Below are 230686 nucleotides of genomic sequence, written 5' to 3'. Positions count from 1 at the left end.
CAAATCTAGCCAACGTTCACCTTGATGCAGTAGAGCACGGTGACAGCATTGCCTTTATGCACGCGGTACAAGAAGGCGCAGCAAGCAAGTCTTATGGTTTAGCGGTTGCTGGTTTAGCGGGCGTTCCAAAACCAGTAATCAAGAATGCGCGTCACAAACTGTCTCAGCTTGAACAATTAGGTCAGGGAACAGACTCACCTCGTCCGAGTACCGTTGATGTGGCAAACCAACTCAGCCTGATCCCAGAACCAAGCGATGTTGAACAAGCATTGTCGAACATCGATCCTGACGATCTAACACCGCGTCAGGCACTGGAAGAGTTATATCGCTTGAAGAAAATGCTCTAGTTCCTGTACTGATACAGGAAAACGCAAAAAGGCTATGGTCACCCATAGCCTTTTGTTTATTCTGAACTCGCTTTTAAAGCTGACTTGTTTAGTCGTCTTCAACGTTAAACAGGTTTTCCATGTTTAAACCTTGCTTAATTAAGATCTCGCGTAGTCGACGTAAACCTTCCACTTGGATCTGACGAACACGTTCGCGTGTTAGACCAATTTCACGTCCCACTTCTTCAAGCGTAGATGGCTCGTAGCCAAGCAGACCAAAACGACGTGCCAGCACTTCTTTCTGTTTTGGATTCAGCTCTTCCAGCCAATGGATCAATGAAGATTTGATGTCATCGTCTTGAGTGGAAACTTCAGGGTCTGAATTGTTTGCATCAGGAATGATATCCAGTAGCGCTTTCTCGCCATCACCACCGATAGGTGTGTCAACTGAACTAATGCGCTCGTTGAGGCGTAGCATTTTGCTCACGTCTTCGACTGGGATATCTAACTGTGCAGCGATCTCTTCTGCTGTTGGTTCATGGTCGAGCTTCTGAGAAAGTTCACGCGCAGTACGCAGATAAATGTTCAGCTCTTTAACCACATGAATTGGCAGACGGATGGTACGAGTTTGGTTCATCAACGCACGTTCGATCGTTTGGCGAATCCACCACGTCGCGTAAGTTGAGAAACGGAAACCGCGTTCTGGATCGAACTTCTCGACCGCACGGATCAAACCTAGGTTACCTTCTTCGATGAGATCAAGAAGTGCAAGACCACGGTTGCTGTATCGACGAGAGATTTTCACTACAAGACGCAAGTTACTTTCGATCATACGTTTGCGAGCAGCTTCATCGCCACGCAGCGCACGTCGAGCATAAAGTACTTCTTCTTCTGCAGTGAGTAGTGGTGAGAAACCAATTTCGCCCAAGTAGAGCTGTGTTGCGTCTAAGCTCTTACTGCTCGCGTCAAATTCTTCGCGCGCCGCTGATTTGGTTCCAGTAGATGTTTTTGCAGGTTCGTTTGAAATGCCTTCCGATTGTGCATTGTCGTAGTCGAACTCTTCAACTTTGGTTACTGTGTTGCTGATACTCATAACGCCTCCCCCTGGCGAGTTAGCAAGACATGACAACTCAATATGCCGCTAAATGATGTCGCAAGTTGTTATTCAAAGTTTTACGGTAAATAGCGCTTTGGATTCACTGATTTACCTTGATAGCGAATTTCAAAATGTAGTTTGACGGATTTAGCACCTGAACTACCCATGGTTGCTATTTTTTGTCCGCTCTTAACACTTTGTCCTTCTGATACCAGCAGTCTGTCGTTGTGTGCGTATGCGCTTAAATAATTGTCGTTATGCTTCACTATAATTAGGTTGCCATAACCTCGTAGCGCATTACCCGAATAAACGACGGTGCCAGCTGCGGTTGAAACGATAGGTTGACCACGCTGTCCTGCGATGTCGATACCTTTATTTCCTTGTTCTCCCGCTGAGAAGTTACTGATTACTCTCCCTTTTGTCGGCCATAACCACTTCGAGACTTTTTCGTTTTTCGCGGTGGTTGTTGGCGGTTTCGGTTTAACATTCTGATTACCTTTTGACCCAACATACTCCTTTGGTTTGGATTGTTCAACCTTCTTTGGCGGCTGTTTTTGTGCAACCTGAGTCGTAGTTGTCTTAGGTTTCTGAGTAGAGCTTTTACTTGAATTTGACGCCTTTGACGTTGTTGATGTTTTAGTCACCGGAGCAGGTTTTGCTGCAACAACAGGAGCGACAACGGGTTCCACTTTGTGGCCATATTTAGGGGCCACATATTTCGGAGCCCAAAGTTTCAACCTCTGGCCCGGAAAAATCGTGTAAGGAGCAGACAATTCATTGTAACGAACTAGATCATTTACATTCTTATCTGTGACGTAGGCTATAAAATAAAGGGTGTCACCTTTCTTTACTTCGTAATAACTCCCTCTATAACTGCCACGCTCAACCGTCGAGTAATCTTTATTTAGGCTTGAAACAGGTGCAGGTGAATGAGCCGCGCAACCAACAAGTCCCGCAGCCAACAAACAGCTAATAACAAAACGATGTAATAACTTCTTCACCTAGTCTTTAACCTTTAAGCTAAATCACCTGCAACTAGTGGCACAAATCTTACCATTTCTACCACGGTCGACAGATATTGTTCACCCTGACGTTCAATTTTTAATAGTTGTTGCTCATCGTCACCCACCGGAATGACCATCTTACCGCCTTCTTTTAGCTGCGATAAAAGTGCTTGGGGAACACTCTCCGCGGCGGCAGTGACGATAATCGCATCGAAAGGACCTTTGCCTTCCCAACCAAGCCAACCATCACCATGTTTAGTCGATACATTATAAATATCGAGTTGTTTCAGACGGCGCTTCGCATCCCATTGCAAGGATTTGATGCGTTCAACGGAATAAACATGATCGACAATTTGAGCGAGGACAGCGGTTTGGTAACCTGAGCCGGTACCAATTTCTAATACATTGCTGTTCGACTTTAGATCCAACAGTTCTGTCATTTTCGCGACGATGTAAGGTTGAGAAATAGTTTGTCCCTGACCAATCGGCAACGCATTGTTGTCGTATGCTTGGTGCATCATCGCTTGTGAGACAAAGCTCTCACGTGGCAAACGATAAATTGCATCCAACACGCGTTGATCACTGATGCCACTGGAGATAAGAAACGCTATCAACCTGTCAGCATGTGGGTTACTCATTAATTCTCTTCCTTTAACCAACTATCCATTGCACGCAATGACTCATGAGCTGTTAAGTCGACTTGTAGCGGCGTGATTGAAACAAAGCCATGTTCAATCGCGTAAAAGTCTGTACCAATACCAGCATCTTGTTCTTTACCCGGAGGGCCGAGCCAATAAATATCATGTCCGCGCGGATCTTTCTGCTTGATCATATTCTCAGCGTGATGACGAGCACCTAAGCGAGTCACTTCAATCTCACCAAGCTCTTCAAATGGAAGATCGGGCACGTTTACATTCAATAAACGGTTAGTTGGGATCGGACGAACCAAGTGTTGCTCAACCAGCTGACGCGCAACTTTCGCAGCAGATTCAAAATGCTGTTTGCCGACGAGGGAGAAAGCAATGGCCTGCACACCAAGGAAGTGCCCTTCCATCGCCGCAGCGACTGTACCAGAGTACAGCACGTCGTCACCTAAGTTGGCACCATGATTAATGCCTGACAGCACAAGGTCTGGCAGGTCATCTTTCATCAACTCATTCAGCGCGAAGTGGACACAGTCAGTTGGCGTTCCCTGCACAGAGAAGGTTTTCGGCGCAATCTCAGTAACGCGTAGTGGCTGCTCCAACGTGAGCGAGTTAGAAGCACCAGAGCGGTTTCTGTCTGGTGCTACGATTGTCACTTCAGCAATGCTTCTTAGCTCATCAGCAAGCGCATGAATTCCCTGAGCATGAACACCGTCATCATTACTGAGCAGTATTCTTAATGGCTTCGCGTTGTGTGAATCCATTTCCATTAATATTCTCTTTCTACCTTTTCTTCGATAACCAATTCGCGCACGATTGAAGTCGCAAAGGAGCCCGCATCCAGCGAGAACGTCAGTGTGATGTTGTTACCATCGACAGTCCAAGCTAAGTCTTGTGGCTTGAGTGCGATGTCACGACGGTCATGACGCATACGGTTACCGCGAATCAGTGCCATCAAATCTGGTTCTTCATCTAAGAACGGTTGCTCTAAGGTTAGCGCATCCGCTTGAGTCGGAAGTGCGTTATCGCCCGCCAGTGCAGCAGTGATCGCCACTTCGCCTTGAGCAAACTGTGCTTGTAGATCTGCCATGTTACTTGCATCAACCAACTGAGTGCCAGAAGCTGTCTGCGCCACATCACCGTCGATAAACTTATCAAACACACCGTTCTCTAGGCGAGCTGAAACAATACGGTTAAAGATCCATGAACGAGCCGCTGACAAGTACATGCTGCGCTTGTTTTGGTTGCGGGTACGAACGTTCTCGCGTCCCCATCGACGTGCTTCTTCAAGGTTGTTGCCATCGTTACCAAAACGCTGACTACCAAAGTAGTTTGGCACACCCACTTGTTTCACTTTTTCAAGACGTTGCTCAACATCCGCTACATCTGTCACTTCAGACAAAGTAACCACGAACTCGTTCCCTACTAAGTCACCAGGACGCAGTTTTTTGTTGTGACGATCCGTTGCAAGGATTTCGATGCTCGGGTATTGCGCCAAAAATGCTGAAAAGTCTGGTGTTTCACCTTTTGGTAAATGCACGCTTAGCCACTGTTCAGTCACAGCATGACGGTCTTTAAGACCTGCCCAGCTGACGTCTTTCGACTTAACACCACAGGCTTTAGCTAACTCGTTAGCAACAAAGCTGGTGTTCTCACCGGTTTTACGGATACGAACCATTAAGTGCTCGCCTTCACCCGTAAAGGCAAAACCTAAATCTTCGCGAACCTGAAAGTGCTCTGGTTGCGCTTTGATTTTTGCAGATGCAACTGGCTTACCTGTTAGGTAAGCCAATGAAGATAAAATGTCTGACATGATGTGTTTCCGCTGATATCACAGCTTAGAGGAGCAAATTGCTAGTTATTGCTTAAACAGAAGTACAACTGCTTCCGTTGCAATGCCTTCTTTGCGTCCAGTAAAACCAAGACGTTCTGTCGTCGTCGCTTTTACGTTAATGTTGTTAATGTCGGTTTCCAAGTCTTCGGCAATCGCTGCACACATGGCTTCAATGTACGGAGCCATCTTCGGCGCTTGTGCAATGATAGTAATGTCAGCATTACCAAGTCGGTAGCCTTGTTCTTTGACTCGACGGTATACGTCTTTCAATAATTCACGGCTATCCGCGCCTTTCCATTTGTCATCCGTATCAGGGAAGTGGCGACCAATATCACCCGCAGCAATTGCTCCTAACAAAGCATCGCTCAACGCATGCAGTGCGACATCACCATCAGAATGAGCAATCAAACCTTGTTCGTAAGGAATCGTTACACCACCGATGATTACCGGACCTTCACCGCCGAATTTATGTACGTCGAAACCATGACCAATTCGAATCATTTTCTATCCTTTCTTTATTCGCCGCGCTCACGGCTGAGATAAAACTCGGCTAACGCAAGATCTTCTGGCTGAGTAATTTTTATATTATTCGCATTCCCTTGAACAAGTGCCGGCTTTTCGCCTAACCATTCCAAAGCCGAGGCTTCATCAGTGATAGTTGCACCTTGTTCTAATGCGTCAGCCAGTGCTTGAGTAAGCTGCTGAGTTTTAAACATTTGTGGAGTTAATGCATGCCACAATGCTTCTCTATCTACCGTATGATCGATATCTTGTGCCACGTTTGCTCGCTTCATTGTGTCTCTCACTGGAGAGGCAAGGATGCCACCTGTTGAGTGTGCGCTACAAACGTCGATCAAATGGTCAATATCGGATGTGAGTATACATGGCCTTGCTGCGTCGTGAACTAAAACCCACTCGCTTTCCAGATGTGTACTTACATAGTTTAGCCCTGATAACACAGAGTCTGCCCTTTCTTTACCACCAGCCACACGAACCACGTCTGGGTGCTGAGCAATGGAGAGTTCAGGGTAGTATGGGTCGCCGTCGGTAATAGCCACGACAACCTTAGAAATTTTTGGGTGAGAAAGCAGTTTTTCCACGGTATGTTCCAATACCGCTTTGCCGTCAATCAACAGGTACTGTTTTGGACGGTCTGCCTTCATTCGACTACCAACGCCAGCAGCTGGCACGATAGCAATATGAGATGGTGAAGTATCCAACATCTTATTGTTCATCCTCACCTACGATTCGGTAGAAGGTTTCGCCATCTTTAACCAAACCAAGTTCGTGACGCGCACGTTCTTCGATCGCATCAAGACCTTGTCGTAAGTCATCAATCTCAGCGAACATCTCGTTATTACGAGCTTGCAGCTTGCTGTTTACTTGCTGCTGCACTTCAATTTCATCTTCTACTGTGTAGTAGTCAGACACCCCGTTTTTGCCAAACCAGAGGGTATATTGAAGCCAGCCAAACAGTAACGTAAGGGCTATAACAAAGATTCGCATATCGTTGCTAACATTCTGTACCGGAAGGGATTAGATAAGGTGACATATATAGCATAAATGCGTGGTTGGCTCTAGGGCAGAAAAAGAGACTCACACGCTCCTTACAGGAAAAAAGCAGCAAAATGAAACAAAGAGACTTCCCTACTCTCTCCTTCCTCGTTCTATGGAATCAAAAATGAACGTAAGCGAAGCGTTCCCATATGTCAGATACAACCCCCCCCCGCCAAGGCAGAGTGTTTTTAAAAGCTTTAAGTTAAGCGGTTAACTCAGTTAAGAATTAAGCTTGACCTTTAACTTCTTTGAGACCGCTTCCTTGAAACATGGAGGAGCCCTCTCACTTATAGCTTCCGCCATATAAAAAACGCCCCGCAAGTGCGAGGCGTTTTCAAAAGCTTTAAGTTAAGCGGTTAATTCAATTAAGAATTAAGCTTGACCTTTAACTTCTTTAAGGCCGCTTCCTTGAAACATGGAGGAGCGCGCTCACCTAAAGCTTCCGTCATATAAAAAAACGCCCCGCAAGTGCGAGGCGTTTTCAAAAGCTTTAAGTTAAGCGGTTAATTCAGTTAAGAATTAAGCTTGACCTTTAACTTCTTTAAGACCGTTGAAAGGAGCGCGCTCACCTAGAGCTTCCTCGATACGGATTAGTTGGTTGTACTTAGCAACACGGTCAGAACGGCTCATAGAACCAGTTTTGATTTGACCTGCAGCTGTACCTACCGCTAGGTCAGCGATAGTTGCATCTTCAGTTTCGCCAGAACGGTGAGAGATTACTGCTGTGTAACCTGCGTCTTTAGCCATCTTGATTGCAGCTAGAGTCTCAGTTAGAGAACCGATTTGGTTGAACTTGATAAGGATAGAGTTAGCTACGCCTTTCTCGATACCTTCAGCAAGGATCTTAGTGTTAGTAACGAATAGGTCGTCACCTACTAGTTGAAGCTTGTCACCTAGTAGTTCAGTTTGGTGCTTGAAGCCAGTCCAATCAGACTCGTCTAGACCGTCTTCGATAGAAACGATTGGGAATTGGTTAGCTAGCTCAGCTAGGTAGTGGTTGAACTCTTCAGAAGTGAAAGTTTTACCTTCGCCTTTCATGTTGTAGATGCCAGCTTCTTTGTCGAAGAACTCAGATGCAGCACAGTCCATAGCTAGAGTAACGTCTTTACCTAGTTCGTAACCAGCAGCTGCAACAGCTTCTGCGATAACTTCTAGAGCTTCAGCGTTAGACTTAAGGTTAGGAGCGAAACCACCTTCGTCACCAACTGCAGTGCTGTAGCCTTTAGACTTAAGAACTTTAGCTAGGTTGTGGAATACTTCAGCACCGATACGTAGACCTTCTTTAAGAGTTTTAGCACCAACTGGTTGGATCATGAACTCTTGGATGTCAACGTTGTTGTCTGCGTGCTCACCACCGTTGATGATGTTCATCATTGGTAGAGGCATAGAGAACTGACCAGCTGTGCCGTTTAGCTCAGCGATGTGCTCGTATAGAGGCATGCCTTTAGCTGCTGCTGCAGCTTTAGCGTTTGCTAGAGAAACAGCTAGGATAGCGTTCGCACCGAACTTAGATTTGTTTTCAGTGCCGTCTAGTTCGATCATTACTGCGTCGATTGCAGCTTGGTCTTTAGCGTCTTTGCCAACTAGAGCTTCAGCGATTGCGCCGTTTACAGCTTCAACAGCTTTAAGAACACCTTTACCTAGGAAACGTGCTTTGTCACCGTCACGTAGCTCAAGAGCTTCGCGAGAACCAGTAGATGCGCCAGATGGAGCTGCTGCCATACCTACGAAACCGCCTTCTAGGTGTACTTCAGCTTCTACAGTTGGGTTACCACGTGAGTCGATGATTTCACGACCTAGAACTTTAACGATCTTAGACATTAATGTTTCCTCTCGTTTCAAATATAAATGTCAATTTTAAAGGGCAGCAGTACAACCTTTGCCGCTGCCCGTATCCTTTTACTTCTCGAATTCGCCGCGAGCGTTTTGGCCTGCAGCTTTAACGAAACCTGCGAATAGTGGGTGACCATCGCGAGGCGTCGAGGTGAATTCTGGGTGGAATTGAGCCGCTACAAACCATGGGTGAGCTGGGTTCTCAATCATTTCCACTAGTTTCTTGTCCGCTGATAGGCCAGATACTTTCAGACCCGCTTTTTCGATTTGCGGACGAAGATTGTTGTTTACTTCGTAACGGTGACGGTGACGCTCATGAATTGTCGCGTTGCCGTATAGTTCACGAGCTTTCGTACCTTTCTCTAGGTGACATAGCTGTGAACCAAGACGCATCGTACCACCTAGGTCAGACGTTTCAGTACGTTCTTCAACTTTACCTTCGCCGTCTACCCATTCAGTGATCAAACCTACCACAGGGTACTTAGTGTCTTTGTTAAATTCTGTTGAATGTGCACCTTCCATACCCGCTACGTTACGCGCGTATTCGATAAGTGCTACTTGCATGCCTAGACAGATGCCTAGGTAAGGTACTTTGTTTTCACGAGCGTATTGTGCTGCGCGAATCTTACCTTCGATACCACGGTCACCGAAGCCACCAGGTACTAGGATTGCATCTAGACCTTCAAGCACTTCTACGCCTTTCGTCTCAACATCTTGAGAGTCTACGTATTTAATTGTGACGTTTAGACGGTTTTTCAAGCCTGCGTGTTTAAGTGCTTCGTTTACTGACTTGTAAGCATCTGGTAGTTCGATGTATTTACCGACCATACCGATAGTTACTTCGCCAGTTGGGTTCGCTTCTTCATAGATAACCTGTTCCCATTCAGACAGGTCAGCTTCTGGTGCGTTGATACCAAAGCGAGCACAAACTAGGTCATCTAGACCTTGAGACTTAACAAGTTGAGGGATCTTGTAGATTGAATCTACGTCCTTCATTGAGATTACCGCTTTCTCAGGAACGTTACAGAATAGCGCAATTTTCTTACGCTCGTTCGCTGGGATCATACGATCTGAGCGGCAAACAAGAATATCTGGTTGGATACCGATAGATAGCAGCTCTTTAACAGAGTGCTGAGTTGGCTTAGTTTTCACTTCACCTGCAGCTGCTAGGTAAGGAACTAGCGTTAGGTGCATGAACATTGCGCGTTCACGGCCTAGTTCTACAGCAAGCTGACGGATAGCTTCCATAAATGGTAGTGATTCGATATCACCTACCGTACCACCGACTTCAACGATAGCAACATCATGGCCTTCAGAACCTGCGATTACGCGGTCTTTGATAGCGTTAGTGATGTGAGGGATAACCTGAATGGTTGCACCTAGGTAATCGCCGCGACGTTCTTTACGTAGTACGTCTGCATAAACACGACCAGCAGTGAAGTTGTTACGCTTAGTCATCTTGGTGCGGATGAAACGCTCGTAGTGACCAAGGTCAAGGTCAGTCTCTGCGCCATCTTCCGTAACGAACACTTCACCGTGTTGAGTTGGGCTCATTGTGCCTGGATCAACGTTGATGTAAGGGTCAAGCTTCATCATAGTCACTTTTAGACCACGAGCTTCTAGAATAGCTGCAAGAGATGCTGCTGCAATACCTTTACCTAGAGAGGATACAACCCCGCCAGTAACAAAAATGTAATTTGTCGTCATGTTTAACCTGAAATTGGTTGAATGAGGGAAATGGAGTGCTTCTGGACGGGACGTAAATATACCAGAAGCTCCTAACCGCCACAACGTGAAATCTATCACACCGTAATTTTTTATTTTTTGCTTCAAATCAAAGTCGAGTATTCATGCAATTTCAGCTTTGCTCTTCTCGTTTCACTTCATCCCACATGGAATCGAGTTCATCTAGAGTAAAGTCTGTGAGCTGCTTACCGTGCGCTGCAACTTTAGTTTCCACGCCTTTAAAGCGTTTCGAGAACTTTAAGTTGGCTTTTGCCAGTGCCACTTCAGGGTCTTTCCCTAGGTGACGAGACAGGTTCACAGTAGCAAATAAAAGATCGCCTAATTCAAGTTCGACTTTTTCCTCATCCGGAGTAATTTGAAGCGCTTCTTCCATCACCTCTTCAATTTCTTCCTGCACTTTTCCGACGACAGGGCCAAGCGAGTCCCAATCGAAACCAAATTTCGCGCACTTTTTCTGGATCTTTGTAGCACGCGAAAGCGCAGGTAGAGAGTTTGGTATTGAGTCTAGAATACTTTCTTCAGCTTTGCCTACTTGCGCTTTCTCTTTGGCTTTTTCTGCTTCCCAGTTTGCGTTAATCGCTTCTTCAGAATCGAATTCTACTTCTGAAAAAACATGCGGGTGGCGACGCGTCAGTTTCTCATTGACAGTTTCCACCACATCAGAAAAGTCGAATAGTCCCTGCTCTTTCGCCATTTGGCTGTAGAAAATAACTTGGAACAATAAGTCACCCAACTCTTCTTGCAAGTTCGGCCAATCGCGGTTTTGAATTGCATCCACCACTTCGTAGGTTTCTTCGATAGTGTGCGGAACAATGGTGTCGAAGGTCTGCTTTAAATCCCAAGGGCAACCGCTTTCTGGGTCACGCAACTTCGCCATGATTTGTTCTAACTGTTCAATTGGATGACTCATTTTCTGTTCCTTTAAACCTTTCTATCTAAAGAAAAAGGTGAGCAGCCAAAACCACTCACCTTTGTTATGTGTTGATCAATTCTCTAAATAATTGAAGCTGTAGCTAGGCGGCAAGCGAGCGAGACTCCTGAGCATAGCTTGCCTATGTGATGGAGCGAGTGAGCGTAGGCAACAACGCTATCAGCTTCAAGTATGACGAGAATTTTAGCCTAGGCGTTTAACCGACATTACATCCTTGATCTGCTCAACACGCTTCGAAACGCGTGAGAACACTTCAAGGTTGGTCACTTCAAGGTCAAAGTCCATGATCGACATTTGCGTGCGGTAATCGACGCGGCTCTTCATGCTGGTGACTTTGATTTTCTCGTTCGCAAATAGCGTTGTGATGTCTTTAAGTAGACCGCCGCGCTCCATTGCTTCAACACGAACCGTCAAGATGTAAGAACCGACAAAGCCGCTGCCCCAGACGGTATCGATGATACGTTCTGGTGCGTGATGACGAAGCTCCTCAAGTTGCTCACAGTCACTGCGGTGGACCGAAATTCCGCGGCCTTGGGTGATGTAACCTGCGATTTCATCACCAGGGATAGGCTGACAACAGCGCGCTAGATGCGTCATTAAGTTATCAACGCCTTCCACTACGACCGCATCTTTCTTCGGACGACTCTGTGCTGGCGCGCGACTTTCTGCTTCTTGCAGTTTTTCTAGCGCTTGCTGGTCTTCTTCTTCCGCGGTTGGTTTGTTCACCAATGCGTTGATGTGGTTGATGATCTGGTTGATACGTAAGTCACCACTACCAATACCAACATACAACTCATCAGCACTATTAACGTTAAAGCGTTTCAATGCGTAGTTATCAGCGTCTTTCAGTGTTGCGCCGATTTTCGCCAATTCGTGTTCTAGAATTTCACGACCCGCTTCTAGGTTCTTCTCACGGCTTTGCTTGCGGAACCATGCGTTGATCTTCGCACGCGCTCGGCTTGAAGTCACAAAGCCTAGCGACGGGTTTAACCAGTCTCGCGAAGGGTTTGGTTCTTTCTGGGTGATGATTTCAACCTGATCACCCATTTGCAGTTTATGAGTGAACGGTACGATACGACCCGCTACTTTGGCACCGATACAGCGATGCCCCACTTCTGAGTGAATGTGGTAAGCGAAGTCTAATGGAGTTGCGCCCATCGGTAGGTCGACGACATCACCACGTGGAGTAAAGGCATACACGCGGTCATCAAATACCTGACTACGCAGCTCATCCAACATCTCGCCAGAGTCAGACATCTCTTCTTGCCAATCCAGTAGCTTACGCAGCCACGTGATCTTCTCATCGTAACCGCTGCGGCTGCTTGCGCCTTCTTTGTATTTCCAGTGCGCTGCAACACCTAGCTCCGAGTCTTCGTGCATCTCTTTAGTACGAATCTGGATCTCGATGGTCTTGCCTTCAGGGCCAAGAATTACGGTATGGATGGACTGGTAGCCATTTGGTTTAGGGTTCGCTACGTAATCGTCGAACTCACTTGGTAAGTGTTTGTATTTGGTGTGAACCACACCCAGAGCGGCATAGCAGTCTTGAAGTTTGTCAGCGATGATACGTACCGCACGTACGTCAAACAATTCATCAAACGCCAGACTCTTCTTCTGCATTTTGCGCCAGATACTGTAGATGTGCTTTGGACGACCACTGACTTCTGCGTTGATGCCGCATACGGTCATTTCTTGAGTAAGGTCGTCGACAAAGTCTTTGATGTATTGTTCACGGACAATACGACGCTCAGCCAATTGCTTCGCGATTTGCTTGTAGGTTTCTGGTTGTTGGTAGCGGAAGGCGTAATCTTCGATTTCCCACTTCAACTGACCAATACCAAGGCGGTTTGCCAGAGGCGCATAAATATTTGCACACTCTTTTGCCGCTGCACGACGAACTTCGTCCGGCGCTTTTTTTACTTCAATCAGGTTGCAGATACGTTCTGCCAGCTTGATGACCACGCAGCGGAAATCATCCACCATGGCCAACAACATACGACGAACGTTATCTACTTGAGACGAGGCAGCACCACCATCCATTGTTACATTCAGTTGACCAATTGCCGCCATTTCATCGACGCCATCGATCAGCTTAATGATTTCTTTGCTGTATTTTTCCTCAAGGAGTTCTCTATCAAAAGCACCACTTGAGACCAAAGGGAACAGTTGCGCAGCGACGAGTGTCGCTTTATCCATCGACAAGGTGATCAAGATTTCAATCATCTCTCGTCCACGCCACAACAAAAGCTCCGCCTGCTCGTGGTTCGCCAAAATCGATTGGCAATCACGATACACTTCGGTTAAGCGTTTCGCTGTGTTTTTCTCTTGACCTAGGCTAGCCACCCAGTTTTCAAGTTCAAACTGTTCATCTTGGTTTAAATGCGCGCTTCTTACCGCAACCATCTCATCATCCTAATTATTATATTTGTGTGGTTTGACTAACACCATCCAGGTTAGTTCTTGTGCCAAGCTTTAAGCGTTGGCTTATTGACCACCCACCACGTGTAAGTGATCAACAAAGTCCCAATTATCAGGACTTTTCAAACAGTGCCATCGATTCTAGATGGCTGGTATGAGGGAACATGTCCAGCATACCTAATTTGGTTAATTGGTAGCCTTGCTCCAGCAAGCTCTGACTATCCCTTGCAAGGGTAGCAGGATTACACGAAACATAAACTACACGCTGTGCGCCAAGCGCAGAAACTTGATCGATGATCCCACTCGCGCCAGCGCGTGCCGGATCAAGCAGCACTTTGTCGAATTGTTCAGCCGCCCAAACTTGCCCTTCAAAATCTTGCTCAAGGTTAGCGTGATAAAATTGCGCGTTATTGATTTGGTTCAAAGATGCATTATTTGCCGCCTTTTCCACCATTTCTGCCACACCTTCTACGCCAACCACGTGTTTTGCACGTTTTGCGATAGGTAAACTAAAGTTACCCAAGCCACAGAACAAATCTAACACTCGTTCGTCACTTTGTGGGTCTAACCACTCTACTGCCTGAGCGACCATTTTCTGGTTTACCGCTTGGTTCACTTGAATAAAGTTATTTGGCGTAAATGGCACGGTGACACCCGCTTCTTGATAGAAAGGCACCTCACCTTCAATCAAATCAAGCTGATCGGTTTCTGGCATCAAGTAGAGCGATGCATCGTGACGCTTCGCCAATTCCACCAACGAGTTGGTTTCTTTTTCAGTCAGTTTGCTTAGATGACGCAATGTGATGCATGGACCGTTGTCGCCTAGCACCAACTCTACGTGACCAAGTTGCTCTGGCTTCTTAAACGCTTTTAACGTCGAGTAGATTTCTGGCAATAGCACATTTAACTCAGGTGCGAGCACTGGACAATCCGTCACTTGCGCGATTTGCTTACTCTGTTTCTTGCGGAAACCAAAGTGCAACTGACGAGTCTTTTTATCTACGAACAAGCTCACACGAGCACGGCGACGATAGCCAAGAGACTCTCCCAATACAGGCGCATCCAACTCGATATCACTGCCGGCAAATTTTCTCATCAACTGACGAAGCGTTTGCTGCTTGTGCGTCAATTGTTGGTCATAGTTCAGGTGCTGCAGGTCACAGCCACCGCATTCATGGTAGTGCGGACAAAATGACTCCACGCGAGCGTCACTCGGTTTAAGGATTTTAATCAACTTACCACGAGCGAACTTGCTCTTTTCTTCCACCAATTGGGTTACCACTTCCTCACCCGGTAGCGCACCATCAATAAACAATGGTTTCTTCTTAAGGTAAGCAATGCCTGCGCCGTGGTGATCCAAACGCTCTACTTGTACCGCTTGGTGACGGGTATTCAGTTGCGTTTTCTTTTTAGGTTGAAAGATACGTGCCATGCTCTGTGCCTGATTTGTGTCTAATTGCTCTACTGCTTCACTATTCTTGATTGCAGCCGTTGTGTGATTCGAGTGACTTGATTATGCTTACCGTTTATCCGGTGACGTCACTTCTTTGCTCAAGGCTTTATCGTGCGCTTGAGAAATAATGCGTTATTTTCCCATATCCAGACTCCGATGTAATTAGATAACATGACCAGATATGGCTTAAGAGCACGTGTAATTACACTAACTCTCGCTCCCACTCTCATTATTGGTTTATTACTGAGCGGCTTTTTCTCATTTAACCGCTACCAAGACCTCGAGAAACAAGTTATCACCACAGGCAATAGCATTATCGAACCGCTTGCGATTGCCAGTGAAACTCACCTACTTTCCGAAAGTCGCGAAGCCGTTCGTCGCCTTATCAGTTACGCCCACCGCAAAAACTCGAAACTGGTTCGTAGTATCGCGGTGTTCGATGAAAATCATGAGCTTTTCGTCACTTCTAACTTCCACCCCAATTTTGAAGCTCTGATGTTCCCGAAGGATAAGCCTATCCCTCAATTAGGCAATTCGGAAATCTTCGATAACTCGCTTATTCTGCGCGTGCCGATTCTATCTGAAGGTCACTATCTTTCGGAGCTCTCAAATGAGAATCAGGGCACAAAAGCCATCGGCTACATCGCAGTGGAAATGGATCTTTCGTCACTTCGATTGCAGCAATACCAAGAAGTGTTCTCTGCGTTCTTGGTGTTGATCCTCGGTCTTGGTCTCGCGAGTGTGTTCGCTTCTCGTCTAATGCATGACGTTACTCAGCCGATCACGCACATGAAGAACGTGGTTGACCGCATTCGTCGCGGCCACCTTGATGTGCGTATCGAAGGCAAAATGCACGGTGAGTTGGACCAACTGAAAAACGGTATCAACGCCATGGCGGTCTCGCTGTCGGAATACCACGTTGAGATGCAGCACAGTATAGACCAAGCGACATCAGACTTACGTGAGACTCTGGAACAGCTAGAGATTCAGAACGTGGAGTTAGACATCGCGAAGAAGCGTGCCCAAGAAGCAGCACGTGTGAAGTCAGAATTCTTAGCGAATATGTCTCACGAACTTCGTACTCCATTGAATGGCGTGATTGGCTTTACCCGCCAAATGCTGAAAACACAGCTTTCGAATAGCCAAACGGATTACTTGCAGACTATTGAGAAGTCCGCAAACAACCTACTGAACATCATCAACGACATCCTCGACTTCTCGAAACTGGAAGCCGGTAAGCTGGCACTGGAAAACATTCCGTTTGAATTCCGCGAGAGCTTAGAAGAAGTAATCAACCTACAAGCTACCAGCGCGCACGAGAAAGGTTTAGAAATCACCTTGAAAGTGGATCCGAAGATCCCGCAAGGCTTGGTGGGTGACCCACTTCGTATCCAACAAATCCTCACTAACTTGGTCGGCAACTCCATCAAGTTTACTGAGCGCGGTAACATCGACATCAGCGTTGAGATGCGCTCACAATCTGGTGATTCGGTCGAACTGCAATTCATGGTGCGCGATACTGGTATTGGTATCTCCGAACGTCAGCAAGCGCAGTTGTTCCAAGCGTTTAGCCAAGCAGATGCAAGTATTTCACGTCGCTATGGTGGTACCGGTCTTGGTCTGGTTATCACTCAAAAACTGGTAAGCCAGATGGGCGGTGAAATCAGCCTAACCAGTCGCCTACACCAAGGTTCTACCTTCTGGTTTACGGTTCGCTTGCACTCGACTGAAATGCCAATGAGCGATCTGATTGAAGTCGAACTACTAACTGGTAAGCAATTGCTGTTGGTTGAACCAAACATGCAAGCGGCGTCAGTGACACAGCAGATCCTAAGCCAAGAAGGCATTCTGGTGACCTACCGCTCTTCGTTGCCAGAAAACGACGAGAACTACGATTACGTCTTGTTGAACTTGGCTGCCAACCAAACCTACGACGAACAATCGGTAGCAGCTTGGATTGAACAAGCCAAACGCATGGCGCCGAGTGTGATCATGGGTACACCAAGTACCGAATTGGCCCTGGCAGATCAAGTGATGAACGATCATCAGATCCAATGTCTGACCAAGCCATTATCACGCCGTAAGCTTTTACAAAGCCTGATCACGGACCATGTTGAAACACCACAAGCGGTAATTGCTCCAATTGATCCAGTGGTGAATGAACGCTTACCACTTACGGTGCTTGCGGTTGATGATAACCCTGCCAACTTGAAATTGATCTCTGCGCTACTAAAAGAGCGTGTAGAAACGGTAACAGCGTGCAGCAATGGTCAGCAAGCGGTGAATCTCGCGACTGAGAAGAAATACGATCTCATCTTTATGGACATTCAAATGCCATTGATGGACGGCGTGACCGCTTGCCAGCACATTAAAGAGCTAGAGCTGAACAAAGACACCCCAGTGATTGCGGTAACCGCGCATGCCATGGCGGGCGAACGTGACCGACTACTGGCAGCGGGTATGGATGACTACCTAACCAAGCCAATTGAAGAACATGTACTGCAACAGGTTTTGGTTCATTGGAACCCAAATACTTGTACTGAAAGTGTCGACAAAATCGCGCCTTCTTATGTCGAGCCTGTTGTGGAGACTGCGCCACCAGCACCAGAAAAACCACAGCAAGATGTCATCATCGACTGGCAAGCAGCGTTAAAGCAGAGTGCCAACAAAGAAGACCTAGCCAAAGACATGCTGCGCATGCTGATTGATTTTATTCCTGAGGTGGAAGAAGTGGTCGATCAAGCATTAGAGCAAGAAGACTTCTCGCGTGATGACCTTATCCATGTGGTGCATAAACTTCACGGCAGCAGCTCTTACTGCGGTGTGCCAAGATTGAAGTCATTGTGTGCAACCTTGGAACAAGCGCTGCGCTCAGGGGCTAGCATTGAAGACATCGAGCCAGAAATGTTTGAACTGCAAGATGAGATGATAAAGGTTACTAGCACCGCGAAACTCTATCTTGAGCAGTAGAGAATGACAGCATAAATCAGAGTAATAAAAAAGCCAGAGCATCGACTCTGGCTTTTTCGTATTCGGTTATTAATCCGTAATCAGGCTAAGTTAGGATTCAAAAATCACCGTCGCAACGGCGTAATGACGTTCATCCGAAATGGACAGATGAACATGATTGACGCCCATCGACTCAGCGATTTGCTTCGCCACACCGGATAAGGTCAGTACTGGTTTACCAAACTCATCATTCGAAACCGTAAAATCATGAAAGGTCACGCCTTTTGCGATGCCAGTTCCTAACGCTTTTGAGGCCGCCTCTTTTACTGCGAAACGCTTCGCAAGGTAACGCCCTTTTTGCTTCAATTCAGCAAACTTTATCATTTCATCATGCGACAAAATGCGCTTTGCGAATGGTTCACCAGTACGACCGAGCGCTTTTTCAATGCGCTCAATCTCTGCGATGTCAGTGCCTAATCCTAAAATTGCCATGCTTTAATCTGATTACTTACGAGCCGCAACCATAATGGCTTTCATTTCTGCCACAGATTTTTCTAGACCATCGAAAACGGCACGACCAATGATCGAGTGACCGATGTTTAGCTCGTAGATTTCTGGCAGTGCTGCGATTGGTGCAACGTTGTGGTAAGTCAGACCGTGACCTGCGTTTACGATGATACCTAGGTCATCAGCGTAGCTAGCGCCAGCTGCGATCTTCTTCAGTTCATCTTGCTGATCTTCTTCTGTTGTCGCGTCTGCGTAGTGACCAGTGTGAAGCTCAATATAAGGAGCGCCACAAGCTTTTGCCGCATCGATCTGTTGACGGTCAGCATCGATGAACAAAGATACTTTGATGCCCGCTTCAGTTAGCTTTTGCGTTGCCGCTTTCACTTTCTCAAGTTGACCGACAACGTCCAGACCACCTTCTGTTGTCAACTCTTCACGTTTTTCAGGAACCAGACAAACGAACTCAGGCTTAGTTTGTAGCGCAATCTCAACCATCTCGTCCGTTACTGCCATTTCAAGGTTCATACGAGTTTGAATGGTTTCACGTAGGATGCGAACGTCACGATCTAGAATGTGGCGACGGTCTTCACGTAGGTGGATGGTAATACCGTCAGCACCTGCACGCTCTGCGATCTCAGCAGCATGAACTGGATCTGGGTATTTAGTACCACGTGCATTACGTAGAGTGGCAATATGGTCGATATTAACGCCTAAGTAGATTGAGCTCATTTTCCGTTACTCCGTGCTCGATATGTCTGAATGAATAATTCGCGACTTTTTAAAGGTTTGCCGCCAAGATACGGCTTTAATGCCATACGTGTAAAGCGTTTCGCCGCTTTTAATTGCTCTTTAGTGACGAATCGCCGCTCACTAATCGCAATCAATTCATTACCTAAAAATGTCAGGTTGTCGCGCCTTACTGAAGCTATGAATCCCTTTTGTTCACGATAACGGTAAGTCATCTCAGGATCGACAGGCTCCCCCGTCCCGGCACAATGTAAGAAATCGACGCCATAGCCCATTGAAGACAGCAGGGCCAATTCAAAACGACGCAAGCCCGGTTCAGGGTTATCACTCTGAGCCAATTCCGTTAGTGCATGCAGATAATCATGAAACAGGGCTGGCATCGGCACTTCCGCCATTAACACGCGCCCGACTAATTCATTTACGTACATTGCGGAGTAAAGGTTTATCCCGAACAACGGCAAGCCTAAACTGATTGGCTCTGCCTGACGTAAGGTTTTCATCGAACCTTTTCCGGACCATTTCAGCAATAGCGGTGTGAAGGGCTGCAATGCCCCTTTTAGATTGGAGCGTTTGCTGCGCGCACCTTTCGCCATCAACGTGATACGACCATACTCCTCGCTGAATACATCAAGGATTAAGCTCGATTCACTGTAAGGGCGTCGGTGCAATACAAAGCAGCGCTGGAAGCCTTCTGAAGACTGGTTGCTCATTTCAATCAGTGTGCCTAAGTCGGTAATAAAAAATAAGGAGCCAAGTGGCTCCTTATTTTAATCGATATTATATTTTAGTCGATGTTGGAACGAAGTGTCTTCGTTACCAAACGTACAAGCAACCAAACTTATAGGTCGTCGATGTAACCTAGTGAGCGCAGCGCACGTTCGTCGTCTGCCCAACCAGATTTCACTTTTACCCAAGTCTCTAGGTAAACCTTACGACCGAATAGTTCTTCCATATCTAGGCGCGCTTCACGACCAATTGTCTTGATCTTCTCGCCGCCTTTACCAATCACCATTTTCTTCTGACCATTACGTTCAACAAGAATCAGGGCGTTGATATGGAAACCGTCCGTTTCTGGGTTGTAATCAAAACGCTCAATCTCAACCGTTACTGAATATGGCAGCTCTTCACCAGTAAAACGCATCAGCTTTTCACGCACGATTTCAGACGCCATGAAACGCTGAGAACGGTCTGTTACGTATTCTTCTGGGAAGTGATGCGTTGCTTCTGGCAAGTGATCGCGAACGTGCTTGCGTAGTACGTCGATGTTCTTACCTTGCTTTGCAGAGATTGGCACAACATCAACGAAGTCCATCTTCTTAGACATGTCGGCCATGTGCATCATCACTTCGTTACGATCTTGCACGTTGTCTACTTTGTTCACACAAAGTACAACTGGGAAGTTCGACTTTTGAAGCTTAGTCAGCACCATCTCGTCGTCTTTTGTCCAATGTGTACCGTCGACCAAGAAGAATACTAGGTTCACATCACTTAGAGATGAGTTTGCTGCACGGTTCATCAAGCGGTTAATCGCGCGCTTCTCTTCAATGTGAAGTCCTGGCGTATCTACGTAGATCGCTTGGTAATCGCCGTCTGTGTCCACACCCATGATGCGGTGACGAGTCGTTTGCGGCTTACGAGATGTAATCGAAATCTTCTGACCAAGAATTTTGTTTAGAAGCGTCGATTTACCAACGTTTGGGCGACCAACAATCGCAATAAAGCCACAGTGCTGGTTTTCTGGTGAACTTACTTCACCATTGGATGCAAAAAATGCATCGATATCGAATTCGTTATCAGCCATTTGTTAATTGCTCAAGTGCTGTTTCAGCAGCCGCTTGTTCTGCCTTGCGGCGGCTGGTGCCTTTACCAATGACAGGCTTATCCACACCTGCTACGTCACACTCAACCGTGAACTCTTGGTTGTGCGCTTCACCTTTAATATTAGTCACTGTGTAGACAGGCAGTGGTTTTCTTCTGCCTTGCAGGAACTCTTGTAGGCGAGTTTTTGGATCTTTTTGTGATACGCCTGGCTTGATGGCTTCAAGACGCGAGTTGTACCAACTCAGTACAATACCGCGCACGGCTTCAATATCACTATCAAGGTAAATCGCACCAATAATGGCTTCTACCGCATCGGCTAGAATAGAGTCTCGGCGGAATCCGCCACTCTTCAATTCACCTGGACCTAATTTTAAATAATCTCCTAGATCGAATTCACGACCCAGTTCCGCCAATGTGTGCCCACGTACCAAAGTAGCGCGCATACGGCTCATGTCACCTTCGTTCACTTTCGGGAAACGATGGTACAGATCATCAGCGATGACAAAACTTAAAATTGAATCGCCCAGAAACTCAAGACGTTCATTATGCTTGCTGTTGGCGCTGCGGTGAGTCAGCGCCAAGTTGATAAGCCCAGCGTCCTTAAATTGGTAGCCGAGCTTTCTCTCTAGTTTATCAATTGGAGAATTCATACTCTCTCGATATGTAATGGTTAGTGAATACCACCGACGCGGTTAAAACGCACACCAGTTGGAATCCATGAAGGTAGAACGCTGTCCGCGCCACGATCAAACTCGAAGCTGATCCAGATCGCGACAGCTTTACCGACTAAGTTTGCTTCTGGAACAAAGCCCCAGTAACGGCTATCAGCACTGTTATCACGGTTATCACCCATAACAAAGTACTGACCTTGTGGTACAACCCATTCGTTAACTCCTGGACGTGGCTGATAGTTCTGCACACGGTCACGAGCAAGCGGGTTCACCAAAACTTGGTGTTCAACTTCACCCAGTTTTTCATTCATCTGAATCAGAGGAATGCCATTTTGGATGAATTGGCTCTCTTCAACATTGCTCAATTTGACTGGCTTACAAGATGATTCACCTTTCGATTGAATACATACCTGTTTGTCCGCAGAGTAACGCACGGTATCACCAGGCAAACCAACCACACGTTTAATGTAGTCAATGTTTGGCTGTGGTGGGTATTTGAATACCACGATGTCGCCACGCTCAGGCTTGCCAGTTTCCACTAGCTGCGTGCGCCATACTGGGTCTTTCAAGCCGTATGCGTATTTCTCAACCAAAATGAAGTCACCCACTAGTAGGGTTGGCATCATTGAGCCTGAAGGGATTTGGAACGGTTCATAGATAAAAGAACGTAATACCAGAACGAATGCAATCACTGGAAAGATAGAGACGCTGTTCTCTACCCACCAAGGTTGGCTTTCTACTTTTTGTAGCGTCACCGCATCCAGACCATTTGCTGTTTGCGCTTGGATCTCCGCTACCTTTGCTTGACGTTTTTTCGCAAACACCAGCTTTTCTAGTAGCCAAACTACGCCAGTTACCAAAGTCACGATAACTAGAATCAGTGAGAATGTATTCGCCATTAAATTCCCTTATCTAAAAATACGAAAGTGAAAGAGCCGAAACCCTTTCACTTATTTTACTATCTAACGTCTTATGACAGACAAGAGTACGAGATAGTTCAACTCTAGTCTTTACCAACGTGAAGAATTGCTAGGAACGCTTCTTGAGGCAGCTCTACGTTACCGATCTGCTTCATACGTTTCTTACCTTCTTTCTGTTTCTTCAGAAGTTTCTTCTTACGGCTTACGTCACCACCGTAACATTTCGCGATTACGTTCTTACGTAGCTGTTTCACGGTAGAACGCGCGATGATGTGGTTACCGATGGCCGCTTGGATCGCAATGTCGAACATCTGACGAGGGATGAATTCTTTCATCTTCTCTACAAGCTGACGACCACGAGTCTGAGACTGGTCTTTGTGCGTAATCAACGCTAGCGCATCCACTTTGTCGCCGTTCAGTAGCACGTCTACGCGTACCATGTTCGATGCTTCAAAGCGTTGGAAGTTGTAATCCAGAGACGCATAACCACGTGATGTAGACTTCAGACGGTCAAAGAAATCCAGTACTACTTCTGCCATTGGAATATCGTAAGTAACGGCTACTTGGTTACCGTGGTAAACCATATCTACCTGAGTACCACGTTTCTCAACACATAGTGTGATTACGTTACCTAGGTAATCCGCAGGTACTAGGATGTTACAGCGCGCGATAGGCTCACGGATCTCTTCGATGTCGTTAACCGCTGGCAGTTTTGCCGGGCTATCAACATACAGAGTCTCGCCGTTTGTTTGCTCAACTTCGTAAACTACGGTTGGTGCCGTTGTAATCAGGTCTAGGTCGTATTCACGTTCTAGACGCTCTTGGATGATTTCCATGTGCAACATGCCAAGGAAACCACAACGGAAACCAAAGCCTAGTGCTGCAGAGTTTTCTGGCTCGTAGAATAGCGATGCGTCGTTAAGGCTCAGTTTACCTAGTGCGTCACGGAAGTTTTCGTAATCATCAGAAGATACTGGGAACAGACCCGCGTATACCTGAGGTTTTACTTTCTTAAAGCCTGGCAGTGGCTTCTCGCTGCCGTTTTTCGCTAGTGTCAGCGTATCACCTACTGGTGCACCTAGGATGTCTTTGATACCACAAACTACCCAGCCTACTTCGCCAGTACGCAGAACATCAGTGTCCACTTGCTTAGGCGTGAAGATACCTAGACGGTCTACACCCCAAGTTTGGCCTGTGCTCATTACTTTGATTTTGTCGTTTTTCTTCAGTGAGCCGTTTTTAATACGAACCAAAGAAACAACGCCAAGGTAGTTATCGAACCATGAGTCGATGATCAGCGCTTGAAGTGGCGCGTCTGGATCACCTTCTGGTGCTGGAATTGCTGATACGATGTTTTCTAGAACGTCATCTACACCGATACCTGTCTTTGCAGAACAGCGAGTAGCTTCCATTGCATCAATACCAACGATTTCTTCAATTTCTTCCGCTACACGCTCAGGATCGGCTGCTGGTAGGTCAATCTTGTTCAGGATTGGCACAACCTCTAGATCCATTTCGATCGCGGTGTAACAGTTAGCTAGCGTTTGAGCCTCTACACCCTGACCTGCGTCAACCACCAGTAGCGCACCTTCACAAGCGGCTAGAGAACGTGATACTTCGTACGCAAAGTCAACGTGTCCCGGAGTATCGATGAAGTTCAACTGGTACGTTTCGCCGTCTTTAGCGGTGTAGTTCAGCGTCACACTCTGAGATTTGATGGTGATACCACGCTCACGTTCAAGATCCATAGAATCCAGAACCTGTGCGGCCATTTCACGATCGCTTAATCCACCACAAACTTGGATTAGACGGTCAGATAGGGTCGACTTACCATGGTCGATGTGGGCGATAATCGAAAAGTTACGAATGTGCTTCATAGATTTAGGGTGACTAACTCTTTACAAATAGGGACAGTAAGAAAGCCGTCAGTTGACGGCATTTCAATCAAGTTGGCAGATTCTACCCAATTTCGTTAACGGGCGCACCTTATTTAAAGTTTAGAACTTATTGAATAGGTTCACCGAGAACTCGAATGAGGGTGACTTGACGTTTGGACTCATCTTCTAGCGGGCGTGACACACGTTTTGCGAGCCACATACCACCAGCGGCAAACAATACCGAAGCGAGGATGGTAATACCCTCACCGCCAGCCGTTAAAGGCGCAAGCAGGAAGTTGCCAATCACGGCACCGAGAATCAAACCAAATAAAGGAAGAAGGTAGACCGCCATGGCTGATTTGATCAGGCTTGCTTCAGGGAAGCCAATTTCCACCACCTGGCCTACTTTGACGGACTTTGGGGTACGCAAATGCCACGACAGCGTTTTGTTACCGAAGGCTTTGGTAACCACGCCAGTGCCGCAGCTTTTTTGCGATGAACAGCTGCTGCAACTGGTCTGTTGCTCGCAGCTGAGATCGACATCATATTGCTGACCGTGACGATGAACACCCGTCACAGTAGCCAATGCAGTCATCATTGCACTTCACTCTTTGTTACATTAAAAGTGACCGATTGTGCGATGCGCTGAGCCGTTGTTGGTGGGATATCACCTACAACAGAGATTTCGTGGTTGCCGTTAATAAAGCTATGTAGAGTGCGACGACCTTGACGAACCAGCTGACCTTTCAGCGAATGCTCATCTTTGTTCGCCACATACACAGAGAAACTAAACAGCCCATCTGAGTACAATTGGCTTTCTACCATTTGGTCGGTCACCGCCATACGGTAGCGATTCAGTTCATTTGGTTGGAAACCTTCTGGTATCCAACCCACAGTCCAATCGCTGGTGCCGATATCGCCTTTCGGCATAGTCAAAACACCAGGTAACTGAACCTCTTCCAAACCACTCATCAGCTCGCCAATTTTAGGGTTCACTGAGTAAGAGATAGTTCGGTACTGTTCAAGCATTTCACCATCGCGATCGACAAGATCAGCACGCAGTGGCAACTTACTCTTCTCATCAATCCACAACACGTAAGAGTAACGCAGGCCATCTTTTGGCACGATACGTAGCACTTGTGTTGGTACACCTGCTTCACGGGCACGACCTACTTTTACGTAGTCGTAGTACAAGTTTAGCTCGTCAATGTTCGCGTTCAGCATTGGCATGATTGGAGCAACCATTTTACCCGATTCGATGGTAAACGGCTCCGCGCCAGTTTCGATGTAGCTTACTTCAGTGCCGCGACGAATAACCTCACGCACAGGACCGCTCAGATACACAAGATGTGCGTACTGGTCTTTGTCGTGAGTCGCATGACGATACAGCAAAGGTTCAATGCTGTTCTTTTTGATAAGGATATAAGAGAGTTCGTAGCTTAAATTCTTGCTCGCCTCGCTCATTTGATGCAATAAAGCCTCCGCTGGCTTATCACCAGCAAAGGCTTGCGAAGACATCAGACTGAACAGAGCGCAAGCGCTGATCAGAAATTTTTTCATTCAATATCCGGAGTCAGATGTGCATCTTGCTGAGACGCATCACTGTTAATTCTTAGCTGCAGTTCGTAGTCACGAAGCATAGCATGAACGCGTTTGCGTTGCTCTTGCATATTTGCTTCACCAACCGAACGCTCTACGGATTCACGCGTCAAGCTTACTGGTTCAGCACTGCCAGCGAATGGCACGGTTTGAAGCACAGGAAGTTGATCGGCTTGTGGCGACATTGGGTCACTACCACCGTATTGTTGCACACCTAAAATCACAACGAGTGACACACACGCAGCGACTGCAACTTGACCAAACTGGGTCAACCAAGCTGGCAATTGGCGTTTCGCTTTTTGTGGCTCTGGTTGCGACTCTTTTGGCGCGTCGTTAATTGAAATCACGTTTGCACTGCGCGAATCGATAGCACGATGCACAGGCTCGTCTTCTAACGCTAACGCTACGCTTTCAGCAATATTCCACTCAGGCTTTGCTGGCGCTTCGCCTCGCATCACATCACCAATCAGGTGATAGTTCTGCCAAGCATCACGGCTCTCTTGGTCTTGCTCTAATTCTTGAATTAAAGCCTTATCGACCAATTCTCCATCCATGAGAGCTGAAAGTTTTTCTTTGTCAGCCATTGTTTTCACCATAGTTATCACTTGTACTAGCGCTGCAAAAGAGGTTTGATTTTCTTTTCCACCGCCTCACGAGCACGGAAGATACGTGATCGTACCGTTCCCACCGGGCAATCCATTACTTCAGCAATTTCCTCATAGCTTAAGCCGTCAAGCTCACGCAGAGTCATTGCCGTTTTCAAATCTTCAGGTAAGGCTTCGATTGCGCTGAACACTACCCGTTGCAATTCTTTGGACAACGTTAAGTTCTCAGGGTTCGAAATTTCTTTCAGTGCATTACCTGTTTCGTAAAATTCAGCATCTTCAGCATCAACATCCGTCGCAGGCGGTCTACGACCCTGAGCAACGATATGATTCTTCGCAGTATTCACCGCAATGCGATACAGCCAAGTGTAAAACGCACTCTCCCCGCGAAAGCTAGGGATAGCTCGGTAAGCCTTGATAAACGCTTCTTGTGCTACATCTGGAACATCGCCAGGATTACTTACGTATCTGGAAATAAGATTACATACCTTGTTCTGATACTTTGTTACCAGCAGGTTGAATGCTTGCTTATCTCCATTCTGAACTCGCTCAATCAATACTTGATCGGTCAGCTGCTCGTTCATTCGAGCGGATACTCCTATTTGTTATGCCCCTACTCTTCTCAGATATGGGTACTAATTATGCAAAACGTAGTATTGACACCACTGCTTACTTGAGCACTATTGTGACTCCGACGTGAATGAGAAAGTTCCATAGTTTCTCAAATTTTTTGTCATTGTTTTTTCACAGTGTGATGTCACTAGCCAAATCCCTCGCCACGTCTGAATTACGTCTCGTTTTGACAAGCGAGCATAGTGTTGGGGAAATGGGTATAATGGATGATCTCTGTCCCAGATTGTGCTGGGTAGAGCCTAGAAAAGCAATGGCATTGACAAACTATTACTTTTTGTTGGCACGGCTAATGGCTATCTGAACAACGCGTTTAAAATAAAACTCAGGAAGCATTCGCATGTCATCGACATGCAAAAATAAGAGTGGCACAAGTCACCAGAGTTGCGGTGATTTAGATACCTCCCAACTTAGCCCTTAGCGACGGATGTCGCGTTAATGGATGCACATGGTGTGCAAAATATACACAAGGTAGCCTTGTTACCTTAGCTTGGGATTGTAAAAGTAATATGAACACAAATCGTGAACATGAATGTGATGTGTTAGTGGTAGGGAGTGGCGCCGCGGGCTTGTCGTTGGCTTTGCGTGTTGCAAACCACTGTAAGGTGATGGTTCTAAGTAAAGGACCACGTAGCGAAGGCGCGACGTTTTACGCGCAAGGTGGTATTGCTGCGGTATTTGATGAATCGGACACCATTGAGTCTCACGTTGAAGATACGCAAATTGCCGGGGATGGAATCTGTGATGAAGAGACGGTTAAATTCATCGCGGAAAACTCAAAAGAGTGCGTGCAATGGTTGATTGATGGCGGCGTGCCATTTGACCGTGAAGACGATGATTCTGACGACGAACCACGTTATCACCTAACTCGCGAAGGCGGACACAGCCGTCGCCGTATTTTGCACGCAGCCGATGCAACTGGTATGGCAATGCAAACTTCTCTTCAAGACAACGCACACAGCCACCCAAACATTCATGTTCTTGAACGTCACAATGCTCTGGATTTGATCACCGAAGATAAAATTGGCGGCGACAAAAACAAGATCATTGGCGCTTATATTTGGAACCGCAACGAAGAGCAAGTTGAAACTGTTCGTGCAAAATTTGTTGTTCTCGCAACGGGCGGCGCTTCCAAAGTTTACCAATACACGTCTAACCCAGACGTCTCATCTGGTGATGGTATTGCAATCGCGTGGCGCGCAGGTTGTCGCGTTGCGAACATGGAATTCAACCAATTTCACCCGACCTGTCTGTTCCATCCAGAAGCGCGCAACTTCTTACTAACAGAAGCATTGCGTGGTGAGGGGGCGTATTTACGTCGTCCTGATGGCTCACGATTTATGCCAGATTTTGATGAGCGTAAAGAGCTTGCTCCACGCGATGTCGTGGCTCGCGCTATCGACTTCGAGATGAAGCGCTTAGGTGCTGATTGCATGTATCTCGACATCAGCCATAAGCCAGCTGATTTCATTACCAAGCATTTCCCAACCATCTACTCTCGTTTGATGGATTTGGGTATCGACATGACTAAAGAGCCAATCCCAATCGTACCTGCGGCGCACTATACATGCGGCGGCGTCATGGTCGATCAAAACGGTCATACCGATCTGAAGAACCTCTACGCGATTGGTGAAGTGAGCTACACAGGCTTGCACGGCGCGAACCGTATGGCATCGAACTCGCTACTTGAGTGTGTGGTTTACGCATGGTCGGCAGCCAAAGATATTCTTAAACATCACAACGAAGTAGAACTAGCACCGCAGGTTCCATGTTGGGATGAAAGCCAAGTGACCAACAGTGATGAAGAAGTGATCATCCAACACAACTGGCATGAGCTGCGCCTATTTATGTGGGATTACATGGGTATCGTTCGTACCGATAAACGTCTTGAACGCGCACTGCGCCGTATCCAGATGCTGCAACAAGAGACGCATGAGTACTACAGCCATTTCCGCGTATCAAACAACTTGCTAGAGTTGCGTAACCTGCTGCAAGTCGCAGAGTTGATGGTGCGTTGTGCGATGCAGCGTAAGGAGAGCCGTGGTCTGCACTACACCTTGGATTATCCAAACCAGCTAGAAAACAGCGGCCCAACGATTCTTACACCAAACAAATAGCTCTGACACTAAAAAGTAACCGTCAGATACAAGATCAAATGGGAGCTTCGGCTCCCATTTTCCATTGTCGTAATATCAAACACAGTTGACGATATTCCACATCTTCACAACTGTCTCGCCAAATCGTGACTTTCTCACCCGACACTAATTCAAACGTGACTTTGAACGCCGCCGCCGACACATCAACACTCGATATTGTCGAAGTTTGTTTGTCATTGCGTACTGTGCCATCACGATGCAAATACCAACCGCCGCAGGCTGAAGGCACGACAAAGCCACCTTGCATGTGGCAACGGATAATCAGTAGTAACAGATAAGTTGATAAGACGAGTGGGATATCAGAGCAGATAACCGCCCAAACGCAACCTAGGAGAAGAAGTTGGTTGGCAATTTGGGCGTATAGAGAAGTGTTAACCTTAAGATTAACGAACCTTGCTGAGGTTGTGTGCGACAATTTTATCGACCATCGAAGCGTGACCTAGATTTTCGCTACGACCGTGGCCCATCACCCAAGTAAACAGATCGGGATCATCGCATTCTAGTAGTGAGACGAAATCACGCTGCTCTTGCTCATTTAGTGCATCAAAGCACTCTTCAAAAAACGGCATAATCACCACGTCAAGCTCAAGCATGCCACGACGACAAGCCCATTTAATACGCGCCTTTTCTTCCGCAGTGTACATTCAGTATTCCTTCATAGATGTCTTGTTCTTAGTGCGGAGTGTAACAAGGGATGTGCAACGTCACTAGTGTGCGGGTCACAATATGTAGCCAAGTCGCTGCAAATCCTGAACGCATTTAATAAACAAACGTTCAGCAAAGCCAAACACCTTAAAATTGAGTGGATATATTGAGTGCTGACAAATGCCGATTCTGCATTTAACATAGCTGAAAAATATCTTCAAAAGGCATTGTAATCATGGAATGGCAAACTCGCTTTTCACCGCTGAACCTATCGACACAAGACGCACTACCTGAGCTGTCTATCTCGCTATTGGATAACCTGGGCATGATCACCATGGTTGGAGACGACAAAAAGTCGTACCTACACGGTCAAGTTACCTGCGATGTGGTTTCTCTTGAGAAAGACCAATCAATGTTGGGTGCCCATTGTGATGCGAAAGGTAAAGTGTGGAGTGTCTTCCGCCTATTCCACCATAACGATGGCTATGCAATGGTTCAGCCGAAATCTGCGATTGAAGTGGAACTAAAAGAAATCAAAAAGTACGCGGTGTTCTCGAAAGTGACCATCGAAGAGTCTAGCGACGTTGTGCTGGGTGTTGCTGGTGAGAATGCAGATGCGTTCATCTCAACACTAAATGCTGATTCTGGCGACGTGCGTGCAGTTGAAGGAGGCACTGCAGTCAAAGTGGCTTCAAACCGCTGGTTGCTTGCGCTTACAGCAGAAGCAGCACAATCGTTAGTGGAAGATAGCCAAGCAACACTAACAACCCATGAGCTTTGGACCCGTTTCGATATTGAAGCAGCACTACCATACGTGGCAGCAGACGCGCAAAACGAGCACATTCCACAAGCACTAAACGTACAAGCGCTTGGGGGCATCAGCTTTACGAAAGGCTGCTACACAGGTCAAGAAACCGTAGCGCGCGCGAAATACCGCGGCACCAACAAACGTGCAATGTACATTGTTAAAGGTGCAACCGCTGAAGCCTTAGGTGAAGGTGTGATCGAACTGGAACGTAGTGTCGGTGAAAACTGGCGTTCAGTAGGCGCCTTGCTCACACATTACCAATTCAGCGACAACCAAGCGATGGGGCTCATTGTATTGCCAAACAACCTAGACGATGACACTCGTCTGCGCTTGGTTGCTCAACCTGAGTGTGAATGGGAAATCGCACCACTGCCGTACAGCCTTGACAATGAGTAATACCATTCATACCCCTTTGATGCAGTTTTTGGCGGACCAGAACATCGAGTTTCGCCTTCTTCCTCATCAAAGACCTGCAACAACCATTGAGGATGCCGCGCAACAACGCGGCATTCGCCCTTCTCAAATGGTCAAAGCGATTCTTTTGCGCGATATGGGGAACCAATATGCGCTTGCTTGTACACCAGGTGATCGTAGCGTTGATCCAAAGAAGGTGCGCGCATTACTGCAGTGCCGTCGCATGACGTGTGTTGATCAAGCGGACGTAGAAGCGATTACCGGATACAAGATTGGTACTGTCACACCACTCCTCCTAAAGCGCTACATGCCGATCATATTTGATCCAAGTTTGCTTGAAGAAAAAGAAATCACCATTAGCAGCGGAGATCGTATGGCTGGCTTAGCGCTATCCATCGATGATCTAATCCAATTATGCCAACCAACCATGGCTGATATCTGTCGCTAACATGTAATCAAGCGCAGGATTCTCACTCCTGCGTGATCTCACTCATATCTCTCCGATTACACCTGAGAATTTTTAATCATTTTTAAAACATAAATAGTCACAAATGAAAAACTCGTATATGCTGAATTCGTTGGTTAAGTTTTCAACAACGACTCAGCCAACGTAAAGTGAATCTGCTGACTTGTATGACAGCGTTCATTAAGTCAGTCGTCCACTTTTGTGTAATGCATCTGTGACTATTCGCCCGCCGAAGCGGGCTTTTTTTTGCGTGGAACTTTTTCCCTTTTCCTTCCTCTAACTCAATGAAAGCAATGCATTTGAGGTTTCAACCTCGTCAAAACGAACAAAATGCAACCCATTGAGTAAAAACATTTAGCAAACAATCATTTTCCTTCTATTCTTATTTCTGTAACAAAACTGTTGCTTAATGCACCACGTAAGAACAGGAGGACTCAAGGACTGGTTCCTTCGATAATGATTTTTTGAGGTAATCCTCACGCTATTTGAGATATGACTCTGTCAATTTGTCTAAGGCAGCACAAATCTCTAAAGCCAAGTACCTCAACTGCACTTAATACTATTGCTGTCACAATAATTTTTACGCGAAAAACGTAGAATAACTGGGCTAGGTAAGAGATAAGGAAGAGTAAATATGAGACTGTTTAAGCGCTATACACCAGGTATGATTGCTAAACACATAAGTCGTCTTTTTAAAGGAAGAATTTATATTTACGGAGTCGGTAAGTTCGAGTTTGATAACGGAAAATTGATGTTGCCAGAGAAAGCTGAGAAACGTCACTTTCAGGCAGTAAAAGAGATTAACCAAGAGATTATGAAGCTCAGATGCGCATACGCTTAGCTTAAACATCGATGTAATAAGAAAGGCTGGATTAACCAGCCTTTTTTGTGTCTTCTATTCGTGAATCGAGAAACGCATTTATTGACGCGCTAGTTCCGGCAAATTGCCTTTCAAACCTAGTGCACGCTTCATGATTTCATCTTTCGCACCCGGCAGTTGTCCTGCTAGGCTCAAACCAATACCACGAACTAGCTTCTTGGCAGGGTTCTCACCGGAGAACAGATCACGGAAGCCTTGCATCGCCGCTATCATCTTCGCCGCTTCGGCTTTGCGCCAACGTTCGTAACCACGTAGGTTACGTTTGGTGCCAATGTCTTGCCCTTGTTTCCACAGCGCCAACACTTCTTGCGCTAAGCTCGCCGCATCTAATAACCCAAGGTTCACACCCTGCCCTGCTAGTGGATGAATTGTGTGTGCTGCATCGCCAACTAACGCCACGCGTTCAACCACAAAGTCACGCGCATAACGCATCTTAAGTGGGAATGCTGCACGTTCACCAACCACTTCACACAAACCTAAACGCGCATCAAATTCGCTAGTCAGTGCTTTATTGAACTCTTGCCCATTCATCGCCAGCAATTGCTCGGCACGATTTGGCTCGGTAGACCAAACAATCGAACACATGTGCGGATCAGACATTGGAAGGAAAGCCAATGGACCTTGTGGTGTAAAGATCTGACGCGCAACACTATTGTGTGGATCAGCGGTTTTCACGTTCGCGACAAGCGCACTATGACCGTAATCCCAATGCGTTAGTGGGATATCCATTTGGTTACGCAGCCAAGAGTTTGCACCATCTGCGCCAACAACCAACTTAGCTGTCATAGCTTGACCATTGTCGAGCGTTAGCCAGCTTTCTTGCTCACCCACCGCAAGCGTTGCACAACGAGCAGGCATAAACAGTGTTACGTTATCCAGCTTTTGAACTTGTTCTAGCAGCGCCAATTGAATCACGCGGTTTTCAACGATATGACCAAGGTCTGGTTGAGCCATGCTTTGTGCATCAAATGCGATGTTAGCGAAACTGTCTTGCTCCCAGACTTCCATCGCATGGTACGGAGAAGCACGACGCTGCTCGATACCTTGCCAAGCACCAAGCTTACGAAGGATAGTTTCACTTGAACGGCTCAACGCCGATACGCGTACATCTGGCAGTTCATTTAGTGTGTCGTTTGGTACTGCGCCTTCGATAACGGCTACTCGCAGGTCACTGTCCTTAAAAGCGGCAGCTAATGCTAAACCCACCATTCCACCACCGATGATGGCGATATCTACACTTTGCATCATTGCTTTTGTTACCTAATTCGTTGCCGTTTATCGTTTCACTAGGCCAAGCGTATGGCGTAGCAGCGGCTGCTTAAAAGTAGAAAGGTTATCCATCGTTGCGAGAGCGAGGTTACGCCCAATTCGCATCGCCGGTAAATCATTTGAGAAAATATGCACGAGAGAGCTGGTTAGCCAAATTGTTTCGCTGCGATCATCTTCACGGCGCTGGCTAAATCGCATTAAGCCTTGGTAACGACCCGCGTCTTCAGTTTGCTTAACAACCTCTTCCGCTAACGATGCCACATCACGAATACCAAGGTTGAAGCCTTGCCCAGCAATCGGGTGAAGCGTTTGTGCAGCATTGCCGACAATAGCAAAGCGGTGAGAAATGTTCTGCTTACGATGACGCAAAAGAAGAGGATAGCTCGCGCGTTGTCCGACTTTCTGCATCGCACCTAATCGCCAACCAAAATCGTTCTGCAAACGCTCAAGGAACTCCGCGTCAGATAAGTTCACCACGGTCTGTGCTTCTTCAGGACGCAGACACCACACCAGCGACATGCGGTTGTCACTCATTGGCAGCAGTGCGACTGGGCCATTCTCGGTAAAGCGTTCAAAAGCGCGACCTTGATGAGGTTCTTGCGTCACGATATTCGCAATCACTGCCACTTGGTCGAAATCATGCTCAGACAACTCTAAGCCGATTTGCTGACAACATTGCGATACTGCCCCATCGGCAGCCACCAGCAACTTAGCTTCCAGCTTCTCACCGCTGCTCAGTTCAATGTGTGCTTTGTCTTGCTCACGTTCGATGTTCGCAACCGAATCAGGGCAAAACAGAGTGATCGCCTCACTCTTATCCAAGAGATCTTGGTAGACGCGGCCAACATCGGCGAGTTCGACTACGTAGCCAAGGGCTTCAACGCCAACTTCGTGCTTGGTAATCTCAGTCATGCCCGCATGAGAGCGGTCAGAAACATGAATGTGTTCAATTGGGGTTGCACAAGGCTCAATAGCAGACCACAACTGCAAGTGACGCAGAATGTTGACCGTACCGTAGGACAGAGCAATCGAGCGCGAATCAAAGCCCGGATGTTGATCCGATTGGGCTTTAAAAGGCTCAACAACCGCAATTTGCAGCGCGCCTTTAGATAAACGGTCGATTGCTAACGCAAGTGTGGCACCAGCCATGGCACCACCAGCAATTACAACGTCATATTGCCTCATGCTAACCTCTAGAAACTATTCGATAATGGGGAACGAGTGATTAATGAATCGTTGGTTTGTTTTCGTTGCTTTCAGGACGAGCACCAAACTCTGCATGAATAGTTAATACGCAGGCTTTAACGTGTTCGATTACTTGCTCTAGTAATAGTGCTTGCTCGCCTAGGTCATCGTTTTCATCAATACCAAGCTTGGCAATTTCTTCTAGATCAGCCAAGGCTTCTTTTGCATCATCTGATGCCTTATCGATCGCAATGCCCGCTAAGCCCATACCTGAGATAAAGTGGTTAACAAAGTCTGACACACCATCTGCTAGTGCAAACAAACCTTCTTCGCCCGCTTCATCTGGAAGCAGCAGAGACACCTCCATAGAAGTGCCAGTTAGCTCGTTAACAGTTACTTGGAACACGCTTTGTGCCAGTGCTAATGCGCTTGATGGCCAGCCCATGCCTTCGTTGGTGTAATCAAACAGAATCGGTTGCCAGGTTTGGTCGTTAATCGCCAATCCACCACTTAGCATGCCAACAAGTAGACCATGCAATTCTGCTGGGGTCACAGCAAGGCTTGCAGATTTCAGTTCAGCAGCAATAGATTGGTATTCAGGAAGGGTGATTTCACTCATAATCTTGGCTCATTCTTGCGTAATAATGTATCGACATATCCTACCATCAAGCCTAGTCGGCTGAAACGGCTATCAAATTCAATTTTGGACAGCATTTAATCAATTTGCCCAATTCCTGTGTGATCACTTCACCATTTTTCTTTCTGTGATGGGAAATGCTTGAATCTTAATAGCGGTTTTCCTATAGTTTCCTCCTCGGTAGTTGTATAACGCAACGCCTTAGATAGCGCGAATATAGAGTTTATTCATCATGAGCAATCAAGCGATCGACGTTGAAATCCTTGGCAAAATGACACGAGTCAATTGTCCTGCGGGGCAAGAAGAGTCACTAATTACAGCGGCTAAAGATCTTGATCGTCGATTGAAAGAGATGAGCGAGCGTACTAAGGTAACCAATGAAATTCAGCTGCTGACCTTTGCTGCGTTGAACATTTGTTATGAATTGCATACCAAATCATACGAATCTAACGATCAGCAACAAGAAATTACTGAGCGAATGGAAAAGCTCACCGCGTCTTTAGAAAGTGCGCTTAGTAAGGTAAAGCAAGGACAGCAGTAGATACAAAATTTACCCTGGGGTGTGCGTCAGTTGGATTTAAGTCCCTGAGCCGATAAGCAATACCAAAGGGTTAGTACTTGATAGCTATTGAGCAAGCTTGGCATGCACCGAGAAGCCTACGGTTATCATTGCTGATCCGCCTTGAACCAGCTGGTTCAAGGGCCACAATCCTCAACGGCACCCTGGGGTATCCTCTCTATGTCAGACCTATCTCGACAAGAATTCCGTAAACTCATCCGTGAAAAACGCAACGCCCTTAGTAGTGATACTCAGTTCCAAGCTGGGCTCGATCTCGTTCAGCAGTTTTCGCAGTTAGCAGAAATCAAAACCGCGCAGCACATTGCCATCTATTTGTCTGCCGATGGTGAGTTAGACACCAAACCTTTGATTGAATCACTATGGCAGCAAGGTAAGTCGATTTACCTGCCCGTCATTCATCCTTTCTCTAAAGGCCAATTACTGTTCTTGCAATACGTCAATGATGAACAGTTGGTGTACAACAAATACGGAATCTTAGAACCTGCGCTTGATATCCGCTTCCTCAAACCGGTCCGTGAACTGGATGTCATTTGTACGCCGTTAGTCGGGTTTGACAGTGTCGGCCATCGCTTAGGTATGGGCGGAGGCTACTACGACCGGACACTCTCACGCTGGTTTAGCACTGGCGAAGGTGCTAAACCGATCGGTATCGCCCACGATTGCCAGCATGTAGAGCGCCTACCCGTTGAAAGTTGGGATATTCCATTACCTAAGATCGTGACTCCAAGCCAAATCTGGCAATGGGAAAAGTAACACTTACCCGCTATAATCACGCCGCAAACGTTAACGAACATCTATTCAGGAGATTGGCATGACTCAAGATGAAATGAAGAAAGCGGCTGGTTGGGCAGCACTTAAGTATGTTGAGAAAGGCAGCATTGTCGGTGTTGGTACTGGCTCTACCGTGAATCACTTCATCGATGCCCTAGGCAGTATCAAAGATGATATCAAAGGCGCAGTGTCTAGCTCTGTTGCTTCTACTGAGCGTCTAAAAGAGCTTGGTATTGAGGTTTACGAGTGTAACGACGTAGCAATGCTGGATATCTACGTTGATGGTGCAGATGAAATCAACGCAGCACGTGAAATGATCAAAGGCGGCGGTGCTGCTCTGACTCGTGAAAAGATCGTTGCGGCTATTTCAGAAAAATTCGTATGTATCGTTGACGGCACAAAAGCAGTTGACGTACTTGGTCAGTTCCCACTTCCTGTTGAAGTTATCCCAATGGCGCGCTCATACGTTGCTCGTGAATTGGTAAAACTAGGTGGTGACCCTGCATACCGTGAAGGCGTAACTACGGACAACGGCAACGTAATCCTAGACGTGCACAACATGCAAATCACTAACCCGAAAGAGCTTGAAGACAAGATCAACGGCATCGCAGGTGTGGTAACGGTAGGTCTGTTCGCTCACCGTGGTGCAGACGTGGTTATCACTGGCACACCAGAAGGTGCGAAAATAGAAGAATAAATCATTAGATGATTTAAATTTTCTGTTATTTCATTACAGACGGCGCCCTAGGGCGCCGTTTTTTCTTCCTTTTTCTAAGAAAAGCATGCCTTATTCCGTAATTTTCTTACCCAAAGCAAAAATTTTTTGTTACTTTATTGAACAGAAGACGCACAGGGAAACGTTTGTCTTCCGACAAAACTGTTAATTATCCCCTTTTTAATGGTTTTGCTTTATGTGCGCCACATTAGCCCACCTTTCCATTTTAAGGACGAGAAAAATGGCCAAAGTTTCACTGGAAAAAGAAAAGATTAAGATCCTCTTGCTAGAGGGACTCCACCCTTCTTCAGTTGAAGTTCTTCAAGCAGCTGGCTACAGCAACATTGAATATCACAAAGGTTCCCTTTCAGAAGAAGAGCTGATTGAAGCAGTAAAAGACGTACACTTCATCGGTATCCGTTCCCGAACGAACCTATCGGAAGAAGTGATCAATGCGGCGAACAAGCTAGTTGCAATTGGCTGTTTTTGTATCGGTACCAACCAAGTTGACCTAAGTGCTGCCGCTCGACGCGGTGTCCCTGTATTTAATGCACCATTCTCAAACACGCGCAGTGTTGCCGAGTTGGTGTTAGGCCAAGTACTACTGCTTCTTCGTGGCATCCCTGAGAAAAATGCACTCGCACACCGTGGTATTTGGAAGAAGAGTGCAGACAGCTCTTACGAAGCTCGAGGTAAACGCCTGGGTATCATCGGTTACGGCCACATCGGTACTCAGCTGGGTATCATCGCAGAAAACTTAGGCATGCGCGTTTACTACTACGACATTGAAAACAAACTGTCGTTAGGTAACGCAACGCAAGTGTTCACCATGAGCGAGCTGCTGAACAAGTGTGACGTCATTTCTTTGCACGTTCCTGAAACGCCAGAGACCAAGAACATGATGGGTGCAGAAGAATTCGCACGCATGAAGCCAGGCGCAATATTTATCAACGCTGCGCGTGGTACCGTCGTAGACATCCCTGCTCTATGCCACAGTCTAGAGTCTGGTCATATCTCGGGCGCTGCGGTTGACGTCTTCCCAGTAGAACCAAAAACCAATGCTGATGCATTTGAGTCTCCACTGCAGAAGTTCGACAACGTCATCCTAACGCCACACGTCGGTGGTTCAACGCAAGAAGCACAAGAAAACATTGGTGTTGAAGTTGCTGGTAAACTGGCGAAATACTCTGACAACGGTTCAACGCTATCAAGTGTGAACTTCCCAGAGGTATCTCTTCCTGAGCATCGTGAATGTTCACGTCTGTTGCACATCCACAAAAACCGCCCTGGTATCCTGACCCAAATCAACACCATCTTTGCGGAAGACGGCATCAACATCGCAGGTCAGTACCTACAAACGGCAGCTGAGATCGGTTACGTAGTTATCGACGTAGAGACTTCTCGCGCAGAAGAAGCATTAGTGAAACTAAAAGGCATCGAAGGCACAATCCGTGCTCGTATCCTTCATTAATCACTGATTACTCGACATAAAAAAGGCAGGGACTCCCCTGCCTTTTCTGTTTCTATTCGTCGTAATATTCTTATTACTATTTCAGCTTGTAAACCACATCCACTTGGTCACGAATCACAAGCGTAGAGTCTTGGTAGCTATTCGAACTCTCTCTTGCATCCATTGCCATTGAACGTAAAAGTACTGGACGAGCGTGCATTTGGTTGTAGTTAATCTGCCAAACATCACCCAACTTTTTATCAAAACCAGTCGCTAAAGATGCCGCCTTGCTTTGCGCATCTTTGATTGCTTCCATACGCGCTTTTTGCTGGTACTCAGACTGATTACTCACTTTAAGCTGAATATTATCAACTTGATTAATGCCAGCTTTTAACGCCATGTCCAAGTATTCATTCAAGTTAGCAAGATCGTTAACTGTCACATCAATACTACGTGATGCACGATAGCCAACTAGCTCTGCTTTGCCCGATTTCGGATAGTGGTACTGCGGTGCTAAGTATAAGTTTGAACTGGTGATGTTATCTTTTGACAACCCTGCATCTGCTAAGCTTTTTAGAAACGCATCAACGGTATTATCGACCGATTGCTTCGCTTGCTCCGCAGTCATTGTCGTATCAACTACCTTCACAGAGAAAGTGGCCATATCTGGAGTTGCAACAACTTCACCGTATCCAGTCGTACTCACATGAGCAAAATCAGGTGCATCATTCGCAAGTACAGAAACGCTAGTAAGGCTTAGTGCCGAAGCCAGAAAAATTGAAGACAGTTTCATTCGATAAATCCATCCGTATTGAAATAGAAAAGTCACTCCAAATGCCGGAGTTCAAGACGAGATACTCGATGAATGCCATGGCGGATTAAGTTGATGCCTCATCAAAACCAGAAAGATAAGAGGCACCAATGAACTGGAGTGTATATAGCTTCATCATAGAAACTTCTGCCAATTATCCAAGCGCCCTAAGCGACTTCTAACACAACTTTGACTGTGTTACTTCGCCGTAATTTCAGCTTAAAACGCGAGCCAAGCGGGAACTTATTGTGGCAAATGCTGTTGCGCGTAGCCAACAATCGCCTGTGAGATTTCTTGAAGCACACCCGTTTCTAACTGCCAGTGATGCCAGTAAATTCGATAGGACATCAAAAAGCCCGGCGTAATATCAATCAACTCACCTTTCTCCAGTTCATCAGTGATCTGCAATCGGGGAATCAAACAATAAGCCACGCCTGCTAACGCCATCTTAAGGAAAGCTTCTGAGCTACTGATGTTGTGATGAATCACGCTATCTGGCCTCACGTTGAAGTGTTCCGTTAAAAACTTCTTATGCAGATCATCATATTGGTCATAAGACACCGCCGGCGCTTTGGTCAAAGTCTGGTTGTTGACTCCTTCCGAGAAGTAACGTTGATAAAACTCTGGGTTGGCGACACAAACATAATCGATGCGACCAAGATAGTCTGCTCGACAGCCCGGGATGGCTTGAGACTCTAAACTGATCGCCCCTGCAACTTCACCACTTCTTAGCTTCTCAATCGAACGCGACTCGCCATAGATAGTCAGTTTTAGTTCCACTTGGCGATGCTTCATCACGTCTTGCAACGCAGGTAAGAGCCAAGTTGCGAGACTGTCTGCATTGGTTGCTAATGAAAGCTGCACAGGACGTGTTGTCGTGTCGTTTTTTAGTTCAGGGAGGATTTCATGCTCAAGCAATCTTACTCGGCGATACAACCCGAGTAACTTCTTACCAATCGGGGTTGGTTTTGGTGGTTGCTCGCGAATAAGAACCGGTTGGGCAAGGTACTTCTCTAGCTGCTTGATACGCTGGGAAATGGCGGATTGTGAGACAAAAAGGTGCTCAGCCGCTCGGTCAAAACTGCCTTGATGTACCACCGCATCTAACGCTTCAATCCATTTATAGTCCAATCCTCGCACGTGTTTTTCCTCCTTAATAAACGCCCAAAACACCAGATAAGTGTTACTAATAATATATTAAAATCATTAATTATACTTATTTCAATAAAAGCTTTATCTTCCATTCCTCTGTTGTTCTATTGCTAATTTTTGAGGTGTGTTGTGAGCTTTTGGGTGTTATTACAAGGATTCGGTTTAGGTGCGACGATGATCATTCCAATCGGTGCGCAGAATGCGTACGTCCTTAACCAAGGTATTAAGCGTCAACATCACCTGACGACCGCGACCATCTGTAGCATCCTAGATATGATCTTCATATCGCTTGGTATCTTTGGTGGTGGTGCGATCCTATCGCAAAATGAAATCCTGCTTACCTCAGTCACTTTAGGTGGTATTGCCTTCTTAAGTGTTTACGGTTTACTGTCACTAAAAAGCGCATTCAAGCCAGCAAACGCCTCTGAATCGAAAGGGGAAGTCGTCGCTCGAGGCCGTCGTACCGTGATTCTTGGCGCACTTGCCGTCACAGTGTTGAACCCACATCTTTACTTAGATACCGTAGTAATCTTGGGTTCAATTGGCGGTCAATTCGAAGGCAACGATCGCATCGCATTTGCTATGGGCACCATCATGGCTTCATTTGTGTGGTTCTACACACTCTCATTAGGTGCTGCGAAATTAGGTCCGACGCTCTCAAAACCGAAAGTGAAGAAAGGCATTGATATTGCGGTTGCCGCTATGATGTTTACTATCGCTTTTGTACTTGCGAATGAGTTAGTCACCAAATACTGGTAAAGACAAATAGGAAAGAAACACGACATGGAGTCACTGGAAAAAATCCATCAAATCAACCGAGAGCGATTCAATGCGCTCTCCATCCCCTTTAGAGAATGGCAACACGAAGCCATTCTCGACTTCGAAACCGACGTCAAAGTCGCCGCACAACTCGGTTGGACAGGCACGCATACTAAGAGTCTTTTTCTCAAGCTGAAAGGGCAAGGTTATGCAGTATACCTAACCGACAAGGACTCGCGTCTAGACTCAAAGCAAATCAAAGCCATCACTGGTAAACGACCTTCAATTTGCAATGACGATGAAATGATTGAGCAGCTAGGCTGTGTGCCCGGCGCAGTTTGTCCTATTGGCTTACCTGAGCATGTCACCATTATCGTTGATACAGCACTCTACCAACATGATGAGTTGCTCTATACACCAGGTTTACCCGAGTTAACCTTTGGCTTTGCAGGTAGCGAGCTTAAACGCCTGCTCCTTGCTGGCAGTAACACTCTGTTAGAACTTTAGAACATTGGAATATAAAAAAAGCGAGGCCATTGCCTCGCTTTTTCATGTTCTCAATCGAAGGGATTAAGCTTCTACTTTGTTCAAGTGAACATCCATTTGTGGGAATGGAATTTCGATGCCTGCTTCATCCAACGCTTCTTTGATTGCTTGAGTAGAATCGAAGTAAACGTCCCAGTAATCAGCAGTTTTACACCATGGACGAACCACGAAGTTTACTGAAGAATCTGCTAGAGCCAGTACACCAATTTGGATTGCTGGATCTTTAAGGATACGCTCATCTTTTTCTAGCACGTCACGGATAACTTGCTTAGTTTGTTTAAGGTCAGCGCTGTAAGAAACACCGATAACTAGGTCTACACGACGCGTAGCGTGGCGAGAGTAGTTCGTAATTGCGCCGCCGATAACTGATGAGTTCGGTACAACAACCATTTTGTTGTCAGGTGTTTTTAGTACAGTTTGGAAGATTTGAATTGCTTCAACACTACCTGCTACACCGCCGATTTCTACGTAGTCACCAGACTTGAATGGACGGAATGCAACAATTAGTACGCCCGCTGCAAAGTTAGATAGTGAGCCTTGTAGAGCAAGACCAACAGCAAGACCTGCCGCACCGATTACCGCAACTACAGATGCAGTTTGAACACCTACACGGCCTAGTGCCGCGATAAGTACGATAACAAATAGAAGGTAACGAACTAAACCATTGACGAATTCAACAACAGCTTTGTCCATCTTTTTCTTTTCAAGCACTTTTGAAACGCTGTTTGCTACCGTTTTAACGATAATGTTACCGATAAATAGGATCAGCAGTGCAGAAATGATGTTCACACCGTACTGAATAAGAAGATCTGAGTTGTTATTTAGCCATGTTTCAGCTTTGCTCAAACCATCCGTTAAAGAGGTATCGATACCCATCGATTCACCTGCCATAATTCGTATCCTCAAAATAAAGATATTAAATCTAATTGCCGTTAATTTATGAACCTTGTTTTTTATAGGTTCTTATTCACAACAACATCCCTATTGTTTTCCTGAACAGTGTCAGATTTTTGGCACAATATCTCAAAACTGAAATTTTGCAAAGTCAGAGTTTAGCAAAGACCTACAAAACAAAGCTTTATCAGATTTTTCTGATACTGGCATGTTACAGAGTACGCAATGGATTTACATTTCGCCACACTTTTTACTTGGTTTTATGCCACTTGGTGCGGAAATGCGCTGAGTTTCGAAATTTGCGCCAAAAACAGAAGGGATATGAAGTGCGGTGATCATATAGCAGTTGATTTAGTTATCAATTGCTACAGGAAGGAGATTCTGGGTTGTCTCATTGTTTAGACATAAAAAAACCCGCTCTAAGAGCGGGTTTTTAGAAACTCAGTTGAGACGAATTATAGTACGTCTACTGCGTTTAGGTCAGCAAATGCTTTCTCTAGACGAGCTACCATTGAAGCTTGACCAGCACGTAGCCATACGCGTGGATCGTAGTACTTCTTGTTTGGAGCGTCTTCGCCAGTTGGGTTACCGATTTGACCTTGTAGGTAATCGCGGTTTTCCGCTTCGTATGCACGGATACCGTCCCATGTAGCCCACTGTGTATCAGTATCGATGTTCATTTTGATAACACCGTAGCCGATAGACTCTTGGATTTCTGCTTCAGTAGAACCAGAACCACCGTGGAATACGAAGTTTAGAGCGTTTGGTGCGATACCGAACTTCTCTGCACAGTATGCTTGAGAGTCACGTAGGATAGTTGGAGTTAGAACAACGTTACCTGGCTTGTAAACGCCGTGTACGTTACCGAAAGAAGCTGCGATAGTGAAGCGGTGTGAAACAGCGCTTAGTTTCTCGTATGCGTAAGCAACGTCTTCTGGAGAAGTGTATAGCTCAGATGCGTCCATGTGAGAGTTATCAACGCCATCTTCTTCACCACCAGTACAACCAAGTTCGATCTCGATTGTCATGTTCATCTTAGCCATGCGCTCTAGGTACTTAGCACATGTTTCGATGTTTTCTTCTAGAGACTCTTCAGAAAGGTCTAGCATGTGAGAAGAGAATAGAGGTTTACCAGTTTGAGCGAAGAACTCTTCACCAGCGTCTAGTAGACCGTCGATCCATGGAAGAAGTTTCTTAGCAGCGTGGTCAGTGTGTAGGATTACTGGCACACCGTAAGCTTCAGCTACAGTGTGAACGTATTTAGCACCAGCTACAGCACCAAGGATTTGAGCACCTTGACCTTCAAGTTTCACGCCTTTACCAGCGAAGAAACCAGCACCGCCGTTAGAGAACTGAACAACAACTGGAGCTTTAACTTTTGCAGCTGCTTCTAGTACTGCGTTTACAGAATCAGTACCAACAACGTTTACTGCAGGAAGAGCAAATTTGTTTTCTTTTGCTACTTCAAATACTTTCTGAACGTCATCGCCAGAGATAACACCTGGTTTTACGAAGTCGAAGATCTTAGACATGGATGTAATCCTATTTATCTGTCGTTTTTTAAACAAAACTTGTTAAATTGAAAAATCTTGCAAACGTTTGCTCACAACTGAGGCTATTCTAGCAGAGTTCCACTCTCGTTGCAGCAAACAAGAAAGCGGGAGATGACTCCCCCGCTTTGCGATTATTACTTAGCGCGTGCTTCTAGCATTTCAACTGCTGGAAGTACTTTACCTTCTACAAACTCAAGGAAAGCGCCGCCGCCAGTAGAGATGTAAGATACGTCAGCTTTGATACCGAACTTGTCGATAGCTGCTAGCGTGTCACCACCACCTGCAACAGAGAAACCTTCAGAAGCTGCGATAGCTTCAGAGATACCTTTAGTACCTGCTTCGAAGTTCTTGAATTCGAATACGCCTACTGGACCGTTCCATAGGATAGTCTTAGCGTTCTTAAGGATTTCTGCTAGTTCAGCAGTTGAATCTGGACCAAGGTCGAAGATCATGTCGTCGTCTTGTACTTCAGAAACGTGCTTGATTTCAGCTTCTGCGTTCTCGTCGAATGCTTTCGCACATGCAACGTCAGTTGCTACTGGAATTGCACACTCGTCCATTAGCTTCTTAGCTGTTTCAACTAGGTCTGCTTCGTATAGAGACTTACCAACGTTGTGGCCAGCAGCTGCGATGAATGTGTTAGCAATACCACCACCAACAACTAGTTGGTCAGCGATTTTAGATAGAGACTCAAGAACAGTTAGCTTAGTAGAAACTTTTGAACCACCTACGATAGCAACCATTGGACGAGCTGGCTTGTCCATTGCTTTACCTAGAGCTTCTAGTTCGTTCGCTAGTAGAGGACCCGCACATGCTACGTCTGCGTGCATACCAACACCGTGAGTAGATGCTTGTGCACGGTGAGCTGTACCGAATGCGTCCATTACGAAGATGTCACATAGAGAAGCGTATTGCTTAGACAGTTCTTCTTCGTTTTTCTTCTCGCCTTTGTTGAAGCGAACGTTTTCTAGAACAACTAGTTCACCAGCGTTTAGTTCTAGACCGTTTAGGTAGTCTTTCGCTAGTTTAACTTCGCAGTCTAGTGCGTCGTTTAGGTAGTTAACTACTGGTTGTAGAGAGAACTCTTCAGCGTATTCACCTTCAGTTGGGCGACCTAGGTGAGAAGTAACCATAACTTTAGCGCCTGCTTCTAGACAGTGCTTGATAGTTGGAAGAGATGCGATGATACGTGCATCTGAAGTTACTTTACCGTCTTTTACTGGCACGTTTAGGTCAGCACGGATAAATACACGTTTACCTGCAAGATCCAGGTCAGTCATCTTGATTACAGACATGATGTGTCCTCTCAAATATTAAATAATTAAAGTTTTTAAAAACTCGGCAATCCTGCCAAGCCCGTTAATTCTTCAAACTGGTTACTGATATGGAGATACGTCAGATTTATTTCAAGGCTTAAAATAAAAAATTTCTCCATCGCTTCTTCACCATTATTGCTCCACTTGTGAAGAAGCTTGCATTGCTAAGGCGGTATCCAGCATCCGGTTAGCAAAGCCCCATTCGTTATCGCACCAAACGAGCATTTTAACGAGTTGCCCGTTACTCACTCTTGTCTGAGTTCCATCCACAATTGCACTATGGGGATCGTGGTTAAAGTCGATGGAAACGAGCGGCGATTCAGTATAGTCAACAATGTCACGTAATGTACACTGAGATGCGTTAACAATGGTTTGATTTACGTCATTAACTTTCACATTTGTACTAATTGTGACACTTAAATCCATCGCAGTGACGTTAACTGTCGGAACACGGACCGAAATTGCTTCGAATTTGTTGGAAAATTTCGGGAAGATTCTTTCAATACCCTTATGCAACTTAGTATCGACTGGAATGATGGATTGACTAGCCGCACGCGTACGGCGTAAATCATTGTGGTAAGCGTCGATAACTTGCTGATCGTTCATTGAAGAGTGAATCGTGGTGATAGTGCCAGACTCAATGCCAAAGGCCTCATCTAATACTTTGATGATAGGAACGATACAGTTGGTGGTACATGAACCATTGGACACCACGCGGTGTTCACCTTTGAGGGTTTCGTGGTTCACGCCGTAGATAATGGTGTTATCGAGATCGCTTGCGCCAGGGTGTGAAAACAGAACTTTTTGCGCGCCAGCTTCAATATGAGCTTGGCCATCAGCTTGTGAGCCGAAAACACCAGTACAATCGAGCACGATGTCGACTTCTAAGTCACGCCATGGCAAGAGTTCAATTTCAGCTAGGTGAAGGATTCTAATGGGATCGAATTCGCCACTGTCGTGGTGAACATAGAGGTGTTCTTGGTCGTGCGAGATTTTCTTTCCGAAGCGGCCATGACTGGTGTCATATTGAAGAAGATGTGCCATCGCTTCGGGTTGCGCGAGTTCATTAACCGCCACAACTTTTATCTGCTGATGCTTACCGCTCTCATATACTGCTCGCAGTACATTACGACCGATACGTCCAAATCCATTGATCGCAACTTTTAGCATTTATCCTTCGCCTCACCAAAAATTCGTGTCACAGATAGTACCTGATACGGAGGCTGAGCGCATTAAGTAAGTGATCTCACTCGCGGTAAACTATCTTTTCACTTCCCGGAATATTCATATCACCAATATATTGAGTTCTGACGTTACGTGTTTCGCTTGGCACTTTAGCTCCTTGTTTGACCACCAAAGGAAATGCGTATGTCAGGTTTTCCCGCTGCTCACTTTTGCAAGCGATGCAATAGAGAAACACCACACTCTGAAGTGCTGGTCCGTAAACCAAGTCGTTATGATACGGATAAATCAATTCTTGGAACGTTAAAGCTTTGGGCTCATACCCTGCTGAACGGCGGTCACTATTACGATATGGATCGCTATGTCACCTGTAAGGAATGTGGACACAAAGAGAAGGATAACTGGGGAAAAGAATTTGAGTAGGCACAAAAAAACCGAGCATTAACGCTCGGTTTTTCTTTTATCTTCGAAAGCTTACGCTAGCAGTTCTTTTGCTGTGTTCACTACGTTTTCTACAGTGAAACCAAACATTTCGAACAGTTGGTCAGCTGGCGCAGATTCACCGAATGTTGTCATACCGATGATGCGACCGTCGAAGCCAACGTACTTGTACCAGAAGTCAGCAATGCCCGCTTCTACAGCAATACGAGCTGTTACGTCTGATGGCAGTACTGATTCACGGTAAGCTGCGTCTTGCTTGTCGAATGCATCTGTTGATGGCATTGAAACAACGCGTACTTTCTTACCTTCAGCCGTTAGTTGCTCAGCTGCTTTCACTGCTAGTTCAACTTCAGAACCTGTCGCGATTAGGATTAGCTCAGGCTTGCCATCGCTGTCTTTCAAGATGTAAGCACCTTTCGCGATGTCCGCTACTTGCTCAGCAGTACGTTCTTGTTGCGCTAGGTTTTGACGAGAGAAGATAAGTGCCGATGGGCCATCTTTACGTTCAATCGCTAGTTTCCATGCTACTGCAGACTCAACTTGGTCACATGGACGCCATGTGCTCATGTTTGGAGTCAGGCGTAGAGATGCCATTTGCTCAACTGGTTGGTGAGTTGGGCCATCTTCGCCAAGACCGATAGAGTCGTGCGTGTAAACTTGGATGTTCTGAACTTTCATCAGAGCAGCCATACGCATAGCGTTACGTGCGTATTCCATGAACATTAGGAATGTTGCGCCGTAAGGAACGAAACCACCGTGTAGTGCGATACCGTTCATGATCGCAGTCATACCGAATTCACGTACACCGTAGTGGATGTAGTTACCAGAGAAGTCATTCGCTTCTAGAGACTTAGAACCAGACCACATGGTTAGGTTAGAAGGCGCTAGGTCAGCAGAGCCGCCCATGAATTCTGGAAGCATTTGACCAAACGCTTCTAGTGCGTTTTGAGATGCTTTACGTGATGCGATGTTTGCTGGGTTAGCTTGAAGGTCAGCAATGATTTGGCTTGTCTTCTCTTCCCACTGTGCAGGAAGTTCACCGTTTAGACGACGCTTAAGCTCTGCTGCTTCTGCTGGGTAAGCTGCTGCGTACGCTTCGAACTTCGCGTTCCAAGCCGCTTCTTTCTCGGTGCCTGCCGCTTTCGCATCCCACTCAGCGTATACGTCTGCAGGGATTTCAAATGCTGGGTGTTCCCAACCTAGGAATTCACGTGCTGCTGCGATTTCTTCCGCACCTAGTGGTGCACCGTGACAGTCGTGAGAACCTGATTTGTTTGGAGAACCAAAACCGATAATCGTTTTAGTACAGATAAGCGTAGGGCGTGGATCTGCTTTTGCCGCTTCGATTGCTGCGTTGATCGCTTCAGAGTCGTGACCATCTACAGCAGGGATTACGTGCCAGCCGTAAGATTCAAAACGCTTAGGCGTGTCGTCAGAGAACCAACCTTCAACGTGACCATCGATAGAGATGCCGTTGTCATCCCAGAATGCGATCAGTTTGCCAAGGCCTAGTGTACCAGCAAGAGAACAAGCCTCGTGCGAGATACCTTCCATTAGACAGCCATCGCCCATGAACACGTAAGTGAAGTGGTCAACGATGTCGTGGCCTTCTTTGTTGAACTGAGCCGCTAGTGCTTTCTCAGCCATTGCCATACCAACAGCGTTAGTGATGCCTTGACCTAGAGGACCCGTTGTTGTCTCGATACCAGGTGCGTAGCCGTACTCTGGATGACCAGGAGTCTTAGAGTGAAGCTGACGGAAGTTCTTAAGATCGTCGATAGACAGCTCGTAACCGCTCAGGTGCAGTAGAGAGTAAATCAGCATAGAGCCGTGGCCGTTAGACAGTACGAAACGGTCGCGGTCAGCCCACTCTGGGTTAGCTGGGTTGTGGTTTAGGTGAGAACGCCAAAGAACTTCAGCGATATCAGCCATACCCATAGGTGCGCCTGGGTGGCCAGAGTTAGCTTGTTGAACACCATCCATGCTAAGAGCGCGGATTGCATTTGCCAGATGTTTACGAGAAGACATGTCTGCTCCTGAGTGCATTAAGCGAATTGATAAAGGAATGTGGGCACTTTCACTGAGTGAACCAAGTACAAAAGTGCGGGCAATATTCTCTCAGAGCCAAAATCTGACTGCAAACGTTTTACTCACCATTTTTGAGGTTTTAACTCAATCTTTTCGCAGTTAATGGGCAATTTATGAAAAATTCACCCCGTCAAAAGCAAACGATTGGGTAATAAGCTAGACGAATTCAAATCGAAAAAGAGCTTGTAATTCGACTGTGGGAAATTAAAATAGACGTCTAGATGTAGAAACACCTACAAACTGTATTGTATTTTTCGTGGCAAGCTTGCGTTAGTTAGCCATGAGTAAACCTTAAGATTGGAGCTATCATGGCTAAGCACCTGTTCACTTCTGAGTCGGTATCAGAAGGTCATCCAGATAAAATCGCAGACCAAATCTCTGACGCAGTTCTTGATGCAATTCTTGAGCAAGACCCAAAAGCACGCGTGGCTTGTGAAACTTACGTTAAAACTGGCATGGTTATGGTTGGTGGTGAAGTAACGACTTCTGCATGGGTTGATATCGAAGAAATCACTCGTGAAACAGTTCGTGAAATCGGCTACGTTCACTCAGACATGGGCTTTGATGCGAACTCGTGTGCGGTTCTAAACACCATCGGTAAGCAGTCTCCAGACATCAACCAAGGCGTTGATAAAGCGGACCCTAAAGAGCAAGGCGCTGGCGACCAAGGCATCATGTTTGGTTACGCAACGAACGAAACTGACATTCTAATGCCAGCTCCAATTACTTACTCTCACCTACTTGTTAAGAAACAAGCTGAAGTTCGTAAGAGCGGTAAACTAGACTTCCTTCGCCCAGATGCGAAATCTCAGGTAACGTTCCAATACGACCAAGGTAAGATTGTTGGTATCGATGCTGTTGTTCTTTCAACTCAGCACTGTGATTCAGTAACAACACCTGATCTACGTGAAGCAGTAATGGAAGAGATCATCAAGCCAGTACTACCTTCAGAGTGGATCACTAAAGACACTAACTTCTTCATCAACCCAACCGGTCGTTTCGTTATCGGTGGTCCAATGGGTGACTGTGGTCTAACTGGTCGTAAAATCATCGTAGATACATACGGCGGCGCAGCTCGTCACGGTGGTGGTGCATTCTCTGGTAAAGATCCATCGAAAGTAGACCGCAGCGCGGCTTACGCAGCACGTTACGTAGCGAAAAACATCGTAGCAGCTGGCATGGCTGACCGTTGTGAAATCCAACTTTCATACGCTATCGGTGTTGCTGATCCAACGTCTATCATGGTTGAAACGTTCGGTACTGAGAAAGTATCACACGAAATCATCATTGAAGCGGTTCGTCAAAACTTCGACCTACGTCCATACGGCCTACAAGAAATGCTTAACCTGCTTCAACCTATCTACAAGCAGACAGCAGCATACGGTCACTTCGGTCGCGAAGAGTTCCCATGGGAAGCTACAGATAAAGCAGCTATCCTACGCGATTTCGCTGGCATCAAGTAATCGAGCCACACAAGAATCGATAAAGCCCTCGCCTCTGGCGGGGGCTTTTTGTTTCTGCCCCCCTTCTCTGCCTTCTCACTTTTTCCCTGAACAAAAATTCAGCAATTATTTGTAAATTGCCCCATCTCCGCCAATAGTTAACATAATGTTAAATGCACTTTTCGATGTATATAACGTAAAGAACTATGATGCAGGCTCACGTGGCTAAAAAAGTCATGAAAAACGTCAGCCAAACATCTTTATATGGCCTAGGTGCCACCGTGGGAATAAATCAAGGAGGAGTTATGCCTCGTACCGTGAACCCATCTGACTTCCAGGGTAAACGAAAGGAAGTTCCAGATAATGAATACGCCAGAACCATTCCGTGTAATACCGTTAGTATATCGGCACCGTTCCATTGGCTCGCGTTAGGTCTGCATGACTTTGTACGCATGCCGCTCATCAGTGCCTTTTACGGCATCTGCTTTATGGCTGCTGCGATTGGTATCGTGCTTCTGGTTCAGTGGCAAGGCACGCATCTTGTCGTGATGCCAAGCCTGATTGTTTACATGTTAATCGGCCCTTTCTTAGCGCTCGGATTATATGATGCGAGTTGGGAGAGAGAACGCGGACACAAACCAAGTTTGTTCCATTCAATGAAAGCCATCGGACGAAACTCCAGCTCTCAGTGGGCATTTGCTGTGATGCTCGCGGTATGTATGATTTTCTGGATGCGAATTGCTGCCCTGCTCCATGCACTATACCCTTCTGTACAAGGCGCGCCGCTGACTGAGTTCTTGCCTTTCTTGGTTATTGGCTCGATCGTCGGTTTTGTCTTGGCGTGCGTAGTGTTCAGCATTTCTGCTTTCTCAATACCGCTGATGATGGAGCGCCGTGTCGATATGATGACCGCAGTATTCACCAGCTTTAACGCAGTGAAGTCCAACATCCCAGCGATGATTGTTTGGGCTGCGATTATTTGTGGCGGTATCTTAATCGGCTTTGCGACTTACGGTATTGGTATGCTCTTCACCATGCCAATCCTCGGGTACGGTACATGGCATGCTTACCATGCAACGATTAAGAAAAAACACACGCCTTAGAAAACAGATGTTATGATCCGGCCCTCGCAAACGCGGGGGCTTTTTTATTGAGTAAATGGGGTGAATCGTGGATATAGAACTGAGCTACAAAGCCAAGCAAGTGATGGCAGATTGCATCGCGATGGCAGAGCAAGCTTTCAAGCGTTCTTTTCCTATTCCTTCTCTGACTTTCAATGTACGTGGCAAAGCTGCGGGTAAAGCGTATTTGCAATTGAATGAAGTCCGTTTAAACCCAAAACTGTTCAACGAAAATCCACAAGCGTTTATCCAAGAGGTTATTCCTCACGAAGTCGCCCACTTGATTACCTACCAAGTTTACGGTCGCGTTCGCCCACACGGGAAAGAATGGCAAGGTGTTATGGAGGCGGTATTCAAAGTACCAGCTAAAACCACTCACAGCTTTGACGTGGCCTCTGTTCAAGGTAAAACCTTTGAATACCGATGTGGTTGCATGACCTACCCACTTTCAATTCGTCGTCACAACAAGGTGCAGCGTAAAGAAGCGGTATACTCATGCCAAAAGTGCCGCCAACCTCTGAACTTCACGGGAATTCAGCTCTCCTAACAGTACAAATTTCCTACTTTTCTATTCCAGAAAGAGAGACATTCGCTCTCAAAGTGTCTCTTTTTGCCTGTTATTGTTGGTTTACTCATCACTAAAGCTAATTTGTGCGTGTTAGAATGAATAAGGTCATACTTTATAAAGACTTTAATCATGAAATATCTTTTCTCTTTATTCCTGCTTGCACTTTCTAGTGCAGCGATTGCTGCACCTCCAAGCTCTTTTTCCGCGGCCAAGCGCGAAGCGGTAAAAATCTACGCCGATCACCCAACCAGCTTCTACTGTGGTTGTGACATTAAATGGCAAGGCAAAAAGGGCGTGCCGGATCTCTCTTCTTGTGGCTATCAAGTTCGTAAGCAAGAAAAACGCGCATCACGCATCGAATGGGAGCACGTGGTTCCTGCATGGCAGTTCGGCCACCAGCGTCAGTGTTGGCAAAATGGTGGACGTAAAAACTGCACAAGAAACGACAAAGTCTTCAAATCTATGGAAGCCGATCTCCACAACCTAACTCCAGCTATCGGAGAGGTAAACGGTGACCGCTCTAACTACAACTTCAGTCAGTGGAATGGCATGGATGGCGTCAGCTACGGCCGTTGTGAAATGCAAGTGAACTTTAAGCAACGTAAAGTAATGCCGCCCGATCGCGCACGTGGTTCGATTGCTCGAACTTACTTGTACATGAGCAAAGAGTACGGTTTTAAACTTTCGAAGCAGCAAACTCAATTGATGAGTGCTTGGAACAAAACCTACCCTGTAGACAAGTGGGAATGCGAGCGTGATAAACGCATTGCGAAGATTCAAGGCAACCACAACCCATTCGTTCAAGAGGCTTGTCGCGCGCTGTAATTCTTCCCGCAATTACCGCAGTACACCTCCGCTATTCGAGGCGTTGTCATTTACTGTAATGGAAACGCCTCTTGCCCCTTGTTTTTTCGGTGGAAAGCATCCATGTTAGTGTCTAAACACTCGCGTATGCAGGAAATCGAAACACAATGCGTATCCCTCGAATTTATCATCCAGAAACCATTCAACAACTTGGCGTTATTGCTCTTAGCGACGATGCAGCTGGCCATATTGGTCGTGTACTTCGCATGAAAGAAGGTCAAGAAGTCCTGCTCTTTGACGGCAGCGGCGCAGAATTCCCAGCGGTCATCAGCGAAGTCAGCAAAAAGAATGTGATGGTTGAGATCTCTGAACGCGTAGAAAGCAGCATTGAATCACCACTGGACCTTCACCTTGGTCAGGTGATTTCTCGTGGCGACAAGATGGAATTCACCATCCAAAAATCCGTAGAGCTTGGCGTAAATACGATTACACCGCTTATCTCTGAACGTTGTGGCGTAAAACTGGATCAAAAACGTTTCGAGAAGAAACTCGCTCAGTGGCAAAAAATCGCGGTCAGTGCTTGTGAGCAATGTGGCCGTAATGTAGTACCTGAAATTCGCCCTATCATGAGCTTAGAAGAGTGGTGTCAGGAAGAATACGATGGCTTGAAGCTTAACCTACATCCACGAGCGAAATACTCGATCAACACCCTGCCAACACCGGTTGAAAAAGTTCGTCTATTGATTGGCCCTGAAGGCGGTCTATCTTCTGACGAAATCGACATGACTCGCGAATACCAATTTGAAGAGACGCTACTCGGCCCTCGCGTTCTGCGCACCGAAACTGCGGCTCTGACAGCAATTACAGCCTTACAAGTTCGTTTCGGCGATCTTGGTTAAAACGGAGAAAAATAATGATCAAACTCGGTATTGTAATGGACCCAATCTCGTCCATTAACATCAAGAAAGACTCTAGCTTTGCCATGATGCTTGAAGCGCAACGCCGCGGCTACGAAATCCACTACATGGAAATGAACGATCTGCACCTAGACCAAGGTAAAGCGATCGCAGACACCAAAGTAGTTGAGCTTAAAGAAGATCCAACGGGCTGGTACGAATTCAAATCTGAGCAAACTATCGAACTGTCTGAGCTTGATGCCGTGCTAATGCGTAAAGATCCTCCGTTCGACACTGAGTACATCTACGCAACTTACATCCTTGAGCGTGCTGAAGAGCAAGGCGCACTGATCGTGAACAAGCCACAAAGCCTACGCGACTGTAACGAAAAACTGTTCACCGCTTGGTTCCCAGAGCTAACACCAACCACCATCGTGACGCGTAAAGCAGAGAAGATTAAAGCCTTCCGTGAAGAACACGGTGATGTAATCCTAAAGCCACTTGATGGTATGGGCGGCGCATCTATCTTCCGCGTGAAAGAGAACGATCCAAACGTATCGGTAATCATCGAGACACTAACAAACCATGGCCAGAACTACGCAATGGCGCAAACCTTCGTGCCAGACATCAGCAACGGTGATAAGCGTATCCTAGTGGTTGACGGTGAGCCAATGCCTTACTGCCTTGCTCGTATCCCTGCAAAAGGCGAAACGCGCGGTAACCTAGCGGCAGGCGGCACGGGTGAAGCTCGTCCACTGAGCGAAACTGATATGAAGATCGCTCAAGCAGTCGCACCAACACTGAAAGAAAAAGGGCTTATCTTTGTTGGCCTTGACGTGATTGGCGACAAGCTAACAGAAATCAACGTAACGAGCCCAACTTGTATTCGCGAAATCGAAGCAGCTTTTGATATTTCCATCACTGGCAAGCTAATGGACGCAATTGAGCGCCGCGTAAAAGGCGAATAACTCAAACTGTATTACAGTTAATAGAGAGCGTTGTGCATTAACTTAAGCAAACTCATGCACATACCCTAGGGTTGCAAGCATGGTGTTTGCTTAAGTGTTTCTAATAGCCTTATAAGGTCGAGATGAGAATGAACCTCACAAACCATTTCTTAGTTGCGATGCCGGGAATGAAAGATCCCTACTTCCAGAATAGCGTTATCTACGTCTGTGAACACAACGAAGAGGGCGCGATGGGGTTAATGATCAATGCACCCGTCGATATCACGGTTGGTAACATGCTCAAGCAAGTCGAAGTGCAACCCGTGCACCCTAGATTGTTCGAAGCAAGTTTAGATAGACCTGTCTACAATGGTGGACCTGTTTCTGAAGATCGCGGGTTCATCCTGCACAAACCAAAAGACTACTACGAATCAAGCATTCAAATGACTGATGAGCTCACGGTTACCACGTCTAAAGACATCTTGTCGGTACTCGGTACTGAAGCGGAACCAAGTGATTACCTCGTGGCGCTGGGTTACTCCGGTTGGAGTGCAGGACAGTTAGAAGCTGAGCTAGTAGAGAACTCTTGGTTGACCATTGAGGCGACGCCAGAGATCATCTTTGAGACACCTATCATCGACCGTTGGAAAAAAGCCGTTGAGAAATTGGGCATCGATCCAAGCCAGTTATCTTCCGATGCTGGACACGCTTAGCGCGCTCTCCCGCGACAACCTATTTTTATTGATTTAGATTCGAGACACCTTATGTCACGCACTATTATGGCTTTCGATTTCGGTACCAAGAGCATTGGTAGCGCCATCGGACAAGAAATCACAGGAACCGCTTCCCCGCTCAAAGCGTTCAAAGCGAATGACGGCATTCCAAACTGGGATGATATAGAGAAGCAAATTAAAGAGTGGCAACCGGATTTATTGGTCGTTGGCTTGCCTACCGATTTGCACGGTAAAGCCCTAGAAACCATCACGCCACGAGCGAAGAAGTTCGCTAATCGTCTTCAAGGTCGCTACGGCTTACCCGTTGAATTGCATGATGAACGCCTATCGACAGCCGAAGCACGCTCAGAGCTATTCAGTATGGGTGGCTACAAAGCGCTATCGAAAGGCAATATCGACTGCCAATCAGCGGTCGTGATTCTTGAAAGCTGGTTTGAAAGCCTTTGGGGTGAGTAGACGCTTCCAGCTCAATTAACACAATTAAAAAAGGTTGGCTTCTGCCAACCTTTTTCGTTTCTGGAATGGATTAATCCATATCGATCTTAACGTTCGCCAGCGTGCCTGTAGAGAAGCCTTCACCGCGCTGCGTCTTCAACATCAAACGCAGATCGTTAGCGGAATCAGCACTGTGCAATGCATCTTCTTCACTGATCTTACCTTGCATCACTAGCTTGTAGAGTGACTGGTCAAAGGTCAGCATCCCAAATTCATTCGAACGTGCCATGGTGGTTTTCAACTCATGCAGATCGCCACGGCGGATCAGATCCGAAACGCGTGGACTGTTTAACAAGATCTCAAACACACCATGACGACCTTGACCGTTCTTATCACGGATCAACTGCTGACCTACCACGCCTTTTAAGTTCATCGATAGATCAAACAGGAACTGATCTTTCTGGTCTTTCGGCACCAAGTGCAGAATACGCTCAAGCGCTTGGTTTGCATTGTTGGCGTGCAGTGTCGCCATACACAAGTGACCCGTCTCAGCAAAGGTCATTGCGTATTCCATCGTTTCTCGGCTACGAATCTCACCAATCAAAATCATGTCTGGTGCTTGACGTAATGAGTTCTTCAACGCCACTTCATAGCTGTCGGTATCCAAGCCCACTTCACGCTGGGTCACGATACAACGCTTATGCTCGTGCACAAACTCAATTGGGTCTTCTACCGTAAGAATATGCCCCGTTTTATTGCTGTTACGGTAGCCAGTCATCGCGGCCATAGTCGTTGATTTACCAGAACCTGTTGCACCAACCACCAGCACCAAACCACGCTTTGCAATCGCAAGATCTTGCAGAACCAAAGGAAGTTTAAGTTCTTCAAAAGTAGGAATATTGGTCTCGATACGACGAATCACCGCGCCAGGCAATTCACGTTGGAAGAAGGCACTGACACGGAAACGACCGCAATCACGGACAATAGCAAAGTTCGATTCACGGCTTTTACGAAACTCCTGACGTCGCTCCGGATCCATCGCACTATCAAGTAACACAGCGACATCATTTTCAGTCAACTTATCGCCTTGCGGGCGCAGTTCGCCATCGACACGAAACAAGATCGGCGCACCAACAGTGATGTAGAGATCCGACGCTTTTAACGCCAACATGCCTTCAAGAAATTTATTCAGATCCATCGTCCGTATTCGCTATTACCTGTGTGATTCGTTACGAGAATTGCTGCGCTTCAATTTCAACTTTCTTGTCCACTTCTTCACGCGAGACCATGCCTTGCGCCATCAATTGACGAGCATTTTGTTCCATGGTCTGCATGCCGTGCGCCGCACCGGTCTGAATGATCGAGTACATCTGCGCGACTTTATCTTCACGGATAAGGTTTCGGATCGCAGGTGTCGCCATCATGATTTCATGGCACGCAATACGACCACCGCCGTTACGTTTCAAAAGTTTTTGCGCGATAACCGAACGCAGCGATTCCGACAACATCGAGCGCACCATGTCTTTGTCACTCCCCGGGAAGACATCGATAATACGGTCGATGGTTTTCGCTGCAGAGCTCGTGTGCAACGTACCGAAAACAAGGTGACCGGTTTCAGCCGCTGTCAGCGCTAGACTGATGGTTTCTTTGTCACGCATCTCACCTACTAGAATCACATCCGGGTCTTCACGCAATGCGCTACGCAGCGCGTTTTGGAAGCTGTGTGTATCACGGTGTACTTCACGTTGGTTGATCAGACACTTATTGTTGTTGTGAACAAATTCAATTGGATCTTCAATTGTTAGGATGTGCTTATTGTGATTACGGTTAATGTAGTCAACAATGGCTGCCAAGGTCGTCGATTTACCAGAACCCGTTGGGCCAGTAACCAGTACCAGACCTTTCTCGGCGTTAGCGATTTTTCTGAAGATCTCTGGAGCTTCTAGCTCTTCCAGTGTTGGAATACTGCTTGGGATGGTACGGAACACAGCCGCACAACCGCGAGATTGGTTGAAAGCGTTGACACGAAAACGGCCAACGTTATGCAATTCAAATGAGAAATCGACTTCGAGTTTTTCTTCGAACTCACTGCGCTGCGCATCGTTCATGATTTCAAAAACCAAACGGTGCACTTCTTGGTGTGTAAACGCTGGAATGCCCAGCTTTCTCACATCACCATCAATACGAACCATTGGTGGTACACCTGCAGAAAGATGTAGATCCGAAGCATTATGTTTTACACTAAAATCCAGTAACTCAGTGATATCCATTTAAAATCCTTAAGTCTAAAGTACAGCTATGAGTAGTATTCAACAAAACATTGAACATATCACCTCTCAAATTCGACACGACGAACAAAAATGCGGTCGTTCTCCAGAGTCCGTGCAACTTCTAGCAGTAAGCAAAACTAAACCTGTCGAGGCAATTCTCGAAGCTTACCAAGGTGGCCAACTGGCATTTGGTGAGAACTACGTCCAAGAGGGCGTCAGTAAAGTTCAGCACTTTGCCGAGCATTATCCAGATAATCGAATCGAATGGCACTTCATTGGTCCAATTCAATCCAATAAATCACGTCCTGTTGCCGAACATTTCGATTGGGTTCACACCGTTGATCGCGCTAAGATCGCTCAGCGCCTCAATGACCAACGTCCTAGCGAACTAAAACCGCTGCAAGTTCTGATTCAAGTAAACACCAGTGGTGAAGAATCAAAATCAGGCGTCAGCGATGCAGAAATATTCGAGCTAGCTGAGTTGATTTCTCGCCTTCCAAACCTCACGTTAAGAGGGTTGATGTCGATTCCTGCCAACGTGCCAGATTACGAATCACAACTTCGTGCATTTAAGCAACTGGAAGCGCTAAAGCAAAAGCTAGCTCAGCAATACCCTGATGTCGATACGCTATCTATGGGAATGAGCGGCGACATGGATGCAGCAATCGAAGCAGGTAGTACCATGGTGCGCATCGGCACAGCGATTTTTGGCGCGCGCGACTACAGCAAACAGCAATAAAGCGAATCGTTGTTAGACACTGTGAATTTGAGTCTGACTGCCGTCTCTTTCGGTAGCCAGAATAAAGTGACGCAATTATACACCTGAGCGCACAACAAATTGTAAGAATTTATATTTGGAAATCAGACATATGGAACATAAAAAGATTGCCTTTATCGGCGCGGGAAACATGGTGCGAGCGATTGTTTCTGGCCTTGTAGCAAATGGCTACCCTGCACAGAGCATCATTGCGACTGCCCCATCAGAGACGCGTCGCCAACCTCTTGAGCAAGACTTTGGTATCCGTACCACCAGCGATAACATCGCAGCCGCGACAGAAGCGGATGTTGTGGTATTGTCTGTGAAGCCACAAATGATGGAAGAAGTGTGTAAACCACTGCAATCTATCGACTTCAGCAATAAACTGGTTATCTCTATTGCGGCTGGTATCAACTGTTCACGTTTGAATGACATGCTAGCGACTAAGCTCAACTTGGTTCGCGTGATGCCAAACACACCATCGCAACTTGGTTTGGGCATGAGTGGACTTTATGCGCCTGAACATGTGCAAGAACAAGATAAAGCTTTCGCGGCAGAGCTAATGCAAGCCTGCGGTAAGGTATGTTGGGTTGAGCAAGAATCTGGCATCAATAACGTAATTGCAGCGGCAGGCAGCGCACCGGCTTACTTCTTCCTGTTTATGGAAGCGATGCAAGCAGAAGCGATTGCTCAAGGCTTTGATAAAGACACTGCTCGCACGTTAGTTCAGCAAGCTGCACTTGGCGCAGCAAGCATGGTAGTGGAAAATCCAGAAACTGAGCTTTCAACGCTACGCGAGAACGTGACATCAAAAGGTGGCACAACGGCAGAAGCGCTACGTACGTTCAACGAGCACCAACTGTCTGATATTGTGGCAAAAGCAATGCAAGCTGCGATTGCTCGTGCTGAAGAAATGGAAAAACTGTTTTAATGACTTGAGTGATACCCACTCTGTGTCACTCACTTACTTGTTAAGGGTACCTTATGAATTCAATGAGTTTTCTCATCTCAACCCTATTTGACCTGTACATCATGGTCGTGATTTTGCGTATTTGGTTGCAAGCTGCTCGCGCAGATTTCTACAACCCATTCTCGCAGTTCATCGTCAAAGCAACCCAACCGGTTGTAGGACCGCTGCGCCGCGTGATCCCATCTATCGGCAGCATCGACCTAGCAACGGTACTGTTCGCTTACGTACTTTGTGTGCTTAAGTTTGTTGCACTGATCCTGATCGCTTCTAGCGGGTCTGTCTCATTCAGCATGGACTTCTTATTCCTAGGCTTATTGTCTCTGATTAAGGCCGCTGGCGGCTTATTGTTCTGGGTACTACTGATCCGTGCAATCCTAAGCTGGGTTAGCCAAGGTCGCAGCCCTATCGAGTACGTATTCCATCAACTAACTGAGCCAATGCTAGCGCCAATCCGTCGCATCATCCCTGCAATGGGCGGCTTCGACTTGAGCGTGCTAGTGCTGTTCATTGGTCTGCAATTTGCTAACTTCCTGATGGGCGACATGATTGGTCCTATCTGGTACCAACTATAATGTCAGAAGCAGTTTGGCATGACGGCGAGGATGTGGTGCTTCGGCTCTACATCCAACCAAAAGCAAGCCGCGACAAGATCGTCGGCTTGCATGGTGAAGAGCTCAAAATTGCCATCACCGCACCGCCTGTCGATGGTAAAGCGAATGCACACCTAACTAAGTTTTTAGCCAAACAATTTAAAGTTGCTAAAGGTTTGGTTCACATAGAAAAAGGTGAACTGGGACGTCATAAACAAATTCGGATAGAATCCCCAGTACAAATACCAACAGAAATTAAAGCCATCATTTGATGGCTTTTTATTTACGAAATTCGTACCAATAATAAAACGCCCGATTCGAGGAAGTGATAATGAGCAAATGGATTACCGCCCTACTGATCAGCCTATTGTCTTTACCAAGCATGGCAGGTCAGTTCAAAACCATGAAAGACATCGAGGTCCACTACATTGCGTTTAACTCGACCTTTTTAACTCCCAAGATCGCCCGTAGCTACGACATCAAGCGTAATGGCTACAATGCAGTACTGAACATCAGTGTGCTCGACGGTGCCTCTCTTGGTAAACCGGCAGTTGAAGCTAAAATCAGTGGTCAGGCGAAGAACCTTATCGGTCAAACGCAAAAGCTCACCTTCCGTGAAGTGAAAGAAGGCGATGCGATTTACTACCTAGCAGAGCTCGGTATTACTAACGAAGAAACTTTTACCTTCGATATTGACGTTAAAGCTGGAAACAAAGGCTCAGGTAAGCTTAAATTCACCCAGAAATTTTATGTCGAAGAGTAATTGGGTTGTGATGATCTAAAAGCTTTTAGAACATCATAGCCCTAGAACTAATTTAATCAGGGAGAACACTGCGTTCTCCCTTTATCGCTACAGAAAGAGACGACCATGAAAAAGATAGTGCTAGCAACAGGCAACCAAGGCAAAGTTCGTGAGATGGCAGATCTGCTGTCTGACTTCGGTTTTGAAGTATTGGCGCAAAGTGAATTCAACGTATCTGAAGTAGCAGAAACTGGCACGACTTTCATCGAAAACGCGATCATCAAAGCTCGCCATGCCGCACAAGAAACGGGTCTTCCTGCGATTGCGGACGACTCTGGCTTAGAAGTCGATTTCTTGAAAGGCGCTCCGGGCATTTACTCTGCGCGTTATGCAGGTGAAAAAGCCTCTGACCAAGAGAACCTAGAGAAGCTGCTTAAAGCAATGGAAGGCGTACCAGAAGCAGAGCGCACCGCTCGTTTCCACTGCGTATTGGTTTTGATGCGTCACGAGAACGATCCAACCCCTATCGTTTGTCACGGTAAATGGGAAGGTCGCATTCTCACTGAAGCACACGGTGAAAATGGCTTTGGCTACGACCCAGTCTTCTTCGTTCCTGAAGACAACTGCGCGTCTGCCGAACTTGAGCCAGCACGTAAGAAGCAACTGTCTCACCGCGGTAAAGCACTCAAGTCGTTGTTTGCTCAACTGTCTGAGCAAGTGTCTCAGTAATCGCGAGCGAATTAGACCATGTTAACGCCCCCAGCACTGAGCTTGTATGTACACATCCCGTGGTGTGTACAAAAGTGCCCGTATTGCGACTTTAACTCTCACGCACTTAAAGCCAAGATCCCAGAAGAAGAGTACATCAATGCCCTTCTTGAAGACTTGGATACCGACATTGAGAAATACCGTCTTAACGAAGCACCACGTCCACTGCATTCAATCTTCATTGGTGGTGGTACGCCGAGTTTGATTTCGGCAGAAGGCATCGAGCGCCTACTTAAGGGCATTGAAGCGCGTATTCCGTTCAAGCCTGAAATCGAAATCACCATGGAAGCTAACCCAGGCACCATTGAAGCTGAGCGTTTTGTTGGCTACCGCAAGGCTGGTGTAACGCGCATCTCTATCGGTGTGCAAAGCTTTGAGCAACAGAAGCTTGAGCGTTTGGGGCGCATTCACGGTCAAGACGAAGCCGTCAATGCCGCTAAACTGGCGCACCAAATCGGCTTGAATAGCTTTAACCTCGATCTCATGCACGGCTTACCAGATCAAAGCATCGAACAAGCCTTGGCTGATTTGGACAAAGCGATTGAGTTGGCGCCACCGCACCTGTCTTGGTATCAGCTGACCATCGAACCAAATACCATGTTCTACTACAAGCCACCGACTCTGCCAGATGACGATGACTTGTGGGATATCTTCGAACAAGGACATGAGAAACTCGCAGCGGCGGGTTATGTTCAATACGAGATTTCTGGTTACAGCAAGCCGGACTATCAATGCCAGCACAACCTGAACTATTGGCGCTTTGGTGACTACCTTGGCATTGGTTGCGGCTCACACGGTAAGCTGAGCTTTGCAGATGGCCGCATCGTTCGCACCACTAAGGTCAAGCACCCGCGTGGCTATCTGATGGCATACCAAAATATGGTGAAGCCATATCTGGATAGTGAACAGCTTGTGGCTGATGAAGATCGTCCGTTTGAGTTCTTTATGAACCGTTTCCGCTTAATGGAAGCCTGCCCGAAACAAGACTACATCGATACAACCGGTCTGCCGTTGAGCTCAATTCAAGAGACTATCGATTGGGCGCTTGAGATGGGCTACCTGAGTGAAACAGAGACTCACTGGCAAATTACCGAGAAAGGTAAGCTGTTCCTGAATGATTTGCTTGAAGCCTTTATGGCGGAAGAGGAATAAGAAAGGGAGCCGAGATTCGAGATTCGAGATTCGAGATTCGAGATTCGAGATTCGAGATTCGAGATTCGAGATTCGAGATTCGAGATTCGAGATTCGAGAAAAATGATGGAAGGGTTGGCTTTAGGGTCAACCCTTTTGATTGTAAGAACCTTTCTCGAAGCAAAGCGCTCTATAGGATGAAGTCCGTGCTCGCATCTCGCATCTCGCATCTTTCTTCTAAAAAATCGAACGACCAATACGCTCAGCAAGTAGCTCCAGTGCTTTGGTACCAGCGAGTGAGTTACCAGATGCATCAAGCTCTGGAGACCAAACAGCAATCGTCATTTCACCCGGTACGACAGCGATGATGCCACCACCAACACCTGACTTACCCGGCATACCAACACGGTAAGCAAATTCACCAGCACCATCATACAAACCACATGTTGCTAGCAATGCATTCAACTGCTTGGTTTGTGTTGGTGATACGACAAGCTTACCCGTTTGTACCGACGTGCCTTTATTGGCTAAGTAGCTAAAGGTCTTCGCCAGATCGACACAACTCATCTTCAACGCACAAGCATGGAAGTAGTTTTGCAGCACTGGGATAACCTCGTTCTCGAAGTTACCAAATGAACGCATCAAGTACGCAATCGCAGCATTGCGGTCACCATGCATCATTTCAGACGCGGCAACCACTTTGTCGTACACGATATGAGTATCACCAGACAGCTGACGAGCAAATTCCAATAGACGCTGACGAGGCGCAGAGAGACGGCTTTGTAGCAAATCAGCAACCACAATAGCACCAGCGTTAATAAACGGGTTACGTGGAATGCCCTGCTCCATCTCTAACTGGATCATCGAGTTAAACGCCTGACCAGAAGGCTCTTTACCTACACGACACCAGATCTCTTCTTGCTTGTACAAACACATAGCCAGAGTCAGGCTCAACGCTTTTGAGATCGACTGAATCGAAAACGACTCTTCTGCATCGCCCGCTTTAATCACTTCACCTTCATTGGTGTATACCGCAATACCCAGTTTGGTATTGGGTACTTTTGCCAATGCGGGAATGTAGTCGGCGACTTTGCCTTGACCAATTAAAGGGCGAACTTCCGCTAGAATGTCTGTCAAAATTTGCGCTGTAGGTTTCATCTTCTACCTTCTTGTCACAAGAACCCAAATGGCTGAGTTCAGAGGTAAAAAAAGCCAACGCGGACGTTGGCTTTTCCATGGAATTTATTCGACTCAAGTCGATTATGGTTTTATTGCCACAATGATGTTGCGGTTGATGGATTGATCAACACGGTGAAGATAACCGATGTAAGGCTCTTCTGAAAGTACCTTCCACCCTTGCTCTTCAAATAATGCCGCCACGTCTTTCCACTTCAAAGTGAATTCGTTGAAAGACAGCACCACAGAACCTTGTTTCTTCAACACCACTTTCCATGCAGGCAGAGCCTCTTTTAGAAGCTCCAGTGGGCTGCGGTTCAGCTTGCTGTCTTTGGCATTTTTGCTGCCGTGCTGCACGCCGTAAGGCAAGTCAGACACCATCACATCTACCGAGTTCTTCTTCACAACTTGGTCAGCAATACGCGTATCTGCTGAGTACAGCTTCATCGTTTGAAGATTACCTTTGTTGTAATCGTCTTTGTCTGCTGCTGCCTCAACCACGAAGCCATCTGCCACTTTTTTACCACCAGAAGTGCGCTTTTCTTTGCTCACTTTGTGCTTAAAGCGACCGTTCTTCATGAACTTAACGATGAAGGTTTGGATCTCTTGAACCCATTTCTGATTGATCTCAACACCCACAACATTCAAGCCGTGGATCAAACCTTCAAACAGTGTTGTACCTTTACCACACATAGGATCCATTAGCGTCAATTGCGCACTGCCCGTGTTGGCAGCACTGACGCCTAGGTTCACCATCAAACGCGTAAACTGCTCGTTTGTTTTACCTGTGTAACGCAGGATCTGACTCATGCTCTCAGGGAAAGTATTGAATGCAGGCGCCTGAATTGGACGTAATAAACCATCTTCACGCACTTCAAATAGCGCGTAGTAGATAGATGACGCAGCAATCTTGCCAGCCTGTGCTTCACTTAGTTCTGTTTCGCAAGAGAACACAAGTGCAGCAGGCAGACCCACGTCTTTGTTGCCAATTTCAGTTACTTCAACACCTTCCGACGCCAAAATCGCTTTCAGCTCAGAACATGCAATCGTCATTGCGCTATCAAAGTAAATACGGTTATGACCAGGATTCGCTAATATCGCGTAGTGGTACATCTACTGGCTCCTTAAGCAGTACGCTTGAATTTGATATCCCACACACCGTGACCTAGACGGTGACCGCGAGCTTCAAACTTAGTCAGTGGACGTTCTTCTGGACGAGGAATGAAGTTGCCTTCTTCAGCGATGTTTTCGAAACCAGGCGCTTGGTTCATGATTTCAATCATGTGTTCAGCGTAGTTTTCCCAGTCTGTCGCCATGTGGAAGATACCTTCATTCAGGATAAGCTTCTGACGAACCATTTCAGCGAACTCAAGCTGTACGATACGACGCTTGTGGTGACGCTTTTTGTGCCATGGGTCTGGGAAGAACAGTTGTAGCGTTGCTAGGCTGCCATTTGGGATCATGTGTTCGAATACTTCTACCGCATCGTGGCACATTACACGTAGGTTCGTGATACCGGCTTCGCGAGCATCTGCAAGACAAGCACCAACGCCTGGACTATGCACTTCGATACCGATGAAGTTTTTCTCTGGCGCGTTCTTTGCCATTTCAACCAATGAAGCACCCATACCAAAACCGATCTCAAGCACTACTGGGTTATCGTTGCCAAACACTTCTTTCCAATCAAGAAGTTCAGCTTTGTAGTCGATACCCATTGTTGGCCAGCACTCGTTCATCGCATTCTCTTGGCCCTTAGTTAGACGACCTTCGCGACGCACGAAACTGCGGATTTTACGGATCATTTTACCGTCTTCGTTGTATTCGTTAGTGGTTACTTCACTCATTGATTTTGCCTGCACATTGATTAATCAAAGCGGGGATTATCCAAAGAATTCACTTAGGTGCAAGTATTTGTTGAGCTATCGGACTATGGCAGCCCAAAAGCAAACAAACTAGACACAATATCCCCACAGTTTATATGTTGTACTTACACCACAATCTGTGGTGCAATTTTGCTCCTAACCAATAATAGAATACAGAGCAAGTCGTGACACCTTTCGCCAGTGCCATCTTAGAATGGTATGACGCATATGGAAGAAAAGATCTTCCGTGGCAACAAAACAAGACCGCTTATAGTGTCTGGTTGTCTGAAATCATGCTTCAGCAAACTCAGGTCACTACGGTTATCCCTTATTACCAACGCTTTTTGGAGCGCTTCCCGACCGTGGTCGATCTTGCCAATGCTGAGCAAGATGAAGTGCTGCACCTTTGGACCGGCTTGGGTTATTACGCACGTGCTCGTAACCTTCATAAAGCCGCAAAAGAGGTCGCCCATAAATACAATGGTGAGTTTCCTCTAGACCTAGAGCAGATGAATGCCCTACCGGGGATTGGTCGCTCCACCGCCGCTGCGGTTCTTTCGTCTGTCTATAAACAGCCACATGCGATATTAGACGGCAACGTAAAGCGCACACTTTCACGCTGTTTTGCCGTGGATGGATGGCCTGGACAAAAGAAAGTCGAAAACCAATTGTGGGAAATCGCAGAAACGCACACGCCACAAACAGACGTAGACAAGTACAATCAAGCCATGATGGATATGGGTGCCATGATGTGTACCCGCAGCAAGCCTAAATGCACCTTGTGTCCAGTCAGCGCTCTTTGTGTGGCAAAGAAACAAGGTAATGTGCTTGATTATCCGGGTAAAAAGCCGAAAAAAGACAAACCGGTTAAGCAAACACGTTTCGTTATGCTTCACCACAAAAATGGTGATAGTCACGAAGTGTGGCTAGAACAAAGACCGCAGACAGGTATTTGGGGCGGGCTATTTTGCTTCCCACAAACTGAGCACATTGACGTTGAAAGTGATATTGAATTGCTACTGGAACAACGTGGAATTCAAGCCAACGATATTAGACGTCAAGAGACGCTGATAACGTTTCGTCATACATTCAGCCATTACCATCTCGATATCACACCGATTTTGATTGACCTGTCAAAGCGACCCAATGTGGTGATGGAAGGTAACAAAGGTCTTTGGTATAACTTATCTAAACCTGAAGAAGTCGGTTTAGCCGCACCAGTAAAACTGCTACTGGAAGCGCTACCCCACGAACTTCGTTAATTAATTGCAAGGAGTCATTATGAGCCGCACTGTTTTTTGTGCTCGACTAAAGAAAGAAGGCGAAGGTCTAGACTTTCAACTTTACCCAGGTGAACTAGGTAAACGCATTTTCGATAACATCTCGAAAGAAGCTTGGGCTCAATGGCAACAGAAACAAACCATGTTGATCAACGAGAAGAAGCTCAACATGATGGATCCAGAGCACCGCAAACAGCTTGAAACAGAAATGGTGAACTTCCTGTTCGAAGGTAAAGAGGTTCACATTGAGGGCTACACGCCACCAAGCGAATAAAGCAAATTTGTTTTAAAACAATGACATCACAACCAAACTTGTGGTGTCATTTTTATATTAGAGACCACAAAGCCATCTCAATAGTTATGAAAAAAATCGCCTTTATCGCTACTGCCCTTTTAATGGCAGGTTGTAGCCGTGAGTTCGTAGAAAAGATTTATGACGTCGATTACGAGCCGACCAACCGTTTTGCCAACAATCTAGCAGAACTGCCAGGACAGTTTGAAAAAGACACCGATGCCTTAGATTCACTGATCAGTAGTTTCTCTGGCAACATCAAAAAACGATGGGGTCAACGCGAAGTTAAAGTCGCGGGTAAAAGCAATTACGTCAAATATATCGATAACTATTTGAGCCGTGCCGAAGTCGATTTCCAAAAAGGTGTGATTACTATCGAGACGGTTTCTCCAACCGAACCACAAAAACACCTCAAGAACGCTATCATCACAACCCTTTTGACACCGGACGATCCAGCCAGTGTCGACCTATTCTCCTCCAAAGAGATCAAACTGGAAGGCCAGCCCTTTCTTTACAATCAGGTCGTTGATCAAGACAAAAAGCCCATTCAATGGTCATGGCGCGCGAATCGCTTTGCCGATTACTTGATTGCTAACCAAGTCAAAACCAAGGATGTCGATTTCAAGAAAGCTTACTACGTCGAAATCCCTATGGTAGAAGACCACTTCTCACAGCGTAGTTACCAATACGCAGACATCGTGCGCCGTGCATCGAAGAAATACGATATTCCTGAAGATCTGATTTACGCCATCATCAAAACCGAAAGTAGCTTTAACCCGTACGCGGTAAGTTGGGCAAATGCGTATGGATTGATGCAGGTTGTACCAAAAACCGCGGGTCGTGATGTATTTAAGCTAGTGAAGAATCGTTCAGGGCAACCAAGTCCCGAGTATTTGTTTAACCCAGAAAACAACATTGATACTGGAACGGCTTACTTTTACATCCTTAAAAACCGTTATTTGAAAGATGTACAACACCCAACCTCGTTGGAGTACAGCATGATTTCTGCTTACAACGGCGGAACTGGTGGTGTTTTGAACACTTTCCACCGCACAGATCGCAAACGTGCGATGCAAGATTTGAATTCTTTACAACCAAACCAAGTTTATTGGGCGCTAACCAAGAAACATCCGAATGCAGAAGCACGCCGTTACCTAGAAAAAGTTACAAATTTCAAAAAGGAATTTAACGCAGGATAAACTTTTTACCGACAGTTGAATAAAAAGCGTTCGAACAACCACTTTTTTGAAATTATTTAAAAAAAGTGGTTGACGAAAAGCGGGAAAATCCGTTTAATAGCGCTCCGTTGCCCGGATAGCTCAGTCGGTAGAGCAGAGGATTGAAAATCCTCGTGTCGGTGGTTCGATTCCGCCTCCGGGCACCACGATTTAAAATTGTTGGTGCTTAGCACGAACAGTTAAAAAGAAAACGGTACGCCGACTTAGCTCAGTAGGTAGAGCAACTGACTTGTAATCAGTAGGTCACCAGTTCGATTCCGGTAGTCGGCACCATTCTTCTTTTGCCTCGATAGCTCAGTCGGTAGAGCAGAGGATTGAAAATCCTCGTGTCGGTGGTTCGATTCCGCCTCGAGGCACCATATTTGGTGCGCTTGCTTAAAGTAAGACACAAACAGAATAGTTCCTCCTTAGCTCAGTTGGTAGAGCGACGGACTGTTAATCCGCAGGTCACTGGTTCAAGTCCAGTAGGAGGAGCCAACTTCTAGAGTTTCATGTAAATGAGATTCTAAAAAATGAAGAGTTTACTCTTCAAAAAAGAAAACGGTACGCCGACTTAGCTCAGTAGGTAGAGCAAGTGACTTGTAATCAGTAGGTCACCAGTTCGATTCCGGTAGTCGGCACCATTCTTCTTTTGCCTCGATAGCTCAGTCGGTAGAGCAGAGGATTGAAAATCCTCGTGTCGGTGGTTCGATTCCGCCTCGAGGCACCATATTTGGTGCACTTGCTTTAAGCAAGACACAAACAGAATAGTTCCTCCTTAGCTCAGTTGGTAGAGCGACGGACTGTTAATCCGCAGGTCACTGGTTCAAGTCCAGTAGGAGGAGCCAAATTAGAAAGCCAAGTCTTCGGACTTGGCTTTTTTCTTATCTGCAATAAAAAACTCTCTCCCCTATTTTCTAATTCCATCGAATCTTCTTCTTCACCTCCACCAAGAAGCATCCCAATTAACTCCAGGCTTATTTGATAAAAAACACTTATTTCACGCTAAAAATTTAATCCAACTCATAGTTTCAACACGACCGCATAGGCGCTTGTATACAAGTTCAATATGATGAATTTATTATTGCGCCCCCTTATAAGCTATGCATTGCATAGTATGAAATACGTCTCGTGAGCTAACTATGAAATTAAAAACTCAAGCCTATTTATTATCTGCAATCATATTGGTTGCCCTACTTGCTCTAACCGCTACTGGTCTATGGACATTACGTGTAGCAAGTAACCTTGATAACAAAGCTCGAGTTACTGAGCTATTTAAGAGTGCCTACAGCATTCTGACCGAAGTTGAGCAAATGGCAGTGGAAGGCAAAATGCCCGAAGCTGAAGCCAAAGCTCTGGCTACCCGCCTACTTCGTAACAATATCTACAAAGACAACGAATACGTTTATGTTGCCGATGAGAACATGATGTTCGTTGCGGCCCCACTTGACCCTCAACTGCATGGAACAAGTTTCCACGATTTCCGCGATGGTGATGGCAACAGTGTCGGTCAATTAATTTTAGATGTGCTGGGCCGTAAAACAGGTCAGATCGTTGAATACACTTGGACACAAAAATTGCCTGACGGCACGATCGAAGAAAAGCACTCTATCGCAGAGAAAACACCGCATTGGAACTGGGTGGTTGGTACTGGTATCGGCTTTAATGAAGTTAATGCACGCTTCTGGTCAACAGCACAATGGCAGCTAGCGCTGTGTCTGGCGATTGCTGGCGCGATTCTAGGTGGCTTGATCATCTCTATCCGTAAGATGCTTAATCTGCTTGGTGGTGAGCCAAATGACGTAAGACAAGCCGTTCAGGCCGTCGCTCAGGGTAATATCCAAACCAGCTTTGAATACACAGCCCCTAAAGACAGCATCTATGGCGCCGTACAAGAGATGAGCCAATCTCTGGCTAAGATGGTAACTAACTTGGATGAATCAATGCATGCATTGCGTTCAGAGCTATCAGCGGTAGAATCTCGCTCTAATTCAATCGCTGACCTAACCATGTCTCAGCAGCAATCGACAGCGATGATCGCAACAGCGATGACAGAAATGGCTTCTTCAGCCAACCATGTTGCAAGTTCGGCAAGTGACACTGCACATAACACCGATGAAGCAGACAAACAGAGCCAACACACGCAATCATTGATCCACAGTACGGTAGATAATATTCAAGGCTTGGCGACTCAGCTCAATACGGCCAGCAAAGCGGTTGCGGATCTTGACCAAGATGTAAACAGCATCGTGAAAGTTCTCGACGTAATCGGCGATATTGCTGAGCAAACTAACCTACTGGCGTTGAATGCCGCCATTGAAGCAGCTCGTGCGGGTGAACAAGGTCGAGGCTTTGCGGTAGTAGCAGATGAGGTGCGCAACCTAGCAGGACGCACGCAAGACAGCACAAAAGAGATTCAACAGATGATCTCTAACCTTCAAGAAGGTTCGCGCAATGCTATCCATACAATGGAAATCTGTGCAGAAACCAGTGAAAGCACGGTAACTGAGTCTATGAATGCCTCAGAAGCGCTACAACAGATAGTGACAGCACTAGAATCAATCACAGCGATGAGCCAACAGATCGCAACTGCGGCGGCAGAACAAACTCAAGTGAGTGATGACATTGCACACCGCATCAACCTAATTGAAGAAAGTGGTAGCCAACTAAATACGGTGGTAACAGAAAGCCAATCAAGTACGCAAACATTGGCATCTTTAGCGGATGAACTTGAAGGTTGGGTGAACAAGTTCTCAGTAAAGCACTAGTTTAAAGTCAATTGTTCAATAAAAAGCACGTTTTCAGACGTGCTTTTTTGTTTTTATCGCCTTTATTTTGCGACAGAGCGCCCTACTTTTCTTAAAACAGCGCTTAAAGCATGGTGCATTGCTGCTCAAAATGCATAAAAACAGCCCACTCCGAGCACAAATTCATCAAACGATATTTTATTTTAATTTTATTGTTGACCTGAAAGCCGAAAAGCCTTTTAATACACCTCGTCGCCCGGATAGCTCAGTCGGTAGAGCAGAGGATTGAAAATCCTCGTGTCGGTGGTTCGATTCCGCCTCCGGGCACCACAATTTAAAATTGTTGGTGTCTAACACGAACAATAGAAAGAATAACGGTACGCCGACTTAGCTCAGTAGGTAGAGCAACTGACTTGTAATCAGTAGGTCACCAGTTCGATTCCGGTAGTCGGCACCATTTATTCTTAAACAAGATAATTCCTCCTTAGCTCAGTTGGTAGAGCGACGGACTGTTAATCCGCAGGTCACTGGTTCAAGTCCAGTAGGAGGAGCCATCTTTCAGTTAGTAAGTCGATTACTTATTAACGAAAATGTGCCGACTTAGCTCAGTAGGTAGAGCAACTGACTTGTAATCAGTAGGTCACCAGTTCGATTCCGGTAGTCGGCACCACTTATTAAAATTTGTTCCTCCTTAGCTCAGTTGGTAGAGCGACGGACTGTTAATCCGCAGGTCACTGGTTCAAGTCCAGTAGGAGGAGCCATATTAGAAAAAGCCGCATCACTTGATGCGGCTTTTTTGCATCTGAAGAAAACTCACCGCTCCCCTCTTCATCCAACTTTATCTCAATAAACAAAAAGCCAGGTGATGTACCTAGCTTTCTCTTTTTGTATCGTATCAATGAGTGTCTAAGCGGAAGGCTAGCTCAAACCTCCAAGGCAGATGTACTTTGTCTCTAGATACTCATCCATGCCTTGCTTGGCCCCTTCACGACCAATACCTGATTCTTTGATCCCACCAAACGGTGCCACTTCCGTAGAGATAATTCCTTCGTTTACCCCCACCATGCCATATTCCAAACCTTCACTAAATTTGATGATGCGCTTCAAGCTGTCAGTGTAGAAGTAACAAGCTAAACCATATTCTGTGTCATTCGCCATCGAGAGCACTTGTTCATCGGCATCAAAACTAATAACTGGCAGAACTGGGCCAAACAGCTCTTGTTGCACGATCGCCATACTCTGTTCCACATTATCTAAGATAACAGGCTCCATAAAGCGCCCAGAGCGTTTTTGAGGCTGGTTAAGTATAGTTGCCCCTTCTTGTACTGCCTGATCGATCACTGCCTCTAGACGATGCTTAGAAGCCATTGTAATCACAGGACCAAGAGTTGTCTTTTCATCAAGGCCATTACCGACCGTTAGGCCCGCTGCTTTATCCAGAAGCTTAGCTAAGAATGCCTCTTTTACGCTCTGATGCACATACAAGCGGTTGGTACACACACAAGTTTGTCCGGCATTACGGAACTTAGAGGCAATTAAGCCATTCGCTGCAGCATCTAAATCTGCATCGTCAAAAACAATAAAAGGTGCGTTACCACCCAATTCCATAGAAGCGGCTTTAACCGTATCACTTGCCTGCTTCATCAAGATCTTGCCGACACGTGTCGAACCAGTGAAAGAGATCTTCTTAATACGCGGATCGGTACTTAATACCAAACCAAATTCTGCCGCTTGCTCAGAAACAACGGTAGACAATAGAGCTTTAGGGATGCCAGCCTGATGAGCAAGCTCCACCACAGCCAGAGCAGTTAAAGGCGTTAATTCAGAAGGTTTAATGATCATCCCACATCCTGCAGCCAGAGCAGGAGCCGCTTTTCGAGTGATCATTGCAATAGGGAAATTCCATGGTGTAATCGCAGCACACACACCAACAGGCTGTTTGATGGTAGAGAGGCGTCTATCTACCGCCGGTGCAGGAATTACCTCACCATAAGCACGTTTAGCCTCTTCTGCGAACCATTCAACAAACGATGCGCCGTATGCGACTTCCCCACGGCTTTCAGTAAGAGGTTTACCTTGTTCTAAGGTAATGATGTTCGCGATGTCTTCAGCATGCTCTACAACCAATTGGAACCACTTTTTTAGGAAAGCGGAGCGTGCTTTAGCACTGAGTTTTGCCCACTCGACTTGAGCCGATTTACACGCTTCTATTTGCGCATCTAACTCATCCAAAGAGCTAGGCTTTAAGCGAATCAGTTCTTGCTCAGTCGCAGGGTTAATAACGGCAATCCCATCTTGAGAAGACAGGCTTTCGAATAAGACTCTTAGCGTTTCACTTTCTATCTGCTGCATCATTAGGTTGTACTCCCATAAGAACCGTTACTAGGTTAATCCTTCTGGCAAATAAGAGTAAAGCAAACAAAGTTTTATTCAGCGTAAATATGAGAAGTGATTACCCTGTAGGATTAACCGGTGATACAGAGAAGAGAACACCAACAGAGATAGCTATGATTGAAGAAAGCAGCCATTTGGTAGGTCATCATAAGCTCGGTGTTATTGAATACCCCAACTCTTTGATAGACAAAGCATTAGAGGGCATCTCTAACGTAACCAAATGACAGAGTAGATTTTCAATAAGCGTGGATAAACTGGAAGCTTTATCTGAATCTTTATCTGAATAAATGCTTGAGCTTGTAGGCTTCAGACAATGCCTTGTGAGACTTACTTTCCTATAAACGAAAATCATATTCCCTAAAACGCAAAACCCAGCCCGAAGACTGGTTTTTTAAATAAGTGGCGGAGTGGCTGGGCTTGCACGCAATTGGACTCGCACACGAGCGGGACTCATTGGTCGTAGACCAAAAGAATATCGCCAATACGAAAAGACCTCAGCATTCCTGCTGAGGTCTGGAATAAGTGGCTAGTCGGCGGGGACGCCTAGTTCGGGGTTGCGGGCAACCGGGACTCATTCCCTGAAAGGGAAATTATTATGCTCAAAAACGACAAAACCCAGTCCGAAGACTGGGTTTTTAAATAAGTGGCGGAGCGGACGGGACTCGAACCCGCGACCCCCGGCGTGACAGGCCGGTATTCTAACCAACTGAACTACCGCTCCGCACTGGTTAGACTCTGAAGTCTAAATAAGAACCTGGCGATGTTCTACTCTCACATGGGGAAGCCCCACACTACCATCGACGCTACTTCGTTTCACTTCTGAGTTCGGAATGGAAGTCAGGTGGGTCCAAAGCGCTATGGTCGCCAAGCAAAATTCTTTACGTTTTGTTTTAAGCTTTAACTTAAAGCGTAAAACAAACAGTAAATGGTGCTGATACCCAGAATCGAACTGGGGACCTCATCCTTACCAAGGATGCGCTCTACCGACTGAGCCATATCAGCACATTATCTGTGTCCGTGAGGACTAAAAAAGCCCGCTTTTTCAAACGGGCTCTCTTAACTTTTGTCTTCACCTTCTTAAAAAGGCAAAAACTAAATTTAAAGCCTGGCGATGTCCTACTCTCACATGGGGAAGCCCCACACTACCATCGGCGCTAATTCGTTTCACTTCTGAGTTCGGAATGGAAGTCAGGTGGGTCCAAATCGCTATGGTCGCCAAGCAAATTCTTTAATCTGGAAAGCTGTTTTTCGTTCTATTTACACATTCAATGTTCTTGCATTGAGTCCATCAAAACCCCTTGGGTGTTGTATGGTTAAGCCTCACGGGCAATTAGTACAGGTTAGCTCAACGCCTCACAACGCTTACACACCCTGCCTATCAACGTTCTAGTCTCGAACAACCCTTTAGGATACTTAAAGTATCAGGGAAGACTCATCTCAGGGCTCGCTTCCCGCTTAGATGCTTTCAGCGGTTATCGATTCCGAACTTAGCTACCGGGCAATGCGTCTGGCGACACAACCCGAACACCAGAGGTTCGTCCACTCCGGTCCTCTCGTACTAGGAGCAGCCCCCTTCAATCTTCCAACGCCCACGGCAGATAGGGACCGAACTGTCTCACGACGTTCTAAACCCAGCTCGCGTACCACTTTAAATGGCGAACAGCCATACCCTTGGGACCGACTTCAGCCCCAGGATGTGATGAGCCGACATCGAGGTGCCAAACACCGCCGTCGATATGAACTCTTGGGCGGTATCAGCCTGTTATCCCCGGAGTACCTTTTATCCGTTGAGCGATGGCCCTTCCATTCAGAACCACCGGATCACTATGACCTGCTTTCGCACCTGCTCGAATTGTCATTCTCGCAGTTAAGCGGGCTTATGCCATTGCACTAACCTCACGATGTCCAACCGTGATTAGCCCACCTTCGTGCTCCTCCGTTACTCTTTGGGAGGAGACCGCCCCAGTCAAACTACCCACCAGGCACTGTCCGCAACCCCGATTAGGGGTCGACGTTAGAACATCAACACTACAAGGGTGGTATTTCAAGGACGGCTCCACAAATACTGGCGTACTTGCTTCAAAGCCTCCCACCTATCCTACACATGTAGGGTCAATGTTCAGTGCCAAGCTGTAGTAAAGGTTCACGGGGTCTTTCCGTCTAGCCGCGGGTACACTGCATCTTCACAGCGATTTCAATTTCACTGAGTCTCGGGTGGAGACAGCGTGGCCATCATTACGCCATTCGTGCAGGTCGGAACTTACCCGACAAGGAATTTCGCTACCTTAGGACCGTTATAGTTACGGCCGCCGTTTACCGGGGCTTCGATCAAGAGCTTCGACCGAAGTCTAACCCCATCAATTAACCTTCCGGCACCGGGCAGGCGTCACACCGTATACGTCATCTTACGATTTTGCACAGTGCTGTGTTTTTAATAAACAGTTGCAGCCACCTGGTATCTGCGACTCTCGTCAGCTCCATCCGCAAGGGACTTCACCATCAAGAGCGTACCTTCTCCCGAAGTTACGGTACCATTTTGCCTAGTTCCTTCACCCGAGTTCTCTCAAGCGCCTTGGTATTCTCTACCCGACCACCTGTGTCGGTTTGGGGTACGATTCCTTACAATCTGAAGCTTAGAGGCTTTTCCTGGAAGCATGGCATCAATGACTTCACTACCGTAGTAGCTCGACGTCGTGTCTCAGCCTTAAGAAGAGCCGGATTTACCTAACTCTTCAGCCTACGCACTTGAACCTGGACAACCGTCGCCAGGCCCACCTAGCCTTCTCCGTCCCCCCATCGCAATTGTAAGAAGTACGGGAATATTAACCCGTTTCCCATCGACTACGCCTTTCGGCCTCGCCTTAGGGGTCGACTTACCCTGCCCCGATTAACGTTGGACAGGAACCCTTGGTCTTCCGGCGAGGAGGTTTTTCACCCCCTTTATCGTTACTCATGTCAGCATTCGCACTTCTGATACGTCCAGCATGCGTTACCACACACCTTCAACCGCTTACAGAACGCTCCCCTACCCAATGCACAAAGTGCATTGCCGCAGCTTCGGTTTACTACTTAGCCCCGTTACATCTTCCGCGCAGGCCGACTCGACCAGTGAGCTATTACGCTTTCTTTAAATGATGGCTGCTTCTAAGCCAACATCCTGGCTGTCTGAGCCTTCCCACATCGTTTCCCACTTAGTAGTAATTTGGGACCTTAGCTGGCGGTCTGGGTTGTTTCCCTCTCCACGACGGACGTTAGCACCCGCCGTGTGTCTCCCGGATAGTACTTACTGGTATTCGGAGTTTGCAAAGGGTTGGTAAGTCGGGATGACCCCCTAGCCTTAACAGTGCTCTACCCCCAGTAGTATTCGTCCGAGGCGCTACCTAAATAGCTTTCGGGGAGAACCAGCTATCTCCAGGTTTGATTGGCCTTTCACCCCTAGCCACAAGTCATCCGCTAATTTTTCAACATTAGTCGGTTCGGTCCTCCAATTGATGTTACTCAATCTTCAACCTGCCCATGGCTAGATCACCTGGTTTCGGGTCTATATCCAGCGACTGAGTCGCGCAGTTAACACTCGCTTTCGCTACGGCTCCCCTAGATGGTTAACCTTGCCACTGAATATAAGTCGCTGACCCATTATACAAAAGGTACGCAGTCACACCACGAAGGTGCTCCTACTGCTTGTACGTACACGGTTTCAGGTTCTATTTCACTCCCCTCACAGGGGTTCTTTTCGCCTTTCCCTCACGGTACTGGTTCACTATCGGTCAGTCAGTAGTATTTAGCCTTGGAGGATGGTCCCCCCATATTCAGACAGGATATCACGTGTCCCGCCCTACTCGATTTCACTTTATATGCGTTGCCGGTTACGGGGCTATCACCCTGTATCGCACAACTTTCCAGAAGTTTCACCTGACGCATAAAAAGCTTAAGGGCTAGTCCAATTTCGCTCGCCGCTACTTTCGGAATCTCGGTTGATTTCTTTTCCTCGGGGTACTTAGATGTTTCAGTTCCCCCGGTTCGCCTCGCTGCGCTATGTATTCACGCAGCGATACTTGCTTATGCAAGTGGGTTTCCCCATTCGGAAATCCCAGACTCAAATGGTTTTTACTACCTAATCTGGGCTTATCGCAAGTTAATACGTCCTTCATCGCCTCTGACTGCCAAGGCATCCACCGTGTACGCTTAGTCACTTAACCATACAACCCGAAGGAGTTTCGAGTTGATGTTCAAATCACCAAAGTTGTCTCTCATTATTTGAATGAGCGAGAGACATTTCGATTTTGCCGGACTCAATTTCGAATAATCACTGTAAAAGTGATATTCCCAAGAACACTTGAATGTGTTTTTTGGTGTTTGTCATAAAGACAAACATTGAGAACTTTACAAACAATCTCCTATCTATTTAAAGACAAGGATTGTTTTGTCAGCTTTCCAAATTGTTAAAGAGCTAGATTTCTTAATGAAACCATTTTTAAACACACTCGTAAGAATGCTTAAAGATGGTGGAGCTATGCGGGATCGAACCGCAGACCTCCTGCGTGCAAGGCAGGCGCTCTCCCAGCTGAGCTATAGCCCCATCAAGGTGTCGATACTGCATACCAATTTCAAAAGAAATTGGTGGGTCTGAGTGGACTCGAACCACCGACCTCTCGCTTATCAGGCGAACGCTCTAACCACCTGAGCTACAGACCCAGTATCGTCTCTTTTACTTATAAACCGTATCAATCTGTGTGGACACTCATCGTGAATAATCATCGTTTAAGGAGGTGATCCAGCGCCAGGTTCCCCTAGCGCTACCTTGTTACGACTTCACCCCAGTCATGAACCACAAAGTGGTAAGCGTCCTCCCGAAGGTTAAACTACCTACTTCTTTTGCAGCCCACTCCCATGGTGTGACGGGCGGTGTGTACAAGGCCCGGGAACGTATTCACCGTGGCATTCTGATCCACGATTACTAGCGATTCCGACTTCATGGAGTCGAGTTGCAGACTCCAATCCGGACTACGACGCACTTTTTGGGATTCGCTCACTATCGCTAGCTTGCTGCCCTCTGTATGCGCCATTGTAGCACGTGTGTAGCCCTACTCGTAAGGGCCATGATGACTTGACGTCGTCCCCACCTTCCTCCGGTTTATCACCGGCAGTCTCCCTGGAGTTCCCGACATTACTCGCTGGCAAACAAGGATAAGGGTTGCGCTCGTTGCGGGACTTAACCCAACATTTCACAACACGAGCTGACGACAGCCATGCAGCACCTGTCTCAGAGTTCCCGAAGGCACCAATCCATCTCTGGAAAGTTCTCTGGATGTCAAGAGTAGGTAAGGTTCTTCGCGTTGCATCGAATTAAACCACATGCTCCACCGCTTGTGCGGGCCCCCGTCAATTCATTTGAGTTTTAATCTTGCGACCGTACTCCCCAGGCGGTCTACTTAACGCGTTAGCTCCGAAAGCCACGGCTCAAGGCCACAACCTCCAAGTAGACATCGTTTACGGCGTGGACTACCAGGGTATCTAATCCTGTTTGCTCCCCACGCTTTCGCATCTGAGTGTCAGTATCTGTCCAGGGGGCCGCCTTCGCCACCGGTATTCCTTCAGATCTCTACGCATTTCACCGCTACACCTGAAATTCTACCCCCCTCTACAGTACTCTAGTCTGCCAGTTTCAAATGCTATTCCGAGGTTGAGCCCCGGGCTTTCACATCTGACTTAACAAACCACCTGCATGCGCTTTACGCCCAGTAATTCCGATTAACGCTCGCACCCTCCGTATTACCGCGGCTGCTGGCACGGAGTTAGCCGGTGCTTCTTCTGTCGCTAACGTCAAGTAATGCAGCTATTAACTACACTACCTTCCTCACAACTGAAAGTGCTTTACAACCCGAAGGCCTTCTTCACACACGCGGCATGGCTGCATCAGGCTTGCGCCCATTGTGCAATATTCCCCACTGCTGCCTCCCGTAGGAGTCTGGACCGTGTCTCAGTTCCAGTGTGGCTGATCATCCTCTCAGACCAGCTAGGGATCGTCGCCTTGGTGAGCCATTACCTCACCAACTAGCTAATCCCACCTAGGCATATCCTGACGCGAGAGGCCCGAAGGTCCCCCTCTTTGGCCCGTAGGCATTATGCGGTATTAGCCATCGTTTCCAATGGTTATCCCCCACATCAGGGCAATTTCCTAGGCATTACTCACCCGTCCGCCGCTCGACGCCGTTATCGTTCCCCGAAGGTTCAGATAACTCGTTTCCGCTCGACTTGCATGTGTTAGGCCTGCCGCCAGCGTTCAATCTGAGCCATGATCAAACTCTTCAATTTAAGATTTTGTCGGCTCAATGAATACTGAACATTCCTTTCGCTAATAAATAGCATAAGTAATGTTTGAATTGACTGTGCTGAATCTTTCGATTCAATGGTCACTTCGTTTCATTGAAACCTAATTTGAAGCCGAAGCTTCTAATTGGATTATCATCAACGAGTGCCCACACAGATTGATAGGTCTATATTGTTAAAGAGCTTGCTTATCAAGAAGTTTTTCTCTCAAAGCGGAGGTGCATTCTAGCGAGATAATTGAGAGTGTCAAACACTTTTTTCAACTAATTTTCGTAGAAGCTTTTCACCTCTTCGACCCTGCTGAAGCCTTGTGGCGTCTGCCGTGTCGATGGATGCGCATTATAGGGAGAAGATTTTCTTTGGCAAGACTAAAAATGCATTTTTTCTAAAAAAACATGCCAAGCGAACACTTTCCATCCAACCTTAAAATTACCCAGAAATAACACTCAGGATCTCTACAATTTACCCACAAAAAGCTGTGGATAACTATTCGTCGCTATCAAAGAAGTAGGAAATGCGTGAGCGCGGATTAAGATACTCTTTGATTTTTTCCGGCAATTTAGACGGGTGAATCGCATTAACTATCTTTATATCCTTAGATGCAAGGTCAATGATTGGCGCTTGCGTTCTTGGAACAGCAGGATCATAGACCAGTACATTCGGGAACAATAAGTGAGATGCGTTCACTGAGATAACCAAGCCCACCATATTGTTAGAAAGCTGAACTACCGTCCCTGGGGGGAATACGCCCATAAACTTAATTAAGATATTAAGGTTCTCTTCTTTATATAGGTGCTTGCAGTTCTTATATAAGTGGGAAAGTGCTGTATATGGAATTTTCTGTTCAGAAGCGATTGGGGTATGGCACAGATTATCAAAAGCGTTAGCAACAATAATCACCTGTGCAAGCTCATCAATCTCATCCCCCTTCAAACCCTCAGGGTAGCCAGAGCCGTCGCGTAGTTCATGATGTTGAGCAATCACGGTTTTTGCGCTATCAGGAAAATCTTCAATCTGGTTAGCCATGTCTAAGCCGTACTTGGTATGCAGCTTTAGATAGTTGCTTTCGGGCTCACTCAGTGGCGTTTGCTTCCTTAATATAGCGGTTGGGATTTTGATCTTGCCCATGTCATGAAACAAAGCAGCAAACGAAAGTGCTTTTAGTTGCTCGGCAGAATAGCCTTTCGCTCGCCCAATCATCATGGCAATAACGGCAACGTTAAGAGAGTGGAAGTAGATATCTTCGAACTCGTTCTTCCCGTTCATTAAGTGCAAAGTCACATTGTCATCACACATTAACTTCTCAACAATGTCGTCGATCAGTTGCTTCGCTTCCCCTACCGCATCTGCGGGACGGTTACGAATTTTCGTCATCACCGAACGCATTCGAGCGAGTGATCGTTCAAATTCTTTTTCACATTGAATAACGCGACGACGATAAGCACTCAGCTTTTCAATTCGTTTTTGCTTCTCTTGCCATAATTTTTGGGCCTCAAGATCTAAGGCATCGTCTTTTTTTACCTCGACTTGAGGCTGATTCGCAGGAAGAGGAGATGCATCGCTTTGCTCCGGATTAAAGTACACAAACTTCACACCAAGATGACGAATCATCTCCACTTGCTCTTGGTCTTTAATCTTGAAGCTATTAAGTAGGAATGGGTGATCGTTCCACTTTAGCGGAAGACGGATATGTAACCCGGGCTGAATACGATCCACTGTAAGTTTAATTGCTGCCACTGTTCCACTGCTGATAAGGCTTTATTGATAAGCCTCTAATACTAGTAGATTTTGTAAATGAATTCATCAATAAGGGAGATGAATAAAGCTTCTCTGTGCATGTCATCAACAAACTCGCACAGAGAGTAATAAAGAGGTGTTAGAAAAGAGTTCGATCCGCTTTGCGTAGTTTTAACTCCGCTTCAAATACTGGCTTGGTGTGTGGTTGCTGATCTTTGATTAACCCCATTAATGTTTGAACTGCCACTCTAGCCATCTCGCTGATTGGGAAGTGTACGGCAGACACCGTTGGATATAAGCTTTCACACAAATCCACACTATCAAAACTCACCAATGAGATTTGTTCTGGCACTGGGATACGTTTTTCATGCAAGAACTGCATCGCTCCGACCGTCATCTCTTCACTACATGAAAACACAGCCGTCACTTCAGGATGGCGGCGATAAATAGCGGCCATTGCATCATAACCACTTTGGCGTCCGTAATTGCCTTCTTCACACCAGCTTTCGTCTATATTAATGCCAGCCGTTTTCATTGCATCTACATAGCCGAGTTTTCGCAATAAACTGTTATGACGTTGAGAAGGACCGCTGATACAAGCGATATGCTTATGACCACCAGCAATTAGATGTTCAACGGCAATTCGACTGGCGTGATGATGGTTGAAGGTGACACAACGCTCTTCTATGCCTTCGACATAACGATCGAGTAACACAAACGGCGTTGGCAACTTGGCGAGTTCTCGTAAATCATCATCAGATAGATAGCGGCTATGAAGCACATAACCATCACACCTCAGATCATTAAAACGCTGAATGGCTTCCTTTTCCCCTTCCGCCGAATGGTGCCCTTGCGCTGTAATTAGGAACTTCTTATGCATGTCCAATTCGGTCTGCACTTGCTCCATCATCTCACCAAAGAATCCACCGGTATAGTACGTCACCAACAAACCAACCATGTTGCTAGATGAAGTTGCAAGCGAACGGGCAATAGCACTTGGGCGGTAGTTAAGTTCAGCCATCGCAGCTTCAACTTTTTTCTTTGTTTCTTCTCTGAACTTCCCCTCTCCATTAATAATGCGAGAAACGGTAGAGCGGTTTACTCCCGCAAGTTCAGCGACATCTTTAATCCTTGCCATCGTGCTTATTCAATCCAACTGCTTTTTGTTAATGGAGACAATACCAGAAAGTGACTGCCAGCAAATCGTAAGGTGTGTAGGGGGGCGATGCTGGCAGCCTTAATCATACACTGGCAAATTTACGAGTAGAAATGAGAGTGGAATAATCCGTGATGCTCATACCGTGCTCGGTCAGCTCTTGTTTTAATATTGGAGAGGTCAGCACCTGAAGTTCTAACTCTCGCTGCAGAGCGTAGCCGCTAATAGACAATAAGTGTTGATCGACATCAGCAGGGTGACACATCACTTCAACCACATCATATTGAGACTTGAGACTTTTTAGATGCGCCATAACACCATCTAAACTCACTCCCTGATCATAGAACTCATCGGTAAAATGATACGTGGTATCGCAGTCGATATGACACAAACCGCTACCACGCAACGGCACTCGATACTGCTCAGCCACTCTTCGAATCACTGGCAATAATTGAGGATGAGTATGAGCATGATGATGACTATCTATATGGCTAAGCGGTAATCCCAATGAAAGAAAATGCTCAACTTGAGCAACGGCTTCTTGGTAAACCGCCTCTTCTTGGAAATCACGCTTCTTCCACAACTCATTAAAACGAACAAACTGCTCCCCACCACTGGTAAGATTTGGGTGCCCAGTTAGAGGGTTCCCTGCAGTAAAACGAAGGTGGACGCCAATTTTTAAGTTCGGATTCTGATTCGCTAACTCAACAGCGTGTTGCTCTGCGTCCATACCCATCATCATGGTTGTCGATAGAACAACACCCTGTTGATGCGCTTTGATAATGCCGTTGTTTACACCTTGAGTTAAACCAAAATCATCTGCGTTAAAAATCACTTTCATTCGCGATGTTCCTCAAGTTACAAAGTCGTCAGTTTAAACTGCGGCAGGTATGGCGCATTCACTTCCAATATTTCATCTAAGATGGATTTCGCACGACCAATGTCTGGAACCAACGGGTTGTTAGTTAATGCTATTAAGGCTTTGTCATAACTCCCCTCAACCGCCGCTTCTATTGCGAGTTGTTCATAGGCTTTTACTTGATGAAGCAATCCACTGATATTGGTAGATAAATTACCAACAGCCAGAGGTTTTGCCCCCCAACTTCCGATAACGGCACTGCATTCAATAACGGCATCATCAGCTAAGCCATTGATTGCACCATTGTTTAGCACATTAACAACGTGAATACTGTTACGATTGTTGTAAATCGAATCCACAAGATTTAAAGAAGCATCAGAGTAATAAGCGCCACCTCTCTCTTCTAATTCCTTAGGTTTGTGGTCTAAATTTGGATCTTGGTAAAGTTTGAAGAGTGCACTTTCTGTTTCCATTACCTGCTCAGCACGTGTCCCCTGCTCCCCTGCACTTTGCTTTTCTTCTGCTAGCATCGCGTCAGTTTGATAGAAGTAACGATGATAAGGACACGGTATTGCGCCTAACGCTTTTAGAAATGCAGGATCCCATGGTTCTTCCCAAATGTTCTTCATACTGAAATTGGCACCGTCACCGACTTTCTCTAGTACCGTTTGAGTAATGTCTTCGCCTTTCAGCCAAGCTTTTAGCACCCAAACAAGATGGTTCAAGCCTGCAAACTCGAGTTGAAGCTCCTTCGGCTCACACTCCATCATTTCAGCTATCATCATCTCCATCGAGACAGGGACATTGCACAAACCAATACTCTTAACCTTAGAATACTTGCTCACCGCTTCAGAGACTAAACCTGCTGGATTGGTAAAATTTAGCATCCAAGCATTTGGCGCAAGCTCCTCAATATCTTTACAAATATCCAGAATCACGGGAATAGTTCGTAATGCTTTTGCAAATCCACCAGGGCCTGTTGTTTCTTGACCGATGACATCGTACTTAATTGGGATACGCTCATCGTTAGCTCGTGCAGCTAACCCCCCGACTCGGAATTGAGTCATAACAAAATCAGCTCCGTTGATCGCCTCACGTCGGTCAAATCCAGCTTTGATTTCAATATCTGCACCAGCTTTATCCACCATACGCTGAGCTAAGCCCTTGATGATCTCTAGCTTCTCAGCGCCTGCTTCAATATCCACAAAGTGCATCTGTTTGACTGGCAAAAACTCCAAGCGTTTGATCACCCCTTCTACCAGTTCCGGTGTATAACTGCTGCCGCCACCAATAATGGCAAGCTTTATTGCATCTCTTGGCATAATGGTTTCCTTACTTCTCAGCGAGTTGCTTATTCAGCGCGACGATTTCAACGGCCATTTCTTGCGCCAATATTGTGGTCATCAAATGGTCTTGAGCATGTACCATCACTAACGTCATTGGTACTTTGCCTTCTCCTTGGTCTTCTTCGATCAATTGAGTTTGAATCAAGTGTGCTTTGTTAATGCACTCTCTAGCTTGAGAAAGCTTTTCCCCTGCAGCAACGAAATCTTTCTCTCTCGATAGACGTAACGCTTCGTAACTTAGACTTCTAGCCTCACCAGCATTGCAGATGATTTCCATCACAATTAATTCTTGTTCCATGTCTTCTCTCCGAAAAGAAGGGCTGCCAAGTCACAGCCCAATTAATAGTTAAGCCGTCACGCCTTCACCCGAAGGCTGCTCTGCTTCTTTGGATTCTTTATTGGTCGGTAATTCTTGCTCAAGTACCTGTTTCTCAAACATCTTGAAGAACGGCAGGTAAATAAAGAGGTCAAGAATAAGCAGGCCAATCACCAACAAAACAGGTGAGAATGTCCAACCACTTCCCCATGACGCACCGATAATCGCAGGCGTTGTCCAAGGCGTGGTCGCGACACCCATACCAACAAAACCAAGATGCACAGCAAAATATGCGATGGTTGCGTTCAAGATTGGAGCAAATACGAATGGAATAAATAGAATTGGGTTCATCACTACAGGGCTACCAAAAATGACTGGTTCATTGATTTGGAAGAACCCCGGAACAGCACTCATGCGACCAATACTTTTGAGGTGAGCTGAACGACTGAAAGACATCAGCAGGACTAGCGCCAGTGTTGCACCCGAACCACCAATGAAGATATAGAAATCCCAGAAAGGTTGAGTGAATACGTTTGGAATAGGCTGACCAGCAACAAACGCATCAATATTCGCACTGATATTAGTTAAGAAGATTGGGGATAACAGACCAACAACGATTGCAGCCCCGTGGATACCTGCAAACCACAACAACTGACACACAAGCAGCGCACCAATGATCGCTGGTAAAGTATTAGAAGCACTGATCAATGGTTTGAACATTGCCATCACGGCATCAGGGATCAACATGTCATATTGAGTTTGAACAAAAATACTCAACGGGTAGAGCGTAATGAAAATTGCCAAGACTGGCAGTAAAACTTCAAAAGAACGTGCAATAGCTGGCGGTACCTGCTCTGGCATACGAATAGTAATGTTATGCTTCTTCATAAATCGGTACAGTTCAACTGAGAAGAAAGCACACATAACCGCTGTAAAGATCCCTGTTCCTCCCATGTGATTCATCGCTAAAGCACCATCTTTGGCAGGAGCAGCAACCAATAAAAAGCTCATGAGTGACAAAACTGCACTGGTAATACCGTCCATCTTGTACGCCTTCGCCAAACTGTAGGCGACCCCAAGCGAGACAAATATGGTCATGATCCCCATCGACATATTAAAGGGCATCATTATGGTATCGAAATGCGTTGTCGCGAAATCCAACCATATTTGCCCTAAAGTAAACGTGGTACCTTCAGCAAATGGGGGAAACGCAAAAATTAAGATAAAACTGCCGACAATAATAAACGGCATTGCCACAATAAATCCGTCTCTCATTGCTCTAACATGAGGTTGATTACCCACTTTAGCCGCAATTGGGGCTATATGCTTTTCGACGATTCCGATAATCGCATCATAAAGCTTCATAGATTCCATCCTTATTTCAGACAAAAGAATTCCCTACCGAACATTTATATTCAGTTAAAATTCTTACTTTTATTTAGATTATTGAATTAGTTAATAAGTTCTAATGCTTGTTGTAGTACTTCTTCCCCTTTCATCATTCCGTAAGCTTGAGGGGAAATCGCTTCAATATTTTTGCCGTGTTCATTTGCTGTTTTACGAAGCTCTTCTAGCTGGAATCGCACTTGTGGTCCCAATAAGCAAACGTCATATTCTTTAATTGCTTCATCAAACGCATTCACTGATAGCGCATCTATCTTGCATTCAATGCCTTGTTTTTCAGCTGCTTGCTCCATTTTCTTAACCAACATACTGGTCGACATCCCAGCACTACAGCACAAAAGAATTTTTTTCATAGCCTTACTCCCGTTGTGTAAATTTCAATCTACAAAAACTGTAGCAAAAATAGCCAACGCAAAAAAGCGCAACCGGTTGCATTGTTCGTGAACCAAATCTCATTTTAGAAAATACAGCCTATTTTTTATTAATTATTTAGGTCTAGGATAAAAGCCAACAAAATAACGAAATGCATTAATTTATATTTATAACTATCAATATATTACTACTGACAACGTCATAATTAATTTCTAAAAAGGAATAGAAAATGAAATTAAATAAACTGGCTATGGTTACACTTTTAGGTACTGCGCTATCTCAATTTTCATTTGCCCAAACTGCACCAAAAGGCACGATATATTTAACGTTTGATGACGGTCCTATTAACGCTTCTATTGATGTGATTAATGTGCTTAATGAACAAGGCGTTAAAGGCACTTTCTACTTTAATGCTTGGCACTTAGATGGCATTGGTGATGAGAACGAAGATCGCGCATTGGAAGCTTTAAAACTGGCACTTGATACAGGGCATGTCGTCGCGAACCACAGCTATGCTCATATGGTGCACAACTGTGTTGATGAATTTGGCCCAACGAGTGGTGCAGAATGTAATGCAACCGGCGATCACCAAATCAATGCTTACCAAGATCCTGCTTACGATGCTTCGACATTTGCAGATAACTTAGTCGTGTTTGAGAGATACCTGCCTAACATCAACAGTTACCCGAACTACCTTGGCGAAGAACTGGCTCGCTTGCCTTATACCAATGGCTGGCGTATCACAAAAGATTTTAAAGCCGACGGATTGTGTGCAACCTCTGATGACTTAAAGCCTTGGGAACCTGGCTACGTCTGCGATCTTGATAATCCATCAAACAGTGTAAAAGCTTCCATTGAAGTACAAAACATCTTGGCGAATAAAGGATATCAAACACATGGTTGGGATGTAGATTGGGCACCAGAAAACTGGGGAATTCCAATGCCAGCTAACAGTTTAACGGAAGCAGAAGCATTTCTTGGCTACGTTGATGCCGCATTAAACAGCTGCGCACCAACAACGATCAATCCGATCAACTCAAAAGCCCATGGCTTCCCTTGTGGCACGCCCTTGCATGCTGACAAAGTCGTGGTCTTAACACACGAATTCCTATACGAAGATGGCAAGCGTGGTATGGGGGCTACTCAAAACCTTCCTAAACTAGCAAAATTCCTTCGAATCGCTAAAGAAGCAGGTTACGTATTCGATACCATTGATAACTACACGCCTATTTGGCAGGTCGGCAACGCGTATGCTGCCGGTGATTACGTAACGCATTCTGGCACTGTTTACAAAGCAGTGACAGCACACATCGCGCAACAAGACTGGGCACCATCTTCTACCTCTAGCCTTTGGACCAATGCAGATCCTGCTACCAACTGGACACTTAACGTTTCTTATGAAGCAGGTGATGTCGTGACTTACCAAGGCCTACGCTATCTAGTCAACGTACCGCACGTATCACAAGCAGACTGGACTCCGAATACACAGAACACCTTGTTCACAGCTCTATAGGCTGTTCCTACTATCACCATGTAGTAGTTTGCGCGAGGCATACCCCTCGCGCTTTTTTTGTTTTGAGGATTCAGAAACTTCGAGGCACCGCCTTGAGCTACCGTATCGGCGTACCGACCTGACTGGACAAACATTCCTGCTGCTAACGCGAAGGCAACACTAACCTTCTCGCGCAATTTTCAAACGCCCAAAACGACGAAAGGCCGCTATAAAAGCGACCTTTTTATATATCGTACCGGTGGGTGACTTGACTGTGCAAACACTCCTGACGCTACGCTAGATTTGAATTCACAAACCCTAGATACAACAAAGCCCCGACTTTCGTCGAGGCTCTGTCTTAGAATATGGTACCGGTGGGCGGACTTGAACCGCCACGCCCGAAGGCAACGGATTTTGAATTCCTCTTAACCACTTGTAATTACTTGCATTTAAGAGGTTTTTTTTGGATATCAAGGACCATAAAATAGGATTTCATTGGATCTTTTTAGCACGCGTCGAGCACAGATTTGAAACATATCTGTCATTCCTGATGGGAGATATGACCTCAACAGTTCGACAAAACATTTTTCACTATCGACGAAAGATACTTTTACTCGATATAAAACTTAACCTGCAAACACTACCGCCAATTTTTAAACCATAGGAGCCGCTCACTACCTCCCATAGTTATTCATTCTCGGAAGCTTGTTCAATCCATGAGTAAGGTATCAAAGCACGATCACCGCGCCAAGGTAACTCTACCAGCGAGTCTTGAAACCATTGGTCATCCAAGTTGGCATGCTCTGTAACAATTATTTGGAAGTTAGCATTTTCTTCTTTGCAATAGTCATAGAAGAGCTTAAATAACCTCGTGACATCTTGGATATCAGCGTCAGCCTCATTGAAACTTTCCCCCTCAAGTCCCTTATACCTTTGCAAATCAGGAAAGTGAACCTGGGATGGCTGATCCAAGAGAAACATTGACGGTACCGGTGCTTTCCTCATCTTAAAGAATTTATGTAAGGACAAATACGCTATAACATGACACCCAAGCCAGTTCTGAGCACTACCTTGTCTATACATAGGTATGGATCCGTATGCGTTATCCGCAAATACAGTAAGTCTAGAAATGTCTAATCTATATGGATTTTTAGCATACTCTAAGTGGAGTACATTAGCGTACTTTGCCATATCGGAGTTGATGATATTAAGTGAAGATGAAAGCCTATCTTTCACAGTGTCATCATCGAGTTCCTTATTGAGAGTGGCAATCTTATGTTTGAGCTCTTCAATTTCACTGGCTAATTCTGAGCTTGGTGCGATCTCTTCAACACTTTCCAAAAATAACGATATACGCCCCAAAATCTTTGAAATATAGGCGTTCTTTTCTTTAAGCAATACACTTTCTTTACGGCGAGAAAGGATAGCTCTTATCTTAAGTTGCAAGTCGTCAATAAGAATTTGAATTTCATTCTCTTTGCTTGCAAGCTTAGATATGTAACCTTTTAGCTTTGGAGAACTCTGCGTTATTGCTCTAATTTCACTCTGAACCCCTTCCAGTGAATTATGCAATGAGTTAATAAGTTCCACACCTTTATCATCGCAATTACCACATACAGGACACTCCAAACCTTTGCTTGAATCAAATAGATCTATTGGCTTCAGGCGAGCTTTACGTTCTATTACATTATCTAAATGACCACTATGGTGTTTTTCAAAGAGTCTTGTCTTGGCAATTTTTTCTTTAAACTCAACTTGCTCCTGCTTTGCCTCCATTAGCATACTCTGCAAGATAGACAAGTCATCATGTGAATCAAGTACTTCTTCATCAGGAAGCCAATTTGAAACATCATTAAGCAAGTGCAGACATTGGTTCAGAGATAAATCTTGGCTAACAACGTCTCTACCAATCAAACCTACATCAGAGGCTTCACTTAATAACTGTAAAGCTCGAGTAGTACCTTGCGACGCAACATTGTTATGTTGTTCCAGTATGGACTCCTTCTTTTTCAAGGCACGCTTATTCTCTCTGAGAGTTTCTATCTTTTCGAGTCTCTCGTGAGAGATTGCACCGAGGAAGTAAGGAAAAGTGTCCTTGATTGACTGCGCCAAATGAGCTTCATCCTGCCTGTGGAATAGTACTTTTTTGTTGGCAACTTCATGCTGTTCTAGAAAAATGAAACTTTTCGCATGCTTTAAGTTGGCCCTATACCCCTCACTAGTATTCTCTTTTCTAAATATACTGTTATTTTCAAACCCTAACTCACGCTCTATTTCGTAAAGAACGCCATCATCATTAGAATTAATATGTAACTCAGATATATTCGGTAACTCAAGATTATCTCCAATCAGTAAGCACACCTCAGAGTTTGAGTTTTTATCTCTTTTGGGTGGTTTTTTAGCAATAAAGAAATTCTTACCATTAATTAAATATGTAACAGAGTACCAACTTATTACCTCTCGATTTACACCATCAAAGATCTCAAAGCTTGATCTACCCATACAATAATCAATAATACTAATTATTGCTGACTTACCTGTTCTAGACTTACCAGTAATAACATTTAAAGAATTAGGCTTGAAGATGACTTTTCTAGTTTCACCATTATTATTATATAAAGCAATATTTAGAACTTGCATTACAAATTAACTCCCAATAGCGCTAGAATCGTAGATTCGCTGTTAAAATTACCACAAATAGTTCCTAAGCGCTTAGCGCTATCAGTGTATTCAGAAATATATTCTGCATTCCTTATAAACTTCCTTAATTTCATTGAATTTGCCAATAAAACTCGGAACTCATCATCTAGACTAATAAAACCATTACTTTTTAAAAGCATACTACCTTTCGAGACGTAATTTTCTAAACTATTCACACGCTCCGTCAGACCAACAACTATTTGAGGTTCGTTTTGAAGCCAAATATGAAATTTTGATCTCGTAGTTCTGGGGATGGCTCTCCTAGACTCTTTATGGAGAACTATTGGCATTAAAACGTAAGGCAAGTATATAGGGATTTTTGACTTACTTTTAGAGTTATACCCTTCCACTATAGATGCATATATCAACGCACAAAACGCTGGGTTTAATAATTCTGTAACTTCATTGGTTTGCATGAGAGACCTCTGGTGGACATAGAATCTCTTCTAACTTCGTCTTAAAATGAGGATGCCACCCTAATAATGGTGGTGTCTTATTTGCCAAAATATGATAGCTACCTAACATAATAAAACGTTGAGAGACTTTCTTTCTAATTCTTATATCAGCCTGAGTTTCGACCCAATTTAGAATTGTTCTACCCGCTTTTTTAATTTCTTTCTCATCCGCATCTTCAAGCTCATCAATAATAGACAACCGAAATCTAGACCAGTCATCTTTCAACCTCTTCTCATAATTAGCAACATCATGCTCTATAGACAAGTCATCAGTAACCCACTTAGAACGCTGATGATAAGCTCGATAATAATCTAAAATAGCATTATGAATTCGCTCTGTTCCAACTCCAATTAGTTCCAACTGCTTTACAAATTGATAATCAAGAAACCCATCTCTTTCTTCATCTTCAATCTCTAAAAACTCAAAGTCCACAGGTAAAGAATCAGGGTGATAGTCATATGACAAATCTATGACTTTTTGAACAACTTCATTCCGCCAAATTTTATCTTTATCGCCAAGAAGAAATGAAATAACAATATTGAACCACCACCCCTCAAGCCTTTCATAAAGAGAATCAATAAAGTTAGAGTTTACTGTCAACTCTAATCTACGCTTAATTTTTTTAACTATGTCACGACTATTTTCTTCTTTGCCAAGAATGAAAATAGACTGACACATAACTTCCTTCTGTTCGGGGGTTAGCTTGGAAAAATTGGACACTGAGTCAGCCAGTCGCTTGTTATTTATTTCTTTCGCCGTGGCATCCAGTTTATGTATAGCTTCCTTTACATCCCTATTTCGTGTAGTTAGCAAGCTAGCTATTGATTTTTCTGGTATTTCCGACGTTGTAGCTAAGTAATATTTTAGTTCTTCTTGAACTACACTACCTTTAATGATTTGTTCAGACCAAATGCCAATAGTCTTCCATAAGTCGACAGACTTATTGCTGAGCCGATCATCTCCAGTGTGATGTTTAAGCTGAAACAGCTCGTGTTCAGTCGTCTTCTTTACCTCTACATCATCAAGAGATTCTAACTTGATGAAATAAGCATCTGTATCTTCAACAGCTCTATATAATGCATACCTAATCTGATAGAGATAACCTAACTTAGAAAATGCTGCTCGATGGTCACACATACCCCAGCCTTATATGACTTGAAAATAACAACAATACTACCTCATATGAATTCAGAATCTCAATTCATGGTTGTATATGGTTTAGAAAATCTTGAAGTTCAATTACAAAAAACAAGCGGAGTATACGAAGATCGCCCACTAATATTGGCCAACCTAACTGAACAGCTGAGATTTTGAACGAGTCATCAGGGAACGAACACACCTGCACCAATCTAACTCAACAAAAAAGGGAGCAGTCACTCAACGCAACTACTCCCTTCAAAACACCAATTCGGACTACTTCAGCTCATAGAACAATTCGGTCAAAACAGCTTCACCAACTTGTTCCACTAACCGTTCAACAAAACCATCAAACTCATCAGCAAACCCAATTTTCGCCAAGTCATACTCAGCGGAAACTTGATCCAACGATAGGTTACGAACCTTACCCTTATTCTTAGCTCGACGAGCCTTGTCATTTAGCGAGGTAACGGCTTTACCCAAATCACCACCAGCAACCAGCGCGGGATTAGCAAGCAACAAATGGCGCGCAGACGGGTAAAGTTTGTTACCGTAGAACATGGGCTTAGATTGCCCCTTTAGTTTCTCACGCTCAGTCTGCGCAGCAGACAGCGCTTCCTCTACAGATATGCCAGCCTTTATGCGGTTCATCAGCGTACTTTGCGCCACACCTAGCTCTCTACCCGCTTGGCGCATACTTGAGTACTCGGTGCCGTCTATAACAACTTTCTTGCGGTAGTCACCTTTAGGGCGCGCTTCTAGCTCAAGGGCTTGCTCTAGTGTCCACCCAAACTTGGTAACGCGCTCATTAACCAGCTTAGGGTTTAAGCCATAGTGAAGTGCAGCAGCAGTGCGAGAAGGGAACTCAACACCCTCAACGGTCAATGTTTTAGTATTTTTCATCAGAATTATTCCTGTAAATCAGATAGTAAAAAACCCAACAGGAGCCGAGAGGACAAGCCTCTCATCCCCTGTTGGGCTACTTAATGTTTAGTTAGAATGGCGCGTCGTCATGTTCAGGGCTGTTACTGTCACCAAAGCTAACCTTAGATTTAATCTGCTCATATAACGCCAGCATATCGCGCACCAGTTTAGCGTTTGGTCTCGGCTGTCCGTTAGGTTTCACCCAGTTCTGTTGCTTCCACTTCGGTGCCCATAACGTCAGAGTGTTCACCACAGTGATGTTCAGACCCAACACTTCAACGGAACCAGCACCATTATTAAGCTCTGCTTTAGCACGCTTTAGAGCATAAAAACCAAGTTGTAGTTGCATAGTGGCAGCAGTCCCCTTCAGAGCTTCGGTCACATGAGTTTCACCATCCAACACCGATATTGTTGAGGCTTTACCGCCTGTACCAAGATGGCAGTTCAGAGTGACCTTCTTAGGTTTCGATGACGTCTGAAGATTGAGAAGGTAACTTAGGTCTTCTTTCACTTTCGGCATACCGTTATTACGTGGTCGCTTCGGGGCTTTTTTCTTCAAGCGCTTATTGTTTGCTTTGCGGATTTCGGGAATTGTATCAACCGCCTCCTGATAGCTATTAAAACCTTTAACATTGCCGCCCGGTTTACCGTGAGATAAAGCGCGAGCCTCATCGAAGGTTTTAACAGGTACGATCGCTTCATCAGTAATCGCCAAATAATAATTACAATGTGACTTAGCCATAATAATGCTCCTTAAAATTTTATTGAGTTAGCCGCCGGAATGACGGCTGTGGATTTGAATAAATGTCATTGCGTGTGAGGTTGGGTTTCTTATATCCCCAACGGTGCAATGGTTGATTGGTAAAAAAGCCCTTTGAGATAAGGGCTTTCGATAGGTCAATATTTACGATCTCAACGGGCGTTGAGAGCTTCTCGCAGTGAGGAACGAGATTCAGGGTTGAAGAGGATTTCAACTTCGAAGTCAGGAAACTTCGAGACTATTAAGCGAGCTAAGTTGATGGTCAGCTCTGTCATCGGTACAGCGCCTTCAATCAATTTGGTATTCTTAGCACTACGTACTGCGGTCGCTTTGGTTGGATAGCCAATATCGGTCATCCACTCAGCTAATGCTTTAGCGCTAATCTGCTTCTTGCTCATACCACCTTGCTCATGCGCGTAGAAACGCAAGAATAAGCGCGCCATTAAGCTATCCGAAGTCTCATCAGCCTTTAAACGCAGGTCCTTGTGACTCGTGCTTTCTGCCATTACCAAACGGTCTTGCCATGAGCACCAATCATCAAACGTTTTAAGACAATGCGTCTTCCGCCATCGATCAAAGCGCAATCGTGTAAACAACATCTCATCCAACGACTTGTGTGGCTTGGTTTCAAGCGCAATATGCTCCCGTCCTTTCACTTCAACCATTACCGGATTCAACATTTCACGTTTCTGGTCGAACTCCATATTCAAGAAGATAGACCGCTTTTCCAACATCAGATCCTTATGCTCTAAAAAGCGCATTCGGTTCGGTGTCAGGTAGCTACCATCAACTTTGTCACCGGGCTTTCGGGTGAGATACTTGTTAACCATGTAAGCACTTTGGTCAGTGACCATCGGGTCGACCTTAACGCCACCTTTCGCCAGTATCGGCTCATGGCCTTCACTTTCGATAACGGTGTACTGAGCACGAGTCTTAGCACCGATCAGCTGGGACGCTTGATGCTTGAGCTCCAAAATTTCACCACCGTCAGGCTCAATTCGATGAAAGTGACTCCTGAATCGTTGACAAATGGGACCTGTTAAATCAATTTCGCCCAGCGTAGCATTGGTTAATATTCCATCAGTTGTTGTTGAAACAACTACTCTATGCTTCGGTATACCTGCTAACATTTCCCCCATCAAAGCTCTCGCCAAACCCGTGGTATATGCAGCAAAGTACGGATTGGTTAATGTAGATGGAGGCATCTGCTTTGAGTATCCAGCCTGAATATCGAATGAAGTCTTGGGTCTCAAAGCTTGTGAGAACCGACCATAAACAGTGTTGGCTAGCTCTTTGAAAAGTCGCTCGTCAAAACTACCTTTTACTAATTTCTTCCGATTCTCCCGAATCCAAGACATATACCCTTCAAAGATGCGGGTATCATTTTTCCATGGAATAACAAAACCCTGCTTAACCTTGATTTTTGCACCTTGGTTGTAAGCAACTTCAAGCTCATGACCTGTACAATGCGTCTCACCCGATAGCGGAAATATCAATCCATACTCAGATCGAACGGCTAAACTTGGGAAGCGAATATGTTCAGGGAACTTAAACTCGACCCAAGCCAAAGCACATTTGTCTCCAAACAGCTCTTTCAGATCTCGAGTCATGTACATCTGATCGTAATCTAACTCGCGCAGACCTAGCGTAATCGCCGAATAACATGATGGAACATCATAGTCTCGCCATGTATCAATATCTGACGGGCCAGCAATAAATGACTCATTGCGACCACCGTGGTAACACTGAGTCGCAAAGTTTTCCAACGTCATACGAGCCGTTGCAGGCACATCACGAGTTATCGTTAGCGGTTTACTTCGGTCAGAGGGCCACACTTCTTTAGTCACCTTCTCAAAGCCAAACAAACCACGATAACCGCGCTTATCCTCTAAGCTATTCACAAAGGCTTTAACGGCGATACCGCCGATGGTGAACGGAACCGAATTTAGACCGAGTGTATTTTGACAGAAGGAAGAAACCCGCTCGAAATGACGAGCACTGATAATTGAATCAGTAATTGCATACTCAGCGAATTTCTCCGGTTGTGCTTCCAGAAACTCATCCATTCGAGAGATAGAGTACGGCTCTGGAATTTCCACCTTTGGAATCTTCAATAGCTCTCCGACAGAGGCTAGTGACGATCCATTGGGCGAAAGCAGCATGGTGTCGTAGAACGTGATATACAAGGTGTGTCGGTTGCGGGATTTGTCGTGAACATTGAGAGGCTCTTTATCGATACGTCGAGACATGACTTTATCAAGTTCCAGTCCGTATACGTCATCAAGACTCGCCACCGTCTTACGTAAACCTTTGACATGTGTCTTGAGTTGGTCAAAAGCTTGGCTGAAGTTAAACAAATCAGCCGATAGCCAATGAGCACACAAAATGATGTCAGTCGGCCACTTATCAAGTACTTCATCTTCCATCGCTTTTTCGATAGCCTGAACCAAGCATTTGTCCAGTGCTAGTCGTCCCGATTTTTTGGTCGATTCAGGAAACAAGATAATCGTTGATAACTTGCCCTTGAATAGAACCGCGAATTGATAACTCAAGATACGGTTGTAGGTTCCGCATTCAGACTCTACATACTCAGTATCCATAGCTATCACGGGACGTTCAAAGAACGGTGTTGCCTCTCGTCGCTTTCGCTTAGTTTGCTTCTTCTTTTTGGGCTTACGACCCACCAGGGGTTTGGCTTTGCGCTTAACGCTATCAAAAGAAGCAGGCTCACTAGGTTGAGCTTCACCCCAAGCACTTACCGCTTCGTCCTCAGTCCAACCAGATGTTGCTAGGTTGTCCATGTTTAAGTCAGAAGACTGCTCTAACCAATCATATGTTTCGTTCATATAACTACTCTCCAGAAACGCAAAAAGACGCACTAAGGCGTCTTTTTGCAAGGTTTACAATGATGATTACTTAAAGTCTGACCAAGCAATCTTAGGCAGGTCATTACCCTCACTGTACGTCAGTAAGGCTTCTGTAATCGCGTCACGCAAACCTTCGAGGTCACTGAATTCTTCAGGCGTAAACATAGCAAGCAAATTGTCGCTGTTTACCACCGTCATCAACAATGCACCCGACTTAGGAGAGATGAAAGCACTACCAACCGTATCCGCATGGATCCAGCCACCGCTTTCCAACATGAAGCATTTATTCTTCTCAGGTTTCATCTTCTTCGATACCTGTTTAAAGAGTGCGTCAGCCTCTTCACCAGTTTCAGCAACGATTAGATTACCTCTTGCACCCAGAATAAGCAGCAGATCTTCAGATGGAAGAACCGTTTTGCCACCAAATACATTAGCTACACCTAACTTACTACGAACAAAAATAGAGTTACTCATTTTGATACCTCAAATCATTTAATTGTTAAAGAGCAGCGAAGAAGCTCGCTGCCCCCTCGAAAACAACCAAGCGAGAGAATCGCTGCGTTGCTGAGGTCCATATTAGGGATGAAAGAAAGCACTCAACGAAGAAGGGAATCGAGTCGACAAGCCACAAAACAATTAACTCGTCGCTCAAAGTCCAGCGAGGATTTAACGCAGAACCTAAGTCACGAAAGGCACTAGAAGAAATATCAATCGTCAAGGCTGTGATAGCAAAAATATAAAGTTTAGGTACACTTTTGTTTGATTTTATAGACAGATACTAAAAAGCCCAAAGACGTCCTAACGGACGCCTTTGGGCTTTTATCTGTATTAAGAAATATTACTGTGTTAATGCATTGTCATCTCTTTTTCCCAACGCTCAACCTCACTACGCAAAAAGCGCACACTGCGACCTATGCGCATCACTGGCGGTAAGCTTTTAGGGTTGCGAGTTACATTGGTTCGCACGGTTGCCGGGTTTAAGCCGTACATTTCCGCAAATTCTTCAATAGTTAGTACTCTGGACATGTCGAACTCCTTAATCGATTTGTAAGTTAGGTAGCATAGCGTCAACGGTCTGCTGAGAGGCTTGCGCTAAATGGGTATTTTGATAGTAGGCGTAACGCTCGGTGACATTCACATTGGAATGACCAAGGCTTTGCTGCGCGAGACGGATATCGTTCGTCGCAATCAACATTTGGGTTGCGTAAGTGCGGCGAAGATCGTGGATAGTAAAAGGTGCGTCCAGACAGCCTTCTTGCTTCATGGCAAGCTGAATTCGCTCCATACAAGCGCGTGGGTAGGCAATGTGCTCGCCTTGGTTCTTTAACGAGGGGAACACCCAATCATTGAACGACACTTTGAGACATTTACGGATCAGGCGTTTTGCTGGCTCGGAGAAATAGACGCGCTGCGATTTACCAGACTTAGTCATCAGCAGGAGCGCAGAAGAAAGGTCATCTGCAAGCATGGAGCGAGTTAAACTCATCACGTTGCCAATGCGCATACCTGTCAACAAACTCAACATCAGCGCACTCGCATGTAGAAAGTTCGGCTCAGCACACGCATGACGACAAAAGCTTTCCACCTCTTTAGAGGACAACACTCGGTCTTTCGCATTGTTCTCCACCCGCTTTTTAATACCCTTTACTGGACTTTTCTCGATAATTTCATGGTCAACTGTCATCGAGAAAAATTTCGACAAGAAGGCGTGATAACGGTTAATGGACGCATGACTTAAGTCAGTAAGTGAATTGAGAAACCGCTCAACATCACGGCGAGTCACGTCCGTAACACGCTCTTTACCAAACGCAGCCATTACGCGCTTAGAACGGGATAAAAAGGTCTTAGAATCGCGGTGATGATTACGACTGTATGGAAGTACAACGTCATCAAAGAACTGCTGAACCGTCAAACGCGACCCCTTCTGGTATGCCCCAGACTGAACATCAGCGATAAATTGGTAAGCCAACTGATTGAATTCAGCAAACTTCATTTCGGGATAAGTGCCAAACGACTCGTAGTAACGCTTTCCTTTCCAGCCAAGGCGAACAATCCAGCGCATACTCTTCGCGGTCACAAGTACGCGTAGTCGCGGGTTTTTCTTCCAAGGATACTCAACACCTTGCTCGCCCTTAGCAGGACGAGGCAAGGCGTTAAGTACCTTCTGGTTCATTTCTATCGGTGTAGTGCTCACAATATCTCACTCCGTATAAGTAAATCGTAAGCACTAAGTTATTGCTTTCAATACCTTGTAGGTTTTGAGTGAGTCACCTCATCCAATAACCCACAACGCCATCATTGAAGTAAAAACCTAGGAGACATAAGGGGATAAGAAAGAGTAAAGTACTCGAAAAGGAACACATTTGTTTGATTTGACATGCAAAGAAAAAAGACTCACTACCTCGATAAGATCGTCAATCTACATATTCATCGCGATAGCCTAAAGACATCTCATCAAAAACATGAGCTGATTGAGACACTAGCACACCTACTCGGTTTAAGTATCGATAAGGTCACCAACCAACTCTCTCTTGCCTGTGCTCAGGCAGGTATCAGCGCACGTTTTACAAACAGATCTGCACATTCTTCGTTCGTAAAGAAGTACTCAGTAAAACCAGCTATCGATAAACTCACTAATACAATCGATATCCACATCGCTATCGACAAAAACAACATTGTCGAAGATTACCCGTACCGCCCACTCGCCGTAAAACCGTTCAAGAAAAGCGAGGATGAAACACGTAATACACAAGCTGAAATGCACGAAAAAATTAACGATAATCGTGCCAAAGCATACACGCATGTTCCGGTAACGTTTTCTATCAAAAGTACCCAGTTCCCGTTGTGGTACGAGATGAACCAAGCATTTATCGCCAAAGTGAATGGGCTAGCCAATGACGATACGAAGTACGAAGATGAGTGCTTAGAGATCATCTTACAAATACTCCAAAGTTACTCGCCAACGAATGAAAAGCACCTCATTGAGCCAACCAAACGATGGTTCCGTAAGAACATAAGCAAAGATTCCGTACTGCCCAAGACAAAGAACAAACCTTTTCATGCAGCGTTGTTCACCACGATAGCCACAGGTAAGCTTGAAGAAGATCCGATAGAAATGACCTTGCTGTTCAAGCCCTACGACCACATCGGCTATATCCCTTGCAAATTACACCTACGGGACAACCCATTCTTCGAAAGCGGCAAGCTTAAGCACGACGAATACAAGTACACCCTCGGTATACAGAAAGAGGGTAAGGTTTGTACGCTCTACATAGACTTCAAAGACAAAGATGGTGACCGTTGTCGCTATGCGTTAAAACTCAAGCAAGCGATTCGGCAGGTCAATACGCCGTTCGGAAATGCGCCAGTGTTCAAGCCTGACTATGTATGGAATGAAAAGCTACCGGACAAGGAATACTTGATAATAAAAGATGCCCCCCTATCGAGCACACAAGTAAACATCGTTTCCAAAACAGGCGGGACTGACACTCGCAACATTGAGCTTACTTGGTATCAGTTTCATGAGCGGCTATCGGTGTTCGATTTAAAGCAGCGCAAAGACCTCATACTTGCAGAAGTAAATAGCGACAGTGATATACCGATAGTCGAAGTAACGGATGGTAGTGCGAATTTGGAATGTTATTAATTCCCCAACGGGCTAAATGAACACAGAGGGAAAAGCCCGACGAGATAAAGGGAAACCACTTCCCATAAGTTACGATAAAGAAAAAAGTAGAGGCAGTTTCGCCTCTACTTTTTCACTAGATAACATCTAGCTCATCCAACGCTCCTCCGATTAATGCACCTGCGACAAACCCGAGCGCCCCGCCAATCACGACCCCTTGGGGACCATAGCGGGTACCGAGTGTGGCACCGTACTTCGCGAATCGAACACCTGTTGACGAGCTAGGCTTAAACCAGCGCTGTTGTGGGTTAGGGTGAAAATGTGTTTTCGTCATAATTTTTTCCTTTTCTCTAGATACAGAAAAGGGCGATACCTTTCGATATCGCCCTTGTTGATAAGCCAAATTTAATGATGGGACTTAGTCATCGTCATCATCGGCCATGAAGTCGCCACCGAGCCAACCATCGTCGCCCGGTTCCATGTCGAAGTCCTGACTGAAGCCAGAATCTTCTGTGCCATCATCATAGTCACCTTGGTCTTCTGTCCAACCGCCCATAACGAATACTCCTTCTTAACTGTAATCCATTGCGCCACATGTATCGCATGACCCACCCTTGGTGACCCAACCTGGACAACCTAAAGAGCGGCATGAATAACCTGATGCCATAAGTGGCTTAATGAATGTCACTTTCATTATAGTTTCCTTTAATTGACGTTGTAGTAAATCTACGTTGTGTAGTATCCCACTGCGCTCGGACAGGATGTGTCCAAGACCGCAGAATGAGTGTGAAAATAGTCATCGTCATTGCCCTGCCTTATCCAATGAAAGCTATGCCAAATCTCAGTGCGCGACGGTTTGAAACATTTAAAAATGTTTTGCCCTCAACCTGTCCGGTGGAAACCGTACGCTAGTAGCATGAGCGATAAGAGTGAAAAGCTAGCTTTAAGGCTAGGTGACATATTGACGAGATTGTTTATGGGAGAAGTGCTCTCCCCTGAGCAGTTGGTCGCGGATTATCAGGTAAGCGAGAAAACCCTGAGACGCGATTTCAATGAAAGGCTAGTCAACGCTCCAATTATCCGCACCAATGAGGGTTATCGGTTAGATCCGGTAACTCGAAATAATACTAATGCGAATACCAACAAGGTACTGCACGATACGGGTTTGTCCGCGCTACTACCTAATCATTACAAGTTCAACGGTCACACTCCCGTTCTGTTTAAAAACCCACGCTCCGAACCCATCGAGAAGTTCGATGCGCTGTTTAGACAGTTGACCGAAGTTATCACCACTCACTCTGTGATTGACCTTGTGTACAATGGCAAAATGTTTGAATCTGTCCATCCCTATCGTTTGGTGAACGACCGGGGTATCTGGTTCCTTGCTGCGACCTACTGTGACCAGTTACATTCGTACCGATTACCGGATATTTCACGGATTCACCGCCGGGAAGATAAATACAAACCGAATCAAAAGGTCCACGAGGAGATACATAAACAAGGGATGGAGTGGCTAACTCCGGATGATGCTGAAGTGCTTGTACAGGTTGATAGGGAAGTTGCCCCTCGCTTTCTTGAAGGTATGATTCTTCCCCACCAGCAGCTATTGAAAGAACTGAGCGACGGTAGTTTGTTGGTTAGCAGTCGAGTATCAAGATTGAGCGATATCTTGCCCTTGTTGAAGTCTTGGATACCTCAAGTCGAGGTTCTCTCCCCTGTCAGTCTCAAGCTTGAACTTATACGCGACCTTCACGCTACATTGGATCGTTACAAGTAGTCGACACGTTTCAGACTACCGAAACCGATCAGCTTACTGAGCAATTAGATCATGATGATCCAAATACTTTATTTGCTGTACGTGAGTATTGTGTCATGACGTTGCCACGTTGATAAATAACGCCCTAGCGCTCCCTCTAGAAGCACAGCCACATGACAACAAAGAACCACGACATAATGTCGTTTCACTACGCCGAGACCGACCGCCCTAACCATCAACTTGCCACTATGTACCGATTTTGAGCTTACCTATGTGAGATAAGCGAAAGAGACGATTTAACGAAACCTCAAACCGATACCGCGCAAGGGAAAACTCAAAATGATGCCGTTTTTGGTCGGGTTGAGACTAACTAATAAATAACTTCGATAGAAGGTGAAATTTAAATAGGGGTATAACCATGATGTCTGATGCACGAACTCTGCTCCAAATCACTCAGTCCAGTCCGTATCTTTACCTAGTTGATATCGCTAACTTGTTAAGCTTCACCGCCGTTGGCTTTCTACTGGGTATGATGACTGGATAAACAGAGCCATGAATTGAACTTGTCACTATAGATTCCGGTGACAAGTTCCTTTTTAACTCAACGGGTTTGAGACTAATGTGTGAGAATCGTGGATTACCGCTTACAGTGCATGGCAACGTTGAAAATGACCAAGTTTTCGCACCAAACTACGAACATAAGATTAAGGGGCGCCTCTCGTCGCATAATAAGGGCTAGCCTTTACCCCTAGTTGCAGAGATAGCATCAGACAAATCATTCTCTCGGTATTTTCTATAGGCTTCCCGTCCCTTACTGCTCCCATTGCTTCGACATAGCAATGGGAGCTTTTAATAACAAAACACCAGTGTAAACCAACCAAAGTCGTTAAAATTAAGACTCCTTTCCTTGGTGTTTCCACCGTCCATTGCAATCCAGCAACTTCATCCCCTCTGAATCCCGAAGGCAACGGATTGGGTAAACGTTGCTAAAACTTGCCCCAATGAAAAAGGCTTCCCATCACACCATGATTAACATGGAGCAATGGGAAGCCTTAGTTTCACTAGGAAGTGAGTCAACTATTTTATGGTACATACATGGTGCTTTCTACTTGGTTTGTTGCCGATGGACTAATCCACAGTGACTTTTATCTCATCGAACACGCCCATTTCGACGTAGCTAAGAAAGTTGGATTCCCACATCGAGTAGAACTCCATTACCTCACTACTTGTTATCGGCAGTTCTGGAACATAGGAAAAACTCGCTGTTCCAGATGAGAAGTTAAAGTCCACCTCTTTAACCAGTTCGGGATAAGGACCACCACAATACGCAAAGTCAGTGATGTAATCAAAGATCCACTGGTCGTAGAGGCGGACAAGCCTGATTTCAACTGGGTGCCAACCGCCGTTTTCCGAACTATAAGATGAATCTCGGAAGTTAAACATTACCGATTGGATCATGGGTGTCCATTTGCCTGATTCGCTGATCACTCGGTTTAAAGCATCTTGAAGATCGACACTGACAGGCAGCAGTAATCGCTCAACGTCAAAAGTTAAGTTCATAATAAAATCTCGTTAAATTTGCTAAGGAAGCACTCTTGCTAAGTGCTCGGTATGAAAGCCGGTGTTGGCTTAGTGAGTAAGGGTTGATGTGGATTTGTGGTTATTCAGCTTTGGGTTCAGCGTCCACTAGAGCTAGGATTTCCTCTCGAATCGTCACGTAGTCTGGCGCAAGAACGTGAAGAAACACCGATTTCTCCGACTGGATGATAAGACCAAGCCCCCTGCAACAAGCCGCCATAAAACCCGCGTTGTTCGCTGACTGTCCAGAAAATACACACTTCAGCACAGAACTCTTGAACGGCTTATCACCCTGCACATCTAGAACAGCGATGATATCTTTAAGCGGGATCATCTCTTTACTATGCAGTCCAGAGCCCTGATTTCCAGTCATACGGATATAGAGCTCGTTTTCTTCATCATGAATGGCGATTTCGTAGAACACATGATTCTCTGTTTTCGGTGATAGCTTCTTAGCTTTGCCCTCACGCACGATATAAGTGAAATGGTCTACTGGTTGATCGTCAGTGACCGTGACTTGTTCATTGCCCTCTAAGATTTCAGGTTGAACCGTTTCTTGTTTATTGCTTGGTTTACGTGCCATAGGACACCTCCTTTAAGATGGAATTGTTCAGGTTTAATTTGGTTTTAAGATTCAGTTTGGTCTGCTAACATCACGACAGGGAACGTGGGACTGTTCATAGGAGCACAGCAGTACACGCCAGAGCCTTCCATGGTCACTATGGCGACCGCCAGCAACCAAGGACAGTCATCATCGTTTAACAACAGCACCCATTCAGGGTAGTTAGTAACAAAGCGAAGGAAGTGCAGATCTTCCTCAGATTCTTCACTCAAGGTTTCGTTGGTATCCCCTTCCTCAATCAAGTACAAGGTCGTACCGACCTCATCCCAAAACGTTTTTGTGCTTTCTTCATCACCGAATGGTTCTATCAGGTGCTCTAGCAGTTTTGCTTTCACGCCATCAGGCATTGTCAATGATTGAATGTCTTCAAACTTGTTTACTGTTTTCATCGTGAATTTCCTTCTAATAATGAAAAAGCCCCTGTTTAGCTCATCGCTAAACAGGGGCCTTTCTAATGTATTTCTAAATTAACTGGTTAAACGTAACTTCTTCATTCCCAAAGTATCTCTGGCTTCGCAGTCACCATATCCGACAAACGAGAGCCAATCTCCCTCCGACGCCCTACAGTCAATTTTGAGTAGCGCCTTGTTGATGAAAGGTCAGCGTGATTCAACTGCTTGGCTATGTCGTGTAACGAGACTCCTTGTGACGCCAAAAGCGACCCAACTGTATGGCGAGCACTGTGCAGGGTTAGATTCGCTTTATCACCGGGTATGTCGGGCAGTCCCATCTTAGCTTTGATAGCCTTGAAAGCATGCCTAGGTTGCCCTACTGGTTTACCCTTTTTGCGTCCAGGAAAGAGATACGGATTATTCGCCACATGAGGCACCGACCTCAAAATATCAAGCATGTAGTCACTTAGGAATAAAACGTGACTAGTACCGTTTTTCGTATGTGGAATAGTGAGTGTTTTCTCCTCCCAATTCACATCGGATTTCAAGCGCAAACGCAGTTCCTTATCCCTCGCGCCAGTCAAAAACAACAAAGCTAGGTACGCGCCAATACTTTTGTCTTCATGGTTCAGAGCGTGACCTATAAACTCCTTTAGCTGTGATTCGGACAAGTACCCAGTTCGCACGTTATCTTCTTTCAACAAGCTCACCTTGTCAGCAATGAGCGGCGCGTCCATCAACTTGTATGCTTGACGATTGATCGTTTTCAATAGAGCCAAAACGCGATTAATCGAAGCAGGAGCATAAGGCTTGCCTTTAATCGTAACGGCATTCTGCATCTCCATTTGGACTTTGATGATATCGGCGGCAGTTAGGTCGTGAATTGATATGTGATGTATTGACTTTGCTAAACGAAATCGCGCTACATCATCTTTCCAACTGCGTTTCTGTTTAGCCAATGGCAGGTAAACTTCATCAAAGAACCGTTCCAGAGTCATCGTCTTCTCGGTAGTCTGATTGTCACGCTCAAGCTTGGGATCAATGCCTTCCAGGATCTTCTGGCGGTATTCCTTAGCGATCTTTCTCAAGGTTACAAGATCTGTCTCAGGGTGACGGCCAAGACCAATCGCAGATTTTTTACCCGGAACCTGAGGGCTAATATACCTAAGCAAGAAGCGTTTCCCGCCAGATTTACCCACTAAGCAACGTACGCCAGTAGGTAAGCCACTATCTCTCATAGCAGATAAATTGACTTCGTAATCAGCGGATTTTGCAGTTCTAGGGTTGGGTTTAAGGTTGTTGAGGAAAGTGGTGGTGAGTCGCTGTGATTTACTCATTCAAACCTCCATTAACTAGATATTCAATTAGTTAATATGTGTTTGAATGGGTGTTTGTTACAGCTAAATAAAAGCCGAACGATACAACATGAAGTTATATGGTTCGGCTTTACCCACCCCTATCCCTAATAAACCTTGAACCGTTTCAGCTACTTGCCTCAGCGTTTTCACTTAGTCAGTGACAGGTTACAAGGTTATCCGAATACCTATACACGACCTCAACTTTAAAGCTAAGGTGGTGCTCATGATGAAAGGTACTTGTTGTTGAACTGACATCCAGTTCTGCTTTGAGGATTAAGCCCCTCTTTGGCTATTGGGTTTTCGGCTACATCTTAAAACGGCAACAGATCGCTATGCAAACCAAGTTTCATTAGCTTTTGATAAAAAGAAAATCTCATCGGTGAAGTATGCTTGAGATTAAAAAAATGGGAAGGCAAATTTAAATCCAATCGAGCGGTTATGGAAAGTGATGAATGAGCATGCGAGGAACAATATTTACTTCTCCTCGAAGGCTGAATTTACAACGGCTATTAATGAATTTTTCAATGTAACGTTGCCAGAAGTTGCAGGCTCACTGGTATCCCGAATTACGGATAATTTTCAGATTTTGAAACCTGCATCTTCAAGTTGAGCGAGTATATAATCGGACGAGAAGGCACAGTGCTCTTGGGTATCTAAGCCCAGTTAACTTTGAACAGCAAAATGTCGCTTAATGAAGTGTCCAGTCTAGCTGGAGCAGATCAGAGTTTTGCTTACCAGATCGAAAGACAGTTTACCTCCAATGTGTTTCTTCTAGCTCTTTTTGAGCTTTATCTAGCAACGCCATTAGTCTGTCTGCATCTTTGTATTTCCCTGCGATGATGGCACTGCGTAATTCGACCTGTAGAGCCTTCAATTTATCTAAGCCAGTTGGAGGTTTCGCAAGACGACGCAAACCATCAGCTTGATCCATAGATCTGATGTCATTGTTCATTTAATCTCCCATTTCGATGAAGAACTATATCTATTTGAGTTTGATGAGAAAAAACTTCTGCTGAACAATTTACACACTCATATTTGAAGTATTTTTTGCGGAATACTTTTTCTATGAATGAGCGGTGTATTCGATTAAACACCGTACTCTTATTACACGAAGGGCACACCCCATAAAGTTGCATATAAATTAGCCTACTGACGAACGGACAATATTTTATTCATACCCAAATTGATATGAAACTTGGTTATATGCATGACATTACTTCAAGTTTTTGTTTTTTGATGTGATCTTTGCCGCATAATTTAATGTTAAATAGGCGGTTGGATAAAGTTGGCAGCGGTAGGTTGAAGGTAGATTTATGTAGGATTTTTACACAGGCTAGGCTAAATATTTTCTGCAATTTCTTGTCTATTGGCGATATTGAGCGTATCCGCCCCGTGGGAGCATGGGGAGAATACTGGAAAACAGCTTAATAAAGATTTATACCGAGAGCGAGCCGATGTGCTCAGAGAGTGGGCTGGTGCAGAGATTCTTTACCTAACCATATTTAACGATAGTAGTATCTTGGCAAATGGCGTGTCTGTAGAGCTAATAATTCCACGCCACAAAGGGTCATCACTTCACGTACCCAAGAATAAGTATCCAGAAGAGCCTAAAGCAGAATACGAACCTTACGATAGATTAAAAATTAAAGGTATTCATAGTCTTAATAATCTACCAGACTTGAGTGTGTCATCTGATACTAAAAACTACTACATCAATTGGAGTGTAAACCGCCTGCAAGCGCAAACCAATTTAGAAGCAGATGGGTATGTACTAATTAAAACTGATAAGCCACTTGAGACTCAATGCACTATCTTTTGTGATGAGTTGCCTCAGCCAACCAAGACTACATTCAAGTCAAACCCACCGTTGGGTACTGCTATTGTTTCTGTAGATGAATTGTCGGATGAATCCTACTATACATCATTGCGCGATAAGCTCATTATGGATGGGTATGTTATAAGAGTTTTTGAAGAAATGTTGAACGAATATGAGCTTGAGGACTAGGTAGTTCTAGCACTGCGTTTGTTTACATATTGACATTTATCGCTACTTGCAGAATGTGAGGGACAAAGAGTTTTATTGAGCTGAAGGTTAAGTGTCAAAGAAATCAATAGAAACTTTTTGCTAGAGCTTCAATTTTCAACAATTGTATAGGTTAGTCTTTGGCCTAATTTCAATAACACACCTAGTATAAGGTGGTAGCTATGGCTCTGATCAAATGTCCTGAATGCTATACAGAAGTTAGTACTTCTGCATATAACTGCCCTAAATGTGGGGGGGCAGCTAATTGCTTAGCAATTTTCAACAACTGCCTTGTATATTTGTATTTTTTACCGTCACTTTTGTCATGCTAACCAACTGTTATTTAATAGAAAGCCGATGGCATTAAACCATCGGCTTTAGACTTAGTCATCCCCTAAGTAGTCATCATTATTTGGATTGTGAGCATCCGCCCAGTCATCCATATCAGAATCATTATTAGGGTTATTAATATCAGACCACAGGTCTAGCTCGTCTTGTGACATATCTGAAGGATCCATCATAATTATTTCTTTCCTTGATAACGTGAGTTGTTTGGGTTTAGTTGATTTGCTCGATTATCTTGAGCCTTTTGGTACGTGGTGTTATGTCCAGATGTACCTTTGTTGCTGTTAGCTTGATTTGCTTTATGGTTGTTCTGTTTGTTGCTCATCGTTCTATCTCCTTTGTTGAATGAACGATGACATTGTATGAGAGGTGGTTTAGTAGCGACGATGATGGGACGGTGATTGTTCAGTGATTCTTAGTGATATTCAGTGATTTTGGACGAATGAGTGGAAAATGTCATAGCTTAAAATGGAAACTACCACTGTATTACCTACAGATTTCGCCACCAGAGCCACTAACATAGTATTAATAATAACCAGTACAACAGCAGCCTATGGCAAGCTGTTGTACTGGTTATTATATATTAAATATAAAAATCCCATCCAAGATCTAGACCTCATCTATCAAGCCACATCAACACTAATCTCGCACGCAACTCATCAGAGAGTACCGAGATCATCACTCAGCAAGCTTAGAGCAGCGATATTCATACCCTGATGGTTAGTAGTAGCGATGGAGAATACCGCCATTTATTACTCTTTAATGAGGTCGGTAAGTCAGCCGACTAACACCTAACCCATTTTTTCTTGGACTGAGGACTACGCTTGATTTGGTTATTTTTGGAAAGCTCATTGATTGCCTTGGTAAAATCTGACTTTGACAGCCCTAGCTGCTTTTGAAAGCTAGGATCTAAAGCACGAGGAGACTTCAAAGCATGAAGAAGCTTGTCTTCAGGGGATTTTTGGGGTGTCTGTTGTGACTTAATAATTGGAACAACGGTGTTGTCTCTAGTTCTGATGCTTTGACAAGGTGCGCCTAATTGCTTGCACTGAAACTCAAATGCTGAAATCAAACTTTCATCGTTACTGTATAGCTCAAAATGAACAGAGCCCAACTGCTTTTTATCTAAAGCAAGTAGCACCCTAGACAGATATGCAATGATATAGAAATCGGCTTGGTTCTGACCTGTCGGATAGTCAGATAAGAACAGATACAACGACTTTTCACAAACAAGCTTGACTGAATCTGACTTAGAAAAAACAAAGACTTTATCAACGACCGAAGCATTAATTTTTTCTAGCTCCTTCAGTCCTACATTTTCAGCATCGACGAAAATCATCTTCATAGTTGGCCAAGCTCCATTTGTTCACCACTATAAAGAAGATTACACAGTTGCATATCGATATCAACTTGGAGTTAATTCATTTGTGTGATTGGTTGTTAATGTCTATCCCCGACGAACTAACCACACACTACCCAACAACGCCCATGACAAAAGGCTTAACGACAACCCAATCAAAACGATCAATCACTTTATTTACTAATACAGATCAACTTAAAGTTGAAGTAAGCACATACGGTAGTTTTTGTTTTTTAGCTACATACATAGCTCTATCCGTCTTATCTATTAACACTGATAATTCACGGTCATCATGCGGATAAATGCCAATTCCAATACTGACTCCAACCGCAATATCACCATCGACCTTATCGACTGAAACAGGCTCTGAAATTAGTTCATGTAGTTTATTAGCTATGCCTTTAGCTTCTTGTTCATAGTTCTTGTGGTCATTAATATTAAACAATATAAGGAATTCATCCCCACCGACTCGAAAACAGATATCACTACTACGTAACTTCCCTTTCAAGCGAGTAGATATCTCAACAAGAAGCTGGTCACCAATATCATGTCCAAACGTATCATTAATTAACTTAAATCCGTTTAAATCAAGATAGGCAACCCCCAAGCAGCCAGAATCAAGTACGCTTAATGACTGATTTTCCAATACACTCTCAAGGTGACGCTTATTAAATAAGCCTGTTAGTGCGTCAGTATTTGCCTCTTCCTTTAGCTCATCAATTAACTCTTGAACTCTAGAGTAATCATGTAAAGTCGCTATCCCGCATTGCATGCCATTAAAGACAATGTTTGCTATAGAAATCCCGGCGTTAAACCCATCACCACTAGAATTTCGACAAGGCACAATACTTCTAGACATCATAGCTCTTGCTTGTGACTGGTTAAGTACAAAGTTACTAACCTTCGCATCGTGATGATTGACAACATTCGGTTGCATCAAGTCGTTCAGCCTAAGAGTTAACAATACATCTCTTTCATAACCAAATAACAGAGCACATGACTTATTCGCAAACACAATATTAGAGTATTGATCAACAATCAAAATTGCATCTACCAGAAAGTCTAAAAACTGAGAAACTTCATCTGATTGTGCCATTACCATACATATCCATACTGATTGACATCAATAGATAATAATTTGATTTCATATACATATCTTTGACTTAAGTACAACATTCATACATAAATACCCCAATGCCCTTCCAAAGCACACTGCAAAACCGCCTAAAACCGACTTTTCGACATATCCATCAAAACGATCAGTTGTCCCATAGAAGAAAAACCAAAACCGCATAGCACCGTAAAGTCACCATGGTCGTACCATGGTTCTTCTCGCTCGAAGCCCTTGGTAATACTGGCTTTCACGACGGCTGTTTTTTGCATTTGTTGGATTTACTGGGATTCCCTTGCGCACAGAATCGTCATGCGATGAACCATATATGGACCATGGGAGAAATTTTAAGACGGATAAAGGGAGTAAAATGGAGCGAGAAAAGCGTCGATAACAAGGAAAGGGAAATGAGCTAAGCTTCTGAAAATTCGAATACTTTCAAACACCTAAAACGACGAAAGGCCGCTATAAAAGCGACCTTTCTTTATATGGTACCGGTGGGCGGACTTGAACCGCCACTCCCGAAGGAAACGGATTTTGAATCCGTCGTGTATACCAATTTCACCACACCGGCATCTCTGGGCTATTGCCCTTTGATGGTTGGCATTATACGTAAGCTTTTGACCTGCGCAAGCAGAAAAACCTTAAATAACTATCGTTTGCTGATAATTTCGCCACAAAGTGTGACAAAGAAGATCCCATCACAGTCCAGTCTGCCATCTAACTTGGTAAATCAGCGATAAAAGACCATGAATGCACCATGAATCTCCTTGGTCACTTTCGGATTCAAAATCTCGTTGCTACGGGCGTGAGGTTCAAGCGTCCGATGATGATGAAGCTAATATCAATCAACTAAATAAATCTCTTTTGTATCGATAGCTTTATCGCGCTTCACATTTTCAAGCTCTGGAACTACGTGTAAACGCTCCCCTAAACTCAAATGTATCCAACGACGCCAACCTCCATCTTTAAAGTTATCGTAGTGCAAAAAATACTCTTGGTTTTTCGAATCATGAGCGAAAAGGAAAGAAGGGCTTTTAGGTCTCCTTTTTATCACGACCTCAACTAACCCACCACTCAACACTTCATCATCAAGAACCGCCTCAACACTATCCACATAAGACTCAAAACTTCTCCCGGAAAATGGATTTCCCAAGATATTAATTTTCATAAGTTTTTTGATTAGCAGAGACATATCTTTGCGAGTTAAAGTCTCATTCACACCTGAAATATGGGTAAATACAAATTTCAAGAGCTCAATAGTTTGCTCTCTAAACTCAGATTGATATTTTGTTCTCGAACAACAAAATTCAATCTCTTCAAATATTTTCGCGGCTTGAACCGTTGCTTGCATTGAGTATCCATTAGTTCGAAAAACATCGCCTAGAATTCGAATAGCGCTAATTAGAGAGTCCATTGTTGCTTTTCTATCACTATCCACTGTGTGCTCCATTTTTCGTTTCCATGCAGCAGCCCGATATGTTCCTAGTGTACTTCTAAATCCGTCTGAATTTTTCCAGTCTTTTGTTTCATCTAGAACTTGTTGCCATTTCCCATCATACAATAGTGACAAAAAATAGGTTTGGTATACAGATTTACCAAACTGCAAATTATCCGAACTAGGTTCCATCCATTCAGTCTTTAAGAGGCTAGACATTTGTACACATGCTATATCATAGCGCTTTGTTGCATGGTAAAGACGCCCTAGCAAATAGGTGCTAGTAGGATTTTCAGGTTCAATATGCTGAGCTTTCTTATAATGTTTTTCAGCTGAATGAACGTCTTTTAACAACTCTAAAGAGCGAGCAAGTGTACGATGGTACAAAGCGCTATCATCGTGCATAAACTGCGCATCTTTAAGACGTCGATAAATACTTATCGCCAACTCATTATTTTTCCTTGCCTTTCTATACTCTCTATTAAAGCTAGTAACTAAGATCTTCAAATTTTCATTCGTAGCTTTATCTATATGATCAGTATGCCAAACAGGGAAGTCTTCAGCAGTCTGTCTATTGTCAATTTCTTTAGAAAGCACCCTACGTTTTTCAACACTCGCTTGCACTTTAGTCCGAATGGTCAAGTTACGCGGTGATAATAGTAACAACTCTCTTACCGAATCATTCAACGCATAACTTTCTCCTTCATCGTGTGAAGAGCGCGTTATTAAACTTGTGCGTGATAGCTCACTTACCCCCTCAGATACCTCATCTAAAGATTTACCCAATAGCTCACATAAACTCAATCGACTGGATGATCCCTCAACAAAAATGCACTCTAAAATTTCCACGCCAGTAGTTGTCAACACATCGATCAAATTGTTGTATGAAAATTCAGCAATTTCTTTATTGGCAACCGTTAGAGATTCGGGAATATCTTTCCCTTTAAGAACTAAATCAATTGATAACCGTATCGCTAATGGATTGTGGAAACACTTTTCTGTTAATTTTTCATAATCACTTAAACGCTCAAATCTCCCACCTCTCTTGTTATGATAAGTGCGAGCTAAATGGACTGCTGATTTCTTTTGTAAGTTTTCTAGAGATATGATTGTAGCGTTGGAAATAGTGACTCGACTTGTCACAAGCACTTGCCAATTTCCAGGCAAGGTGTAATTGAGCTCATCAAAGCTAGAAGGGCTCTCACGCAATAAAGTTTCTAGATTGTCTACACAAAGCAAAATCCTCTCTTCAGACTTATCCTTCAATGCCTGTTCAAAGCTAGAGTAATCTTCATCATAAACATCATTTACAGCTTCTAAGATAGCTTGCTTTAGTTCTTGGATGGTTTCAATTGCACTGAGGGGAATTACACCATTGGACGTAAGTTTTTCCGCTTTCATTGACACGTAAATGACAGAATTTACAGATTTAGTATACGAAGGCGTAGATATGATTGTATTCAATAAATCAAGAGCAAGTGCAGTTTTCCCAGCTCCTCCCGGAGCAACTAAGGCAACAGTATTCACGCGAGGATTTGAAATATGTTTTTTCAACTCTTGCAGTTCCTTCGCTCGCCCAATTAAACCCGTTAATTCATGTTCAAATGTATCAGGAAGGTTGTTGGGAATCTCCCAAATGACTTTATTCAGCCACTCCTCTGGAGGCTCAGAAATCACACCTTCTTCAGCACTTATCAACGCTTTCTTCACTTCCGTAAAACCAAGCATCTCATTAACAGGATCACTAGCTATAGACGCGACGCGATACCAGTAACAGTCCCAAAATGGTCTATTGGGATGTGATACTGCATTACGAATCTCATATATATCAAGATGATGAAAAAGAGAATACAGGTAGTTGATAGAATCTAAAGTCGAAGAGTCTTCAGTAATATCCAAAGCAAAACCAAACAACTCATCAAGGTAGGTCGCTTCTACAATATCTTTTATAGAATCTTTGTTAAACTTTCTACCCTTTGCAGCCTCCCTTTTATGAATATTTTCAAGAGATTCAACACTCAAGTTATCAAGGTTACCCTCATTCAACACAAAAGACCCTAAAGATTCTTCAAGCTGATGCAAAACCATTGCAGTCTTTAAACGAAGCTCGTTAAGCATACATTCCTCAATCAATTGTTGATGCTATCCAGATTTGCAAATTTTACGCGTAACAGCACTGATATTCAACTGAGCACATTAACACTTATACAGTATATTCATCCCTCTGCACGAGCTATTCTTTTAATGTAACACTATCAATTTCAGAACCAGTTATAGCAGTGGATACATTGCTGCAATTATCCTCCAGCATTAGTACAACCATCACGGGGGCAATATCATCACCACGTCAGCAAGGAATGACAGCAATCGCTATCACTACATTGCTACTACCAGTTATGAAATAGAAAGCCTGATCCCTTACGAAATCAGGCTTTCAGCTCATTACCGCATACTAAGCAACAAGTTTTTCAGTGCATTTTAGGTTGTATTCTTCCAACATCATTACAGCTTCATCAACCTCTTCAGGGTGAAATACCAAGGTCAAATCTACAGTCGGATACTTACGAACAAACCAAGATAAGAGTGGCAACATACGAGTCGTCATTGGTAAAGCTGATTCAAGCAACTTACGTCCCTTACTGTTCGCTAAGTCTTGCTTGGTGACACCCTCGATACCATCAGTATCAAACATCGCTACCAACTTGTCATAGTGACCTCGTGGAGCTCGTTGTGGTACAGCAGGTAAGCTCCAACCACCTTGTGTGATAGCACGTAACATCTGCACTTTGAAAATACCCTCTGAACCATCTTCTAAGTACTTAACACCTGCCCCCTTGAGATAACGGCGAACCTTGTAGAAGTCCATCCAGTTATCCCAATCATCCATGGTCTTGAAGCAGTTGTTTACGCGGAACTCGTCGAAGTAAGTACGAGCATCTAAACCCTCATCAACGGTATTCCATGGAACGGTATCGAACGATAGATGCTCTACCATTTCACCGCTAACAGGGTGACGAACTTTCACCATACGAGGGTTTATGGGGCAACGCTTAAAGTCCCACTCAAGGTTCAGCGTTTGCTCCGTGTGGATGCTGACCAAGTCCATTTCCTTTAACCACATATCACGAGCCGAAGCCAAATGACTGCGTTCAATCTTCTGTTTCGGATAACGGTCTAAGAACAGCTCAACCATCCAAGCATTCTCGTTAACGCCTTTCGGCGGTTTAACTCCAGCCTTAGCGCATACTGGCTTGGTGTTACCGAGTTCCGAGGTTAACTGTCCACGAGTCTTCATTGAGATAATTTGCTTGGCATGGTGCTTGAGTTGCATCATGTCTTCACCACTGACCTCTTTACAGATACGTTGGAAGCGTTTTGCTAATGGACCGTCTAGACAACGCTCCAGCTGCTCAGGAGTAGCATTGGTAAGAAAACCGTCTGTCGTTGCGCTGACGATTTGAACCTTATTATCCATCGTTAGCTTGCGGATAATTTCCATCATAGTGGCACGAACAAAGCCCGTCGCATGAGCAGCATAATGCGCATTGGTCACTGGTGAGTATGGGATCTTACTGCTTAACCCTGATGATATGTCGAAGCCAGTCTTTTCCCGAAGTCCCTGCCCGACCTTTCCGTAAAGGGTATTCCCAATCAACTTCCAAAGTTGGTCATATAGTTCATTACCCTCTTTTTTATACTTAGAACGTTGCTTACGGATGATCTTAGTAAACGCCTTGAACTGAGATACCGAGCCTTGTTTCCAAGGGATCACCTGACCGTGAAGAATCTCAATTTCTACACCAGCATCATGAGCCAATTGCAACTCTGGAGCTGTCACGTACGTTGCCCCCTCTAACGGGTAATAAATACCACGCAAGTCAGTACGACACGGTAATAGCCCCCACTGAGTACCCTCTGGATGCTTAAAGCGTACATAAGCAAAGCCCATGGTATGACCGAGATAATCTTCAATGTTCTTCGATTCAAACGAGTTCGGGTAGTCAGCTTCGAGAATATCGACCAATGCTGTAGTGTAAGCACCCGATAAGTCATAATCGTTATAGTCACCCAGTTCAGTAATACCAAAGTACGCGCCAAAATTAGCGCCACCATAGAATGCGGACACGGCTAGTGCATCGGTATACTCACGGCTCACTGTCTTAGCTATCGTGACAGATTTGCGTGTCCCATTACTCTTAGCATGGTAATACTCACCCTTACGTTTCTCGTACCCTAAGAACTCATGCATCTCATTCACACCACCGCACGTATGCTTGAACAACGACACAGCAAAGTTTCCAAGTGTCGAGGGCAACTGCTTCAGCTCTAGCCCCGTATCTTCACGCATATCAACCAGTGCGAACCTCTGCATTTGCAAGCCATACTTCAAGGCAATTTCCGCATCACGAACGGCATAGCGATCAAACAAGCTCTGATCTTCACAATACAGTTCATCCATACGAGAGATCATACCGTCAGCCAGTGTCATTTTAGGGATGCCCACCAACTCGCCGATGTCATCAAGCGATGCTTTACTGCTTAACAGCAACGTGTCGATAAAGCGAACCTTGGTTTCAAAGGTATTGTTCGAACCTGTATAGAACTTGGTGTTTTCAGTCTTGTACTTACTGCGCCCAATAGATGCTAAGTCAATGCCATAAGAACCACGACCGGAAGTGATCGAGCCTTGTACCGCAGTGAAAGAGTTCTTATGGTTTTTACTCTTCGCACCGATATTCCAAAACTCTTCAAATGAGGCAATGTCAGCACGTAAAAAGTGAGCATAAATAAAGGTATGCTCAGGCCACTCGTCGATAAATCCACGAGCTTTTGCCTTGATTAGCAACTCCTGAATGAACTTGTCGAAATTGACCTTGTAGCCCTTGGTGCTGTTAGCTAGTTGTTTACGCTTCAGCATTTCCTCATCTTTCATTAGTCCCTGATCACGACACTGCTTAATCAGTTTCGCCATCTCCGTGTGCTTCACGCCTTTAAAGGACTTGTCACCGACCTGAACACAATACGAATAACATAAAATGTCATTTTTCCCCGTCTCAGGGTTAAAGACCCACTCAGAATCAATAGCGATATGTACTGCCTTACCTTTTCCACGCATCGCAGCCCATGGCGCAGAACGTAGTCCCTCTAAATAACGTTTCACCTGCTCATTGACGGTTTTCTTCGCACCCTCACGAGAGCACAACTCTTCCTGAAATTTGGCGACTTGATCATCTAGTATGTAGGAACGGTTGTTAGAGAATGTATTTACTAAGAAATCTTCAACTTCACGGTCTGTCTGACGCATAAGTTGATAGTTGGTCTTGGCTTCTTGCTCGAAAATGTTCATCTTTAATTACCCATCAGCTCGGTATAACAAAAACGAAGTACATCCATGACCGGACATACTTCGTCGGTTATCGGATATAGAAAGACTGGTAATAAAGAGGTGCTCGGAGATGAGACTAGTTTAGAAAAGGCTGGTACAGAATGGTGCGCACGAAGGCAGTGGCTTGCTAGACCGTATTACAGCGATGTTATCCTTAATTAAACTTTGCTGTGCGAGCCCATGACTTAACAAACTTGATTAGTTGCAAATAGCCAATGCTATCGACACCTTTCTTTTCAACGTTGTTATTCATACAGGTACGAACATATTTCATTAAATACGCAGATTGCAGCATTGTTCCGTGTTCATCTTCGAAACTCTCAATACAGTGAGCAAGCAGCCCTCCCATTGTTCTGCGATTACCCTGCGGACAGTCTTGACCACATTTTTTGATCATTTCGATTAAGTATTTCAGGTTTTGAGTGTTCATATCATTTGCCTTCTTACGATTGGTGAGTGGATAAGATTTTAGTTAGATCTGGGTTTACAAACTTTCCGGCTTCATAAGAAACCAATGCATCATGTAATGCATCAGCGACCTTTTCACGGGCTTCCGATTGGGTAATAGGTAAGAAACCAAGTATCGCATCACCCTCACCACGAATCAGAATGCCTTTATGATCACGACCATTACAGATTTCAACAGCTTCAACATTAGAGCAGCGGACGTAGTTACCATTACCCAGATTGATAAAGCTATCTGAGTCAATCACCTCATCAGAGCAAGCATCGGCAACGGCAACCGTCTTACCTTCTTTCTCCGTCAGCTTGGCATAGGATATTTGACGTCCTTTACCGTCTAGAAGTATGTATAAGTTTTCAAGTCGGATAATTGAAGCGATGAGCTTCAATGCCAAAGTATGCCCATCAAGGGTTTGGATGAATCCTTTCTTACTCTTCTTATGTGTCATAGCTATGAGCCTTTGTGTTGTTTAAAGTCAGATCATATTAGCCTCTAAAAATTTAATATCAACAGCCAAAAACAACATAAACCCATGATTTAAAAGGCTTTAAAATAGAATTATTGATTAAAAAAACAAAACCATGAATAACCACTTTTTAATCACGATGGTTTACGCCTTCTTCTTGGCGTAAAACTTCTTTGAATAAAAAATGCACACCCTCTTTTTGAATGAATAATCAAAACAAAGTTTGGGAAATTATTTTCAGCCACCTATCTAAATGATCAAATATTAAACAAAAAGGAGTTCTTCGGTGACTATGGACTCTTACATAACGTCTAACAAGTCCAGTAAGAAGTTAGAAAATAGAAAGCTTACAAGCTAGATTTCAAAACCTGATATTAGTGCAATGGTACATTGCTGAATTTTGAGTGGGATAAGCACAACAATGGCAAAGTGAATCACAGCAAGAAAAACAGATACACGAACATCAGCAACACTTCTACATTGCACAACCAGTTGTGAAATTTATTCCTAAAGTCAGTGATACTCAGGTATTTAAGCCTATGAGCAATACTTATCCCTATTCAACGGTTGTAAGAAAAAAAGAAGCGGATTGATTCTCCACTTCTTCATTCGCTCTTTACTCAAGCTTTCCTAGCACTGCACCTATAACCCCGCCAATGATGATACCTACGGGTGTTGCTAGTGGATGTGGCACTTTTGAGCCAATCACCGCGCCAATCACACAACCTCGCTTTGCTCCTTCAATACTCAACTCAACCTCATATTTATGTGGAACGTCACGTTCCGGTAGATAAATAGAAACAGCTTTACTCTGCATACCCTCTCCTTATTTCAGGAATGAAAAAAGGCGATACCATCACTGATATCGCCTTTACACTATCAACAAGCTTTAAAAACAGCTCGCTGAAACCTTATCTTTAAATGTGCTATCTTCACCTTCAAAACATAGCTCTGTTTTATTTAAGCTCGCTTTCTCAAGCAGTTGGAACTCATCATTCGACATGGCAAAACTATTCATGATGAAACCGCCCTTGCTCGTCTCGATTTTTAGCGCCTCCTCTCCGTACATCTCGAATGATAGAACTTGCGCAATCACCTTGTTATCCGGTAATGATTTAGGTACTACCGAGTGAGCTTGCTTTGCTGATTCACACATTTTCTCGACCAAAGCTATCGTCATGAAATGATTCTGTGCGATTTCATTAAGCTCAAATGCATTAATGTTCAATGAATCATCTTCAAATACTTCAAACTGGATTAAGCCATCTACAGGTTTATCATTGAACTCAAGACCCCCTTCGATATTGACAAACGTTCTCCCCTCTGTCGTGAACGAGTCCCATGATGGAGAGGAAAGAAAGCCATCAATCATCTGCTCAACGGAGACATTGGGACATGCATTAAGCTCTGCTCCTTTTACCGCTTTAACATCGTCTGAATCAAACCAACTGGCATTGACCGACACAGAGTAAGCCGTAAGGAAAATAAGTAATGGTATTTTTAACATTTTCAATTACCAAATAAAGGTGAACGGCTTCGGTGTTACTTGGTTATATTTCTCATCGAAACGTTCAGCGGATAACGTTAAAACTCGAATAAATTCAATAAGTGCAACGATTGCCGAAAGCCCCGGTAAGATGAAACAACTCACTAGATAGACAATCCCCCACCCCCAACATCCTGCATAGAATTTATGACCACCCAAACCACCAACAAAGAATGCCAATAGTGATGTAGCCAACTTCGTTTTATTGCGACTTGGGTTTACAGGTGATGAGCTAAACGAAGGTGGATTTGTCGACGTTGGTGAACTCACGTTTTTATCTTCCACATTCATGAGTGTCTGAATGATTTCCTGCGTCTTTTTCTCAACGGCTGATGTGGTATTAAAGCTGTCTTTAAATCCCGACTTCACCGTGATAGAAATCGCACCGTCTTCCATAGTTCGAAAAACTAGCGTCCCACACAATCCAAACGGGTTGATGCCGTAACGCCAAGCAGCTTCCAATACACCATTGCTTGCGTCTTCTTTCTTGATAGAACCTTTCAGTTGGATCAATGCTGCCTTGCAATACTCAAACACTTCTGAGTAATCATTGTGCGTCGTCAGAACGGCGGTATCAGTTTGTTCGAATACGATATTCGTCATAATTTTTCTCCAATAAGATAAAGATTGATTTGTGGCTGAGCATTATCAGTGGATAGCAAGACAGGTCGTGTCCAGCGACGCCAACCTTCTGCTTTCATTAGGAAAACCTAGAACCCGCAAGGCTTATAAAACCTATGTCAGTTCTAGGTGCTTAACGTTTTCATTCATTTAAAAATCAAACGGACGCAACCTGTCCAAGCCGACCGTTACGATGTAGAAATGAGTGATAAGAGTGAAAAGTTAGCCTTTCGATTAAGTGACATCCTGACCCGTTTATTTATGGGTGAGGTGCTTTCTATCGAACAGCTAATGAGGGATTATCAGGTCAGCGAAAAGACCTTGCGCCGTGACTTCAATGAAAGGCTCATCAAAGCACCTATTACAAAAGGTGACGACGGTTATCGCCTTGCCCCCGTCAGTAGAGTGACTGTCCCAAATATTCAAAAGATAATGAACGAATCTGGGTTATCGGTCATGATCCCCAAAGGACTCACCTTCAATAGCGCATATCAGAACCTCTTATTTAAGAATCCACGGACTGAGAATACAGAAACACTTGATGTGGTATTTAGAACCTTATCGGATGCCATCACCTCAAAGTCCATCATAGACCTTGCTTATCAAGGGCAAGTTGTCGAATCTGTTCACCCATACAAACTCGTCAACGACCGTGGACTCTGGTACTTAGCGGCTACTCACTCAGACATTCTTTATTCGTACAGACTGAGCAAGATTTCACAGATTTATCGTCGTGAGGATAAATACCATCCTAGCCCCAAAGTCCGAGAATCTATCACCAGTCAGGGAATGGAATGGTTAACAGCAGAAAAGGCAGATGTCTTATTACAGGTTGATGCGGATATAACGGAGTTTTTTCTTGATGGTATGATCCTGCCTAATCAGCAGATACTGAAAGAGCTAGAGGACGGTAGTTTGCTCATCAGCTCTCGTGTAACCAAACTTGGTGATGTGATACCGACTCTCAAGGCTTGGATGCCCAAAGTAGAAGTGCTCTCCCCGGTGAGTTTAAAGCTAGAGTTAATACGTGAGCTCAATGCCTCACTGGAAAGGCTATAGCTGAAAAGCGATTGATAAGTGGTGATAGATACCTATTGCAGAAACTCATTTCAAAACTTAGTAAATTTCAAAATGCTCATTTTTCGACACCAAAACGTAAACTATTAACTAAGTGCGCTCTTGGCGCTGTAATTAGAACGGATGAATATAGACAAACTCAGGATAAATTGAGCTCCTGACCCACTCTCCATACTCGCCCTAAAGGAAACACCGCACTCACTCCCATTGCTCGTTGAAGCAATGGGAGTCATTAATGTCAAAAGGTCGGTACAAACCAACCAGACTGGTTAGAATTAAAATCCTCCCCCTTGGTTTAAAACACCATTTCTCTAGCTCCATTGAACCACTCCCCTCTGAATCCCGACTGCAACGTTTAAGTAATCCGTTGTAGAACGTTACCCAAATGAAAAAGGCTTCCCATCACACCATGAGTTACATGGAACAATGGGAAGCCTTGATTTCACTAGGAAGTGAGAGGCGAATTTTATGGTGCATACATGGTGCTTTCAACTTGATTGGTTAGTGATGGACTAATCTACCGTGACTTTTATCTCATCGAAGCAGTCCATTCCAATGTAACTGAGAAAATTGGTTTCCCACATCGAATAGAACTCAGCGACACTGGATTCAGTAATGGGAACTTCACCCATGTATCGGATGTAAGCCACACCATGTCCCAAATCAAAGTCGATTTCTTTCTCTAGTTCAGGCATCAATCCGCAGTAACTAAAGTCAGTGATGTAATCAAAAACCCATTGGTCATTAAGCCTAGTGATACGGATCTCCACAGGGTGATAACCACCATTCTCAGGACAGTATGCTTTGTCTCGAAAGTTAATCACCATCGATTGGATCATTGGTGTCCATTTACCTGATCCACTGATCACTCGGTTTAAAACATCTTGAAGATCGACACTGACAGGCAGCAGCAATCGCTCAACGTCAAAAGTTAAGTTCATAATAAAGTCTCTTTTAAGTTGTTAGGGAAGCACTCTTGTGTAGTGTGCGGTATGAAAGCCAGAGTTGGCTTGGTGGGTAAGAATTGATGTGCTTTGGGGGTTATTTCGCTTTGGTCTCAGCGTCAACTAATGACAGCAACTCATCACGGCGTTGCTCGAAATCTGGCGCAAGAACGTGAAGGAAGACTGATTTCTCTGACTGGATGATAAGACCAAGGCCACGACAACAAGCAGCCAAGAAACCGCTGTTATTAGCGGAGCCAGATTTGAATAGACTTTTCACCACAGTACTCTTAAACGGCTTATCTCCTTGCTCACTAAGTAGGCTTATTAAATCAACTAAGCCTATTACCTCACGACTGAACAAACCACCACCTTCATTCCCAACTATACGGATATAAAGCTGACTTTCCTCATCATGTAAGACTTCATAGAACACATGATTTGTTGTTTTCGGGCTTAGTTTTTTCGCCTTGCCTTCGAGAACCACATTAGCGAAAGGATCTACCTCAGCAGGTTTAGGATCATTGGTATCTTTTTCCTCTACTCCGCTTTCTACCAGCTCAGTTGCATCTGGTTTATCCGTTTCAGTCTCAGATTTAACCGTGATTTCTTCATTCTTCGTTTCAACCTCAGCTTCAAATGCTGCTTGTTTATTACTTGGTTTACGTGCCATAGGACACCTCCATACTATTAGTGACTATTAAGGTTAAATTCGAGATTAAGATTCAGCTTGATCTGCAAGCTTGGCGACAGGGAATGTTGGGCTGTTTATTGGAGCGCAACAGTACACACCAGCTCCCTCCATGGTCACTATGGCAACCGCTAATAGCCAAGGACAGCCATCGTCGTTTAATAACAGAACCCATTCAGGGTAATTAGTGACAAAGCGAAGGAAGTGCAGATCTTCCTCAGATTCTTCTTGCAGGGTTACATCGGTATCACTGTCCTCAATCAAGTACAAGGTAGTGCCGACCTCATCCCAGAACGCTTTGGTTGCGTCATATGAGCCGAATGGTTCCATCAGGTGTTCTAGCAACTGTGCTTTCACACCATCAGGCATTGGCAGTGCTTCGACTTCTTCAAACTTGTTTACTCTCTTCATCAATAATTTCCTAATAACTAACGAAAACCATCTTTCCACTCTCTATCGAGACGTGTCAGATGATTTTCCTTCTAATAATGAAAAAGCCCCTGTTTAGCGATGAGCTAAACAGGGGCTTTTCTAATGTCATTTCTAAATTAACTGGTTAAACCTAACTTGTTCATTCCCAATGTATCTCAGGTTTCGCAGTCACCATATCCGACAATCGAGAGCCAATCTCCCTCCTACGCCCTACAGTCAACTTCGAGTAACGCCTTGTTGATGAAAGGTCAGCGTGATTCAATTGCTTGGCTATGTCGTGTAACGAGACGCCTTGGCTAGCTAACAAACTCCCAACAGTATGACGAGCACTGTGTAGGGTTAGATTCGCTTTATCACCGGGTATGTCAGGCAGTCCCATCTTGGCTTTGATAGCCTTGAAAGCATGCCTAGGTTGTCCTACTGGTTTTCCTTTTTTGCGTCCAGGAAAGAGATACGGATTATTTGCCACATGAGGCACCGTTCTTAAAATCTCAATCATGTAATCACTCAAGTAAATAACGTGACTACTACCATTTTTCGTATGGGGAATAGTGAGCGTTTTCTCCTCCCAATTGATATCGGATTTTAAACGGAGTCGGAGCTCCTTATCGCGTAATCCGGTCAAAAACAGAACAATTAGGTACGCACTAATACTTTTATCTTCATGATTGAGAGCATGACCTATGAACTCTTTCAGCTGCACTTCGGTAAAATAACCAGTGCGAACGTTGTCTTCTTTCATCAAGCTCACCTTGTCCGCAACCAATGGTGCATCCATCAACTTGTAAGCTTGGCGATTGATCGTTTTCAATAGTGCCAAGACTCGATTGATTGAAGCTACGGCATAAGGCTTACCAGTGGTTTTACTGATCGCCTCCTGCATTTCCATTTGGATCTTAATGATATGGGCAGCGGTCAGGTCATGGATGGAAACATGATGGATTGATTTAGCATGACGAAACCTTGCGACTTCATCTTTCCAAGATCGTTTTTGCTTGGCTAACGGCAAATAAACCTCATTGAAGAATCGTTCAAGGGTCATAGAAGAATCGACCTTTTCAGTATCACGCTCAATCTTCGGATCAATACCCTCAAGAATTTGTTGCCGATATTCTTTAGCGACCTTCCTCAAGGTCAGTATGTCTGTTTCAGGATGTTTACCAAGCCCGATGGAAGCTTTCTTACCTGTAACGGGACTGGTGTATCGCAAAAGGAAACGCTTGTTACCTGACTTACCGACGAGGCAACGAACGCCTGTTGGTAATCCGCTATCTTTCATAGCAGACAAGTTAACTTCGTAATCAGTGGATTTAGCGTTAGCAAGGTTAGGCTTGAGATTGTTTAGAAATGCAGTGGTGAGACGTTGTAATTTGCTCATTTAACCTCCTGAATGTCTTGGGCTATTCAGGAAGTTAATATGTGCTTCAAGGGTGGTTTATTACGGGATAAACCTTTAATTAGGGGATGGGCTTTCTCTGACATTAGCTGTTCACACAAAAAATGAGATGTGCACTCACACTTTCATAAAGTTAGTCAATTTACCTATAAATATCATCAGTATGCAAGATGATGTATTTACATCTTGTTGCTACGTTATCGGCGTCTGAACTTCGAGGAAAAAAGGCAATGACCACTCAAGCATATCTGTCTATTGAAAGCGTATCGAAAGGTAGTCTATCTATGGGCTGTAACACACTAAACTCAATGGGAAACAGTTTTCAAACAGGACATGAAGATGAAATAACCATTTTGTCCTACTCTCATACTGTTGGGTACGACCAACGCTCAATTCATAGACCTATTCAAATAGTTAAAAAGGTCGATAAATCTTCACCAATTCTCGCTCAAGCTTGTTCTGATGGGGAAGAACTGAAATGTACATTAAAGTTTTACCGTCAGAACGGAAACGGCAGGAATGAATTTTTCTACGAGATCAAACTCTCCGGCGCTCTCATTCGTTCTGTTTCTACTCATATGCCACACCTAATTGATTTCAATGATGCCGAGATGCAGGAAACGGTGGAAATTGCATACAGGGATATTGCTTGGCGACATGTCGGCGCTAACACATCTGCTTTTACAACTTGGCTGCAACCTCTATCTGAGTTCAAGGAGCAGTTTTCACAATGATCAACTCTTACAAAGATTTGGAAGATGACGAAGTACGTCAAGCTGTTAAAGGTTTAATACGTCAGGCAAACATGTACAGTATGAGCCACCTTAACGATCCGCTACTTCAACATCACTTTAGGGAAGAGTATCGCTTTCTAGGTAAATGTTTGTTACGAGATTATGACGGTGGGATCATCGTCAAGGACAGAGTAGTAAAGCTTGTCAGACAAGAAAGACAAAGCTTGATAGATCAAGCCTATGAACTAGGGAAATACAGTATCGGGATTGTTGCTGGTGCAGGACAACTTTCAGCAGGGTACGGTCTTTGCGTTACCAGTTCAGTTTTTTCTATTGTGGGAGCGTCGTGGTGTGGTGGAGTTGGAGCGCCAATGATGGCACACGGTGCCAATAACTTATTTGAAAACTCCTACAATATTGCTGGTAACATTGATCAAAACTGGAACGGACGTTATACAGGTGAATACGGGAATGGTTCGGGTTTTGTGAGAAAGGGTTATAGGATCGCAGCTAAGCACATAGGATTGTCAGAACGAGATGCCGATGCTGCATTTGCTACTGTTGACTTAGCAACAAGTGCCTACGGTTTAGCAAACAAGAAAAAGGTAGTACAAACATGGACAAACGCACCAGACTCCAAGCAGTTAATGCTATTTAATTATGCAAAGCGTGACTACGCAAAAGGTTGGAGGTCAATGAGTAAAGGAGCGCTAGGCGTCGAGTTTTCCGCGAACTACTTCACTGCTCAAGGTGCTGTAGCCCCATATTTTGAGGAAAAAGAATAATGCAGTTATGGGAATATACATTGCTAAGCCTTATAGGCGTCGTACTGTGTCACTATTTTTCAGAGCTATACTCGATAAAAAATAAAATAATATACTTTGTATGCTATCTTTTTATTTTAGGTAATTTTGGTGGACAGCACTACAACATCATGTTTAACAAAGAGTTTATTGACCCTTGGTTGTTTTTCATCAAAACAACCGACAGTTATTTCACTGATACCTACAGGTATAGTGCAACGATTTTCATGATTTTGACTATTCTGACCTTACCACGCTCCAAGTTAAGATTTCTGCCGAAGCTTTTCACTCAGCAATAAAGAGAGAAGAATAAGCTCATGGTTTATTGGGTGAAACTATAGGAAACATCAACACTGTATGTGGAGCTGGCTCTCCATACTTTAAGGAAGGTAAAGAGTGATCTTGTGGCTATACATTTCAATAAGCTTACTAGGTGTATACCTATGCCATGCGACATCGAATAAATACCTGTCGACAGGAAGAGAAAACAATTGGTACTTATACCTATATCTAGCCGTAGCTTTAATGTTGGGAGAGCAACATTACAGCCTAGCATTTAACAAAGAAGTGTCTCTATTTTGGGAGATGTTTTTCAATGAAACCTCCATATCAGTGAGCGATACCCTCAGTAATACGGGTTTTGTTTTCTTTGTATTAACAATACTTACCTTCCCACCATCCAAACTAAATTTGTTATCACGGATTGTACGTAGAGTGAGATAGAAAATCTCATTCTACCGTAAAGTCACCATGCTTTGACCATGGTTCTTGGGATACATCAGGCTTGAAGATACTGGAATTGAAAGGCTTTAGCGTCGTAACGTCGTTGCTTTACTTGGCTTAGATGAGGGACTTGATAAGCAGTAGATGAACCATGTATGTACCATAGCTCAGTATGAAGGTGGTTTATTGCAGACATAAAAAAAGCCGCTTTAGTTAGCGACTTACTGGCAATGCTTGGTGATGATGTTTTTATTTTTGATTATAACGACTTGATTTAAAACTTTTTTTGAATCCGTCGTGTATACCAATTTCACCACACCGGCATCTCTGGGCTATTGCCCTTTGATGGTTGGCATTATACGTAAGCTTTTGACCTGCGCAAGCAGAAAAACCTTAAATAACTATCGTTTGCTGATAATTTCGCCACAAAGTGTGACAAAGGAGAGCTCATCACAGTTCGGTCTGCCATCTAACTTGGTAACAAGGCCTCCCCTTTAGCCCTATAAACGATTAACGGTAATATCCGAAACGTAACCATTACCAATATTAGAAAGCGCACCATGAATCATCCGCGCTGCATCACCTGCACTCATAAAGCTACTGGTGTCTAAAGACTTACCGCTCGTCTCCCAAAATTCCGTCGCCATACCTCCAGGATACACAGCGATAATTTTCATTGGTTTGCCTTTTAATTCCATACGAACGGATTCAATCAAACCTTTAACAGCCCACTTCACCGCGCAGTAGGTCGATTCTTGCGCCTTAGGCTGCTGTGCTGCTGTCGACATCACCATCACAACATTTACTGGCTGCTCTTGATAACGTTTGACCAACTCTCGAAGAATATTAATCGCCGAAGTGAGGTTATTTTCAATCAGCTTTTGAATCTCTTGCGGGTCTTGCTCAGCTAATAAACCAAAATACCCACTTCCCGCACAGTGAATCAGCGTAGAAGGCGCTTTAGGCAGCTCATCAAACAAATTCTCGACTTGGGATGTATCCACCAAATCACAACTACGTGTTTGCGCTTTATTGGAGAGATGCTGAGCAAAAGTCGCCAACTTCTCTTCACTGCGTCCGGTTAACAGTGTTTCTTCGCCTTGAGCATCATACAACTTAGCTAGCTGCGCACCTAAGCCACTACTCGCGCCAGTAATTACGATCATCTTGTACCTCTATCACGTCATTCGTAATTTCGTTAACTCAGCAAGGTACCGTATGTTTGATTATTTCACAGGCTGGGTGGCGCGAAGTTTGAACTGGATAGCTTTGTTAAGTGGAAGGATGAATATAAAGTGTCTTCTGCTGCGGTGATTTATTCGTAATTCGAGACTCTGTGCGTTAGCTCTCTTTTCACCAACAAGCGGAATCTATATCCTGACGCACAATTTTAAAGGTAAGTGATGGAACTATGACGACTTCTACAACTCTTCCACCAGCGGGCTTCTTTCGTCGATTAGCGGCGTTGTTCTACGACACGCTGATTATATTGGCGATTGAAATGATGGCTGCAGGTGTTGTAATGGCAATCGTCTTTGCGCTGAATGCAGCAGGATTGCTGAGCTACGGGGAATATACGGATGCAGCTGACATGCTAGGAAAACATCCTGTACTAAGCCCACTATTTACATTCTACTTGGCGGCAGTCTGGGTATATTTCTTTGTCTTCTTCTGGACTCGAGCAGGGCAAACCTTAGGGATGCGAGCTTGGAAAATGCAAATTCGTAACAGTAAGGATGGTGCACCAATTACGGTCACTCAGGCGTTAATTCGTTTGGGTACGTCGGGCTTTGGTTTGGCTAACTTAACTGTGCCAATCGACCCACAAAAACGTGGCTTCCACGACATCTGGGCAAAAACTGAAGTCGTTGTCTTGCCGAAAGCAAAATAGCGAAACTACGTAAGCAGAATAGAAAAAGGAAGGCGCAGTGCCTTCCTTTTTTCATGTTTATCTATTTTGAAAACCTACAGTTTTCTTCTTAGCAAGGATACCGCAATAGCTAAGAACACCAAGCTAGGGGCCAAGGCACCGAACACTGGTGGAATGCCGTATACCAAAGTAAGAGGTCCAAAGAACTCACTGGATATGTAGAAAGTAAAGCCCGCGACCACACCCGAAAGGACTCTTGCGCCCATGGTTACACTACGCAATGGACCGAAAACAAACGACAACGCCATCAGCATCATTACCGCGATAGAGAGCGGTTGAGATAGCTTGCGCCAAAATGCCAGTTCATAACGTGAAGCATCTTGTTCCGAGGCTTTCAAGTAGGTCACATAGTCATACAAGCCACTTAAAGAAAGCTCTTCTGGTTTCACCGTTACCACCGCCAGCTTATCTGGCGCTAATGAGGTGTGCCATTCCATCTGCTCTAAATCGCGCTTGGTAATGACATTTTCATTTTCCATATCGGTGATTTGCACATAACGCATCAACCAATTGTTATCTTGTTGGTAGTCGACTTCTTCTGCGAAGATAACTTTGTCTAAGTTCTTATCTTCATCGAAACGCCACATGTTCAAGCCGTAGAGTTTGTCGTCTTCTACTTTACCGATAAAAATGAAGTCATTGGCATCACGAGCCCATACCCCAGCCCGAACGGAGACAATACTACCGCCAGACAAAGCAAACGCACGTAAATCACGTGCCATCTTTTGAGCTTCTGGTGCGCCCCACTGACCCAAGGTCATAACGATAAGCATCAATGGTACGGCCGTTTTAAGCACCGATAAGCCGATGTCCAACTTAGAGAAACCTGCTGCTTGCATTACCACAAGCTCAGAGCTTGACGCCAGCATGCCCAAGCCAATTAAGGCACCCAGTAGCGCTGCCATTGGGAAGAACATTTCGATGTCGCGAGGAATACTCAATAGTACAAAGTAAAGTGCATGCATTAAGTCATAAGCACCACGGCCGACTTTACGCAGCTGCTCTACGTATTTGATGATGCCCGACAAGCCAACGAAGGTCGCCAGAACCAAGGCAGTGGTAGAGATGATCGTTCTACCGATGTAAAGGTCTAAGAGTTTAAACACAGCTTACGCGAGCCTCTTCTTGCGGAATTTGTCTTTCATTCGTCGAACAGGAACGCTGTCCATCATGTTTGCCAAGATAGCCACTATCAACAACATTGCATTGATTGGCCACATACCAATGGCAGCAGGAATCGCACCATCCTCTAACGCAGATTTCGTTGCACTGATTGCAAGGAAGTACGCTAGGTAAATCAAGATGGCTGGTCCCATTTTAGCGAAACGCCCCTGACGTGGGTTCACTGCGGATAAAGGAATAACCAGCATCGTTAATAGTGGAATACATACGAACAATGAGATACGCCATTGCAGCTCAGCTTGCGCTTCAGGATCTGGATGGCCAATCAAGTCCGCCGTTGGGTATGCTTCCCAGTCGCGTCCTTTCTGCTTCACCTCACGCTGGCCAATCACACCTTCGTACTGATCAAACTTAGTCACCATGTACTCAACACGAGTCGGCACACCTTCATAACGCGTCCCCTCATGCATGGTGATGATCTGACGGCCATCCGACAATTCTTTCACTTCACCAGAAGAAGAGAACATCACGCTAGGCAAAATAGAATCACGTGGGCGCATCTGTGCTACAAACACGTTACTCAACGTGCTGTCTTTAATGTCATCAATGAAAACAACTGAAGAACCATCTGGCGTGCCTTGGAACTGACCTTTCTTAAGTAGATCCACGCTGTTTTCGGCAGCGACTTGTTCATAAAGCTGTTCTACGCGATCTTGCGACCAAGGTGATAGCCATAATGCGTTAAACGCCGCAACACCAGAAGTAATGATCGCCAAGTACAACGCCGCTTGTACTAGGAATTTATTCCCAATACCTGTTGCGTTCATCACCACGATTTCACTTTCTGCATATAAACGACCAAACGTGATCAATATGCCGATGTACAAACTCAATGGCAGCATTAATAGCCCCATTGCTGGCATGTTTAAACCAACAATTGAGAAAATTAATCCAGCAGGAATATCCCCGTCCGAAGCGTCAGCAAGAACACTGATAAACTTCTGGCTCAAAAACACCAAAAAAAGCACGAAGAAAATCGCAAATTGGCTCTTGAGTGTTTCGCGGATCAAATATCTAACAATAATCACGCTGAAATTACCTATACAAAACTTGTTTTTTTGGTCGAATCACTATAGTTTCCCGTTGAACCATTTATTTTTTTAAAAATTATAAACTAGATGTTAGCGCTTAAATCAGCTCTGTTGGTAAGACCTGAGCTTAAATTCAACAAGTAAGCGATCATTATCTAACATTTAGAGCAATTTGTCTTCAGGATGTAGGAGTACGCATGGAGTTCAGTGTTAAAAGTGGCAGTCCAGAGAAACAACGTAGCGCATGTATCGTTGTTGGTGTGTTTGAACCACGTCGCCTTTCTCCAGTAGCCGAACAACTTGATAAAATCAGTGACGGTTACATCAGTTCACTACTTCGCCGTGGTGATCTAGAGGGTAAACCTGGTCAGATGCTGCTACTGCATCAAGTACCAGGTGTTTTGTCAGAGCGCGTTCTACTTGTAGGTTGTGGTAAAGAACGTGAGCTAGGCGAGCGCCAGTACAAGGAAATCATTCAAAAGACGATCAGCACACTTAACGAAACAGGTTCTATGGAAGCAGTATGTTTCCTAACTGAACTTCACGTTAAGGGTCGTGACACTTACTGGAAAGTTCGCCAGGCAGTAGAAGCGACTAAAGATGGTCTTTACACATTCGATCAGTTCAAGAGCGTTAAGCCAGAAACTCGTCGTCCACTGCGTAAGCTAGTATTCAACGTACCAACGCGTCGTGAACTAAACCTAGGTGAGAAAGCAATCACTCACGGTCTAGCTATCGCATCTGGTGTGAAAGCATCAAAAGATCTTGGCAACATGCCACCAAACATCGCAAACCCAGCGTACCTTGCTTCTCAAGCACGTCGCCTTGCTGACGATTACGAAACCGTAACCACCAAGATCATTGGTGAGCAAGAGATGGAAAAACTGGGCATGACATCTTACCTAGCAGTAGGTCGTGGTTCGAAGAACGAATCAATGATGTCGATTATCGAATACAAAGGTAACCCAGAGTCAGAAGCAAAACCTATCGTACTTGTCGGTAAAGGTCTGACGTTCGATTCAGGCGGTATCTCTCTAAAACCTGGTGAAGGTATGGATGAGATGAAGTACGACATGTGTGGTGCTGCGTCTGTATTCGGTACAATGAAAGCGCTAGCGAAGCTAAACCTACCAATCAACGTTATTGGTGTTCTAGCAGGCTGTGAAAACATGCCGGGCAGCAACGCTTACCGTCCAGGTGACATCCTAACAACCATGTCTGGTCAAACTGTAGAAGTTCTGAACACGGATGCGGAAGGTCGTCTTGTTCTTTGTGACGCACTGACTTACGTAGAGCGTTTCGAACCAGACTGCGTAGTAGATGTTGCAACGCTAACTGGTGCTTGTGTTATCGCACTAGGCCACCATATCAGCGGCGTAATCTCTAACCACAACCCTCTTTCTCATGAGTTAGTTAACGCTTCTGAGCAAGCAAGTGACCGCGCATGGCGTCTACCAATGGCAGACGAGTACCACGAGCAGTTGAAGAGCCCATTTGCTGATATGGCAAACATCGGTGGTCGTCCTGCTGGTACTATCACTGCGGGTTGCTTCCTGTCTAAGTTTGCTAAAAAGTACAACTGGGCACACGTCGATATCGCAGGTACTGCGTGGAAATCAGGCGCAGCGAAAGGCTCAACGGGCCGTCCTGTCTCAATGCTTGTCCAATTCCTTTTGAACCGCAGCGGCCAAGAGACAGAAGAGTAATTTCTGAACAACATCTAAAAGGGCCGCAAGGCCCTTTTTTATTACCTCGATTTTCTTGATTGAAAATCGGATTTAATATGGTTTCAGGAAGAGACCAACGGCAAGTGAGAGAATGATGCAAACTGCAACCTTCTACATCATTAACGAAGAGAGCCCACAAGCAACGGTGGCTGGCTTTGAAGAATACATTGTTTTTTTGGCTCAGCACTTTGCTCGCCAAGGCGCAAAAGTATATCTGAACTGCCAAGACAAACCGCATGCCGAGCAGCTCGCTGAAGCCTTTTGGCAAATTGATGCAGACAAGTTCATGGCACATAATCTTGTAGGCGAAGGACCGAAATACGCCACCAATATTGAAATTGGCCATGAAGGTGTAAGACCTAACTGGAATCGTCAGCTGGTAATTAATTTGGCGGAAAATGAGACAACCTTTGCGAACAAGTTTGCTCAAGTGGTAGACTTCGTGCCTTGCGAAGAAAAAGCTAAACAGCTCGCAAGAGAAAGGTATAAAATTTACCGTCAGGCAGGTTATCAACTGCAAACGATCGAAATTCAATATCCTTAACGGTCAATCCTTATAGTTAAGCTCTCCACTCAGAGAGTTCACTTATAAAGATTGACTTAGATTCAACCATCAACGTATCCATTAAAAGAGCGCTATGGAAAAGACATACAACCCAACTTCAATCGAACAAGCTCTGTATCAGACTTGGGAAGAGAAAGGCTACTTTAAGCCACACGGTGACACTACTAAAGAATCATACAGCATCATGATCCCGCCACCGAACGTCACTGGTAGCCTACACATGGGCCACGCGTTCCAAGATACGATCATGGATACGCTTATCCGTTGTGAACGTATGAAGGGTAAAAACACTCTTTGGCAAGTAGGTACGGACCACGCAGGTATCGCAACTCAGATGGTTGTTGAGCGTAAGATCGCTGCAGAAGAAGGCAAAACAAAACACGATTATGGTCGTGAAGCTTTCATCGACAAAATCTGGGAATGGAAAGGCGAGTCTGGCGGCACTATCACTAAGCAGCTTCGTCGTCTTGGCGCATCTGTAGACTGGGATCGTGAGCGCTTTACGATGGACGATGGTCTATCTAACGCTGTTCAAGAAGTGTTCGTACGTCTATACGAAGATGACCTAATCTACCGCGGTAAGCGTCTAGTTAACTGGGATCCAAAGCTACACACAGCGATTTCAGATCTAGAAGTAGAGAACAAAGACACTAAAGGCAACATGTGGCACTTCCGCTACCCACTAGCAGATGGCGTTAAAACAGCAGATGGCAAAGACTACATCGTTGTTGCAACGACTCGTCCAGAGACCATGCTAGGCGATACTGGTGTTGCAGTTAACCCAGAAGATCCACGTTACAAAGATCTTATCGGTAAAGAAATCATCCTTCCTATCGTTGATCGTCGCATCCCAATCGTGGGCGATGAGCACGCAGATATGGAAAAAGGTACTGGCTGTGTGAAAATCACACCTGCGCACGACTTCAACGACTACGAAGTTGGTAAGCGCCACCAGTTACCAATGATCAACATTCTGACTTTCGACGCGAACATCCGTGACGCTTCTGAAGTATTCAACACCAACGGCGAAGCAAGCGACGCTTACAGCACTGAGCTACCAGCTAAGTACCACGGTATGGAGCGTTTTGCTGCTCGTAAAGCTATCGTTGCTGAATTCGACGAGCTAGGTCTACTTGAAGAAGTGAAAGATCACGATCTACAAGTTCCTTACGGCGACCGTGGTGGCGTGGTTATCGAACCAATGCTAACTGACCAATGGTACGTACGTACTGCGCCTCTAGCGAAAACAGCGGTTGAAGCAGTAGAAAACGGCGACATCCAATTCGTTCCTAAGCAATACGAAAACATGTACTTCTCTTGGATGCGTGACGTTCAAGACTGGTGTATCTCTCGTCAGCTATGGTGGGGTCACCGCATCCCAGCTTGGTACGACAACCAAGGTAATGTTTACGTAGGTCGTGACGAAGAAGAAGTTCGTAAGAACAACAACCTAGAGTCAGTTATTGAACTTCACCAAGATGAAGACGTACTGGATACATGGTTCTCTTCTGCACTATGGACGTTCGGTACTCAAGGTTGGCCAGAGCAAACTGACGATCTGAAAGTATTCCACCCTTCAGACGTACTAGTGACTGGTTTCGACATCATCTTCTTCTGGGTTGCACGCATGATCATGATGACCATGCACTTCGTGAAAGACGAAAACGGCAAACCACAAGTACCATTTAAGACGGTTTACGTTACTGGTCTAATCCGTGACGAAAACGGCGACAAGATGTCTAAGTCGAAAGGTAACGTACTTGACCCAATCGACATGATCGATGGTATCGATCTAGAGTCTCTAGTAGAGAAGCGTTGTGGCAACATGATGCAGCCTCAGCTAGCGAAGAAGATCGAGAAGAACACTCGCAAGACGTTTGAAAACGGTATCGAAGCATACGGTACAGACGCACTACGTTTCACTCTTGCAGCAATGGCATCAACAGGTCGCGATATCAACTGGGATATGAAGCGTCTTGAAGGTTACCGTAACTTCTGTAACAAACTATGGAACGCAAGCCGTTACGTAATGATGAACACAGAAGAGCAAGATTGTGGCTTCAACGGTGGTGAGATTGAATACTCACTAGCGGACAAATGGATCGAGTCTCAGTTTGAACTAGCGGCGAAAGCGTTCAACAACCATATCGACAACTTCCGTCTAGATATGGCATCTAACACGCTTTACGAATTCATCTGGAACCAATTCTGTGACTGGTACCTAGAGCTAACTAAACCAGTTCTATGGAAAGGTACTGAAGCACAACAGCGTGGCACTCGTCGTACACTAATCACGGTTCTTGAGAAGACTCTACGTCTAGCTCACCCAGTGATTCCTTACATCACTGAAACTATCTGGCAAAGCATCAAGCCACTAGTTGAAGGTGTAGAAGGCGAGACAATCATGCTGCAAGCACTGCCTCAATTCGACGAAGCAAACTTCAACCAAGAAGCGCTAGACGATATTGAATGGGTGAAAGCGTTCATTACCAGCATCCGTAACCTACGTGCTGAATACGACATCAACCCAGGTAAGCCGCTTGACGTTATGCTGAAAGCAGCAAACGCAGAAGACGCAGCGCGTCTAGAAGCAAACAAACAAGTACTGATGTCTCTAGCGAAACTAGAATCTGTACGCGTACTTGCTGCTGACGAAGAAACGCCAGCGTGTGCAACAGCATTGGTTGCTAAGTCTGAGCTAATGATCCCAATGGCGGGTCTGATCGACAAAGACGCTGAGCTTGCTCGTCTAGATGGCGAAATCAAGAAGACTCACGGCGAAATCAAGCGTATCGAAGGCAAACTAGGTAACGAAGGCTTCGTAGCGAAAGCTCCTGAAGCGGTTGTTGCTAAAGAGCGTGAGAAGCTTGAAGGCTACAAAGAGACACTAGCTAAGCTAGAAGAGCAGAAGACAACGATCGCTGCACTTTAATCGCTAAAGACTAGAGTAAAAGAATCAAAGGGTTGATGTGAAAGCATCAACCCTTTTTGCATTTTATCGCTCGGAAAGCTTTCAACGATATTCGCTCTTCTCTCCTACTTCCCCTCCTATTTAATAGTTTTTACCTATCAAACTAATCTTAACTACCCATTAGATTTAATGATAATAATTCTCAATAATAGAGTTATCGAAACAACACAACGATTGAGTAATTATCATGAAAAAGACACTAACCTTTGCAGCACTCCATTTTACAATCGCGTTTAGTGTCGCTTACGTGCTTACTGGCGACATTCTAATTGGTAGTTTAATTGCCATGATTGAGCCTTCAGTGAACACCGTCGCTTTCTACTTTCATGAAAAGGCATGGGCAAAAGTCCCAGCGCTTAAAGCTCGTCAGTGGATGACCAAATTAAAAACCGCAAGCTTTGCCACTATCCACTTCAGTGTTGCGTTTAGCGTGGTTTACTTACTAACAGGTGATGCGTTTGTCGGCGGTATCATGGCGATGCTAGAGCCAAGCTTGAACACAGTAGCTTACTACTTTCACGAGAAAGTATGGATGCGTAAATCAGATAGCCAAGCACCACAGTTCTGCTTACACCAACACGCTTAAACATGGAGGCTCAATACGCCTCCTAACGAGCAAAATAACATTTACCATTGACAAAGTTGCGCACCGCAATTAGTTTAATTGCGGTGCGCAACTTTATTTTTAGAGGTAAGTGATAATGAATGCTCGTCAACTCCGACACTACTCCCGTCAAGCCGTCCGATTGCTTGGTATGCTCGATAAACAATGCGGCGATGTCGCTCTCACTCCAGTACAAGCGCACGCATTAGGTGAAATCCAGCGGCAGCCGTTAACCATCAATCAATTGGCACAGCAGCTTAATGTCGACAAGTCCAATGCGAGCCGAACCGTTACTGGTCTGATTAAATTAGGCTTGGTTGAGAGCATCGAAAACCCAAAAGACAAACGTAGCCAACTTGTCGCGCTTACAGAGCAAGGGCAACAGGCGTTATCGCAACTAGATCAGCAGCAAAACAGCTTCTTTGAACAACTGCTTACCCAACTCGATGACAGCGAGCAAGAGCAACTCAAACTTGGTCTAGAGGCTTACCTAAAAGGGTTAACGAAAGTGTGCCAGGCTGAGGAATACGTTCTTCGACCTCTTACCAAAGCAGATAACTCGCGAGTTGCAAACGTGATTCGTAAAGTCTCTGCAGAATACGGTTTAACCGCAGACAAAGGTTATGGTGTGGCAGATCCAACGCTTGATGACATGTACTCGGTTTACGACCAACAAGGCGCAGCCTACTGGGTAGTAGAGTACCAAGGCGAGATTGTGGGTGGCGGCGGCTTTGCACCTTTAGCTGGCGAGCCAAATGTGTGTGAGCTACAAAAGATGTACTTCTTACCTCAAACACGAGGGCACGGTTTAGCCAAACGCATCGTCGCATTGAGCTTACAACTGGCGAAACAGTTTGGGTATCAGCAGTGCTATTTAGAAACGACTGAATGTCTAAGAGAAGCGGTAGGCTTGTATGAAAAGCTAGGCTTTGAGCACCTCGATGCCCCGCTAGGACAAACAGGGCATGATGCATGTGAAGTCGTGATGCTTAAAACGTTATAGCGCTTTATCCCCAAACTTAAAGTACAAGGTGGGTAACACAGAGCTCTTGGCTAAGCGCCACTGTAAATGCTTGGCGTTGCCCATCCAACTCCACCACGAGTTCGTAAAGATCTTTTGGATCGGGATCGTTAAGATCGGCATACTTTGGCGCTTCGATCTGGAATAAAGCACTCGCATGATCCGCTCGGACATCAATAGGAATATGGTAAGTCATGCCATTAAACTTAACCGATGCTGATACTAAACCCGGAGCAAAAGTTTGGTAGTACAAATCCACCTTAAACTCACAACCACCACCGTGGTGCCAAATCTGCTCGGTAGCCACGCGGTCTAAACGCACATTGCGAATAAACTGCAGATACGGTTCTTGCCATACCCCTAAGCGCTCATCACTCTTTTGGTATTCATGATCCGCAAGTGAACACAACTCTGGTTTATCCTCATCCAACAGAAGATCTTCTTCTTCCTCAAGGAACAGGATCTCAAAACGGTTGCGCCCCATCTGCATGAACGGGCGAATGTCTTTTTTGTACACGCTTTGTGAGCCATCACAGTCGAACAATGCTACCCCGTTCAAACGCACTTCTGCATGGTAATCCACACCACCCAACACCATTTCTACCGCAGGGAATGCCATCATGGATTCGTCCACTTCAATGTCGTGCATCAGGTGCCACTCTTGCTGACGAATCGCTTCTTCAGTCAGTTCAGCAGGCAATACCTGACTCAAAGGAGCAGGGAAAGTAATGTCATCCTGTGGGATAGAAAGGTCCGTCAGTGGAGAGACTTGCCATAAACCGGCGAGTGAGAGTTGCATATACACCTTGAGCTAGATCAATTTTCACGCATTATATACACAACTAACTTAGGGTTACAGGCTATAAGCAGACAAACTCAATGAGAATTATTTATCGTTATCTTCGGTTATCATTTTCAAGGCACAAAAAAGCCAGCGATAAACGCTGGCTTCTTAGATTGAATAAGAGGATTACTCTTCGTCTTCATCATCTTCTTCAGGGTAAAGCGCATCTTCGCCTTCGTAGTAAGTACCCCAACCGTCGTAAATGATGTCGTATTTTTCTGCAAGATGAACCAGTTTCTCAACCTGTGCATCAATCGCTTCTGCGTTTAGTGCAGATTCCATTGTTGCATCACAACAAAGCAGTTTGTTGCCGTCTTCATCTTCTGTTTCTTCAGCTTCAAGAACTTCAAAGCCCATCTTGAACGCTTCAACAACCGCTTTTTCTAGCGTATCGAAGTCTTCAGCAAATAGGTGGTGCTCGATTTCGTATAGTGAATCTGGATCGCTGCCGTCTTCTAGCAGTGCTGCAATGATATCGCGAGTCTCTTCCTTTTGAATCTCAATTAATTCTTCTACTGATAGATATTCATCTTCGTGAGACATGTTTTGGCTCCAGATTAGTTACTTGATGGAAACACTATACTCTAAACTGAGTACGTTAATGCGGTGAAATATGGCACGGATTGCGATGAAAAGCCACAAACAAACACCAAACTGCGGTGATTCTTGATGATAATTTTTACTCGTAAATCTAAACCCCGCTCACAGAAACAAAAAATTAACAAAAACGGCTAATCTTTAATATTCAGAAGATCCTAATCGAACCTAAGACGAGTAATTTTAGGCTTGTTTGCGTGTTTATGATCTTGGAGTGAATACAGCAACGGCTCGGTAATTCTGACCTAACGAATAAAAGAAAGCTAAAAACTGCATATTTCAGAATGGTTATGCACGTTTTATGCACTTTTGATGTATGAGTTCTTTCTCAAACGAAAAAGAATAAAAACGCACTTTTTAAAACTCATGAACAAACAACAAAATATAGAATTAAAATACACCAAGGAACTATTTACAAAACATAACGCCAAAAAACGATATTTTTGCAATATATAAGCAAAGTTCTAGGACTTGCATCTTTGCACCAAGCTTGTCATAACTAACGGCTGGAATATTTGTAAGGATGCAAAATGAGTAAGCTGTACGTTGGATCAGAAGTTGGTCAACTAAGACGAGTTCTATTAAATCGCCCAGAGCGCGCCCTCACCCACCTAACGCCATCGAACTGCCATGAGCTACTGTTTGATGACGTATTGGCGGTCGAAGCGGCAGGTGAAGAACATGACGCGTTTGCGCGCACACTGCGTGAACAAGATGTCGAAGTACTACTGCTTCATGATCTATTGGTTGAAACCCTTGCGGTTCCAGAAGCAAAACAATGGTTGTTGAATACTCAGATCTCTGATTTCCGTTACGGTCCGACTTTCGCTCGTGATTTGCGTCAGTACTTCGCAGAGATGGACGATGAGCACTTAGCAAGCATTCTTCTTGGCGGCTTGGCTTACTCCGAACTGCCAATCAAATCTTCATCAATGCTGCCGAAGATGAAGCGCCCACTGGATTTCGTTATCGAGCCTCTGCCTAACCACCTCTTTACCCGTGACACGTCATGCTGGGTATACGGCGGCGTTTCTCTTAACCCAATGATGATGCCTGCACGTCAACGCGAAACCAACCATCTACGCGCGATTTACCGCTGGCACCCAACCTTTGCGGGTCAGGACTTCATTAACTACTTTGGTGATGAAGACCAACACTACGACAATGCTAACGTTGAAGGTGGCGATGTACTGGTTATCGGTAAAGGTGCCGTTCTAATTGGTATGTCTGAGCGCACAACCCCGCAAGGTGTCGAAAACTTAGCGGCAAGCCTGTTTAAATCTGGTCAGGCGAAAGAAGTGATTGCTATCGACCTACCAAAACACCGCTCGTGCATGCACCTTGATACGGTCATGACGCACATGGATGTAGACACTTTCTCGGTATACCCAGAGATCATGCGTAAAGATTTAGACACTTGGCGCCTAACACCTAAAGGCAACGGTGAAATGCATGTCGAAGCATCACACAACTATCTGCATGCCATTGAATCGGCACTTAGCTTAGACCAATTGAAGATCATCACAACCGGTGGTGACAGCTACGAAGCTGAGCGAGAGCAATGGAACGATGCCAACAACGTACTGACGGTGAAACCTGGTGTTGTGATTGGTTACGAACGTAACGTCTACACTAACGAGAAGTACGACAAAGCTGGCATTGAAGTCCTGACTATTCCGGGTAACGAGCTTGGTCGCGGTCGTGGTGGTGCACGTTGTATGAGCTGCCCTATCGAACGTGACGATATTTGAGAAACCTCTCCCACCAAATAAAACCAATTGAGACTAAGGTTGATGTGAATGCATCAACCTTTTTTTGTTTTCAATTAAAATAATTATTCACAATAAAAGCATTTATATGTTTTAATGCTTTTATTCTTTATCAACCAAACGACCTAAGGGACGAGCTATGGCTTTCAATCTACGTAATCGCAACTTTTTGAAGCTATTGGACTTCTCAACTAAAGAGATCCAGTTTTTGCTCGAACTGTCTGCAGAGCTGAAAAAAGCTAAATATGCAGGAACAGAGCAGAAGAAACTTCAAGGTAAAAATATCGCACTAATCTTTGAGAAATCTTCTACTCGTACCCGATGTGCGTTTGAAGTCGCGGCCTTTGACCAAGGCGCTCAAGTCTCTTACATCGGTCCTTCTGGCTCACAGATCGGTCATAAAGAATCGATGAAAGACACCGCTCGTGTTCTTGGTCGTATGTACGACGGGATTGAATACCGTGGCTTTGGTCAATCCATTGTTGAAGAACTTGGTACTTATGCTGGTGTACCTGTCTGGAATGGTTTAACGGATGAGTTCCACCCTACCCAAATCCTTGCAGATTTCCTGACCATGCAAGAGCACGGACGTGGGAAACAACTGCATGAGATGACGTTTGCCTACCTTGGTGATGCTCGCAATAACATGGGTAACTCACTCATGGTTGGCGCAGCAAAAATGGGCATGGACATCCGCCTTGTGGCGCCAAAAGCGTTCTGGCCAGAAGAAGCATTAGTGACAACTTGCCAAGAAATTGCCCAACAAACCGGCGCGAAAATCACGCTTACTGAAAACGTTGAAGAAGGCGTCAAAGGCTGTGACTTCTTATACACTGACGTTTGGGTCTCGATGGGTGAGTCGGCTGAGGCTTGGGATGAGCGTGTTGCGCTGATGACACCTTACCAAATCAATATGGATGTGATTAAGCAAACGGGTAACCCTCATGTGAAGTTCATGCACTGTCTGCCAGCATTCCACAACGATGAAACGACGGTGGGTAAAGAGGTCGCAGAGAAATACGGAATGAAAGGGCTTGAAGTCACCGAAGAGGTGTTTGAGTCTGAATACTCTATCGTATTCGATGAAGCCGAGAACCGCATGCACACGATTAAAGCCGTGATGGTGACAACCTTAGGCAGCTAAACCAAAGCATTAAAAATGGTAACAAAAACCATGATGTAATCGCTTGCGCTCACGAAAGTTAAGCGTATAATGCTCGGCAATTTGTCTGAGGATTACGAAATGACCACGCCGATTGCTGACGTAAAAACGCGATTTGCTCTAGCTAAGCGACTACGCTTACGTGCTGTTATTTTCGTTAATTCTATTGAATTTTAAAACCTCCCCAATTGGGGAGGTTTTTTTATGTCCGAAATTCCATCAGGGTAATTTTGGGGATAGTCACCACTGTTATAGGGAAGAAGATCATGGCGAACTCGCTTTACCAGAAGCACATCATCTCTATTCCAGAGCTTTCACGTGAAGAACTGGAACTGATTGTAGAAACTGCAGGTCAGCTAAAAAAAGAACCTCGTCCAGAACTGATTAAAAACAAGGTTGTAGCGAGCTGTTTCTTTGAGCCATCCACACGTACTCGTCTGTCATTCGAAACAGCGATTCAACGTATCGGTGGCGATGTTATTGGTTTTGATAACGGTGGTAACACCTCTCTGGCGAAAAAAGGCGAGACGCTGTCTGACTCAGTTCAAGTGATCTCTTCTTATGTCGATGCATTCGTGATGCGTCACCCTCAAGAAGGCGCAGCGCGCTTGGCGTCTGAGTTTTCTAACGGCGTACCAGTTATCAACGCTGGTGATGGTGCAAACCAACACCCAACGCAAACGCTACTCGACCTATACACCATCGCGGAAACACAAGGTCGTCTAGACAACCTGAACGTTGCGTTCGTTGGTGACCTAAAGTACGGCCGCACCGTACACTCATTGACGCAAGCATTGGCGAAGTTCAATAACATCCGTTTCTTCTTCGTTGCACCAGAAGCACTTGCGATGCCAGACTACCTATGCGAAGAGCTAGATGAAGCAGGTATCCAATACAGCCTGCACACAGATATGGAAAGCGTGATTCCTGAGCTAGACATTCTGTACATGACTCGCGTACAGAAAGAGCGCTTCGATGAATCTGAATACGCGCACATCAAGTCAGCTTACATCCTAACAGCAGCACTACTGGAAGGTGCGCGTGAGAACTTGAAAGTACTTCACCCACTTCCACGCGTGGATGAAATCACCACAGACGTCGACGTAACACCACACGCTTACTATTTCCAACAAGCAGAAAACGGCGTTTACGCGCGCCAAGCGTTGTTGGCACTGGTTCTTAACGAAACACTGTAATCGAGGGAGAGAATAACATGGCTAAAGAAACTCAATTGCAGGTTGAAGCAATCAAAAACGGCACAGTAATCGACCACATTCCAGCACAAATTGGTATTAAAGTGTTGAAGCTGTTCGATATGCACAACTCTTCTCAACGCGTCACCATCGGTCTGAACCTGCCTTCATCGGCACTCGGTCATAAAGACTTGCTGAAGATTGAGAACGTGTTCATCAACGAAGAGCAGGCAAACAAGTTGGCACTTTACGCACCACATGCGACCGTAAACCAAATCGAAAACTACGAAGTTGTGAAGAAGCTAGCGCTGGAGTTACCAGAGCAAGTTAAAAACGTGTTTGAATGCCCAAACACTAACTGCATTACCCACAACGAGCCGGTTGCAAGCAGCTTCCAAGTGTTCGAGAAGAAGGAAGAAATCCGTCTGAAGTGTAAATACTGTGAGAAAGTATTCGCACGTGAGATCGTGACTGAGCGTTAATTTCTCGCTTCGATTCTTGCTAACGATAAATTGACTGATACCCTGCTAATGCGGGGTATTTTGCTCTTTACGTGCTTCATGTTTAAAGGCAAACTGATTCTTCTTAAGAACGCTCAAGATACTTGAGTAAACTCTTTATTCCCCCTAAACAGATGGAACAATTCAAATGACGAAAGTACTTCACACTGAGTCTGCACCAGCAGCAATCGGTCCTTACGTTCAAGGCGTAGATCTAGGCAACATGGTTCTAACTTCTGGCCAAATCCCAGTAAACCCAGCGACAGGTGAAGTGTCTGCAGACATCGCAGAGCAAGCTCGTCAATCTTTAGAGAACGTAAAAGCTGTTGTTGAAGCATCAGGCCTTAAAGTGACTGACATCGTTAAAATGACAGTATTCGTGAAAGACCTAAACGACTTCGGTACAGTGAACGAAGTGTACGGCAAGTTCTTCGATGAGCATGAAGTAGCAAACTACCCTGCGCGTTCTTGTGTAGAAGTAGCTCGTCTGCCTAAAGATGTAGGTATCGAAATTGAAGCAATTGCAGTTCGCAAATAATTGCACTTGCTGACAAGCATAAAAAAACGGGTAGCTCAGGCTACCCGTTTTTTATTGTCTTTTTGTAATGATATCGCAGTAAAACTTAAGCAGCGTTGCGCTGTTTCACTTCTTCATCCAACTCAGCCAACTTCTCTTTCATTTGCTCGCGGCAAATATTCGCTAGCTCACGTACGCCTTCTTTGCCGTAACCTTCAGAGCTAACTGGTGGCAGCATCTCAATGATCACATGACCGTTATTCCAACGGTTGAGTTTGATGTGATCGGTAGAGCTACACACGATTGGAATGATTGGCACTTCTGCACCGATAGCTGCATGGAATGCACCAGTCTTGAATGGCAGTAAACCACGGCCGCGTGAACGTGTACCTTCTGGGAACATCCATACTGAAACATCACTGTTTTTGATGCTGTCCACGACTTGGTCGATAGTGCCTTTTGCTTTAGAGCGGTTTGCACGGTCAATCAAGATGTTACCTGTTAGCCAGTAAAGCTGACCAAACAACGGCATCCACGCTAGGCTCTTTTTACCTACTGTTACCACTTTTGGTGTTACTGCAGAAGAGACAGTGAAAAGGTCCCAGTTGTTTTGGTGGTTAGCAATGTAAACATGCTGACCGCGAGAGTACGCATCTTCCGGAAGACGCAGCTCAAGCTTGATACCAAATACGCGCGACATCTTGCCGAATAGACGACCAAAGGTGAACACGTGCTTAGGATTTCGAGGGCTCAGTAGGCAGTAACCACAACCACCAATAAACATCACAATTGCGAAAATTGCGACAGCAAATACACGTAACAGTGCAATCATTGTTGTTCTCCAGGAACCGGCTTTGCGCCAGCTACAGCTATTATTGTCTCTTTGAACATAGTCATGAACTATGACAGAAAGCGCGATATAAAAAAGCCGAAACCTGAGTTTCGGCTCTCTTTATATCTAGGTCAACTGCGATGCAGTTTAACCTGCCTCACTCACGCGCTCAATATTTGCGCCAAGTGCAGACAGTTTATTTTCGATTTTGTCGTAACCGCGGTCGATGTGGTAGATGCGATCAACGATGGTTTCGCCTTTTGCGATACAACCTGCAATCACCAAACTTGCCGAAGCTCGTAGGTCAGTTGCCATCACTTGTGCGCCACTTAGAGAGTCTACGTCGCCACAGATAACCGTATTACCTTCGATATCTGCTTTCGCGCCCATACGCATCAATTCTGGTACGTGCATGAAACGGTTTTCAAAGATAGTTTCAGTGATCACGCCGCCGCCTTTCGCCATCATGTTCAATAGCGTAAATTGCGCCTGCATGTCAGTAGGGAAACCTGGATGCGGAGCCGTGCGAATGCTTACTGCTTTCAGCTCACGGCCAGTCATATCAACAGAAATCCAGTCTTCACCAGTTTCTACTAATGCACCCGCTTCTTCTAGCTTCGCCAATACCGCTTCTAGCAGATGTGCATTGGTGTTGCGACATACAACTTTGCCGCCAGAAACCGCTGCTGCAACTAGGAAGGTACCGGTTTCGATACGGTCAGCCACAACGCTGTGCTTACCACCACCTAGACGCTCAACACCTTCGATAGTGATGGTATCTGTACCCGCACCAGAGATTTTTGCGCCAAGAGTGTTTAGGAAATCCGCTGTATCAACGATTTCAGGCTCACGCGCTGCGTTGTCTAGCGTTGTTGTGCCTTCAGCAAGCGCTGCTGCACACATGATAGTGATCGTTGCACCAACACTCACTTTGTCCATCACGATGTGCGCGCCTTTAAGGCGACCATCGACTTCCGCTTTCACGTAACCATCTTCTAGTGTGATAGTTGCGCCAAGCTGTTCTAGACCAGTGATGTGTAGATCAACAGGACGAGCACCGATAGCACAACCACCAGGTAGAGAAACCTGACCTTGGCCAAATCGAGCTACAAGAGGACCAAGCGCCCAAATAGATGCACGCATGGTTTTTACTAAATCGTAAGGAGCACAGTATTCGTTGATACTGCTTGGATCGACATGAACGGAACCATTACGACTTACTTTTGCGCCAAGACGCTTAAGCAGTTCCATGGTTGTGTCGATATCACGAAGGTGTGGCACGTTCGCCACTTCTACAGGCTCTTCCGCCAAGATAGACGCAAATAAAATCGGCAGTGCTGCGTTTTTTGCACCTGAAATGGTCACTTCACCAACCAGTGGTTTATCTGACCCAATAACTCGAAACTTTTCCATCAATAAACCTTAAAGCGACATTAGCTTCTTATCACGAGCCCACTCTTCTGGAGTGAACGCTTTGATCGATAGCGCGTGAATGTCGTTACGCTGGATGTAATCCATCAGAGGACCGTAAATTAACTGCTGCTTCTTAACGCGGCTCATTCCATCGAAACAAGCATCAACAGCAACCACCTCATAGTGGCTACCTTCACCTTTTACATGCACTTCTTGAAGGTTTAGTGCTTCTTCTAGTAACTGTTGTACTTTTGCGCTATCCACAATTTACCCCTGATAATTCTGTATATGTTTGGCCACTAAAGATTCAACGTTGCTCAGCTGAAACAAAGTGCGCAATTGCGCCGGCACGAAACTGAGCATTATATGACAGTTTTGCTTTTTTGCATGCTCTAATAAGTGGATTAACATCACCATTCCCGCAGAGTCAATGCGTTCAATCTCTTGGAGCGAGCATTCTAGCTCGGTTTGAGAAGGTTGCCATTGCTGTGCCACCGCCCACAATGCGGGCACTGTATCGCGATCCAGCGCCCCTGTAAGCTTAAGAATGTTTGTTTGTAAATGCCACTGAGAATGAGACTGCGCCATTACTTTGCTGCCTCGAAGCGAATTGGCTGTGCTGCCAGTTTCTCTAAATCTTTTGCGACCGCAAGAATACCGTCTTGGCGAATCTGAGTATTCCACTCTGATTGCTTGCTCGATAGTAAGCTAATACCTTCTGCAACCATGTCGAATGCTAACCATTCACCGGTTTTCTTATCTTTACGCAGTTTGAACTCAAGTTTGATATTTGGACGCGGCGCGTCAATGATATCGACTTTGATGCTCGTGATGCGCTTAGAAGGGTCCAGTTTTGGCTCAGGGCCAAATTCAATTTGCTGATCCGTATATTGTGTTAACACTTGCGCGTATGAAGTCACCAAATAAGCACGGAATGCTGTGATGAATTCACCCACATCTTCACGCTTCGCCCCTTTCAAGTTTGGACCAAGCAGTTTCAATGCCGCATAGCGATCGTTGACGTAAGGCATCAGCTCTTCTTCAACAATGGTTTTGAGCAAGTTTGGATCTTGTTTGATTTGCGGTTGCTCGTTTTTCAGACGCTCAAACGTCACTTCAGCAACCTGCTTCATCATTGAATATGGCTGAGTTTTATCTACTTCAGCTGCCACTGCGCCAAAAGCAGTAAACGCCGCTACGAATGAAAGTAATAGTCTAGAAAACATGGGTTATTCCTTACTCGTGTCACCAGAATCGCCTGAACCACCAATGCTGTACAGTACCTGACCAATCAGGTCTTCTAATACTAATGCAGATTTGGTGTCTTCGATGGTATCACCATCAACAAGCATTTCTTCATCGTCAAAAACAAAGCCCGGAACCAAGCCAATGTACTGCTCACCAATCAATCCTGATGTCAAAATTTGCACACTAGAAGTTTCAGGGAACTGGTTATACTGGCTGTTAATCGACAAGCTCACGACCGGTAATAGGCTATCAGGGTTAAGTGTAATGTTACTTACACGACCGATAACAACGCCACCAACTTTCACTGGAGAGCGAACTTTCAAACTACCAATATTATCGAACTCGGCTTTCAGGGTGTAAGTATTGCCAGAGCCAATGCTTTTTACGTCAGCAACCTGAAAAATCATCACAAGAATCGCGCAAATTCCTGCTAATACAAAGCTGCCAACCCATAATTCTGTTTTACGTGTTTGTTGCATGATTAATTCCCAAACATCAATGCGGTCAGTACAAAGTCTAGTCCCAGTACTGCTAAAGAAGAATGCACAACAGTGCGCGTCGTTGCTCGGCTGATCCCTTCCGAAGTTGGAATAGCGTCATAGCCATTAAATAGAGCGATCCAAGTAACGGTAATCGCGAACACAATACATTTGATCATGCTGTTACCGATGTCTTGACCTAGTTCAACCGAAGATTGCATCGCAGCCCAAAAGCTGCCGTGGTCTACGCCTTTCCAATCCACACCGACAATCTGAGCTCCCCAAATGCCAACCGCCATAAAGATCATAGCCAATAGAGGCATTGAGATGACACCAGCCCAAAAACGCGGTGCGATAACACGTTTTAGTGGATCGACGGCCATCATTTCCATACTAGAAAGCTGCTCCGTTGCTTTCATGAGTCCGATTTCTGCTGTTAGAGCAGAGCCAGCACGGCCAGCAAACAAAAGCGCCGTAACAACAGGGCCAAGTTCACGTAGCAACGATAGAGCCACCATTTGACCAAGGCTACCTTCTGCACCATAGTCCACCAGCACAACATAACCTTGCAGACTAAGCACCATACCGATAAACAAACCCGAAACGACGATAATCGCCAATGACTGAACGCCAACCGAGTAAAGCTGCTTAATCAGTAACGGAAAGTTTTTTATTGGCTGAGGTCGAGTCACCAAGGCGCCAATGAGCATTAAAGTCGCACGACCAAACGCTTCACAGATAGCGAGTGTGCGTCTTCCTAAAGAAGCGACAAATTGAATAAAGCTATCGGCCATCAAATAAGTCCTTTTCGATACTTTGAGCAGGGAAGCGGAATGGTACTGGCCCATCAGCTTCACCTTTTAAGAATTGCTGCACGCGAGGATCAGGGTTATCTCTCAGTTCTTGCGGCGTACCAAAGGCTATGATTTTGCCATCGGCCATCAAGTAAACCCAATCGGCAATACTCATCACTTCAGGAACGTCGTGAGAAACAACAATTGAAGTCAGGCCTAGCGCTCGATTTAAATTGCTGATCAATTCGACCAGCACACCCATGGTGATTGGGTCCTGCCCTACAAACGGCTCATCGTACATGATGAGGTCAGGGTCAAGTGCAATTGCACGCGCTAACGCAGCACGTCGCGCCATACCACCAGATAATTCGCTAGGCATCAGCTTTGCCGCACCACGTAAGCCAACGGCCTCAAGCTTTAGCAGCACCATGGTGCGGATGAATTCTTCAGAAAGCTCTGTGTGTTCACGTAAAGGAAACGCCACGTTGTCGAACACGTTCAAGTCAGTAAACAAAGCGCCCGACTGAAATAACATGCTCATCTTCTTTCGAGCGTGATAAAGCTTTTTACGAGATAGTGATGGGATATTGTCGCCATCAAACCAGATCTCTCCTTGCTCAGGATAAAGCTGCCCGCCTATCAGGCGCAGCAGTGTCGTTTTACCAATCCCCGACGGCCCCATAATGGCGGTCACTTTTCCTTTTGGCACATGCAAATCAACGCCATCGAAGATCTTGCGTTCGCCACGTGAAAAAGTGAGATTGTTAACGGTAACTAAATCGTTGTTCGACATACTATCTCTTCTACTGTTTGTGAGCGGTTCTCACAGAGTTGCAATCCAACTCAACCCCGATTGTTTTCAAGATATTACGTCGAGAATATCCTAAAGTGACTTCGGTACACTTATTAGGCTGCAATCATAAGCACATTGAACGTTAATTAAAAGCACTGTTCAATTAAATAAAGCCCGCGAAATTCAAGCAATTCTTCATAAATTATGACGAAATGACAGGAAGGTGTTTATATCCCATGCCAGATTAACCGTATTCTGAACGACGAGTATATGAGCAACAATTAAACACAATTTCGTTACTAACCTTTAATTTATTTGTTGTTTATCTTCCATTTTTGGCCGCAAAAGGTCAAAATTAGCGGTTACTCATTTCACTTATTTTATTACTTAGGAATCATCATGCTCGAAGCCGTAGCGTTGCTTATCGTCGGTCTTGTTTTACTTGTTTGGAGTGCAGATAAACTTGTTTTTGGTTCTGCCGCTCTGGCCCGCAACGTCGGTATTTCACCTCTAGTGATCGGTATGACCATTCTAGCAATGGGCTCTTCGGCACCAGAAATGATGGTTTCTGCGACTGCAGCATGGGATGGCAAAACCGACACAGCTGTAGGTAACGTTCTGGGGTCGAACATTGCCAACATCGCTCTGATCCTAGGTATTACAGCCCTAATTAAACCGCTTTCTATCAGTTCTGCCGTTATTCGTCGTGAACTGCCTTTGATGATAGCAGTGACGGTTCTAGCGGGTATCTTACTTTGGGATAGTCATCTAGGTTTCTACGAAGGTGTACTGCTGTTTGTTTTGTTTGGTGGCTTCTTATTTGCCATGCTGCAAATCAGCCGCAAAGAACAAAAAGCGGGCGATGCTTTCGTTGATGAGCAAGAGTCTGAAGTTCCAGACGGTGTGAGCAACTCAAAAGCCGTTATGTGGGTAGTGATTGGCTTGATACTGCTTCCTTTGGCAGCAAGCATGCTGGTTGATAACGCCGTGGTTATTGCTAAGTACTTCGGCATGAGTGATCTCGTGATCGGCCTAACCATCATTGCCATTGGTACAAGTCTTCCTGAACTTGCAGCTTCTCTCGCTGGCGTTCTAAAAGGCGAAGACGACATGGCTGTGGGTAACATAATCGGCTCAAACGTATTCAATATTCTTGCGGTAATGGGCCTACCAGGCATCATTAACCCTTCAACCTTGAGCGAATACGCAATGGGTCGTGACTTTTGGGTGATGCTAGGTGTATCTCTACTCTTGGTAGCGATGTGTCTTGGTAAATCACGCAGCATTAACCGCCTTGAAGGTGGCATCCTGTTTGTGTGTTTCTTGGCTTACCAAGTGTACCTATTCGCAAACATGGCCGCTTAATAACATAATAAGTAAAGACAAATTGGAGCACTGATATGTCCACTCAATTTGATTTTCGCGCTGCTGCTAAACAAGTTCTCGATATCGAAGTAACGGCCTTACAACAACTTGACCAATACTTTGACGCGCAGTTTGAACAAGCTTGCGAATTGATTCTTTCCAATAACGGCAAAGTTGTCGTAATGGGCATGGGCAAATCAGGTCATATCGGCAACAAAATTGCTGCGACCCTTGCGAGCACTGGCACTTCGGCATTTTTCGTTCATCCTGGTGAAGCTGCGCATGGTGACCTAGGCATGATCAGCGCGGGTGATATTGTTATTGCGATTTCAAACTCGGGAGAGTCTCATGAGATTTTGTCTCTATTCCCAGTTTTGAAACGCCTAAACATCAAAATCATCAGCATAACAGGCAAGCCAGAATCAAATATGGCGAAACTGTCCGATCTGCATTTGCAAATTACAGTCCCTAAAGAAGCTTGTCCGCTGGGCCTTGCTCCAACAAGCAGCACAACGGCGACGTTGGTAATGGGCGATGCCCTTGCAGTTGCACTATTGCAAGCTCGTGGTTTTTCAGCAGAAGACTTTGCCTTGTCACATCCCGGCGGTGCACTGGGAAGAAAATTGCTGCTTAAACTGTCTGATATAATGCACTTCGGTAATGCACTACCAAAAGTATCACCGGATGCTCTGATTCGTGACGCCTTACTCGAGATTTCGGAAAAAGGCTTGGGTATGACCGCTATTGTCGATGAGCACGATGCTATGCTTGGTATATTCACCGATGGTGATTTGCGCCGTACTCTGGACAAACGCATTGATATCCATACCACAGCGATCGGTGACGTAATGACGAAGAACCCTACCACCGCGCACCCAGAAATGCTGGCAGTGGAAGGGCTAAACTTAATGCAAGACAAGAACATCAATGCTCTGATCTTGTGCGATAACAATAAAATTGTTGGCGCACTGAATATGCATGATTTACTTAAAGCAGGCGTGATGTAAGATCACGCCCCCAAAAGACTTAACGAATTGATTTAACAGATTAAGGCAATGGTCAGGGAAGTACTGAGCTAAGATAAAGGCCTTTATTTTATGAGTTTTACTCGCCTTATTTATTTGCTCTTGGTTTTTGTTGTCGCTTGGTGTGGTTATTACCTACTCACACCAAAAGGTAATGAAGATATCCAAGTAGCACCAAATTTAGAACTGCCTATGTTCAGTGGTACTGGACTAGAAAACATCACCTATGGTGAAAATGGTGTCCGCAGTTACATCATCCGTTCTACTAACTTGGATCATTATGCCAAGAGTGGAGACACGATTTTTAAAAGCCCAACGCTTATGGTTTACCGCGAAGGTAGCGTTGTGGAGTGGAAAGTTACTGCAACAAGAGCAGTACTAGATGAAGACCAAATTCTGACCTTGTACGACAAAGTACTTATGCAGAATCTATTGCCTGATGCGAGTTTCGACACCATGGCAACAGACAAACTGGTCATCAATCTAAGCAATCGTGATTTTAAAGCCGATCAACAAGTGATGTTGGTTGGACCGCAATTTGAAACTACCGGAGGCGCAATGCAGGGCAACTTAAAAGCTCACACTGCGACTCTGACTGATGAAGTTCAAGGTCGATATGAAACCGTTACACCTTAGCCTATTGGCATTGGTTTTAGCAGCGCCACAAGCGTTAGCACTTAAGTCGGATACTCAACAGCCGGTTTACATCAATTCAGACACCCAACAGGTGGACATGAAGAGTAATCAGGTGATCTTTAAAGGTGATGTGTCGCTTAAGCAAGGTAGCATCAATATCGATGCTGACAGAATCGTTGTGACTCGCGATCCTAAGACCGAGTCTATTAAGCAGATCCAAGCTTTTGGCAAACCTGCTAAGTTTTCTCAGTTGATGGACGATGGTAAAACACTCAGTGGTCAAGCAACTGAGCTAGACTACCGAATCTCTACTGATGAACTGACCATGAAAGGTCAAGCGCAACTAGCACAAGACGGTAATACCATCAAAGGTTCGTCGATCCGTTACCAAATTGGTCAACAGAAGCTCGTCGCTGACAGCTCGAAGGATGAGCGCGTAACCACCATCCTACAACCGAACCAAATCGAGAACTAATATGGCAGTACTGAGCGCAAAGAACCTTGCGAAGAGCTACAAAAAGCGCAAGGTCGTTACCGATGTAAGTCTCGAAGTAGAGTCTGGCCAAATTGTTGGTCTTTTGGGCCCAAACGGTGCGGGTAAAACCACATCGTTTTACATGATTGTGGGTTTGGTGCCACGTGATGAAGGCACCATTACTATCGACAATCAAGATATCAGTATCCTTCCGATGCACAGCCGCTCTCGTTTAGGTATTGGCTACCTACCACAAGAAGCGTCGATCTTCCGTAAGCTGTCAGTAGAAGACAACATCATGGCTGTTTTAGAGACTCGCCAAGAGCTTACTCGAGAAGAACGCCAAGATAAGCTTGAAGATTTGTTGGAAGAATTCCACATACAGCACATACGCACCAGTGCTGGTATGGCACTATCAGGTGGTGAGCGCCGCCGCGTAGAGATCGCTCGAGCACTGGCCGCTAACCCTCAATTCATTTTGTTGGATGAACCGTTCGCGGGTGTTGACCCAATTTCGGTTAACGACATCAAAAAAATCATTGAACACTTGCGCGATCGCGGCCTTGGCGTGTTAATCACTGACCATAACGTTCGTGAAACCTTGGACGTTTGTGAAAAAGCCTATATCGTAAGCCAAGGACACCTAATTGCATCGGGAACTCCGGATGAAGTTCTCAATAACGAGCAGGTGAAACAAGTTTATCTCGGCGAACAATTCCGTCTATGATTACATTAGGAACGGTAAGATTCTGAGCATTACAAGGTAAGTAACACTGAATGAAACCTTCATTACAACTCAAGCTAGGTCAACAGTTAGCCATGACGCCGCAGCTGCAGCAAGCGATTCGTTTGTTGCAATTGTCGACGCTCGATCTTCAACAAGAAATCCAAGAAGCACTGGACTCCAACCCGCTACTGGAAGTTGAAGAAGGCCACGAAGAGCCCCAAGCAAACGGTGAAGACAAATCAGCGTCTGAATCTGCTGATAACAGTGCGAACGAAGCCAACGATGTCTCAGAGCCCGATCTGCCAGACAGTTCAGATGTAATTGAGAAATCAGAGATCAGCTCTGAGCTAGAAATCGATACCACTTGGGATGACGTTTACAGCGCAAACACAGGCAGCACTGGCCTAGCGCTTGATGACGACATGCCTGTCTACCAAGGTGAAACTACCGAGTCGCTGCATGATTACCTTATGTGGCAGTTAGACTTAACACCTTTCAGTGAAACCGACCGCACCATTGCCCTCGCGATCATCGATGCTATCGACGACTACGGCTACCTAACCCTTTCTCCTGAAGAAATTCACGAGAGCTTCGACAACGAAGAAGTGGAATTGGATGAAGTAGAAGCAGTACGTAAGCGTATTCAGCAGTTTGACCCACTTGGCGTTGCTTCTCGCAATCTACAAGAGTGCTTGCTACTGCAACTGGCGACATTCCCTGAAGACACGCCATGGCTTGCTGAAGCGAAGATGATTCTTAGCGATCATATCGATCACCTTGGTAATCGCGACTACAAGCTTGTTATTAAAGAGACTAAGCTTAAAGAAGCTGATCTGCGTGAAGTATTGAAGTTGATTCAACAACTTGACCCTCGCCCAGGCAGCCGTATCACACCTGATGACACTGAATACGTCATTCCGGATGTGTCTGTATTTAAAGATCATGGTAAGTGGACCGTATCCATTAACCCTGACAGCATTCCGAAACTAAAAGTAAATCAACAATATGCGCAACTAGGCAAAGGCAACAGTGCGGATAGCCAGTACATTCGCAGCAATTTGCAAGAGGCAAAATGGCTGATTAAGAGCCTAGAAAGCAGAAACGAGACGCTTCTCAAAGTTGCAAGATGTATTGTTGAACATCAACAAGATTTCTTCGAGTATGGTGAAGAAGCCATGAAACCAATGGTACTAAACGATGTAGCATTGGATGTGGACATGCATGAATCGACAATCTCTCGTGTGACAACACAGAAGTTTATGCATACCCCACGTGGCATTTTTGAATTGAAGTACTTCTTCTCTAGCCATGTTAGTACAGACAATGGTGGAGAATGTTCGTCCACAGCAATTCGTGCTCTTATCAAGAAACTGGTCGCAGCGGAGAATACCGCTAAACCACTAAGTGATAGCAAGATTGCTGCTCTTCTGGCTGACCAAGGGATTCAAGTCGCGAGACGAACGATAGCGAAATATCGCGAATCCTTGGGTATCGCCCCTTCAAGTCAGCGTAAACGCCTACTTTAAGGCACCAACTGAAAAGGAAAGTCTATGCAAATCAATATTCAAGGCCATCACGTTGATCTTACCGATTCAATGCAAGACTATGTTCAATCTAAGTTTCAGAAGCTCGAAAGGTTCTTCGACCACATTAACCAAGTCCAAGTCGTACTAAAAGTTGAAAAACTCAACCAAATAGCGGAAGCTACGCTCCACATCAATCAGGGCGAAATCCACGCGTCATCGAACGACGAAAGTATGTATGCAGCAATTGATTCGCTGGTGGATAAATTAGTTCGTCAACTTAACAAGCACAAAGAAAAACTAAACAGTCATTAATCATGCAATTGAGCGAGATACTGTCACTGGACTGCACCAAAAGTGCAGTCCATTGTACAAGTAAGAAACGTGCCCTAGAGATGATCAGCCAAATTGTTGCTGAGAACACGGGCCAAGATTCTACAGAACTGTTTGAGTGTATGCTCAGCAGAGAAAAAATGGGTAGTACGGGTATCGGCAACGGTATTGCTATCCCTCACGCAAGAATGCAATCTAGCGACAAAGCCATCGCCGTATTACTGCAATGTGACGAGGCGATTGAGTTTGATGCTATCGACAACCGACCTGTCGACCTTCTTTTTGCTCTTCTTGTTCCAGAAGAACAGTGCAAAGAGCACCTCAAAACACTATCCTCTATGGCAGAACGCCTGAGCAACAAGCAAGTGCTAAAGAGCCTACGTAATGCTCAGAGTGATGAAGAACTCTACGACATTATGATTCATCAGTAATCAGGACGATCACCATGCGATTAATCGTTGTTAGCGGGCATTCCGGTGCCGGGAAGAGTGTTGCCCTGCGCGTACTAGAAGACTTGGGGTATTACTGTGTAGACAACCTACCAGTAAACTTGCTTGACGCGTTTGTTCAATCTGTATCAGAGAGCAAACAGAACGTTGCAGTAAGCATTGATATTCGAAACATTCCTAAGAAACTCAAAGAACTGAACACCACCCTAGAGAAGCTGAAAGCTGAACTGGATGTGACAGTACTGTTCTTAGACGCGAATAAAGAAACGCTCCTTACTCGCTACAGCGAAACACGACGGATTCACCCGTTATCGCTTGGTAGTCAGTCATTGTCGCTTGATCAGGCCATTGAGCTTGAACAAGAGATCTTAATGCCACTCAAAGCGCACGCTGATTTAGTACTGAACAGCAGCGGTCAATCTTTGCATGATCTCAGCGAAACGATCCGTATGCGCGTTCAAGGTCGTGATCGTAAAGACTTAGTGATGGTGTTTGAATCATTCGGTTTCAAATACGGCCTTCCTTCTGATGCCGATTACGTGTTCGATGTACGCTTCTTGCCAAACCCACATTGGGAACCGGCATTGCGCCCGCTGACTGGCTTAGATGCGCCCATCGGTGCTTTCCTAGAACAACACCAGTCTGTACTTGATCTTAAATACCAAATTGAGAGTTTCATTGAGACTTGGTTACCACTGCTAGAGAAAAACAACCGCAGCTACCTAACAGTTGCGATTGGCTGTACTGGTGGTAAACATCGCTCAGTGTACTTAACTCAAAAAATCGGTGAGTTCTTTGCAGACAAAGGCCATCAAGTACAAATTCGCCACACTTCATTGGAAAAGAACGTTAAGGAATAACGGTGGAAATAAGTCGTAAAGTATTGATCCAAAACCGCTTAGGCTTGCACGCCCGTGCTGCGGTTAAACTGGTAGAACTGGCGCAAAGCTTCGATGCGGTGATCACCATCGACAACGAAGAAGACAAAACCGCGACCGCAGACAGCGTCATGGGGTTGTTGATGCTGGAATCCGCCCAAGGACAATACGTGACTATCCACGCGACCGGCGATCAATCTGAGCAAGCCCTTAATGCAGTGTGTCATTTGATTGAAGATAAGTTTGATGAAGGCGAGTGATTCACTCGCTTTTTTATTATCTCTAGCCAGATATCCCACATAAGTTTCACCTCCTGCTTAAATTCTGATAAATAATTTTGTCGACTTTCATAAGTTGTTATTAAAAGGTGCCTAGAATTAAGTTATTATTCAAAGCATTGTAAATATCAGGAATTGGGAGGAATGAATGGCAGAGCAAATAGAATTCGACCAAGCTCACCAAGCCCTCCAAGAAGTCACTGAAGCGCTGGAAAACGGCCGCTTCGTCCATGTTCGTCGCCAACTTCAGGACATGGAGCCTGAGGATATTGCCCACCTTTTAGAAGCTTCCCCGCGTAAAAGTCGTGAGGTTCTTTGGCAACTTACCGACCCAGAAGATTACGGTGAGATTCTTGACGAGCTAAACGAAGACGTCAAAGACAGTCTTGTGTCCAAAATGGCTCCTGAAGCGCTTGCAGAAGCGACAGAAGGCATGGACACCGATGACGTGGCTTACGTACTGCGTAGCTTGCCTGACGACGTCTCACGCGAAGTTCTTTCCCAGATGGACTCTGCCGATCGTCTGCGCGTGGAAACCGCCCTATCCTACCCTGAGGATACCGCGGGTGGACTGATGAACACCGACGTAATCACTATTCGTGGTGACGTTGATGTCGACGTAGTCCTGCGTTACCTACGCATGAAAGGCGAACTACCCGAAGCGACCGATGCACTGTACGTGATAGATGATGACAGCAAACTTATTGGTGAACTGCCTATCACAACGCTGATCACGACGCAGCCTGATGTCAAAGTCAGTGAAGTCATGGAAGATGCCGATGATGCAATTACAGTAGACACCAGTGACTCTGATGTCGCCAGCCTGTTTGAACGTCGTAACTGGGTGTCCGCTCCTGTTGTCGATGAAAATCAGCACCTCGTCGGTCGTATCACCATCGATGACGTGGTCGACGTTATCCGTGAAGATGCCGAACACTCAATGATGAGTATGGCGGGTATGGACGACGACGAAGATACCTTCGCTCCGGTAGTTAAATCGGCGCGTAAACGTAGTATCTGGTTAGGTGCCAACGTACTTGCTGCACTGGCCGCCGCTTCGGTGTCGAACATGTTCGAAGCCACTCTTGATCAAATGGCCGCGATTGCAGTCTTGATGACCATTGTCCCTTCCATGGGGGGCGTGGCAGGTAACCAAACCGTTGCACTTGTTATCCGTGGCTTAGCACTCGGTCATATCGGTGACTCGAACAAACGCGAACTCTTGATGAAAGAAGCCGCCATCGGCTTGCTAAACGGCATCATGTGGGCGCTGATCATCGGTGGTATTGTGGTTGCTTGGAAAGGTAACTGGATGCTTGGCGGGATTATCTCCGCAGCCATGCTGACCAACCTACTGGTTGCGGGTGTTGCCGGTGTTACCATCCCAATCCTACTGAAGAAAATGAACATCGACCCAGCCCTCGCAGGTGGTATGGCGCTGACGACCGTAACCGATGTGATTGGTCTGTCGGTCTTCCTCGGTCTCGCAACCTTGATGATTTAGTCTTTCTAGTGAGCCGCTGATAACGAGCAATAAAAAAGCCTGATGAACACATCAGGCTTTTTAGTATCTAGCGCGTGGTAAGCTTACTCACCAGCAACCTTCATAGTATCCAACAAGATAGAACCCGTTTGGATTTGCGAGCGTGTTTCTACATCACTACCCACAGCAACAATCTGGTTGAACATGTCTTTCAGGTTACCCGCGATGGTAATTTCAGACACTGGGTATTGAATTTCACCGTTCTCGACCCAGAAACCAGCTGCACCGCGAGAGTAATCGCCAGTCACAACGTTCACGCCTTGCCCCATGGTTTCTGTTACCAGTAGACCTGTGCCTAGCTCTTTCAGCATTTGCTCGAAGTTCTGACCGGTAGAGTTCACGTACCAGTTGTGGATACCACCAGCGTGACCCGTTGGATCCATCTTCATCTTGCGAGCCGCGTAGCTGGTTAACAAGTAAGTCGCCAATACACCATCGGTGATGATTTCACGATCTTGTGTGTATACACCTTCGCTATCAAATGGGCTTGAAGCCAGACCACGTAGTACGTGTGGACGCTCAGAAATGTTGAACCACTCTGGCAATACTTGCTTACCAAGGTGATCCAATAGGAAAGAAGACTTGCGGTACAGGTTACCACCGCTGATTGCCATCACTAGGTGACCAATCAAGCCTGTCGCTACGTCCGCCGCAAACATTACTGGGTATTTACCAGTCTTAAGCTTTTGCGCATCAAGGCGGCTGATGGTTTTCTCTGCTGCTTTGCGACCGACCATCTCTGGAGACCAAAGATCGTCACGATGGCGAGCAACGGTGTAGCTGTAATCGCGTTCCATCTCACCGTTTTGACCGACACCAATCACACAACAGCTGGTGCTATGACGGCTCGATGCGTAACTTGCTAACAGGCCGTGGCTGTTACCGTAAACTTTCACACCGTAGTGACTGTCGTAGCTCGCACCATCGCTTTGCTTAATCGCATCGCTGTAGTTCAGCGCTTCTTTTTCAGCGGCAATCGCAACTTGTGCAGCGTAATCTGGATCGGGTGCGTCTGGGTGGAAAAGGTCTAAGTCAGGCACCTCTTTCACCATGTATTCTTTTGGAGCGGGACCTGCGAATGGGTCTTCTGATGTGTATTGAGCAATGTCTAGCGCCGCTAATACCGTTTGCTCAATAGCGGCTTCGCTCAAGTCAGATGTGGAAGCGCTGCCTTTGCGTTGACCACGGTAGACAGTAATGCCCAGTGCGCCATCGCTGTTGAATTCAACGTTTTCCACGTCACCCATGCGAGTGGAAACACTCAAACCCGTGCTCTTGGTGATTGCGACTTCAGCGGCATCAGACTTCGCCGCAGCGATTTCTAGTGCACGTGAAACGGCTTGTTCTAGCTCGGTACGTTGCTCAGCAACCTGCTGTTTAATATCCATTGTCTTTCACATCATGTATTCGATGTACAATAGAATAACAAGAATTTCGCTTTCTCCCCACGATTCTTGTTAAAATAGTCATAATATTAATCAAAACACAGGCAACTGAAATGGCACGTAAGAATCAAAAAGCGCCATGGGAACCAGAAGAAGAGATCATCTGGGTAAGTAAATCCGAGATGAAGCGAGACATGGAAGAGCTGCAAAAGCTTGGTGAAGAGCTTGTCGGCCTTAAGCCAGCAGTTCTCGAAAAGTTTCCATTGAGCGAAGACCTACGCGAAGCAATTGCTGATGCGCAGCGCTTTAAAAACGAAGCACGCCGTCGTCAACTGCAACGCATCGGTAAGTTAATGCGTTACGAAGATCCAGAACCAATTCAAGCGGCACTGGACAAAGTCCGCAACAAGCACTCACAAGCGACAGCCGCTCTGCACAAGCTAGAAGCGTTGCGTGATCGTGTTGTAGAAGAAGGCGATAAAGCGATTGATGACGTGATGGAACTGTACCCAGAAGCGGATCGTCAGCGTCTACGCCAACTTGCTCGCCAAGCAGCGAAAGAGAAGAAAGCGGGTAAACCAGCAAAATCTTACCGCGAAATCTTCCAAATTCTAAAAGCGCACGAAGAAGAAGAAATTTAATTCGGCGTTTAAGAAAGCAAAAAGCAGACCTTTGAGTCTGCTTTTTTCATGCCTATTTTCTGGCATTACGCCAAACGATTAAGGTTTTCGCCACGTTCAAAGGCGTTAATATTCTCTATCAGAATCTCAGCCAAACGCTGAATCGATGAATCACTACCCCAAGCAACGTGTGGCGTCAGCAATAGATTCGGTAAGTGCATATTGGCAATCAACGGATTACTCTCATCAGCTGGCTCTTGGGTAAAGACATCAAACCCAGCCCCTGCAATCTCACCTTGCTTTAAACTGTCCACTAAGGCTTGTTCATCCACCAAGCCGCCACGCCCGGTATTAATCAAGATTGATGTAGGCTTCATCAGCTTGAGTTCGGCTTCGCCAATCAAATTATGTGTTTCATCATTCAGTGGACAATGCAGAGTGATGGCGTCCGCCTGCTCCAACATCTCGGTAAAAAGAACATAGCCTTCTCGACACTCTGTTGCGCCTTTACGCTCAGCAAACAACACAGTCATGCCCAATGCTTTTGCCAATTGTGCCGTCGCCTGACCTAATGCGCCGCTGCCAACCACACCTAAGGTGCTACCTGCAACGTCTCCAATCGGATGCGTAAAGAAACAGAACTGCTTGTTGCGTTGCCACTCACCTGCAGCAATATCTTGATGATAACCAAACAAGTTACGACGCAAGGCAAACAGCATTGCGATAACGTGCTCTGGTACAGACCGAGTCGCATAGCCACGCACGTTGGCAACCGCGATGTTGTGCTCGGCGCAATAGTTTACATCGACGTTATTAAAACCCGTTGCCGCGACGGCAATCATCTTAAGGTTAGGAAGTTGAATGAGAACAGATTGGTCGAGCACCACCTTGTTGCTGATCACGATATCCGCATCAGCGAGACGCTCAATAACTTGCTCAGAAGACGTCAGATCGTATTCCACCCAATCATGGGCAAAGCTTGGACGAGGTATTTGAATTTGAGCGGGGATGGTCGCGCGGTCGAGGAAGACCACTTTAGGCAGTGACATAACAACTCCTTGTTCACTGCCTAAAGATGAATTTATGGGCGAGGCAGTGTTTTGTAATCTGGTAATTTACGCGCTGGGTCGAAATAGTCAAAGATCATCGCTTCCGCTTCCGGGTAAAAATCACAAGGAACAAAAATGCTGCGCAGCCAATAGCATTTCGGATGGTAGAAGCTCAACTCAGCGGCATGCAGTTCTAGACGCTCAGAGAAGGCTTTCGCTTCTTCAGTTGCGTAAAATTCATCGCCTACAATCGGGTGACCTAATGCCTGCATATGAACTCGTAATTGGTGTGAGCGACCTGTGATAGGCAGTAATCGTACAATCGTCGTCTTTGAACCATCAGGATGTTCTTCTCGCTTCGCTACTTGGAACAGCGTCTTAGAAGGTTTGCCATCCTCAAAACACACTTTCTGCAGGGGACGATTCGGCCAGTCGCAAATCAATGGCAGGTCGATTTCACCTTCTTCTTGCTCTAAATGCCCCCAAACGCGCGCGTAGTAAATCTTATGCGTCAATCGGTATTGAAACTGCTTTTTTAACGCACTTTCTGCACGTTTGTTTTTAGCGAGTACCATCAAGCCAGAAGTGCACATATCTAAACGATGCACTACTTGAATGTCTGGGTATTGCTCGGTTAAGCGACTCCACATGCTGTCATGATGCTCAGCAAGACGCCCCGGCACAGAAAGCAAACCAGATGGCTTGTTTACCGCCAAAATTTGCTCATCTTCAAAAACGACATCAATCCAAGGGTCGGTTGGTGGATTGTACTCAAGCATTGCCATGGGCTGGATCTCTACAGAATAAAAACGCGCTGATTATACCCAAGAGATGCCAAGATGCATGCAGAAAAATCGCTTAAATCCTGCCTCTTTTTACCATCGATATAACTTTTAGAAATAACGAAAACAGCCAAGTCAATAACGAAGAGAAAAATTAAAAAAAATCACTTCGTAAATATAAATTGACAAGCTGAGCGGTAATGTTATTTATAAGCACTAGTTGACACAAAAAGGACAATAATAAATGGAATCCGCAGTATCCGATCAACCCCAATCCAAAGTCTCGCAATTCTTCCGCTCCCTTGGTCCTGGCATTCTTATGGCCTCTGCCGCCGTCGGTGGCTCTCACCTTGTTGCATCCACCAAAGCTGGGGCGATCTACGGCTGGCAACTCGCGGCGCTCATCCTGCTGGTAAACCTTTTTAAATACCCATTCTTCCGAGCAGGCGTGCAATACACCATGGGCACAGGTAAAACTCTGGTTGAAGGCTATGCAAAGCTTGGTCGCCCATACTTGTGGTTGTTCTTGTTTCTTAGTGCTGTTTCAGCGGTAATCAATACAGCAGCCTTGTTGATGTTCAGTGCTAGCTTGTTGGGTTACTTCATTCCTTTTTCATTGTCGATGGCTTCACTCAGCATCATAGTATTGGTCACGTGCTTGGTAATCCTATTTGCTGGTCATTACAAAGCGCTAGATACGCTCTCTAAAGCCATCATGACAGTACTGACCATTGCGACTTTGCTGGCGGTGGCGATTGCATTTGGTAACCCTGTAGAGCCTGTAGCGAACTTTGAATCCCCTTCTCCGTGGTCAATTGCAGCAATCGGCTTTATCGTTGTGACCATGGGCTGGATGCCAGCACCAATCGAAATCTCTTGTTTAACGTCTGCGTGGCTAAAACGCCAAACTAGCCAACAAGAAGTTACGGCAAAATCTGCCCTGTTTGATTTCAACGTCGGCTACATCGGCACAGCGGTATTGGCTTTAGTGTTTGTATCACTAGGAGCGTTGATGCTACACGGCTCAGGCATTGAACTTAAGAGCTCCGGTGTTGGTTTCTCTCACCAGCTTGTTGGCTTGTACGCTTCGACGATTGGTGAGTGGTCACGTTACCTAATTGCAGTGATTGCGTTCTTCTGTATCTTCGGTAGTACGATTACAGTGATTGATGGCTACTCTCGTGTCATTTCAGACTCTCAGCGCCTGCTGCGTTCACAGCCAGAAACCGATCCGAAAGCGACGTCAGCCATCATGCTGATCGTATCGCTACTGGCTTTAGGTATTGTCGTTTTCTGGGCTTCGGCACTGCTGCCAATGTTGGACTTTGCCATGGTGCTGGCATTTATGACGACACCGTTCTTCGCGCTATTGAACTACATTCTCGTGAGTAAAACGGACTTACCTAAGCCATTGGCATTGGGTCGTAAATTGAAGTGGTTGTCGATTGCTGGATTGATTTACTTATTCGGCTTCTTAGCGCTGTTTATTTGGTGGAAGTGGTTGATGTAATTAGCTGCGAGCGATTAACTTAGCTCGTCGGTAAACAAAACTCAGATAAAGAAAAAGGTCTTCAATTGAAGACCTTTTTTCGTTTGTATGAACGCTGATTAGTTATGGCTGACCACAATCAGACGTAGCGAATCTAGCTGAACCTGAGCTTGGTTGATGTAACCTGTTAGCTCTTTGATTTGCTCTTCAATCGCTTCAATTTCTTCATCACGGATGTTCGGGTTAACCGCTTTCAGTGCTTGTAGACGCTCAAGCTCGGCATTCAAGCTTTGCTGCATATCTTGATGCGCTTGCTTGCGAACTTCTTCTACTTTCTGCTCAACCAATGCGTCACCCGCTTCGATTAAGCTGTGAATGTCTTTCTGTACTGATGTCACTAGCTTGCTGCCTAGGTGACGGTTTACCGGGCTAAGCTGACGGTTAAAGCCTTCAAACTCAACCTGAGAAGACAGATCATTACCACGACCGTCCATCATCATACGAATTGGTGTCTTTGGTAGGAAACGAGCAATGCCACTGCGTTTCGGTGCTTGTGCATCCACCGCGTATACCAGTTCAAGTAGGATAGTGCCGACTGGAAGCGCTTTGTTCTTCAGTAGAGAAACCGCAGAGGTACCCACACCTTCGCTCATCAGCAGATCGATACCGCCTTGAATCATTGGGTGTTCCCAACTGATGAAGTGCATGTCTTCACGAGATAGCGCAGTATCACGATCAAACGTGATTGTCGCGCCTTCGTATGGCAAACCTGGGTAACTTGGCACCATCATGTGTTCAGATGGCGTTACCACAAGTGCGTTCTCGCCTTTGTCGTCTTGGTTCAAACCAATGGTGTCGAACAGAGACAACGCGAATGTCACTAGGTTTGTGTCGCCATCCGTTGATGCGATTTTCTCAACGATTTGTTGCGCTTTATCGCCGCCATTTGAGTGCATTTCTAGTAGGCGGTCACGACCTTGCTCAAGTTGTGATTTCAGCTCTTTGTTCATCTTCGCAGATTCTTCAATCACTTCATCAAGGTTTGAAACATCACCAGACGCCAGCATTTCAATCAGCGCATCAGAGTACTTATCGTAAACCGCGCGACCTGTTGGACAGGTTTCAGCAAACGCGTTCAGGCCTTCATCGAACCAACGCGCAAGGATCGCTTGTGATGTACCTTTTAGGTAAGGCACGTGGATGTCGATATCACGCTTCTGACCGATACGATCCAGACGACCAATACGTTGCTCTAGCAAGTCTGGGTTGAACGGCAAATCGAACATCACCAGCTGGTTAGCAAACTGGAAGTTACGACCTTCTGAGCCGATTTCGCTACAGATAAGAACCTGCGCGCCGCCCTCTTCTTGCGCGAAGTAAGCTGCTGCTTTATCGCGCTCAAGGATCGACATGCCTTCGTGGAATACAGTTGCACGAATACCTTCACGCTCACGCAATGCTTGCTCAAGTTGCAGTGCGGTGCTTGCACGAGAAGCGATAACCAATACTTTGTCGCTGCGCTTCTCTTTCACTTTCTCAAGCAGCCAGTTCACACGTGAGTCGAACTGCCACCAGCTTGAATCTTCGCCTTCAAACTCTTGGAAGATTTCTTCTGGGTAAAGGTTCTTCACCGCACGAGCTTCTGGCGTCATCTTGCCACCGATCATGCCTGATACACGCATTGACGTGGTGTACTGCTGTGGAATGTCCATTGGCATTAGATGCACGTTACGCTTCGGGAAGCCTTTGATCGCTGCGCGCGTGTTACGGAACAGAACGCGACCAGTACCGTGACGGTCCATTAGGTTGTCGATCAGTTCTTGGCGCGCTGACGCTTTCGCTTCTTCATCACTGTCGCTTTCGATAATGCGGAATAGCGGCTCAACGTCTTGCTCAGAAAGCAGTTCAGTAATTTGGTTTTTCGCTTCGTCAGGCAGTTTCTCTCCAGAGAACAGCGAAGTGATAGCATCCGCCACTGGCGCGTATTGCTCTTCTTCTTCAACGAATGCGTCGTAATCGTAGAAGCGATCTGGATCTAGAAGACGTAGACGAGCGAAGTGGCTCTCACGACCAAGTTGTTCTGGTGTCGCTGTCAGTAGTAGTACACCCGCAGTGCGTTCTGCCAAGCCTTCTACCACTTGGTATTCGCGACTTGGTTTGTCTTGGCTCCACTCTAGGTGGTGCGCTTCATCGACAACCAACAGGTCCCACTCACCTTCTAGCGCTTGTTCAAAACGCTTGCGGCTCTTACGTAGGAAATCCAGTGAGCACAATACGTATTGCTGCGTATCGAATGGGTTTTCTGCTTCTGCGAACGCTTCAATACAGCGCTCTTCATCGAAGATAGAGAAGTGCAGGTTGAAACGACGCATCATCTCAACGAGCCACTGGTGTTGTAGTGTCTCAGGAACCACGATAAGAATACGCTCCGCACGACCCGCCAGCACTTGCTGGTGGATGATCATGCCTGCTTCGATGGTTTTACCAAGACCTACTTCATCCGCTAGCAATACGCGAGGCGCGTGACGACGACCGACTTCGTGTGCGATGTAAAGCTGGTGAGGTATCAAACCTGCGCGCATACCACACAGGCCACGCATTGGGCTCTTGTGTTGCTCAAATTGGTTTTGTAGCGCACGGTAGCGAAGTACGAAATTGTCCATGCGGTCGATTTGACCTGCGTACAACTTGTCTTGTGGTTTGTTAAAACGAATGTGGTTGCTTAGGAAGATTTCACGCAGCACGATCGCCGTTTCTTGCGTGTCTTCACGAGTACCGAAGTAGGTGTATAGACCTTCATCTTCCAGTACTTCTTCAACTTTTAATGACCAACCTTCTTGGCAATCGATGACATCACCGACGTTGAACGTTACTCGGGTAACTGGTGCATCGTTACGTGCGTAAACTCGGTTTTCCTCTGATGCTGCAAACATCAATGTCACAGTACGAGCATCCATTGCTACTACGGTACCTAAACCTAAATCGCTTTCCGTATCGCTAATCCAGCGCTGCCCCAAAGCAAATGTCATGAATTGACTACCTCGTTGTTGTTACTTGTTGGTCTCTACCCATCCCGATGGGCATGGATATTAGTTTAGATCTGATTCTGGCTTCTGCTATGCCAATCGTGCTTGTCATGCCACTTTGTGCTGTGCATTTTTAAGCCAGCTGAACATGATAAATCGGGCGTAGCCTATACGCAGAAAAAGGTCGCTAATCTTACTTGAAGCTGTGATTTAGGTCACGCTGAAACCGCCCAGAGGGCAAACTTTTTTTCCTGAATTAGGAATGCAATCAAATTGTAAAAAACTCATGACAATTATTAAGTTGTAAGAAGTAAATATTACGTATACTTCTATTGAGGGGCGCTTAGAGTCATCGTGCATGATTTGAGCGCATTAAGTACACGATTAGGATCAACACGGGTTTGCAGTAAGTTGTCTTGCTACTCGGTTGCGCACTAACCGACATTGCCCGACAACCTCTATTGCAAGCAATCAGAGTTAGGAAGTCTGTTCCTTCTTAACTACTAGCCAGCAAAGCCGCGCTGCGGCAAGGAGACGCTATGGGCGATACCGATCGGAAACTGTTTGTACTCGATACCAACATTCTTCTTCATGAACCCTTCGCCATCTTCTCTTTCCAAGAACACGATGTCGTCATCCCAATGACTGTGTTGGAAGAACTCGACCGAATCAAAGACAGCAAACGTGATGTTGCACGAGATGCACGCGTTGCGATTCGCGCTTTGGAGGATTTATTTAGAGAAGCCACGCCAGATGAAATCTCAGAAGGCATTCCCGTTTCTAAAGACAACCCAAGCCAAGGCACCATCTCTATTTTGGCGGACTTCGAATTGCAGGAAACCGTCAAAGCCTTCGCCGACAAAGCCGGTGACAACCGCATACTCAATGCGGTGCTTTATCTGCAAAACAAACGCGCACCACGCGAAGTCGTGCTCGTAACCAAAGACATCAACATGCGTTTGCGAGCCAAAGGTGCTGGCGTGCGTTTCGTTGAAGACTATCGTACGGACCAACTAATTGATGATATCCAATACCTCACCAAGGGCTTCCAACAACGTGAAGGCGATTTTTGGAGTGGCGTGGATGAAGTTGAGAGCTACGCACTGGGTGGAAAAACGTTCCATAAACTCAGCCGCGAACCGTTCGACCCGACCTTTATTAATCAATACGTGATTGATGAAGAGAGTGATTTTGTAGGTCGAGTAGAAACCATCAATGAGGATAAGCTCACCTTACTCGACCTCAGCCGTGAGCGCATGATGCATCGCCGCGCTTGGGACATTACACCTAAGAATATCTATCAAGGCATGGCGATGGATGCCCTGCTCGACCCAGATATTGATTTGGTGATTCTGACCGGTGCTGCAGGTAGTGGTAAAACGCTCCTTGCTATGGCAGCTGCATTGGAACAAACCATTGAAAAAGGCATGTTTGATAAGATTATCGTAACGCGGAACACGCCAGACATTGGTGAGTCGATTGGTTTCTTGCCGGGTTCAGAAGAAGAGAAAATGATGCCTTGGTTAGCCGCGGTGACCGATACCTTGGAAGCGCTGCACAAGAACGACCATTGCACCGAAGGCTCGATGAAGTACATCTGTGATAAAGCCAACATTCAGTTTAAATCGATCAACTTTATGCGTGGCCGCTCTATCCAGAATGCGTTTGTCTTGCTCGATGAGTGCCAAAACTTAACCGCTTCACAAATCAAAACCATCATCACCCGTTGTGGTGAAGGCACTAAGATTGTGTGTTCGGGTAACTTGGCACAGATTGACTCTCACTACCTAACCCCAGTGACGTCTGGTTTGACGTATATGGTTGAACGCTTCAAGAACTTTGAAGGCAGTGCCAATATTCACCTCAATGGTGTGGTGCGCAGCCGTTTGGCTGAATTTGCTGAAGAGAACCTATAGCGAATCCTCTCCCCCTAAAACAAAAGAGCGCTCAATGAGCGCTCTTTTTAATTCTGCTGCAGATGAAGTTTATTCAGTACCACCAACGGTGATGGAATCGAGCTTCAATGTAGGCTGACCAACGCCAACCGGCACACTTTGACCCGCCTTACCACACACGCCAACGCCTCTGTCGATGCTTAGGTCGTTACCCACCATAGAAACTTGCTGCATTGCCTCGATGCCTGAGCCAATTAGTGTTGCGCCTTTCACTGGACGAGTGATTTTGCCATCTTCAATCAAGTACGCTTCTGATGCTGAGAATACGAACTTACCAGAAGTGATGTCCACCTGACCGCCACCAAAGTTTGGTGCGTACAGACCTTTCTTCACCGTAGAGATGATCTCTTCTGGCGTGTGCTCCCCCGGTAGCATGTAAGTGTTGGTCATGCGTGGCATTGGTAGATGCGCGTAAGACTCACGGCGGCCATTACCCGTTGGGTTTACACCCATTAGGCGTGCGTTTAGCTTGTCTTGCATGTAGCCTTTTAGCACACCATTTTCGATAAGCGTGTTGTACTGCCCGTTCACACCTTCATCATCGACGTTCAATGAACCGCGCAGATCTTTTAGCGTGCCATCATCCACGATCGTACAAAGCGGAGATGTCACTTGCTCACCCATCTTGCCAGAGAATACGGAAGACTCTTTACGGTTGAAGTCACCTTCTAAACCGTGGCCTACCGCTTCGTGCAGCAATACGCCCGGCCAGCCAGAGCCTAGTACCACAGGCATCATGCCTGCAGGTGCCGCTTCTGCTTCTAGATTCACTAGCGCCATACGAATCGCTTCATCAGCGAATTGGAAGGCTTGTTTCACGCCGTTCGTTTCAGATAGGAAGAAGTCGTAACCAAAACGACCACCACCACCAGCACTGCCGCGTTCACGGCGATCGCCTTTTTCAGCAAGAACACTGATTGATAGACGAACAAGCGGGCGAATGTCACCAGCGTAAGTGCCGTCGGTTGCAGCAACCAACATTTGCTCATGCACACCACTGATGCTGATCGATACTTCTTTGATCATCGGCTCTTTGGTACGAATGTACGCATCGAGAGACAACAACAGTTCGGTTTTTTGTTGCTTTTCCCAGCTTGCTAGTGGGTTTACCGCATCGTAGTAAGCTTGGTTATCAGAACGTTTGAATGCGTGTACTTTGCCGTTTTGGCCTTGCTGCGCAATACCACGCGCGGCAATCGCACTTTGTTTCAAACCGTCAAGTTGAATTTGGTCTGAATAGGCGAAACCGGTTTTTTCGCCTGTGACTGCTCGTACACCGACACCACAGTCAATATTGAAAGAGCCATCTTTAATGATGCTGTCTTCTAGAACCAGAGACTCGTGCCAGCTGGACTGAAAGTAAATGTCCGCATAATCGATCTGACGCGTCGCAATGCTCGCTAGTGTGTCAGCGATGTCTTGCTCTGTCAGACCGTTTGGGGCAAGGAGTGCCTGTTCTATTTGGTTTATGCTCATAGTTAGCTCTTTTATTTCCGTTTCAATTCATTTTGAAAGCGACTGTGTTGAGTCAGCGGCATATTCTGCCTTACTTGCTGGTTGTGTGACAAATCTATCTCCGCCACCAGCAATCCTACTTGGTCATTCAATTGTTGGTGAACGCGCCCCCAAGGGTCAATCACCATGGAGTGTCCCCAAGTTTGGCGCCCACACGGATGCGTCCCCGTTTGCCCGCAGGCTAGAATCCAACATTGGGTTTCAATCGCACGCGCTCGTAGTAATACTTCCCAATGCGCTTCTCCCGTGACAGCGGTAAACGCAGCGGGCACCACAATAACTTGTGCTCCTGCTAAGCGTAGCGCTTTAAACAATTCAGGAAAGCGTACGTCGTAGCAAATACTTAAGCCTACCGTACCAATATTGGTCTCTGCCGTCACGATGCGATTGCCAGCGGTAAAAGTATCCGACTCGCGATAACTGCCGTGCCCGTCAGCGACATCCACATCAAACATATGCAGCTTATCGTAGTGAGCAATGCACTCGCCTTGCGGTGAGAAAACCAATGTCGTGGTAGTCACGCCTTGTTCAGTACGAATCGGCATGCTGCCCACGATTAAAGTCAGTTGGTTGTGCTGTGCGATCTCAGATAAGCGCTGTTGAGTCGAACCATCACCCAAAGTTTCTGCGTTCTGGTGATACGCCTCTCGGTTAGCAAACTGCGTCGCGTTTTCTGGTGTCACAACCAGCTTCACACCTTGCTCAGCTGCCAATGCACATTGCTTGGCAATGAAGTCCAGATTCTGCTCGATATCTGGACCCGATGTCATTTGAATGATGCCAACACGTTCCATGTATTCAATTCCTTGTTCGTCAGAAGGCTGACCGCGTAATTACTTTGCTTGCTCACGCAGTTTTTCTGGCAACTTGTATTCACCTTTGCTTCGTGAAATCTCTTTTACGGTAGGTGAATCTAGCGGGCCTTTCACCTCGTAGTTTACCTGTGTAAAGACTTCCACTACGGGAGAGATAACCGTCGAAATCGCCAGTACATACAATGCCGTTTGAGGCGCTACCGCAAAGGCCGTCAACATAGGCAAACCCGAAGTAATATCCGGAGTGAAGTTCACTTCTGCATCCACCAAACGTGTGTTCATATTGGCAATGCCGCGGATCTTCATCTCACCGGCTAACGCATCCATCACAATATCGTTGGTGATAAACACACCATCTTGGATTTTGCCTGTACCCGTAATTGAGTTGAATGCCATCCCTTTGTCGAACACGTCAGTAAAATCGAGCTGCATCTTACGAATGATCGAATCAAGACTAAACAGACCCAGTAATCGCGCCGCGCCGCTCACTTCAGTGATCACGCCTTTACCAAACTCGGTAGAGACATCCCCTTGCAAGCTTTGCGTTTTCATCGACCAAGGCGCACCATCCCAATCAAGGTTGGCATTGATTTCAAACGGTGCTTGCTGGATACCTGAAGTGATACCAAATCGCTCCATTAAATCACTGTTGTTTTCACCCTTCACTTTCATGGTCAGGTTTGAATGACTGCGTTCTTTCGTCAGCTCCCACCAACCACTCATATCAACGCGGTTCTGGCCACTACTAAAGTTTACATTCTTCCATTCAAGTCGGTTGTTGCCACGTTCAACATCCACGTTCACCTTACCGACCTTGTAACCTTGCAGCCAAAAATCATCGATGCTCAGCGTTAAGTTTGGCATCTCTGCATGGAACTTGCGGTCAAAGTTTGAGATAAGTGGCGCCGTTTGATCTTCGCTAGCAAACAGAGAACTACGCTCCTTGGTCATCTCATCGAAACCCGGAATGTACAAGTGCAGGTGATCCAATGAAACAGACAGATCATACGGTTTGAGGTAATTGGCTTTACCTTTCACTTCTTGGCTATCGACTTCAACCTGCCAACTCAGGTTCTTCTTACGCGCATTTAAGTCGACGTCGTGGAACTCAATACCACCGAGCTCTAGGTTTTGCACATCCATACTGACACGCGTTGGCAACGGAATCGTCGGCGTTTTCATACTCGACAATACTGATTGCGTCGTGCTTTGTGGAACGTGCATTAAGTCCGCCCACTTATCGAGGCTCAAGTCATCTAAACGAATCGAAGCATCATGCCCCACAACTGGGCTTATCTTGAAACCACCATTGCCAATAACCAGGTTAGTCGCGGTTAACTGAGGTACATCGCCAGAGATATCGATTTCCGTCTGGTACTTCGCATTAGGGATTTGCAAGCGTGCCGAAATGCTTTCTTGGTTGCCAGAAGCTTGCAGTTTCGCTTGCCCTTTCTCACCGCGTTTTTTCGCCAATGGATATGGATATTCGCTCGCGAGCTGACTAAGCTGAGCAAGCACATCGACTTGGTAAGTAAAGCCGACATCATTAAGTTGTAAATCGATGTCCATTTGCCATGGCGCATGACCAGAAACCAAACTTAACCAGCGCTCGCCAAGGTAAGGTTTGAGCGGGTCCACATCCCAATCACCAAGGGTATTGATGGTCACGTTATAGCCTTGCTCAGCATTCTCACCTCGGAAATCCAGTGAGATTGGTTGCTTCAACAGTTCCGCTGACAAGCCAGATGTGGTCACTACATCGTTATCGAATTTAATACGCCCTGTCGCATTTTCTAACGTCATCGGCGGCGCATCGATATCTACGCGATTGTTCTTAAGATCGGCATAACCCCAAGCTCTCGCATCTCGGTCTGAATCAAATGGGATATTGAGTTGGAATTCAGAATATACCGGACCACTGACTTGCAGTGCGGTCAACGCAGCGCCAACAGAGTCAACTAATGGTGTTGCCATCATGTAGTCGCGAACTTCATTACCCGGAGCGCTAGCCTTGGCTTCTATTTCAATATGGCCACCTTCCGCAAGCTCCGGAATACGTCCTGTGATTCGCTTCGCTTTCACGCCATTTAACGTGGCAGACTTCGAATCTAGGTACATGGCGTCGTTTTCAAACAACAAATCGAGCTGTAAATCCGTGATGGTCGGCCATGCAGTATCAAAGCTGAACTTCGCGTTCTTCAATCCAACCCATGCTTGGAACATGCCGTTATGTTCTTTGTATGGGAAGTCAGCCAACTCGCCATACCAAAGCAGTTTTGCGGTATTGACCTTACCACCTTGAATCGCGGTAGATAAGTAGTCAGTGAGATCTTGCCCAAGCGCTAAAGTCGGAAGATAGCGCCATGTTTCACCTGCATTGTAGAGGTCAGCTTCGGCATAAAACGAAAGAAATGGACTTTGCTCTTTCGGGAAATCGAGGCGGAATGCACCCAGCACTTGTAAGTCAGGTGTCGCCGCCGTCACTTTATCGGACCACAAACGCCAGCCATCTTCATCTTGCTGCCAAATGATGTCGACCTCACCTTGCTTAATGTTCAGTGGCGCTTGGAACACATCTCCATAAGGGAAGACATCATCAATAACGGTAACTTTCGCTTTTGCCTGTTCTAAGTTACCCGATACTTTACCTTGCACATGACTAAAGCCAGGAAGCAGTTCCCATTGCGTTAAACCCAATTCATCTAACTCAGCAGAGTAACGCAAGGTATCTAAGCCGCCATTCATTGATAGACGAATGTCTTCCACTCGTCCTTTTGGTGCGAGCTTGTTGAGTAAATCGGTGGTGGACTCAGACTTTGGCGCCAACTTAACCAGTGGTGTTAACGCTTCAATATCCAATTGGGAAAGATTGAGCAACCAACCGTCGGGTTGCCAATCAAAGGCAACATCCAATTCTGGCCATGGCCTGTCATCGGTGCGAATTTGCAGTGAGTGACCATTTACTTTCCAACCTTCTTTATCAGGAGACAGTTTGAAAATGCCAGACTCTAATAGCAGATCATGACGACCATTTTCGTCCCACACTAACTCGGAAGGTTGTAAGTCAACATAGGCATAACTTGGTTGACTGCGATCGAGCGTCAGCCAAGTGTTTAAGCTGACTTTACCTGACTCAACGCCAGACTCATCTTGCATGTAAGTGGTTAGCCAAGGCGTTACTGAGACGTCTTTCGCACTGACATAAAACTCACCAGACACATCACGCAGCGAACCGTAATCTTTGAAGTTAGCACGTACTAACAATGAGTTGAGACTGGCGTCCGCAATGCTTACCGTGCCCTCTGCTAAATGGTGCTTACCTTGGTTACTCCAACGTAATTGCTCGATATCCAAACGGCGTGTTTCGCCTGAAACAGATTTATACCAAATGCGAGAATCTGTGATGGTGAAGTCTTCAAACTGACGCAGCAACAAGGAGTCTAATTGGTCTATCAGCTTGGTTTCATTTTTGCTGACATTCGCTTGCGGCTCTTTGCTTTCTGATTTCGACAAAAGGTCGACGGTGCGGATGTCTAACGCTAAATCATCGATCGTTAAATCAGCAACAACTGGTTTAAAACTCAGAAGAGATTGAATCAAATCGAATTCAATATGGATTTCATCCACTGCAAAGCGAGCGTCTTGGTTATTAGGCAGATTCGCTTCTAAACCTTGCAGGGCGATAGAGGGATGGCTGTTACGCCAAGAACCAGCAACGCTGGTAATAGAAAAGTCAAAACCTGTGCCTTGCTTGACCCAGGTTTTGATCTCATCTTGGAAGTGGTTAAGTTGTGGCAATGCTACGCGCAGTGTGGTTACTAAGATGGCCAGAAGCACCAACAGAGTAACTAAAGTCCACGCGCAGAAGCGCCCGAAACGGTTAAAACCAGAATTCACAAATTTTCCAATTACATCATGACGACGTCAAACTGCTCCTGAATGTACAGGGGTTCAGCTTGAATACGAACTTGCTTACCAATAAATACTTCGAGTTCAGCCAGTGCGTGAGATTCATCACCCAGTAGTGTCTCCGCAACGTACGGTGACGCGTACACAACAAAGTTGTCCGCATCGTAAGCACGGTTAACACGGGTAATTTCACGCAAGATCTCGTAACACACAGTTTCGACAGTCTTCACGCTGCCGCGACCTTCACAAGTAGGACAGCTTGAACACAGGATATGTTCAATACTTTCGCGCGTGCGCTTACGAGTCATCTCCACTAAGCCTAGTTGAGTAAAGCCATTAATGTTGGTTTTCACTCGGTCTTTTGACAGTGCAGCTTCAAGAGAACTTAGAACGCGCTTACGGTGTTCATCCGATGCCATATCGATAAAATCGATAATGATGATACCACCAAGGTTACGCAGACGAAGTTGACGTGCGATGGCTTGTGTCGCTTCAACGTTGGTATTGAAGATGGTTTCTTCTAGATTGCGACGGCCAACAAACGCGCCGGTATTGATGTCGACCGTAGTCATCGCTTCCGTTTGATCGATGATCAGGTAGCCGCCGGACTTAAGCTCGACTTTGCGTTCAAGAGAGCGTTGGATTTCGTTCTCTGTGTCGTACATATCGAAGATAGGCTTATCGCCTTCGTACAACTCAAGCTTCTCAGTCAACTCTGGCACGTATTCAGAGGTAAACTCTTTCAGATTCTCGTATTCAAGGCGAGAGTCGACCATGATTTTGTCAAGCTCAGTGCCAACAAAATCACGTAGAATACGCTGCGCTAAACCTAGCTCACCGTACAAGGTAGAACGGGTTTTATATTTCGAGCGACGCTCCATGACTTTCAGCCATAAACGCTTCAAAAATGCCGCATCTTGAGAAAGCTCTTTTTCGTCTGCACCTTCTGCGGCAGTACGAATGATGAAGCCACCATGCTCATCACAGTAGTGGTTGACAACTTTCTTTAAACGCTCGCGCTCTGTTTCGCTTTCGATACGCTGAGAGACACCGACGTGGCTAGCACCCGGCATAAAGACAAGATAACGCGATGGCAAGGTGATATCGGTTGTCAGACGTGCGCCTTTAGTGCCCAGAGGATCTTTCACAACCTGTACAACGATATCCTGTCCTTGGCGAACCAACTCAGAAATATCACGTACTTGGAATTGTTGCTTTTCGTTTTCTGCCACACATTCGGTGTGTGGAACAATATCTGACGCGTGTAAGAACGCCGCTTTATCAAGACCAATATCAACAAACGCCGCTTGCATGCCTGGCAATACTCGGCTCACTTTGCCTTTGTAGATATTGCCAACAATGCCACGGCGCGATTCACGTTCTATATGAACTTCTTGTAGTACTCCACCTTCAATCATGGCCACACGAGTTTCACTCGGGGTCACGTTTAGCAGCAATTCTGCACTCATGTGCACACCTCAAAACAATTATAAAAATTCTTGAATTAGCTGATCGGTTTCGAACAAAGGTAAGCCTACTACGGCGTGATAACTGCCTTCGATTCGGGTGACGAAACGCCCACCGAGTCCTTGAATACCATAACTTCCAGCTTTATCGCATGGTTCACCTGACTGCCAGTATCGTTCTATTTCTTCTTCAGTCAGTGTTTTGAACCACACGTCAGTGATAACGACCACTGAATGTTGTTGTTCTTTTGATACGACGCTCACTGCGGTCATCACTTGATGCTGACGACCGGATAGATTGCTGAGCATGCGTTTTGAATCTTCGAAATTTTTAGGTTTTTCTAATACGTGGTTATCGCACACCACCACGGTATCTGAGCCCAATACAACGGAATCAGGCTTAGCCATCGCTAAGCCTGCTTGAGCTTTTTCCAGAGAGAGACGTAAAACATAGTCTTTTGCTTGCTCGTGGTCTTGCTTGGCTTCCTCTATATCAGGAAGCACAATATCAAAGTCATAACCTAATTGAGCAAGCAACTCTTTTCTTCTCGGAGAACCCGATGCGAGAACGAGGGATAAGCCCTTTTTCACAACGCTACCTTACGTGCCATGCGCGACGGACGCGTCGCATAAGTAAAAACATCCATGGCCAAAGTATACAGTTTATTGCCGCAGTCCACAGAGATAATGGATTAAATACTACGTCTTGGTTCAAATATTCCCCACAGAATATGAGAAGTTCCAGTAGCACGGTAAAAAAGGCAATCAAGATAGATTGTTGCCAAAGCGCCATGTTACGGATCACCAAGAAATTCAAGGCCACCAAGTAGATAATGATCGACATCATCATCCCTCGGATACCGAGCGTAGAGCCAATCAATATGTCCCACAACAAACCTAAGATCAAAGCGGTACCAACGTTAACACGGTGAGGCAATGCCAACACCCAGTAACAGGCCACTAGAAATAGCCATGACGGACGCAGCAAATCGAGCACGCCCGGCCATGGAATAGTTTGTAAGACTAGCGCGACAAAGAAGCTGACGCCGATGACCATTCGGCTTCTAAATACACTATTGGCCATCGGTTACCTCTTGTTCTGAACCTTCTTCGACATTGGATTGCAGTACTTTGTGTTGACGGTCTTCATTCGGCCAAATCAATAGCAAGTAGCGCAGACGATCAAACTCAACCACAGGTTCCGCTTTGATTGATGCGAACTCTTGGCGAGTATCGTGATCGACATTCGTGACGGTAGCGACTGGGTAGCCTTCAGGGTAAATACCACCGAGACCCGACGTCACTAGCAAATCGCCCACTTGAATGTCTGTACTGGTTGGGATGTGTTCCAATTGGATTTCATCCACTTCACCGTTACCGGAGGCGATCACACGAATATCGTTACGAATCACTTGAACAGGAATCGCGTTTTTCGCGTCTGTTAGCAACAATACGCGTGCGTTGTGCGCTGCAACAAACGTTACCTGACCAACGATGCCTTTCTCGTTAATAACAGGCTGACCAACGTAAACACCATCAATACGACCTTTATCAATCACCACTTGGTGGCGATATGGTGAGGTATCTACGGCCATCACTTCTGTGACGACTTTCTTTTCGTCACGGACGAATGAAGAGCCGAGCAGTTTACGCAGGCGTTGGTTTTCTTCTTTATATTGGTCGAGCAAGATCAGCTCGCTCTTCAGGCGAAGCACTTCTCGCTTCAAACTGCGATTGCCTTCAATCAGTGCCTGACGAGTGTTTAAACTCTCGAACATTCCATCGAACATGCTACGAGGCAAATTAGCTGCGTATTGAATTGGCGCAACCATACTGTTCAATAGGTATCGGACGTTGGAAAACGTATCTAGACGGTTATCAGCCAGCATCAAACTCGCCGACACGATGACAGCAAAAAACAGACGTAATTGCAGAGATGGGCCTCTGCCAAAAATCGGTTTCATCTTGTTTTTAACCTGATTGCTACCATGATTATTGAGCCTTACTTGGCAACCAGAGAATCTAATGTAAGTGGATTCTAGGTATGGAGCAGATTGAAATTACAGAGAGCGGAAATGAAGGTGAAGCCCATATGGACTCCACCCTGCATTTTATTCTTCAGAGAATAGATCGCCACCGTGCATGTCGATCATTTCTAGAGCTTTACCGCCGCCACGAGCCACACATGTTAGTGGGTCTTCAGCGATAACAACTGGAATGCCAGTTTCTTCCATTAGTAGACGGTCTAGGTCTTTAAGTAGTGCACCACCACCAGTTAGTACCATACCGTTTTCAGAGATATCAGACGCTAGCTCTGGTGGACATTGCTCAAGCGCAACCATAACTGCAGATACGATACCAGATAGCGGCTCTTGCAGTGCTTCTAGGATCTCGTTTGAGTTCAGGCTAAAGCTACGTGGCACACCTTCTGCAAGGTTGCGACCGCGAACTTCGATCTCTTGAACTTCATCGCCAGGGTATGCAGAACCGATTTCGTGTTTGATCTTTTCAGCTGTTGCTTCACCGATCAAGCTGCCGTAGTTACGACGTACGTAGTTGATCACAGCTTCATCAAAGCGGTCACCACCGATACGTACAGAAGAAGAGTAAACCACACCGTTTAGTGAGATAACCGCAACTTCCGTTGTACCACCACCGATATCGACCACCATTGAACCTGTTGGCTCAGATACACAAAGGCCTGCACCGATTGCCGCCGCCATAGGCTCGTCAATTAGGTAAACTTCACGCGCGCCAGCACCTAGTGCAGATTCGCGAATCGCGCGACGCTCAACTTGAGTAGAACCACAAGGAACACAAACCAATACGCGAGGGCTTGGCTTAAGGATGCTGTTGTCGTGCACTTGCTTGATGAAGTGCTGAAGCATTTTTTCTGTTACGTAGAAGTCAGCGATAACGCCGTCTTTCATTGGACGGATTGCTGAGATGTTGCCTGGTGTACGACCAAGCATCTGTTTTGCCGCATGGCCTACAGCAGCAACGCTTTTTGCAGAACCTACACGATCTTGGCGAATAGCAACTACAGAAGGTTCATCAAGGACGATGCCCTGTCCTTTTACGTAAATTAGAGTGTTGGCAGTACCTAAATCGATAGATAGGTCGTTAGAAAACATGCCACGAAGTTTTTTAAACATATTCTTCGCTCATCCTGCAAAAATTTAGAAGACAAAAATTGTCCTAAATGTACCAATGCCTCGCTGTCACAGCAAGGCATTGGTACACAAACATGAGCAGAAAGCCTCAATTTCTTGCAGTTTCCTTACTTAACGCAAGAAACCGAAGTTTGTTATTGTCCGGTTAACCCCGGTTCACCCCGATAAATCACGCGGTCATTGCCACGGTGAATACCAAACGTGACGACTGATGATGGGTTTTCTTCTGAGCCATCTTTATCCCAGTCGTATTTGAGCCAAGGGACATTGCTTCCATTCGAGTCGAGCCCTAGCCAAACTTCTGTTTGCTGACGAACCGAAGATTGACATGTAGCTAAGTCTTGTTGGGCTTTAATTTTCCGTGTTTTTCCTCCAGAAACAGTAGCATTCCCCTCTAAAAAAACTGAACAATCAGTTCCATCATCAGGCCAAATTGGTGTTTGTTTCTGAATGAAGTTAATCACTGAGGTATTGTTATCTTCTGCATTAGTTACAAAACGCTCACCGTTCCAAAATTCCACAGAAAGAGGAACTGTCAACTTCTGCCCTTGATATCCCCCCACGTCAGATAACATCATTCGCCCAAACCTAACGGGAGGTTGGCTGGGAAGTACAGCAGATATACTGTAGCTCTCGGAAGAACTATTTTTAAATCTAACAGGGTCTTTACCCGATATTTCAAGACTAAATTCTGTAGCTTTTGAGAGTCGATCATTTGTGTTGAAAGGCCCACTTTCGTCAAGGGGCTTAGTCACATATGCAAAAGCGTCCTGCAAATACCACTGTGAAGTCTCCGATACATCAGGGTTCTCTCGCCAATCACCTAGCGATGTATCAAGAATTAAACTGTTTGATACTTTTCCATCCCCCAGAACGGCAAGCTTAGCTTGATAACCGCCATCAATTAAGTGGTAGTTTTTCAATGGCGCACTACTGCCCATACCGTATGGGAGTATCGATACTTCTGCCAAATCGAAATTCTGTCCCATATACGAAATGTTTCCTTGATTTTTTGGCGCATCCCATTTCGTTGAATTGATCACAAAGCTATCAGGGTAAAAGCGTCCTATCTTACGAGAACCTTTGACCCCTTTATCTCCATCAACTTCTATTGAAGAATAAAAAGCCCCAGTTTCCAAGGCAGACAAATTTATGCTTCCAACCTCTGAATAGGCTAGATCGGAAAAAACATAGCTATAGGCAATTTTTTTATCATCAGACACATTGCGTACCAATGTGCCACTCAAATTGCCTAAAATACCACCGACTGGAGAATCGAGCGTATACGATAACTCAGCAGACGCCTCAGATAAAAAGTAATTGTGGGTTAACTGTTCTTGCTCGCTACACTCTGGGCTATTGTATTTTAGCGGTGCGACTCGAACAGAAAAGAGCTGACCAGCGGCAACAAAAGCATTACCACTCTTACTGTTACCATTTGCGGAAACATACTCACCTTCAGTGCTCTGAGGGCAAACAGAAAACTTCCATGGACGCGATTTAACAGAAAACTCCCCACTTAAGATACCGCCGTCGATTTGACATTCTTTTGTATCGGGATCTTTTAGCTCATCAAAACTATCACAATCAAACTCTGAATCCTTTAGGGTTATCGTTGCTTCCCCTGAATCCGTAAACGTAACTGAAGATTTTGCTAGGCCGTCCTTAAAATCTAGACCAGACAGCGAGATAGCACCGGATTGATTCGCTGATGGCATTGTAATTAGAGAAGATACATCATCACCCTTTAATGAATGATTATATTTGAGAACAACCGGAGAAGACGAAACTGACGATGGCGGACACGCAAGTACTCGAACATCTATATCAACAGGTTTGTTTGCAATCATTGGAATAGCAGAGTTATCCCATTTGTCTTGATTGCTAGACTTGATATCAAATTTATAAGGGACAAAACTAAAATCGACACTTTTTGACTTATCAGTATCCTCTAGAAGCATAGCTTTAAGCTGATAACGTGTTTTAGCCAAATTAGCGTCAAAGTTGTCCACCTTCGCGCTAATCGTAAGCTCGCCATTACGATTGCTTATAAACTTACAACGATCTGCACTACTCGTTATCGAACAAGCACTCCCGCTTCCAACTGATGCTTCTAAAGTAAATGCAACACTATCAGCATCAGGAATAGAAATAATGACTTCTAAACTTTCACCAACAGAGTTGTTTTGAGTAAGGATATCGAATGTTGGGGTGTCCTCGCCACACATCAACGCCAATTGAGTACTTGGCGTTATAGCAAGCTCATAGCTATTAACTGGCGCTAAGCAACCTGACGAGCGAATTATCTTTGAGTTACTATCGAGGTAGATATCCTTTGTTGTCAATGCCCCATAAAACTGAACATTAGAGGTTAGGTATGTGTTACTTTCGTTATAGGCCATACCAATAAAAATAGCATTGCTATCCATATAAAATGGGGCCGAACCGTTTAACGAACTGTCTTTATGCACATTTATCCTTAAATAGCTGTCATCAGCAAACCAACCACCGTTTTTAACCACATCTATAGAGCTGGATCTATAAATGTCAGGCTTTTTAGATGTATTGCTTTGCATTACATCGTCAGAGACAGTGCCAATAAAACTTGTATTTGTCATATAAAGTTTCTTGGTATGGATAACAACCTCTTCACCCTCAGGCACAACTATCGCGCTCTTTCCATTCATGGATATTGATTCAAACCAGTAGGTTCCGTTTTTTAAAATGAGGGAACCACCTTCTTGAATATTAACACTTTTGTATAACGCGTTACCGCTCAATTCCTTACTCTGGGTATCACCTGTGTATCCAGATAAACTCAGCGATTCAGTTCCTCCTAAAAAAGCACCCAATGCTTCTTTAGGTTGTATCATCCCAGCATCTCCAACACAGGCTTGCCCATCACAGACTTTCATTGTTTGGGGGTTTGCAACTGATATATTATTCTGTTCAAAACCAACGAGTCGTTCTCCAGAACTATTTTTTTTTGTACCTATGATTTGAACTGTTGCATTTTGAATACTTAGCGTCCCGTTACCATCGATGATATTATCCTGATCATCATACTCAGCCCAAGTTTGCAAAGGGGAAGTAAAAACTGAACAAATAGGGTTAGGGTTAGCCTTTTCAAACATAAACCAGCCAACTTGCTCATCAGTATGCCCCCTCTCTTTATCTCGCTGCATATCCTCTTCATTAATGAGTGCGACACTTGAAGTTCTGACATCGCATCGACGCAGCCAACCGCCATTGCTACCTTTACGAGAGTTCTTGTTGGCGACTAGAACAGGAGGTTCATCGAAAACTACCCCCTCAGGAAAATCGGTGTAAACCTTACACCCATCCAAGACTGGAGAAATGACTGGGTCATCCTTTTTCAAAGTGTATTCCGTCACACCGTACCCCAACCAAAACTTCAAACCATCCTTAAACCCCTCCCCTTGTCCTGCAACAAAAGCAACGACTTCGGGCTCAGAAACAGGGTTAAAACTGGCATCTAGTTTTTTGTTTCGTAATGTTTTATAAACCTCGGATTTATCTAAGGCAATAACAGCACTCCTTAGTGTTACATCACGAGCCAAAGCGGTTGCCCAATGCTCTGAAATTCCAGCATTTTTGTTGTTTGTCGTTTGAGTTTGGACTAACACTCCAGGCTTTTCAGTAAAATCTTCTGATAAACCAAAGTTAGAAAAGTTAATTTCAATGCCATCATTTTGCTCTGTCTCATTACAGCCATTCTTCTTGCAACTATAATGTGATGCCACACCGTCCCCGATATAGTCATCCCCCGCTCCAATAGGAAGGGTTCCCGATACAATTTTCGAGCCATTTTCAAGTTCGAGGACACCTTGCTCAATGGCAAAGTAGTCAATTTTACCTACTGGTGTTTTATCCTTATCAATAAAATCGACATCATCATCAGCTTTCTCAGCCGGAGCAAAATCTTGATAAATTGTGGCTTCTGATCTGGTTACGTCCTTTACTCCGACGGTAGATGGATATTCTGTAATCCTTTCCCCGCCATCTCTAGAGGTTAAATTTGCATCAATAACGGGCATAACAAAGACTAGGGGTACCGTGTTAAATTTTTTATCGAATTTGATTGCACACTCAGCCCCAGAAGTGCAATCAACCGTGCCAAATTCAAATTTAGGAGAACGATTAATAATGTTAGGATGTTCTGTGTTTTCGTGACAACTTAAGGACGTAATTCTCGGAGAGGATGACGAAAGACTAATATTAGCGCCATTCAATGACGTAAAATCAGCTTCTTCACTCTCAACGAACTCCCAATCTGTTCCAGATTTGATGTAATACGTTGCTAATCCAGCTTTGTGAGCTTCAGCATTTTCAGGATCATAAAAAATCCAAACTTCATAGTCTTCGTTTTTCAACACTTTATTGTCAGCAAATATCGCATCTGCCTTTTCACTTTGTGCATCTGTCCAAAAAACGATTGTTTCCGACGCTCCATTTTTCTTTTTTGCCGTAACGGTTTCAGACATCTCAGCGTTGGTTATTTTAAACTTTATGTCCCACGAATCTTTGTTGCTTTTAACGTTACAACTTTGACTGGCCCAAGAGATGCTAGAAAAGAGCAACAATGTAATCATCACTAGTATTTTTTTACGAATCATATAATTCATTCCTTAACCCAAACCTCTTGTTGTCGCTGTACTTGTGCAACCCCGGAACCACAAATTGCTGTGGCTTGCACTCTAAATAGAGATTCAGCTCCAGAGGTACCCGCATTAAAGGTACCAATGTTTGAACATGTCATAGCACGTAATTGACAACCTGTGCCTTGTGTAACATTTGGTGTAGCGCCACTTACCGTATTGGCACAAAAATCGGCCACATCTGGAGTAGTGTCATCTAAAGGATAAAGCTGAGTTAGAGCCCACTCATTGGCAGATTGAGCAATAAACCAAGCTTTGGTACCCAAAAATTCTCTCGTTAATGTACTTTGGTTTGACCAACTTACTCTCATCAAAGAAGCAGCTAAGTACCCCATCACAATGATGACAAACAACACGACGATCAGAACACTACCTTGTTGGACATTTCTACGGAACATTGAGCACCTGCACGTCTTGTTGGTAAACACTACGCTCCCCGTTTTGAGTGAACTCTAAATTGATGTGTACAAGACCACCACGTTGCAGCGTTGGTTCTAGATAGTGCATATCACTTACAGAAGTATCGACACTATCCGCGACCGTAATTCCATTGCGCGTGATTTGCTTGTTCTCGAAGCAGTAACGTACTTCAGACTTATCTTGATAGATGTAATGACGACTCGAAATAGAAGAGCCACCAATAGTACTTGCTGCACCACTGACAACAAACACACCATCTCTTTTATCTAAATTACCAACATCCAAACTCTGCGAAGAAGAAGGCTGTAAGTCTTCATAGCGACTTGGATTAATCACCATCCAACGATTCACTGGAATAGGATTCAATGTAGAGTCATTGCCTAACAGAAACTCTAAGTTGTTATTCGTCAGCGTGTAAAAACCGGAATATTCAATCGGCATAAACTCCAAGCAATTGGTAGTTCCGGTAGGTACATGAAAGCTGTTTGGGACTGCGTGACGAATTTCTCGCGACATTTTCTCTAGCACAAACTGGGCTTGAGTTTGCATACGTTGTCGGTCAACTGTATCTGCATAACCTTTCATACCAAGCTGAACATAACCCGCAATACCCAGCATGATAAAACTCCCGATCACAATGGTGACGATCATTTCCATTAAGGTAAAACCACGAGCTTTCATCAGTAGTTCCCTCTTATGGCAGTGAGTGTTAATGGCTGAGTGTTGCTCGCAAAAATAGTAATAGTGATTTTTTTATAGTTAGTGATGCCTGTCGTTTTCGCCGCAGATAAGTTGTCGTACGCAACTCCGACCTCAACACGGAAATTGCGATATTTATCTTCACCGCTCTTTCCTAATACATCAGCAATACTCCCACGCTTCACACTTTGGCACTGACCTATTGTCGTCGGTGTACTCCAACAACCTATGTAATCATCCACGTCATTAAAAGTACTCGGATTATTAGAAACTTCGCCATATTTTGTATCGACACCCAATGTTGCCGAACAACCGTTAGAGGGGTTATCTGGATGAGGGTTAAAACTAGGCTCCTCACAACGAACAACTCCACCATCAAAATCACTCCACTGGTCAAAGCCACGTGCCAATATTTGCGACATAAAACCCTGCCCTAAGGCTGCTGCACGCATTTGATAATGAGGCATTGCTGAATCACGAATTTGAGGAACTAAAAAAGACGTAAATGCTACCATCGCAATCCCCATAAGAATGATGGCAATGATCATCTCAATAAGCGTCATACCAATATTCTTTCTCATGAACATGCTCCCTCCGAAACATAACCTTGAGGGTTAATCAATACTCGGCACTGGCTTTGACCGTTTTTATCTTGAATAAGAATAGAAATACCAGCAGAAGAAACATTGAGAGGATTACCCAATAGATCAAATTCAATGGGACTAGAGGCACCATCAATAATAGAAAACTGAGCTGAGTTATCGACGACGACATCGCTGCGAGCATCTTGCTCATTACTAACTAGATTGCACGCTGCACTAGAACCTATACAAGTGCTCGTAATTGATAGACAAAAGTTAGTGTAGCTAGAGTTCTCTCCAGCGTTATAGCTACTGGGTAGACATCTTTCAGGATAAGACTTGTTTGGGATATTGATATTCGACTGCATGCGATTCACCTGTACTTGGCGGATCACTGAAATAGCCTGCTCTTGAAGCGCAAACGCGGAGACACTACCTTTGCCCATAAAGCGGCTAGCAGCGTAGAGAGAAAGAATGGAAAGGAGGACGATCACTAGGATCAGTTCCATTAATGTAAACCCTAATGTAGAGCTGCGAATTTTCATAACCCAACCTTAGGCTTAGGACAAGCGAAGTAAGTATACGATGAAATTATGAGAATAATGATAGGTTTATAAGTTTTAAATTCGAACTGTGAGCAAGTGTACAAATAACCGCCAAAAGGTCATTTCTCTCCTTTTGAACGCTCCAATTCTTCTTCAATTCGATCGTAAGTTTCTTTGTTGCTTAGTGTTTCAGAAACATGCTCAGCGTTTTGCTTGGTTTGCTCCCACTTGGCTTCGTAAGTTTCTGGTTCAAAGCTGATAAATCTTGGTAATACCACATAACCGATCACACCCAAGATAATCAGCACAACCACAAACTCTATTGCACTAAGACCCGATGATTTACGCATATGTACCATTCCGAGATTAATCAAAATAAAGAGATAAAGGCCAGACTGGCTGGCCTTATTGTTATTAGTCACCACATGCTGTAGTTGAAGTTTGCACAGATGCCGCTGCTGAAGCTGTTGCTTCAGTGTAAACAACACAGTTATCAGTATAACCAGTATAACCAAATGAAATCGCACCACTAGTTGGGCCATTCAGCACAGCCCAATCTGTTTCCAAACCATCAACAACAGCGTTAAGAGCATTTTCAGTAGCTGCTGGATAGCCATATACGATAGCAATGGAACCGGCATTTCCGCCAAGATCAAGATTAGTGCTATCACTGCTTTCTACACCAGCAATAGCTGCTTTACCATATACAATCCCTGCAGCACCAGTGATAGCACCTTTCAGACCATCCAAACCGGAGTTACGAGCATCATCTTGCAGGTTAAGGAAACGTGGTGCTGCAGTTACCGCTAGAATACCTAGGATTACAATTACCACTACCAATTCGATAAGGGTGAAACCACCTTGTCTTTTCATTGTTTACTCTCTCTATGTAAGCATGCAGAGTGACTGCAAAGTTTATCGGTCATGCGACCATTTTGGATAATGTCAAAACGGTGTGGCATCTCAACGATAAACCAATGTTTATCCATTGAGCCCTTTTTCTACCGCTTGAGCAGAATGACGATTCGCCATTATTAAGTTAAAGCCGTGCAAAAAAGATATCCCATGTTTGGTTTACTTTTTATTACAACCTTTTGCTTATGGTAATGTTTGCATTATACCGACTTTCATTCCTATTTATAGTACTTAAGTGTCAAAAAATTCACTCCGTCGACATTTCGACGTCTATTTTCAGGTAATTAGCGTCTGATATAACAACAACTCTCTGTCCATTTTCATAAGTATAGTTACATGTATAACTATTACTTTTAATTGCTCCACGAATTTCTAACAACTCGCTCGCCATAATTTTACGTTGTGGGTAATGGACCGTCAGCCAATAGTCACAATCAAGTGCACCGCTTGTTCTGAAAGGTGATACTAAGCCCCCTTCCGTCATATTGAGCTCAAAACCGTCCATTAACAGCAACTTAGGCTCTCCATGAACGAGCCATGCTTGGTGGTATCGTTGCACGCTATCTTGCATCCAAACCTTGGCAAGTTTCGCTCCTGTTTCTTGCGCTTCTTGCTCTATAGGTTTCAACTTTTGCATAAATGCTGCCAGCACAATAATACCGACGACACCCACTAGAATCAGCATTGCTCGGCTCTGATTTTCAACCACGCCGTTAGCCGCCTTTGATGATGTCCAGCATCCCCCACATAGGCAGGAAGATACCGAGTGCCAACACCATAACCATGCCTGCCACAATGACCAAAAGTAACGGTTCTATTCGCGCGGTTAGGGTTTTTAAGTCGTAGTCGACTTCACGGTCATAGAAGTCCGACACTTCCAATAGTAGTTCATCGATACGACCTGTTTCTTCACCAACCGCAATCATCTGAATAACCAGAGGCGTAAATATCTTACTGTTGATCGCCGTAACTGAAATAGTACTGCCCGCTTCAATGGCCGCTTTCATTTCTAGAATTCGGTTCTCCAAGAACTTGTTGCCGAGCGCTTCACCAGCTAAAGCTAATGATTGGTTGAGCGGCACACCGGATTTCAACATCAATGAAAATGTTCGTGAGAATCGTGATAGCTGTGCTCGGTTAACAATGTCACCAACAATAGGCAGCCTTAAACGCAGTTTGTCGAACTTCTCTCGACCGTCAGCTGTGGCCACCCAAGATCTGAAAATAATAAACGCACCAATGATCGCGGCGATCAGCAAGCCCCAGTAATTTACAAAGAAGTTCGACGTCGCGATCAGAATTCTGGTAGGCAGCGGTAACTCAACACCAAAGCGTGTAAACATGGAAGCAAACTCTGGGATCACCAGAATGTTCAAAATAAACATCGCGATGGTGATAAACACGATTACAAAAGTTGGATAGCGCATGGCTGCTTTGATGCGCTTACGCGTTTCCAGTTCTTGTTCGTAGTAGTTTGCTAGCTGCAGCAAGGCTTGATCTAGGCGACCGGTGTTTTCACCCACGTTGATCATCGAAACGAACAACGGGCTGAACACTTTGGTATGCGGTTGCATCGCAGAGGAAAGGCCGCGACCATTACTCAACTCTGCTACTACATCTTCTAAGGCTTCTTTAAGCTGTTTGTTCTCACAGTTTTGCAGCAGACCACGCATGGAGCGCAACAGTGGCACGCCCGCTTTGGTCAAACTAAATAGCTGACGTGAAAACAGGATAATGACTTCAAGCGGAATCGCAGGCACGAGCAGCTTAGATAAGCTGACTTTGCTTTTGACCGCTTCTTTTTCTAATCGCAGGTTTAGAGGAATAATCCCCTTATTCATCAATGCTTCCGCTGCCGCTTCGGAATTCACCGCATCGACTTTGCCACTGGTTGATGAGCCGTCTAAGGTGCGGCCTTGATAACGAAAAGTTGGCATTCACTTACCTACATGAAAATTGGGTCGGTTTTACCAGAAGCATCACCCTCACCAAGGGTCATGACTTCGTCCAAACTCACAGTGCCTTGCAGCGCAAGTTCCATCGCAGAAGCCAATAGCGGCTTGTAGTTTTCTGAGCGGCGCGCTGCTTGAGCAAAGCCCACGGCATCATTCGCGCGTAGCTTGTCCATCATTTCATTTTCTAACTCAAGCATCTCAAACACACCAACTCGGCCACGATAACCCGTTAGGTTACAGTTTTGGCAACCCGCGCCTTTGTGGAAGGTTTGTCCTACTTGATTAGGGAAGCGACCAGCAAGCCACTGCTGACGGGACTCATCGAGCACATCGGTGGTTTTACAATCTGGGCAAACACGACGAACAAGACGCTGAGCCACAACCGCACGAACAGCACTCGCCACCAAATAACCAGGAGCGCCCATATCAATCATTCGCAGCGCACTGTCTACCGCATCGTTGGTGTGCAAAGTACTCAATACTAAATGGCCAGTCAGTGCGGCACGAAGGCCAATTTCAACCGTTTCTTGGTCACGCATCTCACCAATAAGGATAATGTCTGGGTCTTGGCGTAGGAAGGTACGTAGCACGCGAGAAAACGTTAGATCAATCTTGCTGTTGATCTGAACCTGAGTAATACGTGGTAAACGATATTCCACTGGGTCTTCTGCGGTGATGATCTTCTTGCCCGGCTCGTTTAATTCACTCAATGCACCGTAAAGCGTGGTGGTTTTACCAGAGCCTGTTGGACCAGTAACTAAGATCATTCCGTGTGGGCGAGAAAGCTGACGACGAAGACGAGCAAGTAGCTCAGGTGGTAAACCGGAATCCTCAAGCTTACGTAGGCCTGAAGATTGGTTTAGCAAACGCATTACTACTGATTCACCGTATTGCGTCGGTAGCGTCGACATACGAATATCGATCGATTGACCACGAACTTTGATATTGAATCGACCATCTTGAGGTAAGCGCTTTTCAGAGATATCGAGATGCGCCATCAACTTTAGACGCAATACTAACGCAGAGGCAATGTTCACCTCGTTTAGAAGTGTTTCATGAAGAACACCATCGACACGCTGACGCAAACGCAACACTTTATCATCGGGCTCGATATGAATATCCGACGCACCGACTTGCACCGCATCTTCAAACATGGAGTTAACCAGTTTAACAACGGTAACTTCTTCGCTATCACCTTCATCAATTCCGTAGTCGAAGCCTTCAACGTCTTGGTGCTCTGCTTGAAGCTGTTCTGCAAACGAAGCGATCTCTTTGGTTCTGCGGTAATAACGGTCAAAACTTTCCACTAACTGGCGTTCTGGTGCAATGATGAACTCTAAGTCGTATTGACCAAGCAGGTTCATCAACGACTCTTGAATAAACAAGTCCGCCGGATCACTCATCGCAACACGTAATGTGTCACCATTACGGGCCACAACCATGGCACGTAAACGACGCGCGTGTACTTCTGGGAGAATTTGCACCGCATCGGCATCAACAGGAGCACGGCTCAAATCAATTAAAGGCAAGCTCAACTGCTGGGACAAGAACTCAAGCATCTGCTTTTCACTGATAAACCCAAGGTCAATCAGCGCATCACCCAGCTTTTGACCAGTACTGTGCTGAGCATTCAGCGCCTGCTGAACTTGCTCTTCAGAAACAATACCTTCTTCAATTAACAGATCGCCTAAGCGTTTTCTCAACTGAATTTTCATTGCGCACTCTCCAGTTGTTTTAAGATATTCAAGCGATCACGAATAAATGCCTGAGATTGATTTGAAATACCGACTTTGCCAAGTGCTTGCTTATAAGAAGCGATCGCCGGAGTGAAAGCTAATGCTCGCTCTTGTTGAATGGCTAAACCAAGCCACCAGCGCGCATTTTCAGGCTCACGCTGAGTCAATAATTGGTAGCTTTCCAGTGCAATTTCATTTTGCTTTTGCTTTTGGGCCAACGCGGCACGCATGGCTAAATATTCGCGGCTTGGTGCTGGCGGTAGATGCACAAGCGGGCTTAATGCTGCTTCAGCTTGATCCGCTTTCATCAACAGTTTTGATAGCGCAAGACGTAGGCTTTGGTTATTGGTGTCTAGAGTGATGCCAGACTGCAAGATCTCATAAGCTTTGCGCGTATCCCCTTTTCCAAAATACAGCGCCGCTAACTTCTGACGAGCCTCTAAATTCGTTGGCTGATAGCGAAGTGCTTCATCGAATGCAGACAAAGCCGTCTTCATATCATTTGCATCCATGGCTTTATCTGCACGTGCTAATGCTTTTTCTGCTAACTGCTGGTGCGTAAGTTCAACTTGCTCAATGCGCATTGAGCTATCTTGTGACACATTCGACGAGGTATTTACATTCTGATTCACGCTCGCCAACAACATCGGTTGTTCTACTGATTGGTTCACTTCTGCTTTAGCAGTGAACTGGTCTACTTGCGGAGTGGACTTCGCCACAGGCAACTCAACCGTCACCTTTGGTTTCTCAATTCTTTGCGTGTACACCACATTATCTAACTGAGGCGTCACTTTGCTGGTCGGTGAGTGATTCACTGCCATGATTGGTGAGTTATCAACACTGACGGTATTCATTGAAATGTTCGATGAAGATGTAATGTCTTCCATCGGTGCCGGACCTTGAGAGACTGCCCAACCTCCAACAGCAAGGCTCAATGAGAAGCCACCCACTAGCCACAGCCACGGTTTGCTTCGTGTGATACTTGGAATCTCTGCTTTCGTTAGTGCAGAAGGTGATTCTTTTTCAGCAAGTTCTGATAATGCTTTATTGATGGCACTCAAGGCTGGCTCCATCCCCAAAATTTGGGAGTTTTAAACTTAGGCTTACGCGCATCAAAGGTGTCATGCATTGCAACGTAAACGTGTTGATTCTTTAATAAGGTGCAACGGTCATTAAACGCCGTAAGCAAGGCTTTATGACTGATTTGGTTGATCAATCTCGGGATACCCATCGCCGAACGCCAAATGGCTTTTTTCTGCTCAATCGAGAAGATATGCGCACCATTTCCTGCTTTGTCTAAACGGTTGTTGATATAGGCGACGCCCTCTTCAATCGAGAGAGGACGAAGCTGGCAACTAAACGTAATTCGCTGACGGAACTGTCTTAATTCATGAGTGCCAAGTCGCTCATCCAATTCAGGCTGACCAAACAAGACCAGTTGAATCAGCTTGTCTTGTTCCGTTTCCAAATTGCCGAATAAGCGCAGCGTTTCGAGAGCTTCAGATGACAGTGCTTGTGCTTCATCGACAATCAGTACGGTCTTTTTACCTAGCGCATGAATTTGAATTAAACGTTCTTGAATCAAAGAAACGACTTTAAGCGGATCGCTATCTTCAATACCTAACTCACGAGCGACTGCAAACTGTAACTGCTCGCCATTTAGAACGGGGTTAGGTAAGTAAACAAGCTCAACTTCAGATTCGATTTGCTCGATCAACTTACGACAAACCATGGTTTTGCCCGTACCAACCTCTCCGGTCACTTTAATCACCCCTTCCCCCATTTTGACTGCAGCCATAATGGTTTGAATGGCCTCGTAGTGAGGCACTAACCCCAGAAACATTTCTGTATTAGGGGTCAGTGAGAAAGGTTGAACTCGAAATCCAAAATGCGACAGGTACATAGTCGAATCACAAAACCACGTTTAACGACAGTTCTAACACCGATTACTCAGCGTCAGGGAACCACTCTTGCAACAAGTCACGTGAACGCTCTAGCTCTTTCTGCCATGTGTTCACGCCAACAACGGTTGGCTTAAGCAGAATAACCAGTTCTGTCTTTTGCGATATATTATTGATGTTACGGAATAAGTTACCAAGTCCTGGTACATCACCGAGGAAAGGCACCTTTGAGACTTGCTCTAGGTTTTGTTGCTTCATCAAGCCGCCAATCACGACCACGTCACCATCTTTAGCACGGATCACAGAGTCAGACTCACGAATTGAGCTTTTCGCCAGCGGTAATTGAATATTTTGGAATTCACCGCCAAGGTTTAAATTCTTGACCTCTTCTTCGACTTCAATGACGGCAGGGTGAACGTGTAGGAACACATTGCCTTTATTGTCGATTTGCGGAGTAACATCTAGGGAGATACCAGAGAAGAAAGGTGTCAACTCAACTTCAGGAACGGCATTGGAGTTCTCACCGTTACCTGCGTTGCTTGAAAGCTCAGTGACAAAGTACTCATCAGTACCCACTTTGATCACTGACTTTTGGTTGTTTGCTGCGGTAATACGTGGGCTAGAAAGCACGTTCAAATCGCCTTGCGTTGCCATAAAACTCAACACAGCATCAAAATTGCCATCAGAGATAGTCACATTCGTTTGTCCACCAAGTAGTGAACCGATCGTATCTAGTCCTGGTAATAATGGGATATCAGAGCCATCACCAGGAGAGCCGCCACCAGGGTATGGACGACCGATAGAGATGCTTCCCGAATTACCGATAGAGGCAGATAGATTCGACCAGTTGATACCTTGTTGGTAACCATCACTCAATGTCACTTCCAAGATTTTTGCTTCTAGAATCACTTGGCGCTGCATACGCTCTTGCGATACACCTAGGAACTCGCGAACTTCGCGGATTTCATCAGGGAAAGCACGTACTGTGATAACACCAGCTTGTGGGGTCACAACAACGCTTTGGCCTTTACCTGAGCCAATTAGGTTAGCCACCGCTTGCTGTAGCATTGGCCAGAAATCGCTTTCAGTTATGGTTTCAATGCGAGTGCCGCCCGTTGAGGTTGTTGAGCTATCACCGTTATTGTTATTTGAATCTGAAGAATCAGAATCGTCAGAGCTGCCACCTGAGTTTGATGTTCCCGCAGAAGTTACAGAGCCGGTTACGATGCTGGTTAGCGAGCGACCAGAACGTTTGAACTGAAGGTAATCCACAGGGATTGTTACGGTACGCATACCAGCAGGGTAGATTTGAATTACCTTACCCGACTTCACGACGTCATAGCCGTACATGTTTTGCACAACATTCAGCACTTCATCCAGCGTCACATCAGAAAGGTTTACGGTGATATTGCCTTGTACCGCAGGGTGGATCGCCACGCTGTATTCGGTGCCTTTAACCAAAGAAGCGAAAAAGCTACGCGCCTCAACCGCGTTGGCTTGGATTCTAAAACGCTTCAATGTTCCTTGTTGAGACGACATGTTGGCGTCTAGGTTTGGCATAAGATCGGCTTCCACTGAAGATGGAATGTCTTCTAGGGCACGACTGTTTGCTTCATTGATAGATTCATTCAGTGCTTGCTTCACTTCTACTGGATCGCGGTGACCCATAGAACAACCCATTAAGGAAGCAATCACAATTCCTACAACTAATTTGCGCATATCTGATCAGGCTCTGATTATTATTTTTTTACGTTTAAACCAAAAAGCTCTAGCTTCCACTGACGGTTACCACGCTTTAAAGTTACAAATTCACTGTTGATGCTAGCTACTCGGTAGCCATTAAGTTTTGCCCCAGGCTCAACAATACGGTCGTTCAAAATCGCTACACAGGGCGTGTTTGGCTTACAAACAATGCTATTCAGTGTTGGCAGACGATATTGTTTCGCTTTTGGCTTTGCTTGCTCGGTAGCTGGTTTCGTCCAGCCCAGCGGTGCAGTTGGGTCTTGGTTCGCCCAACAGCTGCCTGCAATAGAAACAAGTGCCAATGAGATAATGAGTTTCTTAACCACCAATAAACTCCTCTCGTGAACCTAGGGTGTAGACTTCCAATACAAGTTTTGCTTTTGGATAATCTTCGACTTTGTAGCTGAAGCTTCGCCAGTAATAACTTGCAGGCAAGCTTTCAAGTTTTGTTAGGTAATTAGCAATTGCAAAGTAGTCACCGGTAAGTTCCATACGAACTGGGTGCACGTAGTAACCTGAGTATTGCGACGCTTCTTTATCTTCTGTTATCGGCTCCGCAGGCAATGTCTGAAGTGACAATAAGTGAATACCGCTTTGCTGCTCCAATACACTTTCTAACAAGCTCGCCATTTGAGAAGGCGTAATCAAGTGTTCAATAATTTCAGAAAGCTGCATCGATAGGTGCTGACTTTCGGTTAGCAATTGAGAAATAGCCTGATCAATCTCAGCGTTCGGATCTTTCTTTAATTGCGCTTGGATTCGTAAGATCTCGATTTCAGTCTGTTGATTGGTCTGTTTTAAGTTACGTAGCTGTTTGTCATTGCTGGTAACTTCATTCAGTTTCGGCTCTAACACCAAGGTAAACAGCAGCATTACGACAGTGACAAGACCACACAAGGCAATCAATATCTTTTCTCGTGCGCTCATCTCATCGAAGCGCTCTTCTAACGAGGACCAGAATTCGTTCATTTCTCTTTGTCTCCACGCGTCTTCAATTCAAAGGTCACAATGTTGTCTTCGTTACGGCCAATCTTCACATCATCAAAAGTACGTCCAACAAGGCTTATTTCATTCTTAAATTGACTCACCCAATTTGGGACCGAGCTTGGCGAACGAGCCAAGCCTTTGAGATCTAAAGTGGTATTGTCGATACGAATTTCAGACAAAGAAATGTTATTGCTACCAAGCTTGGCAAGAGATTGCATCACGCCGGAATAACCAGTGCGTTGGGAATCGTCATATTTGCCGACCGCTTTCAGTGAGTCACGTTTTGCTTTCACCTCACGTTCTAAACGTGCTTTCGCCGCTAACTTGTTGGTATCCGGCTGGTGTTTACGCAACTTAGCTTGCTGGCGTGTCAGCTCTGATTTCATGATATCGCCACGGCTTTTAACAATCGCGATTTCATCTTCAACGCCTTGGCTCTGCCAAGTGACATAACCGTAAGACAAGAAAATCAGCGCAGCAGCGACACCCCAAGAGATAGCGACGTTTTTTAACGTCAGCAGGTTCTTCTTCGGCTTTAGAAAGTCAGGGTAGAGATTGACACGTCGAGCACTTGATGTTGCTAATGCAGTATCCGCAAGTACATGACCTGATAGCTCGTGCTCTTCTGCAAGCAATGGTGAAACTTTGGTGCTTAAGCGATAGTTAAGCGACTCCACCAGTTCTTTTTCATCTTCATCATCACAACACACCTTAAGCTGATGCAATTGAACATGACGCAGTTGAGAAGAGAGGTAATCTATCGATCGTTGTAGTTCAAGCGATAGGCTATCCATCTGTAGGTCGCTTGAGGGCACACCTGTTAATGGAGGCGTGACACTGCGAATAGAACGATGGAAAGCAATAGTGTGCTCAACGAATGCGCTAATACGGAAATGACCACGCGCACTGCGTTGTAGAAGTAGGAAGTTGCCTAGCTCACCAGAGGTATCCCCCCAGATATCATCTTCAGGAATGATTGCTTCAAGCGTTAATTGAACTCGGTTTGCAAGCAGTACGATCTTGTCGAGGATTTTGCGCGAAAGCACATAAGCTTGAACTTTATTTGAGTTAGGTAACTCTGCGGCATCGGCAATAATGTCGATGGCACGTTCAGAAATAAGTTCTTTTAACAGAAACGGTAACGCCGACGGCCACTCATTGCGCGGCATCGCAGGCTTGTCGATCTGATACATCTGGTAATAGTTGTGAGAAAGCACAACTGCCAACGAGTCATAAGAACTGGCAGCAACACTGAGTGCTTGCTCACAAGCTCGTTCCCAATTTGATTCTGTGATCTCAAATTTAGATGGTCGACTGCTTTTCGTTGGTGATGATAAATAAACTGCGTCTGGCTGAATGACCAAAAAGCACGTACGACCACCAACCGATGACCGCTTGAGCTTATCGAGTACTGCTTTAAAATCCATGATTATTATCTTTATTTTTTTCGCCAGCGATTTCTGCGTCCCAATTTTACTTGAGATTCAGATTGAGAAATGACCGTTGGTTTGGATCTAGGTAGATACTGCTCTTCTGGAGAGAAATAACGTCCCTGCCCGCCATGAACCCCTAATTCATTCAGGGTGTTCAATTCGTGCTTATTCTCAATTCCCACTGCTATTATTTTTGTTTTACTGTTTGCGGCCGCACCCAACATACTGCGAACAAACAACTGGTTCTCATGTCTCTGATCGATTTTTGTTACCAAGCTGCGATGAAGCTTAAGGTAACGAATGTCTACTTCTTTTAAATAATGGGTGCTAACGATCGTGCGTCCCGCTTGCCCAATCATGACGTGACATTCTAAACCGGCCAGCATTTTAGCGACTGGTCGCATAAAGTCTAAGTGTCTTACAAATTGTGCTTCCACAAACTCAAAAATGAGACACTTTCTTTGCTCACGTGACAACTGTAAGAGTTCATCACGGAACCATTTGAAGTATTCTCGATGGCCAAAAGGCACAACATGCAGATTAACGACATAACACTTGGAACTATCAAAGCTATGTTTAAAATCTTTTAAGAATTTATGAACAACAGCACGATCCATTTGTGCTTCATAGCCAACTTGTCGAACAGCAGAAATAAAGCGAGACGCTTTAACAATGCCATTTTCCGGATCTCGAATCCGACATGTTAACTCTTCATGTAATGGTTTTTTATGCGCCACATCACTTATTGAATAGGCCGATTGTGCGTAGAGTATCACATTTTCAGATGTGAGTGCTGAATCAAATAGCGTACGCCATCTCACACTACCGCGAGCTTCTTCATCGTGGTTCCACTTCTTAAAACGACTCCAGTTGTTATTATTCTGTAACTGAGCACTACGTAATGCGGTTTCAGCTTCATCAATGATTTGGCTATGACGTTCGCCCTCTTTGTACATGGTGATACCGATATGACACCAGTTGTCAGAATCGAGAGGGTAAGGAGGATGAAGCTTTTCTAATTGACGAATACATTGAGACGCCAAGTTTGCGACATCTTTTGCCGCTTGATGAGGTAAGAACAGGGCAAAATCAGCATTGTAGTAGCGTGAGAACACGACATCGGGGTAACGCTGAACTAAGTTTGAAAGCAAACTGCCCACTTCAACAATAAACTCATCACAAGTTTGTTTATCTTGCTCTTCTTCGACAGATTTCCAATCTTGGATACGAATCAGCATCACTGAACCACGAGCACCACTTTCCAACAAAGCAGATTCAAGCTTGCTATCAAACAGCACACGATTTGCAGTACCAGTGAGCTTATCAAGAAAGGTTTGAGTACGAATAAAGGTGTCAAAGCGGCTACGCTCTTGGCGCGCATCTTGAAGCTCTTCGATCAATACATCTAGCGCTTCACTGGCTGTATATGGCCATTCTCGCTCATCACCTTTGGCGTATTGTTCGACTCGCCCTGCGAGGATCATGCGTCCACGCTCTTCAAGCATTTCCGATCCTGCGAGCTGTTCTTTGAGCCATTTAACACCACGCATTAAACAGAAAATGATCAAAATGACCGCTAGCGTGATCGACCAAAGAGCTTGCATCGAATAGCCGTAGCCTAGATACGGAGGAATGGCTTTGAAGTAGATGGTGTAATCTTGGTTATGATTGAGCTGATACTCGTGCTCAAACAAAACGGAATTATCCATCTTATGGGAAGTATCTTTGAAGCGATAAACCACAGCATTGTTGGTTGAGAGCGTCATTTCAACAATGTTGCTTGCTTGCAGCATCTTTGGCATCCAACGTTGCATCGAATACGCTGCGTCAGGATCCTCCATCTCTTTATCAACAACTTCTACGATCCCTTCCAAATAATGGTTGAGATACTCTTGTCCTAGTCGTTTGAAAGAGAGGGTGCCACCGACAAACAAGATAAACATTGCGCAAATAACGATCATGGTGACAAAGGCCACCAGCCGCGTGCTTAGCTTAAGAGTTGGGGTATACCTCATGAATACCAAATTCCTTTTCTATTCATCATATACCTTGTTGAAATATTTATACTTGATAAGCGTTCAGTAAACAATCGCATTCGTGTGAATGTGAGAAGCTGAGGCGGAAAGAAACAAAACATCATTCGATATTTGAGCGTTACTGTCTTTTAATTACAAATTGAAATGATTGAGCCCACGATATAGGCGCGAAGATAATAAAAAAGCCGCGAAATTCGCGGCCTTTTAAACTCAATACTGAATCGACTTAGAACGGGATATCGTCGTCGAAGTCCATTGGTGGCTCGTTGTATTGCTGCTGTGGTTGCTGCGGAGCCTGTTGTTGTTGCTGAGGAGCATTGTATTGCTGCTGCTGAGCTGGCTGTTGAGGCTGACCCCAACCACCTTGTTGTTGCTGTTGTGGCTGACCACCGCCCATAGGTGCGCCACCTTGAGCACGACCACCAAGCATTTGCATTACGCCATTGAAGCCTTGAACAACAACTTCTGTTGAGTAACGGTCTTGACCACTTTGGTCTTGCCATTTACGAGTTTGAAGCTGGCCTTCAACGTAAACTTGAGAACCTTTACGTAGGTACTCACCTGCTACTTCAGCAAGTTTGCCGAATAACACAACACGGTGCCATTCTGTTTTTTCGCGCTGTTCGCCAGTCCCTTTGTCACGCCATGACTCAGAAGTTGCAATTGTGATGTTTGCTACTGCACCGCCATTAGGCATGTAACGAATTTCAGGGTCGTTACCTAGATTCCCCACCAAAATAACTTTGTTAATTCCACGGCTGGCCATGATGTGCTCCGTTTCACTCTGGATCTATATAAAATTTTAGCGCATAAGAATACACGCTTTGATGTTTTGATTAAAGCCTAATCCCCATTGTCTTCTGTGACAACAGTTGGTGGAATCGAAATCTCACTTCAACCTCTAGGCGTAGCATTTCTGATTCGTTTTGCAGACATCGTTTCGCGAACCTTTGAATCTCAACGCATTTCTCCTCCCTTCCTATAGCTCTGAGTGATGATTGATGCCAACGTATCCGCGTTTTCGAACTCAAGAAACTTTACTCAAGGAGATTAAGGCGCGTGAAAAAATCGGCTTATGCGAGAAAACTTTTTCTGATCAGCATGGAAGATGGTGCAGCGAAAAAGGTCGAAGCTCTGGAAAAATACACTGACATCAACATCCCTGTCATTTCGACTCAAGCTTTGATGGAAGCCAACCCGAAACACCGCAATAAAATCTTGTTGATCGACTTTAGTGAACACAAAGAACTGGTTCAATCGATCAAAAATCTGCCGTTGATCTGGAAAAATTTTGAAACCGTGGTGTTCAATGTACCTAAGCGTTTGACTACGGATGAATTACTCACATTTGGGCAATTGAAAGGCATTTTCTACCAAGATAGTTCTTTAGAACAAATTGGGGAGGGTTTAAAAGAGATCGTAAACGGTCAGAACTGGTTGCCTCGCAATGTGACTAGCCAACTCCTGCATTATTATCGCAATGTCATCAGTACCCACACAGCGCCAGCCACCGTCGATTTGACCATTCGTGAGCTGCAAGTCTTACGCTGCCTTCAAGCGGGTGCCTCAAACAATCAAATGGCGGAAGAGTTGTTCGTTAGTGAGTTCACCATCAAGTCACACCTGTACCAAATTTTTAAGAAGCTCTCAGTGAAAAACCGCGTACAAGCCATTGCTTGGGCTGACCAAAATCTGATGTCATAAAACTAGATGCGCGACACAAATTCACAAAGACATTAGTTGCTCATGCTTCTTTAGGCTCCGATTCTCAGATTTTTTCCTACTTAATTCATGATTCATATGCATCTCTCGTGTTAAAGTGATGCCCAGATTCTTGATTAAAAAATGAGAAAGGATATTCCCCCGATGATTAAAAAATGTCTGTTCCCTGCAGCGGGCTATGGTACGCGCTTCCTCCCTGCGACCAAGTCGATGCCTAAAGAGATGATGCCTGTAGTGAACAAGCCACTGATTGAATACGGTGTAGAAGAGGCGATCCAAGCTGGCATGAACGGCATGTGTATTGTGACTGGCCGTGGTAAGCACTCAATCATGGATCACTTCGATAAAAACTACGAACTGGAACACCAAATCAGCGGCACGAATAAAGAAGAGCTGTTGGTTGATATCCGTGAAATCATCGACTCTGCAAACTTTACCTACATTCGCCAGCGTGAGATGAAAGGTCTAGGCCATGCGATCCTAACTGGTCGTGAGCTTGTAGGTGATGAACCATTTGCTGTGGTACTGGCTGATGATCTTTGTGTGAACGAACAAGAAGGCGTACTGGCTCAAATGGTAGCGCTATTCAAACAGTTCCGTTGCTCAATCGTTGCAGTTCAAGAAGTGCCAGAAGAAGAAACCCACAAATACGGCGTTATCTCTGGTGAGATGATCAAAGATGACATCTACCGTGTAGACGACATGGTTGAGAAACCAGAGCAAGGCACGGCGCCAAGCAACCTAGCGATCATTGGTCGTTACATCCTGACTCCAGATATTTTTGAGCTGATCGAAAACACAGAACCAGGTAAAGGCGGTGAAATCCAAATCACTGACGCTCTGCTAAAACAAGCAACAGCAGGCTGTGTATTGGCGTACAAATTCAAAGGCCAACGCTTCGACTGTGGTAGCGTAGAAGGCTACATCGAAGCAACAAACTACTGCTTTGAAAACCTATACCTAAAAGACGAAAAGAAGTCTGAGTTAGGCAAACACGCAACTAAAAAAGAAGCGTAACCAACTCAAACTGATTAATGAGAAAGCCCAGCTTAATGCTGGGCTTTTTGTTTACTGTTTTTTTGTCCAGTATTTTCTTTGCACATTTCTCACACTATGTAATACTTGCGTCACTTGGTTATACATAGAGCAAAAACGATGGATAAAATAGAAGTTCGTGGTGCCCGCACCCATAACCTCAAAGACATCAACCTCACTATCCCCCGCGATAAACTGATTGTCATTACTGGTTTGAGTGGTTCTGGTAAATCCTCTCTCGCATTCGATACTTTGTACGCTGAAGGTCAAAGACGTTACGTCGAATCCTTATCAGCTTACGCACGCCAGTTTTTGTCTCTAATGGAAAAACCAGATGTTGACCACATCGAAGGTTTATCTCCTGCGATCTCGATCGAGCAGAAATCAACATCACACAACCCACGTTCTACCGTCGGTACCATTACCGAGGTATACGATTACCTGCGTCTACTTTACGCTCGCGTTGGTGAACCTCGTTGTCCGACGCACCATACGCCTCTAGCCGCTCAAACCATCAGCCAGATGGTCGATAAAGTCTTAGAGTTGCCAGAAGGCAGCAAAATGATGCTGCTTGCTCCTATCGTGAAAGAACGTAAAGGTGAGCACGTTAAAACGCTAGAGAACCTAGCTGCTCAAGGTTTCATACGCGCACGCATCGATGGTGAAACTTGCGATCTTTCTGATCCACCACCACTAGAGCTACACAAGAAACACACTATTGAAGTGGTTGTAGACCGCTTTAAAGTCCGCCCAGATTTGCAGCAACGTTTGGCAGAATCCTTCGAAACCACACTAGAGCTTTCTGGTGGTATTGCGGTTGTGGCACCAATGGACGGCAACGGCGAAGAAGTGATCTTCTCTGCTAACTTTGCTTGCCCTATTTGTGGCTACAGCATGCAAGAACTTGAGCCTCGTTTGTTCTCGTTCAACAACCCAGCTGGTGCTTGCGGCACTTGTGATGGCTTAGGCGTGCAGCAATACTTTGATCCAAGCCGAGTAATTCAAGATGAAACGCTTAGCTTGGCGCAAGGGGCAATTCGTGGTTGGGATCAAAAGAACTATTACTACTTTCAAATGCTGACAGCGCTGGCGGATCATTACGGCTTCGATCTTCACGCACCGTTTAATTCTCTACCAAAGAAAACCCAAGACATCATTCTTAAAGGATCGGGGCGTACTGAAGTTGAGTTCAAGTACATTAATGATCGTGGTGACATTCGCGTTAAACGCCATCCTTTTGAAGGGATCCTGAATACACTTGAACGCCGTTACCGCGATACCGAATCTAACTCGGTACGTGAAGAGCTTGCGAAATACATCTCTACTAAGTCCTGCTCAAGCTGTGGCGGTACACGTCTACGCCTAGAAGCACGTAACGTCTTTATTGCCGATACGACACTACCGGAGATTGTAGAACTCAGCATCGCCGACGCATTGGAATTCTTCCATTCTTTGAAGCTAGAAGGTCAACGTGCCCAAATCGCTGAAAAAGTGATGAAAGAAATCAACGATCGCCTGCAATTCTTGGTTAACGTAGGATTGAACTACCTCAACTTATCACGCAGCGCGGAAACCTTATCAGGTGGTGAAGCTCAACGCATTCGTTTAGCGAGCCAAATTGGTGCCGGTTTGGTAGGTGTTATGTACGTACTGGATGAGCCATCGATTGGTCTCCACCAGCGTGATAACGAACGTCTATTGAAAACCCTGACCCACCTAAGAGATTTAGGTAACACAGTGTTAGTGGTTGAGCACGATGAAGATGCGATTCGTTGTGCTGATCACGTGATCGATATCGGTCCAGGTGCAGGTGTGCACGGTGGTAACGTGGTCGCTGAAGGTACGATGGACGAGATTATCGCCAATCCAAACTCACTGACTGGTCAGTACCTCAGTGGCGCGAAAGAGATTGCGCTACCAAAAGAGCGTACACCACGCGATCCAAAGAAAACCGTTGAACTACTTGGTGCGACAGGTAATAACTTAAAGAATGTCGATCTTTCCGTTCCTGTTGGCTTGTTCAGCTGTATTACGGGGGTATCTGGGTCAGGTAAATCAACACTGATTAACGATACCTTCTTTAAGATTGCTCATACCCAGTTGAATGGTGCAACAACGGCACACCCTTCACCATATAAAGCAATCAAAGGCTTAGAGCACTTCGATAAAGTTATCGACATTGACCAAAGCCCTATCGGTCGTACACCACGTTCAAACCCAGCCACTTACACTGGAATCTTTACTCCGATTCGTGAACTGTTTGCGGGCACGCAAGAGTCGCGCTCTCGCGGTTACAAACCGGGGCGCTTTAGCTTTAACGTTCGTGGCGGTCGCTGTGAAGCCTGTCAAGGTGATGGCGTAATCAAAGTAGAAATGCACTTCCTACCAGATGTCTACGTTCCTTGTGATGTGTGTAAAGGTAAGCGCTACAACCGCGAAACACTTGAAGTACGTTACAAAGGCAAGACCATTGATGAAGTACTGGAAATGACGGTAGAAGATGCACGTACTTTCTTCGATCCAGTACCTGCGATTGCTCGTAAGCTGCAAACTCTGATGGATGTAGGTTTGTCTTACATTCGCTTAGGTCAAGCAGCAACTACGCTGTCTGGCGGTGAAGCTCAGCGTGTGAAACTGGCTAGAGAGCTGTCTAAGCGTGATACAGGCAAAACCTTATACATTTTGGATGAACCGACAACAGGTCTGCACTTCCACGATATCCAGCAGTTATTAACCGTACTGCACCGTCTGCGCGACCATGGAAATACCGTTGTCGTCATTGAGCACAACCTCGATGTGATTAAGACAGCAGACTGGATTATCGACTTAGGTCCCGAAGGCGGACAAGGCGGCGGTGAAATCATCGCACAAGGAACGCCTGAAGATGTGTCTCAGATCGAAGGTTCGCACACAGCTCGCTTCCTTAAGCCTATGTTGAAGTAGAAAAAACAGGTAAAGTACAAAGACCAGCCAGTGCTGGTCTTTTTTCATTCAAAACAACACAATAACTATGGCTACTATACACGTCAGTGGAACTAAGCTTTCTCCAGGTAAAGTGCAAGTTCCTCTTAACCGCAAGTTTCTCATCGCGTTAGCAGCACTCTTTCTGCTGGCGATGCACTTCTTCATGCCTAATCCGGGTGGCTCTGGACTAGCACTATCTTTTAATGCGACCACGTGGATTGCGTTCAGCTTTGCACTTGGTATTGGCTGCTACCAACTTGCGACCAATCGTGTATTACGCTACTCCAAATTAACAATTGGTCTGTTGATCAGCTGTATCATCATGACGCTGCCTATCTTCTATCCCAATGCGGATAGTGCGCTTGCGGCAAATAAGCTGATTGGCCTGTGGTGTGGCATGTTGTTCTTCATCGTGCTGCAGCAATTCCATTTCAGTAACAAGCATCGTCAGCGGTTATTGTGGTTTATTGTGCTTGCCGTCGTTATCGAAGCAATTTTCGGTTTAACGCAATATCTTTATCTTAAGCCAGGAAACGTATTTGGATATGACACGGTAGCTAACCGCCCTTATGGCATCTTCCAGCAACCCAATGTCATGGCGAGCTTCCTTGCAACTGGTTTAGTTATCGCAAGTTACCTGCTTGTCCGTCAACCTTATAAATACTCGCGTAAACTTAGCGATATCTATCTGCTTTATGCAGTGCCAGTACTGACTCTACCGTTGATTGTCGCCTTGGCATCTCGAACGGGATGGCTTGCTTCTATCATCGCAATTTTATTAGTTATTCCGTATATGTACCGCTTCGCCACCAAAGCAAGGTTCGTACGTTGGGCACTCGCAATGGCAACAGGTTTAGCTTTATCTATTGTGATCATGCAGATAGCCTTTCCCGATGGAAGCGGATTAGCCAGTGAAAAAGTGAACATGGAATCACCACGTGCCTATACCTTCCCTCAAACCTTAGATATGGTGATTGAGAAGCCATTCACTGGTTATGGTTACGGCAAGTTTGAGTCAGAATACATGCTATATACCGCACGTCAGCATGCACTTAATGAAAGCTATCCTGCGGGCTTGCCATCGATGGATCACCCACACAATGAGTTGTTGTACTGGGCGGTAGAAGGCGGACTATTGCCAATTCTGGGGATCTTTTTGGCAATCGCGCTAGTGCTATATCGCATCTACCAAGCCAAACGTGGTACTCGATTAGCACTGTTGGCTCTGTTTATTCCAATCGTGCTTCACTCACAATTAGAATACCCCTTCTATCATTCATTGGTGCATTGGCTGATCTTTGTGATTCTGCTTTATTGGGTCGACCAACGTGTTTCTCGTTACCGCCAAGCACCGTTTAGCAAAGTGACCAAGAGCTTACTGCGAGTATGTAGCCTAGTCATTCCTGCTGTGTTTACTTTCTACATGGTTAGCGCATTACACACCAACTATGCCTTAACCAAGTTTGAAACTACGCGCCCAACTAACCCGGATATTTTGAATCAAGTGACGAACCCTGTGGTTTGGAAAGATCGTTTCGACTGGGATGTATACAGTACTTTCTTAAACATCGGTTTATACAAGCAAGATCCAACTTTGATTCAGCCTTACATTGATTGGTCTTTGGAAATCATTAAAGACAAGCCACGCCCAGCGTTTTACAACAACTTGATACTGGCATATCAAGGGTTGGAGGACACAAGCAAGGCAGAACAAATTCGTGCAGAGGCACAGTTCCTGTTCCCTAAAATTGATTTCAGTGGCGTCAACTATCAGCCACCTTCTCAAGCCATATCTGCTTCACCAACACCGACTTCAGGTGCTGAGCAATAAATACAAAAAAGCGAAGGAATAACCTTCGCTTTTCTTTACCTCATTACCGAGTCGATTTATTCAGTCAGTGACTCTTCTAAAGCTCGCAAACACAAAGCTACATTTTCAGGTCGAGCACCATAGCCCATCAAACCAATTCGCCATGCTTTACCAGCCAGTGCACCAAGACCTGCACCAATCTCTAGATTGTAGGTTTCGAGTAAGTGATTACGCACTTTTGCTTCATCAATTCCTTCAGGAACATAAATCGCATTCAATTGCGGTAGTCGATACTCTTCTTCTACCACAAATTCAAAGCCTAGTTTTTGCAGACCTGCTTTGAGCTTCTCGTGCATTAACTGGTGACGTGCCCACGCATTTTCTAAACCTTCATTCTTAAGAATAAGTAGAGCTTCATGCAGTGCATACAAGCTGTTCACGGGCGCAGTGTGGTGATAGCTGCGTTTGCCTTCTCCACTCCAATAACCTAATACTAAACTTTGATCCAAGAACCAGCTTTGAACCGTTGTCGTTCTTGATTGAATCTTCTCAATAGCAGCCGGAGAAAGCGTCACAGGCGATAAACCTGGAACACACGAAAGACATTTTTGACTGCCCGAATACACTGCATCTAACTGCCACTCGTCAACTTTAAGGGGCACACCACCAAGCGAGGTCACAGCATCAACAATTGATAACAGACCGTATTGCTTCGCGAGTAGACCCAGAGCTTGAGCATCACTTACCGCACCCGTCGATGTTTCAGCATGAACAAAAGCAAGAATCTTCGCATCAGGGTGCTGCTTTAACGCTTCTTCAACTTTATCGACCGATACAGGGGTTCCCCATTCATCATCGACGACAACCGCTTCACCACCAGCACGAACCACGTTTTCACGCATACGCTCACCGAAAACACCATTGCGGCAGACGATGACCTTGTCGCCTTTTTCTATCAGGTTAACGAAGCACGTTTCCATACCCGCACTGCCCGGTGCAGAAACTGCGATAGTAAATTCATTTTCCGTTTGGAAAGCGTATTTAAGCAGCTGTTTTAGCTCATCCATCATGGCAATGAAAAGCGGGTCTAAGTGACCAACTGTTGGACGGCTAAGCGCTTGTAAAACCTGAGGGGAAATATCAGATGGACCAGGTCCCATCAAAATACGGTGTGGGGGAATAAAGCTTTGGATCGGCATGTCAGCTCCTTGATTGCAGTCATTCATCCTGAGCGTTATAAAAGTTCTATTCAAAAGGTTGGCTCAGGTATCGAAGTTTTCACCCTAATAGATTTTTCCTCTATCGGCAATTAGCCCTAAGTATAGAGGTCAAACCACTGTCACAAATTCGTTAATAAAAACTTTCATTCTGGTTGAGATATTGGTTGACAATGTGACAGCAAAACCGTTCAATGTTTAAGCTTTATGCAGAAGAGGAGCACTGCCCAGGCAGGTGATTTGTGGAGCCGCAATTCCAATACCAATCACTCAGGGGGAGTAGTGCCGAGGTAAGTCAAAGTTGCAGGATTTGACTTGTCGGTTGACTTGGGTTGAATCCCATCAACTGTCATCAGCGCCGTATGATGAAGAGCTTCTGAGGGTAAATTTTCAAATTACATTCTAACTACCTCTCTATTTGCTCTGTTCCTTTCCTCACCAAACATTGGATGTATTAGGCAACCTATTAATTTGTTGTTATTTTTTCAGGAAGTCGTGGGAGAACGCAGTGAGCGCATTTAACGTAGCAAAATTCGGTGGAACCAGTGTTGCCAACTTTGAGGCAATGAGTCGTTGCTCCACTATCATAGAAAACAACCCAAATACTCGCCTTGTGGTTAGCAGCGCTTGCTCAGGTGTCACTAACCTATTGGTTGAACTGGCAAATGGTGTTCAAGACCAAGAACATCGTGCGGAAGTACTTCAGAAACTAGCAGGCATCCACGAATCGATTCTGTCTCAACTTGAGGACGCAACCGAAGCTGCGGCAGAGGTTTATTCGATTCTTGATACCGTCACAAGTTTGGCAGAGGCCGCTTCAATCCAAGCAAGCACCAAACTGACCGATCATTTAGTCGCTTGTGGTGAATTAATGTCGACTCATATCCTTGCTCAATTAATGCGAGAGCGTGGAGTGAATGCGATTCGTTTTGATATTCGCGACGTGCTAAAAACCGATGGAAACTTTGGTCGAGCTGAACCTAATATCGAGACCATTGCACAACTAGCACAAGAAAAGTTAGTCCCACTTTGCCAAGAATACGTGGTTATCACCCAAGGTTTTATTGGTTCAGATGAAGAAGGTAATACCACTACGCTTGGCCGTGGCGGCAGTGACTACAGTGCAGCACTCATTGCAGAAGGCGTGAAAGCTGCAGGTCTAGAGATTTGGACCGATGTTCCGGGCATCTACACCACTGATCCACGTATCGCCTCAAAAGCAGCGCCAATCCCAGAGATCAGCTTTAGCGAAGCATCAGAGATGGCAAACTTTGGTGCCAAGATTCTACACCCTTCAACGCTAGTTCCGGCACTTCGTCACGACATTCCGGTATTTGTTGGATCATCTAAAGAGCCAGAAAAAGGCGGTACATGGATTCGCCACCAAGTAGAAAGCTCACCTTTATTCCGAGCGCTTGCTCTGCGCTGCAACCAAACCATGGTGACATTACGCAGTGCGAACATGTTCCACGCGTACGGCTTCTTAGCCAAAGTATTTGAGATCCTAGCGAAGCACAAAATCTCTGTTGACCTGATCACCACATCTGAAATCAGTGTGTCACTCACTCTTGATCAAACAGACACGTCTGGCGGCGCTCCTCAATTGCCACAAGCCGTGCGTGAAGAGCTTGAAGAGCTATGTAAGGTAGAGGTGGAACACGACCTATGTCTCGTTGCTCTGATTGGTAACAATATGAGTGAAAGCAAAGGCTACGCGAAGCAAGTATTTGGCACGCTAGAAGACTTCAACCTACGTATGATCTGTTACGGAGCAAGCCCGCATAACCTGTGCTTCCTTGTTCACGAGTCCGTATCTCGCCAAGCGATTCAAAAACTGCATACTGAATTGTTCGAGCAATAAAAACTCTTTCATTCACTAATAAGCAAGGGCTGCACATGGCAGCCCTTTTTGTTTCGATATGGTTTGGTTAACCGTTAATGTTGGGACCTAACCATTTTTCCGCTTCGATCCTATCCCAGCCTTTACGATCAGCATAGCTTTGCAGCTGATCTTCTTGGATCTGAGCGATCGCAAAGTAACGAGAATCAGGATGCGAGAAGTACCAACCCGATACGGATGCTCCTGGGTACATCGCATAGCTCGATGTCAGTGACATACCAATGTTTTCTTCAACATTCATCAGCTCCCAAAGCGGTCCTTTCTCAGTATGCTCTGGACAGGCTGGATAGCCCGGAGCAGGACGAATACCTTGATATTTCTCACGAATTAGTTCTTCATTCGACAGAGCTTCATCCGCAGCGTAACCCCAAATCTCTTTGCGCACACGCTCATGTAGATACTCAGCAAATGCTTCCGCCAGACGGTCCGCTACCGCTTGAATCATGATAGCATTGTAATCATCACCCTGTGCTTTGTATTCGTCAGCAAGTTCACGCTCACCGATACCACCGGTGACAGCAAAAGCACCAACCCAATCGTGCTTACCAGACTCTTTCGGTGCAACATAATCAGATAGACAGTAGTTGAAGCCTTTTGGTTTCTCCGTCTGCTGGCGCAAGTTATGCAGCACTTTCGCCACTTCTGTACGCGATTCGTCGGTGTAGACTTCGATATCATCACCCACGCTTGCTGCAGGGAACAGACCACACATGCCGCGCGCTTTGAGTAACCCCTCACGCTCAACACGATCTAGTAGTTCATTAGCATCTTTGTACAGGCGTTGAGCCTCTTCACCCACTTCTTCATGGTCAAAGATTGTTGGATACTTGCCGACTAACGACCAAGTCATAAAGAAAGGCGTCCAGTCGATGTACTTACGCAAAGTAGACACTTCAAAGTCATCAAAAATATGGATACCCGGCTTCGCAGGAGCAGGAGGTGTGTACTTATCCCAATCAATCGCGACTTTGTTCGCTCTCGCTTCTTCTAAAGTAACAGGCTTGGTGCGCGGCTTCTTGCGGTTATGCTGATCACGTATGCGTTCATAGTCCACGTCCAGCTTCTCAACAAAGCCAGGACGAAGTTCGTCTGAAAGTAATGATGTACATACACCAACCGCACGAGAAGCGTTATTGACGTAAACCACTGGATGTTTGTAGTTCTGCTCAATCTTAACCGCCGTATGCGCTTTGGATGTTGTTGCACCACCAATCAGAAGTGGAAGATCGAAGTCAAGACGCTCCATTTCTTTGGCTACATGCACCATTTCATCGAGGGACGGAGTAATCAAACCAGAAAGACCAATGATGTCGACGTTTTCTTCTTTGGCTACCTTGAGAATCTTCTCACATGGCACCATTACGCCAAGATCGATGATCTCGTAGTTGTTACATTGCAGAACCACGCCAACAATGTTTTTACCGATATCGTGAACGTCACCTTTTACCGTAGCCAATAAAATCTTACCGTTGGAAGAGCCGGCTTGCTTCTCTTTATTAATGAAAGGCTCTAAGTGCGCTACTGCCTGCTTCATAACACGCGCAGATTTCACTACCTGAGGAAGGAACATCTTACCTTCACCAAATAAGTCACCCACCACGTTCATGCCATCCATCAATGGACCTTCGATTACTTCCAGTGGTTTGGATGCATTAAGGCGAGCTTCTTCAGTATCTTCAACGATGAATTCAGTAATGCCTTTAACCAGCGCATGCTCCAGACGTTTTTCTACCGCCCAACTGCGCCACTCTAGTGCAGAAGCATCTTCTTCTTTGCCAACACCTTTACCTGCGTATTCTGCTGCAATATCTAGTAGCCTCTCGGTCGAGTCATCACGACGGTTAAGAACCACATCTTCTACCGCTTCACGCAGTTTGTCTGGAACGTTATCGTAGATCTCTAATTGACCCGCGTTCACGATGCCCATGTCCATACCGTTTTTAAAACAGTGGTATAGGAACACCGCATGAATCGCTTCACGAACGTAGTTATTGCCGCGGAATGAGAAGGAAACGTTCGAGACACCACCGGAGATCATCGCGTGAGGCAAGTCACGCTTGATGTCAGCAACCGCTTCGATGAAATCCACGGCATAGTTGTTGTGTTCTTCGATCCCCGTCGCAACCGCAAAGATATTCGGGTCAAAGATGATGTCTTCTGGTGGGAAGCCGACTTCATCAACCAAGATACGGTAAGCGTTAGTACAGATTTCTAGCTTACGTTCACGTGTTTCTGCCTGACCAACTTCGTCAAACGCCATAACGATAACTGCGGCACCGTATCGACGAATCAGTTTTGCTTGCTCAACAAACTTCTCTTTACCTTCTTTCAAAGAGATGGAATTTACGATGCCCTTGCCCTGAATACACTTCAGACCCGCCTCGATCACCTCCCATTTAGAAGAGTCGACCATGATAGGCACTTTGGAGATCTCAGGCTCAGATGCGCATAGGTTTAGGAAGCGAACCATACACGCTTCTGCATCCAACATGCCTTCATCCATGTTGATGTCGATAATCTGAGCGCCGTTCTCAACTTGTTGTCGGGCGACCTCTAGCGCTTCATCATAGAGCTCTTCTTTGATCAAACGTTTAAATCGAGCAGAACCAGTAACGTTAGTACGCTCACCTACGTTAATAAACAGCGTCTCTTTTTCAATAGTAAGAGGCTCAAGACCGGATAAACGACAAGCAACCGTAAGCTCAGGCAAATCACGAGGTTTCACACCTTCAACTGCCATTGCCATATGGCGAATATGCTCTGGCGTGGTACCACAACAACCACCAATTAGGTTGAGGAAACCACTCTCCGCCCACTCTTTAACGTGTTCCGCCATATCTTCTGGCGAAAGGTCATATTCACCAAATGCATTCGGTAGACCCGCATTTGGGTGAGTAGAAACAAAAGATTCCGAAATACGAGAAAGCTCTTCTACGTACGGGCGCAGTTCATCAGGACCAAGCGCACAGTTCAAACCAAATGAAATAGGGTTAACATGACGAAGAGAGTTATAGAAGGCTTCCGTTGTTTGACCAGAAAGCGTACGTCCAGAAGCATCGGTAATGGTACCGGAGATCATAACTGGCAACTCGATACCTAATTCTTCAAAGACGCTATCAACTGCGAAGGCACAAGCTTTAGCATTAAGTGTATCGAAAATGGTCTCGATCAGAATAAGGTCAGAGCCACCTTTGATCAGCGCTCGAGTTGATTCTGAATAAGCTTCAACAAGCTCATCGAAGCTGACGTTACGATAGCCCGGATCGTTTACATCAGGGGAGATAGAACAAGTACGGTTTGTTGGACCAAGCACACCCGCGACATAACGTGGGCGCTCTGGCGTTTTTGCCGTCCACTCATCAGCGGCTTCACGCGCAAGCTTTGCAGCGGCAAAGTTGATTTCCTCACTCAGGCTTTCCATCTCATAGTCAGCCATCGCAATTGTCGTCGCGTTAAAGGTGTTGGTCTCAAGAATGTCAGCGCCTGCTTCTAAGTAAGCGCTGTGAATTTCCTTAATCAATTGAGGCTGAGTGAGCACCAACAAATCGTTGTTGCCTTTTAGATCACAATGCCAATCCGCAAAGCGCTCTCCTCGATAGTCTTGCTCTTCAAGTTTGTATCCCTGAATCATGGTGCCCATACCACCATCGATCAGCAAGATACGTTGCTTTAATTGAGCTTCAATCTGTTGTCTTACATTACTTCCCACAGTACAGCCTCATTCCTTTAGTTATTTCTCCATCCTATCACACAAATTAAAGGAGTCTAGACGTCTAAAATACGAATTACTGATTATTTTGTCTCCGTCGAGTTACAAAATAATCTCGAAAAAATGTTTGCTATTTAGTCAACATCGTCCGAGAATTCCATTCATAAAATGTTACAAATAGAGAGCTCTATGTCGGTCTATCATACTTTATGTTTTCTATCTGCAGCGGCAATGGTTATTGCCTTTGTAAACAGTAAGATAGGAAAGATGCAAACCACCATCGCAATCACTGCCGGTTCGATGATTCTTTCACTCCTCATTCTAATCGCAGGTCAAAATGATTGGTTTCATCTCACCGAGATAGCGACCGAAACTGTTACCAGCATTAACTTCGAGGATTTTCTTCTTAAAGGTATCCTCGGATTCCTACTTTTTGCCGGTGGTTTGGGTATCAAACTCCCTAACCTCAAAGATCAAAAATGGGAAATCACCGTACTCGCTTTAGGTGCAACACTCTTCTCAACCTTCTTTATCGGTTTTGTACTTTACGGCTTCTGCCAAGTTATCGGCATTCAATTTGACCTCGTCTACTGTCTGCTCTTCGGTGCGCTTATCTCTCCAACCGACCCGATTGCAGTACTCGCCATTGTTAAAAAGCTTAATGCACCAAAACGAATCTCTACACAGATTGAAGGTGAGTCTCTGTTTAACGACGGCTTTGGTCTGGTAATTTTCGTAACACTATTCACCATCGCCTTCGGTACTGAAGCTCCTACCGTTGGCAGTGTGACACTTCTATTTGTTCAAGAAGCGATTGGCGGCATCGTTTATGGCTTCGTACTAGGTCTTATTTTCCACTACTTAATCAGCGCCACTGATGACCACTCAATGGAGCTATTGCTTACTATTGGTGTGCCAACCGCTGGTTACGCATTTGCTGAATACCTTCACGTTTCGGGTCCGCTTGCAATGGTAGTATCGGGCATCATGATCGGTAACTGGACACGCTTTATTGGCTTCTCTAAAGAGAGTGAAGATCATCTAGACCACTTTTGGGAATTGGTCGATGAGTTCTTAAATGGCGTGCTATTCCTTCTTATTGGTATGTCGATGCTGCTGTTCGAATTCCACAAAGAAGACTGGATCATGATGGCAATTTCAGTACCACTAGTGCTAGCTGCTCGCTATCTAAGCGTGTTCATTTCTTACATCGGATTTAAGCGCTATAGAAAATATAATCCTTGGTCTATTAAGATCTTAACTTGGGGTGGCTTGCGCGGCGGCCTGGCTCTAGCTATGGCACTATCAATCCCATCGGGTATCTTGGTTATTCCAGAGAAATTGATTGATGTGAAAGAAATCATAATGGTGATGACCTACTCTGTGGTTGTGTTCTCAATCCTAATTCAAGGCTCTACCATTACGCCAATGATCGAGAAAGCGAAACAAGCCGAGAAAGAAATGGAAGCAGAAGGCTCAGTTGAACCACAAGAAGCAAAAGCTTCTCAAGAGTAAGTACTTTTACAATTATCAAACTAGGCAGCCATTTGGTTGCCTTTTTTATGCCTAAAATCTAGGGAATCTAAAGCCAAAACAATAAACTAAAGCCTATTTCCCTTCCTCCCTCTAGTAACTTCATACAGCGCTTCTTAATCCATAATCATGTACATAGCCAATGTAACACTAAGAGAAGAGTCGACAGTAGCTCGCCAAATCGAAAAGAATAAGTACTCCCTCCCCATACTATAAAAACAACGCCAAGGCTGTGCTGTTAATGAATGATGGAATATAGAGTTCTTCTGATTAAGGCCTGCTTTACAGGAATAAGTGAAGACAAGACTAGCGAGAGCTATGGAGCTTATCGACTCAAACATCAAAATCATTACTAGATTAAGATAGGGCATTCTAAATGAGTTGATAAGTCCGAAACGTAGATTACTTACTAACTAAGCTTTATTAGAGAATTAACAAGCCCATAGATACGAAAAGTCCAAGGCGCTCTTTCACATCGTTATTTAGTGTTTTTCTGAGTAAGAAAAATTAAATCGGAAAAGCTTGAAGGAGCACTCGACTAAGAGAACGTCTTTTGGGGATCTGCTTCCTAAAAGGGAATGTCATTATACTCTAGAAAGAACAAAAGCCAGTCCAAAGGCTGGGTTTCTAAATAAGTAGCGGAGTGGTGATGATGCCGAGTCTAGACTTGCGTTCAATTGGACTCACACACGAGCGTGGTTCATACATCGATAGGTGAATTGAATTGTCAGATACGAAAAAGCCCTAGCATTTCTGCCGGGACGCGCAGTTTAGGGCTTTGTCTGAATAAGTGGGGGAGTGGTTTGGCTTGCACTCAATTGGACTCGTTGGTCGCAGATCAAAATATAATATCGTAATACGAAAAGACCTCAGCATTTCTGCTGAGGTCTGGAATAAGCGGCGAGTCGGCGGGGACGCCTAGTTCGGGGTTGCGGGCAACCGGGACTCATTCCCTGAAAGGGAACATTTTTGAGCTTATAAACGACAAAACCCAGTCCGAAGACTGGGTTTTTAAATAAGTGGCGGAGCGGACGGGACTCGAACCCGCGACCCCCGGCGTGACAGGCCGGTATTCTAACCAACTGAACTACCGCTCCGCACTGGTTAGACATTTAAGTCTAAATTTAAAGCCTGGCGATGTTCTACTCTCACATGGGGAAGCCCCACACTACCATCGACGCTAATTCGTTTCACTTCTGAGTTCGGAATGGAAATCAGGTGGGTCCAAATCGCTATGGTCGCCAAGCAAATTCTTTAATCTGGAAAGCTGTTTTTCGTTCTATTTACACATTCAATGTTCTTGCATTGAGTCCATCAAAACCCCTTGGGTGTTGTATGGTTAAGCCTCACGGGCAATTAGTACAGGTTAGCTCAACGCCTCACAACGCTTACACACCCTGCCTATCAACGTTCTAGTCTCGAACAACCCTTTAGGATACTTAAAGTATCAGGGAAGACTCATCTCAGGGCTCGCTTCCCGCTTAGATGCTTTCAGCGGTTATCGATTCCGAACTTAGCTACCGGGCAATGCGTCTGGCGACACAACCCGAACACCAGAGGTTCGTCCACTCCGGTCCTCTCGTACTAGGAGCAGCCCCCTTCAATCTTCCAACGCCCACGGCAGATAGGGACCGAACTGTCTCACGACGTTCTAAACCCAGCTCGCGTACCACTTTAAATGGCGAACAGCCATACCCTTGGGACCGACTTCAGCCCCAGGATGTGATGAGCCGACATCGAGGTGCCAAACACCGCCGTCGATATGAACTCTTGGGCGGTATCAGCCTGTTATCCCCGGAGTACCTTTTATCCGTTGAGCGATGGCCCTTCCATTCAGAACCACCGGATCACTATGACCTGCTTTCGCACCTGCTCGAATTGTCATTCTCGCAGTCAAGCGGGCTTATGCCATTGCACTAACCTCACGATGTCCAACCGTGATTAGCCCACCTTCGTGCTCCTCCGTTACTCTTTGGGAGGAGACCGCCCCAGTCAAACTACCCACCAGGCACTGTCCGCAACCCCGATTAGGGGTCGACGTTAGAACATCAACACTACAAGGGTGGTATTTCAAGGACGGCTCCACAAATACTGGCGTACTTGCTTCAAAGCCTCCCACCTATCCTACACATGTAGGGTCAATGTTCAGTGCCAAGCTGTAGTAAAGGTTCACGGGGTCTTTCCGTCTAGCCGCGGGTACACTGCATCTTCACAGCGATTTCAATTTCACTGAGTCTCGGGTGGAGACAGCGTGGCCATCATTACGCCATTCGTGCAGGTCGGAACTTACCCGACAAGGAATTTCGCTACCTTAGGACCGTTATAGTTACGGCCGCCGTTTACCGGGGCTTCGATCAAGAGCTTCGACCGAAGTCTAACCCCATCAATTAACCTTCCGGCACCGGGCAGGCGTCACACCGTATACGTCATCTTACGATTTTGCACAGTGCTGTGTTTTTAATAAACAGTTGCAGCCACCTGGTATCTGCGACTCTCGTCAGCTCCATCCGCAAGGGATTTCACCATCAAGAGCGTACCTTCTCCCGAAGTTACGGTACCATTTTGCCTAGTTCCTTCACCCGAGTTCTCTCAAGCGCCTTGGTATTCTCTACCCGACCACCTGTGTCGGTTTGGGGTACGATTCCTTACAATCTGAAGCTTAGAGGCTTTTCCTGGAAGCATGGCATCAATGACTTCACTACCGTAGTAGCTCGACGTCGTGTCTCAGCCTTAAGAAGAGCCGGATTTACCTAACTCCTCAGCCTACGCACTTGAACCTGGACAACCGTCGCCAGGCCCACCTAGCCTTCTCCGTCCCCCCATCGCAATTGTAAGAAGTACGGGAATATTAACCCGTTTCCCATCGACTACGCCTTTCGGCCTCGCCTTAGGGGTCGACTTACCCTGCCCCGATTAACGTTGGACAGGAACCCTTGGTCTTCCGGCGAGGAGGTTTTTCACCCCCTTTATCGTTACTCATGTCAGCATTCGCACTTCTGATACGTCCAGCATGCGTTACCACACACCTTCAACCGCTTACAGAACGCTCCCCTACCCAATGCACTAAAGTGCATTGCCGCAGCTTCGGTTTACTACTTAGCCCCGTTACATCTTCCGCGCAGGCCGACTCGACCAGTGAGCTATTACGCTTTCTTTAAATGATGGCTGCTTCTAAGCCAACATCCTGGCTGTCTGAGCCTTCCCACATCGTTTCCCACTTAGTAGTAATTTGGGACCTTAGCTGGCGGTCTGGGTTGTTTCCCTCTCCACGACGGACGTTAGCACCCGCCGTGTGTCTCCCGGATAGTACTTACTGGTATTCGGAGTTTGCAAAGGGTTGGTAAGTCGGGATGACCCCCTAGCCTTAACAGTGCTCTACCCCCAGTAGTATTCGTCCGAGGCGCTACCTAAATAGCTTTCGGGGAGAACCAGCTATCTCCAGGTTTGATTGGCCTTTCACCCCTAGCCACAAGTCATCCGCTAATTTTTCAACATTAGTCGGTTCGGTCCTCCAATTGATGTTACTCAATCTTCAACCTGCCCATGGCTAGATCACCTGGTTTCGGGTCTATATCCAGCGACTGAGTCGCGCAGTTAACACTCGCTTTCGCTACGGCTCCCCTAGATGGTTAACCTTGCCACTGAATATAAGTCGCTGACCCATTATACAAAAGGTACGCAGTCACACCACGAAGGTGCTCCTACTGCTTGTACGTACACGGTTTCAGGTTCTATTTCACTCCCCTCACAGGGGTTCTTTTCGCCTTTCCCTCACGGTACTGGTTCACTATCGGTCAGTCAGTAGTATTTAGCCTTGGAGGATGGTCCCCCCATATTCAGACAGGATATCACGTGTCCCGCCCTACTCGATTTCACTTTATATGCGTTGCCGGTTACGGGGCTATCACCCTGTATCGCACAACTTTCCAGAAGTTTCACCTGACGCATAAAAAGCTTAAGGGCTAGTCCAATTTCGCTCGCCGCTACTTTCGGAATCTCGGTTGATTTCTTTTCCTCGGGGTACTTAGATGTTTCAGTTCCCCCGGTTCGCCTCGCTGCGCTATGTATTCACGCAGCGATACTTACTTATGTAAGTGGGTTTCCCCATTCGGAAATCCCAGACTCAAATGGTTTTTACTACCTAATCTGGGCTTATCGCAAGTTAATACGTCCTTCATCGCCTCTGACTGCCAAGGCATCCACCGTGTACGCTTAGTCACTTAACCATACAACCCGAAGGAGTTTCGAGTTGATGTTCAAATCACCAAAGTTGTCTCTCATTATTTGAATGAGCGAGAGACATTTCGATTTTGCCGGACTCAATTTCGAATAATCACTTAAAAGTGACATTCCCAAGAACACTTGAATGTGTTTTTTGGTGTTTGTCATAAAGACAAACATTGAGAACTTTACAAACAAACTTAAAAGTTTGTTTTGTCAGCTTTCCAAATTGTTAAAGAGCTAGATTTTCTGATGAAAACCATTTTTAAAGATTCTTTTTCAAGAACACTTAAAGATGGTGGAGCTATGCGGGATCGAACCGCAGACCTCCTGCGTGCAAGGCAGGCGCTCTCCCAGCTGAGCTATAGCCCCATCAAGGTGTCGATACTGCATACCAATTTCAAAAGAAATTGGTGGGTCTGAGTGGACTCGAACCACCGACCTCTCGCTTATCAGGCGAACGCTCTAACCACCTGAGCTACAGACCCAGTATCGTCTCTTTTACTTATAAACCGTATCAATCTGTGTGGACACTCATCGTGTATAATCATCGTTTAAGGAGGTGATCCAGCGCCAGGTTCCCCTAGCGCTACCTTGTTACGACTTCACCCCAGTCATGAACCACAAAGTGGTAAGCGTCCTCCCGAAGGTTAAACTACCTACTTCTTTTGCAGCCCACTCCCATGGTGTGACGGGCGGTGTGTACAAGGCCCGGGAACGTATTCACCGTGGCATTCTGATCCACGATTACTAGCGATTCCGACTTCATGGAGTCGAGTTGCAGACTCCAATCCGGACTACGACGCACTTTTTGGGATTCGCTCACTATCGCTAGCTTGCTGCCCTCTGTATGCGCCATTGTAGCACGTGTGTAGCCCTACTCGTAAGGGCCATGATGACTTGACGTCGTCCCCACCTTCCTCCGGTTTATCACCGGCAGTCTCCCTGGAGTTCCCGACATTACTCGCTGGCAAACAAGGATAAGGGTTGCGCTCGTTGCGGGACTTAACCCAACATTTCACAACACGAGCTGACGACAGCCATGCAGCACCTGTCTCAGAGTTCCCGAAGGCACCAATCCATCTCTGGAAAGTTCTCTGGATGTCAAGAGTAGGTAAGGTTCTTCGCGTTGCATCGAATTAAACCACATGCTCCACCGCTTGTGCGGGCCCCCGTCAATTCATTTGAGTTTTAATCTTGCGACCGTACTCCCCAGGCGGTCTACTTAACGCGTTAGCTCCGAAAGCCACGGCTCAAGGCCACAACCTCCAAGTAGACATCGTTTACGGCGTGGACTACCAGGGTATCTAATCCTGTTTGCTCCCCACGCTTTCGCATCTGAGTGTCAGTATCTGTCCAGGGGGCCGCCTTCGCCACCGGTATTCCTTCAGATCTCTACGCATTTCACCGCTACACCTGAAATTCTACCCCCCTCTACAGTACTCTAGTCTGCCAGTTTCAAATGCTATTCCGAGGTTGAGCCCCGGGCTTTCACATCTGACTTAACAAACCACCTGCATGCGCTTTACGCCCAGTAATTCCGATTAACGCTCGCACCCTCCGTATTACCGCGGCTGCTGGCACGGAGTTAGCCGGTGCTTCTTCTGTCGCTAACGTCAAATAATGCAGCTATTAACTACACCACCTTCCTCACGACTGAAAGTGCTTTACAACCCGAAGGCCTTCTTCACACACGCGGCATGGCTGCATCAGGCTTGCGCCCATTGTGCAATATTCCCCACTGCTGCCTCCCGTAGGAGTCTGGACCGTGTCTCAGTTCCAGTGTGGCTGATCATCCTCTCAGACCAGCTAGGGATCGTCGCCTTGGTGAGCCATTACCTCACCAACTAGCTAATCCCACCTAGGCATATCCTGACGCGAGAGGCCCGAAGGTCCCCCTCTTTGGCCCGTAGGCATTATGCGGTATTAGCCATCGTTTCCAATGGTTATCCCCCACATCAGGGCAATTTCCTAGGCATTACTCACCCGTCCGCCGCTCGACGCCGTTATCGTTCCCCGAAGGTTCAGATAACTCGTTTCCGCTCGACTTGCATGTGTTAGGCCTGCCGCCAGCGTTCAATCTGAGCCATGATCAAACTCTTCAATTTAAGATTTTGTTCGGCTCAATGAATACTGAACATTACATAAGTAATGTTTGAATTGACTGTGCTGAATCTTTCGATTCAATGGTCACTTCGTTTCATTGAAACCTAATTTGATACCGAGGTATCTAATTGGATTATCATCAACGAGTGCCCACACAGATTGATAGGTCTATATTGTTAAAGAGCTTGGCTTTCAGTGCCTTAGCACTTAAGCGAGGTGCGTATAATACGCTTTCCACTTTGAAAGTCAACATAAAACTCTAAAATAATTTAGAACTTTATGGTGACTTGCTTATTAAATAAGCAAGTGCGAAATAAAGCCTGGCGATGTCCTACTCTCACATGGGGAAGCCCCACACTACCATCGGCGCTAATTCGTTTCACTTCTGAGTTCGGAATGGAAATCAGGTGGGTCCAAATCGCTATGGTCGCCAAGCAAATTCTTTAATCTGGAAAGCTGTTTTTCGTTCTATTTACACATTCAATGTTCTTGCATTGAGTCCATCAAAACCCCTTGGGTGTTGTATGGTTAAGCCTCACGGGCAATTAGTACAGGTTAGCTCAACGCCTCACAACGCTTACACACCCTGCCTATCAACGTTCTAGTCTCGAACAACCCTTTAGGATACTTAAAGTATCAGGGAAGACTCATCTCAGGGCTCGCTTCCCGCTTAGATGCTTTCAGCGGTTATCGATTCCGAACTTAGCTACCGGGCAATGCGTCTGGCGACACAACCCGAACACCAGAGGTTCGTCCACTCCGGTCCTCTCGTACTAGGAGCAGCCCCCTTCAATCTTCCAACGCCCACGGCAGATAGGGACCGAACTGTCTCACGACGTTCTAAACCCAGCTCGCGTACCACTTTAAATGGCGAACAGCCATACCCTTGGGACCGACTTCAGCCCCAGGATGTGATGAGCCGACATCGAGGTGCCAAACACCGCCGTCGATATGAACTCTTGGGCGGTATCAGCCTGTTATCCCCGGAGTACCTTTTATCCGTTGAGCGATGGCCCTTCCATTCAGAACCACCGGATCACTATGACCTGCTTTCGCACCTGCTCGAATTGTCATTCTCGCAGTCAAGCGGGCTTATGCCATTGCACTAACCTCACGATGTCCAACCGTGATTAGCCCACCTTCGTGCTCCTCCGTTACTCTTTGGGAGGAGACCGCCCCAGTCAAACTACCCACCAGGCACTGTCCGCAACCCCGATTAGGGGTCGACGTTAGAACATCAACACTACAAGGGTGGTATTTCAAGGACGGCTCCACAAATACTGGCGTACTTGCTTCAAAGCCTCCCACCTATCCTACACATGTAGGGTCAATGTTCAGTGCCAAGCTGTAGTAAAGGTTCACGGGGTCTTTCCGTCTAGCCGCGGGTACACTGCATCTTCACAGCGATTTCAATTTCACTGAGTCTCGGGTGGAGACAGCGTGGCCATCATTACGCCATTCGTGCAGGTCGGAACTTACCCGACAAGGAATTTCGCTACCTTAGGACCGTTATAGTTACGGCCGCCGTTTACCGGGGCTTCGATCAAGAGCTTCGACCGAAGTCTAACCCCATCAATTAACCTTCCGGCACCGGGCAGGCGTCACACCGTATACGTCATCTTACGATTTTGCACAGTGCTGTGTTTTTAATAAACAGTTGCAGCCACCTGGTATCTGCGACTCTCGTCAGCTCCATCCGCAAGGGATTTCACCATCAAGAGCGTACCTTCTCCCGAAGTTACGGTACCATTTTGCCTAGTTCCTTCACCCGAGTTCTCTCAAGCGCCTTGGTATTCTCTACCCGACCACCTGTGTCGGTTTGGGGTACGATTCCTTACAATCTGAAGCTTAGAGGCTTTTCCTGGAAGCATGGCATCAATGACTTCACTACCGTAGTAGCTCGACGTCGTGTCTCAGCCTTAAGAGAAACCGGATTTACCTAATTTCTCAGCCTACGCACTTGAACCTGGACAACCGTCGCCAGGCCCACCTAGCCTTCTCCGTCCCCCCATCGCAATTGTAAGAAGTACGGGAATATTAACCCGTTTCCCATCGACTACGCCTTTCGGCCTCGCCTTAGGGGTCGACTTACCCTGCCCCGATTAACGTTGGACAGGAACCCTTGGTCTTCCGGCGAGGAGGTTTTTCACCCCCTTTATCGTTACTCATGTCAGCATTCGCACTTCTGATACGTCCAGCATGCGTTACCACACACCTTCAACCGCTTACAGAACGCTCCCCTACCCAATGCACTAAAGTGCATTGCCGCAGCTTCGGTTTACTACTTAGCCCCGTTACATCTTCCGCGCAGGCCGACTCGACCAGTGAGCTATTACGCTTTCTTTAAATGATGGCTGCTTCTAAGCCAACATCCTGGCTGTCTGAGCCTTCCCACATCGTTTCCCACTTAGTAGTAATTTGGGACCTTAGCTGGCGGTCTGGGTTGTTTCCCTCTCCACGACGGACGTTAGCACCCGCCGTGTGTCTCCCGGATAGTACTTACTGGTATTCGGAGTTTGCAAAGGGTTGGTAAGTCGGGATGACCCCCTAGCCTTAACAGTGCTCTACCCCCAGTAGTATTCGTCCGAGGCGCTACCTAAATAGCTTTCGGGGAGAACCAGCTATCTCCAGGTTTGATTGGCCTTTCACCCCTAGCCACAAGTCATCCGCTAATTTTTCAACATTAGTCGGTTCGGTCCTCCAATTGATGTTACTCAATCTTCAACCTGCCCATGGCTAGATCACCTGGTTTCGGGTCTATATCCAGCGACTGAGTCGCGCAGTTAACACTCGCTTTCGCTACGGCTCCCCTAGATGGTTAACCTTGCCACTGAATATAAGTCGCTGACCCATTATACAAAAGGTACGCAGTCACACCACGAAGGTGCTCCTACTGCTTGTACGTACACGGTTTCAGGTTCTATTTCACTCCCCTCACAGGGGTTCTTTTCGCCTTTCCCTCACGGTACTGGTTCACTATCGGTCAGTCAGTAGTATTTAGCCTTGGAGGATGGTCCCCCCATATTCAGACAGGATATCACGTGTCCCGCCCTACTCGATTTCACTTTATATGCGTTGCCGGTTACGGGGCTATCACCCTGTATCGCACAACTTTCCAGAAGTTTCACCTGACGCATAAAAAGCTTAAGGGCTAGTCCAATTTCGCTCGCCGCTACTTTCGGAATCTCGGTTGATTTCTTTTCCTCGGGGTACTTAGATGTTTCAGTTCCCCCGGTTCGCCTCGCTGCGCTATGTATTCACGCAGCGATACTTACTTATGTAAGTGGGTTTCCCCATTCGGAAATCCCAGACTCAAATGGTTTTTACTACCTAATCTGGGCTTATCGCAAGTTAATACGTCCTTCATCGCCTCTGACTGCCAAGGCATCCACCGTGTACGCTTAGTCACTTAACCATACAACCCGAAGGAGTTTCGAGTTGATGTTCAAATCACCAAAGTTGTCTCTCATTATTTGAATGAGCGAGAGACATTTCGATTTTGCCGGACTCAATTTCGAATAATCACTGTAAAAGTGATATTCCCAAGAACACTTGAATGTGTTTTTTGGTGTTTGTCATAAAGACAAACATTGAGAACTTTACAATCAACAATAAATTGTTGATTTGTCAGCTTTCCAAATTGTTAAAGAGCTATGTTAGCTACAAGCTTTCGCTTGTGAACTATCAATCTGTGTGGACACTCATCGTGAGTAATCATCGTTTAAGGAGGTGATCCAGCGCCAGGTTCCCCTAGCGCTACCTTGTTACGACTTCACCCCAGTCATGAACCACAAAGTGGTAAGCGTCCTCCCGAAGGTTAAACTACCTACTTCTTTTGCAGCCCACTCCCATGGTGTGACGGGCGGTGTGTACAAGGCCCGGGAACGTATTCACCGTGGCATTCTGATCCACGATTACTAGCGATTCCGACTTCATGGAGTCGAGTTGCAGACTCCAATCCGGACTACGACGCACTTTTTGGGATTCGCTCACTATCGCTAGCTTGCTGCCCTCTGTATGCGCCATTGTAGCACGTGTGTAGCCCTACTCGTAAGGGCCATGATGACTTGACGTCGTCCCCACCTTCCTCCGGTTTATCACCGGCAGTCTCCCTGGAGTTCCCGACATTACTCGCTGGCAAACAAGGATAAGGGTTGCGCTCGTTGCGGGACTTAACCCAACATTTCACAACACGAGCTGACGACAGCCATGCAGCACCTGTCTCAGAGTTCCCGAAGGCACCAATCCATCTCTGGAAAGTTCTCTGGATGTCAAGAGTAGGTAAGGTTCTTCGCGTTGCATCGAATTAAACCACATGCTCCACCGCTTGTGCGGGCCCCCGTCAATTCATTTGAGTTTTAATCTTGCGACCGTACTCCCCAGGCGGTCTACTTAACGCGTTAGCTCCGAAAGCCACGGCTCAAGGCCACAACCTCCAAGTAGACATCGTTTACGGCGTGGACTACCAGGGTATCTAATCCTGTTTGCTCCCCACGCTTTCGCATCTGAGTGTCAGTATCTGTCCAGGGGGCCGCCTTCGCCACCGGTATTCCTTCAGATCTCTACGCATTTCACCGCTACACCTGAAATTCTACCCCCCTCTACAGTACTCTAGTCTGCCAGTTTCAAATGCTATTCCGAGGTTGAGCCCCGGGCTTTCACATCTGACTTAACAAACCACCTGCATGCGCTTTACGCCCAGTAATTCCGATTAACGCTCGCACCCTCCGTATTACCGCGGCTGCTGGCACGGAGTTAGCCGGTGCTTCTTCTGTCGCTAACGTCAAATAATGCAGCTATTAACTACACTACCTTCCTCACGACTGAAAGTGCTTTACAACCCGAAGGCCTTCTTCACACACGCGGCATGGCTGCATCAGGCTTGCGCCCATTGTGCAATATTCCCCACTGCTGCCTCCCGTAGGAGTCTGGACCGTGTCTCAGTTCCAGTGTGGCTGATCATCCTCTCAGACCAGCTAGGGATCGTCGCCTTGGTGAGCCATTACCTCACCAACTAGCTAATCCCACCTAGGCATATCCTGACGCGAGAGGCCCGAAGGTCCCCCTCTTTGGCCCGTAGGCATTATGCGGTATTAGCCATCGTTTCCAATGGTTATCCCCCACATCAGGGCAATTTCCTAGGCATTACTCACCCGTCCGCCGCTCGACGCCGTTATCGTCCCCCGAAGGTTCAGATAACTCGTTTCCGCTCGACTTGCATGTGTTAGGCCTGCCGCCAGCGTTCAATCTGAGCCATGATCAAACTCTTCAATTTAAGATTTTGTTCGGCTCAATGAATACTGAACATTACATAAAGTAATGTTTGAATTGACTGTGCTGAATCTTTCGATTCAATGGTCACTTCGTTTCATTGAAACCTAATTTGATACCGCTTTCCGTTAAGAAAGAAATATCTAATTGGATTATCATCAACGAGTGCCCACACAGATTGATAGGTTCTTATTTTTAAAGAGCT

General features: G+C 45.5%; 200 protein-coding genes, 20 tRNA genes, 10 rRNA genes, 1 other RNA gene, 2 pseudogenes and 1 riboswitch (1 of these 234 cut by a window edge). Of the genes and pseudogenes, 88 read left to right on the top strand and 145 right to left on the bottom strand.

What is annotated here, in order from left to right:
• Positions 1 to 347, top strand: partial view of a DNA mismatch repair protein MutS gene (gene mutS, locus ACLIIY_RS01165; RefSeq protein ID WP_434528013.1) — the 3' end only. It extends 2239 nt beyond the left edge of the window; 347 of the gene's 2586 nt are visible here — the last part of the coding sequence; the start codon falls outside the window, past its left edge; its stop codon occupies positions 345 to 347.
• An 88-nt stretch (positions 348 to 435) separates the two neighbouring features.
• Here the strand turns inward: mutS and rpoS are convergent, their stop codons facing one another.
• The 13 genes from rpoS to rlmD form a co-directional block, all read right to left on the bottom strand.
• Positions 436 to 1419 carry an RNA polymerase sigma factor RpoS gene (gene rpoS / locus ACLIIY_RS01160; RefSeq protein WP_009707587.1) on the bottom strand — a complete coding sequence of 328 codons (984 nt, stop codon included), beginning with the start codon at positions 1417 to 1419 and terminating at the stop codon, positions 436 to 438.
• Positions 1420 to 1499: 80 nt separating this feature from the next.
• Positions 1500 to 2423 (bottom strand): peptidoglycan DD-metalloendopeptidase family protein, encoded by a 924-nt coding sequence (locus ACLIIY_RS01155; RefSeq protein WP_005436421.1) that lies wholly within the window; start codon positions 2421 to 2423, stop codon positions 1500 to 1502.
• A gap of 14 nt (positions 2424 to 2437) precedes the next feature.
• Positions 2438 to 3064 (bottom strand): protein-L-isoaspartate(D-aspartate) O-methyltransferase, encoded by a 627-nt coding sequence (locus tag ACLIIY_RS01150; protein ID WP_005436423.1) that lies wholly within the window; start codon positions 3062 to 3064, stop codon positions 2438 to 2440.
• Positions 3064 to 3840, bottom strand: coding sequence for a 5'/3'-nucleotidase SurE (surE, locus tag ACLIIY_RS01145; RefSeq protein ID WP_005436425.1), 777 nt, complete (start codon positions 3838 to 3840; stop codon positions 3064 to 3066). Before surE ends, ACLIIY_RS01150 begins: the two co-directional genes overlap by 1 nt.
• Entirely contained in the window at positions 3840 to 4883 is a 1044-nt protein-coding gene (truD, locus tag ACLIIY_RS01140; protein ID WP_199455703.1) for a tRNA pseudouridine(13) synthase TruD, read from the bottom strand. Before truD ends, surE begins: the two co-directional genes overlap by 1 nt.
• Positions 4884 to 4928: 45 nt before the next feature.
• Entirely contained in the window at positions 4929 to 5405 is a 477-nt protein-coding gene (gene ispF / locus ACLIIY_RS01135) for a 2-C-methyl-D-erythritol 2,4-cyclodiphosphate synthase (RefSeq protein ID WP_434528012.1), read from the bottom strand.
• A gap of 14 nt (positions 5406 to 5419) precedes the next feature.
• A complete protein-coding gene (ispD, locus tag ACLIIY_RS01130; RefSeq protein ID WP_434528529.1) occupies positions 5420 to 6127 on the bottom strand; it encodes a 2-C-methyl-D-erythritol 4-phosphate cytidylyltransferase in 708 nt (235 codons plus the stop codon).
• A gap of 1 nt (position 6128) precedes the next feature.
• Positions 6129 to 6410, bottom strand: a complete 282-nt coding sequence (gene ftsB, locus ACLIIY_RS01125) for a cell division protein FtsB (RefSeq protein WP_005436434.1) — start codon at positions 6408 to 6410, stop codon at positions 6129 to 6131.
• A 570-nt stretch (positions 6411 to 6980) separates the two neighbouring features.
• On the bottom strand, positions 6981 to 8282 hold the full coding sequence (eno, locus tag ACLIIY_RS01120) for a phosphopyruvate hydratase (protein ID WP_009707595.1): 1302 nt from the start codon (positions 8280 to 8282) through the stop codon (positions 6981 to 6983).
• A gap of 78 nt (positions 8283 to 8360) precedes the next feature.
• Positions 8361 to 10001: a CTP synthase gene (locus tag ACLIIY_RS01115; RefSeq protein WP_009707596.1), complete on the bottom strand. Its 1641-nt coding sequence runs from the start codon at positions 9999 to 10001 to the stop codon at positions 8361 to 8363.
• Between the two features lie 151 nt (positions 10002 to 10152).
• On the bottom strand, positions 10153 to 10950 hold the full coding sequence (mazG, locus tag ACLIIY_RS01110; protein ID WP_041058534.1) for a nucleoside triphosphate pyrophosphohydrolase: 798 nt from the start codon (positions 10948 to 10950) through the stop codon (positions 10153 to 10155).
• A gap of 204 nt (positions 10951 to 11154) precedes the next feature.
• A complete protein-coding gene (gene relA, locus ACLIIY_RS01105) occupies positions 11155 to 13374 on the bottom strand; it encodes a GTP diphosphokinase (RefSeq protein WP_005436441.1) in 2220 nt (739 codons plus the stop codon).
• 127 nt (positions 13375 to 13501) lie between these two features.
• Entirely contained in the window at positions 13502 to 14821 is a 1320-nt protein-coding gene (gene rlmD, locus ACLIIY_RS01100; RefSeq protein WP_434528011.1) for a 23S rRNA (uracil(1939)-C(5))-methyltransferase RlmD, read from the bottom strand.
• Between the two features lie 192 nt (positions 14822 to 15013).
• Here rlmD and barA point away from each other — a divergent pair, with 192 nt between their 5' ends.
• The gene (gene barA, locus ACLIIY_RS01095) at positions 15014 to 17812 is read left to right on the top strand and encodes a two-component sensor histidine kinase BarA (protein ID WP_334423316.1); all 2799 of its coding nucleotides are present in this window, start codon (positions 15014 to 15016) and stop codon (positions 17810 to 17812) included.
• Between the two features lie 90 nt (positions 17813 to 17902).
• Here the strand turns inward: barA and acpS are convergent, their stop codons facing one another.
• From acpS to rpoE, 11 genes are all read right to left on the bottom strand, one after another.
• The gene (acpS, locus tag ACLIIY_RS01090) at positions 17903 to 18283 is read right to left on the bottom strand and encodes a holo-ACP synthase (RefSeq protein ID WP_039987176.1); all 381 of its coding nucleotides are present in this window, start codon (positions 18281 to 18283) and stop codon (positions 17903 to 17905) included.
• Positions 18284 to 18295: 12 nt separating this feature from the next.
• Complete coding sequence (gene pdxJ, locus ACLIIY_RS01085; protein ID WP_005426507.1) at positions 18296 to 19027, bottom strand: pyridoxine 5'-phosphate synthase; 732 nt, start codon at positions 19025 to 19027, stop codon at positions 18296 to 18298.
• Positions 19024 to 19755, bottom strand: coding sequence for a DNA repair protein RecO (gene recO / locus ACLIIY_RS01080; protein WP_005426504.1), 732 nt, complete (start codon positions 19753 to 19755; stop codon positions 19024 to 19026). Before recO ends, pdxJ begins: the two co-directional genes overlap by 4 nt.
• Positions 19756 to 19883: 128 nt before the next feature.
• A complete protein-coding gene (gene era / locus ACLIIY_RS01075; protein ID WP_005436447.1) occupies positions 19884 to 20846 on the bottom strand; it encodes a GTPase Era in 963 nt (320 codons plus the stop codon).
• Positions 20839 to 21516: a ribonuclease III gene (gene rnc / locus ACLIIY_RS01070; protein WP_005436448.1), complete on the bottom strand. Its 678-nt coding sequence runs from the start codon at positions 21514 to 21516 to the stop codon at positions 20839 to 20841. Before rnc ends, era begins: the two co-directional genes overlap by 8 nt.
• A gap of 20 nt (positions 21517 to 21536) precedes the next feature.
• The gene (gene lepB, locus ACLIIY_RS01065) at positions 21537 to 22436 is read right to left on the bottom strand and encodes a signal peptidase I (RefSeq protein ID WP_005436449.1); all 900 of its coding nucleotides are present in this window, start codon (positions 22434 to 22436) and stop codon (positions 21537 to 21539) included.
• A 104-nt stretch (positions 22437 to 22540) separates the two neighbouring features.
• Complete coding sequence (lepA, locus tag ACLIIY_RS01060; protein ID WP_005436452.1) at positions 22541 to 24334, bottom strand: translation elongation factor 4; 1794 nt, start codon at positions 24332 to 24334, stop codon at positions 22541 to 22543.
• A 127-nt stretch (positions 24335 to 24461) separates the two neighbouring features.
• Positions 24462 to 24932, bottom strand: coding sequence for a SoxR reducing system RseC family protein (locus ACLIIY_RS01055; RefSeq protein ID WP_434528010.1), 471 nt, complete (start codon positions 24930 to 24932; stop codon positions 24462 to 24464).
• Positions 24929 to 25894, bottom strand: a complete 966-nt coding sequence (gene rseB, locus ACLIIY_RS01050) for a sigma-E factor regulatory protein RseB (protein ID WP_009707602.1) — start codon at positions 25892 to 25894, stop codon at positions 24929 to 24931. Before rseB ends, ACLIIY_RS01055 begins: the two co-directional genes overlap by 4 nt.
• Positions 25891 to 26517 (bottom strand): sigma-E factor negative regulatory protein, encoded by a 627-nt coding sequence (locus ACLIIY_RS01045; RefSeq protein ID WP_005449785.1) that lies wholly within the window; start codon positions 26515 to 26517, stop codon positions 25891 to 25893. Before ACLIIY_RS01045 ends, rseB begins: the two co-directional genes overlap by 4 nt.
• Positions 26518 to 26543: 26 nt before the next feature.
• Positions 26544 to 27122, bottom strand: coding sequence for an RNA polymerase sigma factor RpoE (gene rpoE / locus ACLIIY_RS01040; RefSeq protein WP_005436461.1), 579 nt, complete (start codon positions 27120 to 27122; stop codon positions 26544 to 26546).
• 555 nt (positions 27123 to 27677) lie between these two features.
• Here rpoE and nadB point away from each other — a divergent pair.
• Complete coding sequence (gene nadB / locus ACLIIY_RS01035) at positions 27678 to 29285, top strand: L-aspartate oxidase (protein ID WP_009707603.1); 1608 nt, start codon at positions 27678 to 27680, stop codon at positions 29283 to 29285.
• A gap of 34 nt (positions 29286 to 29319) precedes the next feature.
• Here nadB and ACLIIY_RS01030 read toward each other — a convergent pair whose 3' ends face one another.
• Together ACLIIY_RS01030 and ACLIIY_RS01025 are read right to left on the bottom strand one after the other, a co-directional pair.
• Positions 29320 to 29739: a protein YgfX gene (locus ACLIIY_RS01030; protein ID WP_434528009.1), complete on the bottom strand. Its 420-nt coding sequence runs from the start codon at positions 29737 to 29739 to the stop codon at positions 29320 to 29322.
• Positions 29708 to 29968: a succinate dehydrogenase assembly factor 2 gene (locus tag ACLIIY_RS01025; RefSeq protein ID WP_005429937.1), complete on the bottom strand. Its 261-nt coding sequence runs from the start codon at positions 29966 to 29968 to the stop codon at positions 29708 to 29710. Before ACLIIY_RS01025 ends, ACLIIY_RS01030 begins: the two co-directional genes overlap by 32 nt.
• A gap of 236 nt (positions 29969 to 30204) precedes the next feature.
• Here ACLIIY_RS01025 and ygfZ point away from each other — a divergent pair, with 236 nt between their 5' ends.
• The 3 genes from ygfZ (at position 30205) to ACLIIY_RS01010 (ending at position 32498) form a co-directional block, all read left to right on the top strand.
• Entirely contained in the window at positions 30205 to 31173 is a 969-nt protein-coding gene (ygfZ, locus tag ACLIIY_RS01020) for a tRNA-modifying protein YgfZ (RefSeq protein WP_434528008.1), read from the top strand.
• Positions 31166 to 31639 carry an aminoacyl-tRNA deacylase gene (locus ACLIIY_RS01015; protein WP_434528007.1) on the top strand — a complete coding sequence of 158 codons (474 nt, stop codon included), beginning with the start codon at positions 31166 to 31168 and terminating at the stop codon, positions 31637 to 31639. The genes ygfZ and ACLIIY_RS01015 overlap by 8 nt, the downstream gene beginning before the upstream one ends.
• 652 nt (positions 31640 to 32291) lie before the next feature.
• Complete coding sequence (locus tag ACLIIY_RS01010) at positions 32292 to 32498, top strand: DUF1107 domain-containing protein (protein WP_005449772.1); 207 nt, start codon at positions 32292 to 32294, stop codon at positions 32496 to 32498.
• 78 nt (positions 32499 to 32576) lie between these two features.
• Here ACLIIY_RS01010 and ACLIIY_RS01005 read toward each other — a convergent pair whose 3' ends face one another.
• Genes ACLIIY_RS01005 through ACLIIY_RS00995 form a run of 3 tightly spaced genes read right to left on the bottom strand, consistent with a single transcriptional unit; the run spans position 32577 to position 35610 of the window.
• A complete protein-coding gene (locus ACLIIY_RS01005) occupies positions 32577 to 33785 on the bottom strand; it encodes an FAD-dependent 2-octaprenylphenol hydroxylase (RefSeq protein ID WP_434528006.1) in 1209 nt (402 codons plus the stop codon).
• 27 nt (positions 33786 to 33812) lie between these two features.
• Complete coding sequence (ubiH, locus tag ACLIIY_RS01000; RefSeq protein ID WP_041058508.1) at positions 33813 to 34991, bottom strand: 2-octaprenyl-6-methoxyphenyl hydroxylase; 1179 nt, start codon at positions 34989 to 34991, stop codon at positions 33813 to 33815.
• Positions 34992 to 35031: 40 nt separating this feature from the next.
• Positions 35032 to 35610 carry a YecA family protein gene (locus ACLIIY_RS00995; protein WP_434528005.1) on the bottom strand — a complete coding sequence of 193 codons (579 nt, stop codon included), beginning with the start codon at positions 35608 to 35610 and terminating at the stop codon, positions 35032 to 35034.
• A 250-nt stretch (positions 35611 to 35860) separates the two neighbouring features.
• Between ACLIIY_RS00995 and ACLIIY_RS00990 the strand changes: the two genes are divergently transcribed.
• The 5 genes from ACLIIY_RS00990 (at position 35861) to serA (ending at position 39165) form a co-directional block, all read left to right on the top strand.
• Positions 35861 to 36169, top strand: coding sequence for a cell division protein ZapA (locus tag ACLIIY_RS00990; RefSeq protein WP_434528004.1), 309 nt, complete (start codon positions 35861 to 35863; stop codon positions 36167 to 36169).
• 8 nt (positions 36170 to 36177) lie between these two features.
• Positions 36178 to 36362: non-coding RNA, 6S RNA (gene ssrS, locus ACLIIY_RS00985), on the top strand.
• 5 nt (positions 36363 to 36367) lie between these two features.
• Entirely contained in the window at positions 36368 to 36961 is a 594-nt protein-coding gene (locus ACLIIY_RS00980) for a 5-formyltetrahydrofolate cyclo-ligase (protein ID WP_434528003.1), read from the top strand.
• 58 nt (positions 36962 to 37019) lie between these two features.
• Positions 37020 to 37676, top strand: a complete 657-nt coding sequence (gene rpiA, locus ACLIIY_RS00975) for a ribose-5-phosphate isomerase RpiA (protein ID WP_005436473.1) — start codon at positions 37020 to 37022, stop codon at positions 37674 to 37676.
• Positions 37677 to 37935: 259 nt separating this feature from the next.
• Entirely contained in the window at positions 37936 to 39165 is a 1230-nt protein-coding gene (gene serA / locus ACLIIY_RS00970; RefSeq protein ID WP_009707610.1) for a phosphoglycerate dehydrogenase, read from the top strand.
• 76 nt (positions 39166 to 39241) lie between these two features.
• Here the strand turns inward: serA and ACLIIY_RS00965 are convergent, their stop codons facing one another.
• Positions 39242 to 39937, bottom strand: a complete 696-nt coding sequence (locus ACLIIY_RS00965) for an oxidative stress defense protein (RefSeq protein WP_009707611.1) — start codon at positions 39935 to 39937, stop codon at positions 39242 to 39244.
• A gap of 261 nt (positions 39938 to 40198) precedes the next feature.
• On the bottom strand, positions 40199 to 41095 hold the full coding sequence (locus ACLIIY_RS00960; protein WP_033005327.1) for a LysR family transcriptional regulator ArgP: 897 nt from the start codon (positions 41093 to 41095) through the stop codon (positions 40199 to 40201).
• 141 nt (positions 41096 to 41236) lie between these two features.
• On the opposite strand from ACLIIY_RS00960, the gene ACLIIY_RS00955 reads away from it, so the two are divergent.
• Both ACLIIY_RS00955 and ACLIIY_RS00950 read left to right on the top strand, forming a co-directional pair.
• A complete protein-coding gene (locus ACLIIY_RS00955; RefSeq protein WP_005436477.1) occupies positions 41237 to 41866 on the top strand; it encodes a LysE/ArgO family amino acid transporter in 630 nt (209 codons plus the stop codon).
• Between the two features lie 24 nt (positions 41867 to 41890).
• Complete coding sequence (locus ACLIIY_RS00950; protein ID WP_434528002.1) at positions 41891 to 42373, top strand: YbaK/EbsC family protein; 483 nt, start codon at positions 41891 to 41893, stop codon at positions 42371 to 42373.
• Between the two features lie 63 nt (positions 42374 to 42436).
• Here ACLIIY_RS00950 and mscS read toward each other — a convergent pair whose 3' ends face one another.
• The 4 genes from mscS to epd form a co-directional block, all read right to left on the bottom strand.
• Positions 42437 to 43303, bottom strand: coding sequence for a small-conductance mechanosensitive channel MscS (mscS, locus tag ACLIIY_RS00945; RefSeq protein WP_434528001.1), 867 nt, complete (start codon positions 43301 to 43303; stop codon positions 42437 to 42439).
• A 458-nt stretch (positions 43304 to 43761) separates the two neighbouring features.
• Positions 43762 to 44838: a class II fructose-bisphosphate aldolase gene (gene fbaA / locus ACLIIY_RS00940; RefSeq protein WP_331419597.1), complete on the bottom strand. Its 1077-nt coding sequence runs from the start codon at positions 44836 to 44838 to the stop codon at positions 43762 to 43764.
• A gap of 155 nt (positions 44839 to 44993) precedes the next feature.
• A complete protein-coding gene (locus ACLIIY_RS00935; protein ID WP_005436484.1) occupies positions 44994 to 46154 on the bottom strand; it encodes a phosphoglycerate kinase in 1161 nt (386 codons plus the stop codon).
• Positions 46155 to 46307: 153 nt separating this feature from the next.
• Positions 46308 to 47345, bottom strand: a complete 1038-nt coding sequence (gene epd, locus ACLIIY_RS00930) for an erythrose-4-phosphate dehydrogenase (RefSeq protein WP_434528000.1) — start codon at positions 47343 to 47345, stop codon at positions 46308 to 46310.
• A gap of 198 nt (positions 47346 to 47543) precedes the next feature.
• Between epd and ACLIIY_RS00925 the strand changes: the two genes are divergently transcribed.
• Entirely contained in the window at positions 47544 to 47780 is a 237-nt protein-coding gene (locus ACLIIY_RS00925) for a hypothetical protein (RefSeq protein WP_005534899.1), read from the top strand.
• Between the two features lie 51 nt (positions 47781 to 47831).
• Here ACLIIY_RS00925 and tkt read toward each other — a convergent pair whose 3' ends face one another.
• Positions 47832 to 49826: a transketolase gene (gene tkt, locus ACLIIY_RS00920; protein WP_045480184.1), complete on the bottom strand. Its 1995-nt coding sequence runs from the start codon at positions 49824 to 49826 to the stop codon at positions 47832 to 47834.
• 368 nt (positions 49827 to 50194) lie between these two features.
• Here tkt and metK point away from each other — a divergent pair, with 368 nt between their 5' ends.
• The 8 genes from metK to ruvX all read left to right on the top strand — a co-directional run bounded on the left by metK (position 50195) and on the right by ruvX (position 56854).
• The gene (metK, locus tag ACLIIY_RS00915; RefSeq protein ID WP_078608169.1) at positions 50195 to 51349 is read left to right on the top strand and encodes a methionine adenosyltransferase; all 1155 of its coding nucleotides are present in this window, start codon (positions 50195 to 50197) and stop codon (positions 51347 to 51349) included.
• 284 nt (positions 51350 to 51633) lie between these two features.
• Positions 51634 to 52431, top strand: a complete 798-nt coding sequence (locus ACLIIY_RS00910; RefSeq protein ID WP_020197217.1) for a DUF2189 domain-containing protein — start codon at positions 51634 to 51636, stop codon at positions 52429 to 52431.
• Positions 52432 to 52498: 67 nt separating this feature from the next.
• A complete protein-coding gene (locus ACLIIY_RS00905; protein ID WP_434527999.1) occupies positions 52499 to 52996 on the top strand; it encodes a SprT family zinc-dependent metalloprotease in 498 nt (165 codons plus the stop codon).
• Positions 52997 to 53146: 150 nt separating this feature from the next.
• Positions 53147 to 53842: a deoxyribonuclease I gene (gene endA / locus ACLIIY_RS00900; RefSeq protein WP_434527998.1), complete on the top strand. Its 696-nt coding sequence runs from the start codon at positions 53147 to 53149 to the stop codon at positions 53840 to 53842.
• Between the two features lie 146 nt (positions 53843 to 53988).
• On the top strand, positions 53989 to 54720 hold the full coding sequence (gene rsmE, locus ACLIIY_RS00895; protein WP_039985539.1) for a 16S rRNA (uracil(1498)-N(3))-methyltransferase: 732 nt from the start codon (positions 53989 to 53991) through the stop codon (positions 54718 to 54720).
• A 14-nt stretch (positions 54721 to 54734) separates the two neighbouring features.
• Positions 54735 to 55685, top strand: a complete 951-nt coding sequence (gshB, locus tag ACLIIY_RS00890; protein WP_005449741.1) for a glutathione synthase — start codon at positions 54735 to 54737, stop codon at positions 55683 to 55685.
• Positions 55686 to 55813: 128 nt separating this feature from the next.
• The gene (locus ACLIIY_RS00885) at positions 55814 to 56377 is read left to right on the top strand and encodes a YqgE/AlgH family protein (protein WP_005436504.1); all 564 of its coding nucleotides are present in this window, start codon (positions 55814 to 55816) and stop codon (positions 56375 to 56377) included.
• 51 nt (positions 56378 to 56428) lie between these two features.
• Complete coding sequence (gene ruvX, locus ACLIIY_RS00880) at positions 56429 to 56854, top strand: Holliday junction resolvase RuvX (RefSeq protein WP_005436506.1); 426 nt, start codon at positions 56429 to 56431, stop codon at positions 56852 to 56854.
• A gap of 70 nt (positions 56855 to 56924) precedes the next feature.
• Here the strand turns inward: ruvX and ACLIIY_RS00875 are convergent, their stop codons facing one another.
• Both ACLIIY_RS00875 and ACLIIY_RS00870 read right to left on the bottom strand, forming a co-directional pair.
• Entirely contained in the window at positions 56925 to 58031 is a 1107-nt protein-coding gene (locus ACLIIY_RS00875; protein WP_005436509.1) for a PilT/PilU family type 4a pilus ATPase, read from the bottom strand.
• A 31-nt stretch (positions 58032 to 58062) separates the two neighbouring features.
• Complete coding sequence (locus ACLIIY_RS00870) at positions 58063 to 59103, bottom strand: type IV pilus twitching motility protein PilT (RefSeq protein WP_005436511.1); 1041 nt, start codon at positions 59101 to 59103, stop codon at positions 58063 to 58065.
• A gap of 28 nt (positions 59104 to 59131) precedes the next feature.
• Between ACLIIY_RS00870 and ACLIIY_RS00865 the strand changes: the two genes are divergently transcribed.
• The 7 genes from ACLIIY_RS00865 (at position 59132) to hemW (ending at position 64082) form a co-directional block, all read left to right on the top strand.
• On the top strand, positions 59132 to 59842 hold the full coding sequence (locus ACLIIY_RS00865; RefSeq protein WP_005436513.1) for a YggS family pyridoxal phosphate-dependent enzyme: 711 nt from the start codon (positions 59132 to 59134) through the stop codon (positions 59840 to 59842).
• Between the two features lie 130 nt (positions 59843 to 59972).
• Complete coding sequence (gene proC, locus ACLIIY_RS00860) at positions 59973 to 60791, top strand: pyrroline-5-carboxylate reductase (RefSeq protein WP_434527997.1); 819 nt, start codon at positions 59973 to 59975, stop codon at positions 60789 to 60791.
• A 53-nt stretch (positions 60792 to 60844) separates the two neighbouring features.
• A complete protein-coding gene (locus ACLIIY_RS00855) occupies positions 60845 to 61402 on the top strand; it encodes a YggT family protein (RefSeq protein WP_005425806.1) in 558 nt (185 codons plus the stop codon).
• On the top strand, positions 61402 to 61692 hold the full coding sequence (gene yggU / locus ACLIIY_RS00850; RefSeq protein ID WP_005425805.1) for a DUF167 family protein YggU: 291 nt from the start codon (positions 61402 to 61404) through the stop codon (positions 61690 to 61692). Before ACLIIY_RS00855 ends, yggU begins: the two co-directional genes overlap by 1 nt.
• A 59-nt stretch (positions 61693 to 61751) precedes the next feature.
• Positions 61752 to 62183: a DUF4426 domain-containing protein gene (locus ACLIIY_RS00845; RefSeq protein WP_199460983.1), complete on the top strand. Its 432-nt coding sequence runs from the start codon at positions 61752 to 61754 to the stop codon at positions 62181 to 62183.
• Positions 62184 to 62288: 105 nt separating this feature from the next.
• Positions 62289 to 62891: an XTP/dITP diphosphatase gene (locus ACLIIY_RS00840; protein ID WP_009697579.1), complete on the top strand. Its 603-nt coding sequence runs from the start codon at positions 62289 to 62291 to the stop codon at positions 62889 to 62891.
• Positions 62892 to 62909: 18 nt separating this feature from the next.
• Entirely contained in the window at positions 62910 to 64082 is a 1173-nt protein-coding gene (gene hemW / locus ACLIIY_RS00835; RefSeq protein ID WP_434527996.1) for a radical SAM family heme chaperone HemW, read from the top strand.
• A gap of 216 nt (positions 64083 to 64298) precedes the next feature.
• Here hemW and glsB read toward each other — a convergent pair whose 3' ends face one another.
• From glsB to trmB, 3 genes are all read right to left on the bottom strand, one after another.
• Positions 64299 to 65219: a glutaminase B gene (gene glsB / locus ACLIIY_RS00830; RefSeq protein WP_270051770.1), complete on the bottom strand. Its 921-nt coding sequence runs from the start codon at positions 65217 to 65219 to the stop codon at positions 64299 to 64301.
• 102 nt (positions 65220 to 65321) lie between these two features.
• A complete protein-coding gene (locus ACLIIY_RS00825; protein ID WP_005425798.1) occupies positions 65322 to 66350 on the bottom strand; it encodes a TRM11 family SAM-dependent methyltransferase in 1029 nt (342 codons plus the stop codon).
• Between the two features lie 11 nt (positions 66351 to 66361).
• Positions 66362 to 67081, bottom strand: coding sequence for a tRNA (guanosine(46)-N7)-methyltransferase TrmB (trmB, locus tag ACLIIY_RS00820; protein ID WP_434527995.1), 720 nt, complete (start codon positions 67079 to 67081; stop codon positions 66362 to 66364).
• A gap of 203 nt (positions 67082 to 67284) precedes the next feature.
• Here trmB and mutY point away from each other — a divergent pair, with 203 nt between their 5' ends.
• The 16 genes from mutY (at position 67285) to ACLIIY_RS00740 (ending at position 73396) form a co-directional block, all read left to right on the top strand.
• Positions 67285 to 68361, top strand: a complete 1077-nt coding sequence (gene mutY, locus ACLIIY_RS00815; protein ID WP_434527994.1) for an A/G-specific adenine glycosylase — start codon at positions 67285 to 67287, stop codon at positions 68359 to 68361.
• Positions 68362 to 68380: 19 nt separating this feature from the next.
• Complete coding sequence (locus tag ACLIIY_RS00810) at positions 68381 to 68653, top strand: oxidative damage protection protein (RefSeq protein ID WP_005436530.1); 273 nt, start codon at positions 68381 to 68383, stop codon at positions 68651 to 68653.
• Positions 68654 to 68739: 86 nt separating this feature from the next.
• Positions 68740 to 69870: a membrane-bound lytic murein transglycosylase MltC gene (mltC, locus tag ACLIIY_RS00805; protein WP_009705536.1), complete on the top strand. Its 1131-nt coding sequence runs from the start codon at positions 68740 to 68742 to the stop codon at positions 69868 to 69870.
• A 109-nt stretch (positions 69871 to 69979) separates the two neighbouring features.
• Positions 69980 to 70055 (top strand) — tRNA-Phe (locus ACLIIY_RS00800).
• Positions 70056 to 70106: 51 nt separating this feature from the next.
• Positions 70107 to 70182, top strand: a tRNA-Thr gene (locus tag ACLIIY_RS00795).
• 10 nt (positions 70183 to 70192) lie between these two features.
• Positions 70193 to 70268, top strand: a tRNA-Phe gene (locus tag ACLIIY_RS00790).
• A gap of 42 nt (positions 70269 to 70310) precedes the next feature.
• A tRNA-Asn gene (locus tag ACLIIY_RS00785) sits at positions 70311 to 70386 on the top strand.
• A 70-nt stretch (positions 70387 to 70456) separates the two neighbouring features.
• Positions 70457 to 70532: transfer RNA gene (locus tag ACLIIY_RS00780), tRNA-Thr, on the top strand.
• A gap of 10 nt (positions 70533 to 70542) precedes the next feature.
• Positions 70543 to 70618 (top strand) — tRNA-Phe (locus ACLIIY_RS00775).
• A gap of 42 nt (positions 70619 to 70660) precedes the next feature.
• Positions 70661 to 70736 (top strand) — tRNA-Asn (locus tag ACLIIY_RS00770).
• 294 nt (positions 70737 to 71030) lie between these two features.
• Positions 71031 to 72656, top strand: coding sequence for a methyl-accepting chemotaxis protein (locus ACLIIY_RS00765; protein WP_039841982.1), 1626 nt, complete (start codon positions 71031 to 71033; stop codon positions 72654 to 72656).
• 233 nt (positions 72657 to 72889) lie between these two features.
• Positions 72890 to 72965, top strand: a tRNA-Phe gene (locus tag ACLIIY_RS00760).
• Between the two features lie 51 nt (positions 72966 to 73016).
• Positions 73017 to 73092: transfer RNA gene (locus ACLIIY_RS00755), tRNA-Thr, on the top strand.
• 21 nt (positions 73093 to 73113) lie between these two features.
• Positions 73114 to 73189 (top strand) — tRNA-Asn (locus tag ACLIIY_RS00750).
• A 40-nt stretch (positions 73190 to 73229) separates the two neighbouring features.
• Positions 73230 to 73305 (top strand) — tRNA-Thr (locus ACLIIY_RS00745).
• A 15-nt stretch (positions 73306 to 73320) separates the two neighbouring features.
• Positions 73321 to 73396: transfer RNA gene (locus ACLIIY_RS00740), tRNA-Asn, on the top strand.
• A 157-nt stretch (positions 73397 to 73553) separates the two neighbouring features.
• Here ACLIIY_RS00740 and ACLIIY_RS00735 read toward each other — a convergent pair.
• On the bottom strand, positions 73554 to 74990 hold the full coding sequence (locus ACLIIY_RS00735) for an NAD-dependent succinate-semialdehyde dehydrogenase (protein ID WP_434527993.1): 1437 nt from the start codon (positions 74988 to 74990) through the stop codon (positions 73554 to 73556).
• Positions 74991 to 75076: 86 nt separating this feature from the next.
• Here ACLIIY_RS00735 and ACLIIY_RS00730 point away from each other — a divergent pair, with 86 nt between their 5' ends.
• The gene (locus ACLIIY_RS00730) at positions 75077 to 75253 is read left to right on the top strand and encodes a hypothetical protein (RefSeq protein ID WP_434527992.1); all 177 of its coding nucleotides are present in this window, start codon (positions 75077 to 75079) and stop codon (positions 75251 to 75253) included.
• A 420-nt stretch (positions 75254 to 75673) separates the two neighbouring features.
• Here the strand turns inward: ACLIIY_RS00730 and ACLIIY_RS00725 are convergent.
• The 15 genes from ACLIIY_RS00725 to ACLIIY_RS00655 all read right to left on the bottom strand — a co-directional run bounded on the left by ACLIIY_RS00725 (position 75674) and on the right by ACLIIY_RS00655 (position 88530).
• Positions 75674 to 75750, bottom strand: a tRNA-Asp gene (locus ACLIIY_RS00725).
• A 31-nt stretch (positions 75751 to 75781) separates the two neighbouring features.
• A 5S ribosomal RNA gene (gene rrf / locus ACLIIY_RS00720) occupies positions 75782 to 75898 on the bottom strand.
• 57 nt (positions 75899 to 75955) lie between these two features.
• Positions 75956 to 76031: transfer RNA gene (locus tag ACLIIY_RS00715), tRNA-Thr, on the bottom strand.
• 101 nt (positions 76032 to 76132) lie between these two features.
• Positions 76133 to 76249: ribosomal RNA gene (gene rrf, locus ACLIIY_RS00710) — 5S ribosomal RNA — on the bottom strand.
• A gap of 89 nt (positions 76250 to 76338) precedes the next feature.
• Positions 76339 to 79228, bottom strand: a 23S ribosomal RNA gene (locus tag ACLIIY_RS00705).
• A gap of 304 nt (positions 79229 to 79532) precedes the next feature.
• A tRNA-Ala gene (locus tag ACLIIY_RS00700) sits at positions 79533 to 79608 on the bottom strand.
• A gap of 39 nt (positions 79609 to 79647) precedes the next feature.
• A tRNA-Ile gene (locus ACLIIY_RS00695) sits at positions 79648 to 79724 on the bottom strand.
• A 67-nt stretch (positions 79725 to 79791) separates the two neighbouring features.
• Positions 79792 to 81344, bottom strand: a 16S ribosomal RNA gene (locus tag ACLIIY_RS00690).
• The 16S, 23S and 5S rRNA genes sit together here with 4 tRNA genes alongside, the layout of an rRNA operon.
• 501 nt (positions 81345 to 81845) lie before the next feature.
• Positions 81846 to 83096: an HD-GYP domain-containing protein gene (locus ACLIIY_RS00685; RefSeq protein WP_434527991.1), complete on the bottom strand. Its 1251-nt coding sequence runs from the start codon at positions 83094 to 83096 to the stop codon at positions 81846 to 81848.
• 139 nt (positions 83097 to 83235) lie between these two features.
• Positions 83236 to 84234: a LacI family DNA-binding transcriptional regulator gene (locus ACLIIY_RS00680; RefSeq protein ID WP_009707619.1), complete on the bottom strand. Its 999-nt coding sequence runs from the start codon at positions 84232 to 84234 to the stop codon at positions 83236 to 83238.
• 103 nt (positions 84235 to 84337) lie between these two features.
• The gene (chbG, locus tag ACLIIY_RS00675) at positions 84338 to 85093 is read right to left on the bottom strand and encodes a chitin disaccharide deacetylase (protein ID WP_434527990.1); all 756 of its coding nucleotides are present in this window, start codon (positions 85091 to 85093) and stop codon (positions 84338 to 84340) included.
• A gap of 17 nt (positions 85094 to 85110) precedes the next feature.
• Complete coding sequence (locus ACLIIY_RS00670; RefSeq protein ID WP_434527989.1) at positions 85111 to 86433, bottom strand: 6-phospho-beta-glucosidase; 1323 nt, start codon at positions 86431 to 86433, stop codon at positions 85111 to 85113.
• 10 nt (positions 86434 to 86443) lie between these two features.
• Complete coding sequence (locus ACLIIY_RS00665) at positions 86444 to 86755, bottom strand: PTS lactose/cellobiose transporter subunit IIA (RefSeq protein ID WP_434527988.1); 312 nt, start codon at positions 86753 to 86755, stop codon at positions 86444 to 86446.
• Between the two features lie 48 nt (positions 86756 to 86803).
• The gene (locus ACLIIY_RS00660) at positions 86804 to 88138 is read right to left on the bottom strand and encodes a PTS sugar transporter subunit IIC (RefSeq protein WP_009707622.1); all 1335 of its coding nucleotides are present in this window, start codon (positions 88136 to 88138) and stop codon (positions 86804 to 86806) included.
• A gap of 86 nt (positions 88139 to 88224) precedes the next feature.
• Positions 88225 to 88530: a PTS sugar transporter subunit IIB gene (locus ACLIIY_RS00655; protein WP_012128957.1), complete on the bottom strand. Its 306-nt coding sequence runs from the start codon at positions 88528 to 88530 to the stop codon at positions 88225 to 88227.
• Positions 88531 to 88778: 248 nt separating this feature from the next.
• On the opposite strand from ACLIIY_RS00655, the gene ACLIIY_RS00650 reads away from it, so the two are divergent.
• Positions 88779 to 90062, top strand: a complete 1284-nt coding sequence (locus ACLIIY_RS00650) for a carbohydrate-binding protein (RefSeq protein WP_434527987.1) — start codon at positions 88779 to 88781, stop codon at positions 90060 to 90062.
• A 666-nt stretch (positions 90063 to 90728) separates the two neighbouring features.
• Here ACLIIY_RS00650 and ACLIIY_RS00645 read toward each other — a convergent pair.
• The 9 genes from ACLIIY_RS00645 to ACLIIY_RS00605 all read right to left on the bottom strand — a co-directional run bounded on the left by ACLIIY_RS00645 (position 90729) and on the right by ACLIIY_RS00605 (position 101079).
• Entirely contained in the window at positions 90729 to 92681 is a 1953-nt protein-coding gene (locus tag ACLIIY_RS00645) for a DUF3732 domain-containing protein (protein WP_153646108.1), read from the bottom strand.
• Entirely contained in the window at positions 92681 to 93157 is a 477-nt protein-coding gene (locus ACLIIY_RS00640) for a three component ABC system middle component (protein ID WP_153646109.1), read from the bottom strand. The genes ACLIIY_RS00645 and ACLIIY_RS00640 overlap by 1 nt, the downstream gene beginning before the upstream one ends.
• Positions 93144 to 94334 carry an ABC-three component system protein gene (locus ACLIIY_RS00635; RefSeq protein WP_153646110.1) on the bottom strand — a complete coding sequence of 397 codons (1191 nt, stop codon included), beginning with the start codon at positions 94332 to 94334 and terminating at the stop codon, positions 93144 to 93146. The genes ACLIIY_RS00640 and ACLIIY_RS00635 overlap by 14 nt, the downstream gene beginning before the upstream one ends.
• 276 nt (positions 94335 to 94610) lie before the next feature.
• Positions 94611 to 95237 (bottom strand): hypothetical protein, encoded by a 627-nt coding sequence (locus ACLIIY_RS00630; protein ID WP_153646111.1) that lies wholly within the window; start codon positions 95235 to 95237, stop codon positions 94611 to 94613.
• Between the two features lie 91 nt (positions 95238 to 95328).
• Positions 95329 to 96000 (bottom strand): hypothetical protein, encoded by a 672-nt coding sequence (locus tag ACLIIY_RS00625; RefSeq protein WP_153646112.1) that lies wholly within the window; start codon positions 95998 to 96000, stop codon positions 95329 to 95331.
• A gap of 170 nt (positions 96001 to 96170) precedes the next feature.
• Positions 96171 to 98864 carry a hypothetical protein gene (locus ACLIIY_RS00620; RefSeq protein ID WP_434527986.1) on the bottom strand — a complete coding sequence of 898 codons (2694 nt, stop codon included), beginning with the start codon at positions 98862 to 98864 and terminating at the stop codon, positions 96171 to 96173.
• 66 nt (positions 98865 to 98930) lie between these two features.
• The gene (locus ACLIIY_RS00615) at positions 98931 to 99359 is read right to left on the bottom strand and encodes a hypothetical protein (protein WP_158156891.1); all 429 of its coding nucleotides are present in this window, start codon (positions 99357 to 99359) and stop codon (positions 98931 to 98933) included.
• 372 nt (positions 99360 to 99731) lie between these two features.
• On the bottom strand, positions 99732 to 99911 hold the full coding sequence (locus ACLIIY_RS00610) for a helix-turn-helix domain-containing protein (RefSeq protein ID WP_005484891.1): 180 nt from the start codon (positions 99909 to 99911) through the stop codon (positions 99732 to 99734).
• 10 nt (positions 99912 to 99921) lie between these two features.
• Complete coding sequence (locus tag ACLIIY_RS00605; protein ID WP_434527985.1) at positions 99922 to 101079, bottom strand: tyrosine-type recombinase/integrase; 1158 nt, start codon at positions 101077 to 101079, stop codon at positions 99922 to 99924.
• A gap of 183 nt (positions 101080 to 101262) precedes the next feature.
• Here ACLIIY_RS00605 and ACLIIY_RS00600 point away from each other — a divergent pair, with 183 nt between their 5' ends.
• Positions 101263 to 102531 (top strand): hypothetical protein, encoded by a 1269-nt coding sequence (locus ACLIIY_RS00600; RefSeq protein ID WP_434527984.1) that lies wholly within the window; start codon positions 101263 to 101265, stop codon positions 102529 to 102531.
• Positions 102532 to 102646: 115 nt separating this feature from the next.
• Here ACLIIY_RS00600 and ACLIIY_RS00595 read toward each other — a convergent pair whose 3' ends face one another.
• The 3 genes from ACLIIY_RS00595 to ACLIIY_RS00585 all read right to left on the bottom strand — a co-directional run bounded on the left by ACLIIY_RS00595 (position 102647) and on the right by ACLIIY_RS00585 (position 103204).
• Entirely contained in the window at positions 102647 to 102844 is a 198-nt protein-coding gene (locus ACLIIY_RS00595) for a hypothetical protein (RefSeq protein ID WP_434527983.1), read from the bottom strand.
• Between the two features lie 84 nt (positions 102845 to 102928).
• Positions 102929 to 103066: a hypothetical protein gene (locus ACLIIY_RS00590; RefSeq protein ID WP_023585706.1), complete on the bottom strand. Its 138-nt coding sequence runs from the start codon at positions 103064 to 103066 to the stop codon at positions 102929 to 102931.
• Positions 103067 to 103081: 15 nt separating this feature from the next.
• Positions 103082 to 103204: a hypothetical protein gene (locus ACLIIY_RS00585; protein WP_256913817.1), complete on the bottom strand. Its 123-nt coding sequence runs from the start codon at positions 103202 to 103204 to the stop codon at positions 103082 to 103084.
• 177 nt (positions 103205 to 103381) lie between these two features.
• Between ACLIIY_RS00585 and ACLIIY_RS00580 the strand changes: the two genes are divergently transcribed.
• Entirely contained in the window at positions 103382 to 104287 is a 906-nt protein-coding gene (locus ACLIIY_RS00580) for a helix-turn-helix transcriptional regulator (protein WP_434528528.1), read from the top strand.
• Positions 104288 to 104684: 397 nt separating this feature from the next.
• Positions 104685 to 104810 carry a hypothetical protein gene (locus tag ACLIIY_RS00575; protein ID WP_277869050.1) on the top strand — a complete coding sequence of 42 codons (126 nt, stop codon included), beginning with the start codon at positions 104685 to 104687 and terminating at the stop codon, positions 104808 to 104810.
• 584 nt (positions 104811 to 105394) lie between these two features.
• On the opposite strand, the gene ACLIIY_RS00570 is transcribed toward ACLIIY_RS00575, so the two are convergent.
• The 4 genes from ACLIIY_RS00570 to ACLIIY_RS00555 all read right to left on the bottom strand — a co-directional run bounded on the left by ACLIIY_RS00570 (position 105395) and on the right by ACLIIY_RS00555 (position 108195).
• Complete coding sequence (locus ACLIIY_RS00570; protein ID WP_108694264.1) at positions 105395 to 105826, bottom strand: DUF2787 domain-containing protein; 432 nt, start codon at positions 105824 to 105826, stop codon at positions 105395 to 105397.
• A gap of 100 nt (positions 105827 to 105926) precedes the next feature.
• Complete coding sequence (locus tag ACLIIY_RS00565; protein ID WP_434527982.1) at positions 105927 to 106427, bottom strand: hypothetical protein; 501 nt, start codon at positions 106425 to 106427, stop codon at positions 105927 to 105929.
• 44 nt (positions 106428 to 106471) lie between these two features.
• Positions 106472 to 106855, bottom strand: a complete 384-nt coding sequence (locus tag ACLIIY_RS00560) for a hypothetical protein (protein ID WP_065274884.1) — start codon at positions 106853 to 106855, stop codon at positions 106472 to 106474.
• 101 nt (positions 106856 to 106956) lie between these two features.
• On the bottom strand, positions 106957 to 108195 hold the full coding sequence (locus tag ACLIIY_RS00555) for an integrase family protein (RefSeq protein ID WP_050920397.1): 1239 nt from the start codon (positions 108193 to 108195) through the stop codon (positions 106957 to 106959).
• 436 nt (positions 108196 to 108631) lie between these two features.
• Here ACLIIY_RS00555 and ACLIIY_RS00550 point away from each other — a divergent pair.
• Positions 108632 to 108826: pseudogene (locus ACLIIY_RS00550) on the top strand (IS630 family transposase); the annotation flags it as partial.
• Positions 108822 to 108908: pseudogene (locus ACLIIY_RS00545) on the top strand (IS3 family transposase); the annotation flags it as partial. The pseudogenes ACLIIY_RS00550 and ACLIIY_RS00545, both read left to right, overlap by 5 nt.
• A gap of 59 nt (positions 108909 to 108967) precedes the next feature.
• Here ACLIIY_RS00545 and ACLIIY_RS00540 read toward each other — a convergent pair.
• Entirely contained in the window at positions 108968 to 109168 is a 201-nt protein-coding gene (locus tag ACLIIY_RS00540; RefSeq protein WP_023585700.1) for a hypothetical protein, read from the bottom strand.
• A 504-nt stretch (positions 109169 to 109672) separates the two neighbouring features.
• Here ACLIIY_RS00540 and ACLIIY_RS00535 point away from each other — a divergent pair.
• Positions 109673 to 110221 (top strand): hypothetical protein, encoded by a 549-nt coding sequence (locus ACLIIY_RS00535; RefSeq protein WP_155007066.1) that lies wholly within the window; start codon positions 109673 to 109675, stop codon positions 110219 to 110221.
• A gap of 401 nt (positions 110222 to 110622) precedes the next feature.
• On the opposite strand, the gene ACLIIY_RS00530 is transcribed toward ACLIIY_RS00535, so the two are convergent.
• The 13 genes from ACLIIY_RS00530 to ACLIIY_RS00470 form a co-directional block, all read right to left on the bottom strand.
• Positions 110623 to 110760 carry a hypothetical protein gene (locus tag ACLIIY_RS00530; protein WP_023585698.1) on the bottom strand — a complete coding sequence of 46 codons (138 nt, stop codon included), beginning with the start codon at positions 110758 to 110760 and terminating at the stop codon, positions 110623 to 110625.
• A gap of 2 nt (positions 110761 to 110762) precedes the next feature.
• Complete coding sequence (locus ACLIIY_RS00525; RefSeq protein WP_023585697.1) at positions 110763 to 110909, bottom strand: hypothetical protein; 147 nt, start codon at positions 110907 to 110909, stop codon at positions 110763 to 110765.
• A 459-nt stretch (positions 110910 to 111368) separates the two neighbouring features.
• Positions 111369 to 111929, bottom strand: coding sequence for a hypothetical protein (locus ACLIIY_RS00520; protein WP_023585695.1), 561 nt, complete (start codon positions 111927 to 111929; stop codon positions 111369 to 111371).
• A 205-nt stretch (positions 111930 to 112134) separates the two neighbouring features.
• Positions 112135 to 113040, bottom strand: coding sequence for a sensor domain-containing diguanylate cyclase (locus ACLIIY_RS00515; RefSeq protein WP_158500929.1), 906 nt, complete (start codon positions 113038 to 113040; stop codon positions 112135 to 112137).
• A 128-nt stretch (positions 113041 to 113168) separates the two neighbouring features.
• Positions 113169 to 113327, bottom strand: coding sequence for a hypothetical protein (locus ACLIIY_RS00510; RefSeq protein WP_023585693.1), 159 nt, complete (start codon positions 113325 to 113327; stop codon positions 113169 to 113171).
• 217 nt (positions 113328 to 113544) lie between these two features.
• A tRNA-Leu gene (locus ACLIIY_RS00505) sits at positions 113545 to 113629 on the bottom strand.
• Between the two features lie 270 nt (positions 113630 to 113899).
• Complete coding sequence (locus tag ACLIIY_RS00500) at positions 113900 to 116611, bottom strand: tetratricopeptide repeat protein (protein ID WP_253254379.1); 2712 nt, start codon at positions 116609 to 116611, stop codon at positions 113900 to 113902.
• A 334-nt stretch (positions 116612 to 116945) separates the two neighbouring features.
• Positions 116946 to 119840: a DNA polymerase gene (locus ACLIIY_RS00495; RefSeq protein ID WP_102591102.1), complete on the bottom strand. Its 2895-nt coding sequence runs from the start codon at positions 119838 to 119840 to the stop codon at positions 116946 to 116948.
• A gap of 193 nt (positions 119841 to 120033) precedes the next feature.
• Positions 120034 to 120309: a hypothetical protein gene (locus tag ACLIIY_RS00490; RefSeq protein ID WP_102591101.1), complete on the bottom strand. Its 276-nt coding sequence runs from the start codon at positions 120307 to 120309 to the stop codon at positions 120034 to 120036.
• Positions 120310 to 120322: 13 nt separating this feature from the next.
• The gene (locus ACLIIY_RS00485; protein ID WP_102591100.1) at positions 120323 to 120790 is read right to left on the bottom strand and encodes a hypothetical protein; all 468 of its coding nucleotides are present in this window, start codon (positions 120788 to 120790) and stop codon (positions 120323 to 120325) included.
• Positions 120791 to 121424: 634 nt separating this feature from the next.
• Positions 121425 to 121625, bottom strand: coding sequence for a glycine zipper domain-containing protein (locus ACLIIY_RS00480; protein ID WP_102591099.1), 201 nt, complete (start codon positions 121623 to 121625; stop codon positions 121425 to 121427).
• A 72-nt stretch (positions 121626 to 121697) separates the two neighbouring features.
• Positions 121698 to 122315 carry a hypothetical protein gene (locus ACLIIY_RS00475; protein ID WP_102591098.1) on the bottom strand — a complete coding sequence of 206 codons (618 nt, stop codon included), beginning with the start codon at positions 122313 to 122315 and terminating at the stop codon, positions 121698 to 121700.
• Between the two features lie 6 nt (positions 122316 to 122321).
• Positions 122322 to 122957 carry a TM2 domain-containing protein gene (locus ACLIIY_RS00470; protein WP_216361665.1) on the bottom strand — a complete coding sequence of 212 codons (636 nt, stop codon included), beginning with the start codon at positions 122955 to 122957 and terminating at the stop codon, positions 122322 to 122324.
• Between the two features lie 219 nt (positions 122958 to 123176).
• Here ACLIIY_RS00470 and ACLIIY_RS00465 point away from each other — a divergent pair, with 219 nt between their 5' ends.
• Complete coding sequence (locus ACLIIY_RS00465; RefSeq protein WP_102591105.1) at positions 123177 to 124034, top strand: helix-turn-helix transcriptional regulator; 858 nt, start codon at positions 123177 to 123179, stop codon at positions 124032 to 124034.
• Between the two features lie 530 nt (positions 124035 to 124564).
• Here ACLIIY_RS00465 and ACLIIY_RS00460 read toward each other — a convergent pair.
• The 4 genes from ACLIIY_RS00460 to ACLIIY_RS00445 all read right to left on the bottom strand — a co-directional run bounded on the left by ACLIIY_RS00460 (position 124565) and on the right by ACLIIY_RS00445 (position 127497).
• Positions 124565 to 124993 carry a DUF2787 family protein gene (locus ACLIIY_RS00460; protein ID WP_102591097.1) on the bottom strand — a complete coding sequence of 143 codons (429 nt, stop codon included), beginning with the start codon at positions 124991 to 124993 and terminating at the stop codon, positions 124565 to 124567.
• Between the two features lie 100 nt (positions 124994 to 125093).
• Positions 125094 to 125669 (bottom strand): hypothetical protein, encoded by a 576-nt coding sequence (locus tag ACLIIY_RS00455; RefSeq protein WP_102591096.1) that lies wholly within the window; start codon positions 125667 to 125669, stop codon positions 125094 to 125096.
• A 45-nt stretch (positions 125670 to 125714) separates the two neighbouring features.
• Positions 125715 to 126098, bottom strand: a complete 384-nt coding sequence (locus tag ACLIIY_RS00450; RefSeq protein WP_102591095.1) for a hypothetical protein — start codon at positions 126096 to 126098, stop codon at positions 125715 to 125717.
• Between the two features lie 160 nt (positions 126099 to 126258).
• Positions 126259 to 127497, bottom strand: a complete 1239-nt coding sequence (locus tag ACLIIY_RS00445) for a tyrosine-type recombinase/integrase (RefSeq protein ID WP_102591094.1) — start codon at positions 127495 to 127497, stop codon at positions 126259 to 126261.
• 248 nt (positions 127498 to 127745) lie between these two features.
• Here ACLIIY_RS00445 and ACLIIY_RS00440 point away from each other — a divergent pair, with 248 nt between their 5' ends.
• Positions 127746 to 128249: an Hcp family type VI secretion system effector gene (locus ACLIIY_RS00440; protein ID WP_102591093.1), complete on the top strand. Its 504-nt coding sequence runs from the start codon at positions 127746 to 127748 to the stop codon at positions 128247 to 128249.
• Positions 128246 to 129034, top strand: a complete 789-nt coding sequence (locus tag ACLIIY_RS00435) for a DUF4225 domain-containing protein (RefSeq protein WP_102591092.1) — start codon at positions 128246 to 128248, stop codon at positions 129032 to 129034. The genes ACLIIY_RS00440 and ACLIIY_RS00435 overlap by 4 nt, the downstream gene beginning before the upstream one ends.
• 1241 nt (positions 129035 to 130275) lie before the next feature.
• Here ACLIIY_RS00435 and ACLIIY_RS00430 read toward each other — a convergent pair.
• Positions 130276 to 130941: an SDR family NAD(P)-dependent oxidoreductase gene (locus tag ACLIIY_RS00430; protein WP_434527981.1), complete on the bottom strand. Its 666-nt coding sequence runs from the start codon at positions 130939 to 130941 to the stop codon at positions 130276 to 130278.
• A gap of 245 nt (positions 130942 to 131186) precedes the next feature.
• On the opposite strand from ACLIIY_RS00430, the gene ACLIIY_RS00425 reads away from it, so the two are divergent.
• Positions 131187 to 131666 carry an RDD family protein gene (locus ACLIIY_RS00425; RefSeq protein WP_434527980.1) on the top strand — a complete coding sequence of 160 codons (480 nt, stop codon included), beginning with the start codon at positions 131187 to 131189 and terminating at the stop codon, positions 131664 to 131666.
• Positions 131667 to 131740: 74 nt separating this feature from the next.
• On the opposite strand, the gene lptG is transcribed toward ACLIIY_RS00425, so the two are convergent.
• Positions 131741 to 132811, bottom strand: a complete 1071-nt coding sequence (gene lptG / locus ACLIIY_RS00420) for an LPS export ABC transporter permease LptG (RefSeq protein ID WP_005441983.1) — start codon at positions 132809 to 132811, stop codon at positions 131741 to 131743.
• 3 nt (positions 132812 to 132814) lie between these two features.
• Positions 132815 to 133915, bottom strand: a complete 1101-nt coding sequence (gene lptF, locus ACLIIY_RS00415; protein ID WP_009707625.1) for an LPS export ABC transporter permease LptF — start codon at positions 133913 to 133915, stop codon at positions 132815 to 132817.
• 200 nt (positions 133916 to 134115) lie between these two features.
• Between lptF and pepA the strand changes: the two genes are divergently transcribed.
• The 5 genes from pepA to ACLIIY_RS00390 all read left to right on the top strand — a co-directional run bounded on the left by pepA (position 134116) and on the right by ACLIIY_RS00390 (position 140788).
• Entirely contained in the window at positions 134116 to 135624 is a 1509-nt protein-coding gene (gene pepA / locus ACLIIY_RS00410; RefSeq protein WP_005432840.1) for a leucyl aminopeptidase, read from the top strand.
• Between the two features lie 115 nt (positions 135625 to 135739).
• The gene (locus tag ACLIIY_RS00405; RefSeq protein ID WP_042606442.1) at positions 135740 to 136189 is read left to right on the top strand and encodes a DNA polymerase III subunit chi; all 450 of its coding nucleotides are present in this window, start codon (positions 135740 to 135742) and stop codon (positions 136187 to 136189) included.
• Between the two features lie 94 nt (positions 136190 to 136283).
• The gene (locus ACLIIY_RS00400) at positions 136284 to 139142 is read left to right on the top strand and encodes a valine--tRNA ligase (RefSeq protein WP_005432830.1); all 2859 of its coding nucleotides are present in this window, start codon (positions 136284 to 136286) and stop codon (positions 139140 to 139142) included.
• A 226-nt stretch (positions 139143 to 139368) separates the two neighbouring features.
• Positions 139369 to 139767: a DUF2061 domain-containing protein gene (locus ACLIIY_RS00395; RefSeq protein WP_005441986.1), complete on the top strand. Its 399-nt coding sequence runs from the start codon at positions 139369 to 139371 to the stop codon at positions 139765 to 139767.
• 115 nt (positions 139768 to 139882) lie between these two features.
• Complete coding sequence (locus ACLIIY_RS00390; RefSeq protein WP_434527979.1) at positions 139883 to 140788, top strand: bifunctional helix-turn-helix transcriptional regulator/GNAT family N-acetyltransferase; 906 nt, start codon at positions 139883 to 139885, stop codon at positions 140786 to 140788.
• Positions 140789 to 140804: 16 nt separating this feature from the next.
• Here ACLIIY_RS00390 and ACLIIY_RS00385 read toward each other — a convergent pair whose 3' ends face one another.
• Both ACLIIY_RS00385 and rraB read right to left on the bottom strand, forming a co-directional pair.
• On the bottom strand, positions 140805 to 141605 hold the full coding sequence (locus tag ACLIIY_RS00385; protein WP_017187889.1) for a glycosyl hydrolase 2 galactose-binding domain-containing protein: 801 nt from the start codon (positions 141603 to 141605) through the stop codon (positions 140805 to 140807).
• 171 nt (positions 141606 to 141776) lie between these two features.
• A complete protein-coding gene (rraB, locus tag ACLIIY_RS00380) occupies positions 141777 to 142193 on the bottom strand; it encodes a ribonuclease E inhibitor RraB (protein WP_005432867.1) in 417 nt (138 codons plus the stop codon).
• A gap of 584 nt (positions 142194 to 142777) precedes the next feature.
• Here rraB and arcA point away from each other — a divergent pair.
• The 6 genes from arcA to ACLIIY_RS00350 all read left to right on the top strand — a co-directional run bounded on the left by arcA (position 142778) and on the right by ACLIIY_RS00350 (position 147409).
• Positions 142778 to 143998 (top strand): arginine deiminase, encoded by a 1221-nt coding sequence (arcA, locus tag ACLIIY_RS00375; RefSeq protein ID WP_074050836.1) that lies wholly within the window; start codon positions 142778 to 142780, stop codon positions 143996 to 143998.
• Between the two features lie 157 nt (positions 143999 to 144155).
• Entirely contained in the window at positions 144156 to 145160 is a 1005-nt protein-coding gene (locus ACLIIY_RS00370; protein WP_434527978.1) for an ornithine carbamoyltransferase, read from the top strand.
• 69 nt (positions 145161 to 145229) lie between these two features.
• On the top strand, positions 145230 to 145355 hold the full coding sequence (locus ACLIIY_RS00365) for a hypothetical protein (protein ID WP_005432831.1): 126 nt from the start codon (positions 145230 to 145232) through the stop codon (positions 145353 to 145355).
• Between the two features lie 89 nt (positions 145356 to 145444).
• Positions 145445 to 146374: an aspartate carbamoyltransferase gene (gene pyrB, locus ACLIIY_RS00360; RefSeq protein WP_005441998.1), complete on the top strand. Its 930-nt coding sequence runs from the start codon at positions 145445 to 145447 to the stop codon at positions 146372 to 146374.
• A gap of 17 nt (positions 146375 to 146391) precedes the next feature.
• Positions 146392 to 146853 carry an aspartate carbamoyltransferase regulatory subunit gene (gene pyrI / locus ACLIIY_RS00355; RefSeq protein WP_009707632.1) on the top strand — a complete coding sequence of 154 codons (462 nt, stop codon included), beginning with the start codon at positions 146392 to 146394 and terminating at the stop codon, positions 146851 to 146853.
• A 166-nt stretch (positions 146854 to 147019) separates the two neighbouring features.
• Positions 147020 to 147409 carry a RidA family protein gene (locus ACLIIY_RS00350; protein ID WP_005432832.1) on the top strand — a complete coding sequence of 130 codons (390 nt, stop codon included), beginning with the start codon at positions 147020 to 147022 and terminating at the stop codon, positions 147407 to 147409.
• Positions 147410 to 147494: 85 nt separating this feature from the next.
• On the opposite strand, the gene ACLIIY_RS00345 is transcribed toward ACLIIY_RS00350, so the two are convergent.
• The 8 genes from ACLIIY_RS00345 to mlaF form a co-directional block, all read right to left on the bottom strand.
• Complete coding sequence (locus ACLIIY_RS00345) at positions 147495 to 148220, bottom strand: 1-acylglycerol-3-phosphate O-acyltransferase (protein WP_041061029.1); 726 nt, start codon at positions 148218 to 148220, stop codon at positions 147495 to 147497.
• A 147-nt stretch (positions 148221 to 148367) separates the two neighbouring features.
• On the bottom strand, positions 148368 to 149633 hold the full coding sequence (gene murA / locus ACLIIY_RS00340; protein WP_061010718.1) for a UDP-N-acetylglucosamine 1-carboxyvinyltransferase: 1266 nt from the start codon (positions 149631 to 149633) through the stop codon (positions 148368 to 148370).
• A gap of 9 nt (positions 149634 to 149642) precedes the next feature.
• Positions 149643 to 149897, bottom strand: coding sequence for a BolA family iron metabolism protein IbaG (gene ibaG, locus ACLIIY_RS00335; protein ID WP_005432865.1), 255 nt, complete (start codon positions 149895 to 149897; stop codon positions 149643 to 149645).
• Between the two features lie 3 nt (positions 149898 to 149900).
• Positions 149901 to 150221: an STAS domain-containing protein gene (locus ACLIIY_RS00330; protein ID WP_434527977.1), complete on the bottom strand. Its 321-nt coding sequence runs from the start codon at positions 150219 to 150221 to the stop codon at positions 149901 to 149903.
• On the bottom strand, positions 150221 to 150859 hold the full coding sequence (gene mlaC, locus ACLIIY_RS00325; RefSeq protein ID WP_005436387.1) for a phospholipid-binding protein MlaC: 639 nt from the start codon (positions 150857 to 150859) through the stop codon (positions 150221 to 150223). Before mlaC ends, ACLIIY_RS00330 begins: the two co-directional genes overlap by 1 nt.
• A gap of 3 nt (positions 150860 to 150862) precedes the next feature.
• Positions 150863 to 151360, bottom strand: coding sequence for an outer membrane lipid asymmetry maintenance protein MlaD (gene mlaD, locus ACLIIY_RS00320; protein WP_005436386.1), 498 nt, complete (start codon positions 151358 to 151360; stop codon positions 150863 to 150865).
• Between the two features lie 2 nt (positions 151361 to 151362).
• A complete protein-coding gene (mlaE, locus tag ACLIIY_RS00315) occupies positions 151363 to 152154 on the bottom strand; it encodes a lipid asymmetry maintenance ABC transporter permease subunit MlaE (protein WP_005436385.1) in 792 nt (263 codons plus the stop codon).
• Complete coding sequence (mlaF, locus tag ACLIIY_RS00310; RefSeq protein WP_038896979.1) at positions 152144 to 152947, bottom strand: phospholipid ABC transporter ATP-binding protein MlaF; 804 nt, start codon at positions 152945 to 152947, stop codon at positions 152144 to 152146. Before mlaF ends, mlaE begins: the two co-directional genes overlap by 11 nt.
• Before the next feature lie 399 nt (positions 152948 to 153346).
• Between mlaF and ACLIIY_RS00305 the strand changes: the two genes are divergently transcribed.
• The 11 genes from ACLIIY_RS00305 to mgtE all read left to right on the top strand — a co-directional run bounded on the left by ACLIIY_RS00305 (position 153347) and on the right by mgtE (position 162140).
• The gene (locus ACLIIY_RS00305; protein ID WP_009707637.1) at positions 153347 to 154312 is read left to right on the top strand and encodes a calcium/sodium antiporter; all 966 of its coding nucleotides are present in this window, start codon (positions 153347 to 153349) and stop codon (positions 154310 to 154312) included.
• A gap of 35 nt (positions 154313 to 154347) precedes the next feature.
• Entirely contained in the window at positions 154348 to 155319 is a 972-nt protein-coding gene (gene kdsD / locus ACLIIY_RS00300) for an arabinose-5-phosphate isomerase KdsD (protein ID WP_434527976.1), read from the top strand.
• 90 nt (positions 155320 to 155409) lie between these two features.
• Positions 155410 to 155973, top strand: coding sequence for an LPS export ABC transporter periplasmic protein LptC (gene lptC / locus ACLIIY_RS00295; protein ID WP_009707639.1), 564 nt, complete (start codon positions 155410 to 155412; stop codon positions 155971 to 155973).
• Complete coding sequence (lptA, locus tag ACLIIY_RS00290) at positions 155954 to 156448, top strand: lipopolysaccharide transport periplasmic protein LptA (protein WP_005436379.1); 495 nt, start codon at positions 155954 to 155956, stop codon at positions 156446 to 156448. Before lptC ends, lptA begins: the two co-directional genes overlap by 20 nt.
• A 1-nt stretch (position 156449) precedes the next feature.
• Complete coding sequence (gene lptB / locus ACLIIY_RS00285; RefSeq protein ID WP_005432855.1) at positions 156450 to 157175, top strand: LPS export ABC transporter ATP-binding protein; 726 nt, start codon at positions 156450 to 156452, stop codon at positions 157173 to 157175.
• A 50-nt stretch (positions 157176 to 157225) separates the two neighbouring features.
• Entirely contained in the window at positions 157226 to 158701 is a 1476-nt protein-coding gene (locus ACLIIY_RS00280; RefSeq protein WP_122068796.1) for an RNA polymerase factor sigma-54, read from the top strand.
• A gap of 24 nt (positions 158702 to 158725) precedes the next feature.
• Positions 158726 to 159013 carry a ribosome hibernation promoting factor gene (gene hpf, locus ACLIIY_RS00275; protein WP_005432838.1) on the top strand — a complete coding sequence of 96 codons (288 nt, stop codon included), beginning with the start codon at positions 158726 to 158728 and terminating at the stop codon, positions 159011 to 159013.
• Between the two features lie 2 nt (positions 159014 to 159015).
• On the top strand, positions 159016 to 159462 hold the full coding sequence (ptsN, locus tag ACLIIY_RS00270; protein WP_020195889.1) for a PTS IIA-like nitrogen regulatory protein PtsN: 447 nt from the start codon (positions 159016 to 159018) through the stop codon (positions 159460 to 159462).
• Positions 159463 to 159476: 14 nt separating this feature from the next.
• The gene (gene rapZ, locus ACLIIY_RS00265) at positions 159477 to 160340 is read left to right on the top strand and encodes an RNase adapter RapZ (RefSeq protein ID WP_005442214.1); all 864 of its coding nucleotides are present in this window, start codon (positions 159477 to 159479) and stop codon (positions 160338 to 160340) included.
• A 2-nt stretch (positions 160341 to 160342) separates the two neighbouring features.
• Positions 160343 to 160618: an HPr family phosphocarrier protein gene (locus tag ACLIIY_RS00260; protein ID WP_434527975.1), complete on the top strand. Its 276-nt coding sequence runs from the start codon at positions 160343 to 160345 to the stop codon at positions 160616 to 160618.
• A gap of 166 nt (positions 160619 to 160784) precedes the next feature.
• Positions 160785 to 162140, top strand: a complete 1356-nt coding sequence (mgtE, locus tag ACLIIY_RS00255; protein WP_005432861.1) for a magnesium transporter — start codon at positions 160785 to 160787, stop codon at positions 162138 to 162140.
• A gap of 83 nt (positions 162141 to 162223) precedes the next feature.
• Here mgtE and pmbA read toward each other — a convergent pair whose 3' ends face one another.
• Positions 162224 to 163567: a metalloprotease PmbA gene (gene pmbA, locus ACLIIY_RS00250; protein ID WP_005442211.1), complete on the bottom strand. Its 1344-nt coding sequence runs from the start codon at positions 163565 to 163567 to the stop codon at positions 162224 to 162226.
• A gap of 110 nt (positions 163568 to 163677) precedes the next feature.
• Between pmbA and yjgA the strand changes: the two genes are divergently transcribed.
• The gene (gene yjgA / locus ACLIIY_RS00245; protein ID WP_005442209.1) at positions 163678 to 164205 is read left to right on the top strand and encodes a ribosome biogenesis factor YjgA; all 528 of its coding nucleotides are present in this window, start codon (positions 163678 to 163680) and stop codon (positions 164203 to 164205) included.
• A gap of 65 nt (positions 164206 to 164270) precedes the next feature.
• Here the strand turns inward: yjgA and ACLIIY_RS00240 are convergent, their stop codons facing one another.
• Together ACLIIY_RS00240 and rluA are read right to left on the bottom strand one after the other, a co-directional pair.
• The gene (locus tag ACLIIY_RS00240) at positions 164271 to 165233 is read right to left on the bottom strand and encodes a D-2-hydroxyacid dehydrogenase (protein WP_434527974.1); all 963 of its coding nucleotides are present in this window, start codon (positions 165231 to 165233) and stop codon (positions 164271 to 164273) included.
• A gap of 32 nt (positions 165234 to 165265) precedes the next feature.
• The gene (gene rluA, locus ACLIIY_RS00235; RefSeq protein ID WP_434527973.1) at positions 165266 to 166018 is read right to left on the bottom strand and encodes a bifunctional tRNA pseudouridine(32) synthase/23S rRNA pseudouridine(746) synthase RluA; all 753 of its coding nucleotides are present in this window, start codon (positions 166016 to 166018) and stop codon (positions 165266 to 165268) included.
• 241 nt (positions 166019 to 166259) lie between these two features.
• Here rluA and ACLIIY_RS00230 point away from each other — a divergent pair, with 241 nt between their 5' ends.
• The gene (locus tag ACLIIY_RS00230) at positions 166260 to 167525 is read left to right on the top strand and encodes an NRAMP family divalent metal transporter (protein ID WP_009707642.1); all 1266 of its coding nucleotides are present in this window, start codon (positions 166260 to 166262) and stop codon (positions 167523 to 167525) included.
• Between the two features lie 98 nt (positions 167526 to 167623).
• Here the strand turns inward: ACLIIY_RS00230 and rapA are convergent, their stop codons facing one another.
• Entirely contained in the window at positions 167624 to 170533 is a 2910-nt protein-coding gene (gene rapA / locus ACLIIY_RS00225; protein ID WP_009707643.1) for an RNA polymerase-associated protein RapA, read from the bottom strand.
• 536 nt (positions 170534 to 171069) lie between these two features.
• Between rapA and ACLIIY_RS00220 the strand changes: the two genes are divergently transcribed.
• A complete protein-coding gene (locus tag ACLIIY_RS00220; RefSeq protein WP_005438161.1) occupies positions 171070 to 172446 on the top strand; it encodes a PhoH family protein in 1377 nt (458 codons plus the stop codon).
• 69 nt (positions 172447 to 172515) lie between these two features.
• Here the strand turns inward: ACLIIY_RS00220 and tldD are convergent, their stop codons facing one another.
• The 26 genes from tldD to ACLIIY_RS00090 form a co-directional block, all read right to left on the bottom strand.
• Complete coding sequence (gene tldD, locus ACLIIY_RS00215; RefSeq protein ID WP_005438159.1) at positions 172516 to 173961, bottom strand: metalloprotease TldD; 1446 nt, start codon at positions 173959 to 173961, stop codon at positions 172516 to 172518.
• Between the two features lie 11 nt (positions 173962 to 173972).
• A complete protein-coding gene (locus tag ACLIIY_RS00210; RefSeq protein ID WP_434527972.1) occupies positions 173973 to 174794 on the bottom strand; it encodes a carbon-nitrogen hydrolase family protein in 822 nt (273 codons plus the stop codon).
• A gap of 39 nt (positions 174795 to 174833) precedes the next feature.
• Complete coding sequence (locus tag ACLIIY_RS00205; protein ID WP_434527971.1) at positions 174834 to 178712, bottom strand: YhdP family protein; 3879 nt, start codon at positions 178710 to 178712, stop codon at positions 174834 to 174836.
• Positions 178713 to 178723: 11 nt separating this feature from the next.
• Positions 178724 to 180193 carry a ribonuclease G gene (gene rng / locus ACLIIY_RS00200; protein ID WP_005438152.1) on the bottom strand — a complete coding sequence of 490 codons (1470 nt, stop codon included), beginning with the start codon at positions 180191 to 180193 and terminating at the stop codon, positions 178724 to 178726.
• An 18-nt stretch (positions 180194 to 180211) separates the two neighbouring features.
• On the bottom strand, positions 180212 to 180781 hold the full coding sequence (locus ACLIIY_RS00195; protein ID WP_009707646.1) for a Maf family protein: 570 nt from the start codon (positions 180779 to 180781) through the stop codon (positions 180212 to 180214).
• 4 nt (positions 180782 to 180785) lie between these two features.
• Positions 180786 to 181274, bottom strand: a complete 489-nt coding sequence (mreD, locus tag ACLIIY_RS00190) for a rod shape-determining protein MreD (RefSeq protein WP_020195896.1) — start codon at positions 181272 to 181274, stop codon at positions 180786 to 180788.
• Positions 181264 to 182154, bottom strand: a complete 891-nt coding sequence (mreC, locus tag ACLIIY_RS00185) for a rod shape-determining protein MreC (protein ID WP_009707647.1) — start codon at positions 182152 to 182154, stop codon at positions 181264 to 181266. Before mreC ends, mreD begins: the two co-directional genes overlap by 11 nt.
• Positions 182155 to 182301: 147 nt before the next feature.
• Positions 182302 to 183345, bottom strand: coding sequence for a rod shape-determining protein (locus tag ACLIIY_RS00180; RefSeq protein ID WP_434527970.1), 1044 nt, complete (start codon positions 183343 to 183345; stop codon positions 182302 to 182304).
• Between the two features lie 152 nt (positions 183346 to 183497).
• Positions 183498 to 188000, bottom strand: a complete 4503-nt coding sequence (locus ACLIIY_RS00175) for a DUF6701 domain-containing protein (protein ID WP_434527969.1) — start codon at positions 187998 to 188000, stop codon at positions 183498 to 183500.
• A 5-nt stretch (positions 188001 to 188005) separates the two neighbouring features.
• Positions 188006 to 188440 (bottom strand): MSHA biogenesis protein MshP, encoded by a 435-nt coding sequence (locus ACLIIY_RS00170; RefSeq protein WP_434527968.1) that lies wholly within the window; start codon positions 188438 to 188440, stop codon positions 188006 to 188008.
• Positions 188430 to 189143, bottom strand: a complete 714-nt coding sequence (locus ACLIIY_RS00165; protein ID WP_434527967.1) for a PilW family protein — start codon at positions 189141 to 189143, stop codon at positions 188430 to 188432. The genes ACLIIY_RS00170 and ACLIIY_RS00165 overlap by 11 nt, the downstream gene beginning before the upstream one ends.
• Positions 189143 to 189742: a type IV pilus modification PilV family protein gene (locus ACLIIY_RS00160; protein ID WP_434527966.1), complete on the bottom strand. Its 600-nt coding sequence runs from the start codon at positions 189740 to 189742 to the stop codon at positions 189143 to 189145. The genes ACLIIY_RS00165 and ACLIIY_RS00160 overlap by 1 nt, the downstream gene beginning before the upstream one ends.
• Positions 189739 to 190287, bottom strand: coding sequence for a type II secretion system protein (locus tag ACLIIY_RS00155; protein ID WP_434527965.1), 549 nt, complete (start codon positions 190285 to 190287; stop codon positions 189739 to 189741). The genes ACLIIY_RS00160 and ACLIIY_RS00155 overlap by 4 nt, the downstream gene beginning before the upstream one ends.
• Positions 190288 to 190406: 119 nt before the next feature.
• Positions 190407 to 190637, bottom strand: a complete 231-nt coding sequence (locus ACLIIY_RS00150) for a type II secretion system protein (protein WP_434527964.1) — start codon at positions 190635 to 190637, stop codon at positions 190407 to 190409.
• A 64-nt stretch (positions 190638 to 190701) separates the two neighbouring features.
• Positions 190702 to 191160: a type II secretion system protein gene (locus ACLIIY_RS00145; RefSeq protein ID WP_434149380.1), complete on the bottom strand. Its 459-nt coding sequence runs from the start codon at positions 191158 to 191160 to the stop codon at positions 190702 to 190704.
• Positions 191161 to 191449: 289 nt separating this feature from the next.
• Complete coding sequence (locus ACLIIY_RS00140; RefSeq protein WP_434527963.1) at positions 191450 to 191911, bottom strand: MSHA biogenesis protein MshF; 462 nt, start codon at positions 191909 to 191911, stop codon at positions 191450 to 191452.
• A gap of 4 nt (positions 191912 to 191915) precedes the next feature.
• Positions 191916 to 193139, bottom strand: a complete 1224-nt coding sequence (locus ACLIIY_RS00135; RefSeq protein WP_020195906.1) for a type II secretion system F family protein — start codon at positions 193137 to 193139, stop codon at positions 191916 to 191918.
• A gap of 8 nt (positions 193140 to 193147) precedes the next feature.
• Positions 193148 to 194872: a GspE/PulE family protein gene (locus ACLIIY_RS00130; RefSeq protein ID WP_434527962.1), complete on the bottom strand. Its 1725-nt coding sequence runs from the start codon at positions 194870 to 194872 to the stop codon at positions 193148 to 193150.
• Entirely contained in the window at positions 194869 to 195966 is a 1098-nt protein-coding gene (locus ACLIIY_RS00125; RefSeq protein WP_434527961.1) for a tetratricopeptide repeat protein, read from the bottom strand. Before ACLIIY_RS00125 ends, ACLIIY_RS00130 begins: the two co-directional genes overlap by 4 nt.
• Positions 195951 to 196796 carry an ExeA family protein gene (locus ACLIIY_RS00120; RefSeq protein WP_038896959.1) on the bottom strand — a complete coding sequence of 282 codons (846 nt, stop codon included), beginning with the start codon at positions 196794 to 196796 and terminating at the stop codon, positions 195951 to 195953. The genes ACLIIY_RS00125 and ACLIIY_RS00120 overlap by 16 nt, the downstream gene beginning before the upstream one ends.
• Before the next feature lie 43 nt (positions 196797 to 196839).
• Complete coding sequence (gene mshL, locus ACLIIY_RS00115) at positions 196840 to 198513, bottom strand: pilus (MSHA type) biogenesis protein MshL (protein WP_041060968.1); 1674 nt, start codon at positions 198511 to 198513, stop codon at positions 196840 to 196842.
• A gap of 20 nt (positions 198514 to 198533) precedes the next feature.
• Positions 198534 to 198863: a hypothetical protein gene (locus ACLIIY_RS00110; RefSeq protein ID WP_009707662.1), complete on the bottom strand. Its 330-nt coding sequence runs from the start codon at positions 198861 to 198863 to the stop codon at positions 198534 to 198536.
• Positions 198856 to 199506 carry a type II secretion system protein GspM gene (gene gspM, locus ACLIIY_RS00105; protein ID WP_434527960.1) on the bottom strand — a complete coding sequence of 217 codons (651 nt, stop codon included), beginning with the start codon at positions 199504 to 199506 and terminating at the stop codon, positions 198856 to 198858. The genes ACLIIY_RS00110 and gspM overlap by 8 nt, the downstream gene beginning before the upstream one ends.
• Positions 199503 to 200951 carry an MSHA biogenesis protein MshI gene (locus tag ACLIIY_RS00100; protein WP_045482388.1) on the bottom strand — a complete coding sequence of 483 codons (1449 nt, stop codon included), beginning with the start codon at positions 200949 to 200951 and terminating at the stop codon, positions 199503 to 199505. Before ACLIIY_RS00100 ends, gspM begins: the two co-directional genes overlap by 4 nt.
• A gap of 11 nt (positions 200952 to 200962) precedes the next feature.
• A complete protein-coding gene (gene csrD, locus ACLIIY_RS00095; protein WP_020195913.1) occupies positions 200963 to 202972 on the bottom strand; it encodes an RNase E specificity factor CsrD in 2010 nt (669 codons plus the stop codon).
• Between the two features lie 247 nt (positions 202973 to 203219).
• Positions 203220 to 203759, bottom strand: coding sequence for a single-stranded DNA-binding protein (locus tag ACLIIY_RS00090; protein WP_005438106.1), 540 nt, complete (start codon positions 203757 to 203759; stop codon positions 203220 to 203222).
• 293 nt (positions 203760 to 204052) lie between these two features.
• Here ACLIIY_RS00090 and ACLIIY_RS00085 point away from each other — a divergent pair, with 293 nt between their 5' ends.
• From ACLIIY_RS00085 to ACLIIY_RS00070, 4 genes are all read left to right on the top strand, one after another.
• A complete protein-coding gene (locus ACLIIY_RS00085; protein WP_009707667.1) occupies positions 204053 to 204697 on the top strand; it encodes a LuxR C-terminal-related transcriptional regulator in 645 nt (214 codons plus the stop codon).
• 162 nt (positions 204698 to 204859) lie between these two features.
• A complete protein-coding gene (galU, locus tag ACLIIY_RS00080; RefSeq protein WP_434527959.1) occupies positions 204860 to 205732 on the top strand; it encodes a UTP--glucose-1-phosphate uridylyltransferase GalU in 873 nt (290 codons plus the stop codon).
• A 138-nt stretch (positions 205733 to 205870) separates the two neighbouring features.
• A complete protein-coding gene (uvrA, locus tag ACLIIY_RS00075) occupies positions 205871 to 208693 on the top strand; it encodes an excinuclease ABC subunit UvrA (protein WP_434527958.1) in 2823 nt (940 codons plus the stop codon).
• A 67-nt stretch (positions 208694 to 208760) separates the two neighbouring features.
• Entirely contained in the window at positions 208761 to 210545 is a 1785-nt protein-coding gene (locus tag ACLIIY_RS00070; protein WP_434527957.1) for a PglL family O-oligosaccharyltransferase, read from the top strand.
• A 56-nt stretch (positions 210546 to 210601) separates the two neighbouring features.
• Here ACLIIY_RS00070 and ACLIIY_RS00065 read toward each other — a convergent pair whose 3' ends face one another.
• Positions 210602 to 211723 carry a pyridoxal-phosphate-dependent aminotransferase family protein gene (locus ACLIIY_RS00065; protein ID WP_434527956.1) on the bottom strand — a complete coding sequence of 374 codons (1122 nt, stop codon included), beginning with the start codon at positions 211721 to 211723 and terminating at the stop codon, positions 210602 to 210604.
• Between the two features lie 223 nt (positions 211724 to 211946).
• Positions 211947 to 212125, top strand: a riboswitch (Lysine riboswitch).
• Between the two features lie 124 nt (positions 212126 to 212249).
• Between ACLIIY_RS00065 and lysC the strand changes: the two genes are divergently transcribed.
• Complete coding sequence (gene lysC, locus ACLIIY_RS00060) at positions 212250 to 213602, top strand: lysine-sensitive aspartokinase 3 (RefSeq protein WP_434527955.1); 1353 nt, start codon at positions 212250 to 212252, stop codon at positions 213600 to 213602.
• 67 nt (positions 213603 to 213669) lie between these two features.
• Here the strand turns inward: lysC and metH are convergent, their stop codons facing one another.
• Positions 213670 to 217350, bottom strand: a complete 3681-nt coding sequence (gene metH / locus ACLIIY_RS00055) for a methionine synthase (protein WP_434527954.1) — start codon at positions 217348 to 217350, stop codon at positions 213670 to 213672.
• A gap of 189 nt (positions 217351 to 217539) precedes the next feature.
• On the opposite strand from metH, the gene ACLIIY_RS00050 reads away from it, so the two are divergent.
• The gene (locus tag ACLIIY_RS00050; protein WP_009707674.1) at positions 217540 to 218865 is read left to right on the top strand and encodes a cation:proton antiporter; all 1326 of its coding nucleotides are present in this window, start codon (positions 217540 to 217542) and stop codon (positions 218863 to 218865) included.
• A 1038-nt stretch (positions 218866 to 219903) separates the two neighbouring features.
• On the opposite strand, the gene ACLIIY_RS00045 is transcribed toward ACLIIY_RS00050, so the two are convergent.
• The 9 genes from ACLIIY_RS00045 to ACLIIY_RS00005 form a co-directional block, all read right to left on the bottom strand.
• A tRNA-Asp gene (locus tag ACLIIY_RS00045) sits at positions 219904 to 219980 on the bottom strand.
• 32 nt (positions 219981 to 220012) lie between these two features.
• A 5S ribosomal RNA gene (gene rrf, locus ACLIIY_RS00040) occupies positions 220013 to 220129 on the bottom strand.
• An 89-nt stretch (positions 220130 to 220218) separates the two neighbouring features.
• A 23S ribosomal RNA gene (locus ACLIIY_RS00035) occupies positions 220219 to 223109 on the bottom strand.
• Between the two features lie 291 nt (positions 223110 to 223400).
• Positions 223401 to 223476: transfer RNA gene (locus ACLIIY_RS00030), tRNA-Ala, on the bottom strand.
• Between the two features lie 39 nt (positions 223477 to 223515).
• Positions 223516 to 223592, bottom strand: a tRNA-Ile gene (locus ACLIIY_RS00025).
• Positions 223593 to 223659: 67 nt separating this feature from the next.
• A 16S ribosomal RNA gene (locus ACLIIY_RS00020) occupies positions 223660 to 225212 on the bottom strand.
• 316 nt (positions 225213 to 225528) lie between these two features.
• A 5S ribosomal RNA gene (gene rrf, locus ACLIIY_RS00015) occupies positions 225529 to 225645 on the bottom strand.
• Positions 225646 to 225734: 89 nt separating this feature from the next.
• Positions 225735 to 228625, bottom strand: a 23S ribosomal RNA gene (locus tag ACLIIY_RS00010).
• Between the two features lie 307 nt (positions 228626 to 228932).
• Positions 228933 to 230485 (bottom strand): 16S ribosomal RNA (locus ACLIIY_RS00005).
• Positions 230486 to 230686: the final 201 nt, after the last annotated feature.

Source organism: Vibrio sp. K4 (genome assembly GCF_051122595.1).
In the GTDB taxonomy this organism is placed as follows: Bacteria; Pseudomonadota; Gammaproteobacteria; order Enterobacterales; family Vibrionaceae; genus Vibrio; species Vibrio owensii.
Note: the sequence above shows the minus strand (reverse complement) of the source record. Positions and strands in the feature narration are given on the sequence as shown.

What these genes read in the sequence shown, in the direction of transcription:
- rpoS (WP_009707587.1), bottom strand. Translation starts at nt 1,419, where the DNA reads ATGAGTATCAGCAACACAGTAACCAAAGTTGAAGAGTTCGACTACGAC.
- ACLIIY_RS01150 (WP_005436423.1), bottom strand. Translation starts at nt 3,064, where the DNA reads ATGAGTAACCCACATGCTGACAGGTTGATAGCGTTTCTTATCTCCAGT.
- surE (WP_005436425.1), bottom strand. Translation starts at nt 3,840, where the DNA reads ATGGAAATGGATTCACACAACGCGAAGCCATTAAGAATACTGCTCAGT.
- truD (WP_199455703.1), bottom strand. Translation starts at nt 4,883, where the DNA reads ATGTCAGACATTTTATCTTCATTGGCTTACCTAACAGGTAAGCCAGTT.
- ispF (WP_434528012.1), bottom strand. Translation starts at nt 5,405, where the DNA reads ATGATTCGAATTGGTCATGGTTTCGACGTACATAAATTCGGCGGTGAA.
- ispD (WP_434528529.1), bottom strand. Translation starts at nt 6,127, where the DNA reads ATGTTGGATACTTCACCATCTCATATTGCTATCGTGCCAGCTGCTGGC.
- ftsB (WP_005436434.1), bottom strand. Translation starts at nt 6,410, where the DNA reads ATGCGAATCTTTGTTATAGCCCTTACGTTACTGTTTGGCTGGCTTCAA.
- eno (WP_009707595.1), bottom strand. Translation starts at nt 8,282, where the DNA reads ATGTCTAAGATCGTTAAAGTTCTAGGTCGTGAAATCATCGACTCACGT.
- ACLIIY_RS01115 (WP_009707596.1), bottom strand. Translation starts at nt 10,001, where the DNA reads ATGACGACAAATTACATTTTTGTTACTGGCGGGGTTGTATCCTCTCTA.
- mazG (WP_041058534.1), bottom strand. Translation starts at nt 10,950, where the DNA reads ATGAGTCATCCAATTGAACAGTTAGAACAAATCATGGCGAAGTTGCGT.
- relA (WP_005436441.1), bottom strand. Translation starts at nt 13,374, where the DNA reads ATGGTTGCGGTAAGAAGCGCGCATTTAAACCAAGATGAACAGTTTGAA.
- rlmD (WP_434528011.1), bottom strand. Translation starts at nt 14,821, where the DNA reads ATGGCACGTATCTTTCAACCTAAAAAGAAAACGCAACTGAATACCCGT.
- barA (WP_334423316.1), top strand. Translation starts at nt 15,014, where the DNA reads ATGACCAGATATGGCTTAAGAGCACGTGTAATTACACTAACTCTCGCT.
- acpS (WP_039987176.1), bottom strand. Translation starts at nt 18,283, where the DNA reads ATGGCAATTTTAGGATTAGGCACTGACATCGCAGAGATTGAGCGCATT.
- pdxJ (WP_005426507.1), bottom strand. Translation starts at nt 19,027, where the DNA reads ATGAGCTCAATCTACTTAGGCGTTAATATCGACCATATTGCCACTCTA.
- recO (WP_005426504.1), bottom strand. Translation starts at nt 19,755, where the DNA reads ATGAGCAACCAGTCTTCAGAAGGCTTCCAGCGCTGCTTTGTATTGCAC.
- era (WP_005436447.1), bottom strand. Translation starts at nt 20,846, where the DNA reads ATGGCTGATAACGAATTCGATATCGATGCATTTTTTGCATCCAATGGT.
- rnc (WP_005436448.1), bottom strand. Translation starts at nt 21,516, where the DNA reads ATGAATTCTCCAATTGATAAACTAGAGAGAAAGCTCGGCTACCAATTT.
- lepB (WP_005436449.1), bottom strand. Translation starts at nt 22,436, where the DNA reads ATGGCGAATACATTCTCACTGATTCTAGTTATCGTGACTTTGGTAACT.
- lepA (WP_005436452.1), bottom strand. Translation starts at nt 24,334, where the DNA reads ATGAAGCACATTCGTAACTTTTCGATTATCGCCCACATCGACCATGGT.
- ACLIIY_RS01055 (WP_434528010.1), bottom strand. Translation starts at nt 24,932, where the DNA reads ATGATGACTGCATTGGCTACTGTGACGGGTGTTCATCGTCACGGTCAG.
- rseB (WP_009707602.1), bottom strand. Translation starts at nt 25,894, where the DNA reads ATGAAAAAATTTCTGATCAGCGCTTGCGCTCTGTTCAGTCTGATGTCT.
- ACLIIY_RS01045 (WP_005449785.1), bottom strand. Translation starts at nt 26,517, where the DNA reads ATGGCTGACAAAGAAAAACTTTCAGCTCTCATGGATGGAGAATTGGTC.
- rpoE (WP_005436461.1), bottom strand. Translation starts at nt 27,122, where the DNA reads ATGAACGAGCAGCTGACCGATCAAGTATTGATTGAGCGAGTTCAGAAT.
- nadB (WP_009707603.1), top strand. Translation starts at nt 27,678, where the DNA reads ATGAACACAAATCGTGAACATGAATGTGATGTGTTAGTGGTAGGGAGT.
- ACLIIY_RS01025 (WP_005429937.1), bottom strand. Translation starts at nt 29,968, where the DNA reads ATGTACACTGCGGAAGAAAAGGCGCGTATTAAATGGGCTTGTCGTCGT.
- ygfZ (WP_434528008.1), top strand. Translation starts at nt 30,205, where the DNA reads ATGGAATGGCAAACTCGCTTTTCACCGCTGAACCTATCGACACAAGAC.
- ACLIIY_RS01015 (WP_434528007.1), top strand. Translation starts at nt 31,166, where the DNA reads ATGAGTAATACCATTCATACCCCTTTGATGCAGTTTTTGGCGGACCAG.
- ACLIIY_RS01010 (WP_005449772.1), top strand. Translation starts at nt 32,292, where the DNA reads ATGAGACTGTTTAAGCGCTATACACCAGGTATGATTGCTAAACACATA.
- ACLIIY_RS01005 (WP_434528006.1), bottom strand. Translation starts at nt 33,785, where the DNA reads ATGATGCAAAGTGTAGATATCGCCATCATCGGTGGTGGAATGGTGGGT.
- ubiH (WP_041058508.1), bottom strand. Translation starts at nt 34,991, where the DNA reads ATGAGGCAATATGACGTTGTAATTGCTGGTGGTGCCATGGCTGGTGCC.
- ACLIIY_RS00995 (WP_434528005.1), bottom strand. Translation starts at nt 35,610, where the DNA reads ATGAGTGAAATCACCCTTCCTGAATACCAATCTATTGCTGCTGAACTG.
- ACLIIY_RS00990 (WP_434528004.1), top strand. Translation starts at nt 35,861, where the DNA reads ATGAGCAATCAAGCGATCGACGTTGAAATCCTTGGCAAAATGACACGA.
- ACLIIY_RS00980 (WP_434528003.1), top strand. Translation starts at nt 36,368, where the DNA reads ATGTCAGACCTATCTCGACAAGAATTCCGTAAACTCATCCGTGAAAAA.
- rpiA (WP_005436473.1), top strand. Translation starts at nt 37,020, where the DNA reads ATGACTCAAGATGAAATGAAGAAAGCGGCTGGTTGGGCAGCACTTAAG.
- serA (WP_009707610.1), top strand. Translation starts at nt 37,936, where the DNA reads ATGGCCAAAGTTTCACTGGAAAAAGAAAAGATTAAGATCCTCTTGCTA.
- ACLIIY_RS00965 (WP_009707611.1), bottom strand. Translation starts at nt 39,937, where the DNA reads ATGAAACTGTCTTCAATTTTTCTGGCTTCGGCACTAAGCCTTACTAGC.
- ACLIIY_RS00950 (WP_434528002.1), top strand. Translation starts at nt 41,891, where the DNA reads ATGGAGTCACTGGAAAAAATCCATCAAATCAACCGAGAGCGATTCAAT.
- mscS (WP_434528001.1), bottom strand. Translation starts at nt 43,303, where the DNA reads ATGGCAGGTGAATCGATGGGTATCGATACCTCTTTAACGGATGGTTTG.
- fbaA (WP_331419597.1), bottom strand. Translation starts at nt 44,838, where the DNA reads ATGTCTAAGATCTTCGACTTCGTAAAACCAGGTGTTATCTCTGGCGAT.
- ACLIIY_RS00935 (WP_005436484.1), bottom strand. Translation starts at nt 46,154, where the DNA reads ATGTCTGTAATCAAGATGACTGACCTGGATCTTGCAGGTAAACGTGTA.
- epd (WP_434528000.1), bottom strand. Translation starts at nt 47,345, where the DNA reads ATGCTAAAAGTTGCGATCAATGGATTTGGACGTATCGGTCGTAATGTA.
- ACLIIY_RS00925 (WP_005534899.1), top strand. Translation starts at nt 47,544, where the DNA reads ATGTCAGGTTTTCCCGCTGCTCACTTTTGCAAGCGATGCAATAGAGAA.
- tkt (WP_045480184.1), bottom strand. Translation starts at nt 49,826, where the DNA reads ATGTCTTCTCGTAAACATCTGGCAAATGCAATCCGCGCTCTTAGCATG.
- metK (WP_078608169.1), top strand. Translation starts at nt 50,195, where the DNA reads ATGGCTAAGCACCTGTTCACTTCTGAGTCGGTATCAGAAGGTCATCCA.
- ACLIIY_RS00910 (WP_020197217.1), top strand. Translation starts at nt 51,634, where the DNA reads ATGCCTCGTACCGTGAACCCATCTGACTTCCAGGGTAAACGAAAGGAA.
- endA (WP_434527998.1), top strand. Translation starts at nt 53,147, where the DNA reads ATGAAATATCTTTTCTCTTTATTCCTGCTTGCACTTTCTAGTGCAGCG.
- rsmE (WP_039985539.1), top strand. Translation starts at nt 53,989, where the DNA reads ATGCGTATCCCTCGAATTTATCATCCAGAAACCATTCAACAACTTGGC.
- gshB (WP_005449741.1), top strand. Translation starts at nt 54,735, where the DNA reads ATGATCAAACTCGGTATTGTAATGGACCCAATCTCGTCCATTAACATC.
- ACLIIY_RS00885 (WP_005436504.1), top strand. Translation starts at nt 55,814, where the DNA reads ATGAACCTCACAAACCATTTCTTAGTTGCGATGCCGGGAATGAAAGAT.
- ruvX (WP_005436506.1), top strand. Translation starts at nt 56,429, where the DNA reads ATGTCACGCACTATTATGGCTTTCGATTTCGGTACCAAGAGCATTGGT.
- ACLIIY_RS00875 (WP_005436509.1), bottom strand. Translation starts at nt 58,031, where the DNA reads ATGGATCTGAATAAATTTCTTGAAGGCATGTTGGCGTTAAAAGCGTCG.
- ACLIIY_RS00870 (WP_005436511.1), bottom strand. Translation starts at nt 59,103, where the DNA reads ATGGATATCACTGAGTTACTGGATTTTAGTGTAAAACATAATGCTTCG.
- ACLIIY_RS00865 (WP_005436513.1), top strand. Translation starts at nt 59,132, where the DNA reads ATGAGTAGTATTCAACAAAACATTGAACATATCACCTCTCAAATTCGA.
- proC (WP_434527997.1), top strand. Translation starts at nt 59,973, where the DNA reads ATGGAACATAAAAAGATTGCCTTTATCGGCGCGGGAAACATGGTGCGA.
- ACLIIY_RS00855 (WP_005425806.1), top strand. Translation starts at nt 60,845, where the DNA reads ATGAATTCAATGAGTTTTCTCATCTCAACCCTATTTGACCTGTACATC.
- yggU (WP_005425805.1), top strand. Translation starts at nt 61,402, where the DNA reads ATGTCAGAAGCAGTTTGGCATGACGGCGAGGATGTGGTGCTTCGGCTC.
- ACLIIY_RS00845 (WP_199460983.1), top strand. Translation starts at nt 61,752, where the DNA reads ATGAGCAAATGGATTACCGCCCTACTGATCAGCCTATTGTCTTTACCA.
- ACLIIY_RS00840 (WP_009697579.1), top strand. Translation starts at nt 62,289, where the DNA reads ATGAAAAAGATAGTGCTAGCAACAGGCAACCAAGGCAAAGTTCGTGAG.
- hemW (WP_434527996.1), top strand. Translation starts at nt 62,910, where the DNA reads ATGTTAACGCCCCCAGCACTGAGCTTGTATGTACACATCCCGTGGTGT.
- glsB (WP_270051770.1), bottom strand. Translation starts at nt 65,219, where the DNA reads ATGAAACCTACAGCGCAAATTTTGACAGACATTCTAGCGGAAGTTCGC.
- ACLIIY_RS00825 (WP_005425798.1), bottom strand. Translation starts at nt 66,350, where the DNA reads ATGTACCACTACGCGATATTAGCGAATCCTGGTCATAACCGTATTTAC.
- trmB (WP_434527995.1), bottom strand. Translation starts at nt 67,081, where the DNA reads ATGAGTGAAGTAACCACTAACGAATACAACGAAGACGGTAAAATGATC.
- ACLIIY_RS00810 (WP_005436530.1), top strand. Translation starts at nt 68,381, where the DNA reads ATGAGCCGCACTGTTTTTTGTGCTCGACTAAAGAAAGAAGGCGAAGGT.
- mltC (WP_009705536.1), top strand. Translation starts at nt 68,740, where the DNA reads ATGAAAAAAATCGCCTTTATCGCTACTGCCCTTTTAATGGCAGGTTGT.
- ACLIIY_RS00765 (WP_039841982.1), top strand. Translation starts at nt 71,031, where the DNA reads ATGAAATTAAAAACTCAAGCCTATTTATTATCTGCAATCATATTGGTT.
- ACLIIY_RS00735 (WP_434527993.1), bottom strand. Translation starts at nt 74,990, where the DNA reads ATGATGCAGCAGATAGAAAGTGAAACGCTAAGAGTCTTATTCGAAAGC.
- ACLIIY_RS00730 (WP_434527992.1), top strand. Translation starts at nt 75,077, where the DNA reads ATGAGAAGTGATTACCCTGTAGGATTAACCGGTGATACAGAGAAGAGA.
- ACLIIY_RS00680 (WP_009707619.1), bottom strand. Translation starts at nt 84,234, where the DNA reads ATGGCAAGGATTAAAGATGTCGCTGAACTTGCGGGAGTAAACCGCTCT.
- chbG (WP_434527990.1), bottom strand. Translation starts at nt 85,093, where the DNA reads ATGAAAGTGATTTTTAACGCAGATGATTTTGGTTTAACTCAAGGTGTA.
- ACLIIY_RS00670 (WP_434527989.1), bottom strand. Translation starts at nt 86,433, where the DNA reads ATGCCAAGAGATGCAATAAAGCTTGCCATTATTGGTGGCGGCAGCAGT.
- ACLIIY_RS00665 (WP_434527988.1), bottom strand. Translation starts at nt 86,755, where the DNA reads ATGGAACAAGAATTAATTGTGATGGAAATCATCTGCAATGCTGGTGAG.
- ACLIIY_RS00660 (WP_009707622.1), bottom strand. Translation starts at nt 88,138, where the DNA reads ATGAAGCTTTATGATGCGATTATCGGAATCGTCGAAAAGCATATAGCC.
- ACLIIY_RS00655 (WP_012128957.1), bottom strand. Translation starts at nt 88,530, where the DNA reads ATGAAAAAAATTCTTTTGTGCTGTAGTGCTGGGATGTCGACCAGTATG.
- ACLIIY_RS00650 (WP_434527987.1), top strand. Translation starts at nt 88,779, where the DNA reads ATGAAATTAAATAAACTGGCTATGGTTACACTTTTAGGTACTGCGCTA.
- ACLIIY_RS00645 (WP_153646108.1), bottom strand. Translation starts at nt 92,681, where the DNA reads ATGCAAGTTCTAAATATTGCTTTATATAATAATAATGGTGAAACTAGA.
- ACLIIY_RS00640 (WP_153646109.1), bottom strand. Translation starts at nt 93,157, where the DNA reads ATGCAAACCAATGAAGTTACAGAATTATTAAACCCAGCGTTTTGTGCG.
- ACLIIY_RS00635 (WP_153646110.1), bottom strand. Translation starts at nt 94,334, where the DNA reads ATGTGTGACCATCGAGCAGCATTTTCTAAGTTAGGTTATCTCTATCAG.
- ACLIIY_RS00630 (WP_153646111.1), bottom strand. Translation starts at nt 95,237, where the DNA reads ATGAAAAATACTAAAACATTGACCGTTGAGGGTGTTGAGTTCCCTTCT.
- ACLIIY_RS00625 (WP_153646112.1), bottom strand. Translation starts at nt 96,000, where the DNA reads ATGGCTAAGTCACATTGTAATTATTATTTGGCGATTACTGATGAAGCG.
- ACLIIY_RS00620 (WP_434527986.1), bottom strand. Translation starts at nt 98,864, where the DNA reads ATGAACGAAACATATGATTGGTTAGAGCAGTCTTCTGACTTAAACATG.
- ACLIIY_RS00615 (WP_158156891.1), bottom strand. Translation starts at nt 99,359, where the DNA reads ATGAGTAACTCTATTTTTGTTCGTAGTAAGTTAGGTGTAGCTAATGTA.
- ACLIIY_RS00610 (WP_005484891.1), bottom strand. Translation starts at nt 99,911, where the DNA reads ATGTCCAGAGTACTAACTATTGAAGAATTTGCGGAAATGTACGGCTTA.
- ACLIIY_RS00600 (WP_434527984.1), top strand. Translation starts at nt 101,263, where the DNA reads ATGCAAAGAAAAAAGACTCACTACCTCGATAAGATCGTCAATCTACAT.
- ACLIIY_RS00595 (WP_434527983.1), bottom strand. Translation starts at nt 102,844, where the DNA reads ATGACGAAAACACATTTTCACCCTAACCCACAACAGCGCTGGTTTAAG.
- ACLIIY_RS00590 (WP_023585706.1), bottom strand. Translation starts at nt 103,066, where the DNA reads ATGGGCGGTTGGACAGAAGACCAAGGTGACTATGATGATGGCACAGAA.
- ACLIIY_RS00585 (WP_256913817.1), bottom strand. Translation starts at nt 103,204, where the DNA reads ATGAAAGTGACATTCATTAAGCCACTTATGGCATCAGGTTATTCATGC.
- ACLIIY_RS00580 (WP_434528528.1), top strand. Translation starts at nt 103,382, where the DNA reads ATGTTTTGCCCTCAACCTGTCCGGTGGAAACCGTACGCTAGTAGCATG.
- ACLIIY_RS00575 (WP_277869050.1), top strand. Translation starts at nt 104,685, where the DNA reads ATGATGTCTGATGCACGAACTCTGCTCCAAATCACTCAGTCCAGTCCG.
- ACLIIY_RS00570 (WP_108694264.1), bottom strand. Translation starts at nt 105,826, where the DNA reads ATGAACTTAACTTTTGACGTTGAGCGATTACTGCTGCCTGTCAGTGTC.
- ACLIIY_RS00565 (WP_434527982.1), bottom strand. Translation starts at nt 106,427, where the DNA reads ATGGCACGTAAACCAAGCAATAAACAAGAAACGGTTCAACCTGAAATC.
- ACLIIY_RS00560 (WP_065274884.1), bottom strand. Translation starts at nt 106,855, where the DNA reads ATGAAAACAGTAAACAAGTTTGAAGACATTCAATCATTGACAATGCCT.
- ACLIIY_RS00555 (WP_050920397.1), bottom strand. Translation starts at nt 108,195, where the DNA reads ATGAGTAAATCACAGCGACTCACCACCACTTTCCTCAACAACCTTAAA.
- ACLIIY_RS00540 (WP_023585700.1), bottom strand. Translation starts at nt 109,168, where the DNA reads ATGAACAATGACATCAGATCTATGGATCAAGCTGATGGTTTGCGTCGT.
- ACLIIY_RS00530 (WP_023585698.1), bottom strand. Translation starts at nt 110,760, where the DNA reads ATGATGGATCCTTCAGATATGTCACAAGACGAGCTAGACCTGTGGTCT.
- ACLIIY_RS00525 (WP_023585697.1), bottom strand. Translation starts at nt 110,909, where the DNA reads ATGAGCAACAAACAGAACAACCATAAAGCAAATCAAGCTAACAGCAAC.
- ACLIIY_RS00520 (WP_023585695.1), bottom strand. Translation starts at nt 111,929, where the DNA reads ATGAAGATGATTTTCGTCGATGCTGAAAATGTAGGACTGAAGGAGCTA.
- ACLIIY_RS00515 (WP_158500929.1), bottom strand. Translation starts at nt 113,040, where the DNA reads ATGGCACAATCAGATGAAGTTTCTCAGTTTTTAGACTTTCTGGTAGAT.
- ACLIIY_RS00510 (WP_023585693.1), bottom strand. Translation starts at nt 113,327, where the DNA reads ATGCAAAAAACAGCCGTCGTGAAAGCCAGTATTACCAAGGGCTTCGAG.
- ACLIIY_RS00500 (WP_253254379.1), bottom strand. Translation starts at nt 116,611, where the DNA reads ATGCTTAACGAGCTTCGTTTAAAGACTGCAATGGTTTTGCATCAGCTT.
- ACLIIY_RS00495 (WP_102591102.1), bottom strand. Translation starts at nt 119,840, where the DNA reads ATGAACATTTTCGAGCAAGAAGCCAAGACCAACTATCAACTTATGCGT.
- ACLIIY_RS00490 (WP_102591101.1), bottom strand. Translation starts at nt 120,309, where the DNA reads ATGAACACTCAAAACCTGAAATACTTAATCGAAATGATCAAAAAATGT.
- ACLIIY_RS00485 (WP_102591100.1), bottom strand. Translation starts at nt 120,790, where the DNA reads ATGACACATAAGAAGAGTAAGAAAGGATTCATCCAAACCCTTGATGGG.
- ACLIIY_RS00480 (WP_102591099.1), bottom strand. Translation starts at nt 121,625, where the DNA reads ATGCAGAGTAAAGCTGTTTCTATTTATCTACCGGAACGTGACGTTCCA.
- ACLIIY_RS00475 (WP_102591098.1), bottom strand. Translation starts at nt 122,315, where the DNA reads ATGTTAAAAATACCATTACTTATTTTCCTTACGGCTTACTCTGTGTCG.
- ACLIIY_RS00470 (WP_216361665.1), bottom strand. Translation starts at nt 122,957, where the DNA reads ATGACGAATATCGTATTCGAACAAACTGATACCGCCGTTCTGACGACG.
- ACLIIY_RS00465 (WP_102591105.1), top strand. Translation starts at nt 123,177, where the DNA reads ATGAGTGATAAGAGTGAAAAGTTAGCCTTTCGATTAAGTGACATCCTG.
- ACLIIY_RS00460 (WP_102591097.1), bottom strand. Translation starts at nt 124,993, where the DNA reads ATGAACTTAACTTTTGACGTTGAGCGATTGCTGCTGCCTGTCAGTGTC.
- ACLIIY_RS00455 (WP_102591096.1), bottom strand. Translation starts at nt 125,669, where the DNA reads ATGGCACGTAAACCAAGTAATAAACAAGCAGCATTTGAAGCTGAGGTT.
- ACLIIY_RS00450 (WP_102591095.1), bottom strand. Translation starts at nt 126,098, where the DNA reads ATGAAGAGAGTAAACAAGTTTGAAGAAGTCGAAGCACTGCCAATGCCT.
- ACLIIY_RS00445 (WP_102591094.1), bottom strand. Translation starts at nt 127,497, where the DNA reads ATGAGCAAATTACAACGTCTCACCACTGCATTTCTAAACAATCTCAAG.
- ACLIIY_RS00440 (WP_102591093.1), top strand. Translation starts at nt 127,746, where the DNA reads ATGACCACTCAAGCATATCTGTCTATTGAAAGCGTATCGAAAGGTAGT.
- ACLIIY_RS00435 (WP_102591092.1), top strand. Translation starts at nt 128,246, where the DNA reads ATGATCAACTCTTACAAAGATTTGGAAGATGACGAAGTACGTCAAGCT.
- ACLIIY_RS00430 (WP_434527981.1), bottom strand. Translation starts at nt 130,941, where the DNA reads ATGATCGTAATTACTGGCGCGAGTAGTGGCTTAGGTGCGCAGCTAGCT.
- ACLIIY_RS00425 (WP_434527980.1), top strand. Translation starts at nt 131,187, where the DNA reads ATGACGACTTCTACAACTCTTCCACCAGCGGGCTTCTTTCGTCGATTA.
- pepA (WP_005432840.1), top strand. Translation starts at nt 134,116, where the DNA reads ATGGAGTTCAGTGTTAAAAGTGGCAGTCCAGAGAAACAACGTAGCGCA.
- ACLIIY_RS00405 (WP_042606442.1), top strand. Translation starts at nt 135,740, where the DNA reads ATGCAAACTGCAACCTTCTACATCATTAACGAAGAGAGCCCACAAGCA.
- ACLIIY_RS00400 (WP_005432830.1), top strand. Translation starts at nt 136,284, where the DNA reads ATGGAAAAGACATACAACCCAACTTCAATCGAACAAGCTCTGTATCAG.
- ACLIIY_RS00395 (WP_005441986.1), top strand. Translation starts at nt 139,369, where the DNA reads ATGAAAAAGACACTAACCTTTGCAGCACTCCATTTTACAATCGCGTTT.
- ACLIIY_RS00390 (WP_434527979.1), top strand. Translation starts at nt 139,883, where the DNA reads ATGAATGCTCGTCAACTCCGACACTACTCCCGTCAAGCCGTCCGATTG.
- ACLIIY_RS00385 (WP_017187889.1), bottom strand. Translation starts at nt 141,605, where the DNA reads ATGCAACTCTCACTCGCCGGTTTATGGCAAGTCTCTCCACTGACGGAC.
- rraB (WP_005432867.1), bottom strand. Translation starts at nt 142,193, where the DNA reads ATGTCTCACGAAGATGAATATCTATCAGTAGAAGAATTAATTGAGATT.
- arcA (WP_074050836.1), top strand. Translation starts at nt 142,778, where the DNA reads ATGAGTAAGCTGTACGTTGGATCAGAAGTTGGTCAACTAAGACGAGTT.
- ACLIIY_RS00370 (WP_434527978.1), top strand. Translation starts at nt 144,156, where the DNA reads ATGGCTTTCAATCTACGTAATCGCAACTTTTTGAAGCTATTGGACTTC.
- ACLIIY_RS00365 (WP_005432831.1), top strand. Translation starts at nt 145,230, where the DNA reads ATGCTCGGCAATTTGTCTGAGGATTACGAAATGACCACGCCGATTGCT.
- pyrB (WP_005441998.1), top strand. Translation starts at nt 145,445, where the DNA reads ATGGCGAACTCGCTTTACCAGAAGCACATCATCTCTATTCCAGAGCTT.
- pyrI (WP_009707632.1), top strand. Translation starts at nt 146,392, where the DNA reads ATGGCTAAAGAAACTCAATTGCAGGTTGAAGCAATCAAAAACGGCACA.
- ACLIIY_RS00350 (WP_005432832.1), top strand. Translation starts at nt 147,020, where the DNA reads ATGACGAAAGTACTTCACACTGAGTCTGCACCAGCAGCAATCGGTCCT.
- ACLIIY_RS00345 (WP_041061029.1), bottom strand. Translation starts at nt 148,220, where the DNA reads ATGATTGCACTGTTACGTGTATTTGCTGTCGCAATTTTCGCAATTGTG.
- murA (WP_061010718.1), bottom strand. Translation starts at nt 149,633, where the DNA reads ATGGAAAAGTTTCGAGTTATTGGGTCAGATAAACCACTGGTTGGTGAA.
- ACLIIY_RS00330 (WP_434527977.1), bottom strand. Translation starts at nt 150,221, where the DNA reads ATGGCGCAGTCTCATTCTCAGTGGCATTTACAAACAAACATTCTTAAG.
- mlaC (WP_005436387.1), bottom strand. Translation starts at nt 150,859, where the DNA reads ATGTTTTCTAGACTATTACTTTCATTCGTAGCGGCGTTTACTGCTTTT.
- mlaD (WP_005436386.1), bottom strand. Translation starts at nt 151,360, where the DNA reads ATGCAACAAACACGTAAAACAGAATTATGGGTTGGCAGCTTTGTATTA.
- mlaE (WP_005436385.1), bottom strand. Translation starts at nt 152,154, where the DNA reads ATGGCCGATAGCTTTATTCAATTTGTCGCTTCTTTAGGAAGACGCACA.
- mlaF (WP_038896979.1), bottom strand. Translation starts at nt 152,947, where the DNA reads ATGTCGAACAACGATTTAGTTACCGTTAACAATCTCACTTTTTCACGT.
- ACLIIY_RS00305 (WP_009707637.1), top strand. Translation starts at nt 153,347, where the DNA reads ATGCTCGAAGCCGTAGCGTTGCTTATCGTCGGTCTTGTTTTACTTGTT.
- kdsD (WP_434527976.1), top strand. Translation starts at nt 154,348, where the DNA reads ATGTCCACTCAATTTGATTTTCGCGCTGCTGCTAAACAAGTTCTCGAT.
- lptC (WP_009707639.1), top strand. Translation starts at nt 155,410, where the DNA reads ATGAGTTTTACTCGCCTTATTTATTTGCTCTTGGTTTTTGTTGTCGCT.
- lptA (WP_005436379.1), top strand. Translation starts at nt 155,954, where the DNA reads ATGAAACCGTTACACCTTAGCCTATTGGCATTGGTTTTAGCAGCGCCA.
- lptB (WP_005432855.1), top strand. Translation starts at nt 156,450, where the DNA reads ATGGCAGTACTGAGCGCAAAGAACCTTGCGAAGAGCTACAAAAAGCGC.
- ACLIIY_RS00280 (WP_122068796.1), top strand. Translation starts at nt 157,226, where the DNA reads ATGAAACCTTCATTACAACTCAAGCTAGGTCAACAGTTAGCCATGACG.
- hpf (WP_005432838.1), top strand. Translation starts at nt 158,726, where the DNA reads ATGCAAATCAATATTCAAGGCCATCACGTTGATCTTACCGATTCAATG.
- ptsN (WP_020195889.1), top strand. Translation starts at nt 159,016, where the DNA reads ATGCAATTGAGCGAGATACTGTCACTGGACTGCACCAAAAGTGCAGTC.
- rapZ (WP_005442214.1), top strand. Translation starts at nt 159,477, where the DNA reads ATGCGATTAATCGTTGTTAGCGGGCATTCCGGTGCCGGGAAGAGTGTT.
- mgtE (WP_005432861.1), top strand. Translation starts at nt 160,785, where the DNA reads ATGGCAGAGCAAATAGAATTCGACCAAGCTCACCAAGCCCTCCAAGAA.
- pmbA (WP_005442211.1), bottom strand. Translation starts at nt 163,567, where the DNA reads ATGGATATTAAACAGCAGGTTGCTGAGCAACGTACCGAGCTAGAACAA.
- yjgA (WP_005442209.1), top strand. Translation starts at nt 163,678, where the DNA reads ATGGCACGTAAGAATCAAAAAGCGCCATGGGAACCAGAAGAAGAGATC.
- ACLIIY_RS00240 (WP_434527974.1), bottom strand. Translation starts at nt 165,233, where the DNA reads ATGTCACTGCCTAAAGTGGTCTTCCTCGACCGCGCGACCATCCCCGCT.
- rluA (WP_434527973.1), bottom strand. Translation starts at nt 166,018, where the DNA reads ATGGCAATGCTTGAGTACAATCCACCAACCGACCCTTGGATTGATGTC.
- ACLIIY_RS00230 (WP_009707642.1), top strand. Translation starts at nt 166,260, where the DNA reads ATGGAATCCGCAGTATCCGATCAACCCCAATCCAAAGTCTCGCAATTC.
- rapA (WP_009707643.1), bottom strand. Translation starts at nt 170,533, where the DNA reads ATGACATTTGCTTTGGGGCAGCGCTGGATTAGCGATACGGAAAGCGAT.
- ACLIIY_RS00220 (WP_005438161.1), top strand. Translation starts at nt 171,070, where the DNA reads ATGGGCGATACCGATCGGAAACTGTTTGTACTCGATACCAACATTCTT.
- tldD (WP_005438159.1), bottom strand. Translation starts at nt 173,961, where the DNA reads ATGAGCATAAACCAAATAGAACAGGCACTCCTTGCCCCAAACGGTCTG.
- ACLIIY_RS00210 (WP_434527972.1), bottom strand. Translation starts at nt 174,794, where the DNA reads ATGGAACGTGTTGGCATCATTCAAATGACATCGGGTCCAGATATCGAG.
- rng (WP_005438152.1), bottom strand. Translation starts at nt 180,193, where the DNA reads ATGAGTGCAGAATTGCTGCTAAACGTGACCCCGAGTGAAACTCGTGTG.
- mreD (WP_020195896.1), bottom strand. Translation starts at nt 181,274, where the DNA reads ATGGCCAATAGTGTATTTAGAAGCCGAATGGTCATCGGCGTCAGCTTC.
- mreC (WP_009707647.1), bottom strand. Translation starts at nt 182,154, where the DNA reads ATGAAACCGATTTTTGGCAGAGGCCCATCTCTGCAATTACGTCTGTTT.
- ACLIIY_RS00180 (WP_434527970.1), bottom strand. Translation starts at nt 183,345, where the DNA reads ATGTTTAAAAAACTTCGTGGCATGTTTTCTAACGACCTATCTATCGAT.
- ACLIIY_RS00175 (WP_434527969.1), bottom strand. Translation starts at nt 188,000, where the DNA reads ATGATTCGTAAAAAAATACTAGTGATGATTACATTGTTGCTCTTTTCT.
- ACLIIY_RS00170 (WP_434527968.1), bottom strand. Translation starts at nt 188,440, where the DNA reads ATGTTCCGTAGAAATGTCCAACAAGGTAGTGTTCTGATCGTCGTGTTG.
- ACLIIY_RS00165 (WP_434527967.1), bottom strand. Translation starts at nt 189,143, where the DNA reads ATGAAAGCTCGTGGTTTTACCTTAATGGAAATGATCGTCACCATTGTG.
- ACLIIY_RS00160 (WP_434527966.1), bottom strand. Translation starts at nt 189,742, where the DNA reads ATGAGAAAGAATATTGGTATGACGCTTATTGAGATGATCATTGCCATC.
- ACLIIY_RS00155 (WP_434527965.1), bottom strand. Translation starts at nt 190,287, where the DNA reads ATGAAAATTCGCAGCTCTACATTAGGGTTTACATTAATGGAACTGATC.
- ACLIIY_RS00150 (WP_434527964.1), bottom strand. Translation starts at nt 190,637, where the DNA reads ATGCGTAAATCATCGGGTCTTAGTGCAATAGAGTTTGTGGTTGTGCTG.
- ACLIIY_RS00145 (WP_434149380.1), bottom strand. Translation starts at nt 191,160, where the DNA reads ATGAAAAGACAAGGTGGTTTCACCCTTATCGAATTGGTAGTGGTAATT.
- ACLIIY_RS00135 (WP_020195906.1), bottom strand. Translation starts at nt 193,139, where the DNA reads ATGCCAACTTTTCGTTATCAAGGCCGCACCTTAGACGGCTCATCAACC.
- ACLIIY_RS00130 (WP_434527962.1), bottom strand. Translation starts at nt 194,872, where the DNA reads ATGAAAATTCAGTTGAGAAAACGCTTAGGCGATCTGTTAATTGAAGAA.
- ACLIIY_RS00125 (WP_434527961.1), bottom strand. Translation starts at nt 195,966, where the DNA reads ATGGAGCCAGCCTTGAGTGCCATCAATAAAGCATTATCAGAACTTGCT.
- ACLIIY_RS00120 (WP_038896959.1), bottom strand. Translation starts at nt 196,796, where the DNA reads ATGTACCTGTCGCATTTTGGATTTCGAGTTCAACCTTTCTCACTGACC.
- mshL (WP_041060968.1), bottom strand. Translation starts at nt 198,513, where the DNA reads ATGCGCAAATTAGTTGTAGGAATTGTGATTGCTTCCTTAATGGGTTGT.
- gspM (WP_434527960.1), bottom strand. Translation starts at nt 199,506, where the DNA reads ATGAACGAATTCTGGTCCTCGTTAGAAGAGCGCTTCGATGAGATGAGC.
- ACLIIY_RS00100 (WP_045482388.1), bottom strand. Translation starts at nt 200,951, where the DNA reads ATGGATTTTAAAGCAGTACTCGATAAGCTCAAGCGGTCATCGGTTGGT.
- csrD (WP_020195913.1), bottom strand. Translation starts at nt 202,972, where the DNA reads ATGAGGTATACCCCAACTCTTAAGCTAAGCACGCGGCTGGTGGCCTTT.
- ACLIIY_RS00090 (WP_005438106.1), bottom strand. Translation starts at nt 203,759, where the DNA reads ATGGCCAGCCGTGGAATTAACAAAGTTATTTTGGTGGGGAATCTAGGT.
- galU (WP_434527959.1), top strand. Translation starts at nt 204,860, where the DNA reads ATGATTAAAAAATGTCTGTTCCCTGCAGCGGGCTATGGTACGCGCTTC.
- uvrA (WP_434527958.1), top strand. Translation starts at nt 205,871, where the DNA reads ATGGATAAAATAGAAGTTCGTGGTGCCCGCACCCATAACCTCAAAGAC.
- ACLIIY_RS00070 (WP_434527957.1), top strand. Translation starts at nt 208,761, where the DNA reads ATGGCTACTATACACGTCAGTGGAACTAAGCTTTCTCCAGGTAAAGTG.
- ACLIIY_RS00065 (WP_434527956.1), bottom strand. Translation starts at nt 211,723, where the DNA reads ATGCCGATCCAAAGCTTTATTCCCCCACACCGTATTTTGATGGGACCT.
- ACLIIY_RS00050 (WP_009707674.1), top strand. Translation starts at nt 217,540, where the DNA reads ATGTCGGTCTATCATACTTTATGTTTTCTATCTGCAGCGGCAATGGTT.